This is a genomic window from Streptomyces sp. NPDC088732 (genome assembly GCF_044751205.1).
Classification (GTDB): Bacteria; Actinomycetota; Actinomycetes; order Streptomycetales; family Streptomycetaceae; genus Actinacidiphila.
This window is the reverse complement of the sequence record NZ_JBIVLI010000006.1, coordinates 226,167-403,337: the sequence shown is the minus strand read 5'-3', so window position 1 is coordinate 403,337 and position 177,171 is coordinate 226,167. Positions and strand designations below refer to the sequence as shown.

Genomic DNA, 177,171 nt, shown 5'->3' with positions numbered 1-177,171 from the left:
AATGTCTTCACGAGAGCGGCACCATCGGGAGGAATAATCCCGACGTGCCCAGCGTCCTCGCTGTGTTTTTCTTCAAAGGAACCTCGCCCCAGACCATTCGGCCCGGAGACGGGGTATCAACATATCTGGCGTTGACTTTTGGCACGCTGTTGAGTTCTCAAGGAACGGAAGCTTCCTTCGAGACCGTTTCACCGGCCCCTCCGGGCTTTCCCTTCGTTGTCTCCAGCTTAGCAGATCCGATTTCCTTCTCTGCCACCCTCTGGAGGGGGTTTCGCCTTGGCGTTTCCGCCCCGGCGCATTCACTACGTTAGCGGATTCCTTCGCGCTTTGCGAATTCAGCCGATTCCTCGATTCGGGCGCACGAAAATGCATCCGAATCTTCGGAAGAGTGTCGACGTAGTGGATGGCCGCCGATCGGAGGATCCGGACGAACCGGACGCACCGTCTCAAGCGGCTTGGGCTACGTTACGCAGGAGCGGCAACAGAGTCAAGCTCCGCCGCCGCTCAAACGTCGAAAATCAGCCGACGCCGACAACGTCAGCCGGCGACCACCTCGACCGCCGCGAGGCTCTTCTTGCCGCGCCGCAGGACGAGCCAGCGTCCGTGCAGCAGATCGTCCGCCCCGGGAGCCGCGTCCTCGTCGGTCACCTTGGCGTTGTTCACGTAGGCGCCGCCCTCCCGGATGGTGCGGCGAGCTGCGGACTTGCTGGCGACGAGCTCGACCTCGGCGAAGAGGTCGGCGACCGGGGCCAGCTCGGACACCTTGGCGTGGGGCAGTTCGCCAAGAGCCGCGGCAAGTGTGCGCTCGTCGAGCTCACCGAGTTCGCCCTGGCCGAAAAGAGCCTTGGAGGCGGCGATGACGGCGGAGCACTGCTCGGCGCCGTGGACCAGGGTGGTGAGTTCCTCGGCCAGGGCGCGCTGGGCCGCGCGGGCCTGCGGGCGCTCCTCGGTCTGCCGCTCCAGCTCCTCGATCTCGTCCTGCGACCGGAAGCTGAAGATGCGCAGGAACTTGGACACGTCGCGGTCGTCCGCGTTGAGCCAGAACTGGTAGAAGGCGTACGGCGTCGTCATGTCGGGGTCGAGCCAGACCGTGCCCGACTCCGTCTTGCCGAACTTGGTGCCGTCGGCCTTGGTGATCAGCGGTGTGGCGAGAGCGTGCACAGAGGCGCCCTCGACGCGGCCGATGAGATCGATGCCGGCGGTGAGGTTGCCCCACTGGTCGCTGCCACCGGTCTGCAGGGTGCAGCCGTACCGGCGGTGGAGCTCCAGGAAGTCCATGCCCTGCAGGATCTGGTAGCTGAACTCCGTGTAGCTGATGCCGGCCTCGGAGTTGAGCCGGCGGGCGACCGCCTCCTTGGCGATCATCTTGTTGACCCGGAAGTACTTGCCCACGTCCCGCAGGAACTCGATGGCGGACAGGCCCGCAGTCCAGTCGAGGTTGTTCACCATCACGGCGGCGTTCGGGCCCTCGAAGGAGAGGAAGGGCTCGATCTGCGCGCGGATCCGCTCGACCCATCCGGCGACGACGTCCGCGTCGTTCAGCGTCCGCTCGGCGGTGGGCTTGGGGTCACCGATGAGTCCGGTCGCACCGCCGACGAGGGCGAGCGGCCGGTTGCCGGCGAGCTGGAGCCGCCGGATGGTGAGGATCTGCACCAGGTTGCCGAGATGGAGACTGGGCGCCGTCGGGTCGAAGCCGCAATAGACCGTGACCGGGCCGTCCGCGAACGCCTTGCGCAGTGCGTCCTCGTCGGTGGAAACGGCGATCAGCCCTCGCCACCGCAGCTCGTCGACGATGTCCGTCACGGTTCTCGTGTCTCCTAGAGTCGGTCGGTGCCTCGTACCCGTTGCGTACGGAGTCTTACCGAGACTACGCGTTCCGCTCGACTCCTTTTGCGCCTCCCTGTACGCGGCGGCGCGGTGTGTGGGCGCGGTAGGGACTGACGGTGGGGTCCCCGTCGATGTAGAAGCGCCAGGGGTGGGCCGCTCCTTCTCCTCCGACGCCGGTGCGCGGGCCGCTGCGCACGGACGCGCGGTCGGCGGGGGTGCCGGCCAGGACGCGGAAGGGGGAGGCCCCGGGGTCGTCCGGGCAGACGTCGGCGCCGTTGAGGGTGCGGTCGACGTCCAGGGCGGTGGCCAGGCGGGCGGGCCCTTGGGCGAGGTCGTGGGGGCGCCGGGAGCTGACCCGGCGGGTGCGGGCGAGTTCGGCTCCCTCGATGATCTCGCCGCCGCGCAGCAGGATTCCGCTGGGGTTGCCGCCGGGGCCGCAGACGATGTTCAAGCAGTGCCACATACCGTAGGTGAAGTAGACGTACGCGTGACCGGGCGGTCCGAACATCACGGCGTTGCGGTCGGTGCGCCCCCGGTAGGCGTGGGAGCCGGGGTCGGCGGGGCCGGCGTAGGCCTCGACCTCGGTGAGGCGGAGCGCGATGGGACCGTCGTCCGTCGTGCGTACCAGGATGCGCCCCAGGAGGTCGGGGGCGACCTCCAGCACCGGGCGGTCGAAGAAGGACCGGTGCAGGGGGATGCTTTCGGGAGCCGCGATCATGCGGTACGAGAGTAATGGAACCGTTCGGGGTGGGGCCGCGTTCGTAAGGACCGAGGCAACCGCCAGTAAAGGGAGAGGGACATCGTGGGCTTCAAGAAGCTGCTTGCGAGCTTGGGTGCCGGGGGCGCGTCGGTCGAGACCGTGCTGAGCGAGCCGAATGTGGTGCCGGGCGGTGTGGTCCAGGGCGAGGTGCGCATCCAGGGCGGCTCGGTCCCGCAGCGCATCGAAGGGCTGTCGGTGGGCCTGCAGGCCCGGGTCGAGGTCGAGGGGCAGGACACCGAGTACAAGCAGGACATCGAGTTCCACCGGCAGCAGCTGGGCGGCGCCTTCGAGGTGCAGCCGGGTGCGGTGCACGTGGTGCCGTTCGGGCTGGACATCCCGTGGGAGACCCCCATCACGACCTTCCTCGGCCGTCACCTGACGGGGATGAACGTCGGCGTGACGACGGAGCTCGCGATCGCCCGCGCCGTGGACTCCGGTGACCTGGACCCCATCAACGTGCACCCGGTGCCCGCGCAGCAGGCGCTGCTCGACGCGTTCGGCCGGCTGGGCTTCTCCTTCAAGAACGCGGACCTGGAGCGGGGCCACATCCGCGGCACCCGGCAGCGGCTGCCCTTCTACCAGGAGATCGAGTTCTTCGCGCCGCAGCAGTACCGCGGCATGAGCCAGGTGGAGCTGAGCTTCATCGCCGACGGCCACGAGATGGACGTCGTCCTGGAGATGGACAAGAAGCCGGGACTGTTCAGCGAGGGCAGCGACGCCTACCGCTCGTTCACCATGGACCTCAACAACTTCCAGGCCACCGACTGGGCCTCGTACCTCAACCAGTGGCTGGCCGAGGTCGGTGGGAAGCGGAACTGGTTCTAGGATCGGCCGGGGACAGCGCTTTCGCGATCAGGAGGTACCCGAGGTGACCGAGCAGAATCGGCGACCGCTCCCCCATGACTTCCACCCGCCGGTGCCGTCGTTCACGGTCGTGAGCGACGACATCGAGCCCGGTGGCACGCTGAAGGACGACCAGGTCCACGCCGAGGGGAACCTCTCGCCGCACCTGCGGTGGGAGGGCTTCCCCGAGGAGACCCGCAGCTTCGCGGTGACCTGCTACGACCCGGACGCGCCCACGGGCAGCGGCTTTTGGCACTGGGTGCTCTTCGACATCCCGGCGTCCGTCACGGAGCTGCCGGCCGGCGCCGGCAGCGACGGCTTCAAGGGGCTGCCCGAGGGCGCGGTGCACGTCCGCAACGACTACGGCACCCGGGACTTCGGCGGTGCCGCCCCGCCGCCCGGGGACGGGTCCCACCGATATGTGTTCACGGTGTACGCGGTGGACCAGGAGAAGCTGGGCCCGGACGCCGATGTGTCGCCCGCGGTCGTCGGCTTCAACCTGCGCTTCCGCGCGCTGGCCCGCGCCCATGTGATCGGCGAGTACGAGAACCCGGGGGCGTAGTCCCCCGCGGCCGGTAATTCCGTTGCGCCCCGGCGCTCCCGCACGCACAGTGGTGTCTGCCTGGTGACCCAACCGTCACCGGGGGTCGGCACCGCAGTGGCGGGGGCGGCGGGGCGTTGCGCTGTGCGGTTCTCGCCGCGCGACATGCCAGCTGTTCGCCGGAGTCCGGTCATGCGCCCGGGCGTCCGCGCCGACTGCCGCGCCCCGGGCGCCCGCGTTCCCCACGGGGGGCGGGCGCCACGGGGTGGCGGGCGATGGCCGTTCCCTTTCCCGTTTCCTCCTGTTCGCTTTGACGTGCGGAAATTGCGTTGTCCGCACGGGTATGGCCCGGTCACAGTGGAGCCACTTCGCCACACGGCGAGGACGGACCAGAGGGGTGGGCGAAATGCGGGAGACGCTGGTACTGAACGCGACCTTCGAGCCGCTGTCGACGGTGTCGCTGCGGCGGGCGGTCGTGCTCGTGATGCAGGACAAGGCCGTGGTCGAGCAGGCCCACCCCGGTCTGCGCATCCGTGCGGCGGCCGTGGAGGTGCCGGTGCCGCAGGTGATCCGGCTCTGCCGGTACGTGAGGGTGCCCTTCCGACAACGGGCCGCCTGGTCGCGGCGGGGGGTGCTGGTGCGGGACCGTCACCGGTGCGCCTACTGCGGCCGGCGGGCGACGACGGTTGACCACGTCCTGCCGCGTTCGCGCGGGGGCGGGGACACATGGCTGAACACGGTGGCGTCCTGCGCCGAGGACAACCACCGCAAGGCGGACCGGACTCCGGAGCAGGCGGGGATGCGGCTGCTGACGCAGCCGTTCGAGCCGACGCCGACGGACGCGCTGCTGCTGGCGCTGGGCCTGAAGGACCGTGAAAACGTGCCGGAGTGGCTCGCGCTCCCGGCGTGACCGGCGTGCGGGGCGGTCGTCCGGCTACCTGACGAGCAGCTGGACGATCGCCGCGATGCCGACGACGACGATGACGCCGCGCAGCGCGGTGGGCGGCAGCCGGCGGCCGATGCGGGCGCCGATGACACCGCCGAGGGCGGCGCCGGCGGCGATGAGGCCGACCGCGGCCCAGTCGAAGTCGGCGACGAAGAGGAAGAAGACGGCGGCGACGCTGTTCACTATCAGCGCGAGGACGTTCTTGGCCGCGTTGACTCGCTGCCAGCTCTCGTCGAGCAGGACGCCCATCAGGGACAGGTAGATGACGCCCTGGGCGGCGCCGAAGTAGCCCCCGTAGACGCTGGCGAGGAGCAGTCCGAGCGGCAGCAGCGCACCGCCGTGCTCGGGCGCCTGGGTGCCGTTGCCGGCCCTGCGGGCCTGGAGGGCGCGGGAGAGCCGGGGCTGGACGACGACGAGCACCAGGGCCACGCCGATGAGGATCGGGACGATGGTGTCGAAGGCCGTCGAGGGCAGGGCCAGCAGCAGTGCGGCTCCGCCGAGTCCGCCGCACAGGGCGGCGGCGGCGAAGCGCAGCAGGCGGGTCCGCTGGCCGCGCAGCTCGCGCCGGTAGCCGATGGCGCCGCTGAGCGAGCCGGGCACCAGGCCCAGGGTGTTGGACACGTTGGCGGTGACGGGCGGCAGGCCCACGGCGAGCAGGACCGGGAAGGTGATCAGCGTTCCCGATCCCACGACGGTGTTGATCGTGCCGGCGGCGACGCCTGCCGCGAGGACGGCCAGGGCTTCCCAGAGCGACATGTGCGGCCTCCGTGATCGGTGCGGCTGCTCCCCGCCGTCGAGGCCGGGAGGAGCGCACGGATCATGTCACAGGCGGGCCGGCGTGCCGGACGGCGCTTCAGTCCTTGTCGAGCCGGGGGGTCTCGCGGCGGGGGCCGCCCTCGCCGCCCGGACCGCCGCCGGCGCCGGGGGCGCCGGGCAGGTTGACGATGCCGCCGAGGCCCTTGAGCGCGTCATTGAGCTCGCTGGGGATGATCCAGAGCTTGTTGGACTCGCCCTCGGCGATCTTGGGGAGCATCTGCAGGTACTGGTAGGCGAGCAGCTTCTGGTCGGGGTCGCCCTCGTGGATGGACTCGAAGACCGTGCGGATGGCCTGGGCCTCGCCCTCGGCCCGCAGGGCCGCGGCCTTGGACTCGCCCTCCGCGCGCAGGATCGCGGACTGCTTCTCGCCCTCGGCGGTCAGGATCTGGGACTGCCGGATGCCCTCGGCAGTGAGGATGGCGGCGCGCTTGTCGCGGTCGGCGCGCATCTGCTTCTCCATCGAGTCCTGGATGGAGGTGGGCGGCTCGATCGCCTTCAGCTCGACGCGGTTGACGCGGATGCCCCACTTGCCGGTGGCCTCGTCCAGGACGCCGCGCAGGGCCGCGTTGATCTCCTCGCGCGAGGTGAGGGTCCGTTCCAGGTCCATGCCGCCGATGATGTTCCGCAGCGTGGTGACGGTGAGCTGCTCGATGGCCTGGATGTAGCTGGCGACCTCGTAGGTGGCGGCCCGCGCGTCGGTCACCTGGTAGTAGATGACCGTGTCGATGTTGACGACCAGGTTGTCCTGGGTGATCACCGGCTGCGGCGGGAAGGGCACGACCTGCTCGCGGAGGTCGATGCGGTTGCGGATGGTGTCGATGAACGGCACCACGATGTTGAGGCCGGCGCTCAGCGTCCGGGTGTAGCGCCCGAAGCGCTCCACGATGGCGGCGCTGGCCTGCGGGATGACCTGGACCGTCTTGATGAGCGCGATGAAGACGAGCACCACCAGGATGATCAGGACGATGATGATCGGCTGCACGTCCACTCCCACGCCGTTTGCTGCTGACTGTCAGTACGAAGACATGATCAAGTCTGGCAGACCCCCGCGGGAGGCGGGCCGGGTTCGGCGAATTCCCGTTCCGGATCCGGTGCGGGGATCGGGCCGGATCAGATCACGACGGCCGTCGCGCCCTCGATCTCGACGACGTCCACACTCTCGCCCGGGTCGAAGTGGCGGCCGGCGTCGAGGGCCCGGGCGGACCAGACTTCGCCGTTGAGCTTGATGCGGCCGCCCTGCCCGTCGACCCTTTCCAGGACGACGGCCTGGCGGCCCTTGAGCGCGTCGATGCCGCTGCGCAACTCGGGCCGCTGCGCGCGGTTGCGGTTGGCCAGGGGACGCACCACGGCGATGCCCGCGACCGAGACGATCACGAAGATCAGCACCTGCGGTGTGATGCCCAGGCCGAGCCCCGCCGCGACGGCGGCGGCCACGGCACCGACCGCGAACATCCCGAATTCGGGCATCGCGGTCACCACGAGCGGAATACCCAGCCCCACGGCAGCGATGAGCCACCACAACCAGTCGTCCACGCGTCCATGGTAGGGGCCGGAGTGGATCTGTGACAGGGTGCGACGGCTCTCCCCCGGACCGGTCCTACTTCAGGGGCAGGCCGTTGGCGGTCCAGCGGTCGCCGCGGCGCTCGACGACGAGCGGCAGGCCGAAGCAGAGGGACAGATTGCGGGAGTTCAGCTCGGTCTCCATGGGGCCGGCCGCCACGACCTTGCCCTGACGGATCATCAGGACGTGGGTGAAGCCCGGGGCGATCTCCTCGACGTGGTGGGTGACCATGATCATGGAGGGCGCGATCGGGTCGCGCGCGAGCCGGCCGAGCCGGCGCACGAGGTCCTCGCGGCCGCCCAGGTCGAGGCCGGCGGCCGGCTCGTCGAGGAGCAGCAGCTCGGGGTCGGTCATCATGGCGCGGGCGATCAGGGTGCGCTTGCGCTCGCCCTCCGAAAGGGTGCCGAACCTGCGGTCGAGGTAGTCGCTCATGCCGAGGCGGTCCAGGAAGGCGCGGGCCCGGTCCTCGTCGACCTGCTCGTAGCTCTCCTGCCAGTGGGCGGTCATGCCGTAGGCGGCGGTGAGCACGGTCTCCAGGACGGTCTGCTTGCGGGGCAGCTTCTCGGCCAGGGCGACGCCGGCGATGCCGATGCGGGGCCGCAGTTCGAAGACGTCGACGCTGCCCATCTTCTCGCCGAGGATCTGGACGGTGCCCGAGGTCGGGAAGAGGTAGCTGGACGCGATGTTCAGCATGGTCGTCTTGCCGGCGCCGTTCGGGCCGAGGATCACCCAGCGCTCGCCCTCGGCGACCGACCAGGAGACCTGGTCCACCAGAGCCCGGCCGTCTCGGACCACGGATACGTCCACCAGCTCCAGAACATCGCTCATGAGCGCGTTGTCTCCCAATTCCCGATCGCATGTCTGCCGTCGCGGGCGCCTGTAGGCACCGCCCCCAGGGAAATCTACGCCACGGCCGCCCTGCCCCAGTCCTTAGGCTGGGGGGATGCTCGATGAACCTCGCTCAGGACGGTTGGCGGCTTGGGGGAATGCCCTGATTGCCGGACTTGCCGCACCGGACGACGCCGCTCAGGAAGTGATCGCGGGAGATTCGGCCCACCGTATGTCGGGGCTGCCCGGGGAGTCCGCCCCGGTGGGGCTCACTCTCGGTCTCGGCAGGCTGCGCGCCCTGGGGGTGACCGGGCTGCGGGTCGCGCTGCCGGTGCCGGGCCACCCGCTGGGGCTGAGCGGGCCCCCCGAGTTCAACGCGCGCGCGATGGCGGCCGGGGAGGCCGTCGTCGCGGTGGGCGGCCCCGCCATCGGCTTCGTGCCGGAGGTCACGGAGGTCGGCCCGCGCGGGGACGTGCACGTGGGGGTGGAGTGGCAGTGCCTGGAGGTGCGCGATGCTCCCCCGGCGGACGTGCCCTCCCTCGGGGAGGCCGAGAGGGAGCTCGCGGAGGCCCTGCGGGACGCCACGGCGGCGCTGGCCCGGCTGGACGTGGCCGGGGCCGGTCCGGCGGCCCAGGCGGCGCTGGAGGCCTACCGGTCGCGTGCCGAGCGCGGGCGCGAGGTACTGGCGCCGGGCTATCCGCCGCGGGCGGTACGCGTGCTGGAGCTGGCGCAGCGGGTCGGCGCGCTGGTGGCCATCGCCACGGGCGCCCACACGGAGCACGGCGGGGCGGTGAGCGCCTCGGAGATCGCGGCGCGGGCGGACCTGCTGCGGCCGGTGGAACGCACCGCGCGGCGGGCGCAGGTGGCGGCCTACAACGCGTTCGTGGAGGAGGCGGAGCGCCGGCGCGGCTGAGCCGCGCTGCCCCGCCGGAACGTGCAAAGGGCCCCGTGGACGGTGTCGTCCACGGGGCCCCTCGCGGCGTCAGTCGTTGAAGCAGACGTTCCCGATGGCCGGGTTCAGGAGCCCGATGACGTCGATGGTGTTGCCGCAGACGTTGACCGGGATGTTCACCGGCACCTGGATCACGTTGCCGGACAGCACGCCGGGCGAGCCGACGGCCGCGCCGCCCGCGTGGGAGCCGGCGAACGCGGTGCCGGCGGTGCCGGCGGCGGCCGTACCGGCGGCGGCGATGACGAGGGCGGCCTTCTTGGCGCTGTTCATGAGAGCTGTTCCTCCTGTGATTCCGCGGTCCCAGGTCGCGGGGCCGCATTGTGGGAACGCGGCGACCGGGGCGGTGACACGGGCCCGCTGCCGGAAACCTCCGTACGGCGGAACTCGTGGGCGGGAACAGTCAGCAACGGGCAGTAATGAGCGGAAAATGAGACCGGCCCCGGAGGTGGTCCTCCAGGGCCGGCGGTCACTGCCGGACCGCGGCCGGGCCGCGGTCACATGGTCACTTGTTCAGGCAGAAGTTCCCGATGGCCGGGTTGAGCACGCCGATCACGCTGATGGTGTTGCCGCAGACGTTGACCGGGATGTGCACCGGCACCTGGATCGTGTTGCCCGAGACCACGCCGGGGGAACCCTTGGCGACGCCGTTGGCGTGCGCGCCACCACCGGTGTGGGCGGAGGCGGCACCGGCACCGACCAGGGCGATGCTTCCGGCGACCATGGTGACGGCGGCGACCTTGTGCAGGTTCTTCACTTTCTTGACCCTCCTTGCATGTGGTGCCGCGGCACTCGCCGCAGCACGCCATGAAGAACGGGGCAGGCGCGCCCAGGTTGCGCCATCCGGGCGACATACACCCGACGGTATGAATCTCAGTCCGGACGGTGACGATCGGCTTGTCCTACCGCCGGGGCGGCCGCCGGCCTTCTGATCAGGTCCCGATGCCGTGCCGCACGGCCCACAGCGCCGCCTGCGTCCGGTCGGACAGGTCGAGCTTCATCAGGATGTTCGAGACATGGGTCTTGACCGTCTTCTCCGACAGCACCAGGGCACGGGCGATCTCCCGGTTGGAGCGGCCCTCGGCGATCAGCGACAGCACCTCGCGCTCCCGTTCGGTGAGCGCGCCGCCGCGACCCTGCCCCGAAGCCGGCTCCTCCTGGGAGAGCAGTACGTCGGCGACCTCCGGCTGCAGCAGCACGTGCCCGGCGTGGACAGAGCGGATGGCGCCCGCCAATGCGTCGGGGTCCACGTCCTTGTAGACGTAGCCGGCGGCGCCGGCGCGCAGGGCGGGGACGACGGTGCGCTGCTCGGTGAAGCTGGTGACCACCAGCACCCGTGCCCTGCTGCCGGACTCGCGGAGGCGGCGCAGTGCCTCGATGCCGTCGGTGCCGGGCATCCTGATGTCCATCAGGATCACGTCGGGCGCGAGCTCCTCGGCGCGCCGCACGCCCTCGTCGCCGTCCGCCGCCTCGCCGACGACCTCGATGTCGGGCTGTACTTCGAGGAAGGTCCGCAGGCCCCGCCTGACGACCTGGTGGTCGTCGACCACCAGGACGCGGATCGCCCGGTCCTCCTCCGCCTCCAGGCCCTCCCCGAAGCCCTCCCGGCCGTCGCTCCCCTGATCACCCACCGGGCACCTCCATCTCGATCACGGTGCCCTTGCCGGGCGCCGACTCCACCGTCAGGGCGCCGCCGACCCCGTCGGCCCGGTCGCGCATCGAGACCAGGCCGAGGTGGCGCCCGGCACGCCGGACCGCCGAGGGGTCGAATCCGCGGCCGTCGTCGGTGATCCGGAGCACCGCTCCCCTGCCGCGCGCCTCCAGACGCACGGTCACCGAGCTCGCCCCGGCATGGCGCAGCGCGTTGTGCATGGCCTCCTGGGCGACGCGCAGCACCGCCTCCTCCTGGGCGGCGGGCAGGGCCCGCACCTTGCCGTGGCTGAAGGAGACGTGCGCCGTGTGCGCGCGGCCGAGGACCTGGGCCTGGGTGCGCAGGGTGGCCAGCAGCCCGTCCTCGTCCAGGGCGGCGGGGCGCAGCTCGACCACCACCGCGCGCAGTTCGTCGGCGGCCTCGGCGGCGAGCGCGGCGACCTGCCGCAACTCCTCGCGGGCGCGCGCCGGGTCGCGGTCCACCAGTGCGGCGGCCGCCTGGGCGGTGAGCCGCAGCGAGAAGAGCTTCTGCGAGACCGCGTCGTGCAACTCGTGCGCGATGCGGGCGCGTTCGCCGGCGAGGGTCAGCTCGCGGCTGCGCTCGTACAGGCGGGCGTTGGTGAGGGCGATGGCGGCGTGCGCGGCCAGGGTGCGCAGCAGCTCCTCGTCCTCGCCGGTGAAGGCGCACCCGCCCCCGTCGGGCCGCGGGCCGCGTTTGTTGGCGAGGAAGAGGGCGCCGAGGATCTCGTCGCCGTCGACCACCGGCATGCCCAGGAAGTCGCTCATCTCGGGGTGGGCGGAGGGCCAGCCCCCGAAGCGCGGGTCCGTACGGACGTCGGCGAGCCGCTGCGGGTCGGCCTCGTGGAGCATCGCGGCGAGGATGCCGTGCTGGCGGGGCAGCGGGCCGATCGCCCGCCACTGGTCGTCGCTGACGCCGTCGACGACGAACTGCGCGAAGCCGCCGTGGTCGTCGGGCACGCCGAGCGCCGCGTATTCGGCGTCGAGCAGTTCACGGGCGGAGGCGACGATGGTCTGCAGGACCTCGCGCACCTCCAGGTGCCTGCTCATGGCGAGTACGGCCGCGCTCACCGCCTCGACACCGCGACGGGATGACCGGCTGTGCATGGCTTCACCGTACTGGCGGGGCGGGAGATCCGGGATCGGCCGCGGGACCGGCGGGACCGGTCCCGCGGACCTAGGCCGAAATGCCCGTACGGCCGCCCTGCGGCCGCCGCCGGCGCACGAACGGGACGGGGAGGGCGGAACGCCCGGGAAACGGCCGGAGAACGGGGTACGCAGGGTGGCCGATCGGTGACACGGCGCCACGGGCCTGTGAGGCACCGCATAGGACGTGCGTCACGTCCGAAGGACGGTAGTAGATCGCGGGGCCGCCGGACCGCCCGTAAGAGGGGCGTGTGGCGCCTCCTGGCGGCCGGCCGTCTACGACTTCGGGTAGTAATGCCGGGCTTTGCCCGGGAATTTCTCGCGGGCTAAGAATGCTCGGGTCGCTCCGCGCCGCGTTGGACACGTGGCGCCTCTCTTTGCCCCGTGCAGAGCGGAGCGCAGCCGAATGGAAGAGGTAACTCCCCCATGCAGCTCCCGACGATCCCGTCTTTCGACCGTCTGACCAGGGCCCACAAGTACTCCGCCGCGGGCATCGCCGCCGCCGGTGTGGGCGTCCTGGCGATCACCGGCGTGACCGGGAGTGCCGGTACGGCCCAGGCCGAGCAGGCCGCCGCCGTGAAGGCCGCCAAGGCTGCGAAGGCCGCGCACGCCGCACACGCCGCCCATGTGAACGCGGTGGCCGAGAAGCACGCCGCCCACGTCGCCCACCAGGCCGTGGTGCTCAAGAAGCACGCCCAGCACGTCGCCCAGGTCACCGCCAGGACCAAGGCGCACGCCCGGCACGTCGCCCATGTCGTCGCCGCGCGCAAGGCGCACGCCGAGCGCGTCGCCGCCGAGGCCCAGCAGCGCCGCGAGGAGCAGCAGGCCGCCAACCGCAGCCACGAGCGCCGGGCGCTCGTACCGCAGCAGAAGCAGGCCGCCCCGCGTGCGCAGGAGAGCACGGCCACCGCCGCGGCGGTGCCGAGCGGCAGCCCGCAGGAGATGGCGCGGCAGATGGTCGGCGACGCGCAGTTCCAGTGCTTCTCCAGCATCGTGACCCGCGAGAGCGGCTGGAACCCGCAGGCGGTCAACCCCTCCTCCGGCGCGTACGGCCTGGTCCAGGCGCTGCCCGGTTCGAAGATGGCCTCCGCGGGCGCCGACTGGCGCACCAATGCGGCCACCCAGATCAGGTGGGGCCTGAACTACATGAACGAGCGCTACGGCAGCCCGTGCGGCGCGTGGTCGTTCTGGCAGGCGCACAACTGGTACTGATCCCGCGGGACAGGCACCGGACAGCACAAGGGCGGCGGATTCCCGGTCGGGGGATCCGCCGCCCTTGTGCGCGGCAGCGAAGTGCGCGAGACCCTGTGCGCCTTACTTGCGCATGACCTCGGGCTCGTGGCGCCGCAGCAGCCTCAGGACGAGGAAGCCGCACACCAGGCCGATGCCGAGCAGGATGCCCATGTCGGTGCCCCATTGTGCGGCCGAGTGCTCCCACAGCGGGTCCAGGTTGTCGGGCTTGGCCGGGTCCCACGGCGGCATCAGGTGAGCGAGGTCGAGGGTGGCGCCGATGGCGCCGACGGCCCAGCGGGAGGGCATCAGCCAGGCGAACTGCTCCAGGCCGACGGTGCCGAAGATCTGGAAGAGCACGCCGGTGAAGACGACCTGGACGATCGAGAACATCACCAGCAGCGGCATGGTCATCTCGGCGGTCCTCACCAGCGAGGAGATGACCAGGCCGAACATCATCGAGGTGAAGCCCAGGGCGATGACCGCCAAGGCGACCTCGGCCGCGGGGAAGCCCTTGACGACCAGGCCCTCGTCGGGCAGCTTCCGCGCCGACAGGCCGATGGCGCAGATGATGACGCCCTGCAGGGCGCTGACCAGACCGAGGACGAAGACCTTGGAGAACAGGTACGCCGAACGGGACAGGCCCGTCGCACGTTCCCGTTCGTAGATCACCCGCTCCTTGATCAGTTCGCGGACCGAGTTGGCGGCTCCCGAGAAGCAGGCGCCCACGGCGATGATCAGCAGGACGGTGCCCGCGTCGGTGTTGAACTTGCCCGGCTCGCCGGGGAGGGTCAGGCCGTACTTCGCGGGGATGACGGCGCTCACCAGGCCGAGGACGGCCGGCAGCAGGATCATCAGCCCCATGTAGCCCCTGTCGGAGGCGATCACCGACAGATAGCGGCGGACGAGGGTGAAGAACTGCGGCACCCAGCCCTGCGGCTTGGGCGGCTTGGTCTGCTGCGGGGCGACGCCGACGGACTGCGGGGCGACCGCGTCCAGGTCCGCGGCGTAGATCTGGTAGTGCTGCGAGCCGTGCCAGCGTCCGGACCAGTCGTAGTCGCGGTAGCTCTCGAAGGCGGAGAAGACATCGGCCCAGGTCTCGTAGCCGAAGAAGTTCAGCGCCTCCTCGGGCGGCCCGAAGTACGCCACGGCGCCGCCGGGCGCCATCACCAGCAGCTTGTCGCACAGGGCCAGTTCGGCCACGGAGTGGGTGACCACGAGCACGGTGCGGCCGTCGTCGGCCAGGCCCCGCAGCAGCTTCATCACGTCGCGGTCCATGCCCGGGTCGAGGCCGGAGGTGGGCTCGTCCAGGAAGATCAGCGAGGGCTTGGTGAGCAGTTCCAGGGCGACCGAGACGCGCTTGCGCTGGCCGCCGGAGAGCGAGGTGACGCGCTTGTCCGCGTGCACGTCGAGCTTCAGCTCGCGCAGCACCTCGTCGATGCGGGCCTCGCGCTCGGCGGCCTTGGTGTCGCCGGGGAAGCGGAGCTTGGCCGCGTAGCGCAGGGCTTTGCGGATCGTCAGCTCCTTGTGCAGGATGTCGTCCTGCGGGACCAGCCCGATGCGCTGCCGCAGCTCGGCGAACTGCTTGTACAGGTTGCGGCTGTCGTAGAGCACCTCCCCCTCGTCGGCCGGCCGGTAGCCGGTCAGCGCGCGCAGCAGCGTCGACTTGCCGGACCCTGAGGGGCCGATGACGGCGACGAGCGACTTCTCGGGGACGCCGAAGGAGACGTCGTTGAGGATCTTCTTGGTGCCGCTGCCCTGAGGGACCGTCACCGTGAGCCGGCGCGCGGAGAAGGAGATCTCGCCGGTGTCGACGAACTCCTCGAGCTGGTCGCCGACGAGCCGGAAGGTGGAGTGGCCGACGCCCACGATGTCGTTGGGGCCCAGCAGGTGACGCTGGATCGGCTGGCCGTTGACATAGGTGCCGTTGTGGCTGCCGAGGTCGACGATCTCGTAGCGGCCGTCCGGGTGGGCGCGGAACTCCGCGTGGAACCGGGAGACCTGGAGGTCGGAGACGACGAGGTCGTTCTCCAGGGCGCGGCCGATCTTCATCACGCGGCCGAGCACCAGGTGGTGGAAGGTGGTCGGGCTGCGGTCGCCGTAGACGGGCGGGGCCGAGCCGATCCCGCCGGAGGGCCCCTGGGGGGCCGGGATGCGCGGCCGCGGCGCCTGGCCGCCGTGGGCGGGCTGCGGCACGTGCGGCTGCGAGCCGTTGCCGTTCCAGCCGTTCTGCGGCGCCGACGCGCCCCGTTCCGGCGCCTTCTGCACGGCGGGGCCCGACTGGCGGCCCTGCTGCGGCTGGGCGAGCGCGGTCTCGGCGCTGTAGATGTCACCGCCCGCGGACCGGCCGCCGCTGAAGAGCAGTTGCGGGCCGTCGTTGGCGTTGCCGAGGTTGACGGTGGCGCCGGCGGCGACCTCGTGGGCGTGGACACGCTGGCCCTGCACATAGGTGCCGTTCGTGCTGCCGAGGTCCTCCAGGACCCAACCGCCCTCCCCGCGCCGGATCGTGGCGTGCCGCCAGGAGACCCTGGCGTCGTCCAGGACCACGTCCGACTGCGGGTCCCGGCCGAGGCTGTACGACCGGGACGGATCAAGCGTCCAGGTGCGACCGTTCAGTTCCAGTACGAGTTCAGGCACCCCAAGCCCCACAAAGTCGTCCCCCGGGTTTCCCCCATGAGGGGAGTCTAGGGATTGCGGGCACCGGGAGGAACTGTTCCCGGCACGACCGCCCGGCGGGAATCCCCTCCTGCCTCAACGATGTGGACGGGCTGCCGGGAATCCGTTGACGCCGCCGAAACACCACCGGAGAGTGGTAACCGCCCGGGAACCGTGCGGATCATGACGGACCGGGGCATGGGCATCGCAGGCAGCACAGGCGGTCCGGACGCGACACCTCGGGGGCGGGCATGACGACGTACACCTCCACACCACCATCCGCCGCGCCCCGGCAGCCGCCGCGGCCGATCCCCTGGGGCAGCGTCCTGCTGTCCGCGATCGCGGCCGTCAGCTGGGCGTACCTGGCGATGGTGGGCGTGGCGGCGCTCGGGCTCCATCTGCTCGGGGCGGACACCGCGGGCTCGCTCGGGCCGATGACGGCCGCGGTGGTGGCCATGGCGGTGGGCGGCAAGGTGAGCCCGTCCGGGGACGTCGCGGTGTTCGGGCTCGACGGGGCGGGCGCGGCAGGCGCGATCGACATCATGCCGCTCGGGGTGGGACTGGTCGGGGCGCTGCTCCTGGCCTGGGTCTTCCTGCGCTCGCTGCGCGGGGCGGGCGTCACGGTCCCGGCCGGCGAACTCCTGGCGCGCGCCGGGACGGTGGCGGTCCTGTTCGTGGTGCTCCTCGGCGTCCTGGGCTGGGCGGGCGAGGACACCATCGCCATCGACGGGGCGGCACTGGGCGCCGGCAAGGGCTCCGGCGGGGGCGGCGGGCTGATCGACCAGCTGCCGGGGATCGGCGACATCGGCGGCGGGCTGGGCGACGGGCTGCAGGACCTCATCGACGCCAAGGCGTCGGTGAGCTTCCACGTGGACACCGGCCGCTCCCTGCTGGGTGGTCTGCTGTGGGTGCTGGCCGTGCTGCTGCTGTCGCTGCTCGCCTCGCGGCGCACACCGCTGCCGCCCGGCCTGGAGGCAGTGCACACGGTCGTACGCCCGGCGGCCTCGGCGCTGCGCTGGGTGCTGCTACTGGCCGTGGTCGCGGGGTGCGCAGCGGCCGGCTACGCGGCGGCCACCGGGGACGACCCCAAGCGGATCGCCGGCGCGGCGCTCCTCGGCGCGCCCAACGGGGTCTGGCTGGCGGTGCCCCTGGGGTTGTTCGTCCCCTGGAAGGGCACGGCCACCGGGGAGCTCGCCAAGGTGCTGCCCGACCCCCTCGACCGGTTGCTGACGGCCGGGGCCAAGGAACCGGTGACCATGGGGCGCCTGGCCGAACTCGACCACCGGGTCTGGCTGCTGACGGTGGCCGTCGCGCTGATGATGCTGGCGGCAGGGGCGCTGGCCGCGGCCCGCACGCCCTTGCGGGGCCTGTCGCGGGCGGGGTACGCGGGGCGGTGCGCGCTGAGCCTCGGAGCGGTCACGGGGCTCGCCTTCCCGCTGCTGGTGCTGCTCACCGGCGTCTCGGTGGACGCGGGACTGTCGGTGTTCGGCTTCGACGCCGTGGGTGCCGGGATCGACCTGCACGGCAGCATGCCGCTCGCGCTGCTCCTTGGCGCGGCCTGGGGCGCCGCGGCAGGTGGGACGGGGGCGCTGCTGGCACTGGCGACGGGCACAGCCGGGCGCAGGGTGTCGCCTTGCGTGCCCACGGGTCCGACAGCTCCGACAGGTCCGACAGGTCCGACGGAACACAGCCCCGCCGGAGCGCGTCCGGTGCCGGCGCAGCCGGCGGCCCCCGCGCCCATGGGCCCGCAGGACTCCGGGCGCACCTATCCGGGCATCGCCTACGAGCCCGGCCCCTACCTCCCCAGCCCCGGCTACCAGCCGCACGAGGAGGAGCCCAACCCGTACAAGCAGTCGCCTCCCTCCGACGCCCCGCACTCGGCGCGCACGGTCACCGGGATGCCACTGCCACCGCCGCCCGGGCCGCCTCCGGGCCGGCCGCCGGGGCCGCCCCCGCAGAATCCGCCGCCGCCCGGCGCGCCGGGACAGCGCCGCTGACCACGGGCACTGTCCGGCAGGCGGAACGCGTCTCCGTGCGGGTCCGGCAGCCCGATACGGTGGTGTCACCATGAACGACGCATCGCAGGCGATCACCACCCCCGCCGTCAACGTGCCGACCCTCCTGGTCAAGATCTTCGGCAAGGACCGGCCGGGTCTCACCGCCGGGCTCTTCGAGACCCTGGCCGGCTTCCAGGTGGACGTGGTCGACATCGAGCAGGTCGTCACCCGTGGCCGCATCGTGCTCTGCGCGCTGGTCACCGCGCCCACCGGGCCGGGTGTGGAGGGCGCGCTGCGGGCGACGGTGCACTCCTGGGCCGAGTCGGTGCGGCTGCAGGCCGAGATCATCTCCGGTATCGGCGACAACCGGCCGCGCGGTGAGGGCCGCTCCCATGTGACCGTGCTCGGGCACCCGCTCACCGCGGAGTCGACGGCGGCCATAGCGACCCGCATCACCGCGGTGGGCGGCAACATCGACCGTATCTTCCGCCTCGCGAAGTACCCGGTGACGGCTGTGGAGTTCGCGGTGTCGGGGGTCGCGACGGACGCGCTGCGCCCGGTGCTCGCCCTGGAGGCGCACCAGCGCGGCGTGGACGTGGCGGTGGTGTCGTCGGGGCTGCAGCGCAGGGCCCGGCGGCTGGTGGTCATGGACGTGGACTCCACCGTCATCCAGGACGAGGTGATCGAGCTCTTCGCGGCGCACGCCGGCTGCGAGGAGGAGGTCGCCGAGGTGACGGCACGGGCGATGCGGGGCGAGCTGGACTTCGAGCAGTCACTGCACGCGCGGGTGGCGCTGCTGGCGGGGCTGGACGCGTCCGTGGTGGACAAGGTGCGCCAGGAGGTCCGGCTGACGGCCGGCGCCCGCACCCTGATCCGCACGCTCAAACGCCTGGGCTACCAGGTCGGCGTCGTCTCGGGCGGCTTCACTCAGGTCACGGACGACCTCAAGGAGCGGCTGGGGCTGGACTTCGCGGCCGCCAACACCTTGGAGATCGTCGACGGCCGGCTCACCGGGCGCGTGGTCGGGGAGATCGTGGACCGTGCGGGCAAGGCCCGGCTGCTGCGGCGCTTCGCGGCGGAGGCCGGGGTGCCCCTGGACCAGACCGTGGCGATCGGCGACGGGGCGAACGACCTCGACATGCTCAACGCCGCGGGGCTCGGTGTTGCGTTCAACGCCAAGCCGGTGGTGCGGGAGGCGGCCGACGCCGCGGTCAATGTGCCGTTCCTGGACACCGTGCTCTATCTGCTGGGCATCACGCGCGAAGAGGTCGAGGCGGCCGACGCGCTCGACGGCGCGATGGACGCCTAGCCGCCTGCCGTGCGGGCCCGCCGCGCCGGGCCCGGCGGGTGTGCGTACCGCCCGGGGCCCGTCGCCGGTGTCCGCGGAGAGCGCTCAGTCGTGCGGGGACCAGAACTCGGCCAGGCGCCCCACGCCGTGCTCCACCGTCTTCCAGGGACCGGTGAAGGTGATCACGGCGATCGCCGCGGTGGGGAAGCCGGTGCGGTGGATCCGCGCGAGGGCGTCCCCCTCGCTGGTGCCGGCGAGGGCGTCGGCGAGGGCGTGGACACCCGGGTTGTGGCCCACCAGCAGCAGGTCGTCGACGTCCTCGGGGGTCTCGTTGAGCAGTGCGAGCAGGTCTCCGAGGGTGGCGTCGTACAGCCGCTCCTCGTAGACGGTCCGGGGGCGGTGCGGAAGTTCGTGGGCGACGAGCTTCCACGTCTCGCGGGTGCGGACGGCCGAGGAGCAGAGGGTCAGGTCGAACGGGATGTCCAGCTCCATGAGCCTGCGGCCGGCGACCGGCGCCTCCTTGCGCCCACGGTCGGCCAGCGGCCGCTCGTGATCGGGAACGGCGGGCCAATCGGCCTTGGCGTGCCGGAGCAGGACGATCCGGCGGGGCGATGCAGCTGCGCTCATGACCCTCAGCTTTCCAGAAAACCGCCCGGCAGGCGCGGGAGCGGCCCGGATCGCGGACGGCGTGCGGAGGTTACAGCAGGTGTTGCAGCAATGCCGGGAGCACCTCGGCGAGCCGGGTGAACAGGCGCGCTGCGGGTTCCGCGGCCGAGGCGTCCGCGGCACCGGGTCCGGCGGCGAAGGCGAGCAGCGCGGCAAAGGCGAGGGCGGGCAGCGCGACCGCCCACCAGGGCAGGCGCGTCTGCGCGGCGCCGGGCGCCGCGGCACGAGCGGTGCGGGGGCGCGGGGTGCGCGAAGGAACAGCCTGCGTGGACACGGGACCGCCTCCGAGGTGCGGGGTGCTGGTTGACCTTGCACCACGACGCTACGGAACCGCGGACCGCCGGCCCATCGGGTGGCCCACCCACTTGACCCTGACCCTGGCCCCCTAGGGGAGGTGGGGTTGTCCCTACCCCCGGCCCCGAACCGAAGGCCGGGAGCCGGGGTCAGCCGAACTTGGCGCCGATGGTGGCGATCACCGCGACGAGGGCGGGGACGGCGAGCATGAGGCCGAAGATGATCAGGAGCTTCTTCTGCGGCTGCGGGGGGTTGGGCTCGAGCACGGGCATGGGCCCAGTCTCGCACCGGCCCGCGGCGGGCCCGCATCCGGGTCGCCCGGGACGCCGGATCCGTCAGAGTTCGTCCTCCACGGACCGGTCGCGGCCGGCCATCAGGCCCGCGGCGATCTGCGGCAGCAGGAGGGCGAGCATGAAGGCCACGGGCAGGTCCCAGCCGCCGCTGTGCTGGTAGAGGACGCCGACCAGGATCGGGCCCGGGATGGAGATCAGGTAACCGGTGCACTGTGTGAAGGCCGACAGCCGCACCACGCCCGCGCCGGTGCGCGAACGCATCCCGATCATGGTGAGGGCGAGCGGGAACGAGCAGTTGGAGATCCCGAGCAGCACCGCCCACACCCAGGGCGCGGCGGCGGGCGCGAGCCACAGTCCGCCGTACCCGGCGAACCCGAACAGGCCGAGGCCCACGGCCAGTCCGCCCTGGTGCCGCATCCGCCCCGCGACCGCGGGCAGCACGAAGGACAGCGGCACACCCATCACCATGGTGACGGCGAGCAGCACCCCGGCCGTGGACGCCGAGATCCCCGCGTCGCGGAAGATCTGCGGCAGCCAGCCCATGGTGATGTACGCGCCGGTGGCCTGGAGCCCGAAGTACACCGCCAGTGCCCAGGCGGTACGGCTGCGGGTGATGCGGCCGGCCGCGGCAGGGGCGGGCGCCGCAGGGAGCGGCCCTGCGGGGACCGGCGCCTCGGCGACCGGCACGGGCGCGGCACCGGTGCCCGCGCCACTGCGGTCGCGCACCAGGGCGAGCCAGGGCACGACGGCCACGACCGCGACGACCGCCCAGACACCGAGGCCGGCGCGCCAGCTGCCGCCCAGGGCGCGGGTCCCCGGGACGGTGGCCGCGGCGGCCAGGGCGGTGCCCAGGGAGAGCGCCATCGAGTACAGGCCGGTCATGGTGCCCACGCGGTCCGGGAAGTAGCGCTTGACGACCACGGGCATCAGGACGTTGCCGACGGCTATGCCGGCCAGCGCCAGGGCGCTGGTGGCGAGGAATACGGCCGTGCCTCCGGCGAACGGGCGCAGGGCGAGCCCGAGGGCGATGGCGGCCAGTCCCCCGCAGACCACGGCGCCGGGGCCGCGGCGGCGGGCCAGGCGCGGCGCCGCGACGCCGAAGAGGGCGAAGCACAGGGCGGGCACGGAGGTGAGCAGTCCGGCGACGGTCCCGCTCATGCCGAGCCCGTCGCGGACCTCCTCCAGGAGCGCGCCGAGGCTCGTGATGGCCGGCCGCAGGTTGAGCGCGGCAAGGACCAGCGCAACGGCGACGAAAACGCGGGTACGGGCGCGCGTGTGCGTCATGCTCTGCGGAGCGGCAGACGTCTGTGCGGGCAGGGTCGGTCCTGCCGTGGCAGGGTCGATCGTTGTGGCTTCGTCGTCACGCATGCGGGCCATCATAGAATGATGGGATGAATATTGAGGAGGGTCCATGCCCTTGACCTCGCCCCGGCGGTCCGTGCTCGCCGACCAGGTGATCACGCAACTGCGCGCCCAGATCACCTCTGGCGAGTGGCCGGTGGGCTCGCGCATCCCCACCGAGACGCAGCTCGTCGAGCAGCTCGGTGTGGCGCGAAACACGGTCCGCGAGGCCGTCCGGGCCCTGGCCCACAACGGTCTGCTCGACATCCGCCAGGGATCGGGCACCTATGTGCTGGCGACGAGCGAGATGGCCGGCGTCATGCACCGCCGCTTCGCCGACGCCGACCCGCGGCATGTCGCCGAGCTGCGCAGCGCCCTGGAGGCGTCCGCCGCGTCGCTGGCGGCCTCACGGCGCACCGACCGCGACCTCAGGCAGCTGGACGCGGCCCTCGCACGGCGCGAGCGCGCCTGGTCCGCCGGTCGCGCCGACGTGTTCGTGGACGCCGACGCGGCCCTGCACCTGTCGGTCGTGGCGGCCTCGCACAACGAGGTCATCGCCGAGCTGTACGCCGACCTGGGCGAGGTGCTGCGTGAGTTCCTCCGCGCCGACATCGGCGAGGACCTGAGCGCCGAGACGTACGTGGACCACTCCCGGCTGGTGGAGGCGATCCGGCAGGGCGACGCGATGACGGCCTCGGAGGAGGCCGCGGGCCACGCCTTCAGCTGCCGTTTCCGTCCGGCAGACGGGTGACCCAGACGCTGCGTATCTCCTCCCAGCACCGGTCGCTCAGCGTCACCGTCTCCGCGGGGCCGATCGGGACCTGGGGGCCGTCCACGTCCGGGTCCCACCACTGGACGCACTCGATGTGCAGCTGCACGTGGTCCAGGTCGGGATCGGGGTTGAAGCAGACCGCCACCCCCTCGCTGCCCTGCACCGAGGTACGGCACTCGGTGTCCGCGGGCGCCTGGGAAGCCGCCCTGGCCGCGGCCGCCGGGCCCGCGACCACCGAGGCCGCCGCCGCGGCCGCCACCGCGTAGAAGCGCACACCCACGATCCGCCCTCCCTCCGCTCGCCCCGAACCCCATGGTGGCGGCGTGCAGCGGGCCGCACCCGGCCGGCTGGGCCGGACGGGGGACACCGGTCCCGAACGCGCGTACGGCCCCGGCCCGCCCGAAGGCGGTACCGGGGCCGTACGAAGAACGCGGGCGACGGGAGAGCGGCGTCAGGCGCCGATCGCGTGCAGGCCGCCGTCGACGTGCACGATCTCGCCCGTGGTCTTGGGGAACCAGTCGCTGAGCAGCGCCACGACACCGCGGCCGGCCGGCTCCGGGTCGGCCACGTCCCACTCCAGGGGGGAACGGTGGTTCCACACGTCCGCGAGCTCGCCGAAGCCCGGGATGGACTTCGCGGCCATGGAGCCGATCGGACCCGCCGAGATCAGGTTGCAGCGGATGTTCTGCTTGCCGAGGTCGCGCGCGATGTAGCGCGAGGTCGCCTCCAGCGCGGCCTTGGCCGGGCCCATCCAGTCGTACTGCGGCCAGGCGTACTGCGCGTCGAAGGTGAGGCCGACGACCGAGCCGCCCTCCTGCATCAGCGGCAGGCACGCCATGGTGAGCGCCTTCAGCGAGTACGCGGAGACGTGCATGGCGGTGGCGACGGACTCGAACGGGGTGTTGAGGAAGTTGCCGCCGAGCGCGTCCTGCGGCGCGAAGCCGATGGAGTGGACCACGCCGTCCAGGCCGCCGAGCTCCTCGCGCACCACGTCCGCCAGGGACCCCAGGTGCTCCTGGTTGGTGACGTCGAGCTCGATGACCTTGACGGGCCTGGGCAGCTTCTTGGCGATGCGCTCGGTGAGCGTGGGCCGCGGGAACGCCGTGAGGATGATCTCGGCACCCTGCTCCTGGGCGAGCCGGGCGGTGTGGAAGGCGATGGAGGACTCCATCAGCACGCCCGTGATGAGGACGCGCTTGCCGGCGAGGATTCCGCTCATGCTCAGTGACCCATGCCCAATCCGCCGTCCACGGGAATGACGGCTCCAGTGATGTATGCGGCCTCGTCGGAGGCGAGGAAGCGGACCGAGGCGGCGATCTCCTCGGGCTCCGCGTACCGGCCCAGCGGGACCTGGCCGACGATGCCCTTGCGCTGCTCCTCGGTGAGCACGCGGGTCATGTCGGTGTCGACGAAGCCGGGGGCGACGACGTTGACGGTGATGTTGCGCGAGCCGAGCTCGCGGGCGAGGGAGCGGGCGAAGCCCACCAGGCCGGCCTTGGAGGCGGCGTAGTTCGCCTGCCCCGCCTGACCCGTCAGGCCCACCACCGAGGAGATCAGCACGACGCGGCCCTTGCGGGCGCGCAGCATCGCCTTCGAGGCACGCTTGACCATGCGGAAGGTGCCGGTGAGGTTGGTGTCGATGACGGAGGTGAAGTCCTCCTCCGACATGCGCAGCAGCAGCTGGTCACGGGTGACGCCGGCGTTGGCCACCAGCACCTGGACGGGACCGTGCTTCTCCTCGATCTCCTTGTAGGCCTGCTCGACCTGCTCGGGATCCGTGATGTCGCACCGGACGGCGAGGAAGCCGGCCGGCGGCTCGCCCGAGCGGTAGGTGATGGCGACCTGGTCACCGGCGTCGGCGAAGGCCCGGGCGATGGCGAGGCCGATGCCCCGGTTTCCTCCGGTGACGAGAACCGAGCGGCTCAACGGATCACCCTTTCCATAGTGGTCTTGTACACCGAAAAACTATCTGCCTACGCGGCGGTACGGAGAATCGACCCCCGACAGGGGCCTGTGCGCGTCGCTGTCGAGTCCCTACAGAAAAGGGCAGGCGGGGGCGGTGTCGGAGGGGCATGATTCACTGCGGAGCACATGACGCACACCGACGTTGAGGCATCGGGCAGAAGGGGAGGCCGTCGTGCCCCATGAGGTCGATCAGTCATTTCTGGCGCTGCCGCTGAGGGCGCTGGCCGACGCCGCGCTGGCACGCGCCCGCGCGCTGGGCGCGGAGCACGCGGACTTCCGCTTCGAGCGGGTGCGCGGCGCGGCCTGGCGGCTGCGCGACGGCAGACCGTCCGGATCCTCGGACACGACGGACATGGGCTACGCGGTGCGCGTGGTGCACGGCGGGGCCTGGGGTTTCGCCTCCGGGGTGGACCTGACGATGGACGCCGCGGCGCGGGTGGCCGGCCAGGCGGTCGCCATGGCGAAGCTGTCCGCGAAGGTGATCGCCGCGGCGGGCTCGGACGAGCGTGTGCAGCTCGCGCCGGAGCCGGTGCACGCGGACAAGCTCTGGGTCTCGGCGTACGAGGTCGACCCGTTCGATGTGCCCGATGCCGACAAGACCGCTCTGCTGGCCGAGTGGAGCGGCAGACTGCTGGCGGCCCCGGGCGTGTCGCACGTCGACGCCTCCCTCATGACCGTCCACGAGAACAAGTTCTACGCCGACACGTGGGGCACGACCACGACCCAGCAGCGGGTGCGGGTGCACCCCCAGCTGACCGCCGTCGCGGTGGACCCGGGCTCCGGCGAGTTCGACTCCATGCGCACCCTGGCCCCGCCGGCCGGCCGCGGCTGGGAGTACCTGACCGGCACGGGCTGGGACTGGGACGCGGAGCTCGCGGAGATCCCGGAGCTGCTCGCCGAGAAGATGGCGGCCCCCTCGGTGGAGGCGGGCGCGTACGACGTGGTGGTCGACCCGTCCAACCTCTGGCTGACCATCCACGAGTCGATCGGCCACGCCACCGAGCTGGACCGCGCGCTGGGCTACGAGGCCGCCTACGCCGGCACCTCCTTCGCCACCTTCGACCAGCTCGGCAAGCTGCAGTACGGCTCCGCGCTCATGAACGTCACCGGCGACCGCACCGCCGAGCACGGCCTGGCGACCGTCGGCTACGACGACGAGGGCGTCGCCGGCCAGTCCTGGGACCTGATCAAGGACGGCGTCCTGGTCGGCTACCAGCTGGACCGCCGCATCGCCCGGCTGACCGGTTTCGAGCGCTCCAACGGCTGCGCCTACGCCGACTCCCCCGGCCATGTGCCGGTGCAGCGGATGGCGAACGTGTCGCTGCAGCCCGCTCCGGACGGCCCGTCGACGCGGGAGCTGATCGGCGGCGTGGAGCGCGGGATCTACATCGTCGGCGACCGCTCGTGGTCCATCGACATGCAGCGCTACAACTTCCAGTTCACCGGGCAGCGCTTCTTCAGGATCGAGAACGGCGAACTGGCCGGCCAGCTGCGCGATGTCGCCTACCAGGCGACGACCACCGACTTCTGGGGCTCCATGGAGGCCGTCGGCGGTCCGCAGACCTACGTCCTCGGTGGCGCCTTCAACTGCGGCAAGGCCCAGCCGGGCCAGGTCGCCGCCGTCTCGCACGGCTGCCCGTCCGCGCTCTTCCGCGGCGTGAACATCCTCAACACCACGCAGGAGGCCGGTCGATGAGCACCCTCTCCAAGCCCCACGAGATCGTCGAGCGGGCCCTGGAGCTGTCCCGTACGGACGGCTGCGTGGTCATCGCCGACGAGGACTCCTCGGCCAACCTGCGCTGGGCGGGCAACGCCCTGACCACCAACGGCGTGACCCGCGGCCGCACCCTCACGGTGATCGCGACCGTGAACGGCGCGCAGGGCACCGCCTCGGGCGTGGTGTCGCGGGCCGCGGTCACCGCCGACGACCTGGAGCCGCTGGTGCGGGCCGCCGAGGCGGCGGCGCGCGACGCGGGGCCGGCCGAGGACGCCCAGCCGCTGGTCGAGGGAGTGCCCGCGAGCGCCTCGTTCACCGAGCCGCCCGCGGAGACCGGCTCGGAGGTCTTCGCGGCCTTCGCCCCGGCGCTCGGCGAGTCCTTCGCGGTCGCCCGGGCCGGCGGCCGGCGGCTGTACGGCTTCGCCCAGCACAGCGTCACCTCCACCTACCTGGGCACCTCGACGGGCCTGCGGCTGCGCCACGACCAGCCCAGCGGCACGCTCGAGATCAACGCCAAGTCCGAGGACATGTCCCGCTCGGCGTGGGCCGGCGCGGCCACCCGCGACTTCACCGACGTCGACCCGGCGGCACTCGACGCCGACCTGGCGCAGCGGCTTGCCTGGGCAGAGCGCCGGATCGACCTGCCCGCCGGGCGGTACGAGACGCTGCTGCCGCCCTCGGCGGTGGCGGACCTGGTGATCTACCAGCAGTGGAGCGCGGCGGCCCGGGACGCGGCGGAGGGCCGCACGGTCTTCAGCAAGCCCGGCGGGGGCACCCGGATCGGCGAGCGGCTGTCGGACCTGCCGCTGACGCTGCGCAGCGACCCCCGCGAACCCGGCCTGGAGTCGGCGCCGTTCGTCATCGCGCACGCCTCGGGTGACGACTCGTCGGTCTTCGACAACGGGCTGCCGGTCGAGCCGACCGACTGGCTCCGCGAGGGTGTGCTGCGGCGGCTGTTCACGACCCGGCACAGCGCGGGGCTGACCGGCCTTCCGACGACGCCGGTCGGGGGCAACCTGATCCTCGACGGCGGCGGCAAGCGCTCGCTGGAGGAGATGGTCGCGGACACCGGGCGCGGGCTGCTGCTGACGTGCCTGTGGTACATCCGCGAGGTGGACCCGGCCACCCTGCTGCTGACCGGGCTGACCCGCGACGGGGTCTACCTGGTGGAGGGCGGCGAGGTGACCGGCGTGGTCAACAACTTCCGGTTCAACGAGTCGCCGGTGGACCTGCTGGGCCGGGTCACCGAGGTGGGCCGCACCGAGCGGACGCTGCCGCGCGAGTGGGGCGACTGGTTCACCCGGGCCGCGTTCCCCGCGATGCGGATCCCGGACTTCAACATGAGTTCGGTCAGCCAGGGGGTCTGACCGGCGACAAGGGGTGGGCGATGGACGAGAAGCAGACGGTCAAGGTCTCGAAGTTCCTGGCCCGCGTGCTGCGGCACGATCCGGGTTCGATCGGGATCGCCCTCGACGAGGGGGGCTGGGTGGACGTGGACGTGCTGATGGCCGCGTCCGCCCAGGCGGGCCGGCGCTTCTCGCGTGCCGACCTGGACCACGTCGTGGCGAACAACAACAAGAAGCGGTACGCGTATTCGGAGGACGGCCGGCGGATCAGGGCCAGCCAGGGCCACTCGGTGGAGGTCGACCTCGGTCTGGCCGCCACCGAGCCGCCGGCCGTCCTCTACCACGGCACCGCGAGCACGACCCTGCCGATCGTGCTGGCCGAGGGGCTGCGCCCGATGACGCGTCAGGACGTGCACCTGTCGGCGGACGTGGAGACGGCCGTGCGCGTGGGGTCGCGGCACGGCCGTCCCGTGGTGCTCGAGGTGGATGCCGCGGGACTGGCCGCCACCGGCCACGTCTTCCGGGTGAGCGCCAACGGCGTGTGGCTCACCGACCGGGTGCCGGCCGCGTTTCTGCGGCAGCACCACGCCTGAGGCGGCGGGGGGTCAGACGGCGGTGCGTTGCCGTCTGCCGCGGAGCGAGCCCCACAGCGGCGTCACCACGGCCACGATGAGGATGGCGCCCAGGATCTGCAGGACATGCCGGATCCAGTCGATGCCCGCGGTGTGCTTGACGCCGAGCCAGCCGGAGACCGCGTTCCCGAGGAACGCGCCGAGGATGCCGCAGATGACGGTGAGCCACCAGGGGATGTCCTGCCTGCCCGGCAGGAGGAGCTTCGCGAGGAAGCCGAGCACGATGCCGACGATGATCGCCCAGACCCAGTTCATGCCGTCAGTCTCTGCGCGCCGCCGGTACGTCGCATGCGGGATACCGCCATACGCCGTACGGCGGTTGCGGGGTGTCACCCGCAGGCCGCCCCCCGCTCTCGAATGCGGCGGACACGGGGCGTAACGTGGAGGTGTACGGAAATGGGAGCTTCCGGCACTTCGAGCGGGCGGTGGAACGTGATGCGGAAGCACACTGATCCCGGGGTCTTCCGGATCACGGGGACGGCGGCGGGGCTCACCGAGGACGTCCGGGCCCGGCAGCGCCGCTACATCATCTCGATGTCCGTGCGCACCGTTTCCTTCATCCTGGCCGTCGTCCTGTGGCACGTGTGGACGCCGCTGGCGTGGGTGGCGCTCGCCGCCGGGCTGGTGCTCCCGTACATCGCCGTGGTGCTCGCCAACGCGGGCCGGGAGAACGCCCGCAACCTGCCCTCCTCGCACCTGCCGCCGGTCGTCCCCCCGGCGCTGGGACCGGGGCGGGAGCGGCGTCCCGCGGAGGCCGGGACGGAAGCGGACGGACGCTCTTCCTCCGGTCGCGGCTGAGCCTTCTCCGCCCTTGGAAGCTCAGGAAAAGCTCAGATCAATCATGGGGATCCACTCCACTGGGGGCCTTTGCGCGTGGCATACTGCGTACGCGCTCCGCATCCCCCGTCGGAGCGACGGACCGACGCCGGGCGGCTCCCCCCGTGGCTGCCCGGCGTCGCCATGTTTGGATGGGGTTCGTGACCAACGAATCGCCGATCTGCTCCGCCAAGGGGTGCCGGGTCCCCGCCGTGTGGGTGCTCGCCTGGAACAACCCCAAGCTCCACACTCCGGAACGCCGCAAGACGTGGCTGGCGTGCGAGGAGCACCGCGAGCACCTGGCCTCGTTCCTGGGCGTGCGCGGGTTCCTCAAGGACGTCGTACGCTTCGAGGAGTGGGAGGAAGCGGCGGCCGGACGGGACTCAGCCGCCGATCGCTGACATCGGGCGGTCGGGCTGCAGGAACGCGGGGTCGTCGAGCCCGGAGCCGGCCTTCTTGCCCCACATCGCGGCCTTCCACAACGTGGCGATCTCCTCGTCGGACGCACCGGAGCGCAGCGCGCCGCGCAGGTCCGACTCCTCGCGGGCGAACAGGCAGTTGCGTATCTGGCCGTCGGCGGTCAGGCGGGTGCGGTCGCAGGCGCGGCAGAACGGGCGGGTGACGGAGGCGATGACCCCGACCCGTGCGGGGCCGCCGTCGACCAGCCAGCGTTCGGCGGGGGCGTGACCGCGTGCCTCGCCGGATTCGGGGGTGAGGGCGAACTTCGTGGCCAGGCTCGCGAGGATCTCCTCGGCGGTGACCATGTCGGACCGCTGCCAGCCGTGCTGGGCGTCGAGCGGCATCTGCTCGATGAAGCGCAGCTCGTAGCCCTGCGCGAGGGCCCAGGCGAGCAGGTCGGGGGCCTCGTCGTCGTTGACCCCGCGCATCAGCACGCTGTTGACCTTGACGGGGGTCAGCCCGGCCTCCCGGGCGGCCTCCAGGCCGCGCAGGACGTCATGGTGGCGCTTGCGGCGGGTCAGCTCCTGGAAGACCTCGGGGCGCAGGGTGTCGAGGGAGACGTTGACCCGGTTCAGTCCGGCAGCCCGCAGGGCGGCGGCGGTGCGCTCCAGGCCGACGCCGTTGGTGGTGAGGGAGAGCCTGGGGCGGGGTTCGAGGGCGGCGCAGCGCTCCACGATGCCGACGAGCCCGGGGCGCAGCAGGGGCTCGCCGCCGGTGAAGCGGACGTCCTCGACCCCGAGCAGCGTGACGGCGATGCGCACCAGGCGGACGATCTCGTCGTCGGTGAGCAGCTCGGGCTTCCCGAGCCACTGGAGCCCTTCTTCCGGCATGCAGTACGTGCAGCGCAGATTGCACCGGTCGGTCAGGGAGACCCGCAGATCGGTGGCGATCCGGCCGTAGGTGTCCAGCAGCACGGCGCGGCTCCCTCCTGCGGTGGGGTCGGTGGTACGGCAGTGCCGTCCCGTTACTTCGCAGCCTACGGGACGGCACTGACGTTCAACAGTCTGTTTCAGTGCGCTCCGGCTCCGGTGAGGGAGCGGACCTCGAGCTCCGCGTACTTGCTGTCGGCGTCGGGTTCGGGCTTGGACAGGAGCGTGCCCAGGATGCCGAACAGGAAACCGACGGGGATGGAGACGATGCCCGGGTTCTCCAGCGGGAACCAGTGGAAGTCCTCGCCGGGGAACATCGCGGTCGCCTTGCCGGACACGACCGGCGAGAAGACCACCAGGACCACGGAGGTGATCAGGCCGCCGTAGATGCTCCACAGCGCGCCGCTGGTGTTGAAGCGCTTCCAGAACAGGCTGTAGAGCAGGGTCGGCAGGTTCGCCGAGGCCGCCACGGCGAAGGCCAGGGCGACCAGGAAGGCGATGTTGAGCTTCCCCGCGAAGATGCCGAGCAGGATGGCGACGGCCCCGATGGCGACCGCCGCGATCTTGGCCGCGGCGATCTCCTCCTTCTCGCTCGCCGTCCCCTTGCGGATGACATTGGCGTACAGGTCGTGCGCGAAGGAGGACGACGAGGCGAGGGTGAGCCCCGCGACCACGGCCAGGATGGTGGCGAAGGCGACCGCCGAGATCACCGCGAGGAGGATGGCGCCGCCTGTGGAGCCGGCGCCGCCGCCGATCTCCTGGGCCAGCAGGGGGGCCGCGGTGTTGCCCGCCGCGTTGGAGGTGGTGATGGTCTCCGGGGTGAGCAGGGCGGCGGCACCGAAGCCCAGCGCGATGGTCATCAGGTAGAAGCAGCCGATGATGCCGATCGCCCAGTTGACCGACGTACGGGCGGCCCGGGCCGTGGGGACGGTGTAGAAGCGGATCAGGATGTGCGGCAGTCCCGCGGTGCCGAGCACGAGGGCCAGTCCCAGCGAGATGAAGTCGATCTTCGAGGTCGCGGTGACGCCGTACTTCAGGCCGGGCTCCAGGAAGGCCGAGCCCTTTCCGCTCTTCTCCGCCGCCGCGCCCAGCAGCGTGGACAGGTTCCAGTGGAACTTGGTGAAGACCAGGATGGTGATCAGCAGGGTGCCGCCGATGAGCAGCACCGCCTTGACCATCTGCACCCAGGTGGTGCCCTTCATGCCGCCGATCGTCACGTACAGCACCATGACGACGCCGACGAGGACGACGATCAGCCGCCGCGGGCCCTCACCGGTGATGCCGAGCAGCAGGGCCACCAGGGCGCCGGCGCCGACCATCTGCGCCAGCAGGTAGAAGATGCTGACAACGATGGTCGAGATGCCCGCGGCGGTGCGCACGGGGCGCTGGCGGAGCCGGAAGGCCAGGGCGTCGGCCATGGTGAACCGGCCGGAGTTGCGCAGCGGTTCGGCGACCAGCAGCAGCGCCACCAGCCAGGCGACGAGGAAGCCGATCGAGTACAGGAAGCCGTCGTAGCCGACGAGGGCTATGGAGCCGGCGATGCCGAGGAACGAGGCGGCCGACATGTAGTCGCCGGAGATGGCGAGACCGTTCTGGAAACCGCTGAAGGAGCGGCCGCCGGCGTAGAAGTCGGTGGCGTCCTTGGTCTGGCGTCCGGCCCAGACGGTGATGCCGAGGGTCGCCACGACGAACACCGAGAAGAGGCTGATGATCAGCGTCCGGTGGTCGCCGGCCCCGGCCGCGAGGACCTGGGCTGCCATGGTGTGCGGCGCGGTCATGCGGAGGCCTCCGTGCTCTCGGTCTCACCGGTGTCCTGAGCGCTCTCCATGCGCGCCTTGATGGCGTCGGAGTGCGGGTCGAGCTTGGCGTTCGCGTGGCGGGAGTACCACAGGGCGATGCCGAAGGTGGTGGCGAACTGGGCGAGCCCGAAGACGAGGGCGACATTGATGTGGCCCACCACCTTGGTGTCCATGAAGCCGCCCGCGTAGTTCGACAGCAGGACGTACAGCAGGTACCAGGTGATGAACGCGATGGTGAGCGGGAACGCGAACGAGCGGTGGGAGCGGCGCAGTTGGGCGAACTCCGCGCTCGCCTGCACCTCGGCGTACGAGGCCGCTGACGGCGGACCGGAGGTAGCCGACTGTCGTGCGGAATCCACGATGCCTCCTGGGGGGACGGAGCTGGGCAGGCACGAGCACGCGACGCGAGCCGGACGTGAGCTACGTCACGCAAAGATCGGACCCGCGCATGGTAAAGGCGTGACCATGGGGTTCGACAGGGGGCGGTGGTTGAAAATTGTCAGGTCCTTACCAACCGGAATCCGAGCTTTCCTCGCATACGCATTGAAGGGGTGCTCGGGGCGGCGCTAGGTTCCCTCGTCATGTACCCGTCCGGCGGCAACCCCGCCGCGGTGACGGCCAGTCGGACGATTGGAGATCCCATGGCTCCCCTGCCAGGACGGCGCCGCGCCCTCGCGATACCCATCGGCATGGTGCTGGCAGGTGCTCTCGCGTTCCTGCCGAACGCCGCCTCGGCGGCCGCCGCCGGCACGGCCCCGGGCGACGGCACCGCCGCCGCCGACGGCCCGGTGCTGTCGTACGTGGTCAACACCACCCGGACCAACAGCGGGACCATCAAGGACGTCCAGCAGGCGGTGGACCGCAACGGCGGTGACATCGTCGCGACGTACAAGAAGATCGGCGTGATCGTCGTCCACTCGGCGAACCCCTCCTTCGCCACCGCCATGCGCACGGTGCGCGGCGTGGAGTCGGCGGGCGCCACCCGCACCGCGGCGCTGTCGACCGCCTCCACGACCGAACTGGGCGCCCCGGAGCGGATCACGGCGGCCGAGGCCGCCGCGGCCAGGTCCAAGGCGGGCCCCGCACAGGAGCCGCTGGAGGCGGACCAGTGGGACCTGGCGGCCATCGGCGCCGACAAGGCGGCGCGGATCGACCCCGGCGACCGGCATGTCACCGTCGCCGTCATCGACACCGGCGTCGACGACACCCACCCCGACCTGGCGGCCAACTTCTCGGCCAAGCAGTCCGCCAACTGCGTGGGCGGCGTGGCCGACACCAGCCCCGGTGCCTGGCGCCCGTACAGCGCCGACGCCTACCACGGCACCCATGTGGCGGGTGAGATCGCGGCCGCGCGCAACGGCATCGGCGTCGCCGGTGTGGCCCCGGGCGTGCGCGTCGCCTCCATCAAGGTGGCCGACCCCGTCACGCAGCTCTTCTACCCGGAGAGCGTCGTCTGCGCCTTCGCCTTCGCCGCCGAGAACAGCATCGAGATCACCAACAACAGCTACTACGTCGACCCGTGGCTCTACAACTGCCTCGACGACCCCGACCAGCGCGCCATCGTCGACGCCGTCGACCGCGCCGCGCGGTACTCCGAGGACAAGGGCGTGCTGAACATCGCCTCGGCGGGCAACTCCAACCACGACCTCGACTCCACCGCGATCGTCGACACCACCAGCCCCGACGACTCCACCACGGTCACCCGGACCGTCGACCCGCACGTCTGCTGGGACATCCCGACCCAGCTGCCGGGCGTCGTCACCGTCTCCGCGACCGGCGTGCGGAACCTGAAGTCGTACTACTCCAGTTACGGCCTCGGGGTGGTCGACGTCGCCGCCCCCGGCGGTGACCGCTTCCAGGTCCCGGGCACCCCGTCCGGAAACGGCCGCATCCTGTCGACGCTGCCCGGCAACACCTACGGCTGGCTCCAGGGCACGTCGATGGCCTCGCCGCACGTGGCGGGAGTCGCCGCGCTCCTGAAGAGCACCCACCGGCACGCCTCACCGGAGGAGCTGCAGGAGATGCTCAAGGCGCAGGCCGACAACCCGGGTTGCCCGACGGGACTGTACGACCCCGACGGCAACGGCGTGCAGGACGCCACCTGCACCGGCGGGCCGAACGTCAACAGCTTCTACGGCCACGGCATCGTGGACGCCCTGGACGCCGTCACCGAGTGACCTAGGCGACGGGGAGGCACAAGGCGCCGGCGCACCGCTCTCAGACCCTCACCAGGGTCTTGAGGGCGGTGCGCTCGTCCATCGCCTTGTAGCCGCCGGGGACACCGTCCAGACCGACCGTCAGGTCGAAGACGGCGGACGGGTCCACAGTGCCGTCCAGCACGTCCGGCAGCAGCTCGGGGATGTAGGTGCGCACAGGGGCGACGCCGCCGTGCAGGGCGATGTTGCGGTCGAACATGTCGCTCAGGTCCAGGCCGGTGCCGCTGCCGTGGGGGACGCCGACATAGCCGATGGCACCGCCGTCGCGCGTGACGGCGACCGCGGTGCGCATGGACTGCTCGGTGCCGACGGCCTCGATCACCGCGTGGGCGCCCTGGCCGCCGGTCAGTTCGCGGACCGCGGCGACCGCCGCCTCGCCGCGCTCGGCCACCACGTCGGTGGCCCCGAAGGAGCGGGCGATGGCGGTGCGCGCCTCGTGCCGGCCGAGGGCGATGATGCGCTCGGCGCCGAGCCGCCGCGCGGCCAGCACGCCGCACAGGCCCACCGCGCCGTCGCCGACGACCGCGACAGTGGAGCCGGGCCGGACCCCCGCGCCGACCGCCGCGTGGTGACCGGTGCCCAGCACGTCGGAGAGGGTCAGCAGGGCGGTCAGCAGCCGCTCGTCGGACAGCGCCTCGGCGGGCAGCCGCACCAAGGTGGCGTCCGCGAACGGCACGCGCACGGCCTCGCCCTGGCCGCCGTCGGAGCCGACCTCGCCCCAGAAGCCGCCCTCGGTGCACGAGGTGGTGAGGCCGTCGGCGCAGTACGCGCAGACGCCGTCGGACCAGACGAACGGGGACACCACCAGGTCGCCGCGCTTCAGCCCCGACACGTCGGAACCGGTCTCCTCCACCACGCCGAGGAACTCGTGCCCGATGCGCTGCCCCGGCTGCCGCGACGCGACGCCGCGGTAGGCCCACAGGTCGCTGCCGCAGATGCAGGCCAGCACCACGCGCACGACGGCGTCCGTCGGCTGCCGGACGACCGGGTCGGGCACCTCCTCCACGCGGATGTCGTGGGGGGCGTGGATCACGGTGGCGCGCATACGGAAGCCGTCCTGGCTGTGCGGAGGAGTGGGGACGTACCACCGTACAGTCCGGCCGCGAGGAGGAACTGCGCCGCGAGGTACGTGAGCATGATCCAGAATCCGGCGGCGGGCGGCTGCGGGAGCCCGGCCAGCCGGGTCGCGATGAGGGTGTCCGAGAGCAGGAACAGCGCGCCGCCGGCCGCCGCGGCCGGGGTGCCGAGTGCCGCGCCGCCGGCCGCGACCGCCGTCAGCAGCAGGCTGTAGACGGCAACCGGGACCCGCAGGGCGGACGGCAGCCCGGACCACAGCACGGTGATCGCGGCAAGCCACACCAAGGTGTAGCCGGCCGCCGCCCAGCGGGTCCGGGCGGGGACGGAGAACGCCCCGCGGCGCGTGAGAAGTGTGAGGTAGCAGACGTGGCCGGCCGCGAAGCAGCCCATGCCCGCGAGGAACGCCGTGTCCCCGCCGAACTGCAGGAGCACGTCGCCGGCCCAGCCCAGCAGCAGCGCGGCAACCAGGACGCGGGGGCCGCCCCGCAGCGCCGCCCAGGCCGCCAGCGCGGGCATCAGCAGCGCCTTGGTGACGTCCTCCACGACGCCCGCCCCCTGTGACGGCAACGCCGTCGCCACCAGGTGGACGGCGCAGACGGCGGCGAACACCACGAGGGCCGCGCGGGCGGCACGAGGTGCACGACGGGAGGAGTCCCCAGCTTGCACGGCTCCCTGGTGCGCGCTCACGCCGCCGGGCCCTCGGGCCGGGGCGACCAGCCGGGGCCGCGCAGCAGATGGCCGGCCCGGTCGCGCCAGGTGCGCGCGGAGGCGACATCGCGGGCGATGGCGGCGTACTCGTGGGTGGCAACGCGCAGCGGGTTGAAGGTGGCGATGTTCTTCGTCAGGCCGTACACCGGCCGTTCGGCCTCGGCGGCGAAGGACCCGAAGAGCCGGTCCCAGAGGATCAGGATGCCGCCGAAGTTGCGGTCGAGGTAGCCGCCCTGCGAGGCGTGGTGGACCCGGTGGTGGGAGGGGGTGTTGAAGACGAACTCGACGGGGCCCGGCAGCTTCCCGACGCGCTCGGTGTGGATGCCGAACTGGTAGACGAGGTTGAGGGAGGAGCAGAAGGCGAGGGCCGCCGGATGCACACCGCAGGCGATCAGCGGGAGGTAGAACGGCCAGGACGTCAGACTCGTCCACGGCTGGCGCAGTGCGGTGGAGAGGTTGAACTTCCGGCTGGAGTGGTGGATGACGTGGCACGCCCACAGGACGCGGATCACGTGGTGCCCGCGGTGCTGCCAGTAGTAGAAGAAGTCCTGCGCCAGGAGCATCAGCGGAATCGTCCACCAGACGACGGGCACGCGGAGCGGGGTCAGGGCGTACACCCCGGTGTAGATCGCGACGATCGGGAACTTCCACAGGAAGTCGAAGAGGAGACTGCCGAGTCCCATCGACAGACTGGTCGCGGTGTCCTTGGCGCCGTACCCGGCGGCGTCCTCGTCCGGGTGGATCCGGTAGCTAATCACCTCCAGGACGGTGAGCAGCACGAATGCGGGTATCGACCACATCACGGCATCGGGCAGTTGCGGCATGGCGGAACCATAGGGCCGCCCGGCGCCCGGCGAACAGATGTCGTTACCCATCAGTATTTTCCCGGGGTGGGCCGCGCTCCGGGCCGCACCTCGACGCGGCTGACGCCCGCCGGGCCCAACAGGCTTGTTGTGCAAGGGGATCGGACGGGCCCGGTCCCGCCGGGCAAGGGCGGCGGACGCGCCCCCGGGACGCCGACCTGACGGCCCGTCAGCCACAGGTGGAGCCGTTACCCGCACCGGCCCCGGCGACCCGTGTCCGGCCCGTCCAGGCGGCATTGACCGGGGCGGAGCCGGACGGGGCCGGTCCGGGGTGTCGGTGGCCGCCCGTATTGTGTTCCACCATGCACGTGTCCCAGCTCCCGCAGCCACCGTGGCCCGAGGCCTACCCCGACGGGTACGCCGTCGTGGACGTCGAGACCACCGGGCTCGGCCGCGACGACCGGATAGTCTCCGCCGCCGTCTACCGGCTGGACGCACGCGGCGAGGTGCAGGACCACTGGTACTCCCCGGTCAACCCGCAGCGGGACCCGGGCCCGGTGTGGATCCACGGCCTCACCTCCGACATGCTCGCCGACGCGCCCCTGTTCGGCGAGATCGCGGAGGAACTGGCGGCCCGGCTGGCGGGACGCGTCCTCGTCGCCCACAACGCGGTCTTCGACTGGTCGATGCTGTCCCGGGAGTTCGCCCGCGCCCGGACGGTCGCGCCGGTGGAGCACCGGCTGTGCACCATTGTGCTGTCCAAGGAGCTGGGCCTGCCGCTGCCCAACCACAAACTGGGGTCGCTGGCCGCGCACTACGGCGTCGTGCAGCAGCGCGCGCACCACGCCCTGGACGACGCCCGCGTCCTGGCCGAGGTCTTCCGCCCCAGCCTCCACCAGGCCGCGGCCGGGGGCCTGCGGCTGCCCCTGCACGCCTGCCGCCCGCTCACGGAGTGGATCGACACCGCCACCGAACCGCGGTCGGTGGCCGCCGGTTACCGCTCGACGTACCGGCCCATGAGCTGGCGGACCAGCCGGAAGCGGCCCGCCTGCCCCTACCCCAATCCCGGACGGTTGGAGCAGGGCGGCCCGCTGGTCCAGGGGATGCGGGTCGCCTTTTCGGGGGACACGAACGTCGACCGCGAACTGCTGGAGGACCGGGCGACCGAGGCCGGGCTGCACGTGGCGTCCGGCGTCAGCCGGCTCACCAGCCTGCTGGTCACCAACGACCCGGGCTCCCTCACCGGCAAGACGGTGCGGGCCCGCCAGCTGGGCACCCCCGTCATCGACGAGCGGCGCTTCGCCGAACTCCTCAAGGACGTGGCGCCGGCACCCGACGTGCACGGCTGAGACGGCCCGCGGCAGCCGTTCGGGTGGTGCCGGGCCGACGCACCCGCCCCCGGTTTGCCGCGCCCCCGCCCCACCCGCACGCTGGGCCTCATGGCCCGATGTGAAGTCTGCGGCAACGACTACGTCATGAGCTTCGAGGTGCATGCCCAGGGGGCCGTGCACGTCTTCGACAGCTTCGAGTGCGCCATCCACCGGATGGCCCCCATCTGCGAGCACTGCCGGGTCCGTATCGTCGGCCACGGCGTCGAGGTGGACGGCCACTGGTACTGCGGCGGGCACTGCGCCAAGGCCGAGGGCCGTACCGGCATCGTCGACCGCGTCGGGTCCGCGGCGTCCGGGAGGTGAACGGCGCGGGGCGGGCCGCCGCCGGGCGGTGACGCCACGGCGTCCGACCCCTGCCGAAAGCGCCCCGCGACCGAGTTGTACGGTCATGGGGTGTACCGCTTCCTGTTGTCCCGCCAGTGGGTGATCCTCACCCTCGTCGGACTGCTGATGATGCCCACCATGGTGCGGCTGGGCTTCTGGCAGTTGCACCGGCACGAGCGCCGGGTGGCGAACAACCACCTGATCTCGGACAACCTCAAGGCGGCCCCCCTCCCCGTGGAGTCGCTGACCGGCCCGGGGGCGGTCGTCCCGAAGAAGGACATCTACCGGACGGTCACCGCGACCGGCCGCTACGACACCGCCCACGAGGTCGTCGCCCGGCAGCGCACGGCCGCCGACGGGGACAGCATCGGGTACCACGTCATCACCCCCCTGGTCATGGCCGACGGCCGCGCGGTGCTGGTCAACCGGGGCTGGATCGCGGCCGGCGGCAACCTCACGAAGTTCCCGAAGGTCCCGGCCGCGCCCTCCGGCGAGGTCACCGTCACCGGACGGCTGCGCCCCGACGAGACCACCGGCGAGACCGGGATCAGGAACAAGGGCGGCCTCCCCGACCGCATGATCATGTTGATCAACAGCGGACTGGTCGCCAAGGACCTGCCGGCCGGCGAGAAGCCGGTCGGCGGCTACATGGAGCTGTCCGCCACTTCGCCGAAGCCCACCGGTCACCAGCCGGAGCTGATCCCCGAACCGGACCACAGCAGCATCGGCATGCACATGGGCTACGCCATCCAGTGGTGGCTGTTCACCGCCATGGTGCCGGTCGGCTGGGTCATCCTGGTGCGCCGCGAGCGCAAGGAGCGGCTCGCGGCGGCGCAGGCCGCCCAAGCGGCGGCGGCAGGCCCCGGGGAGGGCCCGGACGGCGACTCCGCCGGCGGCTCCGCGGACGGGGAGACGCCCGGCCAGGCCGTCGCTGCGGTCGCGGCCCCGTAGGCCGCGGGGCACCCTCTAAGGGGGGCCGAGCGCGGAGGCGGCACCGTGGCGGGACCCATCGAGAACTACGCGGTCATCGGCGACCTGCAGACGGTCGCCCTGATCGGCAGGAACGGCTCAGTCGACTGGCTCTGCCTGCCCCGCTTCGACTCCGGCGCGTGCTTCGCCGCGCTCCTGGGCGGCCACGACAACGGCAACTGGCGCATCGCACCCGCGTCCGCGTCCAGCGACGAGCCCTGCACACGCCGCGCCTACCGGGGCGACACCCTGGTGCTGGAAAGCGTCTGGGAGACCCCTTCCGGCACCGTCAAGGTGATCGACTTCATGCCGCAGCGGGACCGCGCGCCCGATGTGATCCGCATCGTCGAGGGCGTGTCCGGCAGCGTCCCCATGAGCAGTGAGCTGCGGCTGCGCTTCGACTACGGGCACGTCGTGCCCTGGATGCGCCGCAGTGAGGGGCACCGGATCGCCATCGCCGGTCCCGACTCGGTGTGGCTGCGCAGCGAGCCGCTGGTCCGCATGTACGGCAAGGACTTCACGACCCACGCGGACTTCTCCGTCTCCAAGGGCGAGCGGGTCGCCTTCACCCTCACCTGGCACCCCTCGCACGAGCGGCGGCCGCGGGCGATCGATCCCCACGAGGCGCTGCGGCAGAGCGTGCGGGACTGGGAGACCTGGTCGGCCCAGTGCCGTTACGACGGCCCCTGGCGGGACGCCGTACTGCGCTCGCTGATCACGCTCAAGGCGCTGACGTACGCGCCCAGCGGCGGCATCGTCGCGGCGGCCACGACCTCGCTGCCCGAGGAGATCCGGGGCGTGCGCAACTGGGACTACCGCTTCTGCTGGCTGCGCGACGCGACACTGACCCTCAATGTGCTGGTCGCCACCGGCTACCTCAAGGAGGCGTACCGCTGGCGGGACTGGCTGCTGCGGGCGGTCGCCGGCGACCCGGCCGACCTGCAGATCATGTACGGGATCGCGGGCGAGCGGCGGCTGCCCGAGCAGGAGCTGGGGTGGCTGGACGGCTACGAGGCGTCGCTGCCGGTGCGCGTCGGCAACGCCGCCGCGACGCAGTTGCAACTGGACGTCTACGGCGAGGTCCTGGACTCGCTCTTCCTCGCCCGCACCCGCGGCATGCAGGACGAGCCGCACGCCTGGGCGGTGCAGCACTCGCTGATGAACTTCCTGGAGTCGGCCTGGCGCCGGCCCGACGAGGGCCTGTGGGAGGTGCGGGGCGAGCGGCAGCACTTCGTGCACTCCAAGGTGATGGCGTGGGTGGCCGCCGACCGTGCGGTCCGCACGCTGGAGGCCCGGCCGCACCTCTCCGGGGACGCGGCGGCCTGGCGGGCGATGCGCGACGAGGTGCACCGCGAGGTGTGCCGCAAGGGCTTCGACAAGGAGCGCAACACCTTCACGCAGTACTACGGCTCCCGGGAGCTGGACGCGGCGACCCTCCTCATCCCCCAGGTCGGTTTCCTCCCGGTGACCGACCACCGGGTGGTCGGCACCGTCGAGGCGGTGCGCACGGAGCTGGACCACGGCGGCTTCGTCCGCCGCTACACCCTGGAGGACAGCAGCGTGGACGGTCTGCCGGGCGGTGAGGGCGCCTTCCTGGCCTGCTCGTTCTGGCTCGCGGACGCCCTGCACCGCACCGGCCGCCGCGACGAGGCCCGCGAGCTCTTCGAGCGGCTGCTGGGCCTGCGCAACGACGTGGGCCTGCTCGCGGAGGAGTGGGACCCGGTGGAACGGCGCCAACTGGGTAACTTCCCCCAGGCGTTCAGCCACATCGGGCTCGTCAACACGGCACTCACGCTGTCCGGTACGGAAGGGGCACGGCAACCGTCATGGACCTCGGGCTGAGGGATCGGGTGTACATCGTCACCGGTGCCAGCCGCGGGCTGGGCCTCGCGGCCGCTCGCGAACTGGTCGCCGACGGCGCGAAGGTGGTCGTCAGCGGGCGCGGCGAGAAGGCGGTGGCCGGCGCCGTCGCGGAACTGGGCGGTTCCGCCAGCGCCGTCGGGGTCGTCGCCGACAACGCCGACCCCCGGGCGCCGGAGCTGCTGATCATGGCCGCGCGACGGGACTTCGGGCGGCTGGACGGGATGCTGATCAGCGTCGGCGGGCCGCCCGCGGGCACCGCGGACGTCATCGGCGACGACCAGTGGCGCGCGGCGTTCGAGTCGGTCTACCTGGGCGCGGTGCGGCTGGCGCGCGCGGCGGCGGAGGAACTGGGCGAGGGCGGGGTGATCGGCTTCGTGCTCTCCGGGTCCGTGTACGAGCCGATCCCGGGCCTGGCGATCTCCAACGGCCTGCGGCCGGGCCTCGCGGGCCACGCCAAGGACCTCGCCAACCAGTTGGGACCGCGCGGCATCCGCGTCATCGGGCTGCTCCCCGCCCGTGTCGACACCGACCGGGTCCGCGAACTCGACGCCCTCACCGGCGACGCCGAGGCCGCCCGCGCCCGCCTCAGCGAACGCATCGCCCTGCGCCGCTACGGCACCCCCGAGGAGTTCGGCCGCACGGCCGCGTTCCTGATGTCGCCCGCCGCCTCGTACCTGACCGGGCTGATGCTGCCGGTCGACGGGGGCGCGCGCGGCGAGTACTGAGCGCTGCCCCCGGCCCGTCAGGTGACCCGGGTCGCGCGGTGGCTGACGGCGCGCAGCCGCGCCTCGGCGGGCAGCGCGGGCAGTCCGGCCGAGGTGCACGCCCGGCGCAGGACCGCACCGTCGAGTTCGGCCAGCACGCTGCCGGGGACGGCGTGCGGGGCGAGGGCGAGCAGGAGCCGGGCCGTGGGGGCGGTGGGGGTCCCGGCGAGGGTGGCGGCGGCGTGGTCGACGCCCGGCAGTTCGGCGGCGTCGGCGGCGATGACCTCCTCCAGGGCGCGGCCGCGCAGGACCGCCCCGCCCCCGTCGTCGGCGTCCACGGTGAACCGGCGCAGCCGTCGCTCGCGCGGCTGCGCCAGCAGCCACCACAGGGCGCCGAGCACGATCAGCGCCAGGGCGGTCAGGACGGCCGGCCACCACCAGGAGGCGCCGGTGTACCGGGTGCGGTCGCCCGTGGCGAGCAGGACGTCGTGGGGGCCCGTCCAGGGCCGGTCCAGCAGGCCGGTCCCGGCGCACAGCACGAAGGCTCCGCCGAGGAGCAGCACCAGGCCGACGAGGGCGAGCAGGACGCGGTTGACCGTGGAGCGCACCGCGCTCACCCCGTTTCCATGCGGCGTACGTCCAGCGACAGCGCGAGCGGGCGGTACAGCCCCAGTCCGTCGAGGGCCGCGGCGAGGGCCGCCTCCAGGTCGGCCCGCACCTCCGCGGTCTCCCGGAAGGCCACTTCGGCCCGGACGGCGGCCGCCCTGCGGGTCACGGAGACCTGCGCGAAGCGCACCCCCGGCACCTCCACCGCGCGGTCCCTCAGGGCGAGTTCGGCCGCGTGCCGGTCGAGTCCCGCCCGGACGCCGGGCGTTCCCGGGCGCATCGGCAGCACGTCGCGCATCCCGGGCGTCGCGGCGAGCACGATCAGCCACAGCCCCAGCAGGACGGCGGCGGAGCCGGCGGCGAGGATCCACGGGTCACCCACGGGCCGGGCGGCGAGGTCGTCCGCGAGCCATGTGCGCCAGGCCATGGCGGAGCGTCCGGCGCGCACCGCGGCGACGTCGTAGAGCAGCACACCGGCCGGCGCCAGCACCAGGAACGCGGTGACGGCGGCGGGCACGCGGCGCGGGGACCAGAAGCGCCGTGCGCGGGGGGAGGCCGTCACGACGGCCTCGGGTTCCCGCGTCCGCGCGGTGCCGCTCATCGCACCCTCCCCTCCTCGGCCGCGTGCGAGGCCTGCGAGTGCAGGCGTTCCACCTCCACGACCACTCCTTGCACCACGATCCCGGTCAACTCCTCGACGCGTTCTGCGACATGCCGCCGCACCGCACGGCTCACCGCGGCGATGTCGACGGGGTAGCCGAGTTCGACGGACACCCGCACATGCATCCGGTCGCGGTGGACGGTGACGCTCGCCCGCGGGAACGCGCCGCGCGGCACGTGCTCCTGGCCGGGCGCGCCCTTGAGCGTCTCACGGGCGGCCTGCGCGGCGATCTTCGCCGGGACGCGGTCGGCGATCCGCAACGAGCCGCGTTCGGCGGGGGCGAGGAGCGGAACGGCGGACGTCCGCCCCGGCTCCGCGGTGCTCATCGGGCCGCCTCACCGCCGCCGGTCGCGGGTACGGAAGAACTCGCCGGGCTCCAGGTCGCCGTCGAAGTACCGGCCGACCAGGAACCCGACGGCGCCGAGCGCCGCCACCAGCAGGAAGGCGGCGAACCCGCCGAAGTACCCGGCGAAGCCGAGCGCCATCCCGACGATCAGTCCGATCAGGGCCATGCTCATGGTCCGCTCCCTGTCCTGCGGCCGTTGTCCGGCGCCGATGTCACTGGACCCGCTGCTCCTGGTCGTCGTCGTCCGTGTCGTCGGGCAGTTTGACGTCCCCCACGGCGATGTTGACCTCGACGACCTCCAGGCCGGTCATCCGCTCGACGGCGACGATCACGTTCTCCCGCACCGCGTGGGCGACCGACACAATGGACACGCCGTAGTCGACGACGATGTCGAGGTCGAGCGCGGCCTGCACCTCGCCGACCTCCGCACGCACGCCGCGGGTGCCGGACTTGCCGACGGGCACCCGGTCGCGCACCGCGCCGAAGCCGCGCGGGATCCCGGCACCGAGGGCGTGCACACCCTCCACGTCGCGGGCCGCGAGCCCGGCGATCTTCTCCACCACCCCGTCGGCGATCGTGGTCCGGCCGCGGGTCGCGGGGTCGCCGAGGGGCGCCCTGCGGCCGGTCGCCGAAGCGCCCGGGCTGGTGCCCTTCTCCAGGGTCCGGCCCCTGCCCTCGCCCTGTTGCACGGTCTCGGTCATCCCACCTCGTCCCTTCGACCTTCCGATGGCGGGAGCGGTTCGGGCTGCTCCGTGCACCACACTATGTGGGCATGCCCCGTCGCGCCGTGAGGATGCGGCGACCGGGCGAGGACGGCGCGCACGGGCGCACGTCCCGGGGTGGAGGGAGGCGAGGGCCGATGACCGCGGACCGGCTGGCGCGGGCGGTGCGCCGGCAACTCGGGCTCGGCCGGGTCCTGCCGCTGGGGGACGCCGGGGACACGCTGTGGGTCACCGAGAGCGCGGCGACGGCGGTGCTGCGCTCAGCCGCCGCGCGGGTGCCGGGGGTGCGGCTCGGACGGCTGCGCATCGGTGCCGCCGGACCGGAGCAAGCGGCCGCGCCCGCACCGGAGTCGGCGCCCCCGGGCGCGCTGGCCCGGCTGCCGCTGCGGATCGAGGCCGCCTTCGAGGCCACGCCGGACGTGCCCCTGCCCTACTCGGCGCGGCGGTTGCGCGACGCGCTGTGGGAGGCCGCGGAGCACGGCGTCGGGCTGGAACCCGCGGCGGTCGACCTGACCGTCACGGGACTGCTGGACACCGAGGAGCCCCAACCGGCCGGGCAGGACCCGGCGTCGGGAGCCGTTCTCCCTGCCGGGCCCGACGGCACGACGGCCGACGACGCGGCCCCGGGGGACGTCACCACGCGGGCGGCCGCCGCCGCGGTGCCGGGGGTCGCCCGGCTCACCGCACGACTGGGCGGGCACGCCCACCCCGCCAGGGTGCAGATCGCGGTCGGCGCGGGGCACCGCGCACGCGATGTCGCGCGTGCGGTCGCCGCGGCGGTGACGGCCGTGACGGGGGACGTCACCACCGTCGTCGTCACCGACATCGCCCCCGGCGCCGGAGTGCCGGGGGCGCGTCGCTGACCGGGTCGGTCCGCTACTCCCCGACGCCCGCGAGGTCGCGCAGCCGGCGTCCCTGCGCGGCGCGTTCGGCGGTGCGCTGCTCCTCGTACGTACGGCCGGAGGCCTCGCGGAGCAGCGCCTTGGTCTCGATCACGGCGTCGCGGGGCGATGCCAGCAGGGCGGCGGCGAGGTCCTGGACGGTGGCGTCGAGCGCGTCGGCCGCGACGGCGATGTTGGCCAGGCCGGTGCGCACGGCTTCGTCGGCGCCGACGAAGCGACCGGTGGCGCAGATCTCCAGGGCCCGTGCGTAGCCGACGAGTTCGGTCAGCGGCTTGGTGCCGGCCAGGTCGGGGACCAGCCCCAGCGCGGTCTCACGCATGGCGAACTGCACGTCGTCGGCGACGACGCGCAGATCGCACGCGAGAGCCAACTGGAAGCCGGCACCGATCGCATGTCCCTGGACGACGGCGATCGTGACGATGTCATTGCGCCGCCACCAGGTGAACGCCGACTGGTACTCGGCGATCGTGGCATCGAGTTCGCCCCCGGACGCACGGGCGAGATCGATGAACGACGGCTCACCGTCGAATCCCTCGGGCGTGAAGGCCTGCCGGTCGAGTCCGGCGGAGAAGGACACACCCTCCGCGCGGAGCACGACCACCCGCACATTGCCGGGCAGAAGCCGGCCCGCTTCCTCCAGCGCCCGCCACAATGCGGGCGACTGGGCGTTCCGCTTGGCCGGATTGCACAAGGTCACGGTGGCGACACTGTCGTCCGCCGTGAGCCGTACACCGTCACGCTCAAGCAGCACTGCGGGGTCGGACATCGGGCACCTCCGAGCGATCGGCAGATTTGATTACCGAAGAGTAACCACCCGGTCGGTCACTTCCGCGACCGGGTGGCCCTGTCATGTCTCCGGGACCACTGCATATCGCCGTGCCAGGCGCCGACTCCCGTCAGGCCGTGGAAACCTTCTTGCCCCGTGTGGCTCCGCCGCGACCACGCAGGGTCACGCCGGACTCACTGAGCATGCGGTGGACGAAGCCATAGGAGCGGCCGGTTTCCTCGGCCAGCGCCCGGATGCTTGCCCCGCCGTCGTACTTCTTCTTGAGGTCTGCCGCGAGCTTCTCGCGCGCGGCGCCGGTCACCCGGCTGCCCTTCTTCAGAGTCTCGGCCACCCGTGCCTCCTCTAGGGAAGTGCGCTCTGTGACTCTCATGATCACCCCTAGGAGGCTTCCTGGCCACCCATTCGGCAAGGTCCGTGCAACAACATTGGGAGCCTTGTTGACGTGGGAGCCGGGCGCCGTGAGAGGCGAAATCGGGCATTCCGCCGCGCGGTCCGCGCGGCCCTCCCTAACCCGCCCGAGAAAGGGCAGGTCACCAAGGTCGGTAAGGAGTTCGCCCATGTGACGCGGCTGATCGGCGCCGCCGTTCGACGGATCGCACGTGGGCGCGCCGGAGTACGAGCCGGTCTCACACAGATGAAGGATCACCCGTCGGCCGAATGATCCAGCGGATTGATCCACACGGATGATCGGCCGAGGGCCGGCGGTCCCCCGGACGGCGCCCCCGGCGGCCTCCGGGAGCCACCGCCGGCGGGTCAGGCGAGGGACACGAGGTCCACGTAGTCCTTGCCCCACAGGTCCTCGACGCCGTCGGGCAGCAGGATGATCCGCTCCGGCTGGAGCGCCTCCACCGCGCCCTCGTCGTGGGTGACGAGGACGACGGCGCCGGTGAAGGTGCGCAGCGCGCCGAGGATCTCCTCGCGGCTGGCCGGGTCGAGGTTGTTGGTGGGCTCGTCGAGCAGCAGCACATTGGCGCTGGAGACGACGAGGGTGGCGAGCGCGAGACGGGTCTTCTCGCCGCCGGACAGGACGCCCGCGGGCTTGTCGGCGTCGTCGCCGGAGAAGAGGAACGAGCCGAGGATCTTGCGGACGGCGACCAGGTCCATGTCGGGCGCCGCCGAGCGCATGTTCTCCAGCACGGTCCGGTCCGGGTCGAGGGTCTCGTGCTCCTGGGCGTAGTAGCCGAGCTTCAGGCCGTGGCCGGGGATCACCTCGCCCGTGTCCGGCTGCTCGGCGCCCGCCAGCAGCCGCAGCAAGGTGGTCTTGCCGGCGCCGTTGAGGCCGAGGATGACGACCCGCGAGCCCCGGTCGATGGCCAGGTCGACGTCGGTGAAGATCTCCAGGGAGCCGTACGACTTCGACAGGCCGCTGGCCGTGAGCGGGGTCTTGCCGCAGGGCGCGGGGTCCGGGAAGCGCAGCTTGGCGACCTTGTCGGACTGCCGTACCGCCTCCAGGCCGGACAGCAGCTTGTCGGCGCGGCGCGCCATGTTCTGGGCCGCGACCGTCTTGGTCGCCTTGGCGCGCATCTTGTCGGCCTGGGCGTTGAGGGTCGCGGCCTTCTTCTCGGCGTTGGCGCGCTCGCGCTTGCGGCGCTTCTCGTCGGCCTCGCGCTGGGTGAGGTACTGCTTCCAGCCCATGTTGTAGACGTCGATCTGGGAGCGGTTGGCGTCCAGGTAGAAGACCTTGTTGACGACCGTCTCGACCAGGTTGATGTCGTGGGAGATGACGACGAAGCCGCCCCGGTAGGTCTTCAGGAAGTCCCGCAGCCACAGGATCGAGTCGGCGTCCAGGTGGTTGGTCGGCTCGTCCAGCAGCAGGGTGTCGGCGTCCGAGAAGAGGATGCGGGCCAGCTCCACGCGGCGCCGCTGGCCGCCGGAGAGGGTGTGCAGCGGCTGGGCGAGCACCCGGTCGGGCAGGCTCAGGGCGGCGGCGATGGTGGCGGCCTCGGCCTCGGCGGCGTAACCGCCCTTGGTGAGGAACTCCGTCTCCAGGCGCGCGTACTTCTTCATCGCGTTGTCACGGGTGGCGCCCTTGCCGCTCGCCATCCGCTCCTCGTTCTCGCGCATCTTGCGCAGGACGGTGTCCAGTCCGCGGGCGGACAGGATGCGGTCGCGGGCGAGGACGTCCAGGTCTCCCGTGCGCGGGTCCTGCGGCAGGTAGCCGACCTCACCGGCGCGGGTGACCGTGCCGGCGGCGGGCATGCCCTCGCCGGCGAGCACCTTGGTGAGGGTGGTCTTCCCGGCGCCGTTGCGGCCGACCAGGCCGACACGGTCGCCGCGGGCGATGCGGAAGGAGGCGGACTCGATGAGGACGCGGGCTCCGGCGCGCAGCTCGATGCCTGAGGCAGTGATCACGGGAAGGGCTCCTGGGCGTGGCGGACGGCTGTCTGAGTGCCGCGCCAGCGCGTCGTGGGTGGTGGATGGCGGGCGACGTGCGGGCGGAGGGTCGCGGTCGGCGACGGCCGTCTAATGCGCGTGGAGTACTGCCATGCGTCCAGTCTACCGGGGGCACCGCGGTGTCCCGGCAAACGGTTTCCGGCCCCCGGGGCCGGACGGCACCCCTGCGCGGCGCGAGGCCGCGGCGGACAATGAGGGCCATGCAGTTCGACGACGACGCACCGCTCGACCCCTCCGAGGTCGAGGACCGGCGAGGTGGCGGCTCGTCCGGCGGCGGGCGGGGCCGGATGGTGGGCGGCGGCATCGCGGGGCTGATCGTGGTCGTCGTGGGGCTGATCTTCGGCATCAGCCCGGACCAGCTGGGGCTCTCCGACGACCCGCCGGCCCGCACACCGGGAGCCACCTCGGGGCCGGACCTGGCCGCGGGCTGCCGGACGGGGGCGGACGCCAACACCCGGCAGGACTGCCGCATGGTCGCCGTGATCAACAATGTGCAGGACTACTGGACGGCGGAGTTCCGGCGCCGGGGCGCGGTGTACCGGCCCGCGCCGACGGTCTTCTTCGACCAGCCGGTCCGCACGGGCTGCGGTGTCGCCGACCCGTCGTCGGGCCCGTTCTACTGCCCGGAGGACCGCAAGGTCTACCTGGACCTGGACTTCTTCGCCACGCTCAGCCGCCGCTTCGGGGCCGAGGGCGGCCCCTTCGCCGAGAGCTACGTCGTCGCCCACGAGTACGGGCACCACGTGCAGGACCTGGCGGGCACGCTCGCTTCGGCGCAGGACCGCCGCACGGGCGCGAACAGCAGCTCGGTGCGGGTGGAGCTCCAGGCGGACTGCTACGCGGGGGTGTGGGCGCACCACGCCACGACCACGCGCGACGCGACCACCGGCAGCGCGCTGATCACGGGGCTGACCGACACCGACATCCGGCAGGGCCTGGACGCGGCCGCGGCGGTCGGGGACGACGCGATCCAGTCCCGGGTGCAGGGCCGGGTCGACCCGGACTCGTGGACGCACGGCTCCTCGGCGCAGCGGCAGCAGTGGTTCGGCGCGGGGCTGCGCTCGGGGGACCTGAAGGACTGCGACACCTTCCGCTGAACCGGCCCGCCGCGTGGCGGGCCCGGGGGCGGCGCCCGCGCGAGGGCCGTTGTCGTACCCCCCTGCCACACTGAGATCCACGTCACACCGGTGGGACATGTTCCGGAAGGGGAAGGTGATCGTCATGGCTGGCGACGGAGCCGCGCCCGCGATCTGCCCGACGCTGCGCTACAAGGACGCGAGGGCTGCCCTCGCCTTCCTCCAGGACGCCTTCGGCTTCACGCAGGTGGCGGTGCACGAGGGCGGGGACGGCACCGTGCAGCACGCCGAACTCGCCTACGGCAACGGCCTGGTGATGCTGGGGAGCACGCAGTCGGGCAGCGCGTTCAGCCGGGTCGCCGGGCACCTCGGCCCGGTGTCGGTGTACGTGGTGGTCGCCGACGCCGACGCCCATCACGCGCGGGCGGTCGCCGCGGGCGCGCAGATCGTGCTGCCGCTCACCGACCAGGACTACGGGTCGCGCGACTACACCGCCCGCGACCCCGAGGGCAATCTCTGGTCCTTCGGCACCTACGCGCCGCGGATACCGGCCCGGGGATGACCGGACCGGCGCCCGCGCCCGGGTCTCACTCCCCGCCGGTGTGCACCTGGAAGGCGGCCCGGCGCATCGCCTTGGCGAGCGCGGGGTCCGGGTGGGCGGCGGCGAGGGCGACGAGCACCTGGACGGTGCGCGGGTGCCCGGCGACGCGGAGTTCGTCGAGCAGGCGGGACACCGAGCCCTGGAGGGCGGCGTCGAGGTGGCCCACCAGCAGATGGCTCTCGCCGTGGTCGGCGACGGCCGCCGCGGTGTCCACCCACAGCCAGGTGGCCTCCTCGCGGGTGAGCAGGGCCGCGACGTCCTCGGGGTCGGCGCCCTCGTGCTCGGCGAGCCACATGAGGGCGTAGGGGCGCAGCCCCGGCTCGTCCACGACGTGCCGCACGGCGGGCTCGGCCGGGCCGCCGACGACGCGCAGCGCCTCGAAGGCGAGCCCGCGCAGCAGGGCGTCGTCGCCGCGCGCGACGTCCAGGAACTCGGCGACCGCCTGGGCGACCGGGCGGGGGGCGAGCCACGCCTTGTACTCGTCACGGGCCGCGCCCGGGGGCATGCCGATGCACGCCTTGAGCATCTCCTCCGCGGAGTGCTCGAAGTGCCCGGCCGGGCCCTGGGCGGCGACGCAGATCTGCTCCAGCTTGACCCACACCGCCCAGCTGCCGAGCGGGGTGATGGTCACCTCGCCGGGGCGGGCCGGGTCGCGGGGCTCCAGGGCGCCGACGCGGGCCAGCGCGTCGAGCATCCAGTCCAGGAGCGGGGGCAGGTCGTCACGGCCGCCGCCCGCCGGGGGCTCGTGGCGCTCCGCGCGCAGTTCGTCGACGCGCTGGCGCAGCAGGTCGAGCAGGACCGCCACGGCGACCGGCCCGGAGGAGAGATGCAGGAGCGAGAGCAACTGGGGAGCGGCCTCGACGACTTCGGCGACCAGCGCGGGGTCCGCGCCGGCGCACGCCGGATCGAGTGCCGCGGGGTGCGCCAGCGACCAGGCGTCGAAGAGCGCGACCCAGCCGCGCAGCACGGCGGTGTCGTCGCGGTCCCAGGCGCGCAGCCGCCAACCGGGGCGGGCGGCACCGCCCTTGTGGAGTTCGATGAGACCCGCGAGCCGGGCCCGGTCCCAGGCCGCGCGGACCTGATGGGTCGTCAGGTCCAGTGTGGCGACGGCCCGCAGGACATCGGCGTCCCGCAGTATCCCGGCCGTGCCGGGGGCGGCACCGACGGCGGGGTCGGCCCAGTGGGCCAGACGGACCGCGTCGGCGAGTTCGGCACGCGCCCTCCTCGCCAGCTCCGGCAGTGCCGGGATGCCCTCCGGCGGCCGCGGCGGCCGGTTTCTGCGCGTCGCGGCGACACGGTGCGCGGCGGCCAGGGGCCTGCGCGGAACGAGACGCAGCGGAGTGTCTCGCGGGATACGGGACGTCACGGGAGCAGTCTTGCGGGTGAGCGCCCGGAAACCCAAACGAGCGTCCCCCTCCACCACCCGGGGGCGTGCGAATTGCTGGGGTATATCTGCATTTATTCAGTCTCGCAGACGAGAAAAAGAGGAGGCTAGAGGAGGGGTGTGAGGAAGCGGCGGACGGCTTCCTCGTAGGGTTGCGGGTTTGCGTTCCACATCGCCGCGTGCGAGGCGTCGCCGACCGGGTGCAACATGACCAGATCCGGCCGGAGACGCGCCAGTTCGCGGGACGGGCCCCAGGGCGCGAGGGTGTCGCCGGGGCCGTGGAAGATGAGCGTCGGCACGCTCAGCCGGCCGGGCGCGGCGGCCTCGGCGATACGTTCCGCGTGCAGTCCCGTACGGCCCTCGGCGGCGCGCACGCCCAGCGGCAGCAGGACGCGCGGCGTGCCCCGGGCGGCCGCGGCGGCGCGCACCGTGCGCTGCCAGTCCAGCACCGGGGAGTCCAGCACCATCCCGGCCACCAGGGCCCGCAGCGGGGAGTCGCAGGCCGCCCGGAGCGCCATCGTGGCGCCGGCGGACCAGCCGTAGAGCACCAGGCGGCGCGCGCCGTGCCGGACCGCGTACCGCATGGCTGCGTCCAGGTCGCGCCATTCGGAGTCGCCGAGGTGCCCGATGCCGTCGGGGGAGCGCGGCGCCCCCCGGTCGTTGCGGTAGGCCAGGACCAGCGAGGGCAGCCGCAGCGCGTGCAGCGTGGGCAGCACGACCATGGCGTGCTCGCGGGTGGTGCCGAGACCGTGCACCAGGACGACCCAGGTGTCGCGGGCGCCGTCGACGAACCACGCGGGCAGCGGGCCGAGTTCACCGGGGATCTCGACGTCGCGGTAGGCCAGGTCGAGCGCCGAGGCGGGATCGCCGTCGTACACCTGCGGGGTGAGCCGGACCCGCTGCCCCGCGGTCAGGGCGCCCTGCCCGACGCGCAGCAGGCGCCGGGTCACCGAGCCGGGGGCGGTGGACAGCACGTCGCCGACGGCGGCGTGCACGTCGCGGCCGGTGATCCCGTGGATGCCGGGCCGGGTGGCGCCGAGGGTCCTGGTGAGGGTGACCTCGCGGTCGGTCGCCGAGTGCACGGTCAGCGACTCCGGGTCGGGGCCGTCGGTGCGCGGCTTCAGGGCAAGCTCCGACACATGCCGTCCGGCCGCCACCGCGGCCGCACCGGCACCGAACGCTGTCGTGGCGGCCAGGGCCGCGGCGGTCGTGAGGCGCATCCGTTCCAGTGTCGGGGCGGGCGCGCGGGGCGGCCAGTGCTGGGCGCCGTCCGGGGAGCTACTCCGGGCCGTCCCCGGTACCGGACGGCTCGTCGTCGGCGCCGGGCTGCCCGTACTGGCGCAGCTTCTCGGCGACCCGGGCGAGTTCCCTCTTCGACAGCAGGGAGGGCGAGAAGCCGGCGACGGAGCGGGCGGCGAGCCAGACCTGGCACATCCACTCCAGTTGCGCGGTGCGGTCGTAGGCCTGTTCCAGGTCGTCGCCGTAGACGATGGTGCCGTGGTTGCGCAGCAGGCAGCCGGTGCGGTCGCGCAGCGCGCGCAGCACGTGGGCGGCCAGTTCCTCGCTGCCGTAGGTGGCGTAGTCGGCGACGCGGATGCGCCCGCCGAGCGCGGCGGCCATGTAGTGGATGGCGGGCAGTTCGTACAGCAGGGTGGAGACGGCGGTGGCGTGCACGGCATGGGTGTGGACGACGGCGCCGGCGTCGGTGTTCCGGTAGATCGCCAGATGCATGGAGAGTTCGCTGGTCGGCCGCAGCGTGCCGAGCACCTGCCGGCCGGCGAGGTCGACGCCGACGGTGTCGTCGGGGCCGAGCCGGTGGTACGGCACCCCGCTGGGGGTGACGAGGACGAGGTCGGGGGCCACCCGGACCGACACATTGCCGGACGTACCGACCACCAGCCCGTCGGCGACCGAGCGCAGTGCCGTGTCCACGAGCTCCGACCAGGCCTTGCCCACCGCGTCCTGCACCGACATCCGTGCCACCTCCGGGCGCTGATCCTGACAGGTTGGGCGTTGCCGCACGTTCCCGGGGCACAGTAGCGTCCCGGCACACCTCGGTCCGATCACCCTTACGAATTGCAGGGGCACCATGACCACCGTCAACGGCGGCATCTCCTTCTGGTACGCGAAGTCCGGCCTCCCCGTGCCGCGCGAGCCGCTGCCGGGCGACACGACCGCCGACGTGTGCGTCGTCGGCGGCGGCTACACCGGCCTGTGGACCGCGTACTACCTGAAGAAAGCCGTGCCCTTCCTGCGGATCGTCGTCCTGGAGCAGCGCTTCTGCGGCTACGGCGCCTCCGGCCGCAACGGCGGCTGGCTCTACAACGGCATCGCCGGCCGCGACCGCTACGCCGCCCTGCACGGACGGGACTCCGCGATCGCGCTGCAGCGGGCGATGAACGAGACCGTGGACGAGGTGATCCGGGTCGCGGCGGAGGAGGGCATCGACGCCGACATCCACAAGGGCGGCGTCCTGGAGGTCGCCCACTCCCCCGCCCAACTCGCCCGCCTGCACGCCTTCCACGAGGCGGAGGTGGCCTTCGGGGAGAAGGACCGGCTGCTGCTGGGCGCCGCCGAGTCCGCCCGGCGGGTGCGGGTCGCGGGCACGGCGGGCGGCACATGGACGCCGCACGGCGCCCGCGTCCATCCGGCGAAGCTGGTGCAGGGCCTGGCGCGGGCGGTGGAGGCGCTCGGCGTGGTGATCCACGAGTCGACGCCGGTGACGGAGATCAGGCCCAAGCACGCGCTGACACCGTACGGGAGCGTGCGCGCCCCCTATGTGCTGCGCTGCACGGAGGGTTTCACGGCGGCGATCAAGGGCCACAAGCGGTCCTGGCTGCCGATGAACTCCTCGATGGTCGTGACCGAGCCGCTGCCCGCCGAGGTGTGGGACACCATCGGCTGGGAGGGCCGCGAGACGCTGGGCGACATGGCGCACGCCTACATGTACGCGCAGCGCACGGCGGACGACCGGATCGCCCTCGGCGGACGGGGCGTGCCGTACCGCTTCGGCTCGCGCACCGACAACGACGGGCGCACCCGGCCGGAGACGGTCGAGGCGCTGCGCGAGATCCTGGTGCGCTTCTTCCCGGCCGCGGGTCGCGCCGCGATCGACCACGCGTGGTCGGGCGTGCTGGGCGTGCCGCGCGACTGGTGCGCGACGGTGGAACTGGACCGTTCGACGGGGCTCGGCTGGGCGGGCGGCTACGTCGGCAGCGGCGTGGCCACGGCGAACCTGGCGGCGCGCACCCTGCGGGACCTGGTGCAGCTCGACTCCGGGCAGGGGCACGGCACCGAGCTGACGGGCCTGCCGTGGGTGCACCACCGTGTCCGCCGCTGGGAACCCGAACCGCTGCGCTGGATCGGCGTGCACGGCCTGTACGCGGCGTACCGCGCCGCCGACCGCCGCGAGCAGTCCGGCCGCAGCGCCGGGACGGACGCACTGGCCCGGGCGGCCGACCGGATCTCCGGGCGCCACTAACGGCCCGCCCCCCGAAGAGCAGCACCCCCAGGATTCCCATCGTTAACTTTCCGTTCACCCAGACTCCGTACGGTCGCCACCGCCACTGACGGATCAAACGAATGTCTGGGTACATGGAACACATCACGCTCCTGATCGGAATCGTGATTATCACCGCACTCGTGTTCGACTTCACGAACGGTTTCCACGACACCGCCAACGCGATGGCCACCACCATCTCCACTGGCGCACTGGGCCCCCGGACAGCGGTGGCGATGTCCGCGGTGCTGAACCTGGTCGGGGCGTTCCTGTCGGTGGAGGTCGCCAGGACGATCTCCGGCGGGATCCTCGACGAGACCGCGGGGATCCGGCCCGAGGTCATCTTCGCCGGGCTGGTCGGCGCGATCGTCTGGAATCTGCTGACCTGGCTGGCGGGGCTCCCCTCCAGTTCGTCGCACGCCCTGTTCGGCGGTCTGATCGGCGCCTCGGTCGCCTCCGCCGGGTTCGGGGCTGTCAACGGCGACGCGGTCGTGATGAAGGTGCTCGTCCCGGCCGTCTGCGCGCCGGTCGTCGCCGGGGTCGCCGCGCTGCTGGCGACCCGCCTGACCTACCGCATCAGCCGCGGCAGCGACCCGGCCGCGACCGCCAGGGGCTACCGGGCGGGCCAGATCGCCTCGGCGGGCCTGGTCTCCCTCGCGCACGGCACGAACGACGCCCAGAAGACCATGGGCGTCATCACGCTCGCCCTCGTCACCGGCAACGTCGTCGCCCCCGACTCCGACCCGCCGCTGTGGGTCATCGGCTCGGCGGGCCTGGCCATCGCTCTCGGCACGTTCATCGGCGGCTGGCGGATCATCCGCACCATGGGCAAGGGCATCACCGACATCCAGCCGCCGCAGGGCTTCGCCGCCCAGACCGGCGCCGCGGCGGTCATCCTGGCCTCCTCGCACCTCGGCTTCTCCCTGTCCACCACCCAGGTCTGCTCCGGTTCCGTCCTGGGCGCCGGGGTGGGCCGCAAGGGCGGTGTCGTCCGCTGGAGCACCGCGGGCCGCATGGCCGCCGCCTGGGTGCTGACCCTGCCGGCCGCCGGCCTGGTCGCGGCGGGCGCCGCGCTCGTGGCCGACCAGGGCGACGCGGGCGTCACCGCCGTCGCCGTGCTGGCGCTCGCCGTGTGCGCCGCGATCCGGGTGGCCGCCCGCCGCAGGCCGGTCGACCACACCAACGTCAACGCCGACGCCGGCACCGCGGAGCCGGGCATCGTCACCGCGGCCGTCGCCGCCGTGGCGCCGCCGCCCGCGGGTCCCGCGGCCGGCACCGGCCACACCAAGGCCACCGTCTGACGGCGGGCCCGCAGCCCCCACCCGTCCCGGAAGGACACAGCAGCATGCACATCGACTGGGCTGCCCTCGGCTCCGTCTTCGGCGTCAGCCTCGCCGTCACCGTCGGCCTCGTCGGCGTCTTCACCCTCGGCATCGTCGGCCTGTCCCGGCCGGCCGGAGTCCGGGGCGGTCAGGGCGCCCTGGCGCGCGCGGGCGCGTACGCGTGCTTCGCGCTGTGCGCGGCGGCCGTGGCGTACGGGATCTTCCTGATCGTCGCCTGATACGCCGCCACGCGGTGTGAACTCGGCCTCAGCTCCCGGCCTTTCCGGCCGTGAGCTGGGGTTTCCGCGTTTCCGGGCCGCTACGGGGTGAGTTGACGGGCCGGATCGGCGCGTGGTGGTATCGGAACAGCCACACGGCGGCAGGAGAGGAAGTCCGGTGCGAATCCGGCGCGGTCCCGCCACTGTCACCGGGGAGCGCGCCTCCACCAGCGGCCACGGCCCGTACCACGGGCTGGAAGGCCGGGGGTGCCGCCGATCCGGGAGCCAGGAGACTCTCACCGCCGGTCACGTCGAGCCAGGGCGCGGACCCTGAGTGAGGACACCAGCGATGGACGGCTGCCGCCGTACACCCGACGCCGGCTCTGCCGCGCCGTCGGTCTTCGCCGCCGGGGCGGCTCTCGGCTGGCTTGCCGACCTCGCCCTCGCCGACCCGCGCCGCGGGCATCCCGTCGCGGCCTTCGGGCGCGTGGCGGGCGCACTGGAACGCGCGTTGTGGCAGGACCACCGCGGACGGGGCGCGCTCTACACCGTGTTGTGCGCCGGGGGCGCCGCCGCGGCCGCCGCGGGGACCGCACGCGCCGTACGCCGCTCCCCCGCCGCGTCCGTGGCCCTGACCGCCGCCGCGACCTGGGCGGTGCTCGGCGGTACGTCGCTGGGGCGTGAGGCACGGACGATCGGCGCCGCCCTCGCCGCCGGGGACACCGCCGCGGCGCGGGCCCGGCTGCCCCACCTGTGCGGGCGGGACCCGCAGGCGCTGGACGAGCGGCAGATGGCCCGGGCCGTCGTCGAGTCGGTCGCGGAGAACACCTCGGACGCCGTCGTGGGCGCCCTGGTGTGGGGCGCGTTGGGCGGCGTGCCGGGGCTCGTGGGCTTCCGCGCGGTCAACACCCTCGACGCCATGGTCGGCCACAGGTCGCCGCGGTTCCGCCGGTTCGGCTGGGCGTCGGCCCGCCTCGACGACGTCGCCGGCTTCCCCGGTGCCCGGCTGACCGCCGCGCTCGCCGTCCTGGCGGGCCCCGACCGGCGCGGCGCGTGGCGGGTCTGGCAGGCGGACGGCGGACGGCACCCCAGCCCGAACGCCGGACCCGTGGAGGCCTCGTTCGCGGGGGCGTTGGGCGTACGGCTCGGGGGGACGCTGGCGTACGGGGGCCGGGTCGAGCACCGGCCCGTGCTCGGCGCCGGCAACCGGGCGGTGGAGGTGGCGGACATCGAGCGGGCGGTGCGGTTGTCGCGGCGGGTGGGCGCGCTGGCCCTGCTGGCCACGGCCGGCGGCCGGCTGGCCTGGCACCGGTTCGCCCGCGGGGGACGGAGGGGGAACGCATGAACGGCGGCGCGCTGCTGGTCGCGGGCACCACCTCGGACGCGGGCAAGAGCGTCGTGACGGCCGGCATCTGCCGCTGGCTGGCCCGCCGGGGCGTGTCCGTGGCCCCGTTCAAGGCGCAGAACATGTCGCTGAACTCGTACGTGACGCGCGAGGGCGCCGAGATCGGCCGCGCGCAGGCCATGCAGGCGCAGGCCGCGCGGGTGGAGCCGTCCGCGCTGATGAACCCCGTGCTGCTCAAACCGGGCGGCGACCGCACGAGCCAGGTCGTGCTGATGGGCCGCCCGGTGGGCGAGATGAGCGCGCGCGGCTACCACAACGGCAGCCGCGCCGAACTGCTGGAGACCGTCACCGGCTGCCTGGAGGAGTTGCGCTCCCGCCACGACGCCGTCATCTGCGAGGGCGCGGGCAGCCCCGCCGAGATCAACCTGCGGCACGGCGACATCGTCAACATGGGCCTGGCCAGGGCGGCACGGCTGCCGGTGGTCGTCGTCGGCGACATCGACCGCGGCGGGGTCCTCGCGTCCTTCTTCGGCACGACCGCGCTGCTGAGCCCCGAGGACCAGGAGCTGGTCTGCGGCTACCTCGTCAACAAGTTCCGCGGCGACGTCTCGCTGCTGGAACCCGGGCTGGAGATGCTGCGCGGGCTGACCGGACGCCGCTTCTACGGTGTTCTGCCGTACCGGCACGGCCTGGGGATCGACGAGGAGGACGGACTGCGGGTGTCGCTGCGCGGCACCGTGCGGGAGTCGGACTCGGCGCCGCCGCACGGCGAGGACGTGCTGCGGGTCGCCGTCGCCGCGGTCCCCCTGATGTCCAACTTCACCGACGTCGACGCCCTGGCGGCCGAACCCGGCGTCGTCGTGCGCTTCGTCGACCGGCCCGAGGAACTCGCGGACGCCGACCTGGTCGTCCTGCCCGGCACCCGGGGAACGGTCAAGGCGCTGGAGTGGCTGCGCCGGCGCGGGCTGGCCGACGCGGTCGTGCGGCGCGCGGCGGAGGGCCGCCCGGTCCTCGGGATCTGCGGCGGCTTCCAGATGCTGGCCGAGACGATCGACGACCCCGTCGAGTCGCGGGCCGGTCTCGTGCCGGGGCTCGGCCTGCTGCCGGTACGGGTGCGCTTCGCGCCCGGCAAGACCCTGGCCCGGCCGTCCGGCACGGCCTGGGGGGAGGCCGTCGAGGGGTACGAGATCCACCACGGCGTCGCCGACGTCCGCGGCGGCGACGAACCGTTCCTCGACGGCTGCCGCACCGGCGCCGTCTGGGGCACCCACTGGCACGGCTCCCTGGAGAGCGACGGCTTCCGCCGCGCCTTCCTGCGCCGTGTCGCCGAGGCCGCGGGCCGCCGCTTCGTCCCGGCGCCGGACACGGCGTTCGCGGCGCTGCGCGAGGAGCAGCTCGACCGGCTCGGCGACCTGATCGAGGAGCACGCGGACACCGACGCCCTGCTCCGCCTCATCGACTCCGGGCCCCCGCCCGGTCTCCCCTTCGTCCCCCCGGGTGCGCCGTGACGTCCGTACCCGCTCCGTACCCGGTCCGTGCCAACGAGGAGGCAGCCGCGTGAGCACCCCCTACCCCTTCACCGCGATCGTCGGGATGGAGGACCTGCGGCTGGCGCTGCTGCTGAACGCGGTGAGCCCGGCCGTGGGCGGCGTGCTGGTGCGCGGCGAGAAGGGCACCGCGAAGTCCACGGCCGTGCGGGCGCTGGCGGCGCTCATGCCGCGGGTGGACGTGGTCGCGGGCTGCCGCTTCAGCTGCGATCCGGCGGCGCCGGACCCCGCGTGCCCCGACGGACCGCACCCGCCGGGGGCGGAGCCTGCGTCGCGGCCGGCGCGGATGGTGGAGCTGCCGGTGGGCGCGTCCGAGGACCGCCTGGTCGGGGCGCTGGACATCGAACGGGCCCTGGCCGAGGGCGTGAAGGCCTTCGAGCCGGGTCTGCTGGCCGACGCGCACCGCGGGGTGCTGTACGTGGACGAGGTGAACCTCCTCCACGACCACCTGGTCGACCTGCTGCTGGACGCCGCCGCGATGGGCGCGTCCTACGTCGAGCGGGAGGGCGTCTCGGTGCGCCACGCCGCGCGGTTCCTGCTCGTGGGCACGATGAACCCCGAGGAGGGCGAACTGCGACCGCAGTTGCTGGACCGCTTCGGGCTGACCGTGGAGGTCCGGGCGTCGCGGGAGACCGACGAGCGGGTGGAGGTCGTGCGGCGCAGGCTGGCGTACGACGAGGACCCGGCGGCGTTCGCCGCCAAGTGGGAGGCCGAGGAGGGCGCGCTGCGGGCGCGGATCGCCGCGGCACGGGAACTGCTGCCCTCGGTCCGCCTCGGGGACGGCTCGCTGCGCCAGATAGCCGCGACGTGCGCCGCCTTCGAAGTGGACGGCATGCGCGCGGACATCGTCATGGCCCGCACCGCGACCGCGCTGGCCGCCTGGGCGGGCCGCACCGAGGTGACCGACGCGGACGTGCGCCAGGCCGCCCTGCTCGCGCTCCCGCACCGCAGGCGCCGCAACCCCTTCGACGCGCCGGGCATGGACGAGGACAAGCTCGACGAGACGCTGGAGCAGCACCGCGGCGGGGACGACGACCCCAAACCCGACCCGGAGCCCGATCCGGACGGCGACGGTGGCGGCAACGACGACAACGGCGGCCCCGGCGGGGGCGGCCGGCCGCCGCGGGACGACAACGGCGGCCCGTCGCAGGCCCCTTCGGACACCGCTCCCGACAGCGCCGCCGGTTCCCCGCCCGGCGCCGGTGCGCCCGGCGAGCAGGCCGCGGTGCCCTCGGCGGAGCCGTTCGCGGCCCGCGCGCTCACCGTGCCGGGCCTCGGCGAGGGCGCCGCGGGGCGCCGGTCCCGGGCCCGCAGCGTGCACGGCAGGACCACCGGCGCCCGGCAGCCGCGGGGCACGCTGACCAAGCTGCACCTGGCCGCGACCGTGCAGGCCGCCGCCCCGCACCAGCGGGCCCGCGGCCGCGGCGGACCGGGGCTGGTGATCCGCCGGGACGACCTGCGCGAGGCGGTGCGCGAGGGCCGCGAGGGCAATCTCGTGCTGTTCGTGGTGGACGCGTCCGGCTCGATGGCGGCCCGGCGGCGCATGGGCGCGGTGAAGGGCGCGGTGCTCTCGCTGCTGCTGGACGCGTACCAGCGGCGCGACAAGGTCGGGCTGATCACCTTCCGCGGCACGGGGGCCGAACTGGCCCTGCCGCCCACCTCGTCGGTGGACGCGGGCGCGGCGCGCCTGGAGAAGCTGCCCACCGGCGGCCGCACCCCGCTGGCGGCCGGGCTCCTCAAGGCGCACGAGGTGCTGCGCGTGGAACGGCTGCGGGACGCCGCGCGCCGCCCGCTGCTGGTCGTCGTCACCGACGGCCGGGCCACCGGCGGCCCCGAGCCGCTGCCCCTGGCCGCGCGGGCCGCCCGCCTGCTGGCCGCCGGCGGCGTCGCGTCGGTCGTCGTCGACTGCGAGACCGGGCCGGTGCGGCTGGGCCTGGCGGGTGAACTGGCGCGTGAACTGCACGGCACCGCCGTGACGTTGGACGAGCTGCGCGCGGACAGCGTCGCGGCACTGGTGCGGGACGTACGGAGGGCCGCGTAATGCCACAGGGACAGCCGAGCGTCGTGCCGGAGGACGGGCTGACCACGCGCCAGCGCCGCAACCGGCCGCTGGTGATGGTGCACACCGGCACCGGCAAGGGGAAGTCCACGGCGGCCTTCGGGCTCGCGCTGCGGGCGTGGAACCAGGGCTGGCCGGTGGGAGTGTTCCAGTTCGTCAAGTCGGCGAAGTGGAAGGTCGGCGAGGAGCGGGCGCTGCGTGTGCTCGGCGCCTCCGGCGAGGGCGGCACCGTCGCCTGGCACAAGATGGGCGAGGGCTGGAGCTGGTTGCAGCGGGACGCCGACGACGTCACCGCGAGCGAGGAGGCCGCCCGCGAGGGCTGGGAGCAGATCAAGCGCGACCTGGCCGCCGAGACCTACCGGCTCTACGTGCTGGACGAGTTCGCGTACCCCCTGCACTGGGGGTGGATCGACACCGAGGAGGTGGTGTCGGTGCTGCGCGACCGTCCCGGCACCCAGCACGTCGTGATCACCGGCCGCAACGCTCCGCGGCCGCTGCTGGACTTCGCGGACCTGGTCACCGAGATGGGCAAGGTCAAGCACCCGATGGACGCCGGCCAGAAGGGCCAGAAGGGCATCGAGTGGTAGCCAGGCTCGTCGTCGCCGCCCCCGCGTCGGGCAGCGGCAAGACCACCGTCGCCACCGGGCTGATGGCCGCCTTCGCGGAGGCCGGGCTCGCCGTCTCCCCGCACAAGGTGGGCCCGGACTACATCGACCCCGGCTACCACGCGCTGGCCACCGGCCGCCCGGGCCGCAACCTCGACGCGTACATGTGCGGCCCGGAGCGGATCGCGCCGCTGTTCCTGCACGGCGCGCGCGGGGCCGATCTCGCGGTCGTGGAGGGCGTGATGGGGCTCTTCGACGGGGCCTCGGGGATGGGCGAGCTGGCCTCCACCGCGCATGTGGCGAAACTGCTGCGGGCACCGGTGGTGCTGGTGGTGGACGCCTCCTCGCAGTCCCGGTCGGTGGCCGCGCTGGTGCACGGCTTCGCGTCCTGGGACCCGGAGGTCCGGGTCGCGGGCGTCATCCTCAACAAGGTCGGCTCCGACCGCCACGAGGAACTGCTGCGCGACGCGCTGGACGGCGCGGGCGTGCCCGTGCTGGGCGCGCTGCGCCGGGACGCCGCGGTCGGCACGCCCTCGCGGCACCTGGGACTGGTGCCGGTCGCCGAACGGCGCGCGGACGCCGTCGAGGCGGTGCGCACCCTGGCGGCCCGGGTGCGCGCGGGCTGCGACCTGGACGCGCTGCTGGCGCTGGCCCGCAGCGCGCCGCCGCTCGCCGGCGAGCCCTGGGACCCCGAAGCGGCGGCCGGACCCGCGGCACCGGGTCCGCGGCCCACGGTCGCCGTCGCCGGCGGGGCCGCCTTCACCTTCTCCTACGCCGAGCACGTCGAACTGCTCACCGCCGCCGGGGCGGAGGTCGTCACCTTCGACCCGCTGCGCGACGAGCGGCTGCCGGACGGCGCGGCGGGGCTGGTCATAGGCGGCGGCTTCCCGGAGATGCACGCGCCGGAGCTGTCCGCCAACGCGCCGCTGCGCGCGGCCGTCGCGGCCTTCCCCGGCCCGCTGACCGCGGAGTGCGCGGGGTTGCTGTACCTGGCGCGGGAACTCGACGGACGTCCCATGTGCGGGGTCCTGGACGCTACGGCCCGGATGTCGCAGCGGCTGACGCTGGGCTACCGCGAGGCGGTTGCGGTGGCGGACAACGTGCTGGCGGCGGCAGGGACGCGGGTGCGGGGGCACGAGTTCCACCGCACGGTCGTCGAACCCGGCGCGGGCGCCGTTCCGGCCTGGGGGTTCACCCGGCCCGAACGGAAGGTCGAGGGCTTCGTGCGGGGCGGCGTCCACGCGTCGTACCTCCATGTGCACTGGGCCGCCGAGCCGTCCCTGGCACGGCGGTTCGTCGCGGCCTGCGCCGGCGGGGGCGGCGCGCCCGCGTGACCCTGGTCGTGGGCGTCGGCGCCGCCCGGGGTGTCCCGGCGGCCGAACTGCTGGCGCTCGTCACGCGGGTGCTGGCCGCGGCGGGCGCCGGGGGTGCGCGCCCGGCCGCTCTGGCCACGCTCGACACCCGGGCGCACGAGCCGGGGATCGTGGCGGCCGCCGGGGCGCTGGGCGTGCCCCTGCTGGTGTACGACGCCGATACGCTGGCCGCCGTGGATGTGCCGACGCCCTCCGGAGCCGCACTGGCCGCCGTGGGCACACCGTCCGTGGCCGAGGCGGCGGCACTCGCCGCGGCGCCCGGCGGCGAACTGCTCGTCCCGAAGACGAAGTCCGTGCCCGGCGGCGGGGGCACGGCCCGGGCGACGGCCGCGGTGGCGCGCCGCCGTCACCCCGCGGCAGACACCAGCGAGGAGACAGCACCTTGAGCATCCCGCCCGAGGACGTACTGGAGCAGCGCGTCGAGCAGGCGCTGGGCGGCGGGCGCCGGGCTCCGCAGGACCGGGACGGCACCTGGGTGCTGCTCGTCGCCGCCGGGTCCCCGGAGCCGGTGGAGAACGCCGAGGCCGTACGGGCGGCCCGCCTGCTGTGGGAGGGACGCGGCTACGCGGGCGTGGAGACCGCCTTCGTGTCCGAGGCGGTTCCCGACGTGCCGGCCGGACTGGACCGGTGCCGGCGGCTGGGGGCGCGGCGGGTCGTCGTGCTGCCCGCCGTCCCGGTCGACGGGGACGCGGCCCGGCGCGCGCGCCAGCAGGCGGACGGCTGGGCGGAGGCGCACCCCGGGCTCGACGTGCGCTGGGCGGGCGCGCACCCCGCGGAGTCCGCGGCCGAACCCGACGACGGCCACGACCTGCGCCACCACGGCGACGCCGAGGTGCGCGACGACGGCGGCACGCTCACCGACCTGGCCGTCAACGTGCGTACCGGCACGCCGCCCGCCTGGCTGCGCGAACACCTGACCGCCGCACTGGGCGGCCTGGCCGCCTACCCCGACGGGCGGGCCGCGCGCCGGGCCGTGGCGGCGCGGCACGGCAGGCCGCCGGAGGAGGTGCTGCTCACCGCGGGCGCGGCGGAGGCGTTCGTCCTGCTGGCCCGGTCGCTCGGGGCACGCCATCCTGCCGTCGTGCACCCGCAGTTCACCGAGCCGGAGGCGGCGCTGAGGGACGCCGGGCACAGCGTCCACCGGGTGCTGCTGACCGAGGGGAACGGGTTCCGGCTGGACGCGGACGCCGTGCCGGCGCGGGCGGACCTCGTGGTGCTCGGCAATCCCACGAACCCCACCTCGGTCCTGCACCCCGCCGAGGAGATCGCGCGCCTGGCGCGTCCCGGCCGCACCCTGGTGGTGGACGAGGCGTTCATGGACGCGGTGCCCGGCGAGTACGAGTCACTGGCCGGCCGCCGCGACGTGCCGGGGCTGCTGGTGCTGCGCAGCCTCACCAAGACGTGGGGGCTGGCGGGACTGCGGGTGGGCTACGTCCTGGGCGACCGGGAGCGTGTCGCGGCCCTGGAGCGGGCCCAGCCGCTGTGGCCGGTGTCCTCGCCCGGCCTGGCGGCGATCGAGGCGTGCTGCGCGCCCGCCGCGCTCTCCGAGGCGGAGCGGGCCGCGCGGGCGGTCGCCGTCGACCGGGGCCATCTGCTCGCCCGGCTGGCCGAGTTCGAGGGCCTCGAGGTGGCGGGCCCGGCGCTGGGCCCCTTCGTTCTCGTGCGGCTGCCGGGGGCGGCCGCGGTGCGCGAGCGCCTGCGGGACCTGGGCTTCGCCGTGCGCCGCGCGGACACCTTCCCCGGCCTGAGCCGGGACTGGCTCCGGCTCGCGGTGCGCGACCGCGAGACCACCGACCGCCTCACGGTGGCACTTGCGAAGGCGGTCGCGCTCAATTCCTGACGCCGAGCACCTGCGGTGCCGCTGCCCGGACCGCCGCGGGACCCGGGCTTCGCCGCGCGCCACGCGGAAAGGGAATCGCACTCACGCCGAGCACCAGGAGCGCGCGTGCGCGAACTGCGCTTCGCCACGCGCCACCCTCCCCGGCCCGGACCGGGACCGGCCCCGCCTGACAGTGCGCGACCGCGAGACCACCGACCGCCTCACGGTGGCACTCGCGATGGCGGTCGCGCTCAGTTCCTGACGCCGAGCGCCTGGAGGTCGACGCCGCCCAGCGCCGGGTGGACGTAGGCGTTGGTCAGGCGTGCGGAGCGGTAGTTGAGCCGCCGGTCGTAGAGGAAGGGCAGCAGGGTGCCGCGGTCCTGGGCGGTGGAGTCGACGGTCCGCCACAGGTTGTCGGCGGCGTTGCGGTCGGTCGTGCCGTCGGCCTCGTCCATCAGGCTGTTGAGCTCGCGGTCGTCGAGCGCCGCGTAGTTGCTGGGGCTGCCGGGCAGCAGCAAGGGCCGCAGGAAGCCGGCCGGGGACGGCCAGTCGGACTGCCAGGTGATCAGCGCGATGCCCCAGCCCTTGGCCTTGAGCTGCTTCTGGTCGGCGAGCACGGGGTAGTAGTCGGCGGGGTCGGGGGTCTCGACCGTGGCCTTGACGCCGATCTTGGCGAGCTGGTCGCGCAGCGACTCGGCGGCCTTGCGGGCGCGCGGATCGCTGCCGGAGGCGGCGATGACGGTGCTGAACCCCTTGGCGCGACCGCACTCGCCCAGGAAGCGCTTTGCCTGCTCGGGGTAGCTGCCGCCGGCCGCGGTGCCGTAGGTGTCCAGGTGCCGGTCGTAGCCGCCGACGGTGGGCGGCAGCATGCCGCCCGCGATGTCGCCGGAGTCCTCGCCGCCGAGGGCGGCGCGCAGGGCGCGCCGGTCGGTGGCGTACTGCACGGCCCAGCGGCAGCGGTAGTCGTCGAAGGGCGGGACGGCGGTCTGCAGCGAGAAGTAGCGCACGGCGCCGGTCGTGACGAGGTCGGCGCGGGACTTCAGGGTGTTGTCGGCCAGGATCTTCGTGCGGGCGGCCTCCTGCACCCCGGTCTGGGCGGCGTCGAGGTCGGCGGTGCCGTCGAGCAGGGCGGCGTCCACGGCCGCGGCGTCGGGGACGATCGTCAGCTCGACGGTGTCGGGCAGCGCGGTGCGTATGGAGTCGGTCGACGCGTCCCACCGGTCGTTGCGGACGAGTTCGAGCCCCTTGGCGGCGTCGTAGGAGGCGATCCGGTAGGGGCCGCTGGCGACGGGCCGCTTCTCGTAGTCCGCCTTGGTGTCCTTCGCCCTGGGCACGGGCGACGACATGGGCAGGGCGAGCACGTACGGGAAGTCGGCGAAGGGCGCGTCGAGGTGGAAGACGATGGTGCGGTCGTCGGGGGTGTCGACGCTCTTCAGGCCGAGCCGGTCCGGGTCGGTGTCCTTGTACGGGCCCGGGTAGTCCTGGCCCTGGTCGAGCAGGTCGCGCAGGTGCGTGGGGCCGCTGGTGTACAGGTCGGTCGCGAAGGTGCGCTCGATGCCGTACTTGACGTCCTCGGAGGTGATGGGCGTGCCGTCCTCGAAGGCGATGCCCTCCTTGAGGGTGTACGTGTACGTGCGGCCGCCGTCCGAGATCCGCCCGGTGGAGGTGGCGAGGTCCGGGGCGAGGCCGGTGCCCGCGGCGCCGGGCTGCGGGGCGAAGTCCACGAGCTTGCGCAGGTAGAGCCGGCCCAGGTTCCACACCAGCGGCGAGTAGGTGCGGGCCGGGTCGAGGGAGTCCGGGGCGTAGGCGGAGACCAGCCGCAGGGTGCCGCCCCTGGCCGACGAGGGGCTGACGGCGCCGGTGAGCGCCCCGTTGTAGCCGCTGGCGGACTTCCGGGCGGCGATCAGGTCCTGGGCGACGGGTGGGTCGGGGTCCTTCTTCTTGTCGTCGCCGAACGGGTTCACGACGACGGCCACGGTGATCAGCACGGCGAGGACGGCGGCGCCGGCCGCGGCGACGACGCCGAAGCGGCGGCGCCGCACCCGCGGAGCGGACAGGGGCGTCGTCGACCCGGAGTCCCAGGCGGGGCGCGGCGCGGGGGCGGCGGCCCAGGGGCCGTACGACGGGGGGTTGTAGGCGGGGTGCTGCGGCACGGGGGCCGGCCGCGGCGGCGGAGGCAGCGCGAGCGGTGCGGTCGGCGGGGTGCGGGAGGCGAGCCAGCCGCTCAGCCGGTCCTTCATCTGGCGGGCGCTCTGCGGGCGCAGCGCCGGGTTCTTGGACAGCGCGGACAGCACGATCGCGTCCAGGGCGGGCGGCACCGCCGGGTTGCGCGCGGAGGGCGGCAGCGGTGTCCGGTGGACGTGGGCGTACATCACGCCGAGCGGGGTGGCGCCCCCGAACGGCACGGCGCCGGTGAGGAGTTCGGTGAGCATGCAGCCGACCGCGTACAGGTCGCTGCGGGCGTCGACGGCGTCGCCCGCGCACTGCTCGGGGGCCATGTAGCCGGGGGTGCCGATCGCGGAGCCGGTGCCGGTGAGGCCGGTGAGGGAGTGCACGACGCGCGCGATGCCGAAGTCGGCGACCTTGACCGCTCCCCCGGTGGTGATCAGCACGTTGGAGGGCTTCACGTCCCGGTGCACCAGGCCGCGGTCGTGGGCGTGCGCGAGGGCGTCGAGGATGTCGCAGGTGATGCGGACGGCCCGCTCGATCTCCATCGGGGCCTGGGCGCGGGCGAGTTCGGACAGGGTCCGGCCCTCGATGTGCTCCATGACGAGGAAGGGGACGACCGCGTCCTCCGTGGTGATCTCGTCCTGGTCGTGGACGGTCACGATGCCGGGGTGGTTGAGGCCGGCGGCGGCCCTCGCCTCGCGGGCGAAGCGGCGGCGGGCCTCGGGGTCGCGCGCCAGTTCCGGCAGCAGCGTCTTGAGGGCGACGGTGCGGCCCAGGCGTGTGTCGTACGCGAGATGGACCCGGGCCATCCCTCCGGACCCGAGCAGCGCCCGGATCTCGTACCGTCCCCCGAACATGAGACCCCCCGGCCCCGTCCGCGGCGGGCGCGCGGACACTCCTCATCAGGGTAGTGGCAACACCCTTTGTGGGACGCCGGACGTACACCCCTGTGGACAACGGCCGCGGAGGGCGGCTGCGGGCACTCGGCACAAGCCGCCCGTCGCCGCCCTCCGCGGACCTCTCCCCCCTCGACCCCCGAACCGCCCCCGGGGTCACCCGGACCCGTCAGTCCCGGGTGTTCTGGGCCGCCGTCCTGCGGCGGGTCATGCGGATGACGGCGAATCCGGCGACGAAGAGCAGCACCGAACCACCCGCGAGCCAGGGCGTCGTGCTGCTGCTGCCGGTCTCGGCGAGGTCCCCGGCCGCGGCCTGGGCGGACGGGGCGGCGCCGGGCGACACGGCCGCGTTCACCGGCTCGGCGGTCGCGCTCGGCTGCGCCGACGTGCCGGGCTTGCCGGACGCGTCACTGGTCTGCGGCGTGGGCGTCGCGCTTGCGTCGCCGTCGCCGTCGTCGCCGCCATCGTCACCGGGCTTGCCGCCGCCGTGACCGCCGCCGTGGTGACCGCCGTCGTGCTCCCCGTCGTGGCCGCCGCCGCCCCGGCCCGGCGTCTCGCAGGTGGCCTGCACCAGCGTGACCGTGCCCTTGACGTCGGCGACGTTCAGCTTGAGCGGGTTGATGGAGACGGTGAGTTCCAGGGCGGTGGCCGCGGCCGTGCGCGAGGTGACGGTCTTCTCGGCGAGGTCGAGCCGGACCTCGCCGACGCCGCCCACCTTCACGTCGGTGGGACCGACCGCGGAGACCCGGACGCGCTTGCCGAGCACGGTGACCCAGCCCGGCATCTCGACATCGGCGACGGGACGTTCGCCGGTCTCGCAGGTGGCACGGGAGGTGATGGCGTCGGCCTTGACGAGCCCGATGAGCGGCAGTCCGGGGACATGGACGCGCGCGTTGACGAGATTGGCGTACCCCTCCGCCTTGCGGCGGTCGACGGTGGCCCGGGCGGTGGCGACATCGGCCCGCAGGACGCTGAACGGGCGTCCGTGGTCGACGCCGTCGAGGGTCGCGGTGAGCGCGGTCTTGTCGGCGCTCGCGGGCGCCTGGACCTCGTTGAGCGTGAGGTTCAGCGGTACGTCGACGGTCTTGTTGAGCAGGGACACGTCCAGGCCGGTCCGCAGGACGACGGCACCGGCCTTGCCGGGTCCGCCGTGCGACCCCCCGGTGGCCGCGGCCGGGGACGCCGGCCCGAGCGCTATGGCGCCCGCCGCCAGCGCGACGGCGGCCCCCAGCGAGGCAGCCGAGCGGCGTGCGGGCATGCTGAAGGGAGAGCTGTACAAGGTGGAAAACCCCCAACTGGTCATGGAGTCGCCACGGCGCCGCTGAAGGGGACAGCGCGCTCGCCGGGCGACCTCGACCCCGTAATGATTTACGTACAGAGAGTGAACCGGCGCCGTCCTGACGTCGGTTCACTCCAAAGGGTGGTTTTCGTCCTCGTATTCGAACCTTCAGGCACGTACGTTCCCGTGTGTCACACCTGCGCCCTCGCGTATTCGAGCAGCTTCGCGAAGTCCAACGCCCCGGGGTCGCCGTGGGTGTTGTGGCAGAGCAGCCCCGCCGCCACATACGTGCGGGTCGACGTCGACAGGGAGGCGATCGGCTGCTCGCCCACCGGTTCCGCGCCCAGTACCTCCGCCTCGCCGGTCGCCCCGGCCACGGCGGCGCCCTCCCAGCCGGACGGCACGACCGGCCCGGCACGGACGATCCGGTGCTTGCCCGGGGTGAGTTCGCGGCTCGCCGCCCAGGTGTCGCCGTGCGGCTGCCGGACCAGCCAGGGATGGTCGGCGGTCGCGACCACCGCGCCGGCGGAGGTGGTGATCCGCCAGCACTCCTTCCTGGCGGGGACGTTGCGGGTGACCACCCCGCGCCGCAGCAGCCTGGGCTCGCCCTCCTCGTCGAAGGAGGCGACCTGGTCCCCCACGCGCAGGTCCGCCGCGCGCGTCAGGCCCCCGTCGGCGCGCAGCACCGGGGTGTCGGGGTGCACGCAGTTCTCCGGCACGTGCTGGTGCCCGCAGATCCCGTTGAAGGCGTTCCACTGGCGTGCCGTCATCCGCTGGCCGCCGGCGCTGCCGTAGGACCTGGGGTAGGGCAGCCACATCTTCGGACCGCTCAGGGGCACGTCGTGCTCGGTGTTCATCCAGGCGAGGAAGCGCGCGAGGTCACGCAGCGCCCACTGCGGCGCCTTGGGCCAGTACACATGGGCGGGCGTGCTGCCCCAGTCGTCGTGGGTCTCGGGGTCGCAGGTGCCGACGAGCTCCACCTGGCACACGTTGAGGGTGTTGGTCTCCACGCCGCCGGGCCGGTTGACCAGGGCGCGGGAGGAGATGTCGATGTCGAAGTGCTGGTACCAGACCAGCTTCTGGTTGGCGAAGTCCGGCTGGGCGGTCAGGTTGGGGGCGCTGGAGCCCTCGTCGTAGGAGGGCACCGACCTGCCCTCGGTGGTGTGCAGCACAACGGCGTTGACCTCCATCAGGTCCCCGCCGTAGTCGTCCTGGTACCAGTACCTGCGCGATGCCCCCGGATATTTCTGCGGTCCCTGCCTGGTCATGGTGCTCCCCGTCCCGTCGTGCGGATTCGGCCGGTTGAACCGATCGCAGCACGCCGCGGGGGGCCGGGCACGCCGATCCGGGCAGAATCACCCAAAACGGGGTGGAGTGTGGTAAACCCCCGACCGGGATCAGCCGACCACGCGCCCGCGCAGCACCACACGCCGGGGCGCGGCAAGGACGCGCACGTCCGCGCGGGGGTCCGTGTCGTAGACGACGAGGTCGGCGGAGGCGCCCTCGGTGAGGCCGTCGCGGCCGAGCCACTCGCGGGCGGACCAGGTCGCGGCCGAGAGGGCGTCGATCACGGGGATCCCCGCGGCGACCAGTTCGGCGACCTCGCCGCCGACGAGGCCGTGCGCGAGCGAGCCGCCGGCGTCGGTGCCGGCGAAGATCCGGATGCCGGCGTCATGGGCGGCCCGGACGGTGTCGTACCGACGGGCGTGCAGGCGCCGCATGTGGTCCGCCCAGCGCGGGAACTTGGCCTGCCCGCCGTCCGCGAGCTGCGGGAACGTCGCGATGTTCACCAGGGTGGGGACGATGGCCACCCCGTGCTCGGCGAAGAGCGGGACGGTCTCCTCGGTCAGGCCGGTGGCGTGCTCGACGCAGTCGATGCCCGCCTCGACCAGGTCGCGCAGCGAGTCCTCGGCGAAGCAGTGGGCGGTGACGCGGGCCCCCTCCTCGTGCGCGGCCGCGATGGCGGCCTCGACGGCGCCGCGCGGCCAGCAGGCGGACAGGTCGCCGGTCTCGCGGTCGATCCAGTCGCCGACGAGCTTCACCCAGCCGTCGCCGCGCCGCGCCTCCTGGCGGACGAGGGCGACCAGGTCCTCGGGCTCGACCTCCCAGGCGAAGTTGCGGATGTAGCGCCGGGTGCGCGCGATGTGCCGGCCCGCGCGGATGATCCGCGGCAGGTCGTCGCGGTCGTCGATCCAGCGGGTGTCGGAGGGCGAACCCGCGTCGCGGATCAGCAGCGTGCCGGCGTCGCGGTCGGTGAGGGCCTGCTTCTCCGAGGTGTGCGGCTCCACGGGGCCGTGCTGGTCCAGGCCGACGTGGCAGTGCGCGTCGACCAGGCCGGGCAGCGCCCAGCCCTCCACGGTGGTGACGTCGCGGATCCCGGCGGGGCGCTCGTAGGTCACCCGGCCGCCGATCACCCACAGTTCGTCCCGGACGTCCGTGGGCCCGGTCAGGATCCGGCCCTTGATGCGGAGCGCCGGCGGCGCCTGGTGATCAGCCATGCCAGCACTCTACGAGGCCGCGAGTACGCTCGGGGCCGTACACCCCTCCACCAGGACCGACCAGCACCCAGCAGCACCGACAAAGGAAGCAGCGCCGCCGTGTCCCACCCCTTCCTCGACCTGCCCCCGCTGACCGCCGGGCGCTTCGCCTCCATCGAGCGCCGGGTCGCGGCGCTGCTGCGGACCGGGAACGACGTGGTGATCACGCAGGGCGAGGCGCTGCTGCCGCTGGAGGGCTGCATCCGCTCCGGCGCCCGCCCCGGCTCGACCGCGCTCAACGTGGTGACCGGGCCGTACGGGCAGACCTTCGGCAACTGGCTGCGCGACGCGGGCGCCGAGGTGGTCGACCTGGAGGTGCCCTTCCACGCCGCGGCCGGCGCCGAGGATGTCGCGCGGGCGCTGGCCGAGCACCCGGAGATCGATTTCGTCTCCCTGGTGCACGCGGAGGCGGCGACCGGCAACACCAACCCCGTCGCGGAGATCGGCGAGGCCGTCCGGGCGCACGGCGCGCTGTTCATGGTGGACGCGGTGGCCTCGGTGGCCGCCGAACCGCTGGAGGTCGACGCGTGGGGTGTGGACCTGTGCGTGATCGGCGCGCAGAAGGCGATGGGCGGTCCCGCCGGCGTGTCCGCGGTCTCGGTCGGCGAGCGGGCGTGGCGGCGTTTCGCGGAGAACCCGGCGGCGCCCCGGCGCTCGTACCTGTCGCTCCTGGACTGGAAGGAGCGCTGGATCGACACCGGCCGCAGGGCGCTGCCGCACGCGCCCGCGCAGCTGGAGATGCTCGCGCTGGAGGCCTGCCTGGAGCGCATCGAGGAAACCGGGCTCGGCACGGTCCTCGCCCGTCACCGGGCCGCCGCCGCGGCGACCCGGGCCGGTGCCGCCGCGCTCGGCGCCGCACTGGAGCCCTATGTGCACCGGGACGCCGACGCCGCGCCGGTCGCCACGACGCTGCGCACCCTGGACGGCGTGGCCGCGGACGAAGTGGTGGCCCGCGCGCTCACCGCCGACCCGGCGCTGCCCCTGGTGGCGGGGGGCGGCGCGCTCGCCAAGGAGATGGTCCGCGTCAACCACTACGGCCCCGACGCCTCCCTCGACACCGTCCTGCGCACCCTGCGCGCCCTCGGCACGGTCCTCGGCGCGACGGACCCGGCCGCCGCCCTCACCGCGGCCGAGGCGGCCTGGTCGGCCTGAGCGCCGCCGTCCCGGCGGGTTCCCCGTCCCGGGGAGGGTTCCCGCCCTCCCGCCCGTGTGCCCTGTGAAGTCACGCACCCCGACGCGCGTTGTGGGGGGCCGGGTGCGGGCCCTCCGGGGCTGCCATTCTGGACAGCACATTTAGGTGCCTCAGGTACCCGGTCTGAGCGCTCCGCATCACGCACCCAAATATGCTCCAGTGTCCAGAACGCCACCCTCCCCCAGCTACCGCTGGGAGGTGCCCCCAACTCCCCCGCCCCCTCAGGTCTCGTCCCGCGCCTGATCCCCGGTGGGGGGTGAGGGGTGAGGTGCCCTGGGCGGGCATCGGCGCTTCGCCGACGGGCGGCGTGAGCACGGTGCCGCTCACCACCCCCTCCGAGGATCAGGCGCATGACGAAACTGAGGGGGCGGGGTCGGAGGGGTGGATGTGCTGGACGTTCGGCATATTTGTGTGCGGGATCCGGGGTGAACAAATCGGGTGCTGGAAATGCACGTAAATATCCAGTCCAGGACGTGCAGCCCCGGAGGCCCCGCACCCGGCCCACCCTCACACGCGCGTCGGGGCGCCCTGACTTCACAGGGCACACGGGCGGGCGGGGAAAAAACCCGGAACAGCAAGCGCAGCGTCAGGGCTCGCGGCGGCCGTTGAACCGCCGCGGCACCCCCGACCCGTTCGCGTCCCGCAACTCCACCGGCAGCAGCCCCTCCGGCGCATCCTGGTAGACGACCGGCCGCAGCCACCGCTCGATCGCCGTGCCGCCCACCGACGTGGACGTCGACGTCGTGGCGGGGTACGGGCCGCCGTGGTGCATGGCGGGCGCCACCGCGACGCCGGTGGGCCAGCCGTTGACCACGATGCGTCCCGCCAGGGGGGTCAGCCTGCGCAGCAGTTCCGCACCGTCGCCGGACGCCTCGGCCTCGCTCAGGTGCGCCGTGGCCGTGAGGTTCCCGGGGAGCCGGCCGAGCACGCCCTCGACCTCCTCCGCGTTCGCGTAGCGCGCGATGACCGTGACGGGCCCGAAGTGCTCCTCCAGGAGCGCGTCGTGGGCGCCGCCGCCCTCCGCCAGCCGGGCGGCCGGGACGGAGACGAAGCCGGCCCGCACCAGGCGCTCGCCGCCATCGCCGGGCTCCACGGGGGCCTCCACGTCGGGCAGTGCGGTCAACTCGCCGACGCCCGCGATGAAGTTGTCCCGCATGCGCGCGTCGAGCAGCGTGCCGGGGGCGACGTCGCCGACGGCCGCCGCCAGCGACTTGAGCAGCCGGTCGCCCGCCTCGCCCTGCGGGGCGAGGACGAGGCCGGGCTTGACGCAGAACTGGCCGACGCCGAGTGTCATCGCCCCGGCGAGGCCCGTGCCGATCTGCTCGGCGCGCTCCTCGGCCGCGGCCTCCGTGACGACGACGGGGTTGAGGCTGCCCAGTTCGCCGTGGAACGGGATCGGCACGGGCCGGGCGGCGGCCGCGTCGAAGAGGGCGCGTCCGCCGCGTACGGAGCCGGTGAAGCCGGCGGCGGAGACCAGGGGGTGGGTGACGAGGTCGATGCCGGCCTGAAAGCCGTGGACCACGGAGACGACGGCGGCGGGCAGGCCCACGGCGACGGCGGCGCGGCGCAGGGCGTCCGCGCACAGTTCGCTGGTGGCCGGGTGGTCGGGGTGGGCCTTGACGACGACGGGGCAGCCGGCGGCGAGGGCGCTGGCGGTGTCGCCGCCGGGCACGGAGAACGCGAGCGGGAAGTTGCTGGCGGCGTAGACGGCGACGACGCCCAGCGGGATCTTCCAGCGCCGCAGGTCGGGGCGGGGCGGGGTGAGCGCGGGGTCGGCGTGGTCGATGATGACGTCGAGGTAGGCGCCCTCGTCGACGATGTCGGCGAAGGCACGCAACTGGTAGGCGGTGCGGCCGAGTTCGCCGGTGAGCCGGGCCGGCCCGAGGGCGGTCTCGGCGTCCGCGGCCTCCAGGATGCGGGGGCCGGCCTCCTCCAGGAAGTCGGCTGCGGTGCGCAGCAGGCGCGCCCTGACCACGCGGTCGGCCAGTGCCGGGGCCGCGGCGGCCGCGGCGCGCACCACGGCGTCGACCTCCTCGGCCGTGGCCTCGACGGCGACCTGTTCCCGCTGCTTCCCCGTCCGGGGATCGACGCTCCACACTGGTACGGCCACCGCGGGTACCTCCAGGCCTTCCGTTCGATATACTGAACAGCATCCGCAACTGTGAATCTGTTCGGGAGCCTACTTGCGCGGGTCCCGGCCGAACAAGAGGGGTCCGGTCCAGATGGCTGCAGGTGAGGGCGGCGCGCAGGTCAAGTCCGCGGTGCGGACGGTGGAGCTGCTGGAGTTCTTCGCCGGCAAGCCCGGTATGCACAGCCTCGCCGCCGTGCAGGAGGCCGTCGGCTACCCCAAGTCCAGTCTGTACATGCTGCTGCGCACGCTCGTGGAGCTCGGCTGGATCGAGACCGACGCCACCGGGACGCGCTACGGCATCGGGGTGCGCGCCCTGCTGGTCGGCACCTCGTACATCGACGGCGACGAGGTCGTCGCCGCGGCACGCCCGACCCTGGACCGGCTCTCGGACGACACCAGCGAGACCATCCACCTGGCGCGGCTGGACGGAACGAGCGTGGTGTACCTGGCGACCCGCCAGTCCTCGCACTATCTCCGGCCGTTCACGCGTGTCGGACGGCGGCTGCCGGCCCACTCGACGTCGCTCGGCAAGGCGCTGCTGGCCACGTACACCGACGAGCAGGTCCGCAAACTGCTGCCGGAGACGCTGGAGCCGCTGACCGAGCACACCCACACCGACCGCGAGAAGCTGATCGCCGAGCTGCGCCAGATCCGCGAGCAGGGCTACGCGGTGGACCGCGAGGAGAACACCCTCGGCCTGCGCTGCTTCGGCGTCGCGGTCCCCTACCGGACGCCCTCCCGGGATGCCATCAGCTGCTCGGTGCCGGTGGCCCGGCTGACCCCGGCGCACGAGCAGCTGATCAAGGACGCGCTCTTCGACGCGCGCGACCGTCTCACGCTGGCCACGCGCCGCCTGTGACGCACCCGGGCCGCACGCCGGCCGACGGCCCCGGCGACGGATCCCGTGCGGCAGGGACGGTCCCCAACATCCCCTAGGATCAGGGGAGTTGGGGCGCCGCAACGTTGCCCGTCCCAGGACTTGGAGGACCGGTGCGTCGCCCCCGCTCCCTTTCCGGCTGGACCATGGCCGTCTTCGGTCTGCTCGCCGCCGCGCTCGGCATCGTCGGGATCGTCTCGCCTGCCGTCCAGCTGTCCCTGCTCGGCTTCCACCGGCCGGACGCCCGCACGAGCGGTGACTACACCCTGGTCTTCCTCACGGCCTCCTCCATGGCCGCGCTCAACATGGGCGTCTACTACGTGCTGGCCGCGCTCGCCGACTGGCGTGCCTTCTTCCGCTGGACCGTGCCCTTCCGCCTGCTGACCTTCGCGGTCTTCACCACGGCCGTGGTCATCGGCCGGGCACCGTCCGGGTTCCTCGGCGTGGGGGTGTGGGAGGGACTCGGCGCCCTCGTGACGGGCGCCGCGCTCTGGTACGAGGGCCGGCGGGAGCCGGCCCGGCCCGCACCGGCGGTCTGACCGCTCACTCAGCGAGACGGCGGGCCAGGGCCGCCGCCTCCCTACGGCCGGGCCGTCCGTCGACGACCGCGGTGCGGACCAGCCGCGTCACGGCGCCCCCCGGCGGGACCGGCAGCCGTTCCGCCCAGGCCAGCGCGGAACCGACGCCCGGGTAGTCCGCGACACGGACGAACCAGGGGTCGCGCCGGGTCTCCTCGGTCGCACCGGCGAAGACCAGCGTCCACCGTCCGCCGGTCAGGGCCAGCCAGTCGGCGGTGCGCCCGTGCACCGCCTCCTCGCCCTCGGCGTCCGCCGTGAACACCGCCGCCCGGCCGGGACCGCGGGGCGCCCGCCAGAAGAAGCCGCCGTACCCGGCGCCGGGGCGGCCGCTGGTGGCGGGGCTGCCGAGGGACACCGGGCGCGGTCCCGGGTTGGTCAGGGTGAAGGCGAGGTCGAGCGCCCAGCAGTCCTCGCCGAGGGCGCGGACCGCCACCGTGCGCCGCTCACGGAGCAGTTCGGTGCCGTCGGCGCGCCAGGACAGCTCCTCGGTGAAGCCGTACGGGCCGTCCTCCGGGCCGCGCACGGGTTCCTGCACCCCGTGGTCGTCGCGCTCGACGTACCCGCGCCCGCGGACGAAGGTGGGGCCGCCCCAGAAGTTGCGTCCCGCCACGTCCGGCACGGCGACGCCCGCCCCGAGGTGGTGCGGGTGGTCGGCCGGCAGGAAGCCGGTGACGGGCACCCCGCCGAGGGTGGTCAGCGGATGCAGGTAGGGCCGCGGGGACAGCCGGCCGGGCAGCACCGGGCGGTGCACGTACCGGCCGACGTCGCGGCCCCCGGCCCGCAGGGGCGTGGACGTCCTCGGCGCGCCCTCCCCGGAGCGGGGCGGGCGGCCCGGCGGGGCGGCGGGGACCATGGCCGTGCTCCTTCGAACGGGTGCGGGCGGGGCCGGTCAGCCCGCGTACGGCTCCGGCACGTCTCCCGGCCGGGCCAGGAAGCGGAAGTCGCAGCCGGTGTCGGCCTGGGTGATCTGATCCTGGTACAGCGCGCCGTAGCCGCGGCCGAAGCGCGGCGGGGGCGCCTGCCAGCCCGCCCTGCGGCGTTCCAGTTCGGCGTCGTCGACCTCCAGGCGAAGCAGGCGCGCCCCGACGTCGAGGGTGACCGGGTCCCCGGTGCGGACGAGGGCGAGCGGGCCGCCGATGTGCGACTCGGGTGCGACGTGCAGCACGCACGCGCCGTAACTCGTCCCGCTCATCCGGGCGTCGGAGATCCGGACCATGTCCCGCACGCCCTTCTCCAGCAGCCGGCGGGGGATCGGCAGCATCCCGTACTCCGGCATGCCGGGACCGCCCAGCGGACCGGAGCCGCGCAGCACCAGGACGCTGTCCTCGGTGATGCCGAGGCCGGGGTCGTCGATGGTGCGCTGCAGGGCGCGGTAGTCCTCGAAGACGACGGCCGGGCCGGTGTGCTTCAGCAGGCGCGGCTCGGCGGCGATGTGCTTGATGACCGCGCCGTCCGGGCACAGGTTGCCCCGCAGGACGGCGACGCCGCCCTCGGAGGCCAGCGGGTCGTCCAGCGGGCGGATCACGTCCTCGTGGTGGACGAGGGCGCCCGCGAGCTGTTCGCGCAAGGTGGTGTGCGCGACGGTCGGCCGGTCGAGGTGGAGCAGCCCGGCGTCCCGCAGCCGGGTCAGGAATCCGGGCAGGCCGCCCGCGAAGTGGAAGTCCTCCATCAGGTACCGGCCGCCGGGCCTGACGTTCGCCAGCACCGGGACCGTGCGCGCGACGCGGTCGAAGTCGTCCAGGGTGAGCCGGACCCCGCTGCGCCCGGCCATCGCGATCAGGTGGATCACGGCGTTGGTGGAGCCGCCGAGGGCCAGCACGGTGGCCACCGCGTCCTCGTACGCCTCGCAGGTCAGGACCGCCGGCAGCCGCAGGTCCTGGCGCACCAGGTCGACGATCCGCATGCCGGAGGCCGCCGCCATCCGGTCGTGCGCGGAGTCCACGGCGGGGATCGACGAGGCCCCGGGCATCGTCACGCCCAGCGCCTCCGCGGCGGCGGTGAGCGTGGAGGCGGTGCCCATGGTCATGCAGTGGCCCGGCGAGCGGGCGAGGCCGCTCTCCAGTTCGGCCATCTCGCAGTCGCCGATCAGCCCGGCCCGCTTGTCGTCCCAGTACTTCCACATGTCGGTGCCGGAGCCGAGCACCTCGCCCCGCCAGTGGCCGGGCAGCATCGGCCCGGCGGGGACGAAGACGGCCGGCAGGCCGGCGCTGGCGGCGCCCATGAGCAGCGCGGGCGTCGACTTGTCGCAGCCGCCCATCAGCACCGCGCCGTCCACGGGGTACGAGCGCAGCAGCTCCTCGGTCTCCATCGCGAGCAGGTTGCGGTAGAGCATGGGCGTCGGCTTCTGGTACGTCTCCGACAGCGTCGCCACGGGGAACTCCAGGGGGAAGCCGCCCGCCTGCCACACCCCGCGCTTGACCGCCTGGGCGCGGTCGCGGAGATGGACGTGGCAGGGGTTGATGTCGCTCCAGGTGTTGAGGACCGCGATCACCGGCTTGCCCAGGTGCTCCTGCGGGAGGTACCCGAGCTGGCGGGTGCGGGCCCGGTGGCTGAACGAGCGCAGTCCGTCCGTGCCGTACCAGCGGTGGCTGCGCAGTTCCTCCGGCTTCTTCACGGCTCAGACCCCCCAGCCGGCCAGCAGGGCCGCGACCCTCGCGCGCCGGGACGCCGTGAGGGGGTGACTCGGCGGGCGCACGTCGCGGCGGCACAGGCCCAGTCCCGCCAGCGCCTCCTTCACCACGGACACGTTGTTCGCGGAACCCTCCTCGGCGCGCAGTCCCTCGAACTCCCGGATCCGCTCCCACACCCGCATGGCCGCCGGGTGGTCGCCGGCGCGCAGCGCGCGCAGCATCTCCAGCGACAGCCGCGGCGCCACGTTGACCAGGCCCGAGGTGAAGCCGGTCGCGCCGACCGCCCAGTGGGCGGGCGCGTACAGCTCGGCGAGGCCCGCGACCCAGGTGAAGCGGTCCAGCCCCGCGTCCCGCGCCACCGCGGCGAAGCGGGCGGGGTCGGGTACCGCGTACTTCACCCCGACGACGTTCGGGCACAACTCCCCCAGCCGGGCGATGCGCTCGCCGTCCAGGGCCGGGTCGCGGACGTACGGCACGACGCCGGTCTCCGGGACGGCCTGCGCTATGGCGCGGTGGTACTCCACCCAGCCGTCCGGGGAGACGTACGGGTGCACCGGCTGGTGCACCATCACCATGTGCGCGCCGGCGTCCCGTGCGTGCCGCGCGGCGGCCACGGCGGTGGGCAGGTCGAGTCCCACGCCGGCGACGACCCGCGTGCCCGCGTCGGCCTCGGCCATCGTGAGTTCCACGACCAGGCGGCGCTCGCCCGGGTCGAGGGCGTAGAACTCCCCGGTGTTGCCGTTCGGCGTGACCGTCCGCACCCCGCTGTCGAACAGCCGCCGCAGCAGCGCCCGGTAGGTGTCGCGGGCCACGCCGCCGTCCGCGTCGAAGGGGGTCACCGGGATCGCGACGACCTCGGCGAGGGCGGCGGACTGCGCTGCGAACGACATGGTGTGGCCCTTCGGTCGGAGGAGCGGCCGGTCCGGCGCGGGGGGGGTGCGGTTCAGGCGGTGGCGCCGTCGGGGAAGGCGCGCGCGACGAAGCCCGCCATGTGGTCGTGCAGGAGGCGGGCGGCGCCCTCGGCGTCGCCCGCCCGGGCGCGGGCGAGGATGTCCCGGTGCTCGCGCGCCTCCCGCTCCCAGGAGGGGTTGCGCTGCCAGGCGGCCGCCGAGACCAGCGCCGCCTGGTCGCGGAGGTCGTCGAGGACCCGGGCCAGCAGCGGATTGCCGCAGGGCCCGTACAGCGCCCCGTGGAAGTCCCGGTTGGCCAGGGACCGTTCGCCCCGGTCGGCGGCGGCGTCCGCCCGCTCCAGTGCCTCGTGGGCGGCGTCGAGCGGGGCGCGGCGGGCCACGGTGCGGCGCAGCGCCTGCGGTTCCAGCAGGAGGCGCACGTCGTAGACCTGGTGCGCCGTCTCCGCGTCGACCGTGCGCACGGTCGCGCACTTGTACTGGCTCATCACCACCAGCCCGGTGCCCGCCAGCGTCTTGAGGGCCTCCCGGACAGGGGTCTTGGACACCCCGAACCCTTCGGCGAGTTCGGTCTCGACCAGGGCCTGCCCCGGTGTCAGCCGTCCGGTCAGGATGCCGTGCCTGATCGCCTCCAGCACCACCTGCGTGCGGGACGGGATGGGGGTCGGGGCCGCACCGGCCAGCAGGTCCATGGGACGGCTCTCCGTTCTCACCCGGGTCTCATGTACGAGGTCTCATATATGACATGCCCCTACGACGACGGTAGGACGGCGTCCGGGGCCCGTCAATGGGTCCGGCCGGCGCGGACGGTGACGGGCCGTTCGGGGGAACGGCCGGTGTGGTGGGGCGGAGCCCGGCGGTACGGCTTCTACGTTCGGCAGGCATGACGCACGTATCGCCGGACGCGGACCGCGCCGCCGCCCCCGCCCGGCGCGCCGCCCTGACGGCGCTGGCCGGCGGCGCGGGGGCCCTGCTGTCCGCCGGGTGCACGCCCCTGGGCGTCTCGTCCGCGGCGAGGTCCCCCGAAGGTGCCGGGCCGTCCGGCTCGCCTTCGGCGGGCGGCCCGACGCCCGGCGTGATGACCCTCGTCGAGGACCCGGACCTCAACTTCAACGCGCTGCTCGCGCTGGGCGCTTCGGGGCAGGGCGCGGCCGAGGTGGGCGAGGTGCTGACCGCCGTGCGGGCGATCAACGAGGCCGGTCCCTCCGCGCGGAGCTGGACCGCCGTGTTCGAAGCGCTCGGCGACCGGCTGACGAAGGCGCCCGAGGGGCCCGCGCCGGACCGGCGGACCACCCGCTCCCGCGCCCTGCGGGCCGCCCAGTACTACGGGCAGGCGCTGTTCTTCGTGCTCGGCTCCGACGACCCGGGCCGTGAGGAGCGGCTGTACCGGGCCGGGCGGGACGCCTGGGACACCTTCTGCTCGCTGTGCGACCCGGCTCCGGTGACCGCGCGGGTCCCGTACGGGAGGACGCCGATGCCCGTGTGGTTCTTCCGCCCGGACACCTCGGCGCGGCGGCGGCCCACCGTGATCCTGACCAACGGCAGCGACGGCCAGAACGTCGACATGTGGACCTACGGTGCGGCGGCCGCCCTGGAGCGCGGCTGGAACGCCCTGGTGTACGACGGCCCGGGGCAGGGCCAGTTGCTCTTCGTGGACCAGGTGGTGTTCACGCCGCGCTGGGAGACGGTCGTCGGCCCGCTCGTCGACTGGCTGACGGCCCGGGACGACGTGGACACCGGCCGGATCGCCCTCACCGGGCTCAGCATGGCGGGCGCTCTCGCGCCCCGGGCCGCCGCGTTCGAGCCGCGGATCGCCGCCCTGGCGGCCATGCCCGGTGTGCTGCGGCCCTGGCTGGGCTTCCCCGCGGAGATCCGCAGGATCCTCACCCCGGACCCGCGGGAGACCAACACCCTGTGGAACAAGGAGGTCGTCCCGGCGCTCTCCCCCGAGGACGCCGCGACGCTGCGGAAGCGCATGGAGCCCTTCTCCGTCCGGGCGATGCTCGACGCCCGCGCGGGGCGGATGTTCACCGACTTCTCCACTCCCGCGCGGCGCGTCCGGGCCCTGGACGTCAGCGGGGTGGTGGGCCGCATCACGGCGCCCACCCTGGTCCTCGACTACGACTTCGAGCAGTTCTACCCGGGGCAGCCGCGCGACCTGTACGACCGGCTCACCGCCCCCAAGGACTACGTGAAGCTGACGGCCGCCACCGGGGCGCAGCTGCACTGCTCCCCGATGGCGCCGCAGCAGCACTGCGAGGTCGTCCTCGACTGGCTGGCGGACACGCTGAGGACGCGCTGAGCAGGGCGGCGGTCCCGCAGAAGTTCAGGACGGGCCGCGCTCGAAGAACTCGAAGAAGGTGCCCTTCCGCAGCCTCTCGTACGCGGGCTCGGCTCTCGCCGTCCACGCGTCGATGTCGGCCGCCATGGAGGGGAAGCACTCCTTGAAGGGCCCCGCCAACGCGGCGATCTCCTCCCAGGAGTCCGCCAGGAACGTCTCGTTCTCCAGGCCGATCGCGACGGCCACCCGGAAGGGGTCGTCCGACCGCAGCCACCGCCTCCCCGCCTCGGCGATGCGCGCCACGTCCCCGGCGGCGACGATCCACGACATGGACAGGAGCTGCTCGGCGACGTATCCGGGCGTGACGCCGGGGGCCCGGTGCTCGACCAGGAAGTCCATGACGTCCTCGGCCTCCACGTCACACCACCGACGCGAGGGCGGTCCGGACCAGTGCCAGGTCGGCGGAGGAGGCGAGGCCGGCGTGGTACAGCCGCAGTTCCGTCGCCCCGGCGGCCGCGGCCCGGGCGGCGTCCGCGGCCAGGGTGTGCGGGCTGCCGCCCATGCCCGAGACCACGGGGAAGTTCGCGGCCAGGACGGTGCCGGGCCGGGCGTGCGGCACGCAGGCCGCGAGGAGTCCGGTGGCGGGGAGCACGAGACCGTCGGCGTGGGCCAGTACGTGCGCGGGGTCGACGCCCGCGTTCGCGCCGCAGCGGTGCGGGTGGGGGTCGGCGTGCAGCAGCACCTGGAAGCCGGGGGCCGCGGCCGCCCGGACCGCCGCTACGGCGGCCTGCTGGACGTCCCGGGCGACCGCGCCGCGCCAGGCCAGGGTGAGCGCCGCCAGGTCCGGGCCCAGCAGGTCCGCGACGTCGGCCCACTCGTCGGGGCCCGGCGTCCACTCCCCCGCCCAGACCGGTGCCATCGCGCCGCGCACGGCCGCCCGCAGCTCGGCGGTGTCGGCGCCGAGGCCCGCGTAACCGGCCTCGCACGCGGTGCAGAAGCACAGCGACATCAGGTACTGCGCGGCCCCGGGCAGCGGTATGCCGCCGGTCTTGTCGTGGGCGTGCAGATGCGCGAAGCCGTACCAGCCGCAGGACTCCAGTTCGGTGCCCTCCGTCCCCGTGCCGGGGCGGACGGCGGCCTCCGCGGCGAGCGCGACCACGTAGTCGCGTACGTCCGGCTGGGCGATGCACGGCGCCCAGGGGTAGCGGTCGCCGTACGCGTTGCGCACGCTCACCCGCGGATGCTCGTCCCCGAGACGGGAGTTGTGCGCCAGGACGACCCAGGAGTGCACGGCCAGCCCGGCGGCACGCAGCGCGGCGGCCGCCTCGGCGTAGGCGTCGGCGGCACCTGCCCAGTCCTGGGTGTACGGCCGCAGCGCCCGCCCGGCCCAGTGCACCGGGTCGGGCGGGTAGAGGACGGCGGCGTGCCGGGCGGTGACGACGCGCCGGGCGGGGTGGCGCGGGGTGAGGGCCCGCGTGGAGTGGTAGGCGGAGGCGAGGGTGACCTGCTGGACACCGAGGGCGGCCAGGCGCTCGGCGGCGTCCGGGTCACCGACGACGTCCCAGGGGTAGACGAACGTGGAGGCTCTCAACTCGGCTCCCTTGGCGCGAGGTTGGCTGGAGGTCCGGGGCGGCCGCGCGCGGGCGGTCAGTCCTCGCCCAGCAGGGCGAGTCCGCGGTCGATGAGCTCGGCCAGTTCCTTCACGTGCGCCGGGGCCGGCTCCGACAGCGGCGGCCGCACCTCGCCCACGTCCAGACCGCGCAGCCGTACGCCCGCCTTGACCAGGGAGACGGCGTAGCCGCGGCCCTGCTGCCGCAGTTCGACCAGGGGCCGGTAGAAGCCGTCGAGGAGCCGCTGCACGGTGGCGTCGTCGCCGGTGGTCAGGGCCCGGTGGAAGGCGAGGGCGATCTCGGGGGCGAAGCAGAAGACGGCGGAGGAGTAGAGCGTGACGCCGATGCCCCGGTAGGCGAGGCCGGTGAGTTCGGCGGTGGGCAGGCCGTTGAAGTAGCGGAAGTCGCGGTCCGGCACGGCGCTGCGGACGGCGCTGACGATGCGCTGCATCAGGTCGAGGTCGCCCACGCCGTCCTTGAGGCCGATGATCCGCGGGATGCGGGCGAGTTCGGTGACCGTGGCCGGGGTGAACACCGCGTTGTCGCGCTGGTAGACGATGACGTCCAGGGAGGTGCCGGCGGCCAGGGCGGCGTAGTGCCGCAGCAGTCCGGCCTGGTCGGCGACGACGAGGTAGGGGGGCATCGCGAGCAGCCCGTCGGCGCCCGCCTGCTCGGCGAGCCGGGCGAACCGCAGGGCCAGGGCGGTGCCGTAGCCGGCGCCCGCCACGACGGGCACCCGGCCCGCGCTCTCCTCGACGGCCGCGGCGACGCAGTCCCGGAACTCCTCCGGCGTCAGCGCGTGGAACTCCCCGGTGCCGCAGCAGGCGAACACCGCCCCCGCGCCCGCCTCGATCCCCGCGCGCACATGCGCGCGGAAGGCCTCCAGGTCCACGGCTCCGTCCGGCGCGAAGGGCGTCACGGGAAAGAACAGCAGTCCGTCGAGGCGCTCGGCGAGTGAGACGGCTTCGGTCATCGCGTTCTCCCTGCAGGCTGGCAGCGACTGTGCGCTCATCTGATCCACGTCCATATTCATGAACGCGTTTACGCTAAAGCAGCACATATAGAGGGGTCAAGGAAGAGAGCCGCTGGTGGTGGACTCTTGACGCTTCCACAGGGGCTCTCTAGCGTGTCCATGCTTATGAATGACGTCCATGGACGTGGACCACACGACCGAGGAGACCCGCGCATGCCCGCTCCCCGCACGATCCTGCTCACCGGCGCCGCGGGCGGCCTGGGCACCCTGATGCGTGAACTGCTCCCCGCCTACGGCTACGACCTGCGCCTTTTCGACGCCGCACCCGTCGAGGGCGCTCCCGGGGCCATCATCGCCGACCTCGCCGACCGGAAGGCCCTGCGCGAGGCGGTGCGCGGCGTCGACGCCATCGTCCACCTCGCGGCCATCTCCCTGGAGTCCTCCTTCGAGAAGATCCTCCGGGCCAACATCGAGGGGACCTACCACCTCTACGAGGCCGCCCGCGAGGAGGGCGTCCGGCGGATCGTCTTCGCCTCCAGCAACCACGCCGTCGGCTTCACCCCCCGCCCGGTCGGGGACGACCCCCTCATCCCGGTCGACACCCCGCGCCGCCCCGACACCTTCTACGGGCTGTCCAAGGGCTTCGGCGAGGACCTCGCCCAGCTCTACTGGGACCTGCACGGACTGGAGACGGTCTCCGTCCGCATCGGCTCCTGCTTCCGCGAACCGACCTCGGTGCGCATGCTCTCGGTCTGGATGAGCCCGGAGGACGGCGCCCGGCTCTTCCACGCCGCCCTCACCGCCGAGGGCGTCGGCCACACGGTCGTGTACGGCAGCTCCGCCAACACCCGCCTGTGGTGGGACCTGTCCGGCGCCCGCGCCCTGGGCTACGAGCCCCGCGACGACTCCGAGCCGTACGCGGCGCGGCTCATCGCCGAGCAGGGCGAGCTCGACCCCGCCAATCCCGACCACGCCCACCTGGGCGGCCACTTCACCACGCACCCGCCGATGTGGCCGCACTGACCCCACCGGCCGCGGGCATCCTGCCGCCCGGATGTGCTCACCCGTCGGTGGCCCGCTCGTGGAACGGCTCGTACAGCCCCACCTCGCCGCCGCCCGGCAGCCGGAACCCGGTCACCCGTCCCCAGCGCGCGTCGGTGACCGGCCCCGTGAATTCCACGCCCTTCGCCGCCAGGCCGGCCACGGTCGCCTCGACGTCGTCGCACATCAGGTAGAGCTGCTGCGCCCCCGGGCCGTCCGTGGGATGCACCGCGAGCTCGGCGGGCGGAAGCCTGAAGATCAGCCAGCCGCCTCCCGCGTCGACGTGCGGCCACTCCAGCACGTCCCTGAAGAAGTCCCGGTCCGCCTCCGCGTCACGGCTGTGGATGACGATGTGCCCACCATTGATCACGCGGCCAGGGTAGGCCCTCTCCGGGCCGCCCGGGGGAAGGCCGGGACCTGCGGGCGGTGGTGCCGTCCGGGACCCGCACCGGACCCGGGCCTTCACCGAAGGCCCGGCCCGATCGCGGCGGGACTAGCGGCCGCGCTCCGCGCCGCCGTTGACCTGGTGGATCTGCGCGGTGACGTGGCCCGCGCCCGGGGAGGCCAGCCAGTGCGCCAGGGAGGCGACGTCCTGCGGGACGCCGACCCGGGCGTTCAGCGTCTGGCCGACCAGGACCGCACGCCGCTCGTCCGTCATCCGGCCGCCGAAGAACCCGGTGTCGTCGATGAAGCCGGGGGCGATGACGTTGACCGTGACACCTCGCCCGCCCAGCTCCGCCGCCAGGTCGTAGGCGTACGGGTGCAGGGCCGCCTTGGCCGCGCCGTAGGAGCCCGAACCGCCGCCCCGGATCGCCGCGATGGAGCTGAGCAGCAGCACCCGGCCGTCGTCGGCGATCAGGTCGCGCAGTGCCTCGGTCAGCAGCACGGCGGTCAGGACGTTGGCCCGGAAGTTGCCCGTCCACACCTCCGCGAGGGTCTGCTCGCCGGCGTTCAGGGCCACGTTGCCGCCCGCGTTGTTGACCAGGACGTCCACCCGGCCGAAGCGTTCGGCGAGCGTGTCGCGGACCCGCTCCGCCTCCGACTCGTCGGTCAGGTCCGCGGGCAGTGCCAGGGCCGTGTCCTCCCCCAGCCGGGCGACCGCTGCGTCCAGCGTCTCCTTGCGCCGCCCGATGAGCACCACCTGGTCCCCGCCGCCGGCGAAGGCCTCGGCGACGGCCAGTCCGATGCCCGTACCGCCCCCGCTGATGACCACAATGCGTGACACGTGAAAACTCCGTTCGGTAATGGAACCGTAAACCCGGAACGATCGTTATGCGGGCATGACCGCAATGACACCCGGCTCGAATGTGCCGCTCTCCGCAGCGCGCGTGGCAGTGGAGGTCTCCGCGCCCGTGCGGCTGGACGTGTCGGGCCTGCTGATCGCCGCCAACGGCAAGGTGCGCTCCGACGACGACTTCGTCTTCTACAACCAGCCCTCCGGCCCCGGTGTCACGTACCGGTCCGGTGCCGGCGCCTCCCCCGACGCGATCACGGTCGACACCGTAGCCGTCCCGGCGGAGATCGAGAAGATCGTCGTGACGGCGAGCCCCGATGCCGCGGGGGCGACCTTCGCGGGCACCGAGCCCACCGCCACGGTCCGCGACGCGGACAGCGGCGCCGTGATCGCCACGTTCACCCCGTCGCAGCTCAGCACGGAGACCGCCCTCGTCGTGGTCGAGATCTACCGCCGCAACGGGGTCTGGAAGGTCCGCGCGGTCGGCCAGGGGTACGCCAACGGACTGGCCGGCATCGCCACCGACTTCGGCGTCAGCGTGGACGAGGCGCCCGCGGCGGCCGCCGCCGCGCCGCAGGCACCGCCGGCTCCCGCCGTGGCGCCCCCGCCCCCGCCCCCGGCGCCGTCCACGGCTCCGCAGCCGCCCGCTCCCCCGATGCCGCCGGCACCCCCCGCGCCGCCCGGCAGCGGCAAGATCAACCTCGACAAGGGCCGGGTCAACCTCCAGAAGAACCAGACCGTCTCCCTGGTCAAGGGCGGCAAGCCGCTGCTGGCCACGGTCCGCATGGGGCTGGGCTGGGAGCCCGCCTACCGCGGCAAGGACATCGACCTGGACGCCTCGGTCATCGCGTACGGGCCGCAGCGCAACCACATCGAGTCCTGCTACTTCGGCCGGCTCACGATCCTGAACGGCGCGATCCAGCACTCCGGCGACAACCTCACCGGCGAGGGCGCGGGCGACGACGAGGCGATCACCGTCCACCTCGGCGGGCTGCCGCCGGAGGTCACCGGACTGGTCTTCACCGTGAACTCCTTCTCCGGCCAGAAGTTCAACCAGGTCGCCAAGGCGTACTGCCGGCTGATGGACGCCACCACGGGCGAGGAGCTGGTCCGCTTCGACCTCACCGGCGGCGAGGCGCGCACGGGCGTGATGATGGCGAAGTTCATCCGCCAGTTCTCCGGCGAGTGGGAGATGACGGCGATGGGCGAGTTCGTCGACTCCCGCACGGTGAAGGGCATGGTCAAGCCGGCCGCGCAGGCGCTCTGACCGCGCGGGCGCCCGGTGCTCCGTGCGGTTCACGGAGCACCGGGCGCCACGCGGGCGGCAGGACCTCAGCAGGCGCCCCCGCGGCCCTGGCGGCGCCAGGGGCCGGTGATGGCCAGCATGATGCCCGGCTCCTGGATGTTGGCGAACAGCGTCCTGCCGTCGGGCGAGAAGGTCACCCCGGTGAACTCGCTGTACTCCGGCTCCTCCTCGGTGCCGATGTTCAGCTCGTTGCGCGCGATCGGGTAGGTGCGGCCGTCGCCGAGGGCCCCGAAGAGGTGCTGGACGCCCGCGCCGTCCTCGGCGATGACCAGACCGCCGTAGGGCGAGACCGTGATGTTGTCCGGGCCGTCGAAAGCGCCGTCCGCCGACGGGTCGGCGTTCACGCCGAGCAGGACCTTCAGGGTCAGGGTGCGGCGCTTGGGGTCGTAGAACCAGACGGCGCCGTCGTGCGCGGTGCCGGGGCTCTCCTCACGGGCGTAGGAGGAGACGATGTAGACGCCGCCGTCGCCCCACCACATGCCCTCCAGCTTGCGGGCGCGGGTGACCGCGCCGGCCGCGAACTGCTTGCGCACCGAGGTGGTCCTGCCGTCGCGCTCCGGGACGTCCACCCAGTCCACGCCGTAGACGGTGCCGATCCGCGTGGCACGGGACAGGTCGTCGACGAACCGGCCGCCGGAGTCGAAGCACTTGAAGGCCTGGAGCACACCGGCCGTCTCCGACAGGCCGCGCAGCTTGCCGCGGCCGTGGTGGAAGCCGGCCGGCGGGGTCCAGCGGTACAGCAGGCCGTTGGGGTTCGAGGCGTCCTCGGTCAGGAAGAGGTGGCCGCGCTTGGGGTCGACGACGACCGCCTCGTGCGCGTACCGGCCCAGCGCCTTGACCGGCTTGGGGTCGCGGTTGGCCCGGCGGTCGTACGGATCGACCTCGAAGACATAGCCGTGGTCCTTGAGGAAGCCGTGCGTGCCGGCCTTGTCCTCGGTCTCCTCGCAGGTCAGCCAGGTGCCCCACGGGGTGCTGCCGCCCGCGCAGTTGGTGGCGGTGCCGGCGACGCCCACCCACTCCGCGACATGGCCGCCGTGCGCCGCGACCTCCACGACGGTCACACCGCCTGCGGCGCCGGAGTCGTAGACCAGGCCCTCGGTCAGCGGCACCGGGTGCGGCCAGTCGGCGCGGGCACCGGCCAGCTCGTGGTTGTTGGCCAGCAGGGTGGCGCCGCGCAGGCCCTCGAAGGTGGCGGTGCCGTCGTGGTTGGAGGGCGTGGACTCGCCGGACTCCAGGGTGGTGACGCCGGTACGGGTGATGATCCGGTACGAGAAGCCCTTGGGCAGCGCCAGCACGCCCTTGGGGTCGGGGACCAGCTCGCCGTAGCCCAGGTGCCCGTGGTGCCGGGACGTCCCGGCCGCCTCGGCGGTGGCGGGCGCCCCGGCCGCGAGGGCCCCGGGGGCGGTGGCGAGAACGTCGACGGTTCCCGCCAGCGCGACGCCGGCCCCCGTCATGGCAGTGCGCCTGGCGAAGTCTCTGCGAGTGAGCGGCATCGTTACTCTCCTCGGGCCACAAGGTCTCTTCTCTGCCGCACCTCACGCTCGCGCCCTGCGGCCAACGGGAGTTGAACTGCGGGCGACGTCCCGTCGCCCATTCCCCGAGGCGTTCGGGCCGCCGCCCGGCGATCAGGAGGTGGCGGTCCCCGACGAACGCGCCTTGAAGGCCGCCTTGCGGGCGTCCTTGGCCAGGCGCTTGTCCGGGTGCAGCCGGCCCATCGCCTCCAGGACGTCGGCCGTGGCGGGGTGGTCGACGCGCCAGGCCGCGGAGAAGAAGCCGTCGTGCCGGGCCACCAGGTCGGTGACGAGCTCGCGCAGCAACTCCGGGTCGTCGTCGGCGTCGAGCTGGGCGGCGATGGTGTCGATGGTCAGCCAGAAGATCATGTCCTCGTCGGGCGCGGGCACGTCGGACGCGTCCCGCTCCGTGAGCCACACCCGGGCCAGACCGCCGAGTTCGCGGTCGGACAGCACCTCGCGCAGGGCGGGCTCGGCCTCGTCCCCCAGCAGGCTCAGCGTCTGCTGGGCCACCAGCCGGCGGCCGGGCGCGCCGCGGTCCTCGCCGCGCGCGGCGTCCAGCAGCTCGCGGGCCGCCTCGTACGGCTTGCGCCGGGCGAGCCAGTGGTCGGCCTCGCGGCGGGCGATGTGGTCCGGGTACCCGAACAGCGCCTCCAGCAGGACGGACGCCGGGTGCTCCGCCAGGTCGCCGGCGGCCGGGGCCTGCAGACCGGCCTCCAGCATGCGGGCGCGCACCCCGAACACACCGAGCGGGGTCAGCCGCACCAGGCCGTACCGGGAGACCTCCTCGGGCCCGATCTCCTGCGGGTCGTCGGCCCCGGCCGGGACGGCCCCGGACTCCTCCTCGGACTCCGCCTCCTCGATCAGCGCCTCGTCCAGCGGCGTGTAGTCGATCAGCCCGGTGGTGGTCAGCAGCCGGAAGTGGTCGTCGAGGCGCATCATCACCTCGGTGACGTCCTCCAGGAGGTCGTCGCTCGGCTCCTCCACGTCCTCCGGGACGACGAGGGAGGCGGCCAGCACGGGCAGCGGGACCGCGTCCTGCCCCTCGCCGCCGTCCTCCATGGCGCCGAAGAGGTAGAGGTTGGCCAGCGCCCCGTCCAGGAACTCGGCCTCCTCCTCCGGGTCCCAGTCCAGGGTCTCCGGGTCGACCTCGCCCTCGGGGCCGAGCTCGTCCATCAGGCCCTCCAGGTCGGGCGCCGCCGCCTCGGACAGCGCCGTCTCCACCGCGGTGAGCCAGAGCTCCAGCACCTCCCGCGGGGCCCCTTCGTCCACGCCCCGCAGCGCCTCGCCGGGCACCGCGCGGCCCGCCGGCTCGTCCAGCGCCGCCACGCGCTCCGCGGCCGGGGCGCTGTCGTCCGGCTCCTCGATGTCCAGGTCCACCAGGCCGGCGTCGACCGCCACGCCCCACGCCTGCGCCGTCTCGGCGGGCCCGTCGGGGGCGTCCTCCAGGCCCAGCTCGCGCACCGCCCGCGCGAAGTCCTCCGCGGCCAGCTCTCCCATGGCGTCCACGAGGACGTGCGGCGCGGACCAGCGGGCCAGGCGCACCGCCCGGTCCAGCAGCGGCACGGCGAGCGCGAGCCGCGCCAGCTCGTCCTCGGGCAGCAGCCTCACGGGCGGCAGGTCGAGGCGGTCAGCGGCCATGACGGTGTCTCCAATACAGCGGTGTGCGGGGGGCGCGTTCGCGCGCAGACCCAGCCTAGACGCGTCCGCGCCCCCTGGGTGCGCTTCCCCCTTCCGTCACCCGCCGTTACCGCAACCGTCCCCCGGGGAAGCGGCGCGCGGGCCCCCGCGGGCCGCCCCGCATGCCAACACCTCCCGACAGCTTCCTGGCGTCGCGTCACCGCGGCAGCGGAGGTGTGGGCGTGACCCTTCAGGTCGCTCTCATCTTCGCGTCGTACGGTCTGGCCACGCGAAGGAGGACCCGCGGGCCGCGGCGCACGCCACCGCCCCGCGGGCGCGGGGGACTCCGGTAGTCCGGCGCCGGCCCGGTGGGCTGTCACGGCGCCGGGTGCCTGCTCTCGCGCCGAGGGCCATGAAGTGAACACGGGGGACCGGCTCAGATGAAGAACCCATTCCGGCGTCTGACCCTGCGGCTGCGACTCGGACTGTCCGCCGCCGTCGCCGTCGCTGTCGCCGTGAGCGCCGTCGCCGTGGCGTCCTGGCTGATCACGCGCCAGCAGCTGACCGGCCAGCTGGACTCGAACCTGCGGAACGTGCAGGCGGCGCCCCGGTTCGTCGGGCAACTGCTGAAGGAGTGCGCCCGGCCGGACACCGGTCAGCGCTTCGCGGCGCCCAGCCCCTACGTGGTCCAGGTCGTCACCGCGGACGGAAGGGTGTGCGTCGACGCCGGCAGCAAGAGGATCGCGATCGACGCGAGTGATCTCGCGGTCGCGCGCGGCACTCTGGAATCCGCGATGCACAACGCCGTGTCCGAGGACGGGCGGAGGATGCGCGTTTTGACCACAGCGCCCCCGGAGGACCTGACGCGCTTGTGCGCGGTGTTCATGGGGATGCGCGTTCCGGCCACGGCGCCCCGGGAGGACCCGGCGGGCTTGTGCGCGGTGTCCGTGGCGCAGTCCCTCGATGTCGTGGACCAGCCGCTGGGCACTCTCGCCCTCTTCCTGCTCGGTTTCGCGGGAGTCGGGGTGGTCGCGGCGGCCGCCGCCGGGATCGGCATCAGCCGGGCCTTCCTGCGGCCGGTGAAGCACCTCACCGATGCCGCGGAGCACATCGCCCGTACTCACGACCTGACCGTGCGCATTCCCGTGGAGGGCGACGACGAGGTCGCCCGACTGTCCAAGAGCTTCAACGACATGACCGAGGCTCTCGCCACCTCGCGCGACCGCCAGCAGCAGCTGATCGCCGACGCCGGGCACGAGTTGCGTACTCCGCTCACGTCGCTGCGCGCCAACACCCAGCTGCTGATCAGGAGCCGTACGACGGGCCGGAAGCTTCCGGAGAATGCCGAGGACGACCTGCTCCGCTCCGTGGAGTCCCAAGTGGGGGAACTCGCGTCACTCATCGCCGACCTGCAGGAGCTCTCGCGGCCCGACGTCAGGCCCGGCGAGAGCTTCCTCCACGTCGTGGCCCTGCACGAGGTGGCGAGACGCGCCCTGGAGCGGGTGAGACCCCGCGGGAGCAGGCTGGAGTTCAGCAGCGAGCTGGAGGAATGGTACGTACTGTCCGAATCCTCCGCCCTGGAACGGGCGGTGGTGAACCTGCTCGACAATGCCGTCAAGTTCTCGCCCGCGGGCGGCACCGTGAGCCTGCGGCTCAGCGACGGCCGGCTGTCGGTGCGCGACCAGGGGCAGGGCATTCCGGCCGACGAGTTGCCGCATGTGTTCGACCGGTTCTGGCGCTCGCCGTCGGCCCGCAGCCTGCCGGGCAGCGGTCTCGGGCTCGCCATCGTGGCGAAGACCGTCCAGCAGGCCGGCGGTACGGTGACGCTGCGCCCTGCCGGAGTCCGGGGCACCGAGGCGGTCGTCCGCATCCCCGGTACCCGGACCCCGCCGCCCGAGCCGCCGCCCGAGCCGGCGCCCGTGGGGGCGTAGTGCTCGCGGGCTCGCGAGTGCCCCCCGGGCTGTTCCAGGACCGCGGGAGGGCACTCGGCGATGCGCGGTTATCCCGCCGGCGGGCGTCAGTTGTGGCTGTGCAGGGCCGCGTTCAGGCCGCCCCAGGAACCGTTGCGCTGCAGGACCTCGACCGTGCCGGTCGTGGAGTTGCGGCGGAAGAGCAGGTTGTTCGCACCGGAGAGCTCCGAGGCCTTCACGATGGTGGCGTCGGGGAGGGTGACCCGGGTGCCCGCGGTGATGTAGAGGCCGGCCTCGACGACGCAGTCGTCGCCGAGGGAGATGCCGATGCCCGCCTCGGCGCCGAGCAGGCAGCGCTCGCCGATGGAGATGATCTGCTTGCCGCCGCCGGAGAGGGTGCCCATGATCGAGGCTCCGCCGCCGATGTCGGAGCCGTCGCCGACGACGACGCCCTGGCTGATGCGGCCCTCGACCATGGAGGTGCCGAGCGTGCCGGCGTTGAAGTTGCAGAAGCCCTCGTGCATGACCGTCGTGCCGGAGGCGAGGTGCGCGCCGAGGCGGACGCGGTCGGCGTCGGCGATACGGACACCGGAGGGGACGACGTAGTCGGTCATCCGCGGGAACTTGTCGACACCGTAGACGGACAGGTGCAGTCCCTCCGCGCGGGCGGCGAGGCGGGCACGCTCGATGCCGCCGGCCGGCACCGGCCCCAGCGAGGTCCACGCGACGTTGGCCAGCAGGCCGAAGATGCCCTCCAGGTTCTGGCCGTTGGGCGTCACCAGGCGGTGGCTGAGCAGGTGCAGGCGCAGGTACGCGTCGTGGGCGTCCAGCGGCTTGTCGTCGGCCGACGCGATCACCGTGCGGACCGCGACGACCTCGACGCCGCGGCGCGGGTCGGGTCCGAGGGCCTTCGGCGCCGCCCCGCCCAGCAGTTCGGCCGCCTGCTCGGCACTGAGCCGTTCCGTCCCCGCGGGGCCGGGCGCCGCGACGAGTTCGGGCGCGGGGAACCAGGTGTCGAGAACGGTCCCGTCGTCGGCGATCGTGGCGAGGCCCGTGGCAACGGCACCGGTGGCACGGGAGGTGGCGGTCGTGTCAGTCATGTCCCGAACGCTAGTCGCTGCTCCCCCCGCCTGCCCAACCGGCCCGCCATCCGGACCGGGCGGCCGGCGGCCTCAGGACTGCGTCGTCGCCGTGACCGCGTCCGGCTCCGCGGCGGCGGCCCGCGCGCCCGGCAGCCGGTGGGCGGCGAAGACCACGAGGCCGGCGGCGATGCCGAGCACCGCGCACAGCGGCCACAGGGCGCCCGGCGCACGCTCGTACAGGACGCCGCCGAGGGGGGCGGCCAGCACCACGCCGCTGATGGAGGCGCCGGCGTACATGCTCTGGAAGCGGCCCTGGAGGTGGTCTGGGGCGTTGTCGGCGACGTATGCGGTGGAGGGCGACTTGTAGAGGATGTCGCCGACGGTGAGCAGGATCATCATCACGACCGCGACGGCGATGTACCACCGCCCGGCCGAGAGCACGCCGAACCCGGCGCCCACGAGCACCATGCCGCCGGCGATGATCGGCAGCGGGGCGCGGCGGCGCAGCGCGACGGTGACGGGGAGCTCGAAGAGGATGACCAGGCCGCCGTTGATGGCGATGAGGGCGCCGTAGACGCCGGTGCCGATGCCGTGGTCGGACAGGAACACCGGGAGGGTGGAGTACTGCTGGCGGTAGATGGTGTCGGCGACCAGGATCGCGACGAGCAGCAGGAGCACCGCGGGCCTGGCCCGCAGCGCCGCCCACAGGCCGGGGGCGTCGGCGGGGGGCCGGGTCTTCTCCCGGTGGTTGCCGTTGGCGGGCAGGATGAAGTGCGCGTAGACGCCGAACGCGAGCATGCCGAGGCCGTCGGCGACGAAGAGCCAGCCGTACGAGGTGGTGGTGGCGATCAGCGCGCCGAGCGGGGGGCCGACGGTGACGCCGAGGTTGGCCATGAAGCGCAGCAGCGCGAAGCCCTGGCGGCGGGAGCCCTCGGGAACGGAGAAGGCGATGAGCGCCGAGTTGGAGGCGCGGGTGACGCCGGTTCCGTACTGGGCCAGCGGGAAGACGATCGCGAGGGCGCCGGTCGGGATCACGGGCAGTGCGGCGAGGCCGAGACCGGACACCACCATGCCGGTGATCAGCGTGCGCCGGTGCCCGAAGCGGTCGCCGAACCAGCCGCCGCTGAAGTTGCCCGCCACCATGCCGATGCCTCCGGCGCCGGCGATCAGGCCGGCGTGCGAGGTGCTGAGCCCGCGGGGGCCCGTGAGGTAGACGAAGAGGTAGACGAAGGTGAAACTCACGGCCGCGACGAAGAACATCCCGGTCGCGAGCAGCCACACCACCTTCGGTATGTCCTTCATCGCCTGCTTCATACTGTCCTCCGATCGACGCTCTACAAGAATCGATCACGTGAAGACGCGAATGCCGCAGGGGGCGGTGCCGGATCAGGTCGCGTCCGGTATAGGTCAGCGAGGGCCCTCCGCTGTGCGGATGACTCGTGCGAAGATCGCGCGCGCCTCCTCGCGGTCGACGTCCCGGCCGGTGAGCAGGGCCTGAAGGCACATCCCGTCGACGAGCGCGGCCAGCGCACGGGCGGTGACGGGGTCGGTACGGGCCGACAGCAGGTCCGCCATGAGGTCGACCCACTCGGCGGCGACGGGCCGCAGCGCCTCGTGCCGCAGGGCGGCGAGGTAGAGCTCGTACTCCAGCTGGGCCCGCGGGCGGTCGCGGGTGACGGTCTCCTCGGTGAACCGGGCGAGTTCGGCGGCCAGGTCGTCGCGGTCGCCATGGTCGTCATGGCCACCGCCGCCGCCCGGGCCCGCCACGAGCAGCCCGCGCTCCTGCGTCTCGCGCAGGAACGCCTCGTTGCACTGGCGCAGCGCGGCGACGAGCAGGTCGTCGAGGGTGGCGAAGTGGTACGTGGTCGAGCCGAGCGGCACATCGGCCTCGGCGGCCACCGCGCGGTGGCTGAGCCCGGCGATGCCGCGTTCGCCGACCACCCGGATCGCGGCGTCGATGAGGCGCTGCCGGCGCTCCGGGTCGTAGCGCCGGGCCATCAGTGGCTGCCGCCCAGGTTGAGCACGACGACCCCGGCGATGACCAGGACGACCCCGATCAGCTTGGTGGCGGTCGCCGCCTCGCCGAGGAAGACCATGCCGATGCCCGCGATGGCTGCGGTGCCGATGCCGGACCAGATGGCGTAGGCCGTGCCGACGGAGAGGGTCTTGAGGGTCTGCGCGAGCAGCGCGAAGGCGATGAGGTACCCGGCCGCGGTGCCGAGCGAGGGCCACAGCCGGGTGAAGCCGTCGCTGTACTTCATCGAGGTCGTCCCGAGCACTTCGGCGAGTATCGCCCCGCCCAGCAATGCGTAAGCCATGCGTACGAGCGTACACATCGATGTGTACGCCCGTACACATGCGAGGCGGTCACGGCCCTGAAGAGATGTTGTCCCGTCGGCCCGGCGCCCGGGCCGAGGAAAATACGACTGCGGGCGCGGGCGTGCGGCTCAGACGTTGAAGCCGAGCGCGCGCAGCTGCTCGCGGCCGTCGTCGGTGATCTTGTCGGGACCCCACGGCGGCATCCAGACCCAGTTGATCTTGAGGTCGTTGACGATGCCCTCGGTGGCCGACTTGGCCTGGTCCTCGATGACGTCGGTCAGCGGGCAGGCCGCCGAGGTCAGCGTCATGTCGAGGGTGACGACATTGGTGTCGTCGATGTGGATGCCGTAGATCAGCCCGAGGTTGACGACGTCGATGCCCAGCTCGGGGTCGACGACGTCGTAGAGGGCCTCGCGGATCTCCTCCTCGCTCGCCGGCGTCGTGGTCATGACCTCTGCGTTGTCGCTCATGCGGACTCCTTCGCCGCGCCATCGCCCAGGGCCTGGGCGGTGGCGTCCTTCCACGCCATCCAGCTCAGCAGCGCGCACTTCACGCGCGCCGGGTACTTGGAGACGCCGGCGAACGCGACCGCGTCCTCCAGGACGTCCTCCATCGCGTCGTCGGGCTCCAGCTTGCCCTTGGACTGCATCAGTTCCAGGAAGACCTCCTGGACCTTGACCGCCTCGTCGACCTGGCGGCCGACCAGCAGTTCGTTGAGCACGGAGGCGCTGGCCTGGCTGATGGAGCAGCCCTGGCCCTCGTAGCTGATGTCCTGGATGGACGTGCCGTCCAGCCGCACACGCAGCGTGATCTCGTCACCGCACGTCGGATTGACGTGGTGCACCTCGACATCGCCGTCGCGCAGGCCCCGTCCGTGCGGGTTCTTGTAGTGGTCCAGGATGACTTCCTGGTACATCGAATCCAGCTTCACAGGCTCGCCGTCCGTCCTCAGCCGAAGAAGTTCCGTACGTGCTCCAGGCCCTCGACCAGCGCGTCGACCTCGGCCGGGGTGGAGTACAGATAGAACGACGCTCGCGTGGTCGCGGGAATTCCGTACCGCAGGCAGACCGGCCGCGCGCAGTGGTGGCCGACGCGCACGGCGATGCCGAGCTCGTCCAGGACCTGGCCCACGTCGTGCGGGTGGATGTCGCCCAGGGTGAAGGAGATCGCGGAGCCGCGGCCCTCCGGGGTGTCCGGGCCGATGATCTTCAGCTCGGGCACCTCCTTCAGCCGCCGCAGGGCGTACTCGGTCAGCGCGTGCTCGTGCGCCTCGACCTTGTCCATGCCCAGGGCCGCCAGGTAGTCCACGGCCGCGCCGAGTCCGACCGCCTGGGCGATCGGGGGCGTGCCCGCCTCGAACTTGTGCGGCGCGGGCGCGTACGTCGACGAGTGCATCGAGACGGTCTCGATCATCTCGCCGCCGCCCAGGAACGGCGGAAGGTCCTCCAGCAGCTCCTGGCGGCCCCACAGCACACCGATGCCGGTCGGGCCGAGCATCTTGTGACCGGTGAAGGCCACGAAGTCGGCCTGGAGCGCCTGCACGTCCAGCACCATGTGCGGCGCGGCCTGCGAGGCGTCGATCAGCACCAGGGCGCCGACCTGCTGGGCGCGGCGCACGAGGGCCTCGACCGGGTTGACCGTGCCCAGGATGTTGGAGACCAGCGTGAAGGAGACGATCTTCGTCTTCTCCGTGATGACCTGCTCGATGTCGCTCAGGTCGAGCCGGCCGTCGTCGGTCAGGCCGAACCACTTCAGCTTCGCGCCGGTGCGCTGCGAGAGCAGCTGCCACGGCACGATGTTGGAGTGGTGCTCCATCTCCGTGATGACGATCTCGGTGTCGGCGTCCACGCGGTAGGGCTCGTCGGCCCAGCCCAGCATGTTGGCGACCAGGTTCAGCGACTCCGAGGCGTTCTTGGTGAATATGACCTCGTCGCGGCTGGGCGCGTTGATGAAGGCGGCGATCTTGTCGCGCGCACCCTCGTACAGCGCCGTGGCCTCCTCGGCGAGCGTGTGCACGCCGCGGTGGACGTTGGCGTTGTGGCGCTCGTAGTACTCGCTCAGGACGTCCAGGACCTGGCGCGGCTTCTGGGAGGTCGCCGCGTTGTCCAGGTAGACGAGCTTCTTGCCGTCGTGGACGAGCCGGTCGAGCACCGGGAAGTCCTTGCGGATGGCCTCGGTGTCGAGCAGGCCCGGCAGCTGCGGTGTCACGCGGATACGCCTCCCTTCACGTAGGCCTCGTAGCCCTCCGCCTCCAGCTTGTCCGCGAGCTCGGGACCACCGGACTCGGCGATCCGGCCCGCGGCGAAGACGTGGACGTAATCGGGCTTGATGTAGCGCAGGATCCGCGTGTAGTGGGTGATCAGCAGGGTGCCGACCGCACCGCTCTCCCGCACCCGGTTGACGCCCTCGGAGACGATGCGCAGCGCGTCGACGTCCAGGCCGGAGTCGGTCTCGTCCAGGATCGCGATCTTCGGCTGGAGCAGTTCGAGCTGGAGGATCTCGTGGCGCTTCTTCTCACCGCCGGAGAAGCCCTCGTTGACGTTGCGCTCGGCGAAGGAGGGGTCCATGTGCAGGCGCTCCATGGCCTCCTTGACCTCCTTCACCCAGGTGCGCAGCTTGGGGGCCTCGCCGCGGATGGCCGTGGCCGAGGTCCGCAGGAAGTTGGAGACCGAGACACCGGGCACCTCGACCGGGTACTGCATGGCGAGGAAGACGCCCGCGCGGGCCCGCTGGTCGACGGACATGGCCAGCACGTCCTCGCCGTCGAGGGTGACGGTGCCACCGGTGACGGTGTACTTCGGGTGCCCGGCCAGCGAGTAGGCGAGGGTCGACTTGCCGGAGCCGTTGGGGCCCATGATGGCGTGCGTCTCGCCCTGCTTCACGGTCAGGTCGACGCCGCGGAGGATCTCCCGCGGACCGCCCTCGGCCTCGACGGAGACGTGCAGGTCGTGGATCTCAAGCGTTGCCATGGGTGCCTCAGGACTCCTGGGTGACGGAGACGAGCACATCGTCCCCTTGGATCTGTACGGGGTATACGGGGACGGGCCGCGTCGCGGGCAGCCCGGACGGCTTGCCGGTGCGCAGGTCGAAGGACGAGCCGTGCAGCCAGCACTCGATCTGGCAGTCCTCCACCTCGCCCTCGGACAGCGAGACGTTCGCGTGCGAGCAGATGTCGTTGATCGCGAACACCTCGCCCCCGGTGCGCACGACCGACACCGGGACGCCGTCGAGCTCGACACGCCTGGGCGTGTCCTCCTCCAGCTCGCTCAGCGCGCAGACGCGGACGAAGCCTCCAGCGGTGGTCATACGACGGACGCCTCCAGCTCCGCGTCGATCTTCTCCAGCAGGCGCTCCTCCAGGTCCGCCACACCGATCTGCTGGATCAGCCCGGCGAAGAAGCCGCGCACGACCAGCCGGCGGGCCTCGTCGGCCGGAATGCCGCGCGCCATCAGGTAGAACAGCTGCTCGTCCTCGAAGCGGCCGGTCGCCGACGCGTGGCCGGCGCCGACGATCTCGCCGGTCTCGATCTCCAGGTTCGGCACCGAGTCGACCCGGGCGCCGTCGGTGAGCACCAGGTTGCGGTTGAGCTCGTAGGTGTCGGTGCCCTCGGCCTCGGCGCGGATGAGCACGTCGCCGATCCACACCGCGTGCGCGTCCTGGCCCTGCAGCGCGCCCTTGTACGCCACGTTGGAGCGGCAGTGCGGGGTGTCGTGGTCGATGAAGAGGCGGTGCTCCTGGTGCTGGCCCTGGTCGGTGAAGTACACGCCGTACAGCTCCGCCTCGCCGCCCGGTGCCCCGTAGACCACCCGCGGGTGCAGCCGCACCAGGTCGCCGCCGAAGGTGACCACGACGGACTTGAACGTCGCGTCGCGGCCGATCAGCGCCGTGTGCTGAGCGGCGTGCACGGCGGTGTCGTCCCAGTCCTGGACGGAGACGACGGTGAGCTTGGCGCCGTCGCCGATCAGGTACTCGACGTTGGCGGCGACGGTGGCGTCACCGGTGTGGTCGATGACCACGACCGCCTCGGCGAAGGCGCCGACCTCGACGACCTGGTGGCCGAAGGCCACACCGCCCTCGCCGTGCACCGCGATCCGCACCGGCTCGGTGAGCACCGCGTCCTTGGGGATGGAGACGACGCCGGCCTTCTCGAAGGAGCTGTACGCCTGCGCGGCGACCCGGTCCACCGGCTTGCCCGCCTTGCCGACCCGGGCGTCCTCCCGGCCGACGGTCTCCACGGTGACGCCCGCGGGGGCGCTCACCTCGACCCTGACACCGCCGCCGGTCGCGACGGCCGTGCCGTCGTGCAGACCGCGCAGCCGCTCCAGCGGGGTGAACCGCCATTCCTCCTCGCGGCCGTTGGGCACGGGGAAGTCGGCCACGTCGTAGGACGCGGGCGCGCTGACCCGGGCGTCCCGGGGCTGGCCGACCTGGATGGCCCCATCGGTGGTGGCACCGGCGGCCGGGATGGTTTCAGCCATGGCTGTAGTACTGCCTCTTTCTGCCTTATTGTGTTCGCTCGCCTCCGGGCGCTTCGTCCCGGTGCCGACGCTCCTCGACACTGCGCTCCCTCGTTCCTCGGTCGCTTGGTCTCGTCGCTTTCGGCACCGGCGCGCCCTTTGGCTCGCTCACGGGCCCTGCATGGGCAACGACTCGTGGTGGACGGAGCGGACGGCGTCAGCCGACCGAGCCCTCCATCTGCAGCTCGATGAGCCGGTTGAGCTCCAGCGCGTACTCCATCGGCAGCTCGCGCGCGATCGGCTCCACGAAACCGCGGACGATCGTCGCCATCGCCTCGTTCTCCTCCAGACCGCGGCTCATCAGGTAGAAGAGCTGGTCCTCGCTGACCTTGGAGACCGTCGCCTCGTGGCCCATGGACACGTCGTCCTCGCGGACGTCCACGTAGGGGTAGGTGTCCGAGCGGGAGATGGTGTCCACCAGCAGCGCGTCGCACAGCACGTTGGACTTGGAGCCGTGGGCACCCTCGCCGATCTCGATCAGACCGCGGTACGAGGTGCGGCCGCCGCCGCGCGCCACGGACTTGGAGACGATCGACGACGAGGTGTTCGGCGCCATGTGCACCATCTTGGCGCCGGCGTCCTGGTGCTGGCCCTCGCCCGCGAAGGCGATGGACAGCGTCTCGCCCTTGGCGTGCTCGCCCATCAGGTAGACGGCCGGGTACTTCATGGTCACCTTGGAGCCGATGTTGCCGTCGACCCACTCCATGGTCGCGCCCTCGTACGCCACGGCACGCTTGGTGACCAGGTTGTAGACGTTGTTCGACCAGTTCTGGATGGTCGTGTAGCGGCAGCGGCCGCCCTTCTTCACGATGATCTCGACGACGGCGCTGTGCAGCGAGTCCGACTTGTAGATCGGGGCGGTGCAGCCCTCGACGTAGTGGACGTAGGCGTCCTCGTCGACGATGATCAGCGTCCGCTCGAACTGGCCCATGTTCTCGGTGTTGATCCGGAAGTAGGCCTGGAGCGGGATCTCGACGTGCACGCCCTTCGGCACGTAGATGAAGGAACCGCCGGACCACACGGCCGTGTTCAGCGAGGCGAACTTGTTGTCGCCCGCGGGGATGACCGTGCCGAAGTACTCCTGGAAGAGCTCCGGGTGCTCCTTGAGCGCGGTGTCGGTGTCCAGGAAGATGACGCCCTGCTCCTCCAGGTCCTCGCGGATCTGGTGGTAGACGACCTCCGACTCGTACTGCGCGGCGACACCGGCGACCAGGCGCTGCTTCTCCGCCTCGGGGATGCCGAGCCGGTCGTAGGTGTTCTTGATGTCCTCGGGCAGGTCCTCCCAGGACTCCGCCTGCTTCTCGGTGGACCGCACGAAGTACTTGATGTTGTCGAAGTCGATGTCGGAGAGGTCCGAACCCCAGGTGGGCATCGGCTTCTTCCCGAAGAGCTTCAGGCCCTTCAGCCGCAGCTTGAGCATCCACTCGGGCTCGTTCTTCTTCGCCGAGATGTCGCGTACGACCTCTTCGCTCAGCCCGCGGCGGGCCGCGGCACCGGCGACGTCGGAATCGGCCCAGCCGTACTCGTAGGTGCCCAGACCCTCGAGTTCAGGGTGAGCCGTCTCCAGGGGGGCAGTCATGCGGGGTTCCTCCCGGCGTTGCTTGCGTTGTGGGATTGCGGGCCGGGCTTCGGCACGAAGGTCGTGCACACACCGTCGCCGTGGGCGATGGTTGCCAGCCGTTGTACATGGGTTCCGAGCAGGCGGGAGAAGACCTCGGCCTCCGCCTCGCACAGCTGCGGGAACTGCTCGGCGATGTGGGCCACCGGGCAGTGGTGCTGACAGAGCTGCTCACCGGCGGAGGCGGGCGCGCCGCGCGTCGTGGCAGCGTACCCGTCCTGGCTCAGGGCCCTGGCGAGTGCCTGCGTGCGCTCCTCGGGGTCGGCCGCCTCGACGACCGCACGGTAGCGTTCGGCCTGCGCGGCGACCCGGGCACGGGCGAAGGCCGACACCGCGGCCTCTCCCTGCGGCCCGCCGCCGGCGGACTCGGCGATCCAGCGCATCGCGTCCGCGGCGAGCTGGTCGTACGCCTGGTCGAAGGTGTCGCGTCCGCAGTCGGTGAGCGCGAAGACCTTCGCGGGACGGCCCCGGCCGCGGTTGCCGTAGACCCGCTTCTCGCGCGGCTCCACCATGCCCTCGGCGACCAGCGCGTCCAGATGGCGCCGCACGGCGGCCTGCGTCAGGCCCAGCCGTTCCGCCACGTCCGCAGCGGTCGACGGCCCGTGGAGCAGGACGGACCTGGCGACCCGGTTGCGGGTGCTCCGCTCCCCGGTCGTCTGCTCCTCCTGAGCCTCGGACGCGTTTTTCACAAGCCCAGTGTTGCGTAATTCATCCGCGAGAGGCAAGCGGCGTCCCACCGGCGAACGGTGTGCTCGATCACTTAGGGAAACCTAACCTGACCTGCGGGAACGATCTTCCTGGCCGCGCCCGGAAGACCCGCGCACACGCCTCCCACCAGGGCAGCGAGCACCCCAGGTCACCCGAAGGAGGACGCGCGGGGCCACCCCGCGCCGGCCTCACCCCGCACCCGCGGCGGCCCTCCCGCCGGAGCGCCCCGCCGGGGTTCGTAGACTGCGCGTCATGCACATGGACCCCGCGGTCGAGGTGACCGGACTGGTCAAGCGGTACGGCGCGAAGACCGCGGTGGACGGGCTCGACCTGTCCGTCGCCCGGGGCACCGTGACGGCCGTGCTCGGCCCGAACGGCGCCGGGAAGACCACCGCGGTCGAGACCTGCGAGGGATACCGCCGTCCGGACGGCGGCAGCGTGCGCGTGCTGGGCCTGGACCCGGTACGGGAGGCCGCCGCGCTGCGCCCGCGGATCGGGGTGATGCTCCAGTCCGGCGGCGTGTACGCGGGCGCCCACGCCGAGGAGATGCTGCGGCACACGGCGAAACTGCACGCGAACCCCGTCGACCCGGCGCTGCTCATCGAGCGCCTGGGCCTGGGGTCCTGCGGCCGCACCGCGTACCGCCGGCTCTCCGGCGGCCAGCAGCAGCGCCTCGCGCTCGCCATGGCGGTCGTCGGCCGCCCCGAGCTGGTCTTCCTCGACGAGCCCACCGCCGGGCTGGACCCGCAGGCCCGCCACGTGACGTGGGACCTGGTCGGGGAACTGCGCGCCGACGGCGTCACCGTCGTCCTGACCACGCACTTCATGGACGAGGCCGAGCAGCTCGCCGACGACGTGGCGATCATCGACCAGGGCCGCGTGATAGCGAGCGGCACCCCCGAGCAGCTGTGCCGCGGCGGCGCCGAGAACACGCTCCGCTTCAACGGCCGCCCCGGCCTGGACCTCGCCTCGCTCCTCAAGGCGCTGCCCGCCGACTCGGCCGCCGCCGAGCTCACCCCCGGCAGCTACCGCATCGAGGGCAAGGTCGACCCGCAGATGCTGGCCACCGTCACCTCCTGGTGCGCCCAGCACGGCGTCATGCCCGACCGGCTCGCGGTCGAGCGGCGCACCCTGGAGGACGTCTTCCTGGAGCTGACCGGCAAGGAGCTGCGTTCGTGACCGCCACCGGGACCTTCACCCCCGCCCCCGGCTCCGCGCCGCTGGGCCGCATGATCGGCGCGCAGACCGTCCTGGAGACGCGGATGCTGCTGCGCAACGGCGAGCAGCTGCTGCTGACCGTCGTCATCCCCACCCTGCTGCTGGTCCTGTTCTCCACGGTGGACGTGGTCGACACCGGCGCCGGCAAGGCCGTCGACTTCCTGGCCCCCGGCATCCTGGCCCTGGCGGTGATGTCGACCGCCTTCACGGGGCAGGCGATCGCGACCGGCTTCGAGCGCCGCTACGGCGTCCTGAAGCGGCTCGCCTCCTCCCCGCTGCCGCGCTGGGCGCTGATGACCGCCAAGACCGGGTCCGTCCTGGTCACCGAGGTGCTGCAGGTCGTGCTGCTGACGGCCATCGCCTTCGCGCTGGGCTGGTCACCGCACGGCGACCCGTTCTCCGTGCTGCTGCTCCTGGTCCTGGGCACCGCCGCGTTCTCCGGGCTCGGCCTGCTCATGGCCGGCACCCTCAAGGCGGAGGCCACGCTGGCCGCCGCCAACCTGGTCTTCCTGCTGCTGCTGGTCTGCGGCGGGGTCGTCGTGCCGCTCGACCGGTTCCCCGACGGCGTCCGCTCCGTGCTCGAACTCCTGCCGGTCTCCGCCCTGTCGGACGGCCTGCGGGACGTCCTCCAGCACGGCGCGGGCGTGCCCTGGGGCGACCTCGGCATCCTGGCCGTGTGGGCGGTGCTGGGCCTGGGCGCGGCGGCCCGCTGGTTCCGCTGGGAGTAGGATCCGGCGCCGATCGTCCAGAACGGGGGACCTGTCCATGACCATTGACCACCGCGTCGGACCGCCGAGCACCGGCAGCGAACGCGAGACGCTCCGGGCGTTCCTGGACTACCACCGGGCGACGCTCGCGATGAAGTGCGAGGGCCTCACCGACGAGGAGCTGCGGCAGCGGTCGATGCCGCCGTCGACGCTGTCGCTGCTCGGCCTGGTCCGGCACATGGCGGAAGTGGAACGGGCCTGGTTCCGGCGGGTCTTCGAGGACCACGACGCCCCCATGGTGTGGTCCGACCGGATCGACTTCCAGGCGGCGTACGACGCGAGCGCCTCCACCCGGTCCGAGGCCTTCGGAGCGTGGGAGGCCGAGGTGGAGGCCTCGCGCCGCATCGAGCGCGAGGCGGCGTCCCTGGATCTGACGGGCCATCAGCCCCGCTGGGGCGAGGACGTGTCACTGCGCATGGTGATGGTGCACGTCCTGCTGGAGTACGGCCGCCACAACGGGCACGCCGACTTCCTCCGCGAGGGCGTCGACGGCACCGTGGGCGCTTGAGTCAGGCGGGTGCGACGCAGTCCACGAAGCGCGCGAAGCCGCCGTCCCGGCCCTCGTCGAGGGCCAGGAAGCCGCCGTCCGGGCCGTGGCTCGCCAGCAGGCACATGTCGTAGCGCACGCACACCGGCGGCGGCGCCGAGGCATCGGTGCGGAAGCGGTGCGCCCCGGTGAGCTGGCAGGAGTCGTACCGCACCAGGGGTCCGCGCGGGCCGAGCGTGTAGCGGTGGGCGCGCAGACCGGGGGCGAAGGACTTGAAGGCGTTGGCGGTGTCGTCGCAGTCGTTGAAGTGGACGGTGCCGCCGGACCACGCGCAGTCGATGACGACGGTGTCCGGGCCGCGCAGCTCGAAGCGGATGTCCTCGGCGTGGAAGCGCTGGACCGAGCTGAAGTGCTGCGCCCGGGGGAAGCGGAAGAAGGCGCTCTCGAATCCGTACTCGGGGTGCGCGACCGGGCGGCGGCCGGTGACGACATAGCTCCCGGCCCGGCAGGTGACGGAGCCGCCGTAGGGGAACTCCAGGAAGTTGCCCCACTCGTAGGTGACGTTCATGTCGGTGAACCAGTAGTTGAGGAACTGGTCCTGCTGTTCCGGGCGGGCCGAGCGCTTCGACAGGCCGGAGTAGAGGAACGCCTTGCGGTAGGCGCCGCCGACACGGCACGCCTCCCAGCGCATCTCGGAATTGGTGTTGGTGCCGTCGAGGGCGATCCCGTACTCCCACTCCCCCATCCACTCGCAGTCCGAGAAGCGGTAGTTGGCCGCGCCACCGGTCGAGTAGGAGGAGAAGAACGAGGCACCCGGCGTGCCCGAGGTGAAGCGCAGGCCCTCGAAGGCGATGTTCTGCCACATGTCGTCGTTGACGCACAGGAAGGCGCCGTCGGCCTTCTCCGGCGCGAAGACGATCTCGCTGATGCGCAGCCCCGCACCCCGGAAGCGCAGGCCGTTCGCCCGGTCGCGGGGGTTGTCGCCGGCGAGCAGCGCACCGGGTTCGGTGACCAGGTACCTGCCGGGCGGGACGTCGATCACGGTACGGCCCGTGTGGTCGTCCACGCGGGACTCCGCCCAGCGGTAGGCGGCGGCGAAGGCCCGGCTGTCGTCGGTGGTGCCGTCGCCCTTCGCGCCGAAGTCGGCGACGACGTCGACCACACCGGGATGGGCCGCGCGCCTCGGCTGCCGCACGGCTTCGGCGGAGGGCGTACCGGCCGCCGTGTACGCGGCCGCGCCGACGCCCGTCAACGCCGCGGCGGTGCCGCCGTAGATCAGTTTCCGCCGGTCGACCCCGCTCATGGCCCGATCCCCTCCCCCTGGCCGTCCCCCTCGTGAAGGATTGCACAAGGGGGCGCCTACGATGGTGGCCGTGCCGAATCTCAGCCAAGCAGGACAAGCCCTGCGGAACCCGCTGGCCTTCATCGCCCAGCGCTGGACCCCGTCCCCCGCGACGGTCCGGCGGGCCGCCATGGCGGCGCTCGTGATGAGCGTGGTCATCGTGGTGACCGGGGGCGCCGTCCGGCTGACCAGCTCGGGGCTCGGCTGCCCGACCTGGCCCAAGTGCACGGACGACAGCCTCACCGCGACCAGTGCCATGGGCGTGCACGGGGCGATCGAGTTCACCAACCGGATGCTGACGTACGTGCTGTGCGCGGCCGTCGGCTGGGCCATCGTCGCGGCGCGTGCCGCACAGCCGTGGCGGCGCGGGCTGACCCGGCTGGGCTGGGCGCAGTTCTGGGTCGTCATGGGCAACGCGGTGCTGGGCGGCATCACGGTGCTGACCGGGCTCAACCCGTACACCGTCGCCTCGCACTTCCTGCTCTCCAGCGCGCTCATCGCGGTGGCACTGCTGACCTGGCAGCGCGCCGGCGAGGGCGACGCGAACCCCCGCCCGCTGGTCGGCAAGCCCGTGCGGCAGCTCACCTGGCTGCTGGTCGCCGCCTCCGCCGTGCTCATCGCGGTCGGCACGCTGGTGACGGGGGCCGGCCCGCACGCCGGCGACAGCAGCGACGTGCCCCGCGTCCAGGTGAAGTGGGAGACCATCGCCCAGCTCCACGCCGACCTGGCGTGGGTCGTGTGCGGGCTCACCGTCGCCCTGTGGTTCGTGCTCCGCGCCGTCGACGCCCCCGCGGGGCCGCGGGCGCGGGTCCGCGACCTGGTCCTCGTCCTGCTGGCGCAGGGCGTCATCGGCTACGTCCAGTACTTCACCAAGCTCCCCGAGGCCCTGGTCGCCGCGCACATGCTGGGCTCCACCCTGGTGTGGATCGCCGTCCTGCGCGTCCTGCTCTCGCTGCGCGAACGCCCCCTCACCGAGCCCGGCACGGTTCCGGCCCCCGCGGCCCTCCCCACCCCGGAACCGGCCCCGGCCGCCTGAGGGCCGCTCCGCGTCATGCCCGGCGCCGTCCACTCCCCGGCCGGTTGACGGCGCCGCCCCGCGCAATGCCTGGGCACCCAACACGCGCAGCCCGCCGAAGGCCACCGGCCGCGGGAGCTGCCGCTGCGCGAACACCCCGCCGCGTGAGCACCCGCACACCGAACCCGGCACCGTTCCGCCCCGCGCCGCCGAATCCACCCCGGCGCACGGGCCTCAGCCGAACACAGCAGCCTGCCGAAGGTCCCCGCCCCAAGAAGGCCCGCTGCGCCGGCAACCGCTCACCGAACGCGGCACCGTCGCCACCCCGGAACGCGCCCCGGGGAGTCCGCATGGAACAGCGGCTCGCCGAAGGGCGCCGGCTCAAGGAGCCGTCGCTCCGCGAGGAACCGCTCACCGTGCCCGGCGCCGTCCGTGCCCCGAAGCGAGCGTTGTCCGCGGCGATGGGCACGGCCGCACGACACACGCCGGCGGGCGGACAGTGCGGGGCACCCGCGGGCGCCCGTCGGCAACAACAGCTTGCCGGAAGGCAACCGACAGCCCCGCCGGGCCCGTCCGCGGCGCAGGCCGCTTGGACCCTCGGGCGCGGTACTCCCCCGCCACCGACCGGCACACGCCCCGGCGCGAAGCCGCGTCAGGGCAGCCGATACACGCGGCGGGCGTTGTCCGCCGCGATGAGCGCGGCCACGCGCCGCGCGTCCGCGGGCGAGCACGCGTCGTCGGCGATCCAGCCGCCCAGCACCTCGCGCACCGCGCCGCGGAACGCCTCGGCGCCCACGACGTAGAGCTCGGGGAGGCCGTAGGCGTCCGTCGAGAAGAGGAGCTTGCCGAAGGGCGCCAGCTCCAGGAACTCCGCGAGCACCGCGCCCGCCCGCGGGCCGACGTGGGTGAGGGCGAGGCCCACGTCGGCGTGGACGTGCGGGAAGACATTCGCGAGGTAGGCGGCCTGGCGGTGGTACGGGTAGCAGTGCAGCAGCACCAGGTCCGTGCCGAGGCCCGCGGTCACGCGGGCGAAGTCCGTGAGGAGCGCCGGGTCGGCGTGGTCGAGGCGCAGGTCGGGGTCGCCGAAGCCGGTGTGCAGTTGCAGGGGCAGGCCGGTGGCGACGGCCGTCCACAGCAGGTGCCGCAGCAGGACGGGGTCGGTGAGGCGGCTGCCGAGTCCGTGCCGCGCGCCGAGCCAGGCCGTGGCCGCGCGTGCCACGTCGGCGGTGTCCGGGGGTTCGGGCGCGAGGGCGAGGCCGTGCCGGTAGGCGGCGATCGACTTGAAGCCGAGGGCGGTCCGCGCCGCCTCGTGGACGGCCTCCGCGACAGCGGAGACATAGGTCTCCCCGCCGGCGCTCGCGTCGGCCACGTGCTCCGCGAGCCGTTCGAGCCGGACGATCTCGTGGGCGTTGGCGCCGCCGCCGGCCGCGGCCAGTTCCTCGGGCGTCAGCAGGTCGCCGGGCAGCCCGGTGTCCACGAGGTACGTCCCGATACCGGTGCCCCGCAGCAGCAGCCGCGCGGTCTCGTACGCGCCGAGTTCCCGGCGGCGGGCCAGGTAGCGGGCGGGCGGGCAGTGCGGCTCCAGCCCGAGCAGCGGCGGGCACCAGCGGCGTACGGCGAAGCCGGTCTGGGTGTCGAAGAAGGTGGTGCCGGGGGCGGCGGGGGCGTCCGACTCCGTGAGATACGTCTCGAAGGAGGCGATGCCGAGGTCGCCGCGGACGATGCCGTGGCAGTGCTGGTCGACCAGCGGCGGCAGCTCGATCACCAGCGCCACCGGGTGGCCTCGGCCAGTTCGTCGGGCCCGAGTTCGGCCAGTGCCTCGGACTCGGCCCGCCGTACGGCCACAATCGCGCCGCACAGTTCCTCGCCGAGCGCCTCGCGCAGCGCCTCGTTGCGGAGGAAGTGCGCGACGGCCTCGCTCAGGGAGGTCGGCAGCCGCTTCTGGTCGCCGCGCGCGGCCGGGTCGCCCGTCACCGGTTCGGGCAGCGGGGGCCCGCCGTCGAGCACGCCGCGCAGGCCCGCCGCGATGACTGCGCCCACGAGCAGATAGGGGTTGGCGGCGGCGTCGAACGGCTTGAGTTCGGCGTGCCCGCCGTCGGGGTCGTCGGGCTCGCCGGGTACGAGGCGCAGCGCGGCCTCGCGGTTCTCCACGCCCCAGCAGCGGTGCACCCCGGCCCACTGCGAGGGGACCAGGCGCAGATAGCTCGTCGGGGAGGGCGCGCCGATGGCGCACAGCGCGGGCAGGGCGTCCAGGACGGCGCCGAGGAAGGTGTCCGCGGTCGCGGCGAGACCGTACCGGCCGGTGGGGTCGCGGTGCAGGTTGTGCCCGTGCTCACGCAGGCTCAGGTGCAGGTGGCAGCCGTTGCCGACCTCGCCGGCGACGACGGTCGGCGCGAAGGAGGCGCGCAGTCCGTGGGCCGCGCTGACGGCCCGTACGGTCTCGCGGACCAGGACGAGGTCGTCGGCCGCCCGGACGGGGTCGGCGGGCGCGGTGGAGACCTCGAACTGCCCGGGCGCGTACTCGGGGTGGATCTGGAGGACCTCCACGCGCTGCGCGTCGAGGGCGTCGTGGAGGGCGAGCAGGTACGCGGACTGCTCGGTGACCCGGGTCAGTCCGTACGCGGGACCGCGGCCCGCGAAGTCACCCGTCCGTGGACCCCTCTTGCCGTCCGCAGGGATGTGGTGGTCGTCACGGACGACGGTCCACTCGGTCTCGAAGCCCATCCGCAGTTCCAGCCCGTGCCCGGCGGCACGGGCGGCCATGCGCCGGGCGAACTGCCGCTGGCAGGCGGGGTGCGGGCGTCCCTGCTGGTCGTAGCGGTCGGCCGGGGCCCACGCCCAGCCGGGTTGCGCGGCCAGCACGGTGAGCCGGTCGAGGTCGGGGAAGAGCCGCAGGTCGCCGTCGGGGCCCCCGATGTGCTCGGAGGTGGTGACGAAGTCGTCGGAGGTGAAGACGTCGAAGACCGGTGACATGCCGATCCCGCGGTGCGCCGCCTGCGCGAGCCGGGTGGTGGGCACGGTCTTGGCCCGGCTGATGCCCGCGTTGTCGACCCAGCTCACCACGACGGCCCGCACGCCGTCGGCGGTGAGCCGCGCCGCGTCCTGCCGGGCCGTCAGCCGCCGTTCGTCCCGTTCTGCCGCGTCCACCGCACACGCCTCCTCGTACTGCCCGCCGTTCCGGATCCGTTCCATGGTCCTAACGGGCGGGCCGTGCGTCAGGTGTTGGCGGGGCCGCCGATCTGGATGCCGGCCATGCGCCGCCACTCGTAGCGGCCGGTGCGCACCTTGGCGGCGAGGTCGCCGTCGAAGGACTCGTGCAGCGTGGTGCCGGAGAGCTCCACGGCACGCCGCGCGATGCCGAAGGTGGGGGCGACGAGATCGCCCCAGCCGCCGTCCTCGCCCACCAGCACGATCCGGGTGCCGGCCTTGCCGATGTACGCGAGCTGGCCCTCGGCACCGCCGTGGCCGGTGGCGAACCGCTCGATCTGCCGGGCCAGCCGGGCGGCCCGGCGCTCGGCGCGGGCCTGCGCCCTCGGGTCGGCGACGGAGGTGTCTGCTGCCTGGGTGTCTGCCATGACAGGAATGCTACCCGCCGGTAATCAGCGGAGGAAGGGGTCCACGGCGACGGCCACGAACAGCAGCGTCGCGTAGGTGATGGACCAGTGGAACAGCCGCATCTCCTTGAGCTTGGCCCCGGCCACGCCCGCCTTGGCCCGCCCGTACAGGGCGTGCGCCTCGACGAGCCAGAAGGCCCCGAGCAGCACGGCGGCCGCCCCGTAGAACCAGCTCGCGGCGCCCAGCGGCCACCACAGGGTGAGGGACACCAGCACCATCGCCCAGCTGTAGAGGACGATCTGCCGGCCGACCACCACATTGCCCGCGACCACCGGCAGCATGGGGACGCCCACACGCGCGTAGTCGTCCTTGACCTTCATCGACAGCGGCCAGTAGTGCGGCGGCGTCCAGAAGAAGAGGACGAGGAAGAGGACGAAGGGCGCCCACGCCAGTTCGTCGCGCACCGCGGACCAGCCGATGAGCACCTGCATGCAGCCGGCGATGCCGCCCCACACGATGTTCTGCGCGGTACGGCGCTTCAGGCCCAGGGTGTAGACGAAGACGTAATAGAGGATGGCCGCCACCGACAGCACGGCCGACAGCGGGTTGACCAGCACCCAGAACCACGCGGTCGACACCACCGACAGGGCGATGCCGAAGACCAGGCACTCCCAGGGCGCGACCATGCCGGTGACCAGCGGGCGCTGCTCCGTTCGGTGCATGAGCGCGTCGATGTCGCGGTCGATGTACATGTTCAGCGCGTTGGCGCCACCGGCGGACATGTAGCCGCCGATCATCGTCGCCGCGACGAGCCACAGATCGGGTACGCCACCGGCCGCGAGGAACATGACCGGAACCGTCGTGATGAGCAGCAGCTCGATGATGCGCGGCTTGGTCAGCGCCACGAACGCCATCACGCGGGCCCCGAACGGCCGGTGACCGTTGATCGACCCGATGGCTCCGGCGGGCCGGGATTCGACGGCCGTCACGAACACCCCTGAGGAAAAGTCCAGCAAGCGGCTCCGCTTGCGCGTACCACGCCACTCTAGACGTAGCGGATACTCCGACCGCGCCGGGGGTGCCACGTGTTGACGCCGGAGCGTCTCCCCGGCGCAAGGGCCGGGCCACCTGGCCGTGCCCGGCGTTCAACGGGGGTTCAGCGGGCTGCGGCAGGCTGCGGAACGCTTCAACAGGCGAAGTGACGCCGGGCGGGGCACGCTGGTGACAGCGCCGGTACCGGGTGGGAATGCGCCTGCCCGTGCGTCGGTTGCCCGTGGCGACGAGCCCACCGCGCCGACATTCGAAAAGGCGCACACCCTTGCGGGGGTAGGCTCGGCAACGCCCGGTGTGCACTTCGTCACCGGCGTATGACATGTGGAGAGGAGCCCTCTCAGGTGAGCACCGAGGCGACCACCGAGCTGGAGTGGAGCGAGCTGGACGGGCGTGCGGTCGACACCGCGCGTGTCCTGGCAATGGATGCCGTGCAGAAGGTCGGCAACGGCCATCCGGGGACGGCGATGAGCCTGGCCCCCGCGGCCTACCTGCTGTTCCAGAAGCTGATGCGGCACGACCCCGCGGACGCCTCGTGGGTGGGCCGGGACCGCTTCGTCCTCTCGCCCGGCCACACGTCCCTGACGCTGTACACGCAGCTGTTCCTGTCCGGGTACGGACTGGAACTTGACGACCTGAAGGCCTTCCGCACCTGGGACTCGCGCACCCCCGGCCACCCGGAGCACGGCCACACCACCGGCGTGGAGACCACCACCGGCCCGCTCGGCCAGGGTGTCGGCAACGCGGTGGGCATGGCGATGGCCGCCCGTTACGAGCGCGGCCTGTTCGACCCGGACGCGGCGCCCGGCGAGTCGGTGTTCGACCACACGATCTGGGCCATCGTCTCCGACGGCGACCTGGAGGAGGGCATCTCCGCGGAGGCCTCCTCGCTGGCCGGCCACCAGAAGCTCGGCAACCTGGTCGCGCTGTACGACGACAACCACATCTCCATCGAGGGCGACACCGCGACCGCCTTCTCCGAGGACGTCCTCAAGCGCTACGAGGCCTACGGCTGGCACGTGCAGCGCATCGAGCAGCAGCCCTCCGGCGACTTCGACGTCCAGGAGCTGCACGCGGCGCTCAAGGCGGCGCAGGCCGTCACCGACCGCCCGTCGATCATCGCCGCCCGCACGATCATCGCCTGGCCGGCCCCGAACGCGCAGAACACCGAGGCCGCCCACGGCTCGGCGCTCGGCGAGGCCGAGGTCGCCGCGACCAAGAAGGTGCTCGGCTTCGACCCGGAGCAGCACTTCGAGGTGGCGCCCGAGGTCCTGGCGCACGCCCGCAAGGTCGGCGACCGCGGCCGCGAGGCGCACGCGGAGTGGACCAAGCGCTTCGAGGAGTGGCGCGCGGCCAACCCCGAGCGGGCCGCGACCCTCGACCGCATCCAGGCGGGCGAGCTGCCGGCCGGCTGGGAAGAGGCCATCCCGGAGTTCCCCGCGGGCAAGGCCGTCGCGACCCGCAAGGCCTCCGGTGAGGTGCTCAAGGCGCTCGGCTCCGTCCTGCCCGAGCTGTGGGGCGGCTCCGCCGACCTGGCCGGCTCGAACAACACGACCATCGACGCCTCGTCGTCCTTCCTCCCGGCGGACAACCCGCTGCCGGAGGCGAACCCGTACGGCCGCACGGTGCACTACGGCATCCGCGAGCACGCCATGGGCTCGACGATGAACGGCATCGCGCTGCACGGCAACACCCGTATCTACGGCGGCACCTTCCTGGTCTTCTCCGACTACATGCGCCCGGCCGTGCGTCTGGCCGCGCTCATGAAGCTGCCGACCACCTACGTGTGGACGCACGACTCCATCGGTCTCGGCGAGGACGGCCCGACCCACCAGCCGGTCGAGCACCTGTCCGCGCTGCGCGCCATCCCGGGCCTGAACGTGGTCCGGCCGGCCGACGCCAACGAGACCGCGATCGTCTGGGCGGAGATCACGCGCCGCCACACGGCCAAGCCCGCCCCGCACGGCCTGGCGCTCACCCGGCAGAACGTGCCGACGTACCCGGCCGACGTGAACGCGGCGAAGGGCGGCTACGTACTCCTGGACGCCGAGGGCGGCCGTCCGCAGGTCATCCTGATCGCCACCGGCTCCGAGGTGCAGCTGGCCGTCGAGGCCCGCGAGCAGCTCCAGAGCGAAGGGATCCAGGCGCGCGTCGTGTCCATGCCGTCCGTGGAGTGGTTCGAGGAGCAGGACCAGGCCTACCGCGACAGCGTCCTCCTGCCGGACGTCAAGGCGCGGGTCGCCGTCGAGGCGGGCATCGCCCTGACCTGGTACCGCTTCGTCGGGGACGCGGGCCGGATTGTGTCCCTGGAGCACTTCGGGGCAAGCGCCGATTACAAGGTCCTCTACCGCGAGTTCGGCCTGACCTCCGAGGCGGTCGCCGCCGCCGCGCGCGACTCGATCGCCGCCGCGACCCGCTGACGCACAGACGCATACGACGTATCGAGGAGATGCAAGACTCATGACAGACGCACTCAGGCGCCTCTCCGACGAGGGCGTGGCGATCTGGCTCGACGACCTGTCCCGCAAGCGGATCACCTCCGGCAACCTGGCCGAGCTCCTGGACCAGAGCCACGTGGTGGGCGTGACCACCAATCCGTCCATCTTCCAGAAGGCGATCGCCGGCGGTGACGGCTACGAGCCGCAGGTGACCGACCTCGCCGCCCGCCGGCTGACGGTGGACGAGGCCCTGCGCATGATCACCACCGCCGACGTCCGGGACGCCGCCGATGTGCTGCGCCCGGTGTACGACGCGACGGGCGGCCAGGACGGCCGCGTGTCGATCGAGGTCGACCCGCGGCTGGCCCACAACACCGCCGCGACCATCGCCGAGGCCAAGCAGCTCGCCTGGCTGGTGGACCGCCCCAACACCCTGATCAAGATCCCGGCGACCAAGGCGGGCCTGCCGGCCATCGCCGAGGTGATCGGCAAGGGCATCAGCGTCAACGTCACGCTGATCTTCTCGCTGGAGCGCTACCGCGAGGTCATGGACGCCTACCTGACCGGTCTGGAGAAGGCGAAGGCCGCGGGCCTGGACCTGTCCCTGATCCGTTCCGTGGCGTCCTTCTTCGTGTCCCGCGTGGACACCGAGATCGACAAGCGCCTGGAGAAGATCGGCACCGACGAGGCCAAGGCCCTCAAGGGCAAGGCCGCCATCGCCAACGCCCGCCTGGCGTACGAGGCCTACGAGGAGGTCTTCTCCTCCGACCGCTGGACCGCCCTGGAGCACGACGGCGCGCACAAGCAGCGCCCGCTGTGGGCCTCCACCGGCGTGAAGGACCCGGCCTACCCGGACACCATGTACGTGACCGAGCTGGTCGCGCCCGGCATCGTCAACACCATGCCGGAGGCCACGCTGGACGCCGTCGCCGACCACGGCGAGATCACCGGCGACACCATCCGCGGCACGTACGCGCAGGCCAAGGCCGAGCTCGAGGCGATCGGCGCGCTCGGCATCTCGTACGACGACGTCGTCCAGCTGCTGGAGGACGAGGGCGTCGAGAAGTTCGAGACGTCCTGGAACGAGCTGCTGGACTCGACCAAGGCGGAGCTCGAGCGCCTGGCGCCGAAGGAGGCGTAACCACGTTGAGCAGCGCCAACCCGCTGCGTGACCCGGTGGACCGGCGGCTCCCGCGTATCGCGGGGCCGTCGGGCCTGGTGATCTTCGGGGTCACGGGCGATTTGTCACGCAAAAAGCTGATGCCCGCCATCTACGACCTCGCCAACCGCGGGCTGCTGCCGCCGGGCTTCTCGCTCGTCGGCTTCGCCCGCCGCGACTGGGCGGACGAGGACTTCGCCCAGGTCGTGCACGACGCCGTCAAGGAGCACGCGCGCACCCCCTTCCGCGAGGAGGTGTGGCAGCAGCTCGCCGAAGGCATGCGCTTCGTGCCCGGCGACTTCGGCGACGACGAGGCGTTCGAGAAGCTCCGCGCCACCGTGGAGGAGCTGGACAAGGCCCGGGGCACGGGCGGCAACTTCGCCTTCTACCTCTCCGTGCCGCCCAAGTTCTTCCCGAGCGTGGTGCAGCAGCTCAAGAAGCACCGGCTGTCCGAGCCCCCCGAGGGCTCGTGGCGGCGGGCGGTCATCGAGAAGCCCTTCGGGCACGACCTGGCCAGCGCGCAGGAGCTCAACCGCGTCGTCCACCAGGTCTTCCGCTCCCAGGACGTCTTCCGCATCGACCACTACCTGGGCAAGGAGACGGTCCAGAACATCCTGGCGCTGCGCTTCGCCAACACGATGTTCGAGCCGCTGTGGAACCGCAGTTACGTCGACCACGTGCAGATCACCATGGCCGAGGACATCGGCATCGGCGGTCGCGCGGGCTACTACGACGGCATCGGCGCCGCACGCGACGTCATCCAGAACCACCTGCTCCAGCTGATGGCGCTGACCGCCATGGAGGAGCCCGCCTCCTTCGAGGCGAGCTCGCTCGTGCAGGAGAAGCTCAAGGTCCTGCAGGCGGTCAAGCTCCCCGCCGACCTCGGCAAGCACACGGTGCGCGGCCAGTACGCGCACGGGTGGCAGGGCGGCGAGGAGGTGCTCGGCTACCTGGAGGAGGAGGGCATCGACCCCAAGTCCAAGACCGACACCTACGCCGCCATCAAGCTGGAGATCGACAACCGCCGCTGGGCGGGCGTCCCCTTCTACCTGCGCACCGGCAAGCGGCTCGGCCGCCGGGTGACGGAGATCGCGGTGGTCTTCCAGCGCGCCCCGCACTCGCCGTTCGACAACACCGCGACCGAGGAGCTGGGGCAGAACGCCCTGGTCATCCGTGTGCAGCCGGACGAGGGCATCACCATCCGGTTCGGCTCGAAGGTGCCGGGCACCTCGATGGAGATCCGGGACGTGACGATGGACTTCGCCTACGGCGAGTCCTTCACCGAGTCCAGCCCGGAGGCGTACGAGCGGCTCATCCTCGATGTGCTGCTCGGCGACGCGAACCTCTTCCCCCGCACCCAGGAGGTCGAGCAGTCCTGGCACATCCTCGACCCGATCGAGGAGTACTGGGACCGGCACGGCAAGCCCGAGCAGTACACGGCGGGCACCTGGGGTCCCCACGCGGCGGACGAGATGCTCGCACGAGACGGCAGGAGCTGGCGCCGGCCATGAACATCGACCTCACGGAGACCACCTCCAGCAAGATCAACTCCGCGCTCGTCAAGGCGCGGCGGGCGACCGGCAGTCCGGCCGTCGGCATGGTGCTGACCCTGGTCATAGTGACGGACGAGGGCAACCACTACGACGCGCTCAAGTCCGCCTCCGACGCCTCGCGCGAGCACCCCTCGCGCATCCTGGTGGTCATCAAGCGGCCCGGCCGCTCCCCGCGCGAGCGCAAGAGCGCCCGCCTGGACGCCGAGGTGCGGGTCGGCGGCGAGACCGGCATCGGCGAGACCGTGCTGCTGCGGCTGCACGGCGAACTCGCCGACCACGCCGAGAGCGTCGTCCTGCCGCTGCTGCTGCCCGACGCGCCGGTCGTGGTCTGGTGGCCGGACGAGGCTCCGGCGAACCCCGCGGCGGACCCGCTGGGCGCGCTCGCCCAGCGCCGGATCACCGACGCGGCACAGACCGAGGACCCGGTGGCGTCCCTCGGGCTGCGGGCCGAGACCTACACCCCCGGCGACACGGACCTGGCCTGGACCCGCATCACCCCGTGGCGCAGCGTGCTCGCCGCGGCGCTGGACCAGAAGCAGGCCGCGGTCAAGGGCGCCGTCGTCGAGGGCGAGGCCGACAACCCGAGCACGGAACTGCTCGGGCTGTGGCTCGCGCGGCGGCTGGGCGTCCCGGTCCGCCGCAAGGTGTCCGAGGGCCCCGGGATCACCGCGGTGCGGCTGGCGACCTCCGAGGGCGAGGTCTGCCTGGACCGGCCCAGCGGCTCGCTGGCCGAACTGGCCATCCCCGGCCAGCCCGACCGGCACGTCGCACTCCAGCGCCGGGCCACCTCGGACCTGATCGCCGAGGAACTGCGCCGGCTCGACCCGGACGAGGCCTACGCGGCCGCAGTCAAGTTCGGCGTGGACCGGCTGGCCGAGGACGAGGAGACGGTGACCCCCGACGAGGCGGAGCAGCGCATCGCCGAGGCGGACGCAGCGGCCGGCAAGGGCGGCGACGCCGGGGCCGGGTCCGGCGAGGCCACCGCGGGCAAGAAGGCGGCGGCCAAGTGAGCGCACCCCAGGTCGTGGTCCACCGGGACAAGGAGCTGATGGCGCAGGCCGTGGCGGCCCGGCTGATCACGCGGGTCGTCGACGCCCAGGCCGCCCGGGGCACCGCCTCGGTCGTCCTGACCGGCGGCCGCAACGGCAACGCCCTGCTCGCGGCACTGGCCGGCTCCCCGGCCCGGGACGCCGTCGACTGGGCGCGGCTGGACCTGTGGTGGGGCGACGAGCGGTTCCTGCCCGAGGGCGACCCGGACCGCAACGACACCCAGGCCCGGGAGGCCCTGCTCGACGCCGTCCCGGTCGACCCGGCGCGGGTGCACACCATGCCCGTGTCGGACGGCCCGTACGGCAACGACGCGGACGCGGCGGCCGAGGCGTACGCCGAGGAGCTCGCGCGGGCCGCGGGCCCGGAGGACCACGCCCGGGTGCCGTCCTTCGACGTCCTGATGCTGGGCGTCGGACCGGACACCCATGTGGCCTCGCTCTTCCCCGGGCACCCGGGGGTCCGCGAGACCGAGCGCACCGTCGTCGGCGTCCACGGCTCGCCGAAGCCGCCGCCGACGCGCGTCTCGCTCACCCTCCCCGCGATCCGCGCCGCCCGCGAGGTGTGGCTGCTGGCCGCCGGGGAGGACAAGGCCGGTGCCGTCGCCGTCGCCCTGTCGGGGTCCGGCGAGATCCAGGCCCCGGCCGCGGGCGCCCGCGGCCGGTCGCGCACGCTGTGGCTGCTGGACCGCACCGCGGCGGCGAAGCTGCCTCCGCAGCTCTACCCGCCGGCGTCGCTGTAGGCGTCGCCGTACGGTCCGGAACACGAACGCCGGGCGGGTCCCTCCCCGAGGGTCCCGCCCGGCGTTCTTGGTGTGTCAGCGGCCGCGCAGCACGCGGTAGTCGGCGACCAGGCCCTTGGTGGACGCGTCGAGGCCCGGGACGTCCGCGCCCTCGGTCAGAGCGGGCTCCAGACGCTTGGCCAGGACCTTGCCGAGTTCGACACCCCACTGGTCGAAGGAGTCGATGTTCCAGACCGCGCCCTGCACGAAGACCTTCTGCTCGTACAGCGCCACGAGCTGGCCCAGCACCGAGGGCGTCAGCTCGGTCGCCAGGATGGTGGTGGTCGGGTGGTTGCCGCGGAAGGTGCGGTGCGGCACCTGCTCCTCGGCCACGCCCTCGGCACGGACCTCGTCACCGGTCTTGCCGAAGGCCAGCGCCTGGGTCTGGGCGAAGAAGTTCGCCATCAGCAGGTCGTGCTGGCCGGCCAGCCGCGGTTCGAGCTCGCCCAGCGGCCGGGCGAAGCCGATGAAGTCCGCGGGGATGAACTTCGTGCCCTGGTGCAGCAGCTGGTAGTAGGCGTGCTGGCCGTTGGTGCCGGGCGTGCCCCAGACGACCGGGCCGGTCTGCCAGGTGACGGGGTTTCCGTCCCGGTCCACGGACTTGCCGTTGGACTCCATGTCCAGCTGCTGGAGGTAGGCCGGGAACTTCGACAGGTAGTGGCTGTAGGGCAGCACCGCGTGCGACTGGGCGTCGAAGAACTGGCCGTACCAGACGCCGAGCAGGCCCAGCACCATGGGGACGTTCCGCTCCGGCGGGGCGGTGCGGAAGTGCTCGTCGACCAGGTGGAAGCCGGCCAGCATCTCGCGGAAGTGGTCCGGGCCGATGGCGATCATCAGCGACAGGCCGATGGCGGAGTCGTACGAGTAGCGCCCGCCGACCCAGTCCCAGAACTCGAACATGTTGGCCGTGTCGATGCCGAACTTGGAGACCTCGTCCGCGTTGGTGGACAGCGCCACGAAGTGGAACCGGACCGGCGAGTCCTCGGCATCCGCCTGGGTGCCGCTCTTGCCGAGGCCGTCCAGCAGCCACTCGCGCGCGGAGGTGGCGTTGGTGATGGTCTCGATGGTGGTGAAGGTCTTGGACGCGACGATGAACAGCGTCTCCGCCGGGTCCAGGTCGCGCACGGCCTCGTGCAGGTCCGAGCCGTCCACGTTGGAGACGAAACGGAAGGTCAGCGAGCGGTCGCTGTAGGCCCGCAGGGCCTCGTAGGCCATGGCGGGACCGAGGTCGGAACCGCCGATGCCGATGTTCACCACGTTCTTGATGCGGCGTCCGGTCGACCCGACCCACTTGCCGGAGCGCACGGCGCCGGCGAAGTCAGCCATCTTCCTGAGCACCTGGTGGACGGCGGGGACGACGTCCTCCCCGTCGACCTCCACCACGGACGACTCCGGGGCCCGCAGCGCCGTGTGGAGCACCGCGCGGTTCTCGGTCACGTTGATGCGCTCGCCGCGGAACATCGCGTCCCGCAGCTCGGTGACGCCCGAGGCGGCCGCCAGTTCGCGCAGCAGGCTCAGCGTCTCGTCGGTCACCAGGTTCTTGGAGTAGTCCAGATAGAGGTCGCCCACCTGGAGGGTGTAGCGCTCGGCGCGGTCGGGGTCGGCGGCGAACAGCTCCCGCAGGTGGGCCGAGCCCAGCTCCTCACGGTGCCTGGCGAGCGCCTGCCACTCCGGTCGCTGGTCGAGACGGGTACGGCCCTGCGTGTTGGTTCCGGACATCAGTCCACTTCTCCTCGTCCTCCATGCTGCAGGTCCAAACTAGTTGATCCCGGCGTCGGAGGAGATTCACCCCCGGTGTCCGGCGCGGTGACGACCGGTGTCAGCATGGCCAACGCGCACCCGAACAGCACGGCGGCCAGCAGCGGCGCGGTGCCCGGACCCCACGCCTCGGTGGCGGCGCCGCCCATCAGGGCGCCCAACGGCGCCCCGGCCACGGCCAGGGTCCGCATGGCGGCGCTCACCCGGCCCAACAGGGCCTCGGGGGTGCGTCGCTGGACGAGCGTCGTCTCGTTGACGTTCCAGATCATTCCCAGTGCGCCGAACACCGCCATGACGGTGACGGCGACCGGGAGCGAGCGCACTGTGCCGAGCACGACCAGGCAGCCGGCCTGGACGGCGAGCCCGGGTATCAGCGCCCGGCCGCGCCCGCCGAGCAGCGCGGACCATCGTCCGGCGAGCGCTCCCCCGGCCACGCTGCCCGCGCCGTACGCGAGGAGGACGGCGACGTAGCCTGCGTGCCCGGCGTGCAGCGGGCCGGTGACCAGGAGCACCAGGGTGGCGATGACGGCCCCGACGCCGGTGTTGGCGACGGTGTTGGCCGCGCACACCGCCCGCAGGACCCGGTCCCGCCGCAGGACCCGTATCCCCTCGGCGATGTCCTGCCGCAGTGTGGCTCCCGCGGCGCGCGCCGGGCGGACGGGCGCGGGCCGCCGCAGCGAGGCGACCAGGACCGCCGCGGCGGCGTAGGTCACGGCGTCCACGGCGAACGGCAGGGCGGCCGCCAGGCCGAGCAGCACGGGCACCAGCGGGGCGCCGAGGAAGGTGCCCGCCACCGTCTGGCCGGTCATCAGCCGGGCGTTGGCGCGCCCCAGCGCCTCCCCGGGGACCACGGAGGGCAGCAGGGCGGTCGCGGCATTGTCGAAGAGCGTCTGCAGCGTGGTCAGCGCGAAGGCCAGGACGAGCAGCAGCCCGATGCTCGCCGCGCCCAGCCCGACGGCCACCGCGAAGGCCGCCACGAGCACTGCGCGCAGCGCGTCCACCGCCCACATGGCCCGCCGCTGGTCCACGCGGTCGGCGACGGCACCGCCCAGCAGGCCGAAGAACAGCCAGGGCAGGAACCCGGCCGCGGTGACGAGGGACACCAGCAGCGGCGAGTCGGTGAGCCCGACCGCGAGCAGCGGCAGGGCCGCGCCGCGCAGCCCGTCGCCGAAGCGCGAGACGGCCGCGGCCGTCCACAACCGCCCGAACCCGCCCCGCCAGGCGGGCGCGCGCTCCCCCGCGCCCATGGTCACGGCCGTCATGCGGATCCCCCCACTCGTCTGCGATCAACTGTCACAGACCGTAGCGGGACCCACTGACAACGCACCGTCCCCGCAGGTCGGAAGGCGGATGGGCGCGAACCAGGGCAGGTCGGAGGGGATCAGGCCCCGGCGCGGTGCAGTCGCTCCCCGTAGTGCTGCTCCAGGACGAGGTTGCGCTCGAAGCCGCCCGGCACGTTCGCCGAGACGTACACCGGCGCCTCGTGGCCCTCCGCGGTGAGCAGGCCCACCGCCTCGGCCACCGTCATCTGGACGAGCATCGCGGAGGTGATGGTGGAGACCCCGCACAGCGCCCCGCCGCCGGGCAGCGGCAGCAGCGCGTCACCGTAGGGGGCGCCGTTGTCGAGGACCGCGTCGGCGAGGTCGGCCAGCCGCTTGCCGCTGGGGTGCAGCGCGGGCACGGCGCGGGTGTGTTCCAGCGAGGTGATCGCGATCAGGGGGTGGCCCTGGGCCTTGACGTGCAGGGCCATGTCCACGATCGAGTTGTTGACCCCGGAGTTGGAGATGATCACGAACAGGTCGCCCGGCCGCGGCGCGGTCAGCTCGTACAACCGCTTGGCCAGGCCCGGGGAGCGCTCCAGCAGGGGGTCGGTGAGCACCGAGCGGTCGTCGCCGCCGCGCAGCACGAGGTCGTTCAGCGCGATGCGGTTGGTGGGGATGAGTCCGCCGGCCCGGCCGGAGATCTCCAGCGCGGTGGCCTGCGAGTGCCCGGTGCCGAAGGCCTGGAGGATGCCGTCGGCGGCCACGCAGTCGGCGATCAGCCGGGCCGCCGCCGCCACCGAGTCCCGGTTGGCCCCGATCACCCGGTCGATGGCGGCACGGGCCTCCTCGGCGAACCGGGCAGCACTCGTCGTCACGTCGTCGGCCATGGCCGGTTCCCCCTGAGTCCGGTGATCCAGTGGATGTCCACGGCAACGATGGACGAGAGGTCTAGTCCACGTCAATCCCCCTGCACCTGCATGCGGGCCAGCGCCAAGGCGCCCGCGCCGCCGTCCTGCACCGGCAGGACGTGCAGGTCCATCTCCTCCGCGCGCGCCGACACCCTTCCCAGCAGCGGTCCCGAGGGGCCCAGCAGGCCGCCGGTGACGACCAGCGGCTCGCCGGCCTGCGGATCGAGGGCGGCGACGGTCGCCGCGAGCTCGTCGGCGGCGTCGTCCAGCAGGTTGCCGGCCACCTCGTCGCCGTCGCGGTCGGCGGCGACCGCCAGCGGGCTCAGCCGGGCCAGACGGACCGGCGGCTCGGCGTAGACATGCGGCACCAGGCGGTTGCGCAGCACATGGCACTCGTGGTCGCTGGGGCGCTCCTGGGCCAGGTACGGGCCGCCCGGGGAGTCCAGGTAGTGGCACAGGACGGCCTCGACGAGCGTCGTCCAGGGGCCCCGGCCGTCCAGGGCGCGCACCGCGGCGCGCATCACCTCGCGGCCGAGCCAGAATCCGCTGCCCTCGTCGCCGATGAGCCAGCCGTTGCCGTCCGCCAGCAGGCTCTGGCGGCGCTTCTCGATCCGGGCGGCGACCGCGCCGGTGCCGGCGACCAGCGCCAGGCCGTCGGAGGGGACCCCGGGGGCGGAGGCGAAGGCGACCTCGATGTCGCCGCACACGGTCACGTCCAGCGCGCCGATCCCCGTGCTGTCCAGCGCGGCCCGCAGACAGGACGCGGCGAGCCGGCGCCCGACCTCGGGACCGGTGTCCAGGGCGGCGCCGGCGAAGCCGCCGACGACGGCCGCGACCTCGCCCTTGCGGTCGTCCGGGACCGCGCTCCTGAGCGCGTCCGCGAGGTGCTGGGTGAGCGCCACCCGTTCGACGCTCATCGCATTGCCGGGGCCGCCCTCGCCCTCGCCGAGAACCCGCCCCTCGGAAGCCGCGTCGGCGAGATACGCCCGGGTCCGCGTTCCGCCCGCATCGATGCCGATCACCAGAGCCACAACCGCGAGTATACGTTCCCGTTACCCAGTGTCGACCGAACGCGACGGCCCGGACCGCGAAAGGAGGTTCTCCTGATCGCGGGCCGGGCCCGTGGTGAATGTCCTGCCGGACGTGCGGCGGGAACCGCTCAGATCTCGCCCCGGAGCTTGGCGAGCGCCTCGGCGAGGATCGCCTCGCCGTCGGCCGCGCTGCGGCGTTCCCGCACATAGGCAAGGTGCGTCTTGTACGGCTCGGTGCGCGGCGGAGCCGGCGGGTTCTCCTCGTCCTGCCCGGCCGGGAAGCCGCAGCGCGGGCAGTCCCAGGTGTCCGGGATCTGCGCGTCGCTCGCGAAACTCGGCTGGGTCTCGTGCCCGTTGGAGCACCAGAAGGAGATGCGCAGCCGCGGCGCGGACTCGCCCCGCTCGGCCTCTCCCATAGGCCCCGCCCCGACCCGACTGCCACGGATCGCGTTGCCACTTGCCACGGTCGTAACTCCCTGCGTGATCGTGCTGCGAGGTCGCCCAGTTTACGGAGACCGGTTCACCCCGCCGCGGCGGGGAGAGGGCACCGTATCCCAAGACGCGCTTCCATGATAAGTCGCGTCGGCGACAAGGCGTCAGTTCTCCCCGGATACGCGGGAGTCGGTCACTTCTGGAACTTGAGCAGAAGACCAAGGGTGACAATGCACGCAAACCACAGCAGACCGATCACAACTGTGATCCGGTCGAGGTTGCGCTCGGCCACCGAGGAACCGCCGACCGACGACTGCATGCCGCCGCCGAACATGTCGGACAGGCCGCCGCCCTTGCCCTTGTGCATCAGCACGAGCAGCAACAGCAGCAGGCTGAAGATGATGAGGGCGATGGAGAACCCGATGACCACAGCTGGACCAACTCTCTCGGTGACCTAGGACGAGGCGGGGGCCGGTCGGCTGGCATGCAGCCCTCCGGCCCCCGACAGAGTACTTCGGGCAGGGCCCGACAGCCTACTGCCCGCAGAAACGCGTGATCGCGTTACTGGTCGCGGAAGCGGACGATCTTGACGAACTCCTCCGCGTCGAGCGACGCGCCGCCCACCAGGGCGCCGTCCACGTCGGGCTGCGCCATGATCGCCGCGACGTTGCCGCTCTTCACCGAGCCGCCGTACTGGATGCGGACCGCGTCGGCCACCTCCTGGCCGTACAGCTCGGCCAGCCGGCCGCGGATCGCCCCGCAGACCTCCTGGGCGTCCTCGGGGGTGGCCACCTCGCCGGTGCCGATGGCCCACACCGGCTCGTAGGCGATGACCAGGGTCTTCGCCTGCTCGGCCGGGACGTCCTTCAGGGCGCCGTCGAGCTGGGCAAGGGTGAAGGCCACCTGGTTGCCGGCCTTGCGAACGTCCAGGCCCTCGCCGACGCACACGATCGGGGTCAGCTCATGGCGGAAGGCCGCCTTGACCTTGGCGTTGACGATCTCCTCGTCCTCGCCGTGGTACTGCCGGCGCTCGGAGTGGCCGATGACCACGTACGAGCACTTCAGCTTGGCCAGCATCGAGCCGGAGATCTCACCGGTGTACGCGCCGGACTCGTGCGCGGAGAGGTCCTGCGCACCGTACTTGATCTTGAGCTTGTCGCCGTCGACCAGGGTCTGCACGGACCGCAGGTCGGTGAAGGGCGGCAGCACGACGGCCTCGACGGCGTCGTAGTCCTTCTCGTTGAGCGCGAAGGCGAGCTTCTGGACGTGCGCGATGGCCTCGAGGTGGTTGAGGTTCATCTTCCAGTTGCCCGCCATGATCGGCGTGCGCGGGGTCATCGGTCAGTCCTCCAGTGCGGCGAGGCCGGGGAGCGTCTTGCCCTCGAGGTACTCGAGGCTCGCGCCGCCACCGGTCGAAATGTGGCCGAAAGCGTTCTCGTCGAAGCCCAGGATGCGGACGGCCGCGGCGGAGTCGCCGCCGCCGACGACGGTGAACGCGGGGCTGTCGAGCAGCGCCTGGGCGACCGCGCGGGTGCCCTCGGCGTAGTCGGGGTGCTCGAAGACGCCCATCGGACCGTTCCAGAAGACGGTGGCCGTGTCGGCGAGCTTCGAGGCGAAGAGCTTGCGGGTCTCCGGACCGATGTCCAGGCCCATCAGGTCGCCGGGGAAGGCGTCGACGGTCACGGTCACGGGGTTGCCGGCGACCGGGTTCTTCAGGTCGGGGAAGGACGGCGCGCCCACGATGTCCAGGGGGAGCACGAACTCCACGCCCTTGGCCTTCGCACGCTCCAGGTACTCCGCGACGGTCTGGAGCTGGTCCTCCTGCACCAGGCTCTTGCCGACCTCGTGGCCCTGGGCCTTGAGGAAGGTGAAGAGCATGCCGCCGCCGATCAGGATGCGGTCGGCGCGGTCCAGCAGGTGGTCGATCACGCCCAGCTTGTCGGAGACCTTGGCACCGCCGAGGACCACCGCGTACGGGCGGGCCACGTCCTCGGTGAGCTTCTTCAGCACGCCGACCTCGGTGGCGATCAGCAGACCGGCCGCGTGCGGCAGCCGGGCCGGCAGGTCGTAGACGGAGGCGTGCTTGCGGTGCACGGCGCCGAAGCCGTCGCCGACGTAGAGCTCGGCGAGGGCGGCCAACTGGTCGGCGAAGGCGCCGCGCTCGGCGTCGTCCTTGCTGGTCTCGCCCGGGTTGAAGCGCAGGTTCTCCAGCAGCGCGACGCCGCCGTCGGCCAGGGCGCCGACCACGTCGTGGGCGCTCTCCCCGACGGTGTCGGTCGCGAAGGCGACCTTCGTGCCGAGGAGTTCACCGAGCCGGCCGGCGACGGGCGCCAGCGAGAACTGCGGGTCGGGCGCGCCCTTGGGGCGGCCCAGGTGCGAGGCGACGATCACCTTGGCGCCGGCCTCGGCCAGCTTGGCGATGGTCGGCACGACGGCGCGGATACGGCCGTCGTCGGTGATCGTGTCGCCGGACAGCGGCACGTTGAGGTCGGCGCGGACGAAGACCCGCTTGCCGCCGACCCCCTCGTCGATGAGTTCGTCGATCGTCTTCATGGTGAGGACTCTCCTGCCTCGGCCCCTGCCGGCGTGGCGGCACGGCGCTCGCGCCCTGGGGCAGTCGTGGAAAGGTCATGGGACAGGGCCCGGACGACATTGCGTCGTTCGGACCCTGTCCTCATCGCATGGCGGGCTGAAGAGCCCTTGTCAGAGCTGGCCGCCGACGAACACGGTCAGGTCGACGAGGCGGTTGGAGTAGCCCCACTCGTTGTCGTACCAGCCGATGACCTTGACCTGCTTGCCCTGAGCCATCGTCAGGGAGGAGTCGAAGGTGCAGGAGGCCGGCCAGTTGACGATGTCCGAGGACACGATCGGGTCCTCGGTGTACTCCAGGATGCCCTTGAGCTGGCCCTCGGCGGCCTTCTGGAAGGCGGCGTTGACCTCGTCCTTGGTGACCTCGCGCTCGAGCTCGATGACCAGGTCGGTCACGGAGCCCGTCGGGACCGGGACGCGCATGGCGATGCCGTCCAGCTTGCCCTTGAGCTGCGGGAGGACCAGGGCGGTGGCCTTCGCGGCACCCGTCGAGGTCGGGATGATGTTCTCGGCGGCGGCACGGGCGCGGCGCAGGTCCTTGTGCGGGAAGTCAAGGATGCGCTGGTCGTTGGTGTACGCGTGCACCGTGGTCATCATGCCCTTGACGATGCCGAAGTTCTCGTCCAGGACCTTCGCCATCGGCGCCACGCAGTTGGTGGTGCAGGAGGCGTTGGAGATGATGTGGTGCTTCGCGGCGTCGTACTTGTCGTTGTTGACGCCCATCACGATCGTGATGTCCTCGTCGGACGCCGGCGCCGAGATGATGACCTTCTTGGCACCACCCTCGATGTGCTTCTTGGCGTCCGCGGCCTTGGTGAAGATGCCGGTCGACTCGATCACGATGTCGACGCCCAGCTCGCCCCACGGGATGTCGGAGGGGTTGCGCTCCGACAGCACCTTGATGGTGTGGCCGTTCACCGTGATGGAGTCGGCGGTGTGGGTGACCTCGGCCTTCAGGCGGCCCAGGATCGTGTCGTACTTGAGCAGGTGCGCCGTGGTGGCGGTGTCGCCCAGGTCGTTGACAGCCACGATCTCGATGTCCGCACCCTGCTCCAGGGCGGCACGGAAGAAGTTACGACCGATGCGACCAAAGCCGTTGATGCCTACGCGGATCGTCACGAACCGATCTCCTCGCTGATGTGCCGGATGCCATTTCGCTCCGGCTGCGACGTATGGGATGTCCCCGACCAAGGACGACCCTACCCCGGCGGGAACCCAGCGGTGACATCGGCACCGCCGGTGCCCGCACTACGGACGGGTAACCGGGCCCGGCGCGGCCGACGCCCCCCGGACGGCCGGTCTCAGCCGACCATTTCCTCGGTCAGGTTGGACTCCGTGCCGGGGATGCCGATGTCGGAGGCGCGCTTGTCGGCCATCGCCAGCAGCCGGCGGATGCGGCCCGCGACCGCGTCCTTGGTGAGCGGCGGCTCCGCCAGCGAGCCCAGCTCCTCCAGCGACGCCTGCTTGTGGTCCATCCGCAGCCGGCCGGCCGCCGCGAGGTGCTCGGGCACCTCCTCGCCGAGGATCTCCAGGGCGCGCTGGACCCGGGCGCCCGCCGCGACGGCCGCGCGGGCGGAGCGGCGCAGGTTCGCGTCGTCGAAGTTGGCGAGCCGGTTGGCCGTGGCGCGCACCTCGCGCCGCATGCGGCGCTCCTCCCAGGCGAGCACGGACTCGTGCGCGCCCAGCCGCGTCAACAGCGCGCCGATGGCGTCACCGTCACGGACGACCACGCGGTCGACGTTGCGCACCTCGCGGGCCTTCGCCCCGATCTGCAGCCGGCGGGCGGCGCCGACCAGCGCCAGGGCCGCCTCGGGGCCGGGGCAGGTGACCTCCAGCGAGGAGGAACGGCCCGGTTCGGTGAGCGACCCGTGGGCGAGGAAAGCTCCTCGCCAGGCCGCCTCGGCGTCGCACGTCGCGCCGGAGACCACCTGCGGGGGCAGTCCGCGGATGGGGCGGCCCCGGCCGTCGACGAGACCGGTCTGCCGGGCCAGCTGGTCGCCGCCGGCGACCACCCGCACGACGAACCGGCTGCCGCGGCGCAGCCCGCCGGGCGCCATGACGACGAGGTCGGAGGAGTGCCCGAAGATCTCCAGGATGTCCTTGCGCAGCCTGCGGGCCGCGATCCCGGTGTCCAGCTCCGCCTCGATCACGATGCGGCCGCTGACCAGGTGGAGTCCCCCCGCGAACCTGAGGATCGCCGAGACCTCGGCCTTGCGGCAGCAGGTCCGGGTGACGGGGAGCCGGGAGATCTCGTCCTTCACCGCTGGCGTCATCGCCATGGGCCGATCCTTCCATGCATACGAAAAATCCGGTCGAACGCGGCCGCCAGCAACTCCGGGTCGTGCCGCGGCCCGTCGGGCGCGGCGACCCGGGCCAGCTCCACCGTTCCGGACAACCGCTCGGCTGCTTCTGTCAGGCTTTCGCGGTCGGGTACGGCGGCCTCGTCAGCCAGCACCACGTCGATGGTGAGTTTAGGGGCGTGTCGGGCCAAAACCTCCAAGTGACGCTGCGGAGAAAAGCCCTCGGTCTCTCCTGGCTGCGGGGCGAGGTTCAGCGCCAGCACCTTCCGGGCGCGGGTCTCCATCAGCGCGGAGACCAGATCCGGCACCAGGAGGTGGGGTATCACCGACGAGAACCAGGAACCGGGCCCCAGCACCACCCAGTCGGCGTCCAGCACGGACTGCACCGCCTCGGGGACGGCCGGCGGGTCGTTCGGGACCAGCTGGACCTCCTGCACCTCACCGGGGGTGAGCGCGACGGTCGCCTGCCCGTGCACCGTGGAGATGGCGTCCGGCTTCTGCGGGTCGTGCCCGCGCACGGTCGCCGTGAGCTCCAGCGGCACGCCGGACATCGGCAGCACCCTGCCGTGCGCCCCGAGCAGCCGGCCCACCCACTCCAGGGCGGCGACCGGGTCGCCGAGCTGCTCCCACAGCGCCACGATCAGCAGATTGCCGACCGCGTGGCCGTGCAGGTCGCCCTGGCTGACGAAGCGGTGCTGGACGACCTTCGACCAGGTCCTGCCCCAGTCGTCGTCACCGCACAGCGCCGCGAGCGCCTTGCGCAGGTCGCCGGGGGGCAGCACGCCCATCTCCTGCCGCAGCCGGCCGCTGGAGCCGCCGTCGTCCGCGACGGTGACGACGGCGGTCAGGTCCTGGGTGATCCGCCGCAGCGCCGACAGCGAGGCGGCGAGTCCGTGGCCGCCACCGAGCGCCACGACCTTCGGCGCCGCACCGCTGCGTTGTGCCGACCGGCGCAAGCGCCGAGTCGTCGTCCTCACTCGCGCCCCATGTCCCGGTGGACGACCACCGTCTCCACGCCGTCCGCGGACAGCCGGGCGGCGAGCCGCTCCGACATGGCCACGCTCCGGTGCTTTCCGCCGGTGCAGCCGACGGCGATCGTCACGTAGCGCTTGCCCTCGCGCCGGTACCCGGCGTTGACGATGTGCAGCAACTCCGCGTAGCGGTCCAGGAACTCCTTGGCGCCGGGCTGGTTGAAGACGTAGGTCGCGACCTCGTCGTTGAGCCCGGTGAAGGGGCGCAGCTCCGGGACCCAGTGCGGGTTGGGCAGGAAGCGGCAGTCGGCGACGAGGTCGGCGTCGACGGGCAGCCCGTACTTGAAGCCGAAGGACATGACCGTGGCCCGCAGCTCCGGCTCCTCCTCACCGGCGAACTGGGCGTCCATCTTGGCGCGCAGTTCGTGGACGTTGAGGCTGGAGGTGTCGATCACCAGGTCCGCGTCGCCGCGCAGCTCGCTCAGCAGCTCGCGCTCCTTGGCGATGCCGTCCACGATCCGGCCGTCGCCCTGCAGCGGGTGCGGACGGCGGACGGACTCGAAGCGGCGCACCAGCGTGTCGTCGGAGGCCTCCAGGAAGAGCACCCGGCGCTTGACGCCCTTGGCGTCCAGGTCCGCCAGCGAGTCGCGCAGATTGTCGAAGAAGCGCCGGCCGCGGACGTCCACGACGACGGCGATCCGGGCCACATTGCCCTGGGAGCGGGCGCCGAGGTCCACCATGGTGGGGATGAGCGCCGGCGGCAGGTTGTCCACCACGAACCAGCCGAGGTCCTCCAGGCACTTGGCGGCGTGGCTGCGGCCCGCGCCGGACATGCCCGAGATGATCACGAGTTCGGGGATCGCCTCCGCGGCTTCTCCCGCTCCGCCCGTCGTCACCTGTGTTCCGCCTCCGTCGTTCTCGATCATGATCCCTTCCCCCGTTCGGTGGGGACGGTCACCGGACCGGCCGTCCCCTCTTCTTCCTCAATGATCTCTCCTGTGGCCGTGTTCACGGCCGGTCCGGCCGGGGCGGCCCCGGCCAGGGCCGCGAGCACGGACTCCGCGGTGCGCCGGCCCACACCGGGCACCTCGCAGATCTGCTCGACGGTCGCCGCGCGCAGCCGCTTGAGCGAGCCGAAGTGCTTCAGCAGCGCCTGCCGCCGGCTCTCGCCCAGGCCCGGGACGGAGTCCAGGGCACCGGCCTTCATCGACTTGGAGCGCTTGCTGCGCTGGTAGGCGATGGCGAAGCGGTGCGCCTCGTCACGGACGCGCTGGAGCAGGTACAGGCCCTCGCTGGTGCGCGGCAGGATGACCGGGTCGTCCTCGCCGGGCAGCCAGACCTCCTCCAGCCGCTTGGCGAGGCCGCAGACGGCGACCTCCTCCACGCCCAGTTCCTCCAGGGCCCGCCGGGCCGCCGCGACCTGCGGCGCCCCGCCGTCGACGACGACCAGCTGGGGCGGGTAGGCGAACTTGCGGGGCCTGCCGGTCTCCGGGTCGATGGGGCCGCCCGCGACCTCGGGGCCGGCGCCGTCCTCCGCGCCCGCCCCGTCGCCGTTCCCGTCAACCCACTCGCCGGTCCGCTGCTTCTCCAGCAGGTAGCGGCGGAAGCGCCGGGAGACCACCTCGTGCATGGAGCGGACGTCGTCCTGCCCGGCGAAGCTCTTGATCTGGAAGCGCCGGTACTCGCTCTTGCGGGCCAGACCGTCCTCGAAGACCACCATCGAGGCGACGACGTCGTCGCCCTGGAGGTGGGAGATGTCGAAGCACTCGATGCGCAGCGGCGCCGTGTCCAGACCGAGCGCCTCGGCGATCTCCTCCAGGGCGCGGGAGCGGGTGGTCAGGTCGGAGGCACGCCGGGTCTTGTGCAGCGCGAGCGCCTGCAGCGCGTTGCGCTGCACCGTGGCCATCAGGTCCTTCTTGTCGCCGCGCTGCGGGATGCGCAGGCTGACCTGGGAGCCGCGGCGCTCGCTGAGCCACTGCTGGACCGGCTCGTACGGCTCGGGCAGGGCGGGGACCAGCACCTCCTTGGGCACCGAGTCGCCCCGCTCCTCGCCGTACAGCTGCTGCAGGGCGTGCTCGACGAGCTCGGGGGTGCCGATCTCCTCGACCCGGTCGGTGACCCAGCCGCGCTGGCCGCGGACCCGGCCGTCACGGACGTGGAAGATCTGGACCGCGGCCTCCAGCTCGTCCTCGGCGACGGCGATCAGATCGGCGTCCGTCGCGTCGGCCAGGACGACCGCGTTCTTCTCCATGGCGCGCCGCAGCGCCTCTATGTCGTCCCGCAGCCGGGCGGCCTTCTCGTACTCCATCGCGACCGCGGCGTCCTTCATCTGCTGCTCCAGGCGGCGCAGATACGTGCCGGTGCGGCCCGCCATGAAGTCGCAGAACTCCTCCGCGAGTTGGCGGTGCTCCTCGGGGGTGACCCGGCCGACGCAGGGCGCGGAGCACTTGCCGATGTAACCGAGCAGGCAGGGGCGGCCGATCTGCGCGGAGCGCTTGAACACCCCGGAGGAGCAGGTGCGCACGGGGAAGACCCGCAGCAGCAGGTCGACGGTCTCGCGGATCGCCCAGGCGTGCGCGTAGGGGCCGAAGTAGCGCACCCCCTTGCGCTTGGGACCGCGCATGACCTGGACGCGGGGGAATTCCTCGTTCATGGTCACCGCGAGCGACGGATAGCTCTTGTCGTCCCGGTACTTGACGTTGAAGCGCGGGTCGAACTCCTTGATCCAGGAGTACTCCAGCTGCAGCGCCTCGACCTCGGTGGTCACCACCGTCCATTCCACGGAGGCGGCGGTGGTGACCATCGTGCGGGTGCGCTGGTGCAGGTTCGCGACGTCCTGGAAGTACGAGGAGAGCCGCTGACGCAGGCTCTTCGCCTTCCCGACGTAGATCACCCGGCCGTGCTGGTCCCGGAACTTGTACACCCCTGGGGACTCCGGGATCTCTCCCGGCCGGGGGCGGTAGCTGGAGGGGTCGGCCATGCCCCCACCCTACTGACTGGCGGTGACAATCCTGTCGCCTCAGGCCGACGGGCCGGCCACCAGCTTGCCCGCCTCGACCCGGATGCCGACGGACGGCAGCGGCCGGGCGGCGGGACCGTGTTCGACGGCGCCGGTGGCGGCGTTGAAACCGCTGCCGTGGCAGGGGCAGGAGAGGGTGGTGCCGCTCAGCTTGTTGCAGAGGCAGCCCTGATGCGTGCACACGGCGCTGTAGGCCTTGTAGACGCCCTTGGTGGGCTGGGCTACGACGACTTTGGCGTCGGTGTACAGCTTCGCGCCGCCGACGGGCACCTCGGAGGCCGCGCCGAGGTCCACGGGGCTGGTCGGCCCGGTGGAGTCGGCGCCGTCCTCGGAGCCGCCGCCGCAGGCGGTGAGGCCCAGTCCCGCGACGCCGGCGACAGCGGCGCCCCTCAGGACGGTTCGGCGGCAGGGAGGAAATCCGGTGGTGTCAGCCATGGCAGCGCTCCGCTTCGGCACGTGGGGAAAAGTCGACCTTGGACGGATCTGACCTTACGTGCCGAAGCTCTGCGCAGCCTGTCAGGCCTTGGCCGCCGCTTTCTTCCGGGTGCTGGTCCGCTTGCGGGCGGCCGGCACCGGCGGGGCGTCGGAGATCCGCTCCGAGCCCAGGATGTCCCGCAGGAACTTGCCGGTGTGGCTCGCCCCCACCCCCGCCACCTGCTCGGGCGTGCCCTCCGCGATCACCAGTCCGCCGCCGCTGCCACCTTCGGGGCCCATGTCGATGACCCAGTCCGCGGTCTTGATCACATCGAGGTTGTGCTCGATGACGATCACGGTGTTGCCCTTCTCGACCAGTCCGGACAGCACCTTGATCAGCTTGCTGATGTCCTCGAAGTGCAGACCGGTGGTCGGCTCGTCCAGGACGTAGACCGTGCGGCCGGTGGAGCGCTTCTGCAGTTCCGAGGCGAGCTTGACGCGCTGCGCCTCGCCACCGGAGAGCGTGGTCGCCGACTGGCCGAGCCGCACGTACCCCAGGCCGACCTCGGTGAGGGTCCGCAGGTGCCGCGCGATGGTCGGCACCGCCTCGAAGAAGTCCAGCGCCTCGGAGATCGGCATGTCCAGGACCTCGGCGATGGACTTGCCCTTGTAGTGGACCTCCAGGGTCTCCCGGTTGTACCGGGCACCGTGGCAGACCTCGCACGGGACGTAGACGTCCGGGAGGAAGTTCATCTCGATCTTGATCGTGCCGTCGCCGGAGCAGTTCTCGCAGCGCCCGCCCTTGACGTTGAAGGAGAAGCGGCCCGGCAGATAACCGCGCACCTTCGCCTCCATCGTCTCCGCGAAGAGCCGGCGGACGTGGTCGAAGACACCGGTGTACGTCGCCGGGTTGGAGCGCGGCGTGCGGCCGATCGGCGACTGGTCGACATGGACCACCTTGTCGACGAGATCGTCGCCGTCGACCCGGGTGTGCCGGCCCGGGACGCCCCGGGCGCCGTTCAGTTCGCGCGCCAGGTGGGTGTAGAGGATGTCGTTGACGAGGGTGGACTTCCCGGAGCCGGAGACACCGGTGACCGCGGTGAAGACGCCCAGCGGGAAGGACACGTCGATGTCCCGCAGGTTGTTCTCCCTGGCGCCGCGCACCGTCAGCTGCCGGCCGGTCTCCAGCGGCCGCCGCATGGGCGGGATCGGGATCTGGCGCTTGCCGGCCAGATACTGGCCGGTCAGCGACTCCTCGTTGCTCAGCAGCTCCGCCAGGGAGCCGCTGTGCACGACCTTGCCGCCGTGCTCACCGGCGCCGGGGCCGATGTCGACCACCCAGTCGGAGGTCTTGATGGTGTCCTCGTCGTGCTCGACCACGATCAGGGTGTTGCCGAGGTCGCGCAGCCGCACCAGGGTCTCGATGAGCCGGTGGTTGTCCCGCTGGTGCAGGCCGATCGACGGCTCGTCGAGCACATAGAGCACGCCGACCAGCCCGGAGCCGATCTGCGTGGCCAGCCGGATGCGCTGGGCCTCGCCACCGGACAGGGTGCCCGCGGCACGGTTGAGCGAGAGGTAGTCCAGGCCGACGTCGACCAGGAAGCGCAGTCGCTCGTTGACCTCCTTCAGCACGCGCTCGGCGATGGTCTTCTCGCGCGCGCTCAGCTTCATCCCGCGCAGGAACTCCGCGCAGTCGCTGATCGACATCGCGGAGACGTCGGCGATCGACTTGTCCTGCACCGTGACGGCCAGCACGATCGGCTTGAGCCGCGTGCCCTGGCAGGTCGGGCAGGGCACCTCGCGCATGTAGCCCTCGAAGCGCTCGCGGCTGGAGTCGCTCTCGGACTCCGCATGGCGGCGCCGCACGAAGGGGATCGCCCCTTCGAAGGCGGTGGTGTACGAGCGCTCCCGCCCGTAGCGGTTGCGGTAGCGCACCTCGATCTGCGTCCGGTGCCCGTTGAGCAGGGCCTTCTTCGCCCGCTGGGGCAGCCCGGCCCACGGGATGTCGGTCCGGAAGCCGAGTTCGTCGGCGAGTGCGCCGATCAGGCGCTGGAAGTAGTCCCGCGTGTGGCCGAGCGACCAGGGGGCGATGGCGCCCTCGTCGAGGGACTTGTCCTCGTCGGGGACGACCAGCTCCGGGTCGACCTCCATGCGGGTGCCGATGCCGGTGCACTCCGGGCAGGCGCCGAAGGGCGAGTTGAAGGAGAAGGAGCGCGGCTCCATCTCCTCGAAGGACAGGTCGTCGTACGGGCAGTAGAGGTGCTCGGAGAACATCCGCTCGCGCTGCGGGTCGTCCTCGGGGAGGTCGACGAAGTCCAGGATGACCATGCCGCCGGACAGCCCGAGCGCGGTCTCGACCGAGTCGGTCAGCCGGCGCTTGGCGCTGTCCTTGACGGTGAGGCGGTCGACGACCACCTCGATGGTGTGCTTCTCCTGCTTCTTCAGCTTGGGCGGCTCGGCCAGCTGCACCGTGGCGCCGTCGACCCGGGCCCGGCTGTAGCCCTTGGTCTGCAGGTCCGCGAAGAGGTCGGCGAACTCGCCCTTGCGCTCGCGGACGAGGGGCGAGAGCACCTGGAAGCGGGAGCCCTCCTCCAGTTCGAGCACCCGGTCGACGATCGCCTGCGGCGACTGCCGCGAGATCGGGCGGCCGCACTCGGGGCAGTGCGGCTTGCCGATGCGGGCGAAGAGCAGGCGCAGGTAGTCGTAGACCTCGGTGATGGTGCCGACGGTCGAGCGCGGGTTGCGGGAGGTCGACTTCTGGTCGATCGAGACGGCCGGCGACAGGCCCTCGATGAAGTCGACGTCCGGCTTGTCCATCTGCCCCAGGAACTGCCGGGCGTAGGAGGAGAGCGACTCCACGTAGCGGCGCTGTCCCTCGGCGAAGATCGTGTCGAACGCCAGGGACGACTTCCCCGAACCGGACAGGCCGGTGAAGACGATGAGCGAGTCCCGTGGGAGGTCGAGCGACACGTTCTTCAGGTTGTGCTCGCGAGCGCCACGGACGGTAAGTCGATCGGCCACGCCAGTGCGTACCTTTCATAGAACAGACAAGGGGCAAGCTCCAACGCCCCCAGACAGCCTAAACGGGGCGCCGACGGGATTTCTTCCGCTTGCGACGAGAACGAGCCTATAGCACGCACATTCGATTTACGGCCGCAGTGCGGCACCTTCACCCGATCGAGTGTCCTCCGCTAGCGTCTTCGGCACGATGTGGATCACCCGCACCCGTCCTGCACCTCTGTGCGACAAGGAGGCCCCGTGTCTGTCCAACGACCCGACCCCGAGCACGATGCGGCCGAGCTGCGCCAAGCCACCGAACGGCTGATCGACGCCGTCTCCGTGCTCGCGCCCACGAGCGTCGCCGAGCCGTCCCGCCTCCCCGGCTGGACCCGCGGCCACGTCCTGACCCACCTGGCCCGCAACGCCGACTCGCTGGTCAACCTGCTCATCTGGGCCCGCACCGGCCAGGAGGTCCCCCAGTACGCCAGCGGGGAGAGCCGCGACCGCGACATCGAGACCGGCGCCGGCCGCCCGCTCGCCGAGCAGCTGGACGACCTGCGCGGGTCCGCCGCCCGGCTCGCGACCGCGATCGAGGAGATCCCGCCGCAGTGCTGGGCGTCCCAGGTGGTCATGCGCTCCGGCCACGTCATCGCCGCCGCCGAGATCCCCTACGCGCGCCTGATGGAGATCTACTTCCACCACGTCGACCTCGGCATCGGCTACACCTGCGAGCACCTCCCCGTGCCCTTCTCGGTCCGCGAGCTGGCCGCCGTCATCGACGACCTGTCCGGCCACGAGGGCGTCGCCGCCGTGCGCCTGCACGACACCGACAGCGGCGAGAAGTGGGTGATCGGCGCCGCTCCGGAGCCCGAACTGACGGTCAGCGGGGCCCGGCACGCCCTGCTGGGCTGGATCACCGGCCGCTCCGACGGCAAGGACCTCGACGTTCAGCCGGACGTGCCCCTGCCCGTGCTGCCGCCACTAGGCTGAGGCCATGACGTACAGCGGCGAGGTCAGGGTGGGCGGCGCGCCCGACGTGCACGAACTCAAGGACCTCATCATCACCAAGGTCGCGGTCGGCCCGATGGACAACAACGCGTACGTGCTGCGCTGCCGCGCCACGGACGAGCAGTTGCTCATCGACGCGGCCGCCGACGCGCACACGCTGATCGAGGTGGCCGGCGACGACGGGCTCGCGTCCGTCGTCACCACGCACCGGCACGGCGACCACTGGCAGGCCCTGCAGGCCGTCGTGGACGCGACCGGCGCCCGTACCTACGCGGGCCGGCACGACGCGGAGGGCATCCCGGTCCGCACCGACGTCCCCGTCGAGGACGGCGACACGATCAGCGTCGGCCGGGTCACGCTCACCGCCCGCCACCTGGTGGGCCACACCCCCGGCAGCATCGTCCTGATCTACGACGACCCGCACGGCCACCCGCACGTCTTCACCGGCGACTGCCTGTTCCCGGGCGGCGTCGGCAACACCCACCGCAACCCCGACCACTTCACGAGCCTCTTCGAGGGCGTCAAGGCCAAGCTCTTCGACACCCTCCCCGACGAGACCTGGGTCTACCCCGGGCACGGCCGGGACACCACGCTCGGCGACGAGCGGCCGCACCTCGCCGAATGGCGCGAACGCGGCTGGTGAACGCGGTTCGCGGGGGTGGTGCCACCGCATCGGCGGCGCCACCCCCGCACACCCCGGTCGTTGGACCGGCGTGCGCACTACTGCCTCCGGCACCCCTGTTCCCATGACCCGGATCGCGGCGGCCTCGGCGGCCGGGACCGCGATCGAGTTCTACGACTTCTTCGCCTACGGCACGGCGGCCGCCCTCGTCCTGGGCCCGCTGTTCTTCCCCGCCTTCTCCCCCGTCGCCGGGACGCTCGCCGCGTTCGGCACCTTCGCCGTGGGCTTCGTCGCCCGGCCGCTGGGCTCGGTGCTCTTCGGCCACATCGGCGACCGCCTCGGGCGGCGTCCGGTGCTGATGGGCTCCCTGCTGCTGACCGGGGCCTCGACGACCGCCGTGGGCCTGGTGCCCTCCTATGACGCGATCGGGGCGGCCGCGCCGGTGATCCTGGTGGCGCTGCGCTTCCTGCAGGGGCTCGGGCTGGGCGGCGAGTGGGGCGGGGCGGTGCTGCTGGCCGCGGAGCACGCCCCCGAACGGCGGCGCGGGCTGTGGGCGAGCCTGCCGCAGACCGGTCCCGCGGTGGGCTTCGTGCTGGCGAACGGGATCGTGCTGGCGCTGTCGGCCGGGCTGAGCGACACCGCGTTCCGCTCCTGGGGGTGGCGCGTGCCGTTCTGGGCGGCGGGGGCGCTGGCACTGGCCGGGCTGGCGCTGCGTGCCGCGCTGCCCGAGACCCCGCAGTTCGAGCGGGCCGCCGAGCAGGGCGAGCTGTCCCGGGTGCCGCTGGTGGAACTGCTGCGGGGCCACTGGCGGCTGCTGCTGCTCACGGCCGGCGCGATGGCCTGCGGCTACGCCGTCTTCTACACCGTGACGACCTGGTCGCTGGCGTACGCCACCGAACGGCTCGGCATGGACCGCACCGTGGTGCTCGGCTGCGTCCTGGCGGCCGTCGTGGTCAAGGGCGCGGCAACGCCCTGGGCGGGGCTGCTCGGCGACCGCCTCGGGCGGCGTCCCCTGGCGCTCGCCGGGACGGCCGCGATGGGGGTGGTGATCTTCCCGTACGCCTGGCTGCTGGGCACCGGCTCGCCTGCGGCTCTCGTCCTGGGCTCCGCCGCGCAGCTGCTGGCGTTCATCGCGGTCTTCGCGGTGCTGGGGGCGTATCTGCCCGAGCTGTACCCGACCCAGGTGCGCTGCACCGGCGCCTCGCTCGGCTACAACCTCGGCGGGATCCTGGGCGGCGCCCTCACCCCCATCGCCGCGACCCGGCTGGCGGGCGACGGGGGTGGCGCGCCCTGGGCGGTGGCGGTCTACGTCGCGGCGGTCGCACTGCTCAGCACGGCCTGCTTCGCGGCGCTGCCGGACCCGCGCCGTACGGCCGCGACGACGCGGGTGGACCAGCAGGCCGCGGAGACGGCGGCGGGGTCCGCGGCCGCCGGCCGCGGACCCCGCACGGGCTGAACCGACGGGTCAGGCGTCGACGTGCCGTTCCTCGTCGCTGCGGACGCTCTCCTGCGACTCGGCCTGCTTCCGCGACGCCCTCAGGCTCGTCACGGTGGTGACGGCGAGGACGAGCACGATGAAGCCGAGGGAGAACGGGATGCTGATCTCGGGCACGTGCACACCGGACTCGTGCAGCGCGTGCAGCACCAGCTTGACGCCGATGAAGCCGAGGATGACCGACAGGCCGTAGGACAGGTGCACCAGCTTCCTCAGCAGGCCGCCGATGAGGAAGTACAGCTGCCGAAGGCCCATCAGCGCGAACGCGTTCGCGGTGAAGACGATGTACGGGTCCTGGGTGAGGCCGAAGATCGCGGGGATGGAGTCCAGCGCGAACAGGACGTCGGTGGTACCGATCGCCAGCATGACCACGAGCATCGGGGTCATGATCCGCTTGCCGTTCTTCTGGATGAACAGCTTGGTGCCGTGGTAGCGGTCGGCGACACCGAAGCGGCGCTCGGCGGCCTTGAGCAGCCGGTTCTCCTCGAACTCCTCGTCCTCTTCCCCGGCGCGGGCCTCCTGGATCAGCTTCCAGGCGGTCCAGATCAGGAAGGCGCCGAAGAGGTAGAAGATCCAGGCGAAGTTGGCGATGATCGCCGCGCCGGCGGCGATGAAGCCCGCGCGCAGCACCAGCGCGATCAGCACGCCGATGAGCAGGACGCGCTGCTGGTACTGGGTGGGCACCGAGAACTTCGCCATGATCAGGACGAAGACGAAGAGGTTGTCGACGCTCAGCGACTTCTCGGTGATGAAACCGGCGAAGAACTCGCCCGCGGGCTGCCCCCCGGCGAAGAGCAGGAGGCCGAGGCCGAAGAGCGCGGCCAGGGTGATCCAGACGACGGTCCAGATCCCCGCCTCCTTGATCGACACGTCATGGGGCTTGCGCCCGATGAAGAAGTCGATGGCGATGAGGGCGCTGAGACCGGCGATGGTCAGCACCCAGAGGGTCAAGGACACATCCATGCGATGCCTCCGGCAGATGGGCTGGCAATTGTCAGCGTGATCGCTGCCGGAGGTCTCTTCCACCCGGGCACCTCGCGCTCGGGCCGGTGCCCCGGGGCTGTTCTTTCCCGTGCTGACGGGTGCACCGCGTCAGGAGTACTCCCCTCCGCGTAAAGAACAGTACATGAAATCCCAAGGAAAGGTAAAGACGGTAAAGTGATGGTCAATCAGGTGGGTGCGATGGGGCCCTGCCGCTGACCGGCAGGCCGCTCAGCGGCGGCCCCGGTCGTAGGTCCGCCGGGCCGCCGCGACCTGGCGCAGGACCCTCGGCACCACCTGGCTGCCGGGCGGGGCCAGCGGGGGTTCGTACGTCCAGGCGTGGCCGACCCAGGGGTCGGCCAGGTGGTCGTCGGGCACCGCGGTCAGCCGCAGCAGGGAGCGCCACAGGGGATCCAGGACGGGGCCGTACTCCCGGGCGTCCTCACGATCGGCGACCAGCAGGAGGTGGACGCCGACGCGGGGCCCCTCGTCGGCCAGGTAGCGCAGCTGGGTGAGGGTCCGGTCGTCGAAGCCGTACGGGAAGTCGTTGACGACCAGCAGCTGCCGGGCCGGGTCGAGGCCGGCCGGCAGGCGCACCGGGCCGCCCGCGTCCAGTGCCATCTGCACCAGGTCGACGCGCTGCGTCAGCCGGGCGAGCAGCGCCGCCACCCCGGCGGCTCCCGTGGCGGGCGGTTCGCGCAGCGCGCCGGACTCGGTGAAGGGAGCCAGCGCCCGGGCGGCCGATCCGGCCGGGTCCACCACATGGACGGCGAACTCACCCACCGGATGGGAGGCGAGCAGGCGCGCGGCAAGGGCGACGGCCACGTCCACGGCCGTACGGCGCTCCTGCGCGCTGTCGACCCACAGACCCCGCTCCAGGGGGAGCCGCACCAGCATGGGGATGCGCAGCTCGGGCCGCTCGGGCAGATGCAGGTCGCCGAGCCGGACCGCGATGGGGGGCTCGGTGGGCGTCGTCCAGCCGTGCCACACCGGGCTCTCCCAGCCCGCGAAGGACGGCGGGAGCGCGGGCTCGACCACGTCGCGTTCCGCGGCCAGCTGGGCCAGGTCGCCGTCCAGGACCGCGCGGGCCCGGTCGACCAGTTCGGCCTGGCGGGCGCGGGCCTGGTCGCGGGCGGCCTCGGCGGCGGGGCCGACGCGGGTGCGCGGATCGGCGAGGACGGCGTCGAGCTCCTGGTCGAGCCGGGTCTCGGCGAAGTCGACGGCGCTGCGGTAGGCGGCGATCGCGCGGGCCAGGTCCTCGAACATGCCCCAGACCTGGTTGTACAGGCGCTCCTCCATCGTCCAGCCGGCGGCGTCGCCCGCGACGGGTGCGGGGGGCGTCGTGGCGGCGGAAGGAGGCGGCGGCGGCGTCGGGTTCGCCGCGGCGGGGCCGTCCGGCCGGGGCCGGTCCCTGGGCGGGACGCGGTCCTGGGGCCGCGGCGGGACGGACGCGGCGGCAGGCACGTCGGCCGGCGCGGCCAGGGCGGCGGTCAGACGGTCCGCGTCGGCCGCGGTGAGCCCCTGGTCGCGGAGGAGTTCGGGGAGCCCGCCCGCGTAGCCCTGGCCGAGAGCGCGCACTTTCCAGGTGCCCTGGCGGCGGTACAGCTCCAGGGCGACGATGGCGGACTCGCTGCCCAGCCCGGTGACGGTGAAGCTCGCGATCTCGGCGCCGCCGGGGACGACGAGGGCGAGGTGGGGCGCGGCGCAGGCCCCGAACCGGGTCGGCGCGCCCGGCAAGGCGGGCAGCGCGAGCAGGATGTGCACCCGCTCCACGGCGGCCGGGACCGCGTCCAGGTCGGCGGTGAGCCGGTGCTCGGCGCCCGGGCCGGGGGGTATCGCGATGCCCGGCAGGGCGCCGGAGCCGGGCAGGGCGACGCTTTCGGGCCCGCTCACCCGGCCCTGCCCGTCGCCCAGGGTGGCGCCGGGCACCACCGCCGTGCCCGCCGACACCCGGATCTCGACCCGGGTGCCGGGGAGCGGATGGTTCTGTCCGTGGACCAGTTCGGCGGTCATGCCCGCGCCCCCCTTGTGCCTGCTGTGCTCCGCCCGGCTAGAGCGCCGGGAGGATCGCCGGGATGAGGTCCTGGAAGGTGCGGCCGTTGGCCGGGGTGCCGATGGCGGTCATCGACCAGGCCGCGCCGCTGCGCTGCACCTTCGCCATGATCTGCGCGGTGTAGGCGCCGCCCCCGGTGAGGGTGTAGCGGGCCAGCTCCTGCCCGTTGGTCTCGTCGACCAGCCGGCAGAAAGCGTTCTGCACCTCCTGGAAGGTCTGCCCGGTGAAGGAGTTGACCGTGAAGACGATCTGGTCGACGTGCACGGGCACCCGCGCCAGGTCGACCAGGATGGACTCGTCGTCGCCTCCCTGGCCGGCGCCGCCGACCAGGTTGTCGCCGGTGTGCCGGACCGAGCCGTCGTCGCTGACGAGGTGCCGGAAGAACACCACGTCCACGGGCTGCTTGTCGGCGAAGAGCACGGCGGAGGCGTCGAGGTCGATCTCCCGGGTGCGGGAGCCGAACAGGCCGCGGCGCGGGGCCGCCTGCCAGCCGAGCCCCATGCGCACCGACGTGAGGGTCCCCCCGTCCGTCTTCTGCAGGCTGATCTTCTGACCCTTGGTCATGTTGACCGTCACGCGCAGTCCCCTCTCACCCAGTGTGCCGACGTGCGGTTGCTCCGCACCCTATGGGTAGACGCGCGCCCGGCGCACCGCGGTTCGGCAACCGCGGTGCGCGAGGGGGAAAAGGCGTCAGGCCACACCGGCCTCCCGCATCTGCCGCAGCTCCTTCTTCAACTCGCCCACCTCGTCGCGCAGTCGGGCCGCGACCTCGAACTGCAGGTCCGCGGCGGCCGTGTGCATCTGGTCGGTCAGCTCGCCGATGAGCTCCGCCAGTTCGGCGGCCGGCAGGCTCTTGTCGGCGCGCTTGCCGCCGGCCTTGCCGGACAGCCCCGGAACGGGCGCCTTGCCGCGCGAGCGCTGGCGGCCGGAGCCCAGCAGCTCCTCGGTGTCGGCGTCCTCGCGGGCGAAGGAGTCCATGATGCCGGCGATCTTCTTGCGCAGCGGCTGCGGGTCGATGCCCCGCTCCTCGTTGTACGCGATCTGCTTGGCCCGGCGCCGGTTGGTCTCGTCGATGGCCTTCTCCATGGCCGGGGTGATCTTGTCGGCGTACATGTGCACCTGGCCGGAGACATTGCGGGCCGCGCGGCCGATGGTCTGGATCAGCGAGGTGCCCGACCGCAGGAAGCCCTCCTTGTCCGCGTCGAGGATCGCCACCAGCGAGACCTCGGGCAGGTCCAGGCCCTCGCGGAGCAGGTTGATGCCGACCAGGACGTCGTACTCGCCCGCGCGCAGCTCGCGCAGGAGCTCCACGCGGCGCAGGGTGTCGATGTCGCTGTGCAGATACCGCACCTGGATGCCGAGTTCCAGCATGTAGTCGGTGAGGTCCTCGGACATCTTCTTGGTGAGGGTGGTGACCAGGACGCGCTCGTCACGCTCGGCGCGCACCCGGATCTCGTGCACCAGGTCGTCGATCTGCCCCTTGGTGGGCTTGACGATCACCTCGGGGTCGACCAGACCCGTCGGGCGGATGATCTGCTCGACGGTTCCGTCGCCGCGGGACAGCTCGTACGGGCCGGGGGTGGCCGACAGGTAGACGGTCTGGCCGACGCGCCCCAGGAACTCCTCCCACTTCAGCGGGCGGTTGTCGAGCGCGGAGGGCAGCCGGAAGCCGTGGTCGACCAGGGTGCGCTTGCGGGAGGCGTCGCCCTCGTACATGGCGCCGATCTGCGGCACGGTGACGTGCGACTCGTCGATGACGAGCAGGAAGTCCTCGGGGAAGTAGTCGATGAGGGTGTCGGGCGCCGAGCCCGTCTCGCGGCCGTCGATGTGCCGCGAGTAGTTCTCGATGCCGGAGCAGGTGCCGATCTGCCGCATCATCTCGATGTCGTACGTGGTGCGCATCCGCAGCCGCTGGGCCTCCAGCAGCTTGCCCTGCTTCTCCATGACCGCCAGCTGCTCGCCGAGTTCCTTCTCGATGCCGGCGATCGCGCGCTCCATGCGCTCGGGGCCGGCGACGTAGTGGGTGGCGGGGAAGACGTACATCTGCTCGTCCTCGGTGATGATCTCGCCGGTGAGCGGGTGCAGCGTGTACAGGGCCTCGATCTCGTCGCCGAACATCTCGATGCGGACGGCGAGCTCCTCGTAGACCGGGAAGATCTCGATGGTGTCGCCGCGCACGCGGAAGGTGCCTCGGGTGAACGCCACGTCGTTGCGCGCGTACTGGATGTCGACGAACTTGCGCAGCAGCGCGTCGCGGTCGATCTCCTGGCCGACCCGGAGGCGGACCATGCGGTCGATGTACTCCTGGGGCGTGCCGAGGCCGTAGATGCAGGACACGGAGGCGACCACGATCACGTCCCTGCGGGTCAGCAGGGAGTTGGTGGCCGAGTGGCGCAGCCGCTCGACCTCCTCGTTGATGGAGGAGTCCTTCTCGATGTACGTGTCCGTCTGCGGGACGTACGCCTCGGGCTGGTAGTAGTCGTAGTACGACACGAAGTACTCGACCGCATTGTTCGGCAGCAGTTCGCGGAATTCGTTGGCGAGCTGCGCGGCGAGGGTCTTGTTGGGCGCCATGACCAGGGTCGGACGCTGCAGCCGCTCGATCATCCAGGCGGTGGTGGCCGACTTTCCGGTACCGGTGGCGCCGAGCAGGACGACGTCGTTCTCGCCGGCGCGGATGCGCCGCTCGAGGTCGTCGATGGCCGTCGGCTGGTCGCCGCTGGGCTGGAAGGGGCTGACGACCTCGAAGGGCGCCACACTGCGTTCGATGTCTGATACGGGCCGCATGGGTCCACGGTACGACCCCCCACTGACAACCGGGTCCGCGCCGGTCGCGGAGCGGGCCGTGGCACGCCTCCGGCGCGGGGGACCACCGCGCCGGACATTCCACCGACAATTTCCGCCGATCGATTATCAGAATCACTCACGGGTGATCAGAGAAAGGGAAATGCGGGGATTTCGCACATGCCGACGAAAAGCCCCGACGGAATGAACCGGCGCCGATAGCCTCTCCGGCATGAAGCGCCGTACGACCGTTCTGATCGCCGGCCTCGCGGCGGCCTGCGCGGCCGCGGGGACCGCCCACCTCCTCAGGGGTACGGCGCCCGGCGGGGCCGGCGGCTCGACGGCACCGCTCAAGGCGGCGCACGTGACGTTCCTGCCGTACGTGGACGCGTCGCAGACCTCGGTCTACAACATGGCGGCCGCCGTCCGGCACAGCGGCGTGGACGGATTCACGCTCGGCTTCGTCACCGCGCGCGGCGGATGCGCGCCCGCCTGGGACGGCCGCGACGGGATCGACCACGGCCCCCTGGCCGCCCGCCTTGCCGCCCTGCGCGCCGCGGGCGGCACCCTGCGGGTGTCCTTCGGCGGTGCGGACGGCACGGAACTGGCGAGCGCCTGCGGCAGCACCGGCGAACTGGCCGCCGCCTACGCCTCGGTGATCGACCGGTACGACCTGACCCGGGTGGACTTCGACATCGAGGGCGCCGCCCTGGCCGACACCTCCGCCACCACGCGCCGGGCGCGCGCCGTCGCCCGGTTGCAGCGGCGGGCCAAGGCCGCCGGCCGCCCCCTCACGGTCTCGTTCACGCTGCCCGCCATGCCCTCGGGCCTCGCGGACGGAGCCGACGCGGTGGTGGCCGCCGCCGCGCGCGAGGGTGTGGACGTCGGCGCCGTCAACATCATGGCGATGGACTACGGGCCCGCGTACACCGGCGACATGGGCGCCTACGCGATCCGCGCCGCCACCGCCGCCCAGGCGCGCGTCAAGTCGCTGCTGGGCCTGTCGGACGCCGACGCCTGGCGGACGCTGGAGGTGACCCCGATGATCGGCGTCAATGACATCGAGGGCGAGGTCTTCACCCTCCAGGACGCCGCCCAACTGTCCGCGTTCGCACGGAGGAAGGGACTGGGCGGGCTGTCGATGTGGTCCGCCGACCGCGACCGCGGGTGCGCGGCCGCGGCGGGCGGCACCATGGAGGCCGTCTCCGACCGCTGCAGTGGCGTCGGGCAGCGCTCAATGGCGTTCACCCGGGCGCTCGCGCACCCGGGAGGCACGGGCGGCGCGTGAGGCGGGGGCCGGGCGGCCGGGCTGCGCGACCGTGGGCCGGCCGGGGACGTAGGGATCGGGGGTGGGCGGGTCCAGCGCCACGACCACACCCGCCAGGAGGAGGAACACCACCGGCCCGATCAGCACCGGGGCGAGCGCGGCGGGACCCGCCCCGCCCGCCTCCCGGGGGCCGTTCAGCAGGTGCACGGTCACCGACGCCATGCCGATGTAGTGCATGCAGGTCATGGCGAGGCCCAGGATCAGGCTCGCGACGAGCCCCCCGTACAGGCCGCGGATCGTCACCGCGCACCACAGGGCGACCGTCGCGGCGACCACCGCGACGCCGACGGCCAGGGCCACCGTCGGCGTCGAGTACTCCAGTGCGGCGTGGAGCCGCAGGCCCCGCATGCCCAGGTAGTGCATGCCGGCGATTCCGAGGCCCATGACGACGCCGCCTGCCAGGAGCGCCGGTACCGAGCGGCCCAGGTAGCCGACGGCGAAGACCCCGACGCCGACGACGAGCACGGCGACCAGCAGGCTCGCGAGCGTCGTCACCAGGTCGTAGGAGATGGGCACCCCGCCGATGGTGAAGCCCATCATCGCGATGAAGTGCATGGTCCAGATGCCCGAGCCGATGGCCGCCGCGCCGAGCGCGAGCCAGCCGGCCCGCCGCGAGGGGTGCATCGCCAGGGCGCGCGTGATGCAGCGCAGCCCGAGACCCGCGCCCAGGCAGGCCATCAGGTAGCCCGCCAGCGGAGTCGCCCACCCGTAGGTGAACCCGTCGACCGTTCCGTACGTGCCGCCCACGGCACCCTCCCCCTTGCCGGCCGGCCCCCGTCTTCGGTCCGCGCGGCACTCACGGTAGGTCACGGACGGTGTCCGCGCGGCCACGTCGCGCGGACTTCATCGCGCGGAAACCCGCCGGTCACCCCACCCGCCTCAGATCGCCCCCGGAAGCGCCGTGATCCGCTCCAGCGGCCCGTACGGACCGCCCTCCAGCGCGGCCCGCAGGGCGGCGACCACCTCTCCCGGGGCGCGCGCGAGAGCGGCCGGGGCCACCCGCAGCACCCGCAGGCCCAGCGCCTCCCACCGGGCGCGCCCGCCGCCGGGACCGAGGTCGAGCACGAGCCCGTCGCGTGCCCAATAGGCGTCCGGGGAGCCGAGGAAGGCCCCGTCCAGGTGGAGCGTGGGGCGCCACAGCGGCTGCCGCAGGCCGGACCTGGCCACCAGGGCGCGCGCCAGCGGACCCACGGCGGGGGCGGGCGCGCGGGTCTCCGCCGCGAGGGACTCCAGGAGCGCGGCCACGGCCGGACGGCGGCCCAGCACCGCCGCACCCAGTTCGGCCGCGACTATGCCGGCCGGGACGCCCATCACCACGACCAGTTCCTGCACGACGTCGCGGGCCCACTCGGGGTCGATGGACTCCCGCAGGCCGTCGGCGGCTGCCCGCACCACCGGGGCCAGGGGCACGCCGTCCACCAGATCGGGCGCCGGCAGCGCCCGGGCGTGATGGACCCGCACCCAGGTGTGGGTGCGGATGCGCCGGTCGCTGGGCACGAGGACGTCGACCACCGGCAGCCCCGGCGGGAACGCCGCGGCGGCGACACCGTGCAGCCGCAGCGCCGCCGCCCCGGTGATCATGGCCCGGGTCAGCGGGTGCCCCGCGAACGCCAGGGCCGCCCGGCACCGCTGGGCGGAGCTGAGCGGACCGGAGTGCAGCACCGCGACCCGGGGCAGCGGCCGCTGCCACCTGCCGCCGGGGCGGCAGCGCTCACGCACCAGGCGCTGCGGCACGCCGGCTTCCGCGAGTTGGGCGACGGTGGCCACCCGGTCCTGCTCGCGGGCGAGTTTGCGGAGGGCCGCGGAGTAGTCGTTTCGCGTCATGCGAGCCCCATCCCCCACCGTGGCCACTCGACTACCTGCTGTAACACACCTGTCGAGAACCGCCACCCTCGCGAGTGGCCGCGCGGCGCGGAGTTGCCGGCTCCGGTGCGCCGGCAACGGGGCGCCGGCAACGGTCCGCGGCCCGTTGTCGGTGCCCCCGCCTAGGCTGGTGGACGTGACGAATCCCGAGACCCCGACCCGCACGGTGGCCTGGACGGTGGCGGACACCGCCGTCGGGCCGCTGCTGCTGGCCGCCACCGAGAAGGGCCTGGTCCACGTCGTCTTCCGGGCGGACGAGGCGACCACGGCCGCCGCTCTGGAACGGCTCGCGTCCCGGCTCGGCGCCACGCCCGAGCACCTGCCCGGCGGGCCGGCGGGCGACCGGCTGCGCGAGGCCGTGGAGCAGGTCGAGGCCTACTTCGGGGGCACCCTGCGGGCGTTCACCCTCGAACTGGACTGGTCGCTGAGCGCCGGCTTCCACCGCACCGTGCTGCGCGAACTGGCGGGGGGCGTGCCGTTCGGCAGCGTCGTCGGCTACCAGGACCTGGCCACCCGGGTCGGGGAGCCCGGCGCGGCCCGTGCGGTCGGAGTGGCCATGGGCTCCAACCCACTGCCGGTCGTCGTGCCCTGCCATCGCGTGCTGGAGAGCGACGGCGGGATCGGGGGCTTCGGCGGCGGCCTGCGGATGCTGGACATCAAGCGTTCGCTGCTGGCGAGGGAGGGCGTCCTGCCCGAGCCGCTGTTCTGACGGACGCGCGACGGGCAGGGCCGGTACGGCAGGAGGGGCACGACAGCATGGACACGCACGAGGGGGACGAGGAGGCTTCCTTCGGCGTCGAGGAGGGGGCGCCCGGTTCGCCGGTGCTGCTGCATGTGCCGCACGGCGCACGCGCGGTGCCCGCGCCGGTCCGCGAGCGCATCCTGCTCGACGACGCCCAACTGGCGGCGGAACTCGACCGCATGACGGACTCCCACACCGCCCTTCTGGCCGGGCGGGCCGCCGCCGGGACCGGTGCCTGGCGCTTCGTCAACCACCTGTCCCGGCTGGTCGTCGATCCCGAGCGGTTCCCGGACGAACGCGAGGAGATGCGCGCCGTCGGCATGGGCGCCGTCTACACCCGCACCTCCCGACTGGCGCCGCTGCGCGAGGACGACGCCGCGCACGAACAGGCGCTGCTGGACACCTGGTTCCACCCCTACGCCGCGGCGATGACCGCCGCCGTGCAGGACCGGCTGGAGGCCGCGGGCCGGGCCGTCGTCATCGACGTGCACTCCTACCCGAGCGCACCACTGCCCTACGAGCTGCACGGCGACGGCCCCCGGCCCGCGGTGTGCCTGGGCACCGACGCCTTCCACACCCCGGCGTGGCTGACGGCCGCGGCGCGCGCGGCCTTCTCCGGCTGCGGTGAGGTGGGGCTGGACTCGCCGTTCTCCGGCACCTATGTGCCGTTGAAGCACTACCGGGCAACGCCCGGGGTCTCCGCGCTGATGGTCGAGATCCGGCGGGACGTCTACATGGACGAGCCCGGGGGCGCCCCCCACGCCGGACTCGACCGGGTCGCCGGGGCCCTGGCCGCACTGATCTCCGCTATCGAGGCGGACGCCACCGGCTGACCTCGCCTCCGGTGGCCGTGCCGGAACCCCGGACGCCCGGACCCCCGGAACCCCGGAAACCGAGCCCGGCGGCGGTCCCCCGCTCCGCTCAGGCGGAGTCGGGGAACCGGGCTGCCTGCAGATAGTCCGGCTTGGGGTCGAGGGCCGCGGCGAGCCGGAAATGCCGTCGTGCCTCCCCGTCGCGGCCCGCCCGCTCCAGGGTGCGACCGAGCGCGAAGTGCGCGAACGCGTTGTCCGGCTCGCGCTCCAGGACCACCTGGAACTCCAGCTCGGCCGGCCGCAGCTGCGCGGCCAGGAAGAACGCCCGCGCCCGCAGCAGACGGGCGGCGGTGTTCTCCGGGTGCACGGCGATGACCGAGTCCAGCAGCTTGACCGCCCCGCGCGCGTCCCGCGCCTCCAGGAGCTTCTCCGCCGCGCGGAAGTCGATCACGTGGTTCTCGGGGCTCTGCTCGGGCACAGCCGCCTCCTTCCCCGGGCATTCAATGGCTCACAACTACCCAACATCACCACTCGCATATGCATTCCCCCCAGGATCCGGCACGACCGCGCGCGGGTGGGCTCACGCCTCCTCCGCGAGCGGGTGTCCCTTCTCCAGCGCCGCGGGCTCCACCGGTTGCTGCGGCACCTCCAGCGCCGCCGGGGCGACCCCGCCGGCCTCGCCGGCCGGTGCGGCGGGCGTGTCCGGTGCCGCGGGCACGGCAGTCTCCTGCGGCCGCTGCTGGTCGGCACCCGACGCGCGCTCGAAGAACCGCAGCATCTCCACCGGGAAGGGCATGACCAGCGTGGAGTTCTTCTCCGCCGCCACCTCCACGACGGTCTGCAGCAGCCGCAGCTGCATCGCGGCGGGCGTCCGGTCCATCGCCTGCGCCGCCTGGGCGAGCTTCTCCGAGGCCTGGAGTTCACCGTCGGCGGTGATGATGCGGGCCCGCCGCTCCCGGTCGGCCTCGGCCTGCCGGGCCATGGACCGCTTCATCGACTCGGGCAGGGCCACGTCCTTGATCTCCACCCGGTCGATGTGGATGCCCCATTCGACGGCGGGGGTGGCCAGCAGCAGTTCCAGGCCCTCGTGGATCGCCTCGCGGCCCGACAGCAGGTCGTCCAGCTCGCTCTTGCCGATCACCGATCGCAGCGAGGTCTGCGCGACCTGCAACATGGCGAACTGGTAGTTCTGCACGTGCACCGTCGCCTTGACCGGGTCCACGACCCGGAAGTAGAGCACCGCGTCCACCCGCACCGACACGTTGTCCCGGGTGATGCCCTCCTGCGAGGGCACCGGCATGGTGACCACCTGCATGTTGACCTTGGTCATCCGGTCGACGAGCGGCACGAGCATGCGCGGCCCCGGCTGCTTGGGCTTCTCCCGAACCCGCCCGAGGCGGTAGACCACACCCCGCTCGTACTGCTTGATCACGCGGAACCCGCTCTTGAGCCCCACCAGGACCAGCACCACGGCAATCACCGTGAGCACGGCCGAAACGCCTTCCATCCCCGTCCCCTTCCGTCCATGAGTGCAGCGAAGCTACTGCTCCTCGGACGCCGCCGGAGGGGGTGCCGGATCAGCTTTTGACGATGTTTTGAGGTTGGTGACGCAACTGCGCCCACAGCCGCCGGACCTGAGGCTCCAGCGCCTCCAGCGGGCCGTCGTTGTCGATCACCACATCGGCGATCGCCAGACGCTCCTCACGGTCCGCCTGGGCCGCCATCCGCGCCCGCGCCTCGTCCTCGGTCATCCCGCGCAGCCGCACCAGCCGGTCCACCTGCGTGCCGGGGGCCGCGTCCACGACCACGACCACGTCGTACAGCGGGGCCAGCTTGTTCTCCGCCAGCAGGGGCACGTCGTTGACCACGACGTCCTCGGGCCCGGCACTCGCCTCCAGCGCGGCCGACCGCTCCCGGACCAGGGGATGCACGATCGCGTTGAGCGCCCGCAGCCGCTCGGGGTCGGAGAAGACGACGGCACCGAGGCCGGGACGGTCCAGGCTGCCGTCCTCGGTCAGCACACCCTCGCCGAATTCGGCGACGACCGCCGCCAGACCGGGCGTTCCCGGCTCCACGACCTCGCGCGCGATGCGATCGGCGTCGATCAGCACCGCCCCGTACGAGGACAGCAGCCGCGACACCTCGCTCTTGCCCGCCCCGATCCCGCCCGTCAGCCCCACAGTGACCATGGCGCGAGACTACCGCCGCCCCCCGCCGCGCACGAGCCGGGTCCGGGCAGCGCCCGGGCCGCCGACCAGCGGTCAGGCGCCGTCGTCCTCGCGGTCGGCCAGGAAGCGCTCGAACTCCGCCGCCAGATCGTCCGCCGACGGCAGGTCCACCGGCTCGGCGATCAGGTTGTCCCGCGTCTGGCCGCCGGCCAGCGCGTCGTACTGGTTCTCCAGCCCGCGCACGACCGACACCAACTCCGCGTCGCCCTCCTCGACCTGGCGGTCGATCTCCGCCCGGACGGTGTGCGACTCGGTCCGCAGGGCGTGCGCCACCTGCGGCAGCACCAGCCCCGTCGCCGCCGTCAGCGTCTCGACCACCGCCAGCGCCGAGTCCGGGTACCCGGAACGCGCCAGGTAGTGCGGCACATGCGCGGCGATGCCCAGCACGTCACGGCCGGACTCCGCGAGCCGCAGCTCGATCAGCGACTCCGCGCTGCCCGGCACCTGCGCCTCGTCGAACCAGCTGCGGTGACCCGGCATCAGGTCCAGCCGGTTGCCGTGCGGCGTCAGCCCCACCGGCCGGGTGTGCGGGACACCCATCGGGATGCCGTGGAAGTTGAACGCCAGCCGCACCCCCAGCCGCTCCACGATCTGCACGACCGCAGCCGCGAACCGCTCCCACTCCACGTCCGGCTCCTGGCCCGACAGCAGCAGGAAAGGGGCACCGGTGCTGTCGCGCACCAGCCGCAGCGCGATCTCCGGGGTGTCGTAGGCCGTCCAGTGATCGCGCTTGAAGGTCATCAGCGGACGCCGCGCCCGGTAGTCCACCAGCCGGTCGGCGTCGAAACGCGCCACCACCCGGTGCTCCTGGCGCTCCAGCAGCTCCTCGACGACCTGCGCACCGGTCTCCCCGGCGTCGATGTACCCGTCGAAGTGGTACAGCAGCACGGGCCCGGTCTCGCCGAACGCCTCGTCGACGGCCTCTGCCCCGCCCGGCTCGTATGCGTACAGCCCCTGGGGATCCAGCACCGTGCACCCTTCTTTCGTTCTGATCAACTTCTGGTCCAACGAAGGGCGAACCCCCCGCATTCCCACGGCCGCGCCCCGGAACGCGGAACGGCCCGCTCCCCCAGAGGGGAGCGGGCCGTTCCGATGTACCCGGGGCCGGAGCCCCTGCGATCAGCTCTGGCCGCCGGCCAGCTTCTCGCGGAGCGCGGCAAGCGCCTCGTCCGACGCGAGCGCGCCCGAGGTGTCACCGGACTCCGAGGAGTACGAGCCACCGGCGGGGCCGGCCGCCGGAGCGGCCTGGCCGGCCTCGGCCGCAGCCTCGGCGTCGGCCTCGCGGGACTTGATGACCTGCGCCTGGTGCTGCTCGAAGCGGGACTGCGCCTCGGCGTACTGGTGCTCCCACGCCTCGCGCTGGGTCTCGTAGCCCTCGAGCCAGTCGTTGGCCTCGGGGTCGAAGCCCTCGGGGTAGATGTAGTTGCCCTGGTCGTCGTAGGACGCGGCCATGCCGTACAGGGTCGGGTCGAACTCGACCGAGGCCGGGTCGGCACCGAAGGACTCGTTGGCCTGCTTCAGCGAGAGGCTGATGCGACGGCGCTCGAGGTCGATGTCGATGACCTTGACGAAGATCTCGTCGTTGACCTGGACGACCTGCTCCGGGATCTCCACGTGGCGCTCGGCCAGCTCGGAGATGTGGACCAGACCCTCGATGCCCTCGTCCACGCGGACGAACGCACCGAACGGCACCAGCTTGGTGACCTTGCCGGGGACGACCTGGCCGATCTGGTGCGTACGGGCGAACTGCTGCCACGGGTCTTCCTGGGTCGCCTTCAGCGACAGGGAGACACGCTCGCGGTCCATGTCGACGTCCAGGACCTCGACCGTGACCTCCTGGCCGACCTCGACGACCTCGGAGGGGTGGTCGATGTGCTTCCAGGACAGCTCGGAGACGTGCACGAGGCCGTCCACGCCACCCAGGTCCACGAAGGCACCGAAGTTGACGATGGAGGAGACGACGCCGGAGCGCACCTGGCCCTTCTGCAGGGTGGTGAGGAAGGTCTGGCGGACCTCGCTCTGGGTCTGCTCCAGCCAGGCACGGCGGGACAGGACCACGTTGTTGCGGTTCTTGTCCAGCTCGATGATCTTGGCCTCGAGCTCCTTGCCGACGTACGGCTGGAGGTCGCGGACACGGCGCATCTCGACCAGCGACGCGGGGAGGAAGCCCCGGAGGCCGATGTCGAGGATGAGACCACCCTTGACGACCTCGATGACGGTACCGGTGACGATGCCGTCCTCTTCCTTGATCTTCTCGATCGTGCCCCAGGCGCGCTCGTACTGGGCGCGCTTCTTGGACAGGATCAGACGACCCTCCTTGTCCTCCTTCTGGAGGACCAGGGCCTCGATCTCGTCGCCCACGGCGACGACCTCGTTGGGGTCGACGTCGTGCTTGATCGAAAGCTCACGCGAGGGGATGACGCCCTCGGTCTTGTAACCGATGTCGAGCAGGACCTCGTCCCGGTCGACCTTCACGATGACGCCGTCGACGATGTCGCCGTCGTTGAAGTACTTGATCGTCTCGTCGATCGCGGCGAGGAAGGCTTCCTCGGAACCGATGTCGTTGACCGCCACCTGCGGGGTGGTACGAGGGGCCTCGGTGCTGCTCGTCATTAGGAAAAGGGCTCCGGTACGGACATGAAGTCGTAGGTACTGCTACGCCGTAAGCCCGTTTCGCTCCTGCCGATTCCGGACAGCCCACAAGGCCGAGAGGTTTACAACAGATGTGAGCGCAGCCTGCTCCGTCCGAGGCGCGCAGGCTCGCAGCGCAACTTGTAGCATACGGGGGCAGCCGGGCACGGTCAATGCGCGAAGAGCACACCACGGGCGGAACACCCCGTACCGGGCACTGACGCAAGCACGTGCTGCGGCACCACCACAGCCACAGGTCACCACAGAGGGTACGACGACCACAGCGATGATCCAAGCACCGCCCCCCCAGCCCTTGCCCGAAGAAGCCGAGGCCACCCGCCGTACCGCGGGCACCACGGAGAGCAGCCGCGCCAACCGCGGCTGGTGGGACCGCAACGCCGACGAGTACCAGACCGACCACGGCGAGTTCCTCGGCGACGCCGAATTCGTCTGGGGCCCCGAGGGGCTGAACGAGGAGGACGCCCGGATTCTCGGGCCCGCCGAACGACTCGCCGGCACCGCCGTCCTCGAGATCGGCGCCGGCGCCGCCCAGTGCTCCCGCTGGCTCGCCGCCCAGGGCGCCCGCCCCGTCGCCCTCGACCTCTCCCACCGCCAGCTCCAGCACGCCCGCCGCATCGACCAGCACGCCACGGGAAGCCCGGGAAGCACAGCCCCCCGGTTCCCCCTCGTCCAGGCCGACGCCGGCGCCCTGCCCTTCGCCGACGCCTCCTTCGACCTCGCCTGCTCCGCGTACGGCGCGCTCCCCTTCATCGCCGACAGCGCCCACGTCATGCGCGAGGTACGGCGCGTCCTGCGCCCCGGCGGCCGGTGGATCTTCTCCGTGACCCACCCCGTCCGCTGGGCCTTCCCCGACGAACCCGGCCCCGAGGGCCTCACCGCCACCGCCTCCTACTTCGACCGCACCCCCTACGTCGAACAGGACGACCACGGACACGCCGTCTACGTCGAGCACCACCGCACCCTCGGCGACCGCGTCCGCGAACTGACCGCCGCCGGCTTCGTCCTCACCGACCTCGTCGAACCCGAGTGGCCCGCCTGGAACACCGAGGAATGGGGCGGCTGGTCACCCCTGCGCGGCCGGCTCATCCCCGGCACGGCGATCTTCGTGTGCACCACCGCATGACCCCCGCGCCCCCCGGCCCCCGCCGGGACGCCCTCGCCGCCCTCCCCGTACGCGCCGCCCTGCCCGCGCTGCGCGACGCACTCGGCACCCACGGCTGCGCCGTTCTCGCCGCACCCCCCGGCACCGGCAAGACCACCCTCGTACCGCTCGCCCTCGCCGGCCTCACCGGCCTCACCGGCCTCACCGGTGACGGACCCCCGCGCCACGTCACCGTCGCCGAACCCCGCCGCATGGCCGCCAAGGCCGCCGCCCGCCGCATGGCCTGGCTGCTCGGCGAGGAAGCCGGGCAGCACGTCGGATTCACCGTCCGCGGCGAACGCAAGGTCTCCCCCGCCACCCGCGTGGAAGTCGTCACCACCGGCGTCCTGCTGCAACGCCTCCAACGCGACCAGGAACTGCCCGGCACCCACACCGTCCTGCTCGACGAATGCCACGAACGGCACCTCGACGCCGACACCGCCATGGCCTTCCTGCTCGACGTCCGCGCCACCCTCCGCCCCGACCTGCAGCTCGTCGCCGCCTCCGCCACCACCGACGCCGACGCCTGGTCCCGGCTCCTCCACGACGCCCCCGTCGTCCGCGCCGAGGCCCGCACCCACCCCGTCGGCGTCACCCACGCACCGCCCCCGCGCGGCACCCGCCCCCCGCACGGCATGCGCGTCGACCCCGCCCTCCTCGACCACATCGCCGCCACCGTGCGAACCGCCCTGCGCGACCACCACGGCGACATCCTGTGCTTCCTGCCCGGCACCGGCGAGATCGCCCGCGTCGCCGCACTCCTCGGCGACCTCCCCGGCCACGGCACCGACGTGCTCCAGCTCCACGGCCAAGCCCCCGCCGCCGTACAGGAGGACGTCCTCCACGGCGGCGACGGCACCCGCCGGCGCGTCGTCCTCAGCACCTCCGTCGCCGAATCCAGCCTCACCGTCCCCGGCGTCCGCGTCGTCGTCGACTCGGGACTCGCCCGCGAACCCCGCACCGACCACGCCCGCGGCCTCGGCTCCCTCACCACCGTCCGCGCCTCCCACGCCACCGCCGCCCAGCGCCTCGGCCGCGCCGGCCGCGAAGCACCCGGCCACGCCTACCGCTGCTGGAACCCGGCCGACGACACCGGCCGCCCCCGCTACCCCTCCCCCGAGATCGCCATCGCCGACCTCACCCCGTTCGCCCTCCAGGCCGCCGTCTGGGGCGCCCCCGACGCCACCGGGCTCGCCCTCCTCGACCCGCCCCCCGCAGGCGCCCTGACAGCCGCACGCGACGTCCTCGCCGCCATCGGCGCCACCCGCCCCGACGGCCTGCCCACCGACCACGGCGCCCGCATGGCCCGCGTCGGCCTCCACCCCCGCCTCGCCCGCGCCCTCCTCGACGGCGCCCCCCGCACCGGCACCCGGCGCGCCGCCGACATCGTCGCCCTCATCGCCGAAGAACCCCCGCGCGACTACGGCGACGACCTCACCACCGCCTGGCGCACCGCACGCCGCGCCCACGACGCCTACACCGCGCGCTGGCGCGCCGAAACCCGCCGCCTCGCCGCCGCCGCACCCGACCACCCCCAAACCGCCCTCACCGACGACACCGCCGCCGGCCTCGTCACCGCCCTCGCCTTCCCCGAACGCGTCGCCCGCCGCCGCGCCGCCGGCAGCTACCTCATGGCCTCCGGCACCGCCGCCGAGCTCGCCGCCGGCACCCGCCTCGGCACCCCCGGCTGGCTCGCCGTCGCCGTCGCCGACCGCCCCGCCGGCGCCCCCACAGCGCGCGTCCGCCTCGCCACCGCCATCGACGAGGACACCGCCCGCACCGCCGCCGCCCCCCTGCTCACCGCCCGGGACGACGTCTCCTGGACCGACGGCGACATCGCCGCCCAGCACACCGTCCGCCTCGGCGCCATCGAACTCGGCACCCGGCCGCTGACCGCCCCCGACCCCGCGCTCCTGCACGCCGCCCTCCTCGACGGCCTGCGCCGCGAAGGCCCCGGCCTGCTCACCTGGTCACGCGACGCCACCGCCCTCCGGCAGCGCCTCGCCTTCCTCCACCGCGAACTCGGCGACCCCTGGCCCGACGTCTCCGACGCCGCCCTCCTGGACCGGGCCGAGGAATGGCTCGCCCCCGAACTCGCGCGCGCCCGCCGCCGCGCCGACCTCGCCCGCACCGACGCCGGCGCCGCCCTGTCCCGTCTGCTGCCCTGGGCGGGCGGGGAGGCGGCCCGGCTCGGCGAACTCGCCCCGGAGCGCGTCGAGATCCCCTCCGGGTCGCGCGTACGCGTCTCCTACGACGGCGACCGGCCCGTCCTCGCCGCCAAGCTCCAGGAACTCTTCGGCTGGACCGCCACCCCGCGCATCGCCGACGGCCGCGTGCCCCTGGTCGTGCACCTGCTGTCCCCCGCGGGCCGCCCCGCCGCCGTCACCTCCGACCTCGCCTCCTTCTGGCGCGATGGCTACCGCGCGGTCCGCGCGGAACTGCGCGGGCGCTACCCGAAGCACCCCTGGCCGGAGGACCCGGCGACGGCCATGGCCACGCGGCACACGAAGGCGCGGCTCAATACTTCGGACCGATGAAGCGGTCCATGAGCGCGACGGACTCCTTGCGGGCGACGGAGATGTTGCAGGCGTTCGCCTGCCTCCAGGCGACACCCAGCGCGTCGAGGGTGTCGGTGCACAGACGCCGGATGTCGGCGGAGACGTTGGTGAAGAAGTAGCGCGGGTACGCGTAGCGCTTGGGTTGGCCGGCCACCGTGCGCGTGGTGCGGTTGACGACCCGGCTGCCGTCGGAATGGATGAGCCCGCGGACGAAGTCCCAGGGGTGCTCGTCGACGACCTCCTGCTGCCACGGTTCCAGCGCGATGGGCCGTTCGTGCTTCCTGCCCGGGCCGTGCTGCGGGAAGAGGCAGGACCAGTGGCTGCTGTAGGACGTCACCATGGTGCAGCCCGGAGTGCGGACGCGGCAGACGGAGTTGCCGGGGCGCACGGCCCGGACCGCTTCCTCGCAGGCGTCGATCAGTCCGGGCCAGGCGTCACCGCAGGCGATGCGCAGGGCGTACCCGCCCCGGGGCTGGCGGCTGATGCAGCCGTCGCCGAGGTAGAGGCCGAGCAGGTACGCGTAGGCCGGGCCCGAGGCGCGGCCGGTGCAGCCCGGACCAGGCCGCAGGGGGTTCGATGCGGACGCACCAGTCGCGGATGGCGGAGCGGGACATGCCGGTCATCCGGCTCACGGCATTGAGGCTGTGCCCCTGGGAGACGAGCGCGACGGCTCGGCGGCGTGCTGCGAGGTCGTACACGCGTCCGACGATGCGCCGGAAGGCGCTCGCCGGGGCCTCATTCGAAGCCTTGTTCACCCCAACCAGTGAAGATCGCCAATGGTTGGCGAACCTTGGAATTGAAGGCAGAGTGCCCCGGGTCGGATTCGAACCGACACTGTATGGGTTTTGAATCCATCGCCTGCTGCCAGTTGGGCTACCGGGGCCTTTCGAAACGAAGGACAGTCTAGACCCTCCGCACCTCAAACATACCGCAGCTAGGTAGGCTCTATACCCAGCACCTGCCTTGGAACGAGGAGTCCCGTGAGCGCCGCCGAGCCCGAGCCCGTTGACGAGCACACGCACGTACCGCCGCACACCACCCGCGTGGTGATCGCCGAGGACGAGGCTCTGATCAGGCTCGACCTCAAGGAGATGCTCGAGGAGGAGGGCTACTCCGTGGTCGGGGAGGCGGGGGACGGCGAGACGGCCGTGAGTCTCGCCGAGGAGCTCCGTCCGGATCTGGTGATCCTGGACGTGAAGATGCCGGTGCTCGACGGGATCTCGGCGGCGGAGCGGATCGCCAAGAACAAGATCGCGCCGGTGCTGATGCTGACGGCGTTCTCGCAGCGGGAGCTGGTGGAGCGGGCCCGGGACGCCGGGGCGATGGCGTACCTGGTGAAGCCGTTCAGCAAGAGCGACGTGGTGCCGGCCATCGAGATGGCGGTGTCGCGGTTCACGGAGTTGCGGGCGCTGGAGGCGGAGGTCGCGGACCTGAGTCTGCGGCTGGAGACCCGGAAGCTGGTGGACCGGGCGAAGAGCGTGCTGCAGACGAAGTACGGGCTGAGCGAGCCGGCGGCGTTCCGGTGGATCCAGAAGACGTCGATGGACCGCCGGATGACGATGCAGGCGGTGGCCCAGGCGGTGCTGGACGAGGTGGACGGCGCGGTCAAGTAGCCGTCGGGCCGCGGTCGGTGCCTGCCGTCAGGCGGAGTGGTCCGGCCAGTCGAGGTGTGGCAGAGGGATGTCCTTGGTGGGCATCCCTTTGTCGTTGGTGACGGCGAGCCGGTCGACGGCGGCGTCCTTGGGGATGTCGAACCAGAGGTCGTACTGGGCGCTGTCGTGGGCGCCGATGTCGAGGGTGAGCGGCTGGCGTTTGATCTGCATGGCCTCCCAGTCGACGGAGTGGCGGGTTCCGTCGGCGAGCACGAGGCGTTGGATGTCGTTGTCGAGGCGGGCGCTGACGGAGTCGTCGACGGTGACGTCGATTCTGATGCGGCAGAGGCGTCCTTTGGCGGGGTGTTCGGCGTGGGTGCCGACGATGACGGCGATTCCGCAGCGCAGCGCAATGGCGCGGAATTCGAGATTCCCGGGGTGGACGGCGGGTGCGTCGAGGGCGATCTCGAGTTGGCGCAGGGGGCGTTGGGGCGTGGTCCGGGGGGTGGCGGGCCAGAGGGCGGTGGCGACAAGGGCGGTGGTCAGGGCGCCGGCGAGGGCGGCTGTCGCGGCGACGGCGAGCAGGTGTCGGGCGCCTTGCGGTGGAGTGACGCCATTTCGGGCATTCATCCGCACTTCTTCCCCTGGACTCGTCCGGTTACCGGTAAGGACCGTTCTGTTTCCGGCACATGACCGAGGTCACTGTACGATCACATCTCTTCCATCGGCCTATCTGAGTGCCTGATCAGCGGATTACATTCCCGCCAACCCGCGTGGCTCCCACGCGGTCGCAATGCGGGGGGCCTACGGCCCGCCGACTGTAATCACTTGGGCGGATCCAGGGGGTCGTAGTGCTCAACAAAAAGCTCGTCAAGCTTGCTCTTCCGGTGGCAGTTGGCGCCCTTGCGCTCACCGCGTGCGGTGGCGGCAAGGACGACAGCAGCAACGGTGGCAAGCCGACGTTCTCCATCGGCTTCCAGGGTCCGTTGTCGGGTGACAACAGCGCACTGGGCATCAATGAGGACAACGGTCTGAAGCTGGCCGTGGACGAGGCCAACGCCAAGGGCGACCTGCCCTTCACGCTGAAGGTCGTGGACGGTGACGACCAGGGTCTTCCGGACCAGTCGCCTGCCGCTGCCCAGAAGCTGATCGGTGACACCAGTGTCGTCGCCGTGGTCGGCCCGGCGTTCTCCGGTCCGACGAAGGCCGCGGGCGGTCTGTACGCGCAGGCGACGCTTGCCGCGGTGACGCCTTCTGCGACCAACCCGGACCTGACGAACCAGGGGTTCACGTCGTTCCTGCGCGGTGCGCCGAACGACAACGAGCAGGGCGCCGGCATGGCCGAGTACCTGTCGAAGAAGGTGAAGGCCAAGAAGGTCTTCGTCATCGACGACAAGAGCGAGTACGGCGTGGGTCTGGCGAAGGTCGCCATCGACAGCCTGAAGGCCGCGGGCATCACGGTCCAGACGGACTCGGTGCCGGCGAAGACCCCGGACTACACGGCCGCCGCGACGACGGTCGTCAACTCCAAGGCCGACGCGCTGATCTACGCGGGTTACTACGCGGACCTGGCTCCGTTCGCGAAGAAGCTGGCCGACGGCGGCTTCAAGGGCATCGGTGTCTCCGGTGACGGTTCCAACGACGCGAAGTTCGTGGAGCTGGCGGGCGCGGCGTCGGAGAACTGGTACCTGACCTGCCCGTGCACCGACGCGACGAAGAACGAGAGCACCAAGGCGTTCACCGACGCGTACACCAAGAAGTTCAACACGCCTCCGGGCACCTACTCGGCCGAGTCGTACGACATCGCGAACCTGATCATCTCCGAGATGAAGAAGCTGGGTAAGGACGTCACCCGCGACAAGCTGCTCGCGGCGCTCAAGGTCGTGGACTACAAGGGTCTGACCAAGGACTTCGCCTTCGACGACAAGGGCGAGCTCAAGACCAAGAACGTGTACCTGTACCAGGTGGCCGGCGGCAAGATCGGTTACCTGGGTGACGTGGCCACCCTCAGCAACGGCTGATCCGGCTTCCGGCACCTGAGGTGGGGGGCGTGGGACGCGGCTCCGGCCGTCGCCCTGCGCCCCCCATCGCCGTGTCGGACGCGATTTCGCCGCCCTTCACCGGCTTCAGCAAGGACTCCCACGCACGATGAATCTCATTCACAACTTCTGGGATTACTTCATCCCAGGGCTGACGACGGGGTCGATGTACGCCGTCATCGCCATCGGGTACACGTTGGTCTACGGCGTGCTCCAGCTCATCAACTTCGCCCACAGCGAGGTCTTCATGATGGGCGGCTTCGGTTCGCTCGTCGTGCTCTCCGAGCTCGCTCCGCAGAGCCCGCACGGTTTCACGTCCGTGGTCTGGGTGATCGTCGGCATGATCGCCGGCGCTCTGGTCGGTGCGCTGACGGCGTTCGGACTGGAGAAGGCGGCGTACAAGCCGCTGCGCAAGCGAAATGCCCCGAAGCTGGTCTTCCTGATCAGTGCCATCGGTGCGTCGTTCTTCCTGTACAACCTGGCGGGCAAGCTGTGGGGCCGCAACCCTGTGCCGATGCCGGAGCTGTACACCAATGGTGAGGTCTTCAGCGTCTTCGGCACTCCGGTGAAGATCACTCAGCTGATCATCATCGGCTCCGCGGTGGCGATGATGATCGGCCTCGACCTGGTGGTCAACCGTACCAAGATGGGTGCCGGTATCCGTGCCGTCGCCCAGGACGCGGAGACGGCCGGTCTGATGGGCGTCGACATCGACAAGATCATCTCCCGTACCTTCATCATCGGCGGTCTGCTCGGTGGTGCGGCGGGCTTCCTGTACGGCTTCGGCATCTCGGGCCAGGTCTGGTTCACGGTGGGCTTCCTGCCGGGCATCAAGGCGTTCGCTGCCGCAGTGCTGGGCGGTATCGGCAACATCCGAGGAGCGATGCTGGGCGGTCTGCTGCTGGGCATCGTGGAGAACCTGAGCTCGCCGGTGTTCGGCACCCAGTGGATCGACGTGACCGCGTTCGTGGTCCTGATCCTGGTGCTGATGTTCCGTCCGACGGGCATCATGGGCGAGCGTCTGGGGAGGTCGGCATGAGTGGCATGAGCGATGCCGGGACCTTCTCGGTGGACGTGGCGAAGCTGCGCCGCCGGGCCTGGTACCAGGAGCCGCGCTGGGTGCGGCTGCTGGGCATGCTGGCGCTGGGCTTCATCCTGGCGCTGATGACGGGTGAGGACGGCAATCCGGCGGAGAAGCTGTCGGCGTTCACCGGCGCCTTCGAGTCGGCGCGGCTGTGGATCTGCCTGGCCGTCATGGTGGCGCTGTGGGCGCTGGTGGAGTTTGGTGCCCCGGTGCGCGATGCCGCCCGGCAGCGGGCGCAGGGGGTCACCCGGTCGCTGGAGCCGGCGCGGGCGATGTTCCGCGGCAATGTCTGGCTGCGGCTGGGCGGCCTGGTGCTGGTCCTGGTGCTGGCGATCGTGATTCCCGCCAACACGAGCCTGTTCTGGCAGGAGGTCCTCGTCACGCAGATGGGGATCTTCATGATCATCGCGGTGGGTCTGAACGTGGTGGTCGGCTGGGCCGGCCTGTTGGACCTGGGCTTCATCGCCTTCTACGCGATCGGCGCGTACTCCTGCGCCTTCTGGACCGGCCACATGCCGGTGAAGCCGCCGTTCACGGTGGGCGCGCTGGAGTCGATCCCGTTCGCCATCGTCACGTGCCTGATCGCGGGTGTGCTGCTCGGTGCGCCGACGCTGCGCCTGCGGGGCGACTACCTGGCGATCGTGACCCTGGGCTTCCACGAGATCGTGTACCTGGTCGCGAAGAACTCGGACGGTTTCACGAACGGTTCGCGCGGTGTGATCGGTATTCCGCACCCTTCGATCCACATCGGTCCGATCAACTACGACTGGACGCTGGACCCGCTGCCGTACTGGTACCTGCTGCTGTTCTTCCTGGTGGTGCTGATCTTCCTGTACAACCGGCTGGAGCACTCGCGGATCGGCCGCACCTGGACGGCGATCCGGGAGGACGAGGTGGCCGCCTCCGCGACGGGTATCAACACCGTGCGGTACAAGCTGCTGGCGTTCGCGATCGGCGCGTCGACCTCGGGTCTGGCGGGCGTGGTCTACTCCAGCAAGGTCGGCTTCATCAACCCGGAGAACTTCACCATTGTGCTGTCGGTGCTGGCGCTGGCCTATGTGGTCTTCGGCGGCATGGGTTCGATCGCAGGTGTGCTCTTCGGTGCCGCACTGCTGGTGTGGCTGCCCAACGCGCTGCGGGACTACGTGCCGGAGCAGGACCGCTTCATCTACCTGGGCGCGCTGCTCGTCATCATGATGATCTTCCGTCCGCAGGGTGTGATCCCCTCCCGCCGCAGGCAGCGCGAGCTGCACATGGCGGAGGCGGGCATCGGCGACGCCGACGCCATGAGCGAGCCGACGGGAGGCGTGGAGAAGTGAGCGCGGTGACGGAAGCGGGCGCGCAGCCCGCGCGGACCGGTGACGCAGTGCTGGAGGCCCGCGGTGTCACGCTGCGGTTCGGTGGTCTCACCAGCCTGTCCGAGGTGAACCTGACGATGCGCCGCGGGGAGATCCTCGCGGTGATCGGCCCGAACGGCGCAGGCAAGACCTCGCTGTTCAACTCCCTGACGGGCGTGTACGTCCCGCAGGAGGGCACGATCGCCTTCCACGAGGAGGGCGGCGCGCAGCGCAAGCTGCTCGGTGCCAAGCCGTACCTGGTGAACCGCTACGGAGTGGCGCGGACGTACCAGAACATCCGGCTGTTCGGCGCTTTGACGGCGCTGGAGAACGTCAAGATCGCGGCGGAGTCGCGGCAGAAGTCGGGAGCGATCTCGATCATGCTGGGCATGCCGTGGGCGCGGCGGGACGAGCGGGCCAGCGACCGGCGGGCCCAGGAGCTGCTGGCGTACGTGGGTCTGGCGGGCAAGCACAACGAGCTGGCCGCGAGCCTGTCCTACGGCGACCAGCGGCGCCTGGAGATCGCGCGCGCCCTGGCGACCGATCCCAAGGTGCTGCTGCTGGACGAGCCGGCCGCCGGGACGAACCCGACGGAGAAGCTGGAGCTGGAGCAGCTGATCCGCCGGATCAACCAGGACCTGGGCATCAGTGTGCTGCTGATCGAGCACGACATGAAGCTCGTGATGTCGGTCGCCGACCGCGTCATGGTGCTCAACTTCGGCAAGGTGATCGCCGAGGGGCTGCCCGAGGATGTACAGCGCGATCCCGCGGTGATCGAGGCGTACCTGGGGTCGGCCGACGAGGAGGCCGTGGAGGCCGTCGCGGAACTCGTCGAGGCCGCCGAGGCCGACGGCGATGCCGCGACCGCGACCCCGGAGGTCCCCGCACCGCGCGAGTCCGAGGAGGAGGGCCGATGACCGAGGCCGCCAACTTCGAGAAGGCGTCGGGAGCTTCCGTCGCCGAGGCCGCCCCGGCGATGCTGGAGCTGGTCGATCTGCAGGTGTTCTACGGCGCGATCCAGGCGCTGAAGGGCATCAATGTGACGGTTCGCCAGGGCGAGATCGTCGCGCTGCTCGGTGCCAACGGCGCCGGCAAGACCACCACCTTGCGGACGATTTCCGGTCTGCTGCAGCCCCGCCACGGCGAGGTGCGGCTGGGCGGCGAGCGTATCGACGGTGTTCCGTCGCACAAGGTGGTGCAGCTCGGCATCGGGCACTCCCCGGAGGGCCGTCGGGTCTTCCCGGTGATGTCGGTGCTGGAGAACCTGGAGATGGGCGCGTACCGCTTCAAGGGTGTGCCCAAGGACGACCTGGACCGGGTGCTGACGCTCTTCCCGCGCCTGGCGGAGCGGCGTTCGCAGCTGGCGGGCACGCTGTCCGGCGGTGAGCAGCAGATGCTGGCGATCGGCCGCGCTCTGATGGGGCGGCCGAACCTGCTGCTGCTGGACGAGCCGTCGATGGGTCTGGCGCCGCTGATCGTCCAGCAGATCTTCGAGATCATCAAGGAGATCAACGACCAGGGCACCACGGTGCTGCTGGTGGAGCAGAACGCCGCGCAGGCGCTGCAGCTGGCCGACCGCGGTTACGTCCTGGAGACCGGCGCGGTCGTCATGGAGGACGAGGCGTCGCGTCTGCTGTCCGACCCGCGGGTGCGGGCGGCGTACCTGGGTGAGGGCGCCGCGTAGCGGACGGCCTGCCCCTTGGTGCACGGAGAGCCGCCCCCGGAGTGTTCCGGGGGCGGTTCCGCGTTGCGGGCGCGTGTCAGGCGGGGGTGGTGCCGGGGGCGGGCGCCGCCGCCGGGCGCAGCGCGCAGGTCAGGCGGGCCGAGCAGACGCGGCGGTCCTGCTCGTCGCTGATGACGATCTCGTAGGTGGCGGAGGACCGGCCCCGGTGCACGGGGGTGGCGACGCCGGTGACGACGCCGGAGCGCAGCCCGCGGTGGTGGGTGCAGTTGAGGTCGACGCCGACGGCGACCTTGCCGGGGCCGCCGTGCAGCATGGCGCCGACGGAGCCGATGGTCTCGGCCAGGACGGCGGAGGCGCCGCCGTGGAGCAGGCCGTAGGGCTGGGTGTTGCCCTCCACGGGCATGGTGCCGACGACGCGGTCCGCGGAGGCCTCGACGATCTCGATGCCCATGCGGTTCCCCAGGCTGCCGGCGGAGAAGAGCGCCACCAGGTCGACGCCGAGGTCGGCGTACTGCTCGATGACCTCGGGCGGGAGAAGGCTCGTGGCGGTCTGCTCGGACATGGGCGGTGGCTCCGATCGTCGTCGTTCGGTGTACTGGGCCGTTTTCTACCCGACGGTCAGTGCGGGGTGCCGGGCGGGGTGGCCGCCTCCAGCCGGATCACGACCGACTTGGACGCGGGCGTGTTGCTGGTGTCGGCGGTGTGGTCCAGCGGCACCAGGACGTTGGTCTCGGGGTAGTAGGCGGCGGCGCAGCCGCGGGTCGTGGGGTAGTGCACGACGCGGAAGCCCTCGGCGCGGCGTTCGCTGCCGTCGGTCCACTCGCCGACGAGGTCGGCGTAGGCGCCGTCGGCCAGGCCGTGGGCGGCGGCGTCCTCGGGGTGCACCAGGACGACGCGGCGGCCGCCCTTGATGCCGCGGTAGCGGTCGTCGAGGCCGTAGATGGTGGTGTTGTACTGGTCGTGCGAGCGCAGGGTCTGCAGCAGCAGCCGGCCTTCGGGGACGTGCGGGTACTCCAGCGGGTCGGCGGAGAAGTTGGCGCGTCCGGTGGCGGTGGGGAAGCTGCGGGAGTCGCGGGGGGCGTGGGGCAGGGTGAAGCCGCCGGGGCGGCGCACCTTGGCGTTGAAGTCGTCGAAGCCAGGGATCACGCGCGCTATGTGGTCGCGGATGCGGTCGTAGTCGCTCTCCAGGCCCCGCCAGTCGACGGCGGAGTGCGGGAGGACGGCGCGGGCCAGGCGGCAGATGATCGCGGGCTCGGACAGCAGGTGGGGGCCGGCGGGCCGCAGGCCGCCGCGGGAGGCGTGGACCATGCCCATGGAGTCCTCGACGGTGACGAACTGCTCGCCGCCGGCCTGGAGGTCCTTCTCGGTGCGGCCGAGGGTGGGCAGGATCAGGGCGCGGGCGCCGGTGACGACGTGGGAGCGGTTGAGCTTGGTGGAGACGTGGACGGTGAGGCGGGCGCGGCGCATGGCGGCTTCCGTGACGTCCGTGTCGGGTGAGGCGGCGACGAAGTTGCCGCCCATGGCGAAGAAGACCTTGGCCCGCCCGTCGCGCAGGGCGCGGATGGAGTCGACGGTGTCCAGGCCGTGCTCGCGGGGCGGGGCGAAGCCGAATTCCTTCTCCAGGGCGTCCAGGAAGGCGGGGGCGGGCTTCTCGTAGATGCCCATGGTGCGGTCGCCCTGGACGTTGCTGTGGCCGCGCACGGGGCACACGCCGGCGCCGGGGCGGCCGATGTTGCCGCGCAGGAGGAGGAAGTTGACGACCTCCTTGATGGTGGGCACGGAGTGCTTGTGCTGGGTCAGGCCCATGGCCCAGCAGACGATGACGCTCTTGGCGCCGAGCACCATGGCGAGCAGTGCGTCGATGTCGGACTGCGGCAGGCCGGTGGCGCGGGCGACCTCGGCGGCGTCGGTGGCACGGGCGGCGCGCGCGAACTCCTCGAAGGCGTGGGTGTGCTCGTCGATGAAGGCGCGGTCCAGGACGGTGCCGGGCGCCTGCTCCTCGGCCTCCAGCAGGGCCTTGTTGAGGGCGCGGAAGAGCGCCTGGTCGCCGCCGAGGCGGATCTGCAGGAAGAGGTCGGCCAGGGCGGTGCCGCCGCCGGCGAGCCCCTTGGGGGTCTGCGGGTTCTTGAAGCGCTGCAGTCCCGCCTCGGGCAGCGGGTTGACCGTGACGATGCGGGTGCCGCCGGCCTTGGCCTTCTCCAGGGCGGAGAGCATGCGGGGGTGGTTGGTGCCCGGGTTCTGCCCGGCGACGATGATCAGGTCGGCGCGGTAGAGGTCCTCCAGCAGGACGCTGCCCTTGCCGATGCCTATGGTCTCCACCAGGGCGGAGCCCGAGGACTCGTGGCACATGTTGGAGCAGTCCGGCAGGTTGTTGGTGCCGAACTCGCGGGCAAAGAGCTGGTAGAGGAAGGCGGCCTCGTTGCTGGTGCGGCCGGAGGTGTAGAAGACGGCCTCGTCGGGGCCGCTCAGTGCGGTCAGTTCGCCGGCGACGATCTCGAAGGCCCGCTCCCACGGGACGGGCTCGTAGTGCTCGGCGCCGTCGGGCAGGTACATGGGCTGGGTCAGCCGGCCCTGCTGGCCGAGCCAGTAGCCGCTGCGGCCGGAGAGGTCGGCGACGGAGTGCTCGGCGAAGAAGTCCGGGGTGACCCGGCGCAGGGTGGCCTCCTCCGCGACGGCCTTGGCGCCGTTCTCGCAGAACTCGGCGGTGTGCCGGTGCCCGGGCTCCGGCCAGGCGCAGCCGGGACAGTCGAACCCGTCCTTCTGGTTGACCTTGAGGAGGGTGAGAGCGGTGCGCCGCATGCCCATCTGCTGCTGCGCCATCCGCAGCGAATGGCCCACGGCCGGGAGCCCGGCAGCGGCGTGCTGCGGGGCGCTGACCTCGGGTGCGTCTTGAACGGGGTCGCCTGCTGGTGCTTTGCCTGCCATGGTTCCGATCCTGCCACGACAGGGCGGAGGACCGGCAGTGTCAGTCGGGCGTGGGAGGATCGGTTGCGTGGCAGCAAAGGCAGAGAAGACGAGCGCAGCGACCGGCACCGCACCCGAGGGGGGCGGGCGGCCCCGGTTGCTCCTGCTGGACGGGCATTCGCTGGCGTACCGGGCGTTCTACGCGCTGCCGGTGGAGAACTTCAACACGACCACCGGTCAGCCGACGAACGCGGTGTACGGCTTCGCGTCGATGCTGGCCAACACGCTCCGTGACGAGCAGCCGACGCATCTCGCGGTGGCCTTCGACGTCTCGCGGCACACGTGGCGGCTGGAGGAGTTCCCCGAGTACAAGGCCACCCGGTCCGCCACTCCGGACGAGTTCCGCAGCCAGGTGGAGCTGATCGGCGAGCTGCTGGACTCGATGAGCGTGCGGCGCTTCGCCATGGAGGGCTTCGAGGCGGACGACGTGATCGCCACGCTCGCCACCCAGGCGGAGGCGCTGGGCTACGAGGTGCTGATCGTCACCGGTGACCGGGACTCCTTCCAGCTGGTCTCGGACCATGTCACGGTCCTCTACCCGACCAAGGGCGTCTCGGAGCTGACGCGCTTCACGCCGGCGAAGGTGGAGGAGAAGTACGGGCTGACGCCGGCGCAGTACCCGGACTTCGCGGCGCTGCGCGGCGACCCGTCGGACAACCTGCCGGGCATCCCGGGCGTGGGCGAGAAGACCGCCGCCAAGTGGATCACGCAGTTCGGTTCGTTCGCGGAACTGGCGGAGCGCGCGGGCGAGGTGAAGGGCAAGGCCGGTGAGAACCTGCGGGCCCACCTGGAGTCGGTGAAGCTCAACCGGCGGCTGACCGAGCTGGTCCGGGACGTGGCGCTGCCCTGCGGCCCGGAGGGGCTGGAGCGCCTGCCGTACGACCGCGAGGGCCTCAACGTGGTGCTGGACGCCCTGGAGTTCCGCCACCCGAACTTCCGGGAGCGGCTGTTCGCGGCCGACCCCGGGGCGCAGGAGGAGGAGCAGGAGATCGCCGGCGGTGTCGCCGTGGACGGCCGGGTACTGGGCACGGGCGAGCTGGCGGGCTGGCTGGAGGAGCACGCCGGCGGGCCGCTGGGCCTGGCCACGGTCGACGCCTGGGCGCTGGGCGCGGGCAGCGTCTCGGAGGTCGCGCTGGCGGACGCGGGCGGGCAGGCCGCCTGGTTCGACCCGTCCGCCCTGGACGAGAAGGACGAGCGGGCGTTCGCGGCGTGGCTGGCCGACCCGCAGCGGCCGAAGGTGGTGCACGACGCGAAGGGCCTGGCGCGGGTCCTCGCCGAGCACGGCTGGGGCGTGGAGGGCATCACGATGTGCACGGCGCTGGCCGCGTACCTGGTGAAGCCCGGCCGCCGCTCGTTCGCGCTGGACACGCTCTCGGTGGAGTACCTGGGCCGTGAGCTGTCCCCGGCCGGCGGCGAGGACGGCCAGCTGGCCTTCGGCGCCGACGACGAGGCCGAGGCGGACGCGCTGATGGTGCAGGCGCGCGCCGTGCTGGACCTGGGCGAGGCGTTCATGGGCCGGCTGGAGCAGGACGGCGCGCTGCGTCTGCTGCGGGAGGTCGAACTGCCGACGTCCGCGCTGCTGGCGCGGATGGAGCGGGCGGGCATCGCCGCGGACCGCGAGCATCTGGAGCGCCTGGAGCAGCGGTTCGCCGGCGAGGTGCAGCTGGCGGTGAAGGAGGCGCACGCCGCGGTCGGCCACGAGTTCAACCTCGGCTCGCCCAAGCAGCTGCAGGAGGTGCTCTTCGGCGAGCTGGGGCTGCCCAAGACGAAGAAGACCAAGACGGGTTGGACCACCGATGCGGACGCGCTGGCCTGGCTGGCGGCGCAGACCGAGCACGAGTTGCCGGTCATCATGCTGCGCCACCGTGAGCAGGCGAAGCTGCGCGTGACGGTGGAGGGCCTGATCAAGACGGTGGCGCCCGACGGGCGGATCCACACCACGTTCAGCCAGACGGTGGCGGCGACCGGCCGGTTGTCGTCGACCGATCCCAACCTGCAGAACGTGCCGGTGCGCACCGACGAGGGCCGGGCGATCCGCCGGGGCTTCGTGGTGGGCGAGGGCTACGAGTCGCTGCTGACCGCCGACTACAGCCAGATCGAACTGCGGGTGATGGCCCATCTGTCGGAGGACGCGGGCCTGATCGCGGCGTTCGACTCGGGCGAGGACCTGCACACCACCGTCGGCTCGTACGTCTTCTCGGTGCCGCCGGAGCAGGTGGACGCCGAGATGCGGCGGAAGATCAAGGCGATGTCGTACGGGCTGGCGTACGGGCTGTCGGCGTTCGGCCTGTCGGGGCAGCTGGGCATCGAGGCGGCCGAGGCGCGCGGTCTGATGGACACCTACTTCGAGCGCTTCGGCGGGGTGCGGGACTATCTGCAGCGCGTGGTGGAGGAGGCCCGGGTGACGGGTTACACCGAGACGCTGATGGGCCGCCGCCGCTATCTGCCGGACCTCACCAGCGACAACCGGCAGCGTCGGGAGATGGCCGAGCGCATGGCGCTGAACGCGCCGATCCAGGGCTCGGCCGCCGACATCGTCAAGATCGCGATGCTCAAGGTGGCCGCGGCGCTGGACGCCGAGGGGCTGCGGTCGCGGATGCTGCTCCAGGTGCACGACGAAATCGTGCTGGAGGTGGCCCCGGGCGAGCGGGCCGCCGTGGAGGAGCTGGTGCGCCGCGAGATGGCGGCCGCCTATCCCCTGCGGGCGCCGCTGGACGTGTCGGTGGGCGTGGGCACGGACTGGGAGTCCGCGGCGCACTGAGCCGTCCGGTCCCCGGTGCGGTGTGCCAGGCGCACCGCACCGGCGTGGACCGTGGCGGCCAGGGCCAGGCCGGCTCCGGCGCCGAAGAGCGCGGACGGGATGATCCCGGCGGCGTCGCCGGTGGCCTGGTACCACTGGCCGGCGCGTACGGCGGCCGCGGCGGCGGTGGTGGTCCCGAGGGCGGCCAGGGCGATGGCGCGGGCCCGCCGGGACAGCTTCGGCAGCCGGGAGCCCTGCTCTCCGGCCCGGTCCGGCGCGGTGTGCGGTTCGGGGGTGTGCGGTTCCGGCACGGCGCGCAGCGCGCGGATCCCGTACCGGGCCAGCAGCACCAGTGCCACGGCCGAGGTGCCGTACTGCGCGTACTTGTGCAGGGGTGTGCCGTGCACCTGCTGGTCCAGGACCGGCAGCAGGCGGACGCCCCAGCGGTCGTGGTGGGTGAACGCGTCCCAGACCACATGGGTGACGGCACCGGCAGCGGCCGAGACCCAGAAGGCGGCGGCGGACCGCACTGTGGGCCGGCGCCGGTCGCCGCATCCGGTGAGTACCCAGGCGCGGTCCCGCCACCGCCCGGGCAGCAGTGCCACGACCGGCTCGCGCAGCAGCACCCAGCCGCCGGCCAGGGCGGCCGCGATGAGCGGGTCCGCGGTGACCAGGCCCAGCGGCGCGTGCGTGAACGTGCCGTAGCCGTACACCCCGGAGACCAGGGAGTCGGCGAAGTAGGGCACGTCCGGGGCGAAGGAGCCGGCGACCAGGGCCGCGGCGACGAGCGGGCCGCGTCCGCGGGGGGTGCCGCGGCGGTCCTGCCGCAGGCCGGGCAGCACCGCGAGGGCATGGCTGATCGTGAACGGCATGCAACCTCTTTCCGAACATGTCTGTCAGATCAGTATGCGACGCTTTGGACGGTAGCTCCGTTCAGGAAGTTGCCGTAGGGTCACCAGGGTTGTCGCGCAGGGAGACGCACAACTCGGTTTCGGGAGGGGCAGCTCATATGCGAGCGCGGTACGGACGGCGGATCCGCAGGGGAGTCTTGGGCACCGCGGTGGCCGCCGCGGCCATGGCGGCGCTGACGGGCTCGCAGTCCGCGGCGGGCTTCCCGCAGATCGTCAACACGAGTTCGGGTGCTCCCGTCACGCCCCCGCCGGGCGACCCCATCGACGGCGGCTCGCCGGACTACTACACCGCGCTCCCGCCGCTGAACACGCCCGCGCCCGGTTCGTCCGTGACGCCCAGCACCGGTGCCGGTACCGGCACGGGCACGGGCACGGGCACGGTGGGCACCGACGGTTCGGGGCTGCCGGCGACGGTCCTGGAGGCGTACCGCCGGGCCGAGGTGGCGCTCGCCGCAAGCGACCCGGGCTGCAACATGCGCTGGGAACTGCTGGCCGCGATCGGCCAGGTGGAGTCCAACCAGGCGCGCGGCGGCAACGTGGACTCCGAGGGCACCACGATCACGCCGATCCTCGGCCCGGTCCTGAACGGCGAGGGATTCGCGAACATCACCGACACCGACAACGGCGTGTGGGACGGCGACTCCGTCCACGACCGTGCGGTCGGCCCGATGCAGTTCATCCCGCAGACCTGGCAGACCTGGGGCGCCGACGGCAACGGCGACGGGGTGAGCAACCCGAACAACATCTTCGACGCGGCGCTCGCCGCGGGCCGTTACCTGTGCGCGGGCAACCGCGACATGTCGGTGGAGAGCAACCTCCACCAGGCCATCCTCGGCTACAACCACTCCGAGGCGTACCTGAACACCGTGCTGGCCTGGTACGCGCACTTCCGCAAGGGCGGCATCGTCTCCCTGCCGGACATCGGTGGCGCGGGCAGCGACACGCCGGAGATCGTGCCACCGTCGTCCACGCCGTCGCACTTCCCCACCTGGTCGCCGTCCCCGTCGGCCTCGCCGCACCCGTCGGGCCCCGGTTCGCCCCGGCCCACCGTGTCGCCGACCGGCACGATCGGCAGCCCCACGCCCACGGGCGGCACCTCGCCGACCGGTCCCGGCGGGCCGAGCGGTCCCACGGGGCCGACCGGGCCGACGGGGCCCACCGGACCGACCGGCGACCCGACCACGGACGACCCGACGACGGGCCCGACGGACACGCCGACGGACCCCACGTCGTCGCCGACCTGCCCGACCCCGTCCGCCACGGACGGCACGACCCCCACGCCCACGGACACCGCCTCGCCGGACCCCTGTGCGACGGGCACGCCCGGCGAATCGCCCTCCCCCTCCGCCACGGAGACCGAGGGCGCCACCGCTTCCGGCAAGGCCGACTGACCGGGCCGGATCGGATCCGATCCGGCCCGCCGGCGCGGAGGCCCGCCGCCGGCGGGTTCAGGCGGACAGCGCGTCAGGCGAGGAAGCCGATCCTGCGGGTTCCTCGCCTGACGCGCTGTCGTTCTTCGCGGGACCGCGGGGGTTCAGCGGCCCGCGGGACCGGAGGGGTAGTCGTCCTCCCCGATGTGGTGCACGCGCACGAGGTTGGTGGTGCCCGCCACGCCGGGGGGCGAGCCGGCCGTGATGACCACGGTGTCGCCCTTCTGGCAGCGGCCGATCCGCAGCAGTTCCTCGTCGACCTGCCGGACCATCTCGTCGGTCGTCTGCACCACCGGCCCGATGAAGGTCTCCACACCCCAGGTGAGGCTGAGCTGCGAGCGGGTCGCCGGCTCGGGGGTGAAGGCCAGGACGGGGATCGGCGAGCGGTACCGGGACAGCCGGCGGACGGTGTCGCCGGACTGGGTGAACGCCACCAGGTACTTGGCGTCCAGGAAGTCGCCGATCTCGGCCGCGGCGCGGGCGACGGCGCCGCCCTGGGTGCGGGGCTTGTTCTGCTCGGTCAGCGGCGGCAGGCCGCCCGCGAGCATGTCCTCCTCGGCGGAGGCGACGATCCGGCTCATGGTCTTCACCGTCTCGACGGGGTGCTTTCCGACGCTGGTCTCGCCGGACAGCATCACCGCGTCGGCGCCGTCCATGACCGCGTTGGCGACGTCGGAGGCCTCGGCGCGGGTGGGCCGGGAGGACTCGATCATCGACTCCAGCATCTGGGTCGCCACGATCACCGGCTTGGCGTTG

General features: G+C 72.6%; 165 protein-coding genes, 1 tRNA gene, 2 pseudogenes and 1 riboswitch (1 of these 169 cut by a window edge). Of the genes and pseudogenes, 66 read left to right on the top strand and 102 right to left on the bottom strand.

Features of this window, described 5'->3' with window-relative positions; translation table 11 throughout:
• Positions 1-311, top strand: a 311-nt coding sequence (locus ACIP9H_RS14120) for a hypothetical protein (RefSeq protein WP_401959194.1), incomplete at its 5' end; no start/stop codon positions are given.
• Positions 312-537: 226 nt separating this feature from the next.
• Here the strand turns inward: ACIP9H_RS14120 and tyrS are convergent.
• Together tyrS and ACIP9H_RS14110 are read right to left on the bottom strand one after the other, a co-directional pair.
• Positions 538-1,803 (bottom strand): tyrosine--tRNA ligase, encoded by a 1,266-nt coding sequence (tyrS, locus tag ACIP9H_RS14115; protein ID WP_401959193.1) that lies wholly within the window; start codon positions 1,801-1,803, stop codon positions 538-540.
• 64 nt (positions 1,804-1,867) lie between these two features.
• On the bottom strand, positions 1,868-2,545 hold the full coding sequence (locus tag ACIP9H_RS14110) for a DNA-3-methyladenine glycosylase (RefSeq protein ID WP_401959191.1): 678 nt from the start codon (positions 2,543-2,545) through the stop codon (positions 1,868-1,870).
• A gap of 84 nt (positions 2,546-2,629) precedes the next feature.
• Here ACIP9H_RS14110 and ACIP9H_RS14105 point away from each other — a divergent pair, with 84 nt between their 5' ends.
• From ACIP9H_RS14105 to ACIP9H_RS14095, 3 genes are all read left to right on the top strand, one after another.
• Complete coding sequence (locus ACIP9H_RS14105) at positions 2,630-3,412, top strand: sporulation protein (RefSeq protein ID WP_401584719.1); 783 nt, start codon at positions 2,630-2,632, stop codon at positions 3,410-3,412.
• Positions 3,413-3,455: 43 nt separating this feature from the next.
• A complete protein-coding gene (locus ACIP9H_RS14100; protein WP_401584716.1) occupies positions 3,456-3,992 on the top strand; it encodes a YbhB/YbcL family Raf kinase inhibitor-like protein in 537 nt (178 codons plus the stop codon).
• A gap of 385 nt (positions 3,993-4,377) precedes the next feature.
• Positions 4,378-4,881 carry an HNH endonuclease gene (locus ACIP9H_RS14095; RefSeq protein ID WP_401959189.1) on the top strand — a complete coding sequence of 168 codons (504 nt, stop codon included), beginning with the start codon at positions 4,378-4,380 and terminating at the stop codon, positions 4,879-4,881.
• A 24-nt stretch (positions 4,882-4,905) separates the two neighbouring features.
• On the opposite strand, the gene ACIP9H_RS14090 is transcribed toward ACIP9H_RS14095, so the two are convergent.
• The 4 genes from ACIP9H_RS14090 to ACIP9H_RS14075 form a co-directional block, all read right to left on the bottom strand.
• Positions 4,906-5,673, bottom strand: a complete 768-nt coding sequence (locus ACIP9H_RS14090) for a sulfite exporter TauE/SafE family protein (RefSeq protein WP_401584713.1) — start codon at positions 5,671-5,673, stop codon at positions 4,906-4,908.
• Positions 5,674-5,770: 97 nt separating this feature from the next.
• Positions 5,771-6,715 (bottom strand): SPFH domain-containing protein, encoded by a 945-nt coding sequence (locus tag ACIP9H_RS14085; protein WP_360912428.1) that lies wholly within the window; start codon positions 6,713-6,715, stop codon positions 5,771-5,773.
• Between the two features lie 128 nt (positions 6,716-6,843).
• Positions 6,844-7,254: an NfeD family protein gene (locus ACIP9H_RS14080; RefSeq protein ID WP_401584775.1), complete on the bottom strand. Its 411-nt coding sequence runs from the start codon at positions 7,252-7,254 to the stop codon at positions 6,844-6,846.
• A 76-nt stretch (positions 7,255-7,330) separates the two neighbouring features.
• Positions 7,331-8,122: an ABC transporter ATP-binding protein gene (locus tag ACIP9H_RS14075; protein ID WP_360912426.1), complete on the bottom strand. Its 792-nt coding sequence runs from the start codon at positions 8,120-8,122 to the stop codon at positions 7,331-7,333.
• A 115-nt stretch (positions 8,123-8,237) separates the two neighbouring features.
• Between ACIP9H_RS14075 and ACIP9H_RS14070 the strand changes: the two genes are divergently transcribed.
• Positions 8,238-9,035: a hypothetical protein gene (locus ACIP9H_RS14070; protein ID WP_401959186.1), complete on the top strand. Its 798-nt coding sequence runs from the start codon at positions 8,238-8,240 to the stop codon at positions 9,033-9,035.
• A gap of 69 nt (positions 9,036-9,104) precedes the next feature.
• Here the strand turns inward: ACIP9H_RS14070 and ACIP9H_RS14065 are convergent, their stop codons facing one another.
• The 4 genes from ACIP9H_RS14065 to ACIP9H_RS14050 all read right to left on the bottom strand — a co-directional run bounded on the left by ACIP9H_RS14065 (position 9,105) and on the right by ACIP9H_RS14050 (position 11,846).
• On the bottom strand, positions 9,105-9,344 hold the full coding sequence (locus ACIP9H_RS14065) for a chaplin (RefSeq protein WP_360912422.1): 240 nt from the start codon (positions 9,342-9,344) through the stop codon (positions 9,105-9,107).
• Between the two features lie 232 nt (positions 9,345-9,576).
• On the bottom strand, positions 9,577-9,828 hold the full coding sequence (locus ACIP9H_RS14060; protein WP_401584704.1) for a chaplin: 252 nt from the start codon (positions 9,826-9,828) through the stop codon (positions 9,577-9,579).
• 175 nt (positions 9,829-10,003) lie between these two features.
• Positions 10,004-10,657 carry a response regulator gene (locus ACIP9H_RS14055; RefSeq protein ID WP_401584773.1) on the bottom strand — a complete coding sequence of 218 codons (654 nt, stop codon included), beginning with the start codon at positions 10,655-10,657 and terminating at the stop codon, positions 10,004-10,006.
• A 37-nt stretch (positions 10,658-10,694) separates the two neighbouring features.
• Positions 10,695-11,846: a GAF domain-containing sensor histidine kinase gene (locus ACIP9H_RS14050; RefSeq protein ID WP_401584701.1), complete on the bottom strand. Its 1,152-nt coding sequence runs from the start codon at positions 11,844-11,846 to the stop codon at positions 10,695-10,697.
• Between the two features lie 465 nt (positions 11,847-12,311).
• Here ACIP9H_RS14050 and ACIP9H_RS14045 point away from each other — a divergent pair, with 465 nt between their 5' ends.
• The gene (locus tag ACIP9H_RS14045) at positions 12,312-13,097 is read left to right on the top strand and encodes a transglycosylase SLT domain-containing protein (RefSeq protein ID WP_401584698.1); all 786 of its coding nucleotides are present in this window, start codon (positions 12,312-12,314) and stop codon (positions 13,095-13,097) included.
• 102 nt (positions 13,098-13,199) lie between these two features.
• Here ACIP9H_RS14045 and ACIP9H_RS14040 read toward each other — a convergent pair whose 3' ends face one another.
• Complete coding sequence (locus ACIP9H_RS14040; RefSeq protein WP_401959185.1) at positions 13,200-15,752, bottom strand: FHA domain-containing protein; 2,553 nt, start codon at positions 15,750-15,752, stop codon at positions 13,200-13,202.
• A gap of 269 nt (positions 15,753-16,021) precedes the next feature.
• On the opposite strand from ACIP9H_RS14040, the gene ACIP9H_RS14035 reads away from it, so the two are divergent.
• Together ACIP9H_RS14035 and serB are read left to right on the top strand one after the other, a co-directional pair.
• On the top strand, positions 16,022-17,767 hold the full coding sequence (locus ACIP9H_RS14035) for a streptophobe family protein (protein WP_401959184.1): 1,746 nt from the start codon (positions 16,022-16,024) through the stop codon (positions 17,765-17,767).
• Positions 17,768-17,837: 70 nt separating this feature from the next.
• Positions 17,838-19,076, top strand: coding sequence for a phosphoserine phosphatase SerB (serB, locus tag ACIP9H_RS14030; protein WP_401959182.1), 1,239 nt, complete (start codon positions 17,838-17,840; stop codon positions 19,074-19,076).
• An 84-nt stretch (positions 19,077-19,160) separates the two neighbouring features.
• Here the strand turns inward: serB and ACIP9H_RS14025 are convergent, their stop codons facing one another.
• The 4 genes from ACIP9H_RS14025 to ACIP9H_RS14010 all read right to left on the bottom strand — a co-directional run bounded on the left by ACIP9H_RS14025 (position 19,161) and on the right by ACIP9H_RS14010 (position 21,676).
• The gene (locus tag ACIP9H_RS14025; RefSeq protein ID WP_401959180.1) at positions 19,161-19,682 is read right to left on the bottom strand and encodes a SixA phosphatase family protein; all 522 of its coding nucleotides are present in this window, start codon (positions 19,680-19,682) and stop codon (positions 19,161-19,163) included.
• A 70-nt stretch (positions 19,683-19,752) separates the two neighbouring features.
• On the bottom strand, positions 19,753-19,995 hold the full coding sequence (locus tag ACIP9H_RS14020) for a hypothetical protein (protein ID WP_401584683.1): 243 nt from the start codon (positions 19,993-19,995) through the stop codon (positions 19,753-19,755).
• Positions 19,996-20,164: 169 nt separating this feature from the next.
• Positions 20,165-20,287 (bottom strand): SGM_5486 family transporter-associated protein, encoded by a 123-nt coding sequence (locus ACIP9H_RS14015; RefSeq protein WP_319661286.1) that lies wholly within the window; start codon positions 20,285-20,287, stop codon positions 20,165-20,167.
• A gap of 63 nt (positions 20,288-20,350) precedes the next feature.
• Positions 20,351-21,676, bottom strand: coding sequence for a CynX/NimT family MFS transporter (locus tag ACIP9H_RS14010; RefSeq protein WP_401959178.1), 1,326 nt, complete (start codon positions 21,674-21,676; stop codon positions 20,351-20,353).
• A 43-nt stretch (positions 21,677-21,719) separates the two neighbouring features.
• On the opposite strand from ACIP9H_RS14010, the gene ACIP9H_RS14005 reads away from it, so the two are divergent.
• Entirely contained in the window at positions 21,720-22,400 is a 681-nt protein-coding gene (locus ACIP9H_RS14005) for a FadR/GntR family transcriptional regulator (RefSeq protein WP_401584677.1), read from the top strand.
• Here the strand turns inward: ACIP9H_RS14005 and ACIP9H_RS14000 are convergent.
• From ACIP9H_RS14000 to fabG, 3 genes are all read right to left on the bottom strand, one after another.
• Entirely contained in the window at positions 22,369-22,701 is a 333-nt protein-coding gene (locus ACIP9H_RS14000) for a hypothetical protein (protein ID WP_401959176.1), read from the bottom strand. The genes ACIP9H_RS14005 and ACIP9H_RS14000 overlap by 32 nt on opposite strands.
• Positions 22,702-22,872: 171 nt before the next feature.
• Complete coding sequence (fabI, locus tag ACIP9H_RS13995; RefSeq protein ID WP_401584671.1) at positions 22,873-23,640, bottom strand: enoyl-ACP reductase FabI; 768 nt, start codon at positions 23,638-23,640, stop codon at positions 22,873-22,875.
• Positions 23,641-23,642: 2 nt separating this feature from the next.
• Positions 23,643-24,347: a 3-oxoacyl-[acyl-carrier-protein] reductase gene (gene fabG, locus ACIP9H_RS13990; protein ID WP_401584669.1), complete on the bottom strand. Its 705-nt coding sequence runs from the start codon at positions 24,345-24,347 to the stop codon at positions 23,643-23,645.
• A 211-nt stretch (positions 24,348-24,558) separates the two neighbouring features.
• Here fabG and ACIP9H_RS13985 point away from each other — a divergent pair, with 211 nt between their 5' ends.
• From ACIP9H_RS13985 to ACIP9H_RS13975, 3 genes are read left to right on the top strand one after another with little or no spacing between them, the layout of a single operon-like run.
• Complete coding sequence (locus ACIP9H_RS13985; protein WP_401959174.1) at positions 24,559-26,082, top strand: TldD/PmbA family protein; 1,524 nt, start codon at positions 24,559-24,561, stop codon at positions 26,080-26,082.
• On the top strand, positions 26,079-27,470 hold the full coding sequence (locus ACIP9H_RS13980; RefSeq protein ID WP_401584664.1) for a metallopeptidase TldD-related protein: 1,392 nt from the start codon (positions 26,079-26,081) through the stop codon (positions 27,468-27,470). The genes ACIP9H_RS13985 and ACIP9H_RS13980 overlap by 4 nt, the downstream gene beginning before the upstream one ends.
• Before the next feature lie 20 nt (positions 27,471-27,490).
• On the top strand, positions 27,491-28,042 hold the full coding sequence (locus ACIP9H_RS13975; RefSeq protein ID WP_401959173.1) for an RNA 2'-phosphotransferase: 552 nt from the start codon (positions 27,491-27,493) through the stop codon (positions 28,040-28,042).
• Between the two features lie 12 nt (positions 28,043-28,054).
• Here ACIP9H_RS13975 and ACIP9H_RS13970 read toward each other — a convergent pair whose 3' ends face one another.
• On the bottom strand, positions 28,055-28,336 hold the full coding sequence (locus tag ACIP9H_RS13970; protein ID WP_401584658.1) for a GlsB/YeaQ/YmgE family stress response membrane protein: 282 nt from the start codon (positions 28,334-28,336) through the stop codon (positions 28,055-28,057).
• Positions 28,337-28,516: 180 nt separating this feature from the next.
• On the opposite strand from ACIP9H_RS13970, the gene ACIP9H_RS13965 reads away from it, so the two are divergent.
• On the top strand, positions 28,517-28,879 hold the full coding sequence (locus ACIP9H_RS13965; RefSeq protein ID WP_401584656.1) for a DUF3099 domain-containing protein: 363 nt from the start codon (positions 28,517-28,519) through the stop codon (positions 28,877-28,879).
• Between the two features lie 170 nt (positions 28,880-29,049).
• The gene (locus ACIP9H_RS13960; protein ID WP_360912384.1) at positions 29,050-29,298 is read left to right on the top strand and encodes a hypothetical protein; all 249 of its coding nucleotides are present in this window, start codon (positions 29,050-29,052) and stop codon (positions 29,296-29,298) included.
• On the opposite strand, the gene moaA is transcribed toward ACIP9H_RS13960, so the two are convergent.
• From moaA to ACIP9H_RS13945, 3 genes are all read right to left on the bottom strand, one after another.
• Entirely contained in the window at positions 29,281-30,270 is a 990-nt protein-coding gene (moaA, locus tag ACIP9H_RS13955) for a GTP 3',8-cyclase MoaA (RefSeq protein WP_401959171.1), read from the bottom strand. The genes ACIP9H_RS13960 and moaA overlap by 18 nt on opposite strands.
• Positions 30,271-30,365: 95 nt before the next feature.
• Positions 30,366-32,003 (bottom strand): cation acetate symporter, encoded by a 1,638-nt coding sequence (locus tag ACIP9H_RS13950; protein WP_401584650.1) that lies wholly within the window; start codon positions 32,001-32,003, stop codon positions 30,366-30,368.
• The gene (locus ACIP9H_RS13945; RefSeq protein WP_401584648.1) at positions 32,000-32,383 is read right to left on the bottom strand and encodes a DUF485 domain-containing protein; all 384 of its coding nucleotides are present in this window, start codon (positions 32,381-32,383) and stop codon (positions 32,000-32,002) included. Before ACIP9H_RS13945 ends, ACIP9H_RS13950 begins: the two co-directional genes overlap by 4 nt.
• A 282-nt stretch (positions 32,384-32,665) precedes the next feature.
• On the opposite strand from ACIP9H_RS13945, the gene ACIP9H_RS13940 reads away from it, so the two are divergent.
• Positions 32,666-34,201 carry a S8 family serine peptidase gene (locus ACIP9H_RS13940; protein WP_401959168.1) on the top strand — a complete coding sequence of 512 codons (1,536 nt, stop codon included), beginning with the start codon at positions 32,666-32,668 and terminating at the stop codon, positions 34,199-34,201.
• A 40-nt stretch (positions 34,202-34,241) separates the two neighbouring features.
• Here ACIP9H_RS13940 and ACIP9H_RS13935 read toward each other — a convergent pair whose 3' ends face one another.
• Genes ACIP9H_RS13935 through ACIP9H_RS13925 form a run of 3 tightly spaced genes read right to left on the bottom strand, consistent with a single transcriptional unit; the run spans position 34,242 to position 36,849 of the window.
• Positions 34,242-35,285, bottom strand: coding sequence for a zinc-dependent alcohol dehydrogenase family protein (locus ACIP9H_RS13935; protein WP_401584642.1), 1,044 nt, complete (start codon positions 35,283-35,285; stop codon positions 34,242-34,244).
• Complete coding sequence (locus ACIP9H_RS13930; RefSeq protein ID WP_401959166.1) at positions 35,270-35,983, bottom strand: lysoplasmalogenase; 714 nt, start codon at positions 35,981-35,983, stop codon at positions 35,270-35,272. Before ACIP9H_RS13930 ends, ACIP9H_RS13935 begins: the two co-directional genes overlap by 16 nt.
• 17 nt (positions 35,984-36,000) lie before the next feature.
• A complete protein-coding gene (locus tag ACIP9H_RS13925; protein WP_401959164.1) occupies positions 36,001-36,849 on the bottom strand; it encodes a sterol desaturase family protein in 849 nt (282 codons plus the stop codon).
• Between the two features lie 341 nt (positions 36,850-37,190).
• Between ACIP9H_RS13925 and ACIP9H_RS13920 the strand changes: the two genes are divergently transcribed.
• From ACIP9H_RS13920 to ACIP9H_RS13900, 5 genes are all read left to right on the top strand, one after another.
• Entirely contained in the window at positions 37,191-38,177 is a 987-nt protein-coding gene (locus ACIP9H_RS13920) for a DEDDh family exonuclease (protein ID WP_401584634.1), read from the top strand.
• 90 nt (positions 38,178-38,267) lie between these two features.
• Positions 38,268-38,522, top strand: a complete 255-nt coding sequence (locus tag ACIP9H_RS13915) for a hypothetical protein (RefSeq protein ID WP_401584631.1) — start codon at positions 38,268-38,270, stop codon at positions 38,520-38,522.
• Between the two features lie 90 nt (positions 38,523-38,612).
• Positions 38,613-39,494, top strand: a complete 882-nt coding sequence (locus ACIP9H_RS13910) for an SURF1 family protein (protein WP_401584629.1) — start codon at positions 38,613-38,615, stop codon at positions 39,492-39,494.
• Between the two features lie 45 nt (positions 39,495-39,539).
• Positions 39,540-41,354, top strand: a complete 1,815-nt coding sequence (locus tag ACIP9H_RS13905) for a glycoside hydrolase family 15 protein (RefSeq protein WP_401584626.1) — start codon at positions 39,540-39,542, stop codon at positions 41,352-41,354.
• Complete coding sequence (locus ACIP9H_RS13900) at positions 41,339-42,100, top strand: SDR family oxidoreductase (protein WP_401584623.1); 762 nt, start codon at positions 41,339-41,341, stop codon at positions 42,098-42,100. The genes ACIP9H_RS13905 and ACIP9H_RS13900 overlap by 16 nt, the downstream gene beginning before the upstream one ends.
• A 17-nt stretch (positions 42,101-42,117) precedes the next feature.
• Here ACIP9H_RS13900 and ACIP9H_RS13895 read toward each other — a convergent pair whose 3' ends face one another.
• From ACIP9H_RS13895 to ACIP9H_RS13875, 5 genes are read right to left on the bottom strand one after another with little or no spacing between them, the layout of a single operon-like run.
• Positions 42,118-42,696: an alkaline shock response membrane anchor protein AmaP gene (locus tag ACIP9H_RS13895; RefSeq protein ID WP_401584621.1), complete on the bottom strand. Its 579-nt coding sequence runs from the start codon at positions 42,694-42,696 to the stop codon at positions 42,118-42,120.
• A complete protein-coding gene (locus tag ACIP9H_RS13890) occupies positions 42,693-43,286 on the bottom strand; it encodes a DUF6286 domain-containing protein (protein ID WP_401584618.1) in 594 nt (197 codons plus the stop codon). Before ACIP9H_RS13890 ends, ACIP9H_RS13895 begins: the two co-directional genes overlap by 4 nt.
• Positions 43,283-43,672, bottom strand: a complete 390-nt coding sequence (locus ACIP9H_RS13885; protein ID WP_401584615.1) for an Asp23/Gls24 family envelope stress response protein — start codon at positions 43,670-43,672, stop codon at positions 43,283-43,285. The genes ACIP9H_RS13890 and ACIP9H_RS13885 overlap by 4 nt, the downstream gene beginning before the upstream one ends.
• Positions 43,673-43,681: 9 nt before the next feature.
• Positions 43,682-43,864: a hypothetical protein gene (locus tag ACIP9H_RS13880; protein WP_319661257.1), complete on the bottom strand. Its 183-nt coding sequence runs from the start codon at positions 43,862-43,864 to the stop codon at positions 43,682-43,684.
• Positions 43,865-43,904: 40 nt separating this feature from the next.
• Positions 43,905-44,393, bottom strand: coding sequence for an Asp23/Gls24 family envelope stress response protein (locus ACIP9H_RS13875; protein WP_360912352.1), 489 nt, complete (start codon positions 44,391-44,393; stop codon positions 43,905-43,907).
• A gap of 158 nt (positions 44,394-44,551) precedes the next feature.
• On the opposite strand from ACIP9H_RS13875, the gene ACIP9H_RS13870 reads away from it, so the two are divergent.
• A complete protein-coding gene (locus tag ACIP9H_RS13870; RefSeq protein ID WP_401584612.1) occupies positions 44,552-45,277 on the top strand; it encodes a nucleopolyhedrovirus P10 family protein in 726 nt (241 codons plus the stop codon).
• Positions 45,278-45,290: 13 nt separating this feature from the next.
• Here the strand turns inward: ACIP9H_RS13870 and ACIP9H_RS13865 are convergent, their stop codons facing one another.
• The 3 genes from ACIP9H_RS13865 to ACIP9H_RS13855 all read right to left on the bottom strand — a co-directional run bounded on the left by ACIP9H_RS13865 (position 45,291) and on the right by ACIP9H_RS13855 (position 48,455).
• Positions 45,291-46,082 (bottom strand): enoyl-CoA hydratase/isomerase family protein, encoded by a 792-nt coding sequence (locus tag ACIP9H_RS13865; RefSeq protein ID WP_401584609.1) that lies wholly within the window; start codon positions 46,080-46,082, stop codon positions 45,291-45,293.
• 130 nt (positions 46,083-46,212) lie between these two features.
• A complete protein-coding gene (locus ACIP9H_RS13860) occupies positions 46,213-46,434 on the bottom strand; it encodes a helix-turn-helix domain-containing protein (RefSeq protein WP_018560612.1) in 222 nt (73 codons plus the stop codon).
• A gap of 422 nt (positions 46,435-46,856) precedes the next feature.
• Positions 46,857-48,455: an ABC-F family ATP-binding cassette domain-containing protein gene (locus ACIP9H_RS13855; protein WP_401584606.1), complete on the bottom strand. Its 1,599-nt coding sequence runs from the start codon at positions 48,453-48,455 to the stop codon at positions 46,857-46,859.
• Between the two features lie 242 nt (positions 48,456-48,697).
• Between ACIP9H_RS13855 and ACIP9H_RS13850 the strand changes: the two genes are divergently transcribed.
• Together ACIP9H_RS13850 and ACIP9H_RS13845 are read left to right on the top strand one after the other, a co-directional pair.
• Positions 48,698-49,594 carry a neutral zinc metallopeptidase gene (locus ACIP9H_RS13850; RefSeq protein WP_401584603.1) on the top strand — a complete coding sequence of 299 codons (897 nt, stop codon included), beginning with the start codon at positions 48,698-48,700 and terminating at the stop codon, positions 49,592-49,594.
• A gap of 124 nt (positions 49,595-49,718) precedes the next feature.
• Entirely contained in the window at positions 49,719-50,135 is a 417-nt protein-coding gene (locus tag ACIP9H_RS13845; protein WP_401584600.1) for a VOC family protein, read from the top strand.
• A 25-nt stretch (positions 50,136-50,160) separates the two neighbouring features.
• On the opposite strand, the gene ACIP9H_RS13840 is transcribed toward ACIP9H_RS13845, so the two are convergent.
• The 3 genes from ACIP9H_RS13840 to ACIP9H_RS13830 form a co-directional block, all read right to left on the bottom strand.
• The gene (locus ACIP9H_RS13840; RefSeq protein WP_401584597.1) at positions 50,161-51,540 is read right to left on the bottom strand and encodes a hypothetical protein; all 1,380 of its coding nucleotides are present in this window, start codon (positions 51,538-51,540) and stop codon (positions 50,161-50,163) included.
• A 125-nt stretch (positions 51,541-51,665) separates the two neighbouring features.
• Positions 51,666-52,778: an alpha/beta hydrolase family protein gene (locus ACIP9H_RS13835; RefSeq protein ID WP_401584594.1), complete on the bottom strand. Its 1,113-nt coding sequence runs from the start codon at positions 52,776-52,778 to the stop codon at positions 51,666-51,668.
• Positions 52,779-52,836: 58 nt separating this feature from the next.
• Positions 52,837-53,532, bottom strand: coding sequence for a class II aldolase/adducin family protein (locus tag ACIP9H_RS13830; protein WP_401584592.1), 696 nt, complete (start codon positions 53,530-53,532; stop codon positions 52,837-52,839).
• A 115-nt stretch (positions 53,533-53,647) separates the two neighbouring features.
• On the opposite strand from ACIP9H_RS13830, the gene ACIP9H_RS13825 reads away from it, so the two are divergent.
• The 11 genes and pseudogenes from ACIP9H_RS13825 (at position 53,648) to cobC (ending at position 65,366) form a co-directional block, all read left to right on the top strand.
• Positions 53,648-55,039, top strand: coding sequence for an NAD(P)/FAD-dependent oxidoreductase (locus ACIP9H_RS13825; protein WP_401959158.1), 1,392 nt, complete (start codon positions 53,648-53,650; stop codon positions 55,037-55,039).
• Between the two features lie 113 nt (positions 55,040-55,152).
• On the top strand, positions 55,153-56,358 hold the full coding sequence (locus ACIP9H_RS13820) for an anion permease (protein ID WP_401959156.1): 1,206 nt from the start codon (positions 55,153-55,155) through the stop codon (positions 56,356-56,358).
• Positions 56,359-56,402: 44 nt separating this feature from the next.
• A complete protein-coding gene (locus ACIP9H_RS13815) occupies positions 56,403-56,618 on the top strand; it encodes a hypothetical protein (protein WP_401584585.1) in 216 nt (71 codons plus the stop codon).
• Positions 56,619-56,763: 145 nt separating this feature from the next.
• A riboswitch (cobalamin riboswitch) is annotated at positions 56,764-56,893 on the top strand.
• A gap of 53 nt (positions 56,894-56,946) precedes the next feature.
• Entirely contained in the window at positions 56,947-57,942 is a 996-nt protein-coding gene (locus ACIP9H_RS13810; protein WP_401584583.1) for a cobalamin biosynthesis protein, read from the top strand.
• Positions 57,939-59,450: a cobyric acid synthase gene (locus tag ACIP9H_RS13805; RefSeq protein ID WP_401584580.1), complete on the top strand. Its 1,512-nt coding sequence runs from the start codon at positions 57,939-57,941 to the stop codon at positions 59,448-59,450. Before ACIP9H_RS13810 ends, ACIP9H_RS13805 begins: the two co-directional genes overlap by 4 nt.
• 49 nt (positions 59,451-59,499) lie before the next feature.
• Entirely contained in the window at positions 59,500-61,530 is a 2,031-nt protein-coding gene (locus tag ACIP9H_RS13800) for a putative cobaltochelatase (RefSeq protein ID WP_401584577.1), read from the top strand.
• The gene (gene cobO / locus ACIP9H_RS13795) at positions 61,530-62,135 is read left to right on the top strand and encodes a cob(I)yrinic acid a,c-diamide adenosyltransferase (protein ID WP_401584575.1); all 606 of its coding nucleotides are present in this window, start codon (positions 61,530-61,532) and stop codon (positions 62,133-62,135) included. Before ACIP9H_RS13800 ends, cobO begins: the two co-directional genes overlap by 1 nt.
• Positions 62,129-63,487 (top strand): cobyrinate a,c-diamide synthase, encoded by a 1,359-nt coding sequence (locus tag ACIP9H_RS13790; RefSeq protein WP_401584572.1) that lies wholly within the window; start codon positions 62,129-62,131, stop codon positions 63,485-63,487. The genes cobO and ACIP9H_RS13790 overlap by 7 nt, the downstream gene beginning before the upstream one ends.
• Positions 63,484-63,912 (top strand): cobalamin biosynthesis protein, encoded by a 429-nt coding sequence (locus ACIP9H_RS13785; protein ID WP_401584569.1) that lies wholly within the window; start codon positions 63,484-63,486, stop codon positions 63,910-63,912. Before ACIP9H_RS13790 ends, ACIP9H_RS13785 begins: the two co-directional genes overlap by 4 nt.
• Positions 63,913-64,001: 89 nt before the next feature.
• A pseudogene (locus ACIP9H_RS13780) lies at positions 64,002-64,220 on the top strand (CbiX/SirB N-terminal domain-containing protein); the annotation flags it as partial.
• Positions 64,221-64,274: 54 nt separating this feature from the next.
• Complete coding sequence (cobC, locus tag ACIP9H_RS13775) at positions 64,275-65,366, top strand: Rv2231c family pyridoxal phosphate-dependent protein CobC (RefSeq protein WP_401584770.1); 1,092 nt, start codon at positions 64,275-64,277, stop codon at positions 65,364-65,366.
• A 230-nt stretch (positions 65,367-65,596) separates the two neighbouring features.
• Here cobC and ACIP9H_RS13770 read toward each other — a convergent pair whose 3' ends face one another.
• From ACIP9H_RS13770 to ACIP9H_RS13755, 4 genes are all read right to left on the bottom strand, one after another.
• Positions 65,597-68,371 carry an ABC transporter substrate-binding protein gene (locus tag ACIP9H_RS13770; RefSeq protein WP_401959152.1) on the bottom strand — a complete coding sequence of 925 codons (2,775 nt, stop codon included), beginning with the start codon at positions 68,369-68,371 and terminating at the stop codon, positions 65,597-65,599.
• Between the two features lie 208 nt (positions 68,372-68,579).
• Complete coding sequence (locus tag ACIP9H_RS13765) at positions 68,580-69,668, bottom strand: SCO1860 family LAETG-anchored protein (protein ID WP_401584564.1); 1,089 nt, start codon at positions 69,666-69,668, stop codon at positions 68,580-68,582.
• Between the two features lie 212 nt (positions 69,669-69,880).
• Positions 69,881-70,957, bottom strand: a complete 1,077-nt coding sequence (locus ACIP9H_RS13760; protein WP_401584561.1) for a Hint domain-containing protein — start codon at positions 70,955-70,957, stop codon at positions 69,881-69,883.
• A gap of 129 nt (positions 70,958-71,086) precedes the next feature.
• A complete protein-coding gene (locus ACIP9H_RS13755) occupies positions 71,087-72,187 on the bottom strand; it encodes an amidohydrolase family protein (protein ID WP_401584558.1) in 1,101 nt (366 codons plus the stop codon).
• A 99-nt stretch (positions 72,188-72,286) separates the two neighbouring features.
• On the opposite strand from ACIP9H_RS13755, the gene ACIP9H_RS13750 reads away from it, so the two are divergent.
• Positions 72,287-73,378, top strand: a complete 1,092-nt coding sequence (locus tag ACIP9H_RS13750; RefSeq protein WP_401584555.1) for a pyridoxal-phosphate-dependent aminotransferase family protein — start codon at positions 72,287-72,289, stop codon at positions 73,376-73,378.
• Positions 73,379-74,004: 626 nt separating this feature from the next.
• On the opposite strand, the gene ACIP9H_RS13745 is transcribed toward ACIP9H_RS13750, so the two are convergent.
• Positions 74,005-75,528, bottom strand: coding sequence for an aldehyde dehydrogenase (NADP(+)) (locus tag ACIP9H_RS13745; RefSeq protein ID WP_401959149.1), 1,524 nt, complete (start codon positions 75,526-75,528; stop codon positions 74,005-74,007).
• 112 nt (positions 75,529-75,640) lie between these two features.
• Here ACIP9H_RS13745 and ACIP9H_RS13740 point away from each other — a divergent pair, with 112 nt between their 5' ends.
• Both ACIP9H_RS13740 and ACIP9H_RS13735 read left to right on the top strand, forming a co-directional pair.
• Positions 75,641-76,408, top strand: a complete 768-nt coding sequence (locus ACIP9H_RS13740) for an IclR family transcriptional regulator (RefSeq protein WP_401959147.1) — start codon at positions 75,641-75,643, stop codon at positions 76,406-76,408.
• Between the two features lie 164 nt (positions 76,409-76,572).
• A complete protein-coding gene (locus ACIP9H_RS13735; protein ID WP_401959209.1) occupies positions 76,573-76,965 on the top strand; it encodes a hypothetical protein in 393 nt (130 codons plus the stop codon).
• Positions 76,966-76,969: 4 nt separating this feature from the next.
• On the opposite strand, the gene ACIP9H_RS13730 is transcribed toward ACIP9H_RS13735, so the two are convergent.
• From ACIP9H_RS13730 to ACIP9H_RS13715, 4 genes are read right to left on the bottom strand one after another with little or no spacing between them, the layout of a single operon-like run.
• Positions 76,970-77,857, bottom strand: coding sequence for a PmoA family protein (locus ACIP9H_RS13730; protein ID WP_401959145.1), 888 nt, complete (start codon positions 77,855-77,857; stop codon positions 76,970-76,972).
• Between the two features lie 36 nt (positions 77,858-77,893).
• Complete coding sequence (gene araD / locus ACIP9H_RS13725) at positions 77,894-79,618, bottom strand: L-arabinonate dehydratase (protein ID WP_401959143.1); 1,725 nt, start codon at positions 79,616-79,618, stop codon at positions 77,894-77,896.
• Positions 79,619-79,621: 3 nt separating this feature from the next.
• Positions 79,622-80,524 (bottom strand): dihydrodipicolinate synthase family protein, encoded by a 903-nt coding sequence (locus ACIP9H_RS13720; protein ID WP_401959141.1) that lies wholly within the window; start codon positions 80,522-80,524, stop codon positions 79,622-79,624.
• 53 nt (positions 80,525-80,577) lie between these two features.
• Entirely contained in the window at positions 80,578-81,234 is a 657-nt protein-coding gene (locus ACIP9H_RS13715) for a GntR family transcriptional regulator (RefSeq protein WP_401959207.1), read from the bottom strand.
• 191 nt (positions 81,235-81,425) lie between these two features.
• Between ACIP9H_RS13715 and ACIP9H_RS13710 the strand changes: the two genes are divergently transcribed.
• A complete protein-coding gene (locus ACIP9H_RS13710; RefSeq protein ID WP_401959140.1) occupies positions 81,426-82,844 on the top strand; it encodes an alpha/beta hydrolase family protein in 1,419 nt (472 codons plus the stop codon).
• A 24-nt stretch (positions 82,845-82,868) separates the two neighbouring features.
• Here ACIP9H_RS13710 and ACIP9H_RS13705 read toward each other — a convergent pair whose 3' ends face one another.
• Genes ACIP9H_RS13705 through ACIP9H_RS13695 form a run of 3 tightly spaced genes read right to left on the bottom strand, consistent with a single transcriptional unit; the run spans position 82,869 to position 85,406 of the window.
• Positions 82,869-83,240 carry a hypothetical protein gene (locus tag ACIP9H_RS13705; RefSeq protein WP_401959138.1) on the bottom strand — a complete coding sequence of 124 codons (372 nt, stop codon included), beginning with the start codon at positions 83,238-83,240 and terminating at the stop codon, positions 82,869-82,871.
• 1 nt (position 83,241) lies between these two features.
• Entirely contained in the window at positions 83,242-84,414 is a 1,173-nt protein-coding gene (locus ACIP9H_RS13700; RefSeq protein ID WP_401584535.1) for a hypothetical protein, read from the bottom strand.
• Positions 84,415-84,470: 56 nt separating this feature from the next.
• On the bottom strand, positions 84,471-85,406 hold the full coding sequence (locus ACIP9H_RS13695; RefSeq protein WP_401584532.1) for a 5-dehydro-4-deoxyglucarate dehydratase: 936 nt from the start codon (positions 85,404-85,406) through the stop codon (positions 84,471-84,473).
• 213 nt (positions 85,407-85,619) lie between these two features.
• Between ACIP9H_RS13695 and ACIP9H_RS13690 the strand changes: the two genes are divergently transcribed.
• Positions 85,620-86,429, top strand: a complete 810-nt coding sequence (locus ACIP9H_RS13690) for an NAD-dependent epimerase/dehydratase family protein (RefSeq protein WP_401584530.1) — start codon at positions 85,620-85,622, stop codon at positions 86,427-86,429.
• A gap of 37 nt (positions 86,430-86,466) precedes the next feature.
• Here ACIP9H_RS13690 and ACIP9H_RS13685 read toward each other — a convergent pair whose 3' ends face one another.
• A complete protein-coding gene (locus ACIP9H_RS13685) occupies positions 86,467-86,817 on the bottom strand; it encodes a VOC family protein (protein ID WP_401584527.1) in 351 nt (116 codons plus the stop codon).
• Positions 86,818-86,940: 123 nt separating this feature from the next.
• Positions 86,941-87,672 (bottom strand): SDR family NAD(P)-dependent oxidoreductase, encoded by a 732-nt coding sequence (locus ACIP9H_RS13680; RefSeq protein ID WP_401584524.1) that lies wholly within the window; start codon positions 87,670-87,672, stop codon positions 86,941-86,943.
• Positions 87,673-87,736: 64 nt separating this feature from the next.
• On the opposite strand from ACIP9H_RS13680, the gene ACIP9H_RS13675 reads away from it, so the two are divergent.
• Positions 87,737-88,948 carry a TerD family protein gene (locus tag ACIP9H_RS13675; protein ID WP_401584762.1) on the top strand — a complete coding sequence of 404 codons (1,212 nt, stop codon included), beginning with the start codon at positions 87,737-87,739 and terminating at the stop codon, positions 88,946-88,948.
• Positions 88,949-89,013: 65 nt separating this feature from the next.
• On the opposite strand, the gene ACIP9H_RS13670 is transcribed toward ACIP9H_RS13675, so the two are convergent.
• Both ACIP9H_RS13670 and ACIP9H_RS13665 read right to left on the bottom strand, forming a co-directional pair.
• Positions 89,014-90,480 carry an alkaline phosphatase PhoX gene (locus ACIP9H_RS13670; RefSeq protein WP_401584522.1) on the bottom strand — a complete coding sequence of 489 codons (1,467 nt, stop codon included), beginning with the start codon at positions 90,478-90,480 and terminating at the stop codon, positions 89,014-89,016.
• Positions 90,481-90,612: 132 nt separating this feature from the next.
• Positions 90,613-92,139, bottom strand: a complete 1,527-nt coding sequence (locus tag ACIP9H_RS13665; protein WP_401584520.1) for a hypothetical protein — start codon at positions 92,137-92,139, stop codon at positions 90,613-90,615.
• A gap of 419 nt (positions 92,140-92,558) precedes the next feature.
• On the opposite strand from ACIP9H_RS13665, the gene ACIP9H_RS13660 reads away from it, so the two are divergent.
• A complete protein-coding gene (locus ACIP9H_RS13660) occupies positions 92,559-94,049 on the top strand; it encodes an ATP-binding protein (RefSeq protein ID WP_401584518.1) in 1,491 nt (496 codons plus the stop codon).
• 86 nt (positions 94,050-94,135) lie between these two features.
• Here the strand turns inward: ACIP9H_RS13660 and dapD are convergent, their stop codons facing one another.
• The 12 genes from dapD to ACIP9H_RS13600 all read right to left on the bottom strand — a co-directional run bounded on the left by dapD (position 94,136) and on the right by ACIP9H_RS13600 (position 104,253).
• Positions 94,136-95,128, bottom strand: coding sequence for a 2,3,4,5-tetrahydropyridine-2,6-dicarboxylate N-succinyltransferase (dapD, locus tag ACIP9H_RS13655; protein ID WP_401584515.1), 993 nt, complete (start codon positions 95,126-95,128; stop codon positions 94,136-94,138).
• A 72-nt stretch (positions 95,129-95,200) separates the two neighbouring features.
• Complete coding sequence (locus ACIP9H_RS13650; RefSeq protein ID WP_401584513.1) at positions 95,201-96,412, bottom strand: MFS transporter; 1,212 nt, start codon at positions 96,410-96,412, stop codon at positions 95,201-95,203.
• Between the two features lie 105 nt (positions 96,413-96,517).
• The gene (locus ACIP9H_RS13645; RefSeq protein ID WP_401584511.1) at positions 96,518-97,108 is read right to left on the bottom strand and encodes a TetR/AcrR family transcriptional regulator; all 591 of its coding nucleotides are present in this window, start codon (positions 97,106-97,108) and stop codon (positions 96,518-96,520) included.
• A complete protein-coding gene (locus tag ACIP9H_RS13640; protein ID WP_401584508.1) occupies positions 97,108-97,428 on the bottom strand; it encodes a DMT family transporter in 321 nt (106 codons plus the stop codon). The genes ACIP9H_RS13645 and ACIP9H_RS13640 overlap by 1 nt, the downstream gene beginning before the upstream one ends.
• A gap of 129 nt (positions 97,429-97,557) precedes the next feature.
• A complete protein-coding gene (locus tag ACIP9H_RS13635) occupies positions 97,558-97,899 on the bottom strand; it encodes a metal-sulfur cluster assembly factor (protein ID WP_360912253.1) in 342 nt (113 codons plus the stop codon).
• Positions 97,896-98,360: a Fe-S cluster assembly sulfur transfer protein SufU gene (gene sufU, locus ACIP9H_RS13630; protein WP_360912250.1), complete on the bottom strand. Its 465-nt coding sequence runs from the start codon at positions 98,358-98,360 to the stop codon at positions 97,896-97,898. The genes ACIP9H_RS13635 and sufU overlap by 4 nt, the downstream gene beginning before the upstream one ends.
• 17 nt (positions 98,361-98,377) lie before the next feature.
• Positions 98,378-99,637 (bottom strand): cysteine desulfurase, encoded by a 1,260-nt coding sequence (locus tag ACIP9H_RS13625; RefSeq protein ID WP_401584504.1) that lies wholly within the window; start codon positions 99,635-99,637, stop codon positions 98,378-98,380.
• Positions 99,634-100,398 carry a Fe-S cluster assembly ATPase SufC gene (gene sufC / locus ACIP9H_RS13620; protein ID WP_360912244.1) on the bottom strand — a complete coding sequence of 255 codons (765 nt, stop codon included), beginning with the start codon at positions 100,396-100,398 and terminating at the stop codon, positions 99,634-99,636. The genes ACIP9H_RS13625 and sufC overlap by 4 nt, the downstream gene beginning before the upstream one ends.
• 7 nt (positions 100,399-100,405) lie before the next feature.
• Complete coding sequence (locus ACIP9H_RS13615; RefSeq protein WP_401584501.1) at positions 100,406-100,735, bottom strand: bifunctional 3-phenylpropionate/cinnamic acid dioxygenase ferredoxin subunit; 330 nt, start codon at positions 100,733-100,735, stop codon at positions 100,406-100,408.
• Entirely contained in the window at positions 100,732-101,907 is a 1,176-nt protein-coding gene (sufD, locus tag ACIP9H_RS13610; protein ID WP_360912240.1) for a Fe-S cluster assembly protein SufD, read from the bottom strand. The genes ACIP9H_RS13615 and sufD overlap by 4 nt, the downstream gene beginning before the upstream one ends.
• Before the next feature lie 196 nt (positions 101,908-102,103).
• Complete coding sequence (gene sufB, locus ACIP9H_RS13605; RefSeq protein WP_319661204.1) at positions 102,104-103,525, bottom strand: Fe-S cluster assembly protein SufB; 1,422 nt, start codon at positions 103,523-103,525, stop codon at positions 102,104-102,106.
• Positions 103,522-104,253, bottom strand: a complete 732-nt coding sequence (locus ACIP9H_RS13600; protein ID WP_360912235.1) for a metalloregulator ArsR/SmtB family transcription factor — start codon at positions 104,251-104,253, stop codon at positions 103,522-103,524. Before ACIP9H_RS13600 ends, sufB begins: the two co-directional genes overlap by 4 nt.
• A gap of 271 nt (positions 104,254-104,524) precedes the next feature.
• On the opposite strand from ACIP9H_RS13600, the gene ACIP9H_RS13595 reads away from it, so the two are divergent.
• From ACIP9H_RS13595 to ACIP9H_RS13585, 3 genes are read left to right on the top strand one after another with little or no spacing between them, the layout of a single operon-like run.
• On the top strand, positions 104,525-105,451 hold the full coding sequence (locus ACIP9H_RS13595) for an ABC transporter ATP-binding protein (protein ID WP_401584497.1): 927 nt from the start codon (positions 104,525-104,527) through the stop codon (positions 105,449-105,451).
• A gap of 50 nt (positions 105,452-105,501) precedes the next feature.
• The gene (locus tag ACIP9H_RS13590) at positions 105,502-106,218 is read left to right on the top strand and encodes an ABC transporter permease (RefSeq protein ID WP_401584759.1); all 717 of its coding nucleotides are present in this window, start codon (positions 105,502-105,504) and stop codon (positions 106,216-106,218) included.
• A gap of 37 nt (positions 106,219-106,255) precedes the next feature.
• Positions 106,256-106,765, top strand: coding sequence for a DinB family protein (locus ACIP9H_RS13585; RefSeq protein WP_401584495.1), 510 nt, complete (start codon positions 106,256-106,258; stop codon positions 106,763-106,765).
• 1 nt (position 106,766) lies between these two features.
• Here ACIP9H_RS13585 and ACIP9H_RS13580 read toward each other — a convergent pair whose 3' ends face one another.
• Positions 106,767-108,047 carry a glycosyl hydrolase family 28-related protein gene (locus ACIP9H_RS13580; RefSeq protein ID WP_401584492.1) on the bottom strand — a complete coding sequence of 427 codons (1,281 nt, stop codon included), beginning with the start codon at positions 108,045-108,047 and terminating at the stop codon, positions 106,767-106,769.
• Positions 108,048-108,108: 61 nt separating this feature from the next.
• Here ACIP9H_RS13580 and ACIP9H_RS13575 point away from each other — a divergent pair, with 61 nt between their 5' ends.
• Positions 108,109-109,122: a heme A synthase gene (locus ACIP9H_RS13575; protein WP_401584489.1), complete on the top strand. Its 1,014-nt coding sequence runs from the start codon at positions 108,109-108,111 to the stop codon at positions 109,120-109,122.
• A gap of 631 nt (positions 109,123-109,753) precedes the next feature.
• Here the strand turns inward: ACIP9H_RS13575 and ACIP9H_RS13570 are convergent.
• The 4 genes from ACIP9H_RS13570 to ACIP9H_RS13555 are packed head-to-tail and all read right to left on the bottom strand — an operon-like array spanning position 109,754 to position 113,645.
• Positions 109,754-110,866, bottom strand: a complete 1,113-nt coding sequence (locus ACIP9H_RS13570; protein ID WP_401584756.1) for an amidohydrolase family protein — start codon at positions 110,864-110,866, stop codon at positions 109,754-109,756.
• Positions 110,863-112,293: a glutamine synthetase family protein gene (locus tag ACIP9H_RS13565; protein ID WP_401959130.1), complete on the bottom strand. Its 1,431-nt coding sequence runs from the start codon at positions 112,291-112,293 to the stop codon at positions 110,863-110,865. The genes ACIP9H_RS13570 and ACIP9H_RS13565 overlap by 4 nt, the downstream gene beginning before the upstream one ends.
• Positions 112,294-112,316: 23 nt before the next feature.
• Complete coding sequence (locus ACIP9H_RS13560) at positions 112,317-112,676, bottom strand: hypothetical protein (protein ID WP_401959129.1); 360 nt, start codon at positions 112,674-112,676, stop codon at positions 112,317-112,319.
• Positions 112,677-112,700: 24 nt separating this feature from the next.
• A complete protein-coding gene (locus ACIP9H_RS13555; protein WP_401584481.1) occupies positions 112,701-113,645 on the bottom strand; it encodes a heme o synthase in 945 nt (314 codons plus the stop codon).
• A 378-nt stretch (positions 113,646-114,023) separates the two neighbouring features.
• Between ACIP9H_RS13555 and tkt the strand changes: the two genes are divergently transcribed.
• From tkt to pgl, 5 genes are read left to right on the top strand one after another with little or no spacing between them, the layout of a single operon-like run.
• Entirely contained in the window at positions 114,024-116,126 is a 2,103-nt protein-coding gene (gene tkt / locus ACIP9H_RS13550; protein ID WP_401584478.1) for a transketolase, read from the top strand.
• 40 nt (positions 116,127-116,166) lie between these two features.
• Positions 116,167-117,285, top strand: a complete 1,119-nt coding sequence (gene tal, locus ACIP9H_RS13545) for a transaldolase (RefSeq protein ID WP_401584476.1) — start codon at positions 116,167-116,169, stop codon at positions 117,283-117,285.
• Positions 117,286-117,290: 5 nt separating this feature from the next.
• Positions 117,291-118,814, top strand: coding sequence for a glucose-6-phosphate dehydrogenase (gene zwf, locus ACIP9H_RS13540; RefSeq protein ID WP_360912212.1), 1,524 nt, complete (start codon positions 117,291-117,293; stop codon positions 118,812-118,814).
• Positions 118,811-119,866, top strand: a complete 1,056-nt coding sequence (opcA, locus tag ACIP9H_RS13535) for a glucose-6-phosphate dehydrogenase assembly protein OpcA (RefSeq protein WP_401959126.1) — start codon at positions 118,811-118,813, stop codon at positions 119,864-119,866. Before zwf ends, opcA begins: the two co-directional genes overlap by 4 nt.
• On the top strand, positions 119,863-120,645 hold the full coding sequence (gene pgl / locus ACIP9H_RS13530; RefSeq protein ID WP_360912208.1) for a 6-phosphogluconolactonase: 783 nt from the start codon (positions 119,863-119,865) through the stop codon (positions 120,643-120,645). The genes opcA and pgl overlap by 4 nt, the downstream gene beginning before the upstream one ends.
• A gap of 75 nt (positions 120,646-120,720) precedes the next feature.
• On the opposite strand, the gene pgi is transcribed toward pgl, so the two are convergent.
• From pgi to uvrA, 15 genes are all read right to left on the bottom strand, one after another.
• The gene (gene pgi, locus ACIP9H_RS13525; protein WP_401959125.1) at positions 120,721-122,403 is read right to left on the bottom strand and encodes a glucose-6-phosphate isomerase; all 1,683 of its coding nucleotides are present in this window, start codon (positions 122,401-122,403) and stop codon (positions 120,721-120,723) included.
• On the bottom strand, positions 122,403-123,704 hold the full coding sequence (locus ACIP9H_RS13520; RefSeq protein ID WP_401959124.1) for an MFS transporter: 1,302 nt from the start codon (positions 123,702-123,704) through the stop codon (positions 122,403-122,405). The genes pgi and ACIP9H_RS13520 overlap by 1 nt, the downstream gene beginning before the upstream one ends.
• Before the next feature lie 119 nt (positions 123,705-123,823).
• On the bottom strand, positions 123,824-124,591 hold the full coding sequence (locus tag ACIP9H_RS13515; protein ID WP_401959123.1) for a sugar isomerase domain-containing protein: 768 nt from the start codon (positions 124,589-124,591) through the stop codon (positions 123,824-123,826).
• Between the two features lie 71 nt (positions 124,592-124,662).
• Positions 124,663-125,643 (bottom strand): N-acetylglucosamine kinase, encoded by a 981-nt coding sequence (locus ACIP9H_RS13510; protein ID WP_401584461.1) that lies wholly within the window; start codon positions 125,641-125,643, stop codon positions 124,663-124,665.
• Positions 125,644-125,771: 128 nt separating this feature from the next.
• The gene (locus ACIP9H_RS13505) at positions 125,772-126,107 is read right to left on the bottom strand and encodes an RNA polymerase-binding protein RbpA (protein WP_078862516.1); all 336 of its coding nucleotides are present in this window, start codon (positions 126,105-126,107) and stop codon (positions 125,772-125,774) included.
• Positions 126,108-126,268: 161 nt separating this feature from the next.
• The gene (gene secG, locus ACIP9H_RS13500; RefSeq protein ID WP_326576958.1) at positions 126,269-126,505 is read right to left on the bottom strand and encodes a preprotein translocase subunit SecG; all 237 of its coding nucleotides are present in this window, start codon (positions 126,503-126,505) and stop codon (positions 126,269-126,271) included.
• A gap of 131 nt (positions 126,506-126,636) precedes the next feature.
• Positions 126,637-127,413: a triose-phosphate isomerase gene (gene tpiA / locus ACIP9H_RS13495; RefSeq protein ID WP_401584456.1), complete on the bottom strand. Its 777-nt coding sequence runs from the start codon at positions 127,411-127,413 to the stop codon at positions 126,637-126,639.
• A 3-nt stretch (positions 127,414-127,416) separates the two neighbouring features.
• Positions 127,417-128,628: a phosphoglycerate kinase gene (locus ACIP9H_RS13490; protein WP_401584454.1), complete on the bottom strand. Its 1,212-nt coding sequence runs from the start codon at positions 128,626-128,628 to the stop codon at positions 127,417-127,419.
• Positions 128,629-128,778: 150 nt separating this feature from the next.
• Entirely contained in the window at positions 128,779-129,783 is a 1,005-nt protein-coding gene (gene gap / locus ACIP9H_RS13485; RefSeq protein ID WP_360912193.1) for a type I glyceraldehyde-3-phosphate dehydrogenase, read from the bottom strand.
• A 182-nt stretch (positions 129,784-129,965) separates the two neighbouring features.
• Positions 129,966-130,943, bottom strand: a complete 978-nt coding sequence (whiA, locus tag ACIP9H_RS13480) for a DNA-binding protein WhiA (protein ID WP_319661180.1) — start codon at positions 130,941-130,943, stop codon at positions 129,966-129,968.
• Complete coding sequence (yvcK, locus tag ACIP9H_RS13475) at positions 130,934-131,941, bottom strand: uridine diphosphate-N-acetylglucosamine-binding protein YvcK (RefSeq protein WP_401584451.1); 1,008 nt, start codon at positions 131,939-131,941, stop codon at positions 130,934-130,936. Before yvcK ends, whiA begins: the two co-directional genes overlap by 10 nt.
• Positions 131,938-132,861 carry an RNase adapter RapZ gene (gene rapZ / locus ACIP9H_RS13470; RefSeq protein ID WP_401584449.1) on the bottom strand — a complete coding sequence of 308 codons (924 nt, stop codon included), beginning with the start codon at positions 132,859-132,861 and terminating at the stop codon, positions 131,938-131,940. The genes yvcK and rapZ overlap by 4 nt, the downstream gene beginning before the upstream one ends.
• Positions 132,858-134,915, bottom strand: a complete 2,058-nt coding sequence (gene uvrC / locus ACIP9H_RS13465) for an excinuclease ABC subunit UvrC (RefSeq protein WP_401584446.1) — start codon at positions 134,913-134,915, stop codon at positions 132,858-132,860. Before uvrC ends, rapZ begins: the two co-directional genes overlap by 4 nt.
• Positions 134,916-134,954: 39 nt before the next feature.
• The gene (locus ACIP9H_RS13460; RefSeq protein WP_401584443.1) at positions 134,955-135,389 is read right to left on the bottom strand and encodes a Rieske 2Fe-2S domain-containing protein; all 435 of its coding nucleotides are present in this window, start codon (positions 135,387-135,389) and stop codon (positions 134,955-134,957) included.
• An 81-nt stretch (positions 135,390-135,470) separates the two neighbouring features.
• Positions 135,471-138,389: an excinuclease ABC subunit UvrA gene (gene uvrA / locus ACIP9H_RS13455; RefSeq protein WP_401959120.1), complete on the bottom strand. Its 2,919-nt coding sequence runs from the start codon at positions 138,387-138,389 to the stop codon at positions 135,471-135,473.
• A 237-nt stretch (positions 138,390-138,626) separates the two neighbouring features.
• Between uvrA and ACIP9H_RS13450 the strand changes: the two genes are divergently transcribed.
• The 3 genes from ACIP9H_RS13450 (at position 138,627) to ACIP9H_RS13440 (ending at position 141,454) form a co-directional block, all read left to right on the top strand.
• Positions 138,627-139,358: a maleylpyruvate isomerase family mycothiol-dependent enzyme gene (locus tag ACIP9H_RS13450; RefSeq protein ID WP_401584438.1), complete on the top strand. Its 732-nt coding sequence runs from the start codon at positions 138,627-138,629 to the stop codon at positions 139,356-139,358.
• Positions 139,359-139,362: 4 nt separating this feature from the next.
• On the top strand, positions 139,363-140,019 hold the full coding sequence (locus tag ACIP9H_RS13445) for an MBL fold metallo-hydrolase (protein ID WP_401584436.1): 657 nt from the start codon (positions 139,363-139,365) through the stop codon (positions 140,017-140,019).
• A 103-nt stretch (positions 140,020-140,122) separates the two neighbouring features.
• Positions 140,123-141,454, top strand: a complete 1,332-nt coding sequence (locus ACIP9H_RS13440) for an MFS transporter (RefSeq protein WP_401959118.1) — start codon at positions 140,123-140,125, stop codon at positions 141,452-141,454.
• 9 nt (positions 141,455-141,463) lie between these two features.
• Here ACIP9H_RS13440 and ACIP9H_RS13435 read toward each other — a convergent pair whose 3' ends face one another.
• From ACIP9H_RS13435 to uvrB, 4 genes are all read right to left on the bottom strand, one after another.
• Positions 141,464-142,456 carry a TerC/Alx family metal homeostasis membrane protein gene (locus ACIP9H_RS13435; protein WP_401584430.1) on the bottom strand — a complete coding sequence of 331 codons (993 nt, stop codon included), beginning with the start codon at positions 142,454-142,456 and terminating at the stop codon, positions 141,464-141,466.
• Between the two features lie 249 nt (positions 142,457-142,705).
• A complete protein-coding gene (locus ACIP9H_RS13430) occupies positions 142,706-144,487 on the bottom strand; it encodes a TerD family protein (RefSeq protein ID WP_401959117.1) in 1,782 nt (593 codons plus the stop codon).
• 37 nt (positions 144,488-144,524) lie between these two features.
• A complete protein-coding gene (locus ACIP9H_RS13425; protein WP_401584424.1) occupies positions 144,525-145,103 on the bottom strand; it encodes a TerD family protein in 579 nt (192 codons plus the stop codon).
• Between the two features lie 114 nt (positions 145,104-145,217).
• Positions 145,218-147,314 carry an excinuclease ABC subunit UvrB gene (uvrB, locus tag ACIP9H_RS13420; RefSeq protein ID WP_401584421.1) on the bottom strand — a complete coding sequence of 699 codons (2,097 nt, stop codon included), beginning with the start codon at positions 147,312-147,314 and terminating at the stop codon, positions 145,218-145,220.
• A 229-nt stretch (positions 147,315-147,543) separates the two neighbouring features.
• Here uvrB and ACIP9H_RS13415 point away from each other — a divergent pair, with 229 nt between their 5' ends.
• The gene (locus tag ACIP9H_RS13415) at positions 147,544-148,599 is read left to right on the top strand and encodes a chitinase (protein ID WP_401584418.1); all 1,056 of its coding nucleotides are present in this window, start codon (positions 147,544-147,546) and stop codon (positions 148,597-148,599) included.
• Here ACIP9H_RS13415 and ACIP9H_RS13410 read toward each other — a convergent pair.
• Both ACIP9H_RS13410 and ACIP9H_RS13405 read right to left on the bottom strand, forming a co-directional pair.
• A complete protein-coding gene (locus tag ACIP9H_RS13410) occupies positions 148,546-149,385 on the bottom strand; it encodes an MHYT domain-containing protein (protein ID WP_401584415.1) in 840 nt (279 codons plus the stop codon). The genes ACIP9H_RS13415 and ACIP9H_RS13410 overlap by 54 nt on opposite strands.
• Before the next feature lie 132 nt (positions 149,386-149,517).
• Complete coding sequence (locus tag ACIP9H_RS13405; protein ID WP_401584413.1) at positions 149,518-150,462, bottom strand: hypothetical protein; 945 nt, start codon at positions 150,460-150,462, stop codon at positions 149,518-149,520.
• A 175-nt stretch (positions 150,463-150,637) separates the two neighbouring features.
• Between ACIP9H_RS13405 and ACIP9H_RS13400 the strand changes: the two genes are divergently transcribed.
• Together ACIP9H_RS13400 and ACIP9H_RS13395 are read left to right on the top strand one after the other, a co-directional pair.
• Positions 150,638-151,210, top strand: a complete 573-nt coding sequence (locus tag ACIP9H_RS13400) for a methylated-DNA--[protein]-cysteine S-methyltransferase (RefSeq protein ID WP_401959114.1) — start codon at positions 150,638-150,640, stop codon at positions 151,208-151,210.
• A 47-nt stretch (positions 151,211-151,257) separates the two neighbouring features.
• Positions 151,258-152,076: an N-formylglutamate amidohydrolase gene (locus ACIP9H_RS13395; protein ID WP_401584408.1), complete on the top strand. Its 819-nt coding sequence runs from the start codon at positions 151,258-151,260 to the stop codon at positions 152,074-152,076.
• 88 nt (positions 152,077-152,164) lie between these two features.
• Here ACIP9H_RS13395 and ACIP9H_RS13390 read toward each other — a convergent pair whose 3' ends face one another.
• The 5 genes from ACIP9H_RS13390 to rpsA all read right to left on the bottom strand — a co-directional run bounded on the left by ACIP9H_RS13390 (position 152,165) and on the right by rpsA (position 156,896).
• Positions 152,165-152,533 carry a tetratricopeptide repeat protein gene (locus ACIP9H_RS13390; protein ID WP_319661161.1) on the bottom strand — a complete coding sequence of 123 codons (369 nt, stop codon included), beginning with the start codon at positions 152,531-152,533 and terminating at the stop codon, positions 152,165-152,167.
• A 102-nt stretch (positions 152,534-152,635) separates the two neighbouring features.
• Positions 152,636-153,562 carry a slipin family protein gene (locus ACIP9H_RS13385; RefSeq protein ID WP_401584405.1) on the bottom strand — a complete coding sequence of 309 codons (927 nt, stop codon included), beginning with the start codon at positions 153,560-153,562 and terminating at the stop codon, positions 152,636-152,638.
• A gap of 70 nt (positions 153,563-153,632) precedes the next feature.
• Positions 153,633-154,244, bottom strand: a complete 612-nt coding sequence (gene coaE, locus ACIP9H_RS13380; RefSeq protein WP_401584402.1) for a dephospho-CoA kinase — start codon at positions 154,242-154,244, stop codon at positions 153,633-153,635.
• A 72-nt stretch (positions 154,245-154,316) separates the two neighbouring features.
• The gene (locus ACIP9H_RS13375) at positions 154,317-155,252 is read right to left on the bottom strand and encodes a PAC2 family protein (RefSeq protein WP_401584400.1); all 936 of its coding nucleotides are present in this window, start codon (positions 155,250-155,252) and stop codon (positions 154,317-154,319) included.
• A gap of 150 nt (positions 155,253-155,402) precedes the next feature.
• On the bottom strand, positions 155,403-156,896 hold the full coding sequence (gene rpsA, locus ACIP9H_RS13370; RefSeq protein ID WP_401584397.1) for a 30S ribosomal protein S1: 1,494 nt from the start codon (positions 156,894-156,896) through the stop codon (positions 155,403-155,405).
• 304 nt (positions 156,897-157,200) lie between these two features.
• Here rpsA and ACIP9H_RS13365 point away from each other — a divergent pair, with 304 nt between their 5' ends.
• On the top strand, positions 157,201-158,058 hold the full coding sequence (locus ACIP9H_RS13365; protein ID WP_401584395.1) for a class I SAM-dependent methyltransferase: 858 nt from the start codon (positions 157,201-157,203) through the stop codon (positions 158,056-158,058).
• Positions 158,055-160,613 carry an ATP-dependent helicase HrpB gene (hrpB, locus tag ACIP9H_RS13360; protein ID WP_401959110.1) on the top strand — a complete coding sequence of 853 codons (2,559 nt, stop codon included), beginning with the start codon at positions 158,055-158,057 and terminating at the stop codon, positions 160,611-160,613. The genes ACIP9H_RS13365 and hrpB overlap by 4 nt, the downstream gene beginning before the upstream one ends.
• Here hrpB and ACIP9H_RS13355 read toward each other — a convergent pair.
• Positions 160,594-161,332, bottom strand: a pseudogene (locus ACIP9H_RS13355) (hypothetical protein). The gene hrpB and the pseudogene ACIP9H_RS13355 overlap by 20 nt on opposite strands.
• A 110-nt stretch (positions 161,333-161,442) precedes the next feature.
• Positions 161,443-161,517, bottom strand: a tRNA-Leu gene (locus ACIP9H_RS13350).
• Positions 161,518-161,614: 97 nt separating this feature from the next.
• On the opposite strand from ACIP9H_RS13350, the gene ACIP9H_RS13345 reads away from it, so the two are divergent.
• Positions 161,615-162,247 (top strand): ANTAR domain-containing response regulator, encoded by a 633-nt coding sequence (locus tag ACIP9H_RS13345; RefSeq protein ID WP_401959108.1) that lies wholly within the window; start codon positions 161,615-161,617, stop codon positions 162,245-162,247.
• A gap of 27 nt (positions 162,248-162,274) precedes the next feature.
• Here ACIP9H_RS13345 and ACIP9H_RS13340 read toward each other — a convergent pair whose 3' ends face one another.
• Positions 162,275-162,856 carry a hypothetical protein gene (locus ACIP9H_RS13340; protein ID WP_401959106.1) on the bottom strand — a complete coding sequence of 194 codons (582 nt, stop codon included), beginning with the start codon at positions 162,854-162,856 and terminating at the stop codon, positions 162,275-162,277.
• A 257-nt stretch (positions 162,857-163,113) separates the two neighbouring features.
• Here ACIP9H_RS13340 and ACIP9H_RS13335 point away from each other — a divergent pair, with 257 nt between their 5' ends.
• The 5 genes from ACIP9H_RS13335 (at position 163,114) to ACIP9H_RS13315 (ending at position 168,370) form a co-directional block, all read left to right on the top strand.
• Entirely contained in the window at positions 163,114-164,247 is a 1,134-nt protein-coding gene (locus tag ACIP9H_RS13335) for a branched-chain amino acid ABC transporter substrate-binding protein (protein WP_401959104.1), read from the top strand.
• Positions 164,248-164,374: 127 nt separating this feature from the next.
• Complete coding sequence (locus ACIP9H_RS13330) at positions 164,375-165,304, top strand: branched-chain amino acid ABC transporter permease (protein WP_401959102.1); 930 nt, start codon at positions 164,375-164,377, stop codon at positions 165,302-165,304.
• Positions 165,301-166,668, top strand: a complete 1,368-nt coding sequence (locus ACIP9H_RS13325) for a branched-chain amino acid ABC transporter permease (protein WP_401959101.1) — start codon at positions 165,301-165,303, stop codon at positions 166,666-166,668. The genes ACIP9H_RS13330 and ACIP9H_RS13325 overlap by 4 nt, the downstream gene beginning before the upstream one ends.
• Positions 166,665-167,603, top strand: coding sequence for an ABC transporter ATP-binding protein (locus ACIP9H_RS13320; RefSeq protein WP_401959099.1), 939 nt, complete (start codon positions 166,665-166,667; stop codon positions 167,601-167,603). Before ACIP9H_RS13325 ends, ACIP9H_RS13320 begins: the two co-directional genes overlap by 4 nt.
• Positions 167,600-168,370, top strand: a complete 771-nt coding sequence (locus ACIP9H_RS13315; protein WP_401959097.1) for an ABC transporter ATP-binding protein — start codon at positions 167,600-167,602, stop codon at positions 168,368-168,370. Before ACIP9H_RS13320 ends, ACIP9H_RS13315 begins: the two co-directional genes overlap by 4 nt.
• A 76-nt stretch (positions 168,371-168,446) precedes the next feature.
• Here the strand turns inward: ACIP9H_RS13315 and ACIP9H_RS13310 are convergent, their stop codons facing one another.
• Positions 168,447-168,932, bottom strand: a complete 486-nt coding sequence (locus ACIP9H_RS13310) for a PaaI family thioesterase (protein WP_401584371.1) — start codon at positions 168,930-168,932, stop codon at positions 168,447-168,449.
• Between the two features lie 56 nt (positions 168,933-168,988).
• Positions 168,989-171,295 (bottom strand): FdhF/YdeP family oxidoreductase, encoded by a 2,307-nt coding sequence (locus ACIP9H_RS13305; protein ID WP_401959095.1) that lies wholly within the window; start codon positions 171,293-171,295, stop codon positions 168,989-168,991.
• Between the two features lie 67 nt (positions 171,296-171,362).
• Between ACIP9H_RS13305 and polA the strand changes: the two genes are divergently transcribed.
• Positions 171,363-174,095 carry a DNA polymerase I gene (gene polA / locus ACIP9H_RS13300; RefSeq protein ID WP_401959093.1) on the top strand — a complete coding sequence of 911 codons (2,733 nt, stop codon included), beginning with the start codon at positions 171,363-171,365 and terminating at the stop codon, positions 174,093-174,095.
• On the opposite strand, the gene ACIP9H_RS13295 is transcribed toward polA, so the two are convergent.
• A complete protein-coding gene (locus ACIP9H_RS13295) occupies positions 174,026-174,946 on the bottom strand; it encodes a DUF4184 family protein (RefSeq protein ID WP_401584363.1) in 921 nt (306 codons plus the stop codon). The genes polA and ACIP9H_RS13295 overlap by 70 nt on opposite strands.
• Before the next feature lie 176 nt (positions 174,947-175,122).
• On the opposite strand from ACIP9H_RS13295, the gene ACIP9H_RS13290 reads away from it, so the two are divergent.
• Complete coding sequence (locus tag ACIP9H_RS13290; protein ID WP_401959091.1) at positions 175,123-176,376, top strand: lytic transglycosylase domain-containing protein; 1,254 nt, start codon at positions 175,123-175,125, stop codon at positions 176,374-176,376.
• A 143-nt stretch (positions 176,377-176,519) separates the two neighbouring features.
• Here ACIP9H_RS13290 and pyk read toward each other — a convergent pair whose 3' ends face one another.
• Positions 176,520-177,171, bottom strand: the end of a protein-coding gene (pyk, locus tag ACIP9H_RS13285; RefSeq protein ID WP_401584357.1) for a pyruvate kinase. It continues 797 nt past the right edge of the window; only the last 652 of its 1,449 coding nucleotides appear in the window; its start codon lies beyond the right edge, outside the window; its stop codon occupies positions 176,520-176,522.

Bases quoted from the DNA above. Each gene is read 5' to 3' on its own strand.
- ACIP9H_RS13405 (WP_401584413.1), bottom strand. From the start codon at position 150,462: ATGACGCGAAACGACTACTCCGCGGCCCTCCGCAAACTCGCCCGCGAG.
- ACIP9H_RS13430 (WP_401959117.1), bottom strand. From the start codon at position 144,487: ATGACCGCCGAACTGGTCCACGGACAGAACCATCCGCTCCCCGGCACC.
- ACIP9H_RS13340 (WP_401959106.1), bottom strand. From the start codon at position 162,856: ATGAATGCCCGAAATGGCGTCACTCCACCGCAAGGCGCCCGACACCTG.
- ACIP9H_RS13295 (WP_401584363.1), bottom strand. From the start codon at position 174,946: ATGCCGTTCACGATCAGCCATGCCCTCGCGGTGCTGCCCGGCCTGCGG.
- ACIP9H_RS13580 (WP_401584492.1), bottom strand. From the start codon at position 108,047: ATGAGCGGGGTCGACCGGCGGAAACTGATCTACGGCGGCACCGCCGCG.
- ACIP9H_RS14015 (WP_319661286.1), bottom strand. From the start codon at position 20,287: ATGCCCGTGCTCGAGCCCAACCCCCCGCAGCCGCAGAAGAAGCTCCTG.
- ACIP9H_RS13825 (WP_401959158.1), top strand. From the start codon at position 53,648: ATGACCACCGTCAACGGCGGCATCTCCTTCTGGTACGCGAAGTCCGGC.
- ACIP9H_RS13515 (WP_401959123.1), bottom strand. From the start codon at position 124,591: ATGGCCGACGACGTGACGACGAGTGCTGCCCGGTTCGCCGAGGAGGCC.
- hrpB (WP_401959110.1), top strand. From the start codon at position 158,055: ATGACCCCCGCGCCCCCCGGCCCCCGCCGGGACGCCCTCGCCGCCCTC.
- coaE (WP_401584402.1), bottom strand. From the start codon at position 154,244: ATGGTCACTGTGGGGCTGACGGGCGGGATCGGGGCGGGCAAGAGCGAG.
- ACIP9H_RS13920 (WP_401584634.1), top strand. From the start codon at position 37,191: ATGCACGTGTCCCAGCTCCCGCAGCCACCGTGGCCCGAGGCCTACCCC.
- rpsA (WP_401584397.1), bottom strand. From the start codon at position 156,896: ATGACGAGCAGCACCGAGGCCCCTCGTACCACCCCGCAGGTGGCGGTC.
- ACIP9H_RS13870 (WP_401584612.1), top strand. From the start codon at position 44,552: ATGACCGCGGACCGGCTGGCGCGGGCGGTGCGCCGGCAACTCGGGCTC.
- ACIP9H_RS13585 (WP_401584495.1), top strand. From the start codon at position 106,256: ATGACCATTGACCACCGCGTCGGACCGCCGAGCACCGGCAGCGAACGC.
- uvrC (WP_401584446.1), bottom strand. From the start codon at position 134,915: ATGGCCGACCCCTCCAGCTACCGCCCCCGGCCGGGAGAGATCCCGGAG.
- ACIP9H_RS13635 (WP_360912253.1), bottom strand. From the start codon at position 97,899: ATGAGCGACAACGCAGAGGTCATGACCACGACGCCGGCGAGCGAGGAG.
- ACIP9H_RS13385 (WP_401584405.1), bottom strand. From the start codon at position 153,562: ATGGAAGGCGTTTCGGCCGTGCTCACGGTGATTGCCGTGGTGCTGGTC.
- ACIP9H_RS13730 (WP_401959145.1), bottom strand. From the start codon at position 77,857: ATGGTCCCCGCCGCCCCGCCGGGCCGCCCGCCCCGCTCCGGGGAGGGC.
- ACIP9H_RS13965 (WP_401584656.1), top strand. From the start codon at position 28,517: ATGCGGAAGCACACTGATCCCGGGGTCTTCCGGATCACGGGGACGGCG.
- ACIP9H_RS14075 (WP_360912426.1), bottom strand. From the start codon at position 8,122: ATGAGCGATGTTCTGGAGCTGGTGGACGTATCCGTGGTCCGAGACGGC.
- ACIP9H_RS14045 (WP_401584698.1), top strand. From the start codon at position 12,312: ATGCAGCTCCCGACGATCCCGTCTTTCGACCGTCTGACCAGGGCCCAC.
- ACIP9H_RS13845 (WP_401584600.1), top strand. From the start codon at position 49,719: ATGGCTGGCGACGGAGCCGCGCCCGCGATCTGCCCGACGCTGCGCTAC.
- ACIP9H_RS13660 (WP_401584518.1), top strand. From the start codon at position 92,559: ATGAAGAACCCATTCCGGCGTCTGACCCTGCGGCTGCGACTCGGACTG.
- ACIP9H_RS13690 (WP_401584530.1), top strand. From the start codon at position 85,620: ATGCCCGCTCCCCGCACGATCCTGCTCACCGGCGCCGCGGGCGGCCTG.
- ACIP9H_RS13805 (WP_401584580.1), top strand. From the start codon at position 57,939: ATGAACGGCGGCGCGCTGCTGGTCGCGGGCACCACCTCGGACGCGGGC.
- pgi (WP_401959125.1), bottom strand. From the start codon at position 122,403: ATGTCCGGAACCAACACGCAGGGCCGTACCCGTCTCGACCAGCGACCG.
- dapD (WP_401584515.1), bottom strand. From the start codon at position 95,128: ATGACTGACACGACCGCCACCTCCCGTGCCACCGGTGCCGTTGCCACG.
- ACIP9H_RS13885 (WP_401584615.1), bottom strand. From the start codon at position 43,672: ATGAGCACCGCGGAGCCGGGGCGGACGTCCGCCGTTCCGCTCCTCGCC.
- ACIP9H_RS13720 (WP_401959141.1), bottom strand. From the start codon at position 80,524: ATGTCGTTCGCAGCGCAGTCCGCCGCCCTCGCCGAGGTCGTCGCGATC.
- ACIP9H_RS13900 (WP_401584623.1), top strand. From the start codon at position 41,339: ATGGACCTCGGGCTGAGGGATCGGGTGTACATCGTCACCGGTGCCAGC.
- ACIP9H_RS14010 (WP_401959178.1), bottom strand. From the start codon at position 21,676: ATGCGTGACGACGAAGCCACAACGATCGACCCTGCCACGGCAGGACCG.
- ACIP9H_RS13595 (WP_401584497.1), top strand. From the start codon at position 104,525: ATGCACATGGACCCCGCGGTCGAGGTGACCGGACTGGTCAAGCGGTAC.
- cobO (WP_401584575.1), top strand. From the start codon at position 61,530: ATGCCACAGGGACAGCCGAGCGTCGTGCCGGAGGACGGGCTGACCACG.
- ACIP9H_RS13675 (WP_401584762.1), top strand. From the start codon at position 87,737: ATGACACCCGGCTCGAATGTGCCGCTCTCCGCAGCGCGCGTGGCAGTG.
- ACIP9H_RS13695 (WP_401584532.1), bottom strand. From the start codon at position 85,406: ATGACCGAAGCCGTCTCACTCGCCGAGCGCCTCGACGGACTGCTGTTC.
- ACIP9H_RS13980 (WP_401584664.1), top strand. From the start codon at position 26,079: ATGAGCACCCTCTCCAAGCCCCACGAGATCGTCGAGCGGGCCCTGGAG.
- ACIP9H_RS14035 (WP_401959184.1), top strand. From the start codon at position 16,022: ATGACGACGTACACCTCCACACCACCATCCGCCGCGCCCCGGCAGCCG.
- ACIP9H_RS13715 (WP_401959207.1), bottom strand. From the start codon at position 81,234: ATGGACCTGCTGGCCGGTGCGGCCCCGACCCCCATCCCGTCCCGCACG.
- ACIP9H_RS13310 (WP_401584371.1), bottom strand. From the start codon at position 168,932: ATGTCCGAGCAGACCGCCACGAGCCTTCTCCCGCCCGAGGTCATCGAG.
- ACIP9H_RS13915 (WP_401584631.1), top strand. From the start codon at position 38,268: ATGGCCCGATGTGAAGTCTGCGGCAACGACTACGTCATGAGCTTCGAG.
- ACIP9H_RS13975 (WP_401959173.1), top strand. From the start codon at position 27,491: ATGGACGAGAAGCAGACGGTCAAGGTCTCGAAGTTCCTGGCCCGCGTG.
- ACIP9H_RS13950 (WP_401584650.1), bottom strand. From the start codon at position 32,003: ATGACCGCGCCGCACACCATGGCAGCCCAGGTCCTCGCGGCCGGGGCC.
- sufB (WP_319661204.1), bottom strand. From the start codon at position 103,525: ATGACTGCCCCCCTGGAGACGGCTCACCCTGAACTCGAGGGTCTGGGC.
- ACIP9H_RS14050 (WP_401584701.1), bottom strand. From the start codon at position 11,846: ATGCACAGCCGGTCATCCCGTCGCGGTGTCGAGGCGGTGAGCGCGGCC.
- uvrB (WP_401584421.1), bottom strand. From the start codon at position 147,314: ATGCGGCCCGTATCAGACATCGAACGCAGTGTGGCGCCCTTCGAGGTC.
- tkt (WP_401584478.1), top strand. From the start codon at position 114,024: ATGACATGTGGAGAGGAGCCCTCTCAGGTGAGCACCGAGGCGACCACC.
- ACIP9H_RS13710 (WP_401959140.1), top strand. From the start codon at position 81,426: ATGACGCACGTATCGCCGGACGCGGACCGCGCCGCCGCCCCCGCCCGG.
- ACIP9H_RS13765 (WP_401584564.1), bottom strand. From the start codon at position 69,668: ATGCCCGCACGCCGCTCGGCTGCCTCGCTGGGGGCCGCCGTCGCGCTG.
- ACIP9H_RS13960 (WP_360912384.1), top strand. From the start codon at position 29,050: ATGGGGTTCGTGACCAACGAATCGCCGATCTGCTCCGCCAAGGGGTGC.
- ACIP9H_RS13830 (WP_401584592.1), bottom strand. From the start codon at position 53,532: ATGTCGGTGCAGGACGCGGTGGGCAAGGCCTGGTCGGAGCTCGTGGAC.
- ACIP9H_RS13970 (WP_401584658.1), bottom strand. From the start codon at position 28,336: ATGAACTGGGTCTGGGCGATCATCGTCGGCATCGTGCTCGGCTTCCTC.
- ACIP9H_RS13810 (WP_401584583.1), top strand. From the start codon at position 56,947: ATGGACGGCTGCCGCCGTACACCCGACGCCGGCTCTGCCGCGCCGTCG.
- ACIP9H_RS13520 (WP_401959124.1), bottom strand. From the start codon at position 123,704: ATGACGGCCGTGACCATGGGCGCGGGGGAGCGCGCGCCCGCCTGGCGG.
- ACIP9H_RS13880 (WP_319661257.1), bottom strand. From the start codon at position 43,864: ATGAGCATGGCCCTGATCGGACTGATCGTCGGGATGGCGCTCGGCTTC.
- fabI (WP_401584671.1), bottom strand. From the start codon at position 23,640: ATGAGCGGAATCCTCGCCGGCAAGCGCGTCCTCATCACGGGCGTGCTG.
- sufD (WP_360912240.1), bottom strand. From the start codon at position 101,907: ATGGCTGAAACCATCCCGGCCGCCGGTGCCACCACCGATGGGGCCATC.
- ACIP9H_RS13560 (WP_401959129.1), bottom strand. From the start codon at position 112,676: ATGGCAGACACCCAGGCAGCAGACACCTCCGTCGCCGACCCGAGGGCG.
- ACIP9H_RS13640 (WP_401584508.1), bottom strand. From the start codon at position 97,428: ATGGCTTACGCATTGCTGGGCGGGGCGATACTCGCCGAAGTGCTCGGG.
- ACIP9H_RS13435 (WP_401584430.1), bottom strand. From the start codon at position 142,456: ATGGATGTGTCCTTGACCCTCTGGGTGCTGACCATCGCCGGTCTCAGC.
- ACIP9H_RS13575 (WP_401584489.1), top strand. From the start codon at position 108,109: ATGGTGGCCGTGCCGAATCTCAGCCAAGCAGGACAAGCCCTGCGGAAC.
- rapZ (WP_401584449.1), bottom strand. From the start codon at position 132,861: ATGATCGAGAACGACGGAGGCGGAACACAGGTGACGACGGGCGGAGCG.
- tpiA (WP_401584456.1), bottom strand. From the start codon at position 127,413: ATGACCCCGCGCACGCCGATCATGGCGGGCAACTGGAAGATGAACCTC.
- ACIP9H_RS13415 (WP_401584418.1), top strand. From the start codon at position 147,544: ATGAAGCGCCGTACGACCGTTCTGATCGCCGGCCTCGCGGCGGCCTGC.
- ACIP9H_RS13865 (WP_401584609.1), bottom strand. From the start codon at position 46,082: ATGTCCGACCCCGCAGTGCTGCTTGAGCGTGACGGTGTACGGCTCACG.
- ACIP9H_RS13325 (WP_401959101.1), top strand. From the start codon at position 165,301: ATGAGTGGCATGAGCGATGCCGGGACCTTCTCGGTGGACGTGGCGAAG.
- ACIP9H_RS14005 (WP_401584677.1), top strand. From the start codon at position 21,720: ATGCCCTTGACCTCGCCCCGGCGGTCCGTGCTCGCCGACCAGGTGATC.
- ACIP9H_RS13735 (WP_401959209.1), top strand. From the start codon at position 76,573: ATGGCCGTCTTCGGTCTGCTCGCCGCCGCGCTCGGCATCGTCGGGATC.
- ACIP9H_RS13650 (WP_401584513.1), bottom strand. From the start codon at position 96,412: ATGAAGGACATACCGAAGGTGGTGTGGCTGCTCGCGACCGGGATGTTC.
- ACIP9H_RS13365 (WP_401584395.1), top strand. From the start codon at position 157,201: ATGATCCAAGCACCGCCCCCCCAGCCCTTGCCCGAAGAAGCCGAGGCC.
- sufC (WP_360912244.1), bottom strand. From the start codon at position 100,398: ATGGCAACGCTTGAGATCCACGACCTGCACGTCTCCGTCGAGGCCGAG.
- ACIP9H_RS13770 (WP_401959152.1), bottom strand. From the start codon at position 68,371: ATGTTCGGGGGACGGTACGAGATCCGGGCGCTGCTCGGGTCCGGAGGG.
- ACIP9H_RS13820 (WP_401959156.1), top strand. From the start codon at position 55,153: ATGGAACACATCACGCTCCTGATCGGAATCGTGATTATCACCGCACTC.
- ACIP9H_RS13460 (WP_401584443.1), bottom strand. From the start codon at position 135,389: ATGGCTGACACCACCGGATTTCCTCCCTGCCGCCGAACCGTCCTGAGG.
- ACIP9H_RS14070 (WP_401959186.1), top strand. From the start codon at position 8,238: ATGCTCGATGAACCTCGCTCAGGACGGTTGGCGGCTTGGGGGAATGCC.
- ACIP9H_RS14110 (WP_401959191.1), bottom strand. From the start codon at position 2,545: ATGATCGCGGCTCCCGAAAGCATCCCCCTGCACCGGTCCTTCTTCGAC.
- ACIP9H_RS13395 (WP_401584408.1), top strand. From the start codon at position 151,258: ATGGACACGCACGAGGGGGACGAGGAGGCTTCCTTCGGCGTCGAGGAG.
- ACIP9H_RS13875 (WP_360912352.1), bottom strand. From the start codon at position 44,393: ATGACCGAGACCGTGCAACAGGGCGAGGGCAGGGGCCGGACCCTGGAG.
- ACIP9H_RS14065 (WP_360912422.1), bottom strand. From the start codon at position 9,344: ATGAACAGCGCCAAGAAGGCCGCCCTCGTCATCGCCGCCGCCGGTACG.
- serB (WP_401959182.1), top strand. From the start codon at position 17,838: ATGAACGACGCATCGCAGGCGATCACCACCCCCGCCGTCAACGTGCCG.
- ACIP9H_RS13440 (WP_401959118.1), top strand. From the start codon at position 140,123: ATGACCCGGATCGCGGCGGCCTCGGCGGCCGGGACCGCGATCGAGTTC.
- ACIP9H_RS13815 (WP_401584585.1), top strand. From the start codon at position 56,403: ATGCACATCGACTGGGCTGCCCTCGGCTCCGTCTTCGGCGTCAGCCTC.
- ACIP9H_RS13665 (WP_401584520.1), bottom strand. From the start codon at position 92,139: ATGGCCGCTGACCGCCTCGACCTGCCGCCCGTGAGGCTGCTGCCCGAG.
- ACIP9H_RS13670 (WP_401584522.1), bottom strand. From the start codon at position 90,480: ATGCCGCTCACTCGCAGAGACTTCGCCAGGCGCACTGCCATGACGGGG.
- ACIP9H_RS13490 (WP_401584454.1), bottom strand. From the start codon at position 128,628: ATGAAGACGATCGACGAACTCATCGACGAGGGGGTCGGCGGCAAGCGG.
- ACIP9H_RS13755 (WP_401584558.1), bottom strand. From the start codon at position 72,187: ATGGCTGATCACCAGGCGCCGCCGGCGCTCCGCATCAAGGGCCGGATC.
- ACIP9H_RS13330 (WP_401959102.1), top strand. From the start codon at position 164,375: ATGAATCTCATTCACAACTTCTGGGATTACTTCATCCCAGGGCTGACG.
- ACIP9H_RS13890 (WP_401584618.1), bottom strand. From the start codon at position 43,286: ATGAGCGGCACCGCGCGGACGCGGGAACCCGAGGCCGTCGTGACGGCC.
- ACIP9H_RS13315 (WP_401959097.1), top strand. From the start codon at position 167,600: ATGACCGAGGCCGCCAACTTCGAGAAGGCGTCGGGAGCTTCCGTCGCC.
- ACIP9H_RS13940 (WP_401959168.1), top strand. From the start codon at position 32,666: ATGGCTCCCCTGCCAGGACGGCGCCGCGCCCTCGCGATACCCATCGGC.
- ACIP9H_RS13615 (WP_401584501.1), bottom strand. From the start codon at position 100,735: ATGACCACCGCTGGAGGCTTCGTCCGCGTCTGCGCGCTGAGCGAGCTG.
- ACIP9H_RS14095 (WP_401959189.1), top strand. From the start codon at position 4,378: ATGCGGGAGACGCTGGTACTGAACGCGACCTTCGAGCCGCTGTCGACG.
- ACIP9H_RS13305 (WP_401959095.1), bottom strand. From the start codon at position 171,295: ATGGCAGGCAAAGCACCAGCAGGCGACCCCGTTCAAGACGCACCCGAG.
- ACIP9H_RS13760 (WP_401584561.1), bottom strand. From the start codon at position 70,957: ATGACCAGGCAGGGACCGCAGAAATATCCGGGGGCATCGCGCAGGTAC.
- whiA (WP_319661180.1), bottom strand. From the start codon at position 130,943: ATGGCGATGACGCCAGCGGTGAAGGACGAGATCTCCCGGCTCCCCGTC.
- ACIP9H_RS13645 (WP_401584511.1), bottom strand. From the start codon at position 97,108: ATGGCCCGGCGCTACGACCCGGAGCGCCGGCAGCGCCTCATCGACGCC.
- ACIP9H_RS13590 (WP_401584759.1), top strand. From the start codon at position 105,502: ATGATCGGCGCGCAGACCGTCCTGGAGACGCGGATGCTGCTGCGCAAC.
- ACIP9H_RS13565 (WP_401959130.1), bottom strand. From the start codon at position 112,293: ATGGAACGGATCCGGAACGGCGGGCAGTACGAGGAGGCGTGTGCGGTG.
- ACIP9H_RS13445 (WP_401584436.1), top strand. From the start codon at position 139,363: ATGACGTACAGCGGCGAGGTCAGGGTGGGCGGCGCGCCCGACGTGCAC.
- ACIP9H_RS13740 (WP_401959147.1), top strand. From the start codon at position 75,641: ATGGCTGCAGGTGAGGGCGGCGCGCAGGTCAAGTCCGCGGTGCGGACG.
- ACIP9H_RS14025 (WP_401959180.1), bottom strand. From the start codon at position 19,682: ATGAGCGCAGCTGCATCGCCCCGCCGGATCGTCCTGCTCCGGCACGCC.
- opcA (WP_401959126.1), top strand. From the start codon at position 118,811: ATGAACATCGACCTCACGGAGACCACCTCCAGCAAGATCAACTCCGCG.
- ACIP9H_RS13850 (WP_401584603.1), top strand. From the start codon at position 48,698: ATGCAGTTCGACGACGACGCACCGCTCGACCCCTCCGAGGTCGAGGAC.
- tal (WP_401584476.1), top strand. From the start codon at position 116,167: ATGACAGACGCACTCAGGCGCCTCTCCGACGAGGGCGTGGCGATCTGG.
- ACIP9H_RS13835 (WP_401584594.1), bottom strand. From the start codon at position 52,778: ATGCGCCTCACGACCGCCGCGGCCCTGGCCGCCACGACAGCGTTCGGT.
- ACIP9H_RS14090 (WP_401584713.1), bottom strand. From the start codon at position 5,673: ATGTCGCTCTGGGAAGCCCTGGCCGTCCTCGCGGCAGGCGTCGCCGCC.
- ACIP9H_RS13935 (WP_401584642.1), bottom strand. From the start codon at position 35,285: ATGCGCGCCACCGTGATCCACGCCCCCCACGACATCCGCGTGGAGGAG.
- ACIP9H_RS13925 (WP_401959164.1), bottom strand. From the start codon at position 36,849: ATGCCGCAACTGCCCGATGCCGTGATGTGGTCGATACCCGCATTCGTG.